Source organism: Paenalcaligenes sp. Me52 (genome assembly GCF_050487965.1).
In the GTDB taxonomy this organism is placed as follows: domain Bacteria; phylum Pseudomonadota; class Gammaproteobacteria; order Burkholderiales; family Burkholderiaceae_B; genus Paenalcaligenes.
Window position 1 is genome coordinate 288,358 of record NZ_JBKQFO010000003.1, and the last position, 177,252, is coordinate 465,609.

Below are 177,252 nucleotides of genomic sequence, written 5' to 3' on the forward strand. Positions count from 1 at the left end.
TTCAATACTTGATTTCACACACAAGGAAACACCATGCCCTCTATTACCGTACAACTTTTTGAAGGCCGTACTGTCGAGAAAAAACGTGAACTAGCTGAAGCACTAACAGCCGAATCCTGCCGTGTTTTGGGATGTTCTCCCGAAGCCGTGGACATCGTTTTCGTTGATGTAAAACGCGAAAACTGGGCAACAGGCGGTGTTCTGTGGTCCGATAAAAAATAAATTTCCGGTTTTTTTTGCCTCACCCCGTCAGTGTGCTTTGCGCCTGACGGGGTTTTTTTATGCCGGTTTACCAATGAAGTTCAGCAAATCGGAATAACCGTCATTCCAGTTCAACTATGGACAGGCCATACATCGCTGTCCATACTTTTTAAGACCAATTGTCCGATTTTCCGCGTGTTAGTGATGATTTTCAGCACTGTACACCTACACCCTTTTTGCTTTTACCGCCTACACCATGACCTAAAGACGCCCACAATTGCACAAGCACCAAACTATAAAAAATTAATGGAGACAACATGTCAAACACTGCAGCACCACAGGCGCATCCTGTTGATGCACGCCCCCCTCTTATGCAGCTCTTCACCCTAGGCTTACAACACGTACTGGTGATGTATGCTGGCGCGGTCGCCGTGCCGCTAATTATTGGTGGTGCGCTGCAATTGGACAAAGCCACTATCGCCTTCCTGATCAGCGCCGACCTTTTCTGCTGTGGTGTGGTGACCTTAATTCAATGTATAGGCTTTGGGCGTTTTGGTATTCGCCTGCCCGTCATTATGGCGGTAACTTTTGCCGCCGTTGGACCCATGGTCAGTATTGGTCTTAATCCGGACATGGGCTTACAAGGCATTTTTGGAGCGACCATTGCCGCCGGTGCAATCTCTCTGCTGTTTGTGCCGTTGATAGGCAAGGTCATGCGCTTTTTCCCTCCGCTGGTGACCGGTATTGTAATTACCTCTATTGGGCTATCCATCATAGGCGTGGGCATCAACTGGGCGGCTGGCGGCGTGGGTAGCCCCGACTACGGCGCACCACGCTATCTGCTGACGTCGCTTGCCGTACTGGTGTTCATCCTGCTGATTACCCGCTATATACGCGGTTTCATCGCCAATATCGCCGTGTTGTTAGGTATGGCGTTTGGCTTCATCATCGCCATGTTTATGGGCGAAGTTAGCTTGCAAGGCATTGAGGATATGGCCTGGTTTGCGCTGATTCTGCCTTTTCATTTTGGCCCACCCAAATTCGAGCTGTGGTCTATTGTGACGCTGACTGTGGTCATGCTTATCACCTTCATCGAATCCATGGGGATGTTCCTCGCGCTGGGTGAAATTGTAGAGCGTCCTGTAGACCGTAAAGCCCTAGAAAAGGGTCTGAACGTTGATGCCTTAGGCACCGTGATCGGTGGCTTCTTCAATACCTTTCCGCATACCTCGTTCTCACAAAACGTAGGACTAGTAGGCATTACTGGTGTACGTAGCCGCTGGGTAGGCGTGATGGCCGGTATTATTCTAGTGGTGCTAGGTTTGGTGCCTAAGATCTCGCTACTGGTCGCCTCTATCCCCACTTTTGTACTGGGTGGCGCAGGCATTGTCATGTTCGGTATGGTGCTTGCCACCGGCATACGTATTTTGTCTCAAGTAGACTATACCCATCAGCGCCATAACACTTTTATCGTGGCCATCAGTTTAGGCATGGCGCTTATCCCTACCGTGGCTCCTAAGTTCTTTAGCCAATTACCTGATTCGCTAGAGCCTATACTACACAGTGGGATTTTATTAGCCTCATTTTCAGCCGTGCTGCTTAACCTGTATTTCAACGGATTGAAGCAATCCACCACACCGCATCAAGCCTAATCGTATTCCGGCTGAACATAGTCGTTAGCACTACGTTCAGCCTGACAGGGGAACCGCCCTTGCACCGCCGGTACGCGTATCAGTCCATTGGCATTCACACCAAGCGTGCCTCTGCACAACTGGTATTCATAAGGTTTTAATGATGACTCGCATCCTGCTCAAAAACATTCATACGTTGGCTACCATGAACGATAGCCACGATGAACTGCAACAAGCAGCTATTCTGATTAACGGTAATCTCATCGAATACGTAGGCCCACAAGCCGACTGCCCCGATGTTCAGGTGGATAAAACAATAGACCTAAGCCACCACGTGGTGATGCCAGGGTTGATCAACACCCACCACCATATGTACCAAACGCTGACGCGTGCGGTCCCCAAAGCCCAAGATGCCGAGCTGTTTGGATGGCTCAAAACGCTATATCCCATTTGGGGTCGCATCACCCCCTCTATGTTGCACGCCTCTACACAAACGGCCATGGCTGAGTTACTGCGTAGCGGTTGCACGACCAGTTCAGATCACCTGTATCTGTTCCCTAATGGCAGTAAGCTAGACCACACCATTGAAGCCGCTCACGAAATGGGCATGCGCTTTCACGCCAGTCGTGGTGCTATGAGTGTAGGTGAAAGCAAAGGCGGATTACCGCCCGATGCGTTGGTAGAAGACGAAGGTCATATTCTTCACGATATGCAGCGTTTGGTTGAGCGCTACCACGATGCTAGCCACGGCGCGATGCTACGTATAGCGCTTGCCCCCTGCTCTCCGTTTTCAGTTTCCAGAGACTTGATGCGTGAAAGTGCTGACTTAGCCCGCAGCCTGAAGGTGTCGTTGCATACGCATCTGGCCGAGAATCAAAATGACTTGGCTTATTCCCGTGAAAAATTTAACTGCACCCCTGCTGAATATGTAGAGGAACTAGGCTGGGTAGGCCCTGACGTCTGGCATGCTCACTGCGTACATCTGGATGATCACGGCATCAATCTCTTTGCTCGTACCGGCACAGGCATTGCCCACTGCCCATGCTCTAACATGCGCTTAGGTTCAGGCATTGCGCCCATACGTGCCATGTTGGATCAGAAGGTGAAGGTAGGTTTAGGGGTAGATGGCAGTGCCTCTAACGACTCAGGCAACTTACTGAACGAGGCTCGCCAAGCTATGCTGCTGCAGCGTGTAGCAGCTGAAGACCCCCGTCGCTTTACCGCCCGTGAAGCATTATGGGCAGCAACTCGGGGCGGAGCGGCCGTACTCAATCGCCATGACATAGGCCAACTCAGCGTCGGGTTTGCTGCTGACATTATTGCCTTTGACCTCAATGATCTTGCTTACGCGGGTGCATTACATGACCCTATTGCTGCTACCTTGTTGTGTGGCAGTGCCGCCGTCTCACATAACATGGTGAATGGCCGCATGCTCATACAAGATGGGCAATTCCAGCATGTGGATATCTCTACAATTGTGCGCACTCACAATCAACTTAGCCATCAACTGCTCACACAGTAATCCATGCTGTAGTTGGCACTATGGTTTCAGGCTTAGGGGAACAAAAACCGAACACGCACGCCGAATGTAAGCCGCAACTTACCTTGGTGTGCGTGCTCTCACGCACCTAAGGCTCTTGCCCCTTTAACTTACTTGATAATTGGGCGCACCCGTCTGATCTATGCTTGTCAGCCCTATCCAGTACAATCTGGGATTCTTTTACGCCCCACCTGCTCACAGGCTGACCTCGCATGACCCAAACCGTCATAGTATTTTTGCTGGTTTACGTTGCCATGGGTTTTGGCAAACTGCCCGGACTCAAAGTCGATCGCACTGGTGCTGCGGTTATTGGTTCACTCGCCATGATGGCGATAGGCAGCATCAGCCCCGCCCAAGCCTGGCAATCCATTGACTACGCCACCATAGGCATGCTGTTTGGGTTGATGGTTGTGTCCTCCAGCTTTATCGTCTCTGGCTTTTATGATTGGACAGCACAGCGTGTTGCCTCATTAAAAGTCAGCGAGCCCACATTATTGGCGGTGTTAATTGGCGTGGGCGGGCTACTTTCTGCGCTACTCACCAACGACGTGGTGGTAGTCGCCATGACGCCATTACTGGTATCTATTACCTTATCGCGCGGCCTAAACCCTATCCCATTTTTGCTAGGCTTTTGCTTTGCTGCCAACAACGGTGCTGCCGGCACCTTAATTGGTAGCCCGCAAAATATGATTGCAGCACAAGGCTTAGACCTGTCATTCATGGGGTTGCTCAAAGTTTCTGGCTTACCCGCTTTACTGTCGTTGGTGGTGATCTGGGCTGTATTGTCATGGCTATACCGTGGCCGCTGGGCGCTACCCGCTACTGAACGCCCCGCCTCTCCCATTCCTACAGCAGTAGTGTCGCCCCCACTAGACCGTTGGGAAACCCTCAAAGCCGGTTTCATCACACTGCTGGTGATTGTGGCCTTTATGGTTGGCCTCTGGCCGCGCGAATTAATCGCTCTGACCGCCGCAGGTTTTTTACTCATGAACCGTAAAATTGCCTCCAGCGACATGCTCAAACATGTGGATGGCAACTTGCTGCTGTTGATCATGGGGCTATTTGTGGTGAATGCCGCCTTTGCCAATACTGGCTTGCCACAAGAATTACTGCATCACCTCAACGAGTGGGGAGTGAACCTCAATAACCCATTGCTACTCTTCTGGACTACTGGCGTACTGAGCACCATTGTAGGCAATAACCCCGCTGTCATGCTGCTCATTCCTTTCCTGCACCCCGCAGCAGGGGCACAAGATGCCTTAGGTGCAGCCTTAACATTGGGCTCTGGTTTTTCCAGCAACCTATTCGTATTTGGGAGTTTGGCTGGCATTATCGTGGTGGAACAGGCCGCCACCTGCGGAGTAAAAATCTCGTTTGCCGAGTTCACCCGCTCAGGCGGTATTGTGGCAGCAGCCTGCATGTTGATGGCCATGGGCTGGTTAATGCTGATTACCTAATCACTCCGTAAAGTGGCAGCCTCTAAACGTTGGGGCTGCATCGCTATCACCACGATACGGTGCGCGGCATTACTGCATTATGCGAAGGGAAGTGCGGCAATACTTCCTCTGCCAACTCTTGAATTACCTCTGCGGCAGGCCTTTTAGCGAACTGAATACCTAATGCGGCATGATTCACCCCAGCCGCCTGCCAATCATTCAATAAGCTCATCAAGCCGTTACGCCCAGTACGCAACACAAACCCACCCTGCAATGGCGTACGTGGGTAATTAGGATCGTCTACCAAATCAATCCACTCGTTGGTGGTGTGCGGACGAAAGCCCCCATCGGGAATCTGCGCACGCCATGCGCGTATTTTCTCTGCCAACCGTTGTGGACCTTGTGCATGATGCGTTGCATCTGGATAGGTTAACCACCCATCTGCATGCTCAGCAATCCACGATAACGATTGCCCTGATCCCCCTGTAACCAGCAAAGGAACTCGCCCTGTCACAGGCTTAGGCAAGAACTCTACCCCACTTACCTCTCCCAGCGTAGAGTGAATAGACAGCTCGCCCTCTTGCATCACACGGCGGAAATACGCCACCGATTCAGCAAAGCGTTGTGCTCGCTCGCTATGCTCTAAACCGTATGCTGGAAACTCTACAGGCCTGTCGCCTGACGCTATCCCCAACACCAATCTACCACCCGATAACTGATCAATAGTTGTGGCAGCTTTCGCTAAATCCAAAGGATGACGTAACGTAAAAATAGCACTGCCCGTTGCCAACGAAATAGTCGTCGTACGTGCTGCTAAAAATGCCAAATAGGTAAAAGGATCAAATACTTGACCAGCATCACCAAATGATGGGTCGAACAACGGCACATCACGTACCCACGTCGCCGCAAACCCGTAACGATCCAGCTTTTCTACCAAATCCGCTTGACCTTGCAGTACCGTCATATCCCCTTGGAAAAACCGTAAGGGCAAGAAGACACCTAGGGTCAACCGTTCAGGCGCAAACATACGGCTATAACCAGAGTGGGTACTAAATGCAGGGTAAGACGCCCCCGCCACGACAGAAGACGAAGCTATAGCAGTATTCATGATCATTTCCTCAATGACACACAGCCCGGCAGCACTACATCAGGCCATTTGCACCAAACGGTGACTACGCTACACCGCCACTAAAATTAGTATTTCTAACTTCTAGCAGCTACCAAGTAGACTATTTTCTATTGTCCATAACATTGAGTAAAACGATCATTTCTAGCTTATATATTTAGAAAATCTAAATATATAAATACTACTTAGTGCCCTATACCTTTATGCGCTGCACGAACGCGCGCAAAGGTTTGTTCGGCTTCGTCCGCCGTTAACACCAATCCAAATCTATCTTGCAAACACTCCGCCCACTCCCCTACCTCAGTAAAGTGTTGTCTATACACCTTGTGCTCTGCGCTACTACGTCTGGTTAATGTGGCGTTATGCAAAAGCTCACGCTCGCCTGGTAAGGTATGGCTAATGATCAATTCTTTTTTGAAGACAGAGTTAGGATTCGTGCTGGTGTACCAATTTCCCAGCTCGTAATCAGCCCGTTGCGCCGGCTCTAAATTGAACTGATATACCGTCCACCATCCTCTAGGCATTTGGAACTCTACGCTGTAGTACCCAGGGGTATTTTCCGTCACCCTAAAGTAACCATGTGGGGTCTCTTGAGGGACATCGACCTCCAACGCTAACGGCGCCGTTTGCGTAGTCGAGCCAAACGACACATCAACCAGCCATAAGCGCCCTTCTATACGCACACCTAGCAACATATGAGTAAGCCCTGTTTCCACATGCGCGGGAACTTGCCAACGCACGCGTGCAATGAGTGGCACTACCTCATAACCCAGTTGCTCTAACACTTCCCTAAAGAGCGTGTTGTGCTCAAAGCAATAGCCTCCGCGTCGCTGAATCAACAGCTTGTTTTCCAATGCATCCAGATCTAGTGGCACCGGCAAATCGTTGTACGGGGCAAGATTTTCAAAGGGAAACGTTTGGGGATGCAGCTCATGCAACGTACGCAACAACGCCAGCGTAGGAAGCCGCTCGCCCTGGTAGCCAAGGCGATCAAAATACCGAGATAGCAATGTAGTAGAAGACATAAGCAGGATGACCTTCTGTGTAAGACTGGTTTGCTACAAACCTGTTCTTGTTTGACTGTTCACTTACTCTAACACATTCAATTAAAGCATTGAATGATTAGCTATGCTGCACATATACCCTTACATCCTTTCTACAGTAGATACGGATGGTGGCTCACTGCTACATATTCTTCACTCCAGTATTTCACATTTACAGGCTATATCCGCACGTTTTGCGTAAACAGGTCTAACAGTAGCAACAAAGCTAAACACTGATTGCTACCCATCAGAATATTGCCGACACTAGCTTGTGTAAGGCATCAATTTACACACCAGCTGGCATGTATCCAGTCGTTTTTTGATCGCACATGGTCATATGCCACCTATATAACTTCATAACTTTCAGAGCTTATGATGACAATAAAAACTTGGCATACCATCGGCGGCATTACAGCCATATCCGCTGTTACTGTCTTATTGCAAATCCCCTCGTTCACATGGCCCCATTCAGCGACACTCAGCCTCATTGCTGGCGTCGCGGCTCTAGTCTGTATGGCCGTTTCCTGTATTTTGGCCAGCCGCTGGCATGTAGTAGAAGAACTGTACGGCGGCCTAGATCGTATTTACGAAACCCATAAATGGCTAGGCATCTGGGCACTACTCTTTGCCACCTACCATTTCGTATTCAAGGCAAAAATGGGGTTATGGGAGCTCGCCCCCATCATGGAGCTGTCCAATTACTGGACGCGCATGCTGCGACAATTAAGTCTGGTTGCCCTCGGTTTTATTGTCATTCTGGCACTGAACCGCAATATTCCCTATCAAGTCTGGCGATGGTGGCACAAACTCTCTGGTCCGCTGTTCTTGATTGTGATTTTGCACTGGCTTAGTTTTGAGTCACCCATCACCCTAGATAGTTCAGCCGGTATTTGGTTAGCGGTGACCTGTACGCTGGGCATGGTGGCTGCCCTATATAAGCTGCTGCTCTATCAATTTCTGGCTCCGGGCGGCTCTTATAAAATTGTGGCTGTCACCCAAATGCATGGTTCCGTGCAACTAGAGCTAGCCCCCATTGGTAAAGGCTTTCCATTCCAAGCAGGGCAATTTGGGTTTTTATCTATACAAGAAAAAGGCCTGCGCGAGCCGCACCCCTTTTCTATTGCCAGCTGCTACAGCGAAAACGGCAATATACGGTTTGTGATTCGCTCTTTGGGTGACTACACCCAAAAACTCTATGAACAAGCCAAAGTAGGTATGTTGGCCGAAGTAAAAGCCCCACACGGGCGCTTTAAACGTATTCCCCATGCCGAAAAAGAAATCTGGATAGGCGCTGGCGTCGGCATCACACCCTTTATTTCTTGGCTGAAAGACCGCGAGATAGGCCACTTTGAACGTGTGAATTTGATTTACTGCTTTGAGCCATCACGCGCCTTCCCTACATTAGAAAGAGTACAAGAATTATCAGGCCAAGCCGCTGTACAACTAATTCCTAACCCTAGTGGTAGCGATGCTCTAGAAAACACATTGGCCGCCGCAGCCCAAACCACTCGCCCAGAACACATACAACTTAGTTTCTGTGGCCCTAAAGGTTTACTTTCACACGTTAAAAAACTGATGGAGAAATACGGTATCCCTACGCAGAACATTCACTATGAGTTGTTTGAGTTTAGGTAAAGCGAAAAGACGCCTGCGATGTTTACAGCCCAAATCTAGTGCGGCGTCTTGCCGCTATCGCTGTGGACGATCGGGGTACACGCCCAAATAATGCAGCCCACGAAACACGGTGTCCTCAGGAACAACTAAGAATGGATCGCCATAGCAAATAACAACATTCACCTGCTCAACCCCTAATGCTACTGCCCGCGCTAAGGCCGCAGATTCGGCAGTGCTTGTTGAAAACGTCGCATCCGCTAATGCATCAGCCACAGGCAATGGTTCGTCAAAATACTCTGCGTAAAACAGATCGTAGTCGAACTCACCTTCCTCACCCATATCCGCCAGCATCTCAGAGTCGGCCCCGTCGTCATTACCTAGGTAATCATAAAAAGCGAACCTATCACCCGCAAACATGCCAACCCAGCAATGTATGACATCGTTGGGCTGCGGCCCTTTAGGGTGAAACTCTTCTACCCACTGCCACACCAGCTCATTCGGAATGCCACGTCGCTTAGCGAGATTTTCATAGCCATCCGTAGTACGAAAATACGCCTCATCGGCAATTTCTTTGCGGAATTCAAGGGAGTATTCTTTAGTAGGTTCAGTAGTCATAGCTACATACTGCACTATGCATTTTTTCTGGGCAACAAAAAACCCGCTATCACGAGTGAGCGGGTTTACAGGCATTAACTTAGGTAATTCTGGCGCTCCAGCAGTATTCACATCAATCCCTATAATCACCATATATGGTCATCTTGCAAATCACTAAAATCAAGATACCGTCAAAAATACCGTCACGTGAAAATAAACTTGGGCAAACACACGAAAAGCGCCATAGCTCGGGGTGCCTTAACCCTTACATCTGCATTATCTGTGACGGGGCTTGCATGGGGTGTTTTCGCCAAATGCGTTTTGATCGTTCGGGAATTGCGTTTTAGGCGGTGCATGGGGTTGTTTTGGTCCGCACGTTAGGGGTTGCGAACCTAGGCAACACAGCATCAATACGGGGCTTTGCTGAGGGGGTAGGTAAACGCTGCACCATGCTAGAACAGTGCTGGTTATGTGCCGGTACGGTAAAGGGCCGTATCACCCCACTACCTAGACAGGCCCTAGACAACTATTCGATACCCCCACAATGGGGGCTTCGGAGGCGGCGTAACCCTCTGTAGAACCGTTACGGTAACGGTCGAGTAACGCTTTGCTTTAGTAACGGCTAGCGAACCAGTGCACACATTAGCGCACTGCATACCGTTCGTTTATGCGTACCGGCTTTGCATACCAGAGAGCAGCCATGCAACTAGGGTTATGCGTTCTCCCCTCTAAGATTTCAAATCTAAGGGAGTGCAGCAATTGCGCCCCTGCAGGATATGCACCCCGCAGCAGATGCGGGGGTGGCTGCCTGCACGTCCAAAATGGGCGTCCAGCTACACACCACCAAACACCTAAAGGGAAATAGCGCACCACAGGTATGGCGGTCTGCTTGGTCGCGGGAAATATAACCCCCTCTGGTCAATCATTGACCAAAATATAACCCCCCCTGTCATTTCAGAAGGCGTTTTTTTGGGCATTTCCGCATGAACAAAGGGTTTCAGGGCAAATTATTATTACCCCCCTCCCCTTTCAAAAATTTCGTAAACAGAGACAGTCGGGGGTTAGACCCCCCCTTACTGCACACTTCAATACAGGGGCCCCCGACTACTAAGAGCATGAAACCCTAATTTTCATTTTACGCGGGTATAAAAATCCTCCTAGGCGGGCGGTCTAGGAAATCAAAAGATTTTGGGTTTTATACCCCCCATACCCTGCGCCTGCTCGACTCCCCGCGTGTTTTCTCTTTATGGCAGTCCTCGCAAATGGTTTGCAAGTTCTCATAAGCGTCCGTTCCCCCCTCAGCTTTAGGAATACGGTGATCGACCTCATTGCCATACGTCACTAAGCCCTTGGCCGCGCACGGCCGGCATTGGTGACCATCACGTCTCAGCACAAACCTACGTTTACGTTGCCATTCAGCACCATAACCACGCTGTGAGGATGTGCCACGCTCAGGGGCATTCCACCCAGACTCTTGGTCTAGATGCTCATCGCAGTAACCTCCAGCATTTCTGTGGGGGCGCCTGCACGTTTTAACCCTACAGGGCTTTTGTATTCTTCTTGTCATTACCTCAGAGCCTTCCTCATAGCTACTCCTCACACAGCAGACACAAAAAAGCCCAGCGCGAAAGGCAACTGGGCTTTTTAAGGTGCAAGACCTTTTTTACTCTTTAAAAGGCATAGCCCAACTTAATACTTCCGGACACCCCTTCACGTTTACCCACATAGCCTTGAACACCCACATCCACACTCAACGCCTGTTGTGATGCCCACGGTTTCAGCGTCGCGCCTACTTCCATCACGCCAGTATTGCCTTTGAGCGACGGCTGATCAATGCCCAAGCCTGCTGCTTCGCCTGATGCAGAACCTTTAAACTCACGCTCGAACGCCAAGCCACCATAAACCGTGAATGCATCACTATTCACGTAGCTATACCGTGTGCCTACACGTAAACGCGAGCTGTTCGAGGCGTCTAAATCTAAGGCACTTTTGCCTATGTGTACCGTATCTGAACCCAATCTACCCCAGGTGTAGCGGCCGTAGACATCCAGTGCTTGCTGTTCGTCTAGGCTAAACATATAGCCTGCACCTACCATGGCACTGAAGTAATTTGTACGGGATTTATAACGGCCACTTACCCCTTCCGCATCCACCATGTCGGCACTATCAAAGGTGTTTCTTGTACGACCGGCACGCAATGCTGCACTGATGTGAGCACCAGCTTTTACGTTAGTGTTGATGGCTGTGCTCGCTGTACTGCCTAAACCATCCACATGCAGCAACACACCACCGCCCGCATAGTTGGAATCACCCGTTCCGCGCACTTTACCTAAACTACCAAAGTTGTTGTGGCTGGTATAACTACCATCTCCATACTCCCCAAAGGCCGCTACCGTTAACGTGCTGGTCTCATCCAGCGCAAAACCTTTAGATACCCCCAGCGCAAACGTAATGTCTTTAACATCAATATGGGAACCAGTTTTGTAGCGGCTAGAACCACCTGCACTGGCAAGAAACAAGCCTGCACCATTGCCTGAATTTTGTGCTGCCGCAATACCGCTTTCACTCACCATATCGGCACCGTGATTCGTCATGGCTAACATGGCGGATCGGCCTTCTAAGAATGACTTGGCTTTAGGATTGATGCGTCCTGCGGGTTTGCTTCCTCCACTATCCGTATCACTGTTGCCGTTGCCATTGCCATTGCCATTGCCGTTGCCGTTGCCTTCTTCGGGAGTATCATCCTTTTTATCCGCTATGTGAAGCGCCAACTGCTGGTCACTCGTCACACCCAATGTGACGTCATACACAATAAAGTGCCCTTGCTCCACCGTTGGTGTGGTCAGTTGCGGTGTGCCTTGTACGGTATCAATCAGCGTCACCCTATCACCCACATTCAGCCTATTGCCATCGTCTTTCATGGCAATACTATGCTTGGTGTGATCTAAGGCTACTGGCACACTACCTTCAATACGGATTAACGTATCGGCGTTCACCACATCTTTAGGCAATATCCAATTGAAGTTCTCAAAGTGATAGATGCCCTTTACCGATCCACGGTAGCCATCTAGGTTTAAGGTATTGCCTTGGTAGTAGCTGGTGAAGTTGTTATCGCTGTTGATCGAGCCATCGCCGTTCACACTATAACCACCGTAAATAGAACCACCGCTCTCATAACTGCCTGTGGCGTCTTTTTTACCAATGGTCAGCGCATCACCTACTAAGGTCACTGTATTGTGGTTGGTGTAGCCACCCTCGCCACGCTCCGCATACGCTCCGCTAGCACCCTTAGCACCGCCTCGGCTGTAACCACCATAGATATCACCCGTCAGCGAACTCACCCCCGTCAAGGTGATATTGTTGTCGGTAACAGCACCACCCGATCCTCCATTTGCTGAGGAGAAGGGGGCATATCCCCCTGCACCACCGCTACTAAATCCTCCAAAGACCGAGCCACCGCCTAATCCGCCTGCTCCTGCTCCTCCAGTCTGAGTACCACCACCAGCACCACCCTCTGCTCCAGTAAGCGTGACATCGCTCAAACGAACTCGGTTACCGCTGACATTACCACCCGATCCTCCATTTGCTGATGCGGAGGAGGAGGAGGAGGGCCCCCCTGCACCACCACTACTCAATCCTCCAAAGACCGAGCCACCGCCTAATCCGCCTGCTCCTGCTCCTCCAGTCTGAGTACCACCACCAGCACCACCCTCTGCTCCAGTAAGCGTGACATCGCTCAAACGAATTCGGTTACCGCTGACATTACCACCCGATCCTCCATTTGCTGAGGAGGAGAAGGAGAAGGAGGAGGAGTATCCCCCTGCACCACCACTACTAAATCCTCCAAAGACCGAGCCACCGCCTAATCCGCCTGCTCCTGCACCACCTAGAATAGTAGTACCACCAGCACCACCCTCTGCACCACTGAGCGTCACATTGCTCAAACGAATTCGGTTACCGCTGACATTACCACCCGATCCTCCATTTGATGATGATGATGAGGAGGCGGAGACGGAGCGCCCCCCCGCACCACCACTACTCAATCCTCCAAAGACCGAGCCACCGCCTAATCCGCCTGCTCCTGCCCCTCCATCATTAGCAACACCCCCAGCACCACCCTCTGCTCCAGTAAGCGTGACATCGCTCAAACGAACTCGGTTACCGCTGACATTACCACCCGATCCTCCATTTGATGATGATGATGATGATGAGGAATAGGAGGTGGAGTATCCTCCCGCACCACCACTACTCAATCCTCCAAAGACCGAGCCACCGTCTAACCCGCCTGCTCCTGCTCCTCCAGAATGAGCACCCCCCCCAGCACCACCCTCTGCTCCAGTAAGCATCACATTGCTCAAACGAATACGGTTATCGCTGACATTGCCACCAGCCCCTCCATTCGCAGAGGAGGAGGAGGTGGTGGTGGAGATGGAGTATCCCCCTGCTCCACCACTACTCAATCCTCCAACGACCGAGCCACCGCCTAATCCGCCTGCTCCTGCTCCTCCTTGATAAGCACCACGAGCAGCGCCACCCTCTGCACCAGTGAGCGTCACATTGTTCAAACGAATACGGTTATCGCTAACATTACCACCAGCCCCTCCATTCGTAGAGGAGGTGGAGTACCCCCCCGCACCACCACTACTGATGCCACCAAAGACCGAACCGCCGCCTAAGCCTCCTGCGCCTGTCCCACCACCACCACCAACACCACTAACATAACCGCTAGCGCCACCCTCTGCACCAGTGAGCGTCACATTGCTCAAACGAATACGGTTACCGCTGACATTACCACCAGCCCCTCCATCCGCAGAGGAGGTGGAGGAGCCTCCGCCCGCACCACCACTGCTGATGCCACCAAAGACCGAACCGCCGCCTAAGCCCCCTGACCCTGCCCCACCACCACCAACAACACCATGACCACCACCAGCACCATCCCCCCCCTGATCTCCAGGGTTCCCTGTAATCTCTCCACCGCTAAGATCTATCAGTGGTTGGTCAATAATTGGCTGGCCATCCTTACCATCGGCATCTGCATCCTTAGTACCCGCAGCCCCGTGACTAGTCCTGTCTTTCTGTTCAGCTACTGTCCAATCAGGATGAAAACTCTCGCCATTGGCACCAGTCTTACCGTCATTTGCCCAAGCTACGCCGGACACAAATAGGCCGGCAGAAAGTGCCGCAACTAAGGGGGTTACAGGAAATTTCATTACATGCTCCGGTATTAGATCTATCGCGAAGATTGGCCAGCCTCATACCATGCCACTGTTGGGCATATGACGGAAATACAGAAAATCCCTCGCATTATGGCCTCTCTACATATAGCGAGCTAGGCTAACAGAGCGCTACTCTATTGAATATCACTGAAAACTGGTAGTTCCACGTAACCCAAGCGTATGACCTATACAGAAAACCCTTACTTGCAGCTTTTAAACCACCCATGCCCAGCACTATGCGCGAGAACCCGCTCCCCTATAAGCTCACGAGCCTCTGAAGTACTGTAGTTTCAAATGGAAGACATAAAGGTGTGATGTGTGTATCGCACCCCCACCAATGGTGGGGTTTGGCCTAACAATGCTCATTACCGTGGTAACCGCACTGGTAACCTCTGTTTTGGCAGACCTAAGCATGTCAAGTTTTATCAAGCCCTATTAAAAGACCACCCGCACCCTCTGTTTGACGTTCCAGAGTAATCGGGACGGCCTTTTTGTGGACTCAAGAAACCATAACTTTTAATAACAGGCAGGCTAACAAAAGCTAACAGGCCCTAATGTACGGTAGGCAACTGATAGCCGCTATCAACAAAACCATCAATCGCACAGTTAAACAGATCCGTCACGGTATCCCTGCCTAACTCCGATAGCCTACCGGTTGCAGACTGCCAGTCATTCATGTGTAGGTAAAACTGGCAAATACGGTCTGTCACGCTTATATCGCTATCTACAGTGGCTAGTGTTGCCTCTATCTGATGGGCTAGGGCGGCCTCTTACCAAGGGTGCGGTTAACGGCATTGTTACCCCCTTATGCAGCCATACAGCGCCCCCGTGCCGTTTTTCTGCATAGCTCAATACTTCCATAGCAATGAAGTGCCTAAGCACCGGTATGGACTCCTGCAAATTATCCTCTGTAAGTAAGCCTACATATTCCCTTAGCAGGTTTGCACCCTCTAACGCTGTGATGCTATCTAAGCGGCCCTCATCAATCAGACGTGGCAGCGCAACCAAGGGGAGGCAAGTATTAGGGTTCTGGGTATCCAGCCCCTGAATGTGTAACGCACCATCAATAGTTACTAACTGAACATTACTCATGTTTATCCTTTTGGGTTCTCAGTGCAGTAAAGGGTGCAGTTTTTTGTAAAAAACCGTTTGAACTACACACCCCTATTTACTGCTTTCTAACCCCTAATAAATCCCCCATAAATGGGGGAGTAGATGGCTATATATATGTAGTGACCGGAATACGGTCATATGAAAACGCTGTTTTGGGCCTGTACTTGACCGGATTCCGGTCACATGAAGCACTTCGTATAACCGTATTCCGGTCAAATAGGGGGCTTTATATGACCGTATTCCGGTCAGTCATTTTGTTTTCTTCTCCCATAGCAAAAACGCATCTTTCAGGAAGTCCACCGGCTTTAAGTCCATTTCTGGTGTGTAGTCCAATGGTCGCCATGTCAGGCCAAACCATGCTCCACGTCTGGGCATAAGAGGTAGACGGGTCATTTGGATAAACCCCTTGTCCTGCAACTCCTGCCGAGCGCGTGTAAATACATCGCCACTATTCCAGCCTCGACCTTTTAACGCTCCTAACGTGACATACATCTGGCCATTATTATTGCCGTTGTAAGTGCGCAGTATTTCCAACAGTAGACGAGTAGCAGCACCCGACAAGCTGACAAATGCCGCGCAATCCATAACCTTGTGAGGCAAAGCACAAAAGCGCCCCCCAATGGGGTAATCCGAGCGTTTGCGTCGTGTCATCCATGCGTACCTCCTGCCACTCTGGAGGCAACGCCATCAAGCCACTCTTGCAGTTCATCAGCTTTTACGTGTGCCATGCAGACTAGATGGCGATAGGCCGCCGGCTGCTCTGGCGTATCGTCTGGCATCGCGGCATAAATCACTTCCAGAAAAGCGGTAAGGTCTACAGCTAGGCGGTGCAGGCTGTTTAGCTCCGTCAAGGTCGGGCGCTTAGTGATGGTTTTACTCATGTGCACCCCCTTTAGCTTTGGAGGTAAGCGTTAAACCAAACTCGTCTATGTCGTTGGCCAACTTATCCGCTATATCCGCCGCCCACCCAACAAGCAGCTTAGACTCCACATCGCTACCGGCAGCATCGCAGGGCATAGCTAGGCGTAATGCGTTAAGCAGGCCAGCCAAACACACCGTCTCGTACTGGATACGGTTTAATGTTTCGGTACTCATGCCTTAGCCCCTTTGCCTGCTTGCTGCTGCTCTAACTGGCGCTTGGCATGGTTAACTACCTCGGTAATATTGTCAGCCGCCATAGCCGACACACTGCGCATCATGCTCAATAATGAACCTGTCTGGTAGTCATCCAAAAGCAAGGGGTTGTTTTGCGCTTCCTCATCAGCAGAAAGCAGCTTGTTAGCCTCTAGCATCATCGCTAAAGTGTTAAGCCCTCTCAGGACGTGGTACGCCTGATCTGCAAACTGGGTAAAGCCGTAGGTGCTTAGCTCTTTGTGTGCAGCGGCTAGGTGTATATCCCTTGGTACTGCGTTAAACAGTTCTTGAAGGTTGTTATTCATGCCGCGCCCCCAATCATCAACTGTGCAATCTCACGCGCAAACGCATCATTGAATGCACGAGAGCGCATACTCACCAGTGGTAGAGGGTCACAATGCGCTTTGCAGCGTTCATCACGCCACACAGCAAGTGATTGCGTGGGGATGCCAGCAAACCATTGACGAGCAGCTTTACGCGCAGCACGGGCAGCTAAAGGAAATGGGGATAGCATTTGCTCAGGACGAGCGAATATAGCGGAACTTGCCATGATATGGCCTCCAAGGACGGGATTCACCCGCTCCCCACTTCCAAATGAGGTGGGCGGGCATACGGCAGGGTTGGAAGACCGGCGTCCAAGGGGACCGGCGCACCCGAAGGTGCCCCCACCGCAGCCCACCCATAGAGGCACGCAACGGTACAACGCAGACGCAAAAAAACCGCCAATTAATTGGGGGCGGTGCGTCCGCCTTAGACTAAACAGGCTTCCAAACCTGACGGCTGTTGTTTCAACCGTAGGAATAGAATAATCAGAACAAGAGAAAAGCGCAAGGCTCATCATTGCATCCCCTTACGCTGACTGTGCAGCCACAAGCGCAACTTGGCCATTGCATAAGGGGTAAGGCTGTAATACCCAGCTCGTACCGGCTCACCAAAGCGGTTTACTTGCTCCTGCATATCGCACTTGATAGACAAGCCCTTTTCACGCAACCGGCGCACAATTTCGGGGCTATTGGCTGCACCGCATAGGCGGTCTAAGTCCTTACGACTTAGTGGGCCACCTTGGGCCTGTAAAAACGCATCTAGCGCCCGTAGCTCATTGATGTTACGAGTGCCCTGAAACGGTTTTATGTTATGCTGTTCTGTAATAGGTTTTGCTTCGCTCTCATGGCTTTTTGCTATGGGGGCGTTTCTTTTTGGTGAGTCCATTACACACCTCCCTGCAAAGCTACTTGTGAGCTATTCGGTAATGCGTTGGCCAACCCTATAAGCTGCCCCTTTAAATCACGGTAGGCATGCTTTAGATTCCCCTCATTCTTACCAATACTGTTCATGGCCATCATCTGGCCAACTATAACCAGGGACTTCATCGGTGCACCCACCGCGCCACGCTCTCCAGTTCTTAGGCCGGCAGCTTGGTTTATGGCACGGTTGAAATTGATGTGTTGGAAGCGGTCGCCCCCTGCAGCTTTAATCTGGTCATGTAGGCCATGGTAGGTGGGCAGGTAGTCGGTACGGTGCAGCTCTAAGGCATTACGTGCTTGCTTAAACGCTTTCACTAGCTCTACTTTTAAGCCCCGTACCCGCGCTGTATTGCGGGAGTAGGTTAGTAGTAGGTAGGACTGGTCTTCATTTAGTAGTGCATACTTCTGAGGACGTCCGCCAAGCGGCTCTAACTGGAGTTTTGCGATTTCAAATCGCACATGTCCCAACTCTTGGAAGTCGCTTTTATAACGCGTTACCAGAGCAAAGACGCTCCTGTGTTGAAGTCCTAAGTATTCAGCCAATATGCGGGTATCTACGCGTGGCTCATCCTTCCCTACTAACTGAATGGCCATATCGGGGGCGTTTGTGATTATCGTCATCGCACACCTCCCTCGACCCAACCTTGAGGGTTTTCTGCCCATTTTTCTAGGTCACTTACACGCCAAGCAATGGCGCGGCCACCTATTTTTACTGGTTTAGGGAATTGCCCTTTTTTTACCCACTCGTAAATAGTGGTTCTGGATACGCCCCCTGCACGCTCTTGCACGGCCGGCATACGTTGAAAGGCTTTGGTAGACATTTCTGTATCTCCACGGTTATTAAAAAACAATGGAGATACTGTATTTTTAATCAGTAACTACTAGAACCCCACTTGCTAGGCATCGCCTAGCGTATACATGGTAGTGCCTGTGCGATGCCTAGCATCGGCTAGGCTCTGGTGTACCGCGTAGGTACCTTCTTGCTGTCGAAAATGAAACCCCTAAGTATCCGCACTCCTGCTCGGCGCAGGCGTCCCGACTTGTATATTTACCTGACGCCCATATTGCTTGAAGTTTGTCTTTTTTTGCATGGCTACCGTCTGGTGATGAGTGCCTAGCAATAGCTGCTCCTCGTGCTTTCTCACTTTTATATTTTTCCTGCGCTTCTATGGCAGACCTTTTTTGTAGCTCTTTTACTGGCTCTAAAATATGGGCTAACGCGAAATCAACTGACAGTGGCTCCCCACTCTCCAGAGCTTCTCTAATCGCTTCAAACGCATATTCATACCGCGACATTTCCACTCTCAAATCCATCAGTTCATAATATGCATGCGCAAAAGCGTCGCTCTCCACCTTTTGGACTTCCAAAAGCTTTCGTACAGCCAAGGCATCATCTGGTGGGTAATTCCCCCTCTTTTCTTTGTAATATTCATCTATTTCTATATCGTATAAGTACTGCTGCGTGGCATGATAAATATGTCCACGCTTGTCGCGCCCCCTCCCCCTCACCACGGTAATTTTTGTAAAACCATTCTGGGAAATATACTCCCTTACTTGTAAGGGTCTTATGTTGCGACTACGCTTTAATCTAAGCGTTTTTTCCATTTCGCTCTGTCCTATGCGTCGTCCATACAAATAAGTAGCCAGCATCAGAGCGGTGGACTTCCGCCTTTTCGTCCCGTCGGACTAGATGCCAGCGTTAACCGTTACCCTATTTTCTTCACAGGGAAATCAAGTAGGTTCCCCTTGCGTAGCCCATACAAGTAATCCCCCCACCACTGCATCATCTTTTTGCGCGGTTCAAGATACAAGGCATGGTTATACGACGCACTCACCTCATCACGCTCTTGGTGGGCAAGCTGTAGCTCTATGTGCTCATGAGCAAAACCCTTTTCATGCAGCAACGTAGAAGCTACGCCTCGGAACCCGTGGCCAGTCATACGACTGCGATACCCCATACGATAAAGAGCGTACAAAATGGTGTTATTGCTCATATGGCCACCTCTACGATTATCCGAAGGAAATACATAGCTATCACTCATAGAAATAGCTTGCAGCTTCTGTATTACCTCTACGGCCTGTTTGCATAAGGGAACGATATGAGGGGTACGCATTTTCATGCGCTCGGCTGGTATCTCCCACCTCAGGGCCTGCAAATCAAACTCTGACCACTCGGCCTTGATGAGCTCAGAAGTGCGCACAAAGGTAAGAACCATCAACTGCATAGCAAGGCGTGTATGCGCTTGCCCTTGATACTCATCAATAGCCTGCAATAAGGCCGGCAGCTCTTTAGGTTCAATGCGTGCGTAATTCTGTTTTTTTCTTGGCTTTAGTATGTCGCTTGGGTTTACGTCACTGACTGGGTTGCGTTCAGCATAGTCATGGGCCACCGCAAAACGGGCTATTTGATTGCAGCGTTGTAACTGACGCTTGGCCATGTCCGCAGCACCACGGGCCTCTATACGCTTCACACAGTCTCTAACGTGCGCCGCAGTTAGTTCCTCAATCAACACATCACCGATAAACGGGAATACGTTGACCTCCAACCTACGCCACGCTTCCCTTGCTGTGCTATCTGACTTATCCGAGCGCCAATGCTCAAACCATAGTACGGCCACCTCTGCAAAGGTTTTACGGCCTTTGGCGCGCTTCTTCTGATACATGGGGTCCACACCCTCAGCCAGCACACGCTTAGCCTCTTGGTGAGCCTGCCGTGCAGCCTCTAGGGTGATAGTTGGATATACGCCATAGGACAGGGTCTTTCTTCTGTCTTGGTACCGGTAATCGTAGCGCCAATACTTGCCCATTTTGTTCACGAGCAAATACAAACCCGAGCCATCCGTTAACTTGTATGGCTGATTCTCTGGCTTAGCCTGACGCGCAGCAACGGCGCTGAGTTTGGGGCGCATTGACGGTATTTTTTTGGAGTGATTTATCAGATACCGTCTAAAGTACCGTCACATGACGGTATATGTCAACGTACCTTACCGTACATCAGCAGCCAAAAAAAAACCTGCTAACCGTTTATTGGCGCGGGTTTAAATGGCATTAGCGTACTTCAATTTACAGCATTATGGCGCGTCCAGCAGGATTCGAACCTGCGGCCGCCCGCTTAGAAGGCGGGTGCTCTATCCAGCTGAGCTATGGACGCGTTTCAGGAGATGAACTCCGGTGAATCAGGGATTATAGCGTGAAGCTAGGCGCAAAAGAAAGCTCTACGCGTATCAACGCTGAGCATTCTGCTGACGCTTCTTCTCTTCGCGTGGTGTACAGCACTTTTGCCAGAAATTGAAAAGGTGTGTGGAGCGCAAAATAGACACACGCGGTAAGGCAAACATATCATCCCCTGCGTGCGCTAAACCACGAAATGTTGCCGTGGCGTTGCTATAACCAGCCTCTTTCACCCACTCACGCACTTCCACAGACTCATCACCAAAGGGATAACAAAATGACTGCACTTCCGCTTGGGTAATGTCTTCCAGCACCGACTTAGATTCCCGCAACTGACGTACGCCTTCCTCTTTACCCACTTTGGTCATATAAACGTGGTCAATGGTATGTGAACCCACCTCAAGGCCTGCGGCATGCCACTGTCGCATTTGATCGGCGTTCATCAGCTCAGAAGGTAAAGCCCCTTTAGCCTGAGCCCAACCGTTATCTTGCAACCCAGACACCATGTAATTCGTTGCGGTAAAGCCGTGCTTTAACAACACAGGCATCGCATTTTCCAGCACGTTCACGTAACCATCATCAAAGGTTAGTGCAACGACTTTGCCCTGTTTTTCTCCGCGCAGATACGGCAAGGCATCACGCATGCTCACACCGGTATAACCCAGCATTTTCAACAACCGCATTTGGTTTGCAAAGCGGCGTGGATGCACTGTAGCACCGCGCAAATATGTGCCTCGTGGTGAGGGCTCACCGATCTGGTGATACATCAGTATGGGTATCATCGCTAGAGCATCTAAAAAGGAGTAATTCAAGACAGCATTATTGCACTGTACTTCTGACTAGAATGCAACATTCACACCTAGCGTGTACAAATAGTCACCTAGGCGCGTAAGGAAACCAACAAAATCAGGCACCTAAACGCTATATACTGGTGCAGTCATTCTACGCTGTAACCCTTATCTTCCTGTCTTTATAATGACTTCCTTCGTTTTAGTTCTACGCCGCCTCAGTATTGCGTTACTGACGTTAGTGCTAGGTTTAACCACCGCTCAGGCTGGTATCAGTTACTCACTTTTAGAAAATCAGGCTGCTCCAGGTGAAACAGTCACCGTACGCGCCATTTTGTTCAATGATGGCAGCGCACCGCTTAGCTGGACGCCGCCTAAGAACTTAGTCATGCAATGGCGAGGCAAAGATTCCGTCACACGCAGCTTGGCGTATTTGCAAACGCAAGGCAAACCCGTTGATGTGCCAGTAAATAACTTTGTTATTTTCAACTGGACGGCTATTGTTCCTACGGCTGTAAATGGCGTTCAAGCCGTTAGCGTTGAAGGTGCACCGGATTTATTTGCGCTGGATACTAGCCGTGGTGATCCTAACCCGTTACTAGCCTCGTTAGCTGAAACTCCTGTGGTGAATGCCGGAGCAGCCGCTCCTGGCGAAACCCAAGACCCAGTGCTGGATGAGACCAGTGTACGAGCAGCTGGCGCTACGCAAGGCTACGGCCCTTCGGTAACACAAACCGCGCATGCTCCAGTGGGTACATCAGCATTTGAGAACTTCCGCAATGCGATCTCTTTGTATGAACCTATTTACTTTGTGTTGGGCACTAGACCTGAAACCAATGCGCGTTTCCAACTGAGCTTTAAATACCGCCTGTTCAACCCCACCGACCCAACACAAGATAGCTTCATGGATCACTTCTATGCTGGCTATACCCAAACATCGCTGTGGGATTTAAGCTCTGACTCACTGCCGTTTGTAGACACTACCTACAACCCTAGCGTGTTCTGGTACAAAGAACGCATGTGGGACAGTGCAAACAATCGCTTCTTCGTAGGTCTGAACTCGGGTGTAGAGCACGCATCCAACGGAAAAGATGGTGATGACTCGCGTTCGTTAAATGATTTCTACATACAGCCTGAATTTGCCTACCGCTTCGATGGCGGCAGCACATTGAAGTTCAGTCCACGTGTAAAAGCCTATTTTGCAATGAGCGAAAACGGTGACTACCCCGATTATTTGGGTAGAGTGGACTGGAAAGTGAGCTGGGCACAAGATAATGGCCTGAAATTAGCAGGTACGTATAGACAAGGTCACCACGGACGAAATTCTATGCAGCTGGATGCCTCATGGCCCCTGAAACGACTGTATAGCGGGATGAACGGCTATTTGTACCTGCAGTATTATCGCGGTTATGGCGAGACTTTATTGGGCTACAGACACAAAAGCGAACCCCAATTACGCATCGGTTTAGCTTTAGTTCCATAAAAAGCTTTCTTTTTAAAAATGACCGTGTTAATATTTAATTCTTCGGGGCGTAGCGCAGCCTGGTAGCGCATCTGGTTTGGGACCAGAGGGTCGTAGGTTCGAATCCTATCGCCCCGACCAATACTAAAAAGGGATTACATCACACGATGTAATCCCTTTTTTCATGGCTGAAACATACGGCCAAAAACAAAGCCTCTGTTTTTACACAGAGGCTTTGTTATTTACGGCTCAGCAAGGTTCACAGGTACCGCATTAGAAGCGCCCGTACTCCGCAACCACCTTACCGGACTCATCCAGCAAATACACGGGCAACGTGCCTGGAATCTCTGGCCCCATGCCGGGTGAGTTTTGCGGCATACCTGGTACCGAAATACCTACCGCCTTAGGACGCTCAGCCAAGAGCTTCTGAATTGCAGCCACAGGCACGTGACCCTCTATCACGTAACCATCTAACTCTACCGTGTGGCAACTAGGCGCTTGATCTGTGCCTAGCTGCTGTTTGACGGGCATCATATCAGCATGATCCACGCGCGTTACGGTCATACCATGCTGTTCCAAATAATCAGCATAGGCATTACAACAGCCGCACCATGGATCTTTGTGCAGCACGGCTTCTAATGTTGCCGGTGCTGCTATCGCAGAACCCACAGGAACCAGTGCGGCTAAAGCCAGCACACAGGAAGCTAAACGTGTCATGATCACTCCTGAAAATTTGACCCTGACAGCCTAAAGCTTCCTACTGTGTCAGGGTCAAGTTTTTTACACCTCTGGATGATCTAGATCAGAAGGCTTACCTTTGCCATCCAACGCAAGTAGATGCTGTGGTTCTAGCAGCTGAGTTCTGTCCCAACCACATAGCTCAGCAGCAGCATCTACCGCGTGCGCCCATGTACAACGATTGGCAAACAACATACCGAAGACATCTAAAGTACCGCCTCGGTTGATGTAGCCCAATGCGCGCGTACCAGCCACACCGCTGTCTAACCTACGCAATACCCCCAACATAGGCTCAGGCCGCGTATGGGTCAGCAAGACACGCTTCATACCCACAGGGAACAACTGCTGCAAGGTAGCATCATCCAACACGCTTTGTGCTTCTAGCTTGTCACGAGGCACACGCAAACGACCCGGCTCCATAATCACAGTTACGCAGCTGTTGCGCCCCTGCTTTTCTAGCCAAGCATGCGCTTTTAAGGCTTCCTCTAGTTGGTACGCCCCCATGGCCACCAACTGCACCTCAGCGGATTCTGGCGTACCTACCAAATGCCATGCCCCTGCTTCCACCAATTTCTTTGCAGTATCAGCATCAAAACGGTTAGGCGTATCACGCTTAGAGATAATCAAGGTCGCCACTTGAGCACGGTGCTGATACACATTACTCATCGCGGCAATCGCGGTATTACCGTCTACCGGGAACAGCACACGGGATGTATCGGACATTTCGCCCAATAAGGCCTCACCAATCGTTGGATCTTGGTGCGACTGCTCGTTTTTGGAGTTTTCCCAGGTGTGGGATGTCACAATCAGTGGCACCGACAACCACGCAGGGCTTTGCCCCATTTCACGCTGACGACGGGAGAAGATAATTTCCTGACGCAAGATACCCAGCATTTTTACTGCGAAGGCTTCATAGGTCACAATTAAATTCAGACCTATTTTGTTCGCCAAGGCAGCGGCTGCAACAGCCTCTTCGTTCAGTGCTGTAATCACCGAACCCAACACGCTTTCAGGTACACCTGCCTCGGGTTCGTTCACACGGTGACGCAAACGCTGCAAGGTGCCGCCCATCTTATTACTGGCCAGTTCATCTGGATTACCAATACGTACACGTACGTCTGGGTTGGCATCCAGTACGCTCAAAAACCAATCATCCAGCGCTTGCATAGGAGATGCCACTTTACCGACGGTCTCCCCTTTCCACACTGGCAACGTAATATTTTCTGGATGACGATCTACCAGCGCATGCTGGCTTTCTTTCACGCGGTTTTGCTGCTGATGATTATCCAAACATGCCAAGGCTTCGTCCAGCTCGCCTGCAGGAATAAATAGTGCGCCGACGCTGTTATTAAACGCATCACGCGCATGTTGGTCTTTAGAAGGGTTACCACCCAACGGTAGGTTATGAGCAGCATTGGTGCCCGCACCTGCAAAACCAAAGCCTTTTTCAGTTTCTGCAATGATGTACGGCAACGGCGCAGGGTACTGATGTTGGGGCTGAGCAATAAAGTTAGCCAGTCTATGCTCGGCCTCGAGAATTCCCCATGCAATCGCAGCCGGGTCCCTACCGTCGACGATCATAGGATCAAAGCCATTGTGACGTAGGTCTTCAGCCAACCACGGTGCGCCACCCTCTTGTGCAATTTGCGTACGCTCTTCAATGCGACGGCCATTCAATACCATCACAGGGATAGCCATGCCGCTATCTTCGGCGCGCCACCAACGTGGTGCCCAATCTGCACCGCGCTGCTCTTCAAATGCACCATCACTCAAGAAAGCGACTACGCTTTCGCCTGGCACAGGCATGTGCACATATTGCAGACCCGCAAAGCCCAAGTAACCACCTTCCATAATGGCACCTGCTGTTGCTGGACCTGCATGGCTACCCAGCGGTACAGAGGCGTGACCCTCTGCATCCATTGCGTAGCTGTAGAAATCTTTCATTAGCTGGGCTAATCCAGCTTCACTGCGGTCATACCTACCTTTCTGGTACGAGGACACATCGCCTGTTAGTGCATTAATAGCCTCGATTGCTGCCACGCAATGCCCCTGCCCCATCAACCACGAACGGGTATTGCCTGTGAGCGCATTAGCAACCAGATAGGCCACAAAGGCAGGCACCATATTCAGAGCACCACCGGTATGCCCTTCAGGCACTGGTTTGAAATCTTCGGCCTGTAACGGCGCACCCGACAAATTGATGCGCTGCGCATAGGTCATGTGAGCCACGATGCTCATAGCCATGCAGCTGACTTTATCAGCCGCCATCAGCAATTTATAGCCAGCTTCTACCGTTGGCAATTTTCCCTCTGTATGCAAGCACTCTAGCAATGCTTGCACGCGCACTACAGTCTCTGGCTGGCGGCGAATAGGGCCTTTACCCTGTTGCCATTGTGACTGTAAAGCATTCATTGTTTGTGTTGTCATGGTGCTGCTATCTCCGCTGATTGGCCGCTCCGTTCCAGAGCTGCCCGTATGAAGTTGCTGTGTTTCATATCCTGCAAAAAGCCTACTAACCAATCATAGGCCAGTTGACGCTCCTTAGGGACAGCCATTGCCTGCTGAATAGCCGTGAAATGCCCTTCTAATACACGATATTCAGGATGCTCAGCCACATAGGCCAGCAAAGGCTGACGCACCCCCGCAGCCGCTTCTAATTGCTGTTCTGCGAACAGATCCATCGCAGCCGCTGAAGTGGGAGCTCGTTCTAAACTGGCATGCTGCAAATGGCGGGATAAAAACAAATCGTAAGCCGCGCCCTGCCCTACAGCTATACGCACACCTGCTTGATCCAATTGATCTACGTGGGTAAATGGCGCATCGTTTGCCACCATATAAGTGCCCTCTATTTGTACGTAAGCTTCAGTGAACTGAATACTTTGGGCACGCAATGGATCTATGGCTAAAAATGCCAAATCCCACTCATCTTTTTCACGCCCGGCCACCACTTTGCCTGCAGCGTCATAACTGACAAACTGAGGGGTCACACCCAAACGTTCTGCTACCGCTCTGGCTAAGTCTGCGGCCACGCCTCGTGGCTGGCTATCACTTTCGCCACGCTGCACCAACACGGGATTTCCGTAATTCATGGCCACACGCAGTACGCCCGACGGAGCCAGATTACGTAACACTTCCTGTGTTTCTATCATGCTTTTCTCCTCGTCAACTTGTTTACAGAGAATTACCTACTCTGCGGCAACCCCTGTGTATGAACTCTCTATAATAGCGCTAGTCCCCTAGTAAAAGCTGGCCTATAACGGTCAGCACCTCCGCAAATCAAAGGCTTATTATGTCCTCTTCTTCATCCGACGATCTGGCCAAACTACTGCTACGTTTAGGTGTGGGCGTCTTACTCTTGCTGCATGGCCTACACAAGCTCTCTTATGGAGTCAGTGGCATCGAGCAACTGTTAATTAACAAAGGATTGCCCCCCTATTTGGCATGGGGTGTTTTTGTAGGCGAGATCATCGCCCCGCTACTCATGATTACAGGCCTCTACACACGCCTAGCAGGTTGGCTGGCTACTGTAAGTATGCTTTTTGCTTTATGGTTAGCCCATAGCCATCAATTCCTAAGCCTAAACAGTAGCGGTGGCTGGCGTATTGAACTTCAAGCCCTGTTCTTAATTGGCAGCCTGTGCATAGCCCTACAAGGCGCTGGTAGACACAGCCTTGGCGGCTCTGGTGGCCGCTGGAATTAAGTTTTTATTGTGTAAGTTATGACCCTAGTAGCCAAACCCGAATACAGTACCCAAACCCTAGACGATTACCGTCACCAGTTTGCGCAGCACCTTCCTAACCTACCTATAGCGTTATGGAACGATCCCAATCTGGATGTAGAAAGCATTCAGTACGCAATGGTATGCCGCCCTGAGCCTGGCTTCTTAGCATCACTACCCAATCTAAAAGTAGTGTTTAGCACTGGTGCAGGTGTGGAACATATCACCCGCGACCCACATTACCCATGGCACGTGCCGTTGGTACGTATGCACACGCAAGAAGCTACCCAACAAATGGCAGAACACGTGTTGATGTGCAGCATGATGAGCGTACGCCGCTACCCCATCGCCGTGCGGGCACAACAACAAAGCCAATGGCAAGACTACGAAATCCCCCGCAGCATCGCTAACACAACGGTGGGGATTATGGGGTTAGGTAACTTTGGTTTGCACACTGCCCAACAACTGCATCGCAGTGGCTTTAAGGTGATTGGCTGGTCACGCTCACGCCATGAACATGACTTTATGGAATGCTATGCCGGCCAAGAAGAGCTCGCTGACTTTCTATCACGCAGCCACATCTTGGTATGTTTATTGCCCCGCACCGATGCCACACACCATATTCTGAATCAGCGCACGTTAGCACAACTTCCTGCTGGCGCTAGCCTGATTAACGTAGGTCGTGGCGCACATGTGAAAACCGATGACTTACGTGCCGTGCTAGATTCCCAGCACTTGAGCTATGCGTTCTTAGACGTGTTTGAACAAGAACCCCTACCTGCCGATTCGTGGCTATGGCAGCACCCTAGCGTCATCACCACCCCACACGTAGCCGCAAATGCCACATTAGAAGCCAGCATCCACTATGTGTCTGAACAAATTCAGCACTTTGAAGCTGGGCAAGCGCTGCGTAATGTGTATGATGTGCAGCAGAAGTATTGATACACCAGCGTAGTCTTTATAAAAAAACCTGCCAGAGCATTAACTCTGGCAGGTTTTTTATTTCTACACACCGTGTCGCAGCTTAACCGAATCTACCTGTGATGTAGTCTTCAGTTTCTTTGCGAGTAGGCTTCACAAAGATTTGATCGGTTTCGCCGAATTCCATTAGCTCGCCCAAGTACATGTAGGCGGTGTAATCGGAACAACGCGCAGCTTGCTGCATGTTGTGCGTTACGATCACCACGGTGTAATCACTTTTCAGTTCAGCGATCAACTCTTCCACTTTAGCGGTAGAGATAGGATCCAGCGCAGAACAAGGTTCGTCCAACAACAATACTTCTGGTTTGATCGCGACACCACGAGCAATACACAGACGCTGCTGCTGACCGCCAGACAAGCTGTTACCGTTCTGGTGCAGTTTGTCTTTCACTTCATTCCACAACGCTGCTTTGGTCAGCGCCCATTCCACACGCTCGTCCATTTCACCTTTGCTAAGCTTCTCAAACAAACGCACGCCAAAAGCGATGTTGTCGTAGATGCTCATTGGGAATGGCGTTGGTTTCTGGAACACCATACCTACTTTGGCGCGGATCAAGGAGATATCCAGCTTAGACGTCAGCAGGTTCTCGCCATCTAGCAAGATTTGACCTTCTGCGCGTTGGCCTGGGTACAGCTCAAACATACGGTTAAAGGTACGCAACAAGGTAGACTTACCGCAACCGGATGGGCCAATAAACGCCGTCACTTTCTTTTCACGGATGGACATGTTGACGTTTTTCAACGCATGGAAACCACCGTAGTAAAAATTCAGATCTTTGATTTCCAGCTTAGTGTTCGAATTTTGCATAGTCGTTGTCTGTTCTGACATGGTTACTCCGGTTCAATCTACTTGTTGCGGAACAGCGAGCGGGCAAGAATGTTAATGCCCAGCACAAACAAGGTAATAAGTACAGCGCCGGCCCATGCCAGACGGTTCCAGTCTTCAAAAGGACTTGCCGCGTATTGGAAAATCACCACTGGCAAGTTGGCCATAGGGCCATTCATGTTCATGGACATAAACTGGTTGTTCAAAGCAGTAAACAGCAGCGGCGCAGTTTCACCCATAATGCGGGCAATAGCCAGAAGAACACCAGTGATAATGCCTGAGCGAGCCGCTTTATAACAGATCGCTGTGACCACACGCCACTGTGGGCAACCCAATGCAGCAGCGGCTTCGCGCAAGCTGTTAGGTACCAACTGCAGCATGTTATCAGTAGAACGCACCACCACAGGAATCACCAGAATCGCTAAAGCCAGCGAGCCCGCCCAACCCGAGTAATGACCTACTTGTGCCACATAGGTAGCGTAAATAAACAAACCAATAATAATGGACGGGGCTGACAGCAGAACGTCGTTCAAGAAACGCGTTGCTGGAGCCAACCAACCACGGCGGCCATATTCAGCCAAGTATGTACCGGCCAATACACCTATGGGCGTACCGATCAACGTACCCATACCGGCCATCATAAAGCTACCCAAAATGGCATTCAGCAAGCCACCATCACTACCTGGAGGCGGTGTAGCTTCTACAAATAGGCTAAAGCTCAGTGCCGAAGCGCCTTTGACCAGCAGTGTGATAATGATCCAGAACAACCAGAACAAACCAAAGATCAACGCAATAAACGATAGCGTCAGCATCAGCTTGTTGATCACGGAACGGCGCTTGTACACCGAGTTGTTCAGATTCAGGATAGAAGTTGGTTTTGTAGTCATGATAATGTCGCCTTCCTATTAGGTTTTGCTACCTTCGCTCTTAGACAAGCGAAGCAACATTACTTTGGACAAGGCCAACACAACGGTGGTGATCAAGAACAGAATCAGGCCCAGCTCTAACAATGCCGATTTCTGCATACCGCCCGCTTCGTTAAATTCGTTCGCCAACGCAGACGCGATGGAGTTGGATGGCGCGAAGATGGAATTTGGCAAGTTAAAGGCATTACCAATCACAAAGGTTACTGCCATGGTTTCGCCCAAGGCTCTACCCAACCCCAACATCACCCCACCAATTACCCCGTTACGGGTAAAGGGCAATACCACTTTCCAGGTAACTTCCCATGTGGTGCTACCCAAACCGTAGGCAGACTCTTTCAACAAGGAAGGCACCAGTTCAAACACATCGCGCATAACGGCGGTGATGAACGGAATAATCATGATGGACAGAATCAAACCTGCTGTGAACACACCGATACCAAAGGGTGGCCCTGCAAAGATAGCGCCCAATACTGGCACACCCTCAAACAAGGAAATCAGGCTTGGCTGCACATATTCTTGGAACAGGGGCACAAATACAAACAACCCCCACATCCCGTAGATGATGGACGGAATAGCCGCCAACATCTCAATCGCTGTACCCAGTGGACGACGCAACCAAACTGGTGACAGCTCGGTCAAGAACATCGCAATCCCGAAGGATACTGGCACGGCTATCAGCAGTGCGATAAAGGATGTTGCGATCGTACCTAGGATTGGTACCAATGCACCGTACTCATTACGTACAGGATCCCACTCATTGGTCCAGAGGAAAGACAGACCATACTCTGCAATAGATTCCCTACTACCGTAGATCAGGGACACCATGATCCCAGCAAGAAGGATAAATACTAGGAAAGCAAAAGAGCGGGTCAGGTTCTTGAATATGGCATCCAAGAAAGAATTCTGGGTTTGTTTCATAACAGCGTCTCGGGATCGTGCCCCATTTTTGTGTAAATTGTACGGGACACCAACACGTATCCCAAATTAACAAAGCGTAATTGTCACATAACAAGGACGGAACCACCTAACAGGTTGGAACCGTCCTTGAAGAATTACGCTTTTACACTACAACTTGAAGCAAAAGCTGTTTATTTCCAGATAGCTGTGCCATCAGCTGCTTTGATCTCTGCAGCCCAACTTTCCTTGATCTTATCTGTCACTTCTTTAGGCAAGGCTACGTAATCCAGTTCTTCAGCTTGCTGAGCACCATTCTCGAAGGCCCAGTTGAAGAAATCCAGCACAGCTTTACCGTTTTCAGGTTTATCTTGCACTTTGTGTACCAAGATAAAGGAAGCGGACGTTACAGGCCAAGAGTCAGCACCTGTTTCGTTAGTCAGGATCACACCCATACCTGGTGCGCTGTTCCAATCAGCATTTGCAGCAGCAGCGGCAAAGGACTCTTGGGAAGGCTGTACGAATTGGCCATCTTTGTTTTGCAACTGTGTCCAAGACAGGTTGTTCTGTTTGGCGTAAGCGTACTCAACGTAACCGATGGAGTTTTTCAACTGACGTACGTAAGCGGCAACACCTTCGTTACCTTTACCACCTTGACCTGTAGGCCATTTAACAGCTTTACCTTCACCAACTTGCTCTTTCCAGTCGTTGGATACTTTGGACAGGTAGTTAGTCCAGCCAAATGTTGTACCGGAACCGTCAGAACGGTGTACCACAATGATGGATGTGGAAGGCAATGTCAGCTCTGGGTTCAGTGCTTTGATCGCTTCGTCATCCCATTTAGTGATTTTTGCCAAGAAGATGTCAGCCAATACTTCACCGGACAAACGCAGTTGACCAGGAGCCACACCTTCAACGTTTACTACAGGCACGGTACCGCCAATGATGGCAGGGAACTGCAGCAAGTTGTTTTCAGTCAAAGCATCGCTTTTCATCGGGTCATCAGACGCACCGAAATCTACAGTTTTTGCAATGATCTGCTGTTGACCACCACCAGAACCGATGGACTGGTAGTTCACTTGCTTACCAGTTTCAGTGTGGTAGGAGGCAGCCCATTTAGCGTAAATTGGGAAAGGGAAAGATGCACCAGCACCTGTGATATTAGTTGCTTGTGCCGACACAGCCAGAGCGCCGAACGTAACGGCCACAGCCACTTTAGAAAAAACTCGTTTCAACATCTAGACACCCTCGAGATGGATATTCGTTTGGTTATACAGGCACATCCCTGCACGTATAGCTATAGTAAAACCCAAATATTACATGTTCATGACATGTAGACATCTTAGGATTTATTGTTGCCTGGCCCTAACTTATCCATCAACAACTGATGAACGTTCACGGCTTTACCACGGCCTTTTACGCGTACATATCTACCATCAGGCAAGGCTTTCCATGCCAACTGGTTGTCTTTCATCGAATACGTAAAGGACTCGGTGATCACACGACGCTTCACGCGCTTGTTTAATACAGGCACGCCCAGCTCTACACGACGGAAGAAATTACGCTCCATCCAATCTGCAGATGACAAATACACGTTTTCTTCACCGCTATTGTAAAAATAGAACACGCGTGAATGCTCTAGGAAGCGCCCTACGATAGAGCGCACTTGAATATTCTCAGACAGCCCAGGCACACCTGCGCGCAAGGCACAAATACCGCGAATCACTAACGAGATACTCACCCCCGCCTGACTGGCTTCATACAACGCTTTGATGATGCGCGGCTCTAACAGCGAATTCATCTTCGCCATAATTTTGGCTTTTTTGCCCGCCAGCGCGTTATCACGCTCTGTGTGGATATGAGCAATCATGGCTTCGTGCAAAGAAAATGGTGCCTGCAACAAACACGTCAAATTGCGACGCGCTCCCAAGCCCGTTAATTGTGCGAAAACTTTATCCATGTCTTCGCAAATCGCATTGTCAGCAGTCAGCAAGCCAAAATCCTCGTACAACTTAGCTGTACGTGGGTGATAGTTACCGGTGCCCAAGTGACCATAACGACGAATCAACCCTTGTTCACGGCGCAGCACCAATGCCATTTTGGCGTGTGTTTTGTGCCCTACTACCCCGTAACTAACGTGCGCGCCCACTTCTTCCAGACGTGCTGCCCAATTAATATTGGTCTGCTCGTCAAAGCGCGCCATGAGCTCTACCACTACCGTTACTTCCTTACCGGCTCTGGCTGCCATCAGCAACACACTCATCAGCTCGGAGTCTTCACCAGTACGGTAAATAGTTTGTTTTATCGCCACCACATGCGGGTCTAAAGCAGCAGCTCGCAAGAAACTCAAGATAGGCGAAAAGGATTGATACGGGTGATGCAATAGCTGGTCAGACTTAGACAGCAGATTAAAAAAGTCGCTGGGGTCGTCATCTAACTTATCAAAAGGAGCCGGCACAGGGGCCCGATATGGCGGGAACAACAGATCAGGCCTATCGTCGTTATCACATAACCTAGACAGCCTAGACAAGTTCACAGGCCCCAACACTCTGTAGGTGTCGGCTTCTGTTAAATTAAACTCGCGCTGCAAGAACTCTGCATGATTTGCCGGAGCAGATAAGTCTATTTCCAAGCGTACAGCCGCACCGAAATTACGCTGCGACAACTCCCCTTGCAAGGTTTGACGCAAGTTAGTGACCTCTTCCTCATCCACAAACAAATCACTGTTACGCGTCACACGCCACTGATACACGCCATCCAACTGCATGCCAGGGAACAGCTCGCCTACAAACGCCTTAATCAACGACGTCAGCAACATGTAGCCATGTGGAATACCAGCAATTTCTGGTGGCACAGCAATTAATCGTGGCAATGCTCTAGGCGCTTGCACAATGGCAATAGAACCTGTGCGTCCAAACGCGTCTGAACCACTTAACTGAATAATAAAATTCAGACTCTTGTTATACACACGTGGAAACGGATGTGCCGGGTCCAAGCCAATGGGCGTGAGCAACGGCATGATTTCGCGGCTAAAGGTCTCGTAAGCCCACTCACGAATCTCATCTGTCCAGGTATTAGGCATTAGTAAACCAATGCCCTCCTCCATCAACTGCGGCAGCACATGATGCACCAACAGCTTATTTTGTTTATCAACTAGCACGTGAGCGGCCTGCTGCACTTTCTCGAAGGCTTGCTGTGGTGTAAAACCATCTTCGCCCACGTGATTGTTTTTTTGCAGGATTTGCTCTTTAAGACTGGACACTCGAATTTCGAAAAACTCGTCCAGATTCGAGCTCACAATACAGAGATAACGCAGTCGCTCCAGCAATGGCACTGTGGGGTTTTCCGCCATGGCCATCACGCGTTCATTAAATTTCAGCAGGGAAAGTTCGCGATTTAAAAAAATCGCATCAGGAGAAGGGAGCATAGTTCAAAAGGTACTCATCGTTGCCGTTGTCACACTTTTTACACTGCTATTTTGACAGTTTTATGAAAGTTCATAATAAAGAAGGTGTATGTGCTTTTTACAGCCCTATAGTTTGCTTGATATTTACCGTGCCATAGTTGGTAGCTTATACGTATAATCGCATAATAATTGTCAGCACTAAGCACAGATAATGGAACAACTACTCGCAGCGGTTGACCTGGGTTCAAATAGCTTTCGCCTGTCTATAGGCAGAGTGGAACAACATAATGGTCATGCTCAGATCTATGCGGTAGATCGCTTGAATGAATCCGTACGTCTTGCCTCTGGTATGAGCGCAGACAAACGCATACATCCTGAAGCGGTTGAACGTGCAGTCTCCGTACTGAAACGCTTTCATGAGCGTATTGCTGGGTTTCACCCCAATAGAGTACGTGCAGTCGCCACCAACACCTTCCGCGTTGCCAAAAACCGTCAGGCTTTGCTTGAAGCCGCCGAGAACGCTTTGGGTTTCCCCATTGAAGTGATCTCCGGCTACGAAGAAGCTCGCTTGATTTTCTCTGGTATCAGCAATGAGCTGCCTCCTTCCCCTAACCGACGCCTGATGATTGATATAGGCGGTGGTTCTACGGAAGTTATTATTGGTAAAGGCTTTCAGCCCATGCTGCTGTCGTCGTTATCCATGGGCTGTGTGAGCTATACCGACCGTTTTTTCCCAGACGGCACCATTACCGAAGTGCGCATGCAGAAAGCCATTCTGGCGGCGCGTAACGAACTGGAAGGCATTGCCAAGCAATACCGCAAAACCGGCTGGCAAGAAGCATATGGTTCATCAGGTACAGCCAAAGGCATTATTGCCATCTTGCAAGCCACCGAGATGTCTAAAAAAGGCATTACGTTGGAAGGCATGGAACAGCTTAAAGCTAAACTGGTGCGTGACCGCACCGTCAAAGTTAGCGAGCTACCCGATATCAAGCCGCACCGTGCTCCGGTGCTAGCGGCTGGTCTGGCAATCATGATTGCGGTGTTCCAAGAGCTGAAAATCAAGCTCATGTTACCCGGTGAAGGTGCGTTACGTGTAGGTGTGCTCTACGACCTGCTTGGACGTGATTCTGAACGTGATAAACGTGAAGAAACCGTTATACAGCTAAGCAAACGCTACCATCTGGATATCAAGCAGGCCACACGCGTTAAAACTGCTGCACTCACCTTGTTTGATCAGTTAGCGCTGGCGAATAACCAAGAGAATCAAGAACTACGTCGCTCGCTGGGTTGGGCAGCATCCTTGCATGAAGTAGGCCTAAGCATCGCGCACAGTGATTATCACCGTCACACTGCCTATGTGCTGGAAAATGCAGATATGCCTGGTTTTTCCAAAGATGACCAGATTCTGTTGGCCTTCTTAACCCGAGGCCATCAAAGCAAGCTCACTAAACTGCCCTCTTTTGACGCAGAACCTACTCACTGGCAGGCACTGCTCTGTTTACGCTTGGCCGTCATGTTGATGCGCCGACGTGAAGACCTAGAGGAACTTCCTCTGCACCTGCAAAACACCACAGAAAAACTGCTCATACACACAAATAATGACTGGCTAGCCGCCCGTCCATTATCCGAGTTCGCCCTGCGTACTGAACAGCAGCAATGGGAGCGTACAGGCTTACTGAGCGTCAAACTCAAAACCACCAAGTAAACCGTATCGTGCGGCATAAAAAAACCAGGCATTTGCCTGGTTTTTTATTTACTCTTCGTCTGCAATACCAAAGTGACGTTTGTAGCGTATATCCATTTCTTCCATATCTAACAGAATAGGAAAATCCGCTGTATTAAAGTCAGGATCCCATGCAGGCTCACCGCAGATTTGAGCACCTAAGTTCAGGTACCCTTTGATCAGTGGTGGAATACGTGCTGGCAATTGGCTGTTAAGTTTCTCTACTGGGTAGCGATGCAAAGGCTGTAAGCGTACTACGTTAGGATTACGCTCCATAAAGTCTTTGGCTTCACGCCAGACTTTTGCTGCCGTTACACCGTCGTCACGCAAGCTCACACTCGCACAACCCAGCAAATAACGAAAACCAGCTTGGTGTGTCAGTGAGACGATACCTGTCCACAGCAACATAATGACGCCGCCATTGCGATAGGCTGGGTGTATACAAGAGCGCCCAACTTCAACCACACTGTCACGAATATTATCGAGTGCTGAAATATCAAACTCAGACTCAGAGTAATACGCCCCTACTTTCTTCGCACCTTCGGGCATCAGCATGCGGTATGTACCTACCACCTGCTTTTTCTCTTCATCCACCACCATAAAGTGAATGCAGTGTTCGTCGTATTTATCTATATCCAGCCCTAACTCGGCACTAGGAAAGACTGCATTCATTTCGCTAGTGAACACATCGTAGCGTAACTTTTGCACAGCCCTCAGCTCTTCCGGTGTTTGCACCAGCCTAAGCTGTATGCCCCGGGCTTCTGGATTGCTCCAGACCGACTGAGTGATCTTCCCCTGCGAAACAGACTTTCTTGGAATTAGCATTGTGGCCTCCAAAGCGTTTGTTCTATCATGCCTTGCTGATATTGCAGGTTCTTGATATCTATATGTCTATTTTGTAACATCAACCGACTGTAGTTTATTTATGCCAGCCTCGGTGAGCTCAGCCGTTTCGGCTTCCACCATCAGGCGTAGCTTGGGTTCTGTACCGGAAGCTCGGATCAATACGCGCCCTTGATCACCCAACATTGCTTCCACTTCATTCTTGGCTTGTACCAGCCCTTCATGCTGTCGCCAATCCCTTCCCTGCTCCCACACTACATTGACCATGATCTGCGGATACATTTTAAGGTCTGCAACCAAGTCAGCCAATTGACAATTGTCATGACGAAGCGCGGTCAGTATCTGTAGAGCGGCAATAATACCATCACCCGTGGTGTGGTAATCCAAGCAGAGCAAGTGCCCTGAGCTTTCGCCGCCGTATAACCAGCCTCTTTGTAACAATTGCTCTAAGACGTAACGATCCCCTACGTTGGCGCGGGCAAACGACACCCCCAACTCACGTAATCGTTTTTCTAGACCGAAATTGGTCATTAAGGTACCAACCACCCCTTTCACGTGGCGTGATTTCATGCGATCACGCACGATGATATAGAGCAATTCATCACCGTCATAAAGCTTACCCGAACGGTCAACCATCTGCAAACGGTCGGCATCACCGTCTAGCGCTATGCCAAGGTCAGCATCTAGCTCACGTACCACCTCTAGCAAATGCTCTGGATGCGTAGCACCTACCCCTGCATTGATATTGAAACCATCGGGTTCGCAACCAATAGCGTGCACCTCTGCACCCAGCTCTCGGAAGACGTGTGGAGCAATATGGTAAGCAGCACCGTTAGCAGCATCCACCACAATTTTCAGACCCGACAAGTCCAGCTCATTGGGGAATGTGCTTTTACAAAATTCGATATAACGCCCCGCCGAGTCTTCTAAACGGCGGGCGCGGCCCAGTTTGTCAGAAGACACGCAATCCAGCGGAGAATCCAATGCTTCCTCAATAGCCAACTCTATTTCATCGGGCAACTTCATGCCTTGGCTAGAGAAAAACTTAATGCCGTTATCGTGATACGGGTTATGAGAAGCGCTGATCACAATACCTGCCGTCAAACGCAAGGTGCGTGTCAGGTAAGCTACTGCAGGTGTAGGCACAGGCCCCGCCAGCAACACGTCCACCCCAGCGGCTGACAAACCAGCCTCTAATGCTGACTCCAGCATATAACCAGAAATACGAGTATCTTTACCAATAATGACAGTTGGTCTGTTGTTCTTTGTATGCAAAGAGCGGCTAAACACCTTACCTGCTGCATAGCCCAAACGTAGGGCAAACTCTGCATTAATGGTGGAACCACCTACCAAACCACGTACGCCATCCGTACCAAAATATTTACGTGCGCTCATCAATTACTCCGGTCTCTACCGCTCTCCAGACGCGCAAAGCATCTGCCGACGCAGCAACATCATGTACTCGTAATACGCTAGCACCGTACCGCACTGCGGCCAACATGCCAGCCAAACTACCCGCTACACGTTCCATGGGAGGTCTATTCACCACATGTCCAATCATGGATTTACGTGATAGGCCTATTAACGCAGGATAGCCTTCCTGCAGGAGTTGGGGCAACGAGCGTAACAACTGGTAATTTTGCTCTACCGTTTTACCGAACCCCAACCCAGGGTCCAACATAATCTGTTCAGGACGCAAACCTGCAGTACGCAAGCGCTGCACCTGATGCATCAGAAATCGCCGCACCTCGTCCAGTACGTCGTCGTACTGTGGCGCTTGCTGCATAGTTTTGGGTTCGCCCTGCATGTGCATCACACACACACCACAACGACTACCTTGTACCGCTGCTAAGGCCTCTTCCGAGCGAAAGCCAGCCACATCATTGATGATGTCGGCGCCCGCATCTAGCACAGCACGCATCACAGTGGGCTTGAAGGTGTCTACGGATAGGGGGATGTTTGCCGCACGTAAGCCTTCAATGATTGGCAGTACGCGTCGCAGCTCTTCTTCTATAGATACCGGCTCGGCGCCTGGTCGGGTAGACTCGCCACCGATATCCAGAATATCTGCGCCGTCGGCAATGAGTTTCTTGGCATGTTCCAGTGCCAAGTCAGTACGATAGTGGGCATTGCCGTCCGAAAAGGAGTCGGGCGTAATATTCACAATACCCATCAATAACGGGCGTTCGAGACTTAACTCGAAACGCCCGCAAAGCCATGTTTGATTCATGGAAATACAGTATAGAGGTTAAACCGGTGTAGTGGCGGCTGAACTTCCATCCTCTGCTGGTTTTGCACCTGAAGCAGGAGGATTTTCATCCGACTTGCCACCGGCATTCTTGTCAGTGTAGTCCTTTGGAGGACGTGGCTCACGACCTTGCATGATGTCTTCGATTTGTTCTGCATCGATGGTTTCCCATTCCAACAGAGCATTCGCCATAGCATGCATTTTATCGCTGTTATCTTCGATGAGTTTACGAGCAATGTTGTACTGCTCATCGATGATCTTGCGAATTTCTTGGTCAACCTTCTGCATTGTAGCTTCAGACACGTTAGTAGTCTTAGTCACACTGCGACCCAAGAATACTTCGTTTTCGTTTTCTGCATACACCACAGGACCCAATGAATCAGTCATACCGTAACGAGTCACGATGTCACGTGCAATTTGTGTAGCACGCTCAAAGTCGTTAGAAGCACCCGTGGTCATCTGATTCATGAACACTTCTTCAGCAATACGGCCACCGAACAATACTGCGATCATGTTCAGCAGGTGGTTTTTATCCATGCTGTAACGATCTTGTTCTGGCAATTGCATGGTCACACCCAAGGCGCGACCGCGAGGAATAATAGTCACTTTGTGAACCGGATCAGTTTTTGGCAACAAACGTGCTACCAATGCGTGACCAGATTCGTGGTAAGCCGTGTTGCGACGCTCTTCCTCGGGCATGATCATCGTACGACGCTCAGCACCCATGATGATCTTGTCTTTGGCTTTTTCAAAGTCTTGCATGTCAACGGTACGACCATTACGACGTGCCGCGAACAATGCTGCTTCGTTCACCAAGTTAGCCAAGTCAGCGCCGGAGAAACCAGGTGTACCACGAGCCAACACTTGTGCATCTACGTTACCTGCCAAAGGCACTTTACGCATGTGCACGTGCAGAATTTGCTCACGACCACGAATATCAGGCAGACCCACTACCACTTGACGGTCAAAACGACCTGGACGCAGCAATGCTGGATCCAATACGTCAGGGCGGTTAGTTGCAGCAATTACCAGTACGCCTTGGCCAGTTTCAAAACCGTCCATTTCTACCAGCAATTGGTTCAGGGTTTGTTCACGTTCGTCGTTACCGCCGCCCAGACCTGCACCACGCTGACGACCTACCGCATCGATCTCATCAATAAAGATGATGCAAGGTGCGTGTTTCTTGGCGTTCTCAAACATGTCACGCACACGCGCAGCACCCACACCAACAAACATCTCAACGAAGTCGGAACCTGAAATGCTGAAGAACGGTACTTTGGCTTCGCCCGCAATCGCACGAGCCAACAAGGTTTTACCTGTACCAGGTGAACCCACCATCAAAATACCGCGAGGAATACGACCGCCCAAACGCTGGAAGCGTGTTGGATCGCGTAAGAAATCTACCAGTTCTTGCACATCTTCTTTGGCTTCATCGCAACCAGCCACGTCAGCAAACGTCACAGGATTGGTATTCTCGTCCAGCATGCGAGCACGGGATTTACCGAAGCTAAATGCTCCGCCCTTACCACCGCCCTGCATTTGACGCATAAAGAAGATCCACACCCCAATCAGCAATAGCATTGGGAACCAGGAAATGAAAATGCTAGCCAAGAAAGAAGGCTCTTCGCGCGCTTTCCCAGACACTTGCACACCCGCTTTGACCAGCTCAGGTACCATCCACAGGTCGCCGGGCGATGTCAGAGTGTAGCTGCGACCCGAATCAGGGGTAACAAACAGGGTATCGCCCTGAATATCAACCTTGCTTACGCGTCCGGCACGGGCATCGTTCATGAATTGTGTGTAAGTTACGCCGTCGGTGGTTGCTGGACGACTGTCAAACTGCTTAAACACAGTAAACAGTACCAATGCAATCACCATCCAGATCGCAACTTTAGAAAATGAGTTGTTCAATGCCAACCTCCTGCTGTTTCTTTAACTGCCCAACGCCATGACTGACATATTGCTGAACAGAAACCGTAAGTCTCATTCTACCCGATAAAAAAGCGTGTAACCCATCTCTAAAGCTTTAAATTACGAGCCACCAAAAAAGTTTCTGATGACTTGTCACGTGAGGCTTTAGGTTTACGCTCAGCAACATTTAAAAAGTGCTCTTTGAACAGTTTCACGATTTGTGAGAAGCCGCTTCCATGGAAGCTTTTCACAATTAACGCCCCATCAGGACGCAAGTGATTCACAGCAAAGTCTAGAGCAATCTCACAAACGTGGGCAATACGCGCTGCATCAGCGGATGCTACTCCTGATAGATTGGGGGCCATATCAGAAATTACAAGGTCTACTTTTTCACCTTTTAGTGTTTTTTCTAAAGTTTCTAATACCTCATCGTCTCTGAAGTCGCCTTGGATGAATTCCACCCCTTCAATAGGCTCCATTTCTAACAGATCTAATGCGATAATACGGCCATTAATAATGCCACCTGGCCCTACCATGCGCTCACGCGCCACTTGAGACCAACTACCCGGTGTAGACCCCAAGTCCACCACCACGTTGCCAGGTCGCAACAGCTTTTCTGCATCAATCAGCTCCAACAATTTGAAAGCCGCCCGTGCCCTATAACCCTTTTGTTGCGCCATTTTGACGTAAGGATCATTTATATGCTGTTGCACCCACGCTTTTGAAGTTTTTTTCTTGCCCATTCCCGTACAATCTTGGCTATGCCCACATTAAATATCTCTATCCAACAGCGCAACGATTTACGCGCCGCTGCCCACTCCCTTCGCCCTGTAGTACAGATTGGCGACAAGGGCGTATCGGATGCAGTTCTGAAAGAAATCGACGTGCACTTGAATGCACACCAACTGATTAAAATTCGTGTTGCTGGCGATGACCGTGAAAGCCGTCTTGCCGCCTTCGACACTATTTGCAGTTCCCTTCAGGCCGAACCTATTCACCATATTGGTAAAATCTTAACGATCTACCGACGCAATGTTGAACGTCCAGACCTGTTAGATGCGTCCGAACCTGCTACCCGTGCAGTACGTAAAGCCAATGAGCCTTACACACCTAAAAAACTTGCTGCAGTTGGCGTCACTAAAACCAAGAAGAAACCTTCTAGACAGCCGTCCAATCCTGCAAGCCGTGTAGCCACAGCTGATACACAAAGCAGAAAGCGTACACCTAGCAGCCTAAGCAAACCTAGAAAACCTGCTAAATCGTACTGATTTGCTTTTGAAATTATAAAGCCCATGCAACAGTGCATGGGCTTTTTTTATCTACGTCAGATTCTAGGCCTAGGCTTAGATGTACTGAACGCGCATGATTTCAAACTCTCGTACACCACCTGGAGCTTTAACTTCCACCACGTCACCCTCGCTTTTACCAATTAAGGCACGAGCAACGGGACTGGAAATAGAAATGCGCAGTGAGCGGATATCGGCTTCCACATCACCCACAATTTGGTAGCTCAGCTCTTCGCCTGAGTCTAGATCTTCGATTTGGATGGTAGCACCAAACACCACACGGCCATCAGCATCCAACTCTGCTGGATTGATGATCTGCGCATTGGACAACGTGCCTTCCAATTCGCGGATGCGGCCTTCGATAAAACCTTGGCGTTCGCGCGCGGCTTCGTACTCGGCATTTTCAGACAAGTCACCCTGAGCACGTGCTTCGGCTATCGCGTTGATAACCTCGGGACGCTCGGTGGTTTTCAATCTGTGCAGTTCTGCCTGCAGGCGCTCTGCGCCCTGCGCTGTCAACGGGATCGCGGACATAGTATTCCTGATAAACAATTAAAAAGCGCCCACATTCTACGGGGGCGCACTCATTACATTTTTCAGGGTTTTTCGCTACCCTGATCACTGGAATTTCCGACTGTGACGTGCTGCCTGCACCGGCTCAATAGTCGAAAAGAAAGCCCCAAGCTTCTTGGGGCGGTTGGATACATTGTCGGCAAAAGCACTAGAAATTGCAAGCACTACCGTTACAGGAAAACCCTCGGCAAGGCTTAGGCTGTTTTTTGCCGCTGACCTAGAATGGCCTGCAAGATAATGGCACCAAAGGTAGCAGTTCCAATACCATCCAGACGGATCATGCCAAAGTCTAAGGAGAAGTTACCCGCCCCCAAAACCAAGGTCACAGCTGCTACCAGCAAGTTACCGCTATGGCTGAAGTCAACCTGATTCACTACCCAAATACGGGCACCGGCTACGGCAATCAAACCAAAGACCACTACCGACATACCACCCAGCACAGGGCCAGGAATCATTTGGATCACCGCGCCGAACTTAGGTGAAAAGCCCAAGAACAACGCAATAATGGCTGCAAACACAAACACCAATGTGGAATAAATACGGGTAGCCGCCATCACGCCAATGTTTTCAGCGTAGGTCGTCACACCTGTACCACCCAACGAACCAGACAACATCGTCGCTACACCATCACCCACGAAGGCACGGCCCAAGTATTTGTCCAGATTTTGGCCTGTCATTGCAGACACAGCTTTGATGTGGCCCAAGTTCTCGGCGACCAGAATGATGGCCACAGGCACAATTACACTCATGGCCTGTACATCAAACACGGGGGATGAAAAGCTAGGAATACCAAACCACTTGGCATTGCTCACACCGCTTACATCTATAGGCACACCGTAGCCCATGCCGTTGGTGAAAATCGCGTACAACAAACACGCTACGATCATCCCCACCAAAATCAGCAAGCGCTGCACTACACCACGGGTGAATACGGCTACACCACCTACACACATCACCGTCATCAGCGCCATCATGGAATCGAAGGTGCCACCACCCATCGCACTCTTGGCGGCGATAGGCGACAAGTTCAAACCAATGACTGCAACGATGGAACCCGTCACTACAGGCGGCATCATACGGTTGATGATGGCTGCTGCGCGACCAGCTTTGTAATCCATGGCCCAGACCAATGCCCCAATCAGGGTATAAGCTAGACCACACATGATGATAGCGCCCAAAGCTACGCCTATATTGGCGTTGGGACCCACACCGGCATAACCCGTAACGGCAATCACACCACCAATGAACGCGAAGCTGGAACCCAGATAACTAGGAACTCTACCGCCCACGAACACAAAGAAAATCAATGTACCAATCCCCGACATCAGGATGGCCAAGTTGGGATCAAAACCCATTAACAGGGGAGCCAGGATAGTAGAGCCAAACATTGCTACTACGTGCTGTGCAGCCATCGCCACGCTTTGTGGGCCGGGCAAGCACTCATCAGGCTGCACTACCCCATCCGCTTGTACGTGAGATACGCGCTTCCAGCGGGGAAAATAAGAATCAGACATAGGAAAAGGAAGAAAAGAGTCGCTAACTGAGGCGAAAGTTTAAGACTGGGCTACAATCCGGGCAAGCAGTATTCATGGCACAACAAGGACTTATGAATAAAAGCATGTAACATGCAACACTATTCTCAGTTCTTGGTATAAACCATAATCAAATTTTCATTGAGAATAGGCTTACAATAGAATTTACGTTCAACACTGCCCTAGGCAGTGTTATGCGTTTACTACAACAATAAAAAGCCACCGCCTGCCCAGCGGTTATCGTTCAAAGGTTGGCGCAACAGCCTTAGAACACTATAAAACCCCGCCTTGGCGGGGTTTATTTTTATCTATACCTCTAGTTTTAACCTACATCATCCAACGCATTTTCAGAAATATGCGAGGCTTGCCCCCAGCGTTGCACTGTCCAGTCGTAACCAGATGCACTTGGGCTTAGGCTGAAATGGTTAATACTGGTGTTCAAAATAGTTTGTGTCCGAGGTGCGTACAAGTCCACCTGCAGCAATCTACGCCACACCATATCAATCACACCACCGTGCGCAAACACAGCCAGCTTCTGGCCTGGGTACTTATAGGCCAACTGTTCTACGGCAGTTAAGACTCGTTGCTGAAAGGTTTGTATAGACTCACCACCTTCTGGCGCGAGATCGGCGCTATCGCCTGGCTGATCAGGTACTCGGCCACCAAAGCTATCCCAGCTACGGCCTTCCAAGACACCAAAACCACGCTCACGCAGGCCTTTATCTAGCACCACATCCAGCCCCGTGTGCGCACACGCAATGGCTGCAGTTTGCGCAGCACGCTGCAAATCACTGCTCACCACCTGATCAAATTGCACGTCAAACCTGTCCGACGCTAAGAAACTTGCCAGATTATGGGCTTGCTGCTCACCCACCTCATTCAGAGGAATATCTTGCCACCCTTGCAAACGACGATCTGCATTCCATGCGGTTTCGCCGTGCCTTATCAACCAAATATGTGTACTAGTCATGACTACTCATGTTGTAGAGGCACCGTCCAGGTGCCAGATGCGCTGCAGCATAGAGATCAACGCCACGGTTAGCGGCGACTCTACACTTTCCAGTGGGGTAATAAACCCCAACGACGCTTCCATTTTAACGTTACCCCAGATTGTAAAGTGACCTTGCCGCACGCCTTGCAGGGCTACTTCTTCACGCAACAATGCACACCCAGAGCCTGCACGTACCAAGGCATCCATTTGCGCCTGATCGTCACTGTGCAAAATAACTCTGGGGGTGAGAGCTCGTTTCTCAAATACGTCACGCAATAACAAATGCGTATGACTACCAAGGGAACCATCTAGCCACGGCAACGCGGCAACTTCAGACCACCCACCCAAGCTGACTTCTTGTGCCATTTTGTTTGGCAACACTAACCTATAACTGATACTACGTAATGGCAACCAGTTAACGTCTCTGGGCGGATATACTGAAATGCTGAATGCAGCCGTCAGCCTACTGGTACTGACATACTCCTCCAACTGCATTGCCGGCATGATCTGCGTTTGCAGCTCAATTAAAGGAAGCTGGGTAGAGATTTTATTGACCAACTCGCCCAAGCGTAAAAAGTCTAAGTGCTCGCTGGGCAGCCCCAATGAAATCACGCCATTCAGCTCACCTTGTAGTTGCTTGGCTTCGGATTTCAGTTGTCTAGACTGCACCAGTAGCTGCTCTGCGGTGGCCAGTAAACGCTCACCCGCTTTGGACAAACTCATGCGTCCTGCTGCCCGCTCAAAAAGACTCACCCCTAAGCTCTGCTCTAGAGCTTTAACTTGCGTGGTCACCGCAGGCTGAGTCAGATTCAGAGCTTCTGCTGCACGCGTCACGTTGCCTAGACGCGCTACGGTCACAAAAGCTCTGATTTGATGAATTTCCATCGAGCGGGTTAGACAGGAAGCAAACGAATCTGTGCTGGCTCTACCCCAACTGCCACAGGTGCGCCTGGCATCAACAAGGAAGAACCAGCGTAGTGCGCTTGATCGGCCACGATAACCTGGTCACCGGCATCAATTTCGTAACGCGTGAACTCACCTAAGAATTCGCTACGCGCCACTTTGCCAGGAATCCACAGGTAACGCGCATCCATTTTGCCCATGTTGCCACTTTCCAGTTGCACAGTGTGCGGGCGGAAACTTAAGGCCATGCTATTACCTTCAGGCACATCCGGTGTCAGAGGTAGATTCACATCGCCTATACCTTCCACATGCAGCGTGATAGACGAAGCAGAACGCTCTTTCACCGCACCGTTTAGCACGTTCATGGTACCCACGAAGTTCGCCACAAAACGATTGCATGGGAAGTCAAACAAGGTTGCTGGCGCACCCACTTGCTGCACCACACCCTGATCCATCACAGCCATACGGTCAGCTGTGGTCATGGCTTCTTCTTGGTCGTGCGTCACAAAAATGGTGGTGATACCCAAGCGTCGCTGCAACGACAGCAAGTCTTGGCGCATCTGTACACGCAGTTTTTGGTCCAAGTTAGACAACGGTTCGTCTAGCAACAGGACTTGTGGCTCAATCACGGTAGTACGCGCCAACGCCACACGTTGTTGCTGACCTCCCGACAACTGGTTAGGCCTACGTTTAGCAAAGTCAGCCAACCCTACTAGCTCTAGTGCAGAAGCTACCTTATCGCGTACTTCAGCGCGTGGCAGCTTACGCTCTACCAAACCAAAGGCTACGTTATCCCACACTGTCATGTGTGGCCACAGCGCATAGCTTTGGAACACCATACCGATGTTGCGCTTGTGCGGAGGCATATTGCCAATGTCTTTGCCATCAATCAACAACTGACCGGAGTTGTGCTGATTAAAACCAGCAATCAAACGCAGCAGCGTGGATTTCCCTGAACCGGAAGGCCCCAACAAAGCGAAAAACTCGCCGGGTTCAATCGTTAAATTGATGTCCTTCAGTACTTCATTTTTACCGTAGGCAAGCCGGATGTTACGGCATTCAACACTTACTTTCTTCATGGCTATTCCTGATCCACCTTACCTGGGCGCTGACGCGCGGACGTACGTTCAACGATGACATGGGAAATATAGGTACCGACTGCCACCGCAACCACTGCCAATACCCCTAACGCTGCACCGGGCCCACGGCCTGATGCACTTTGCATATACAGATAAATACCGTAGCTCATGGGCGCATCGCTATCACGTGTCACCAGCATGATGGTGGCGGATAACTCCACCGCTGCGGTAATGAAACTTGTCACAAAACCGGCCAAAATACCGCCACCCATCAGAGGGATCACCACGCGACGAATCGTATTGAAACGGTTCGCACCAACCGAGGCGGCTGCTTCTTCCAGTGACACACTAATTTGCTGCAAGGCGGCCACACACGATCGCAGTGCGTACGGTAATCGCCGCACCGCATACGCAATCATGATGAGCAACCACGTAGAGGTCAGCCCCACTTCGGTAAAGGGCAGGTTCACATCCCTAAAGGTACGCATAAACCCAATCGCCAACACAATACCGGGCACTGCCAACGCCGCAGACGCTATCCAGTCCATAAACTGCCGCCCCGGTATTTTGGTACGCAACATAATGTAGGCAATCGCTGTACCCAAGATCACATCCACACCCGCCGCGATACCGCAATACAGCAAGGTATTTTTAATCATGCCCTGAGACTCTTGGAATACCGCCGTGTAGTGCGCCAAGGTATAGCCATCAGGCAGCGGCGCGTAGCTCCATACCGTCGCCAATGACAGCAGCAACACACCAATGTGCGGTGACAACACTAGCAGCAACACCAAGGCAATCCAGACGTACGCCAACCATGCTTGAGGCTTGGTCAGACGACGTTGCTGTATAGACGAGCCGCCTTTCTGGATGGTGGAGTAATCACGACCTTTCAATGCAGATGCAGACAACCACAATGCCAAGATAGAGAAACCAATCATCAGCACACTGATGACATAACCCAATGGATCATCAATACCTACTTGGGTAATACGCAAGTACGCCTGAGGCGCCAGCATATTGGTAATACCTAGCACTAGCGGTGTACCCAAGTCATCAAACACTTTCACAAACACCAGTGATGCACCCGCGATATATCCAGGCAACGCCAATGGGAAAATAATGCGACGGAACAAGCGCCAGCCTTTGGAACCTAAGTTCACTGCTGCCTCTTCCATCGCACCATCAATGTTGCGCAACGCAACAGTCAGGTTCATCAAGATGAAGGGGAAATAATGCAGCGCTTCAACAAAAATAATACCGTTCAAGCCATCCATAATAGGCAGCGTGACGCCAAACCAGTCGTCTAGCATCAGGTTCAACGAACCCGAACGGCCAAACAACAGTTGCATCGCAACCGCGCCCACAAAGGGTGGCATGATCAACGGCAAAATACCCAGTGTCTGAATAATCAGCGCACCACGAAACTGAAATCGAATCGTCAAATATGCCAAAGGAATGGCAATCAACGACGCGAACACCGTGGACATAAAGGCCACGTACAAACTGTTCATGAACGATTCTTTAAGCAGGGTTTGGTGGAAAAATGCACCAAAGTGACCCAGCGTAAAGCCACCGTCAGCATCCAAGAATGCTGTGTAGAACACGTTCCCTACAGGAACAACCAGAAAGAACACTAAAAAGGACAGCACTACAAGTGCGGCCATGATTAGTCCTACTGGATAGCGGGAAGAAAAAGAGTGCGCCATGAATACACCGCGACAAGACTGCTCACATCGCGTCAGTAATAAAAAACAGTAAGACCCACTCTTCCGGCTAGAAGAGTGGGTGTGTCACATCTACGCCTTATAGGGACGCAGCTTGGTTTGCCAGCTCAATGGCTTTCTCATAGTTAGCCTTGGCTTGACTGTTCCAGTCGCCTTGCAATTTGGACAATTGTTGGCTGATCTGGGTATCTTTTTTATCGCCTGCAAACAGGTCGATCAATGCTTGGTCTTTCACTTGTTCAGCACTGATCAGTGGTGCCCAAGCCAGCTTCTTGGCTTCTGCCAACAACTCAGCCGCTTGACCTTGTGGGTTAGCGCCTAGTTTGGCTTCAGCATCGATAATGGCTTTGCTAGCTGCTTGCAGTTCTTTGTGGCGGAAGGTGATTGTCTGATCAAATAATGTTTGAACAATGTAATAGCGCTGTTGGGACAGATCTACGTCAAAGTTCACTTTACTGCGCTCTACAATTTCCAGAGGATTGGGGTAATTCTCTGGAATGTTATCTAACTGCTCATATGGCAACACTGGCAAACGAGAAATTTGTGGTGCCAACAGCAATTCTTGGCCTTCTTTGCTCAGCGAAAACTCGATGAACTTTTTGCCTTCTTCGGTATTGGCTGCACCTGCAATCAAACCAATGTTGGCTGGCACAATCGCCGTTTCATCTGGGTAAACAAATTCCACAGGGAAATTCGAGTACTTGCTAGACAAACCAAAGAAGTCGATCACGGGACCGGCACCAAACTGGCCGTTATTCACGCCATCGGGTACACCAAAGGAGCGGTCAGTCAATGCAGCGCTATTACCAGACATGCGCAGCAATGTTTCCCAACCCTTTTCCCAGCCCTCGCCCTGCAGAATAGTTTCTACAGTCAGGTGCGTAGTACCGGAACGCGATGGCGAGGTCAGACCTACGTTGTTGAACCACTCAGGGCGCAACAAGTCTTCCCATGTTTTTGGCTCTGGCAGTTTTTTCGCTTTCACCAAACGGGTGTTGTACATGATGCCGTAACCCGCTAAGGCTTGGCCCAAGAACATGCCGTTAGGATCATTAATAGGGAAGCTACCTATAGTCGCTGGTACTGCAGGGTTAGCGATGTCGGACACGTTTTCTAGCAACTGGGCCTGAGACAACACTTCAAACGCATCTGGTGCACTAGCCCAGAAAATCTCAGGACGTTTTCCTTCAGGTGTTTCACGTACGTAAGCAATACCGGAAACTGTATTTTTGTTCAGGATTTCCAGTTTGATATCCGGATTCGCTTTTTCAAAAGCAGATTTGTACGCTTGAGTCAGCTCTTTGGGGAAAGAGGTAATGACTGTCACGGTTCCGGCCAAAGCCGGACCAGCGGCCGCCAACATCAGAGCAGCTAACAAAGGTTTGCAGCGTAGCTTCATTGCGGTAGTCTCCCTGTAAAAATAACTAGCCTAGAGTTAAGGTTAGACAGCAAGATAGGGAATGCTAAACACTACGTCCAATAAAAATATTTGATACTAGCTATAAAACACAAAAAAATACTTTATAGAACAACATGTTAAGCACCATACCCAGAATAACCCTGAGTAGGTCTAGTATCGTTATTTCCTGCAACCAGATTTTATTATTGATGAATGTTTTATCTGGGGAAAACTGCCGCTTTCTCGCTCCGCTGGGCATCAGGTCCAGCAGTTATTTTAGGGAATACATACGTAAAGGTAGCATGAAAAAACCAGCCAGACCCATAACGGATCTGGCTGGTTTTGTTACTACTTTATACGGCTTGGTTACCCTATTACAGGCCGTGCATTTCCTGCAAGGAGTACACGCGCAGGCCTTCGCCATGACGCATATACTGTAAACCTTCAACAGCTGCTACTGCACCAGCAATCGTGGTGTAGTAAGCCAAGTTAGCCGCCAAAGCGTGAGTACGGATAGTGCGTGAATCAGCAATCGCGTTACGGCGCTCTTCCACTGTGTTGATGACCAAAGCGATTTCGCCGTTTTTGACCATGTCCACAATGTGTGGTCTGCCTTCTGTGACTTTGTTCACTACTTTCACTTCCAGACCAGCTTCGCTGATTGCCGCTGCTGTACCACGTGTAGCCACAACGCTAAAGCCCAGAGAGATCAAACCACGCGCCACTGCTACAGCACGTTTTTTGTCTGCATCACGTACGCTCAGGAATGCCTGACCGGACTCTGGCAATTTCACGCTAGCAGCCATTTGTGATTTCACAAATGCTTCTGCAAAGCTGCGGCCCACACCCATGACTTCACCAGTAGACTTCATTTCTGGTCCCAGAATGGTGTCTACGCCAGGGAATTTCACGAATGGGAACACAGCTTCTTTTACCGCGAAGTAGCCTTCTTTGGCTGGAGCTTCCAAACACAAGTCTTTCAGCATTTCGCCAGCCATCACACGTGCCGCCAATTTTGCCAACTGCAAGCCTGTAGCTTTGGATACGAACGGCACGGTACGAGAGGCACGTGGGTTCACTTCCAGCACGTACACATCGCCATCTTGAATCGCGAACTGTACGTTCATCAAACCTTTTACGTTCAGGGCCTTAGCCATCAACGCTGTTTGACGACGGATTTCTTCAACCACTTCGTTGGACAACGAGTATGGAGGCAGACTGCATGCGGAGTCACCGGAGTGAACACCAGCTTGCTCGATGTGCTCCATTACACCGCCAACAAACACGTCTACGCCATCGCACAAGCAATCCACGTCTACTTCGGTAGCGTTGTTCAGGAAGTGATCCAGCAATACTGGGGAATCGTTGGAGACTTTAACCGCTTCACGCATGTAGCGTTCTAGGTCAGTTTGCTCGTGTACGATTTCCATAGCGCGGCCACCCAGCACGTAGCTAGGACGCACCACCAGTGGGTAACCAATCTCACCCGCCATCGCAATCGCTTCGCTTTCTGTACGAGCTGTGCGGTTTGGTGGCTGACGCAGACCCAATTTGGTCAACAGTTTTTGGAAACGCTCACGATCTTCAGCGATGTCGATGGATTCTGGGCTAGTACCAATAATAGGTACACCGTTAGCTTCCAAGGCACGAGCCAATTTCAATGGTGTTTGACCGCCGTACTGAACAATAGTACCTACCGGTTTTTCGATGTGTACGATTTCCAGCACGTCTTCCAGAGTCAGTGGCTCGAAGTACAGACGATCCGATGTATCGAAGTCTGTGGACACTGTTTCTGGGTTGCAGTTGATCATGATGGTTTCGTAGCCCTGCTCACGCAATGCCGTAGCGGCGTGCACGCAGCAGTAGTCAAACTCGATACCTTGACCAATACGGTTAGGGCCACCACCCAGAACAATGATTTTCTGGCGATCAGTAGGCTGAGACTCACACTCTTCTTCGTACGTGGAGTACATGTACGCTGTGTTAGTAGCAAACTCTGCAGCGCAGGTGTCTACACGCTTGAACACAGGACGAACATTCAGCTGGTGACGTGTTTTACGTACTTCGGACTCTGCTGTATCCAGCAAGAAGGCCAAACGACGATCGGAGAAACCACGACGTTTCAAACCGAACAAGGTGTCACGATCCAAATCGGCCAATGTTTTTTGTTCCAGCGCCAATTCGATATCCACGATATCTTTGATTTGCGCCAAGAACCATGGGTCGATCTTGGTGATATTGTGTACTTCTTCCAAGCTCCAGCCTTGGGCAAATGCATCGCCCACGTACCAGATACGCTCAGGACCAGGCTCACCCAACTCGATCTGCAATTTTTCGCGATCGGTAGTCATTTGGTTCAGACCATCCACGCCTACTTCCAAACCGCGCAGGGCTTTCTGGAAGGACTCTTGGAAGGTACGACCCATCGCCATCACTTCCCCTACAGATTTCATCTGTGTGGTCAGACGGGAGTCAGCTTGAGGGAATTTCTCAAAGGCAAAACGAGGAACCTTAGTGACTACGTAGTCAATAGTAGGCTCGAACGAAGCAGGAGTCAGACCGCCTGTGATTTCGTTTTTCAACTCGTCCAGTGTGTAACCTACGGCCAAACGTGCTGCGATTTTAGCGATAGGGAAACCGGTTGCTTTGGAAGCCAAGGCAGAAGAACGGGACACACGTGGGTTCATCTCAATAACGATCATACGGCCGTTATCTGGGTTCACCGCAAACTGTACGTTGGAACCACCTGTTTCCACGCCGATTTCACGCAATACAGCAATAGAAGCATTACGCATCAATTGGTATTCGCGATCGGTCAGTGTTTGAGCAGGAGCCACAGTGATGGAGTCACCGGTGTGCACGCCCATTGGGTCCAAGTTCTCGATAGAGCACACGATAATGCAGTTATCTGCTTTATCACGCACCACTTCCATTTCGAACTCTTTCCAACCCAACAAGGATTCTTCGATCAGCAACTCTTTAGTTGGTGACGCTTCCAAGCCGCGACGGCAAATGGTTTCGAACTCTTCGTGGTTGTAAGCGATACCGCCACCCGTTCCACCCAATGTGAAGCTAGGACGAATTACCACTGGGAAGCCGGAGGTACCAACTTCAGCAGCAATTTGACGTTGCACATCCCATGCTTCTTCCATGGAGTGGGCTACGCCAGATTTAGCAGACTCCAAACCAATGGAAGTCATCGCCTCTTTAAATTTCTGACGATCTTCTGCTTTGTCGATCGCTGCCGCGTTGGCACCGATCATTTCGACGTTGTACTTGTCCAAGATACCGCGCTCTGCCAATTGCAAAGCACAGTTCAGGGCTGTTTGACCACCCATGGTTGGCAGCAAAGCATCTGGGCGCTCGCGCTCGATGATTTTCTCTACTACTTCACATGTGATGGGCTCAATGTACGTGACGTCTGCAGTAGCAGGGTCAGTCATGATGGTGGCCGGATTACTATTGACCAGAATCGTGCGGTAACCCTCGGCTTTCAGGGCTTTACACGCCTGAGCACCGGAGTAGTCGAACTCACACGCCTGACCAATAATGATAGGACCGGCACCAATAATAAGAATACTTTTTATGTCTGTACGCTTTGGCATAATACTTTTTCGTCAGCTAGGCGGATCAGGCCTGTTTTTCCATCAGGTTGATGAAGGTATCAAACAAGGCGGCAATATCACGTGGACCTGGAGTGGCTTCAGGGTGACCCTGGAAACCAAACGCAGGGCGATCTGTCAGCTCGAACCCTTGCAGCGTGCCATCAAACAACGAAATATGAGTAACCTTGGCAGTTGCTGGCAACGTTTTGGCGTCTACTGCAAAACCATGGTTCTGGCTGGTGATGAACACACGACCCGATGCTACTTCTTGCACGGGATGGTTCGCACCGTGGTGGCCAGTTTTCATTTTCACGGTTTGGCCACCTACTGCCAAGCCCAGAATCTGATGACCCAAGCAAATACCAAACACAGGCACTTTGGCTTCTAAAACAGCTTTGGTTGCTTCGATCGCGTAGCTACATGCCTCTGGGTCACCAGGACCGTTAGACAAGAACACACCATCAGGCTGTGTGGCCAAGATGTCTGCAACAGGTGTTTGCGCGGGGTATACAGTGATATCGCAACCACGGTCTGCCATCAGACGCAAAATGTTAGCCTTCACACCAAAGTCATACACTGCCACTTTGAAGCGACCCAGTTCTGGGGATGTGAAACCACCACCCAAAGCCCAGGAGCCTTGTGTCCAACCACCAGGTTGGCGCACGGAAACTTCTTTGGCCAAATCTTGACCAACCATTCCCACAAAAGAACGGGCCAGTTGAATGGCCCGTTCGGCGTCATCGCCAACTAAGATACATGCGCCCTGAGCGCCTGTTTCTCTAAGTATGCGAGTCAGCTTACGGGTATCAACCCCAGCGATCGCCACAATGCCCTCTTGCTTGAGGTATTCTGGCAACGACTTTTCGGAACGGAAATTGGAAACCTTCAACGCGCAATCACGCACCACCAAACCGGCAGCTTGAACGCCAGCAGACTCAGAGTCTTCTGCATTAATGCCTGTATTACCGATATGTGGATAAGTGAGAGAAACGATCTGACCCCTGTAGCTGGGATCGGTGAGGATTTCCTGATAGCCAGTCATGGCTGTATTGAAGACTATTTCGGCAACTGCGTGGCCTTCTGCACCGATAGAGATACCTTTAAATACCGTACCATCGGAAAGGGCCAGGATTGCAGTTGATGTAGCATGAGACTCTTCAGGAAAGAGAGACGGCAGCACGTTTAAACCCCGGATTTTAAATTTACAAATAAACCTTCCAATTATACGCTGACTTCGGCCTTCACATAAAGGACTACGAAAATCAGACGTTTATATTCCACGCTTTTTCAGAAAATAGCTTACAGTATGTGGCTTGTATCTGACCCGTAGTTGATGTGATAAGGCAGTAGACCATGACCACCTTGCTTGAATCTTTACGGCAACACACCACCGTTGTGGCCGATACCGGCGATTTTGAAGCCATGAAGGCCTTCAGGCCCACTGATGCGACCACTAATCCGTCGCTGATTCTAAAAGCCGTACAACAGGAACAATATCGTTACCTGCTGGAAAAAACCGTGAAGGCTGCTCCGCAAGCCAGCATTACTGAGCTGTGCGACCGCCTGTTAGTGGCATTTGGCAGCGCCATTCTAGACATCGTACCTGGCCGCGTTTCCACTGAAGTAGACGCCCGCTTGTCGTTTGACAGCCAAGCCAGCATCGAGCGCGCCCGTACTATTATTGAATTATATGAGGCTGCCGGCATTTCCCGTGAGCGTGTGCTCATTAAATTAGCCGCCACGTGGGAAGGCATACAAGCGGCACGCCAGCTTGAGTCCGAAGGCATTCATTGCAACCTGACCTTGCTGTTTTCGCTGACACAGGCCGTTGCCTGCGCGCAAGCCAACGTTACCCTGATTTCACCCTTTGTTGGGCGTATTTACGATTGGTACAAGAAAAGTGCAGGCAGCAGTTGGGACGAAGCCGCTAACGCTGGCGTGAACGATCCCGGTGTGAAATCCGTGCGCAAGATTTTTAACTACTACAAAACCTATGGCATCAAGACTGAGATCATGGGGGCAAGTTTTAGAAATATTGGCCAGATCCAAGCACTAAGTGGCTGCGATCTACTGACCATTAGCCCTGCTCTGTTGGCGGAACTGCAAGAAAAAACCGGCGAGGTGCCGTTGCAGCTAGACCCTGAATACGCCAAAGATGTGGCGCCTGAATGGCGTGCCAATAATGAAATTAATTTCCGCACACGCCTGAACGACAATGCGATGGCCACAGAAAAACTGGCCGAAGGCATCAGACTGTTTACTGCGGATGCGCTGACACTGGATCAACTGATCACTCAGGTCAAAGCTCAGCAAGCCTAATGGCGACGCGGGAGCGTTAGGTTTCCCTACGCTCCTGCAATGCCCATGCCATCGTACTGGCATCTACATATTCCAGCTCACTACCAGCCGGCACACCTCTGGCCAAACGTGTCACGCGTTTACCGCGCTGGCGTAAAAGCTCAGCCAAATAATGCGCTGTGGTTTCACCTTCTGCGGTGAAGTTAGTCGCTAGAATAACTTCCTGCACCTCATCACCACTGGCTCGTTGCAGCAATCTATCGAATTGCAGCTCGTTCGGGCCTATGCCTTCTATGGGTGCAAGTCTGCCCATCAGCACGTAATACAACCCTTGATAACCATGACTGGACTCAACGGTGTTCTGATCGGCAGGAGTTTCCACAATACACAGCAACGATTTATCGCGCTGCGCATTGTCACACAGAGAACAAACCACCGTCTCACTAAAGCTATTGCACTGTTCGCAATGCTTCAATGATTGAGTGGCTCTATCCAGCGCCTGCCCCAACACCACTGCACCTGACAAATCATGCTGCAGCAGGTGATACGCCATACGACGCGCGGTACGCTCACCCACACTGGGCAAGCGTCGTAGCGCATCAATCAGCGCCCGTAGTGGTTCGGGCTCAGGTAATACGGGTGTGGACATTAGAACGGCAGAGACATGCCTGGAGGCAATGGCAAACCGGCTGTCACAGAAGACATCTTCTCTTGGGAAGTGGCTTCAGCTTTACGCAGTGCATCGTTCATTGCTGCAGCAACCAAGTCTTCCAACATGTCTTTGTCGTCTTCCAACAGGCTAGGATCGATAGTGATGCGACGCACGTCATTGCGACATGTCATCACCACTTTCACCAGACCACCGCCTGCAGCACCTTCTACTTCGATGCTAGCCAAGGCTTCTTGGGCTTTTTTCATGTTTTCTTGCATTTGCTGCGCTTGACGCATCAACCCAGCGATCTGTCCTTTCATCATAACAACGTCTTCCTGTTGAAATCAAACCTAAAACTTAAACGGCCTTCAAATGATTGGCCTGTATGGAGCCGGGCATAATTTGCGCCCCGAACTCACGAATCAAACTAACGATAAACGGATCTTTAGGCGCATCTTGCTCCGCCTGAATCTGACGCTGCTCACGCTCGGCTTGTTCTACCGCATACGCCGTTGCATCGCCCGTTGCACCGTATTCAATATTAACCCGTACTACTTGCCCAAAATACTCAGCAAGCACAGTACTTAATCTGGCTTTGGCTTGGCTGTCGTCCGCTGAACGTATTTGCGCACGCAATACGATCTGACCTTCTTTGTCAGCACCAATCCATTCACTCTGACGTGCGAGCTCCGCCGCCCAACCGCTAAGCGGTAAGCTAGCTGCGACAGCAGGCCAGCCTTCAGAATTCATTCTTTTAAGAGACGCAGACTTTGCGACCTCTCTAGGTTCTGTAATTAAACCCGATAAATCCGGTTCTGCGACATTCGCTTCAAAAGATGACACATCATCTTGGCCAGAGAACGAATCATCAAAACCCGGATCACCCGCCTGCTCATACGGAGCATCGTCGCTCGCGCTGGCCTCATCTTCCCACGGAATATCATCAAAACCCGCAGGAGGCTCATTCGCCGCCGAAACTGGCTCAGCCATTGGTGATGCTGGCTCAACCGCAACCTCTGGCGCAGGAGCACTAGGCTTATTCAGAATCGTACCGCCCACTTCTGTGGTTGGCGGCATAGCACCTGCTGGCGGTGCTGGTGGCTCATCATTACGTGCCGCAGGCGGTTGCTGCACAGCAGGAGTTTCTGCTGGTGCTGTCGCCGCAGGGCTAGGCGAGACGGCTTCAGTCGTTTGTTCTGCCGGTGCAGGCGCCACAGGCGTAGCCTGTTCTACCTGCGTCACAGGTGCCGAAACAGTTTCTGGAACAGGCTCAACGGTAGCCGCTGGTGCTGGATTGTCCACAGGAGTGTGCTGAGCCGCTTCTACCGCAGACTCTACCGCTTGCTCTAACTGAGGCGAGGCGACTGCAGGTGCCGTCACCACAGCAGCAGCCACCGCAGGTGCGGCTACTGACGGCTCTCTACGAATGTCAGGTTGCGATGGCAAGGTATCACCCGGCATCAGCGCCAACATGCGCAAGCACCCCATCACAAAGCCAGCGTACTCATCGGGCGCTAGGCTCAACTCTTTACGGCTATGTACGGCGACCGAGTAAAACAATTGCACAAAGTCTGGACCAAGTTGCTTGGCCAAATCTTGAATATCAGCTTGTAGGGGATGCTCGGCAGGCGTAGCACCCGGTAGGCGCTGCTCTACAGCAATCTGTGAGAGCAATACGGCCAAATCACCCAACGCGGCCGAATAAGACAACCCACGCAGAGCCAAATCATCCGCCACAGCCATCAGCGCTTGCGCATCGCGGTTAATCAACGCACGCAACAACTGACACAAATGTCCTTGGTCAATAGTGCCCAGCATGCCTTGCACCGCATCGTTACTCACGTTGCCAGCACTGTAGGCAATAGCTTGATCGGTTAATGACAGCGCATCACGCATAGAGCCCGCTGCCGCTTGCGCAATCAAACGCAAACCCGGCACGTCGAACTCGATTTTTTCTTCTTCTAGAATTTTCTGCAAGTGCTCCACGATCGCAGGCACTGTCATTTGCTTCAGGTTGAACTGCAAGCAACGCGACAACACCGTCACAGGAATTTTCTGTGGATCAGTGGTCGCCAAAATAAACTTCACGTGTGCTGGCGGCTCTTCCAAGGTTTTAAGCATGGCGTTAAACGCATGCCCCGTCAGCATGTGCACCTCGTCAATCATGTAGACCTTATAACGGCCCACACTAGGTGCGTACACAGCCTGCTCTAGCAACTGCGTCATCTCGTCCACACCTCGGTTGGACGCCGCATCCAGCTCTACATAATCAACAAACCTACCGCTATCAATTTCCTGACACGCCCGACATTGCCCACAGGGATTAGGTGTAATACCTGTTTCGCAGTTCAGCGCCTTTGCCAAAATACGTGACAACGTGGTCTTCCCCACCCCACGAGTACCCGTGAACAGCCACGCGTGGTGCAGCCTTTGCGTCGTCAACGCATGGCTCAACGCACGGACAACGTGGTCCTGACCAATGAGGGTATCAAAGGAACGGGGGCGCCATTTACGGGCAAGAACAAGATAGGTCATGCTTTTAGAAGGCCAGAAAATTACCAGCATCCACTAGATGCTATCGAAAGCAAAAGTGTACCGGATTCCCGTGTTCGATGGGCAGAATAACGCTAAAGGGGGAGATGTAACAGATAGGCATAGGCCAGTAGAAGGGTGGCGAGCCTGACTTCGGCACTGATTCGGGACAGCTATGGCTGCTTCGTTCCCGACCTGACCAGGTTGACTGTTGAACCATGCGAAGGGACCCGCCACGGAAGATTGTAGCATAGGTATTACAGCTGTGTGGCAGGCTGGGCGAAATTCTAGGTGGTGGTTTTATAAGGTGCTGATACGTAAAGGTAAGGGGAGGTTTTTATCGCTCTTGCTGGAGACTACAGAATAACTTTGTGCTGTGTTCATCGCACATGCAGGGGGACTGCAGGAATACTTTTTGTGATTTGAGACACCAAATCAAAAAAGTTTCCTCTCCGTCCCCCGATTGCTCTAAATGCGGTGAGGCTTACAGCCCTTTCTTTTGGTGTGTTGGCACGACTTGATCCAATTAGGAAGCAGGCTGTCGATCATCTGTAATGTCAGCTATACCATCAGAAAATACAGCTTAGTTATTTTGATGAAAGCAGCAATTGCCGGGATTATTAGCACACAGGATAAAAAAACATCTTCAGGACTTGGTAAACATGCCCCTTCCATCTGCTACAGAAGTACGTATTAGCCACAGCAGCAACCACACTAAAAACCGTTGCAAGCGATGAAGGGGAAACGGAGGAAAGTATTTTTTTATTTGATGGTCAAATTAAAAAATACTTTTCGCAGTGCTAGCTAATGCAAGCAACCGTTGATCAGCCCAATGCAGCACTCATCGCCTATGCCGGAAACTGCTGGATGACGTTTCAGTGTCAGCAGCCAGCTTTTGATTAAAACAATGCCACACTCATTAACTACGTTGGGGGCAACAATACTCACAGCAACGCCATCTGGCTCCCCACCGGCGCAATCACATATGGCACCCACAAATCCACCCTTGGGAAGTACAACGCTGCTTTAGCCTGCCGCCCATCCAGCGCCTGCACTTGTTCGCAATAGCGCTGCAACTGTGCGCTGTGACGCTCTAGCATGCGCCGCTCAAACATAGGAACAGTTTCACCTTCTGCTGGTGCGGATGTTTTGTAGTCCACGATTAACCAGTGATCCTCTTGCGATATCGCCAAGTCAATCACCGAAACCCGTCCACCGGCATCTAGCAACGACCATTCTCTATAGGCTTTGGCGACTCCCAATAACCACTGCCCTCGTTCGCTGCTGATCGTCGCTTTAAGGGTTTGCTGCAGAATATCCAGAGACTGCATAACACGCTCTGGCTCTGTACCCGCGCGCAGCAACTGTTTGCGCATGGTGTTGGCAAACGGAGTGATGCTGCTTGCATCAGCAAACTGCGCAGGTGCTGCGGCCATACGCTCTAACCACGCGTGCGCCACTATCCCTAACGCACTTTCGTTTTGTGTAGACTCTGGCCAGCGCCATGCATTATGTGCCACGGCAACCGTTTTAGGTGGTACGACAACGGACTGTACCTGTTGCAGACGTTTCAACAAGCGCTGCGCACCTGGGGTTGCTGCTGTTGTGCCAAGTTCTACCGTGGTTGTTGCAGCATCGTTTTGGGGTAAGCAATCCCAAATTCTGCCTAATAGGCTCTGCCCGCTTGGTGCTTTAAGTTGGCCTGCATCGTCTACTTTCATATCGGCCACTATGTGCAGTTGGCTGCGTGCACGGGTTACGGCTACGTACAGTAAACGGTTGGCTTCGTGAAAGGCTCGTTGCTGTTCTCGTTTTGCTAAAAACGCCGATACAGGGTCTTGGTCTTCGCTGCCACGTGGTTTGACTGGCCCTAACAGTAAACGCCCATCACTTTGCTCCAAGCGAATCAATGGCGCAGTGTCACCGCGTGCCGCGCGCTCCAAACCGTACAAAATAACCGATTCAAATTCCAAGCCTTTGGATTTGTGTATGGTCATGATTTCCACACACTCCCCTGCCCCCTGCGGCACAGCGAATAATCGCTGCACGCGTTCTTCAAAGTCGTTGACGCTCACATCGCCATAGGGCGCAAGGTTTTCGAGTAAGCGGAATACCTGTTCAGCATCGTCACGATCAGCGGGGTGAGCGTATACCTGCTCGGCCCCCAAACGTTGCCAGACCTCTTGCAGCCACGCAGCAAAGGGTTGGCTTCCACTGCGATTGCTGTGTGCAAATAAGGCAGCGCTTGCCGCCTGCAATCTCGCCAACTCATTGCCCTCTAAAGCGGCACTACGTTCTGGATTCGCCAACAGCGCAGACAACAATTCGGGAATGGGCGTGCTGGCATCGCTTCCACATAAGCTGTGTAAGCTGCTGAGTGTCAGCCCCACCATGGGAGAGCGCAAGATCGCTAGCCATGCCAACCTATCGCCGGGATGGCACAAAGCACGCACTAACTGCACCAAATCACCTACTACCGGTCTATTGGCCAGCGGCTCTAGCTCTACCGCTCTACACGGAATGCCTTGCATGGTGAGTTCTCGTACCACTTGGCGTAAATGACTACGCGCTCGCACCAACACCGCAACGGGGTGAGCACTGCCTGCATAACGCTGCAAGCCGTCTCTGCATAACGCCACCACCTGTTGCTGTGATTGCTGAGCTATCTGGTCGGCGCTTTCGTCTTCTGCTGTACTCCAGATGGGATGAAAGTTCACTGCGGTGTGTTCAGACGCAGGGTTAAAGGGGTCCGACGGGCTGTAGCTCACCGCCCCCATATCGCTATCATCATATGCAGGAAACAGCCACCTACCTGCTACATTCACCCACTCTACCAACCCTGCTTGTGAACGGAAATTCGTGGTTAAGGTCAAGGGTTCTAAATCTACTGAACCTAAGGCGCGCGCCGCTTTCACGCGCAAGAACAAGCCCACTTCCGCTTTACGGAATCGGTAGATGGACTGCATGGGGTCGCCCACCAAGAACAAGGTACGGCCATCACCCGCTTCCCATCCAGAGCTTAAGCGTTCCAGCAATGCGATTTGCGTCAAGCTGGTGTCTTGAAACTCATCCACCAGCAAATGCTGTATGGCACGGTCAGCCTTCAGCAAAAGTTCTGAAGGCTCGTCGGAACTGCCCAAGGCGTGCAAAGCCCGCTGAGAAATCTCAATGAAATCCACCTCGCTTTGCTCGGCAAATACTTGGCGCAGTTGAAAACTTGCCAACCACAGCACTTGGATGAAATTCATCAGAGCCTCAAGTTGCTCCTCACTGTAGCCATTGGGCAAATCACGTACACGCGCTAAAGCCGCTATCCACGGAGCCTCTACGGCGGCGGATGCTATCCATTCTTCTAATGCCGCTTTCTCTGCCGTTTTAGGAGCAAAGCCTTGAGCAACCGTAATACGCTTGCGTAGCTCGCCTTTGCCTGTCAGCAGAAAATCGGCCAAACAGCGCCACTGCGGTAACGCATCTATGTCTGCCGATAAGGGCTCACCATTCCATTGCTGTAACAGTTGCAAGCTGTCATTGCCGGTTGCCGCTAGTTGTTCGGCCGCATGACGCACCAATGGTGATAAGTCCTGCGCCCAACCTAAAGGCATGGCAGATGCCAACAAGGCCAACTCTGCCTGCAGGATTTCTTCAAGGTTATCTTCGATTTGAAAGATGCTTTCCGGATCACCCAAAATCGGCTGCCACTGATCACGACTCGCCAACATTTGCATCAATAGCTCTTCTGCTGCCGGTACGTGCACATCCATATGCGCCATCATTTTGGCTACTGGCTCTTGCTCTTCAATCATGGCCAACGTCGCTTGTGCGGCACGTCGGTAATGCTGACTCACGTCCTCGGCTACCGCAGGCATACCGCCTAAGCCACTCACCCACGGCATGGCTCGCACCAAGTGCGCGCACAGGGAGTCAATAGTACGAATGCTTAAGCGTGCGGGGTATTCCAATAAATTCCAGCCCAGCTCTACATCACGCAGCATAGCTTGGCGTGCAAGCTCCCAACTTTGGCGTTTATAGGCTTCAGCGGGCGGCGTATCCGATAAACCTGCACGCAGTTTTTCCAACACCCGCGCATGCATTTCTGCTGCAGCTTTTTTGGTAAAGGTGATGGCGACCACTTCTTCTGGCCGTCGTACAGTTGCCAGCAGCGCCAGAATTCTATCGGTCAGCAGTTCGGTTTTCCCAGAACCAGCAGGGGCCTGCACTAAAAATGAGCGTCTGGGATCAATGGCAGTTTGCCGGACGGCGGCGTCATTAGGCGTGATCATCGTTCACCTCATTCAAACGCAGCATCGGCAATACGTCACAAAACATAAGATCTTGCTCATTCCATAGTTGATTCGCGGCATAGCCCACGCAGAACTCTGCTGCCAAAGCCTCAATAGTCTGCTGCCACTGCTGCACTTGTGATTCCCAATCGGGCAGATCATATTTTTTACTGGCTGATTCTGGCGTGGTCACATCACCAAACGGCTGTTGTGCATAACCAGTCACACCTGGCGATCGAGTATTCAGCCACGCTAACGCAGCGCCACCAACCTCTTCACCTTGTTGCTGCAAATGCGCGGCGTACAGCGGCAATTGCAACTCTATAGGTCTAGGCCGCAACCAGTCGTCTAGCGGGTTACGTCTATTTAAGGAAGTCTTGTAATCCAGTACGACCACGCTGCCATCCGCCAACTGATCCAGTCGGTCTAGACGCATGGATAAACTCAAGTTCTGGTAGGCCCAATACAAGGTTTGCTCTAGTGAGCGCACTTCAAAATCGGGACGTGTCAGCTCAAAGCCAAACCAACTACGCAATACCACCTCGGCGCGTTCGCATTCTAATTGACGCAAGCGTGCTGAATAACCATGTAAGGTTTCTTGTGCAGCTTTTTCAATGCACTGCCCCAACCCTTCAGGCTGAGTTTCCAGCCACAGTGCCAAGCCTGCTTGCGTGCGCGGTTCACACGCTTCCCATGCGCGTTCAATTGCACTATGCAAAAACTGACCGCGCACGTTTTGCTCGCCTACTTGAGCGTAGTCTGGCAAAGCAGCTGCGGACAACCGGTATTTCACAAATGCCCATAAGGGGGACCGTGCTTGCGTATCCAACACTCCAGCGCCACCTCGTATTTGTGTATTTTGCAGTAGCGCAGGGCCATGCTCATCGCGCAAGTACTCTAGCGCTGCGCCTGCAGTATCCACCGCTGGTAACGCGTAGTCTTGCTGGTCTAACGTGCTCAATAGCGGGCTAGGACGCAATAACTGCTCGCCTTGATACTGTGGATAACTAACGCGTACTGTCTTAGCGCTGCCGCATAGTGACGCAAACAAATAACGCGCCCATTGCAGCTCACGTTCAGGCGTAGAGCGAGGCGCATTCACGCGACGTAGTGCACTGTAAGGAATGAGCGGATTAGGCCGCACTGCAGCGGGCAAAACTTCGTCACTTAACCCTAGAATCCAGATAGCATCCCATTGGCCACCCTCGGCTTCCAGCATCCCCAATACATCTAAGCGAGATGACGGATCACGCTGCGGCTGAAAGGCTGTTTCACGCAGCAAGCGTGTTAGCAATCGCAGCGCCTGCCCAAAACGCAGTGTGGACAACAAAGGGGTTTGCTGAGCAAATTGCCCCAGCTTGGCATCAAACGCTTCCATCACCTGGAACGCATGGCTATCCAAACTTTCTTGGCCCGGAAAACCCAGGTGCTGCAACAACGTGCGCATACATTGCGCCCAGCCTAATGCAGACTGGCGTGTTGGCTGTGCTTGCAAATGTGCCCATGCCACGCCCCAAGCTTGATGTAGCTCCGGGAGACGCTCAGTAAGAGCCGTTTCCCATGTGAGGGTATCGAGGCTGAGTTCGCCTTGCTGACGTAAGCGCACATCCCACATCACCCGTGCTGAGGCTTCACTCATACTGCCCGCGCATGCTCCCGCCAATAAGGCTTTACCTAAGGTACCGGCAGCCACTTTTTCCGTGCGCAACAACTCGGCCATCACCTCCAACCATGCCAACGCAGCACGCACCAATGGCCATTCTGTTAAGGGTCTAGCTACCGCCACGTTCCATGCCAAAGCGGGTATATTCTGGCCATCACCACGGCAGGCTTCGCTTAACAGCCTATGCGCCAAAGGCACATTTTTTTCCAACTGCGCCGCCACAATCGCCACACGGTGATGTGGATGAGCACGCAACTGCTCTACCGCCCATTGCACAGCCAAACGCCATTCTTGATCACTCTCGTGGGCGGCTATTTGCAACGGATCCGAAACCTCAACCTCTGGTGTAGCCAACTGATAACACGTTACCCCCTGAGCACTTAAGGCTTGCAGTAACAGGGTAAATCGTGGCGACAATTCATGAAAACCCGCCAGCACCAGCGTACTAAACGGTGGCTGTAAAGCTGAGGCTTGCAGCGCCTGCAACACTCTATTGGCAGACCTATTGGCATCGTCTAAGTCTGACTCTTGCAATCTATTCTTATAACGCTCGCGCCAGCGCAAAAAACGTTCGTAGTCTGGGGACTGCTCAGCTTCAATAACGTCTATTTGCCAATCGTCCAACAAGGTGTCGGCTTCACTGGCTAACTTGGCAGCTTGGCGCATATCCAGCAAACCCTCGCCTTCAGTCGCTTCCTCTTCACGTATGGACTCTTCCCATGCATAGTGGCACCCAAAGCTGTCTAGCACGTGCGCAGCAGGCGCAAAGCTTTCGCTAAAACACAACTCGTCAGCCAACTGGCGCAACCACGCCCCTACGGGCATGATTTCTGGTACTGCCATCGTACGCTGGCCAGCATTCAGCGAGCGCTGCAATGTTTCCAGAATACGCCGTGCAAAACGGTTGTTCACCGTCAGAATCAAGGTCTGAGTACTCTCCAACTCGCCCAGTTCGTGCATCTGCAAATAAGGAATTTCCTGCATGACGGGGATTTGCCTCCGCTTTGTCCTGTAATATAGATGCTTATTGTAGCGACCTCCCATACTAGGATGTCGTTTCCTTTCTGACGCTACTGTTTGAATTATGTCCGACTCTTCTTTGCCTGAATTTGAACTGGCTGGTTCTATTTGGTTTAGATCTGGAACCCAGAACTGGGGAAACCCGCGACGCATGGCTTTGTTGGCCGCGATACGTGAGCATGGTTCTATTTCTGCAGCAGCCCGCGACATAGGGCTAAGCTACAAAGCCGCCTGGGATGCCATAGACACCATCAACAACCTGTCTGATGAAACCCTCATCCAGCGCAACACCGGCGGACAACGCGGTGGTGGTGCTACGCTGACGCCCAAAGCCATTGAAATTCTGGAACTCTACGAGCATCTTGATGAGGTGCATCAACGCTTCATGAAGCGCCTGTCCCGTGCCCGTCCGGGCTCTGAACAAACCATGCAAGTATTGCAAAACATGATGGTACAAACTTCTGCACGAAATAACTTTATTGGCACAGTCAGCGACGTCACCTTATCTCAGATTAGTGCTGAAGTGCGCCTGAGCATCGGTGAGCAATTTGATATTGTGTCGTCAGTCACGCGTGAAAGCGTGGAAACGCTAGGCTTGACCAAAGGCGTACGCGCCTTAGCGTTTATCAAGGCATCATCCATTATCATCGGTACTGATTGCGCCAATACTCGTATGTCTGCACGCAATATCCTGCAAGGGAAAATCGTGCATTTACAAAGCGAGGCAGTAGGTGCTGAAGTGGGGTTGGAACTGCCTAGCGGTCATCGCATTGCAGCCACCATCACCACTGAAAGCTTGCAACGCTTGAAGCTCACATTGGGGCAAGATGCCTGCGCGATTTTCAAAGCCTCCAGCGTGCTGTTGGGCACCTTAGATTAAGCTACTTCTTCCTGAGCTAATTGCTGCTCAGACTCAGCTTGTAAGGCCGTTGGTGAGCAACAGCCTTCAATGCTGCCTTGCCGTATACGGTACACCTCGTCAGCTAGCACCACAGCATCGTCAGGATCGTGCGTAATGATGATAGAAGGAATGTCCAACTGCTGCTGAAGCTCTCGCAGTTCTACGCGCATTTTGCGTCGCAAATGCACATCTAGCGCTGCCAACGGCTCATCCAAAATCAACAGTTCTGGCTCTACTGCCAATGCGCGTGCCAAAGCTGTACGCTGCTTTTGTCCACCAGAAATTTCGGCTGGATAATTATGCAATACCGCTTCTAGCTCAAATGCCTGCACCCAACGTTTTGCGGATTCAGGTAAAAATTTGCGGCTAGGATTCAACCACGATCGACGCAAGCCATAACAAATATTCTGCGCCACCGTGAGGTGAGGAAACAGGCCATAATCTTGCAGCAAATACGCCAATCTGCGCTGTTGTGGCGATACCAGAATCTTTTTTTCTGAACAGAACAACACCCTGTCGCCCACGGCTATATGACCGCTATCAGGGCGTAACAAGCCTGCCACGGCTTGCACCGTTAAGGTTTTACCAGAGCCTGATGGGCCAAATAACGCAATGCGTCTGGCTTCAGTATGTATGTCTACATCAAGGCTAAAGCTTCTATCGCCCTGCCCTACGGTGCGCTGTATGCGTATGGTGATACTCATCAGCGTGCTCCTTGTCGGCGAGCGTAAGCAGGCTTGATATAGCTTGCCAACCACAGTACCAGCACACAACTAATAGAGGTGGTAATCACCAAGACCATCGCCAAATCATCATTACCGGCTTGCACAGCCTCGTAAATAGAAATGGACAAGGTTTGTGTGCGACCTGGAATACTACCCGCGATCATTAAGGTGGCACCAAACTCGCCCAAAGCACGAGCAAAGGCCAACAATACACCTGCCATAATGCCGCGCATGGCCAAGGGTAACGTGACTCTAAAAAAGGTGGCCGCATCGGAAACGCCCAAAATTTTGGAGGCATTGACCAAGCGCTGATCCACATCTTCAAATGCTGCTCTGGCCGCTTTCAACACCATGGGGAAGGCCACCACCGTTGCAGCAATTACGGCCCCCTGCCAGGTGAACACCAATTCGATGTTCCACTGTGCCAACCATTGCCCTACCACGCCTCGACGCCCCAACAATACCAACAAGTAATACCCCACCACGGTAGGGGGCAGCACCATTGGTAACGTCAAGATTGAGTCAACCACGTTACAGAATGGGGACTTCCAGCGCGACAAGGCATACGCACCAGCAATACCCAAAATGGAGGCAAAAAAAGTGGCCCACCCTGCCACCTTCAATGAAAGTAACAGGGGGACCCACAGTCCTGACAGCATATGCTTAGCCTAATTAAGGCTTAGAGAAGCCGTATTTAGCCAAAATTTCTTGGCCTTCATCTGACAAGATGAAATCCACATACTCTTGTGCTTGTGGGTGAGCACCCTCGCGTTTCACAACAGCGATTGGGTAAGTCACAGGAGTCACTGTTTCCAACACTTCTACCACTTTCACTTTGTCTTTCATGATGGCGGCATCAGTGGCAAACACAAAGCCTGCGTCCACTTCACCACGGCTAACGTAATCCAAGACTTGGCGTACGTTTTGGCCCAACACTTGACGTTCAGTTACTGCTTCCCACGCACCCTCTTTTTCCAATGCACCTTTGGTGTAACGACCAACAGGTACTGTTTCAGGGTTACCGAAAGCGATGCGAGTAACGTCAGCATTGGACAACGATGCCAAGCCTTCTACATTTTTAGGATTGTCGTTAGGAACAATCAGTACCACTTGGTTGCGCACAAAATCGGCACGCGAATCAGGCACGATGGCATCCGCTTCAACCGCTTTATCCATCGCTTTTTGGTCTGCCGATGCGAACACATCAGCCGGAGCACCATTCACGATTTGCTGCAGCAACACGTCTGACGCAGCAAAGCTGTTCAGCACTTTAGTGTCTGTATGTTTTTTCTCAAACGCCTCACCAACTTCTTTGAATGCATTGGTCAGGCTAGCAGCACCCGACACCAACAATTCACCGGCCTGAACAGCACTACCAAAAACCAGACCTGCACTCAATGCACCCGATACACACAGAGCGCGAACAATACGGCTATAGCTTTTCATGCCTTCTCCTTGGCAAGTTGTAAGAATCTATGAAAGCATTATATATAGATGTATATAGATACCGCAAACACTACCAGCCTTGGGTTTTTAGGTGATGAGCAATGCGGTGGCCTCACTGCCTTGCCTACTCTCTCGGTGTATCATGCTAAGCATGACTACGCCTCAGCTTGCTGCCTTTTTAGAATACTGTTTACTGGAAGAAGGGTTGGCCAACAATACGTTGGCTGCCTATGAGCGCGACCTCATTATTTTTGCTGAATGGTTACACGAACAACACAGCAAAACCTTGTTGGATGCCTCCACCGAACATATACAAACCTGGCGCAGTGTGGAGGCCCAAACCCATAAAGCCACCACCACTAACCGTCGTTTGGCAACGTTGAAAAAATTCTATGGCTGGGCGCTACGTCAGCAACTGATCGCGCATAACCCCTGCCAAAACCTAAACTCATCCAAACAAGCTGTGCGTGTGCCCGCCACCTTAAGCGAGACGCAAGTCGATGCGCTACTGCAAGCTCCCCCTGCCGATACGCCTTTGGGTTTGCGCGATATCGCCATGTTGGAAACGCTGTATGCCACCGGGCTACGAGTAAGTGAGCTTATCAACATACAGTTGCAGCATCTGAGTATGAACGATGGCGTGATACGCGTAGTAGGCGGCAAAGGTGGAAAAGACCGATTAGTACCATTGGGCGCACAAGCCCAAGACAGCCTACAAAACTACCTACAACACGCTCGGCAACTGATTTTAGGCCAACAGCGTAGCCCCTTTTTATTTGTGACTGGCCGTGGCCAAGCCATGACCCGACAAGCATTTTGGTTGCTAATCAAAAAGTACGCACTGCAAGCGTGCATTCAAGCACCACTATCGCCTCACGTACTGCGCCACGCCTTTGCTACGCACTTGTTAAATCACGGCGCCGATTTGCGTGTGGTGCAACTGCTGCTTGGGCACGCCGATATTTCCACCACCCAGATTTACACCCACGTTGCCCGAGAGCGTCTCAAACAACTGCATCAACAACACCATCCACGAGCATAATTTCGTTATGGCCAAAGCAAAACACGTTAGCGAAACCCCAGCCACACAGTGGCTACGCAAAGCAAAGATCGTCTTTATTGAACACAACTATGACTACATCGATCACGGTGGCGCTCAAGAGGCTGCACGACAGCTACAGTTTCCGCCCGCCCAAGTCGCGAAAACGTTGATCATGGAAGATGAAAATGCCAAGCCGCTGATTATCGTGATGCATGGCGACCGTGAGGTATCTACTAAAAATCTCGCCAGACAAATAGGTGTGAAGAAAGTCACCCCCTGCAAACCAGAGGTTGCTCAACGTCACTCTGGTTATATGGTGGGCGGCACATCGCCTTTTGGTACACGCAAAACCATGCCTATTTTCATAGAGCAAAGCCTGCTGGAGTTTCCTACTATTTTGATCAATGGCGGTAAGCGTGGTTACCTACTTGAACTGCCACCCACCACATTGGTCACGGCCTTAGGTGCTACCCCTGTAGACGCTGGGCTAGACGCACACGCTTAATTTTTACTGGAATAGCGCATGATTCATCACCTTGATCATTTGGTACTGACCACCAGCAACGAAGCAGCCTGCGTAGCCTTTTATGTGGACTGCTTAGGTATGGAGCTGGTCACCTTTGGCCAGAACCGCAAAGCGTTTAGCTTTGGCAATCAAAAAATCAATGTGCACGTTAAAGGCGCTGAGTTTGAGCCCAAAGCACACTTACCTGTACCCGGTGCGTTGGACCTATGCTTTATGGCTGATCGTCCGTTAGACGAAGTGATTGCCCATTTGCAGCAAAAAGGTGCCACCATTGTGGAAGGCCCGGTGCCTCGCACAGGCGCCACAGGCCCCATACGCTCTATTTACCTGCGTGACCCCGACCTGAACTTGATAGAAATTTCCGAGCCACTCACCACTCCCTAACACCCTGTAGTGTGAGCCCCTATAGCGCTTTTTCTTTTGTAAGAGGCCCCATGAGTTCTACTCTGCTTCCTTTTGATCAGCTTAAACACCGTTGCCACGATGCGTGGAAAGCCTACACTCAGCACGATTTTGTGCGCCAATTAGGTGCAGGGTCATTACCTGCCGAAGCCTTCAAGCACTATTTACGCCAAGACTACTTGTTCCTCGTGCACTTTGCTCGCGCCTGGGGCTTGGCTGTGTATAAAAGCCGTTCCATGCAAGAACTGCGCCAAGGTTTGGATAGCCTTAAAGCCATTGTTGATCTGGAAATGGGTCTGCATATTCAGTACTGTGAGCGCTGGGGTATTAGCGAAAAAGAACTGGGCGAACTGCCTGAGGCTCGCGCCACCATGGCCTACACCCGCTACGTGTTGGATGCGGGTAACCGTGGTGATTTATTGGATTTGCACGTCGCACTCGTGCCGTGTCTGATTGGTTACGCTGAGATTGCCAGTTGGCTGGTGGAACAAGACTTCACTGATTTATCCGACAACAACCCGTACGCCGATTGGATCAAGATGTATATCAGCCCAGAGTTTCAGCAGGCCGCCAACGCCGAGAAAGACTGGCTGAACCAACACCTTAGCCACATAGATCCAGCTCGTATGGATTATCTGGCCACTACCTTTAGAGACGCCACACGTTTAGAGGTGGACTTCTGGCAGATGGGCTTAGATCAAGCCGACTAACACGACGTACTTGCCGCTGGCCTTAACGCCAATACTGCACCACCAGCATTATGCCAGCGGCCAGCCCCAAAAACGGGCCAAAATACAGCATAGTGGGCCAACTGGCTGCACGACAACGCTGCACCACGGCGTAACACAAGGCCAATGCACTGGCCCCAAACAGCACATAGGGCACAGCTAGCACGCCTAACCATGCACCTATACCAGCCAAGAACTTAGCATCCCCACGCCCCAAGCCTTCTTTGCCGCGTAATAACGCAAAGACGGTACCTACTGTCCACGGCAAACCGTAGCCTAGTGCTGCCCCCCACACACGATCTTGCAATAACCACGGCGCATCGTAAGCACACCACAGCAATCCAGACCACAGTAAGGTGTAGCTCAACTTATCCGGTAAATAGCCGTACCAGCCGTCAAAGCACATCAACAGCCATAGCTGCACAAAAAACAAGCTCAATACCACCTGCTGCGGTGCGCTAACAGGCAAAAACAGGGCCAGCAGTACACTCGCCACTATCCCACTGTAAAACAGTCCCACCTGATGCCTGTTACTCAACCCAGCAACTGAAAACTCATGGCAGCAGGCTACCCATTGCCAGCGTAAATACCAAAGGGATAACAGCCCCACCGCTAGCATCACCATCATGGTGCGGGGTGCACTACACGTATGGCTTCTTGTAATACCGCTACAGGCTCTTGTGGGGCTTCCACGGTGTAGCGAGCGCCTTGCTGTTCTACTTGTATAGATCGCGGTCCTACCACGACTAAACGCACACCATCGGCTAACCAATCACCATTTCTATAGGCTTGTGCGGGTGCACCATCAATGCTTAGTAGCGCGGCGCCTTGGTTAGGTTGGCTAGAACTCATCACGCCCTGTATGAGTATGCGCACTGGGCCGCCTGCTGTACCAAACCACGATGCGACGGCATCGGCTTCCATGCCTTGCAACACAGTATGCGTCGCCGCTAATGGCACAAAACGTAATGTGGTTGGAGCAGCCAAATAGGCAGTGCCATAACCGGCTACGGCAGCGGCTATCACCACCATCAAACGCTGTATCCATCGCGCCATAAAACTGACATATCTCATCTATACACTGGGGACCGGATTCAACAGTGCTCTGACCGGCATGATTTTTTCCACCTCAGAGTCTGGCATGTATTAATGAAAGAAGTATGACACCACAGCATTCACTCCCCCGTTCTACAGCCGCCCAAGCCTCACAGCGCGGTTTCTCCCTGATAGAGATCATGGTGGTTATTGTCATCATGGGCATCATGGCCGCACTGGTAGTTCCTAACCTACTGAGTCGCCCCGATCAGGCCCGTGTGGTCGCCGCCAAACAAGATATTGCCGGCATCATGCAAGCGTTGAAGCTATACCGCTTAGACAATGGTTTCTACCCCAATGCACAACAAGGCCTACAAGCCTTACAGCAAAAACCTTCCGCACCGCCTGTGCCACAAAACTGGCAGCGTTATTTGGATAAAGTACCTACAGACCCCTGGGGTAATGCGTACCAATACCTCAATCCCGGCGTGAGTAACGATGTGGATGTGTTCTCTTTTGGCGCGGATGGTCAACGCGGCGGCGAAGAAATGAATGCTGACATTGGCTCTTGGCAATAAGCACAACGCTAGGCAACACGGCTTTTCCTTATTGGAAGTCATTATTGTGCTGTTCATCATTGGCATAAGCACTAGCGTAGGCATACATTACCTACCCTCTACCTACGACAACAGCGTGAGCCAAGATGCCAAGCTGTTGACGCAGCGCTTTCAGGCCGCCCAGCGCTATGCTATCCAACATCAGCAAACACTACGTTGGCAAAAGCACGAAGATGGCTTTGGATTTGAAGCACTAGGAAACAGTGCCTTCACCCTGCCTTTACCCGCCACCCTCGCCCATGTCTCATGGCGTGGTGCACAATCCACCAAAGTCACGCTGCAACCGTCTAGCACGCTACTGATAGAACCATCGTGGTTGTACCCTCCTTTGCTCATCACTCTCGATAACGGCGTAGATAGGCTGATTATTCGCCGAGATTTGCATGGCAATTTTGATGTCAGTGCGCCATGAAACGCGCCGCATCACAACAGGGCTACACCTTGGTAGAGGTGTTGGTGGCACTGGCCATCATTAGCATTGCGCTGACGGCCGTGTTGCAAGCCTTGCAACTTAGCACCCGCAGCACCCAATCGCTCAAGATGCGCAATCTGGCTCTGCACAGTGCCAGTAACACACTGGCTGAGCTACGCCTGCAACAGCAGTTTCCCTCCCCCGGAACGCAGAATTATCCCTGTACGCAAGGCATGTACGAGTTCAACTGTGAAGTCACCAGTGCTAGTACCGAACATGCCAAGTTCAGACAAATCACCGTGCGCGTTACGCTGCCTGACCATCAGCAGAATTTTGCCTATTTACACGGCATTCTGATGCAACCATGAAGCGCACAGCGACCACACAGCGCGGCTTCACCTTACTAGAAGTTTTGGTGACGCTGTTAATCATGAGCTTGCTTAGTGTACTGTCATGGCGCGCGCTGGATTACATACAACGTACGCAATCACAACTGCAAGACACGCAAACACGCCATCAATCCATACATGCTGTGCTACAGCAGTTGGAGCACGACATACTGCAACGCCACAGCTCACCGTTGCTGAACGAAGAGCTTAGCGATTTTCCATTGCATCCTGACGGTATAGGTTCGGCCTATAGCGCACTGGTCTGGGAGCAACACCCGCGCAGCAACTTTTTAGCCATACGCCAAACCGCCACTCCACCTGCTGTGGGCAATGTATGGCTGCAATGGCGTAGTGAGAACAACATGCTGTACCGAGATCAAGGCATGCCGTTTGCCACCTTGCCTGGTGCCTTACCCCCTGCCCAAAACCCGGTATTAGATGACGTTCAACAATTCACAGCACGAGCGTGGATACCGGCGCGAGGCTGGATGCCATTACCTCTGACGCAAACCACACGCGCACCTACAGGCATAGAAATCATCATCGTCAGACTAGAACGTGGCCAATCAGTACGCTATCGCAAGGTGATCCCACTATCATGAATCGCTTTACGTTACAGCAAGGTTTAGCCGTTATTAATGCGCTGGTCATCGTGTTTGCCACCAGTGCAATCGCCGCCGCATTAATCAGCAAACAAACGCAATCCAGCGAACAGTCCATCATTGAAAATGATGTGACCCAAGCTACATGGTTACTGCGTGGAGCAATGGACTGGACGCGTCAATTGCTACTGCAAGATAACCGCCATAGTGCCATTACTACCCGAAATGGTTTATGGGCACAGCGCATAGACCGCATGCCTATAGAAGATGAACGCACCACAGCATATTTCTCGGGTTTCCTTAGCGATGAACAAGCCAAATTCAACCTACTACGCTTGCAGCGTAGCGGTGAAACCCGACCTGAAGAAATCACCCGATTAGAAAAACTGCTGCACAGTGTACAGCTACCCAAAAATTTGGCTACCGCACTTGCTCAACAGCTTGCTCAGGCCTATCAAAGCACGCAGCACCCTGCCACCCAAGTGGGGGCGAGACTTCCTTCGGAGCTCATCGCTGCCCAATCGTTAAGCCCTGCTCAACGCGCACGTTTAGACGACTACACCACGTTGCTGCCCCCCGCTACGCTGTTGAACATCAACATGGCCTCACCCCAAGTACTGCATAGCTATATAGACGGCTTAAGCCTTGCCGATGCGGTAAGGCTCACCACACAACGAGACCAAGGTAGATGGTTTAACCAAGCCTCAGACCTCAGCTTGCAACTACCGTCGGGGCTATCCATCCCTGCTCGCACCTTAGGCGTAAAAAGCCATTGGTTTAGCGCACAGGGACTATTGGAAATCTCTGGCACCCAGCAATCGTTGCACGCCCTGTTAGAACGCAAAGGCTCACAAGCCTTCACCCGCTGGATACGGTATTAATCATGCGCACCCATTTACAAATTCTGCTGCCTGAATTGGAGCACCTCACCGTAGAAAGTGAGGTGACATTTGCGCTGATCTACAAGCGTGAGCACATTACACGACAAGGCAACGCGACGCTTAGGCAATTGGCACAACAGTTTGCAACGGTGCCATTCCTGTTGATGGTGCATACGTTGGATACGGTGCATACCACTATTCGTATTCCGCCTGTCAAAAAAGCCCAGCAAGCAATGGCCATACAAAGCCGTTTGCAGCAAATGCTGCTAGCACCGCTACAGCAGCATCTGTTTTGTTATGAGCCATTACCGGATCACGCCTTTAGCGTAGCGTGGACAGAACGAGCCCCTTTGCAAACCTTGCTACATAGTCTGCATACGCTAGGGGTAAATCGTGTGCTAATGCAGCCCGTTTGTCTCAGCAAAACACAGACTAACGCCCCCACCTGCTATGTCTGGAATAAAGCGCTGGAACTAGGCACACAACTGCAACATCACACCCCATTAGAAAAGCGACTACGCCGCCCGCTAAGCTGGGCATTAATCGCGTTGGCGATGCTAGTAGCTGCTCTGTATACACACACCCGTCAACAACGAGATGAACTGCAGCAGCTACAAGCTCTGGCACAGCAAGCCGTCAGTGATCGGTGGCCTCAACTGCCTGTGGTGATTGCCCCGCTCAAACAAGCTCAACAAGCGCTGCAAAGTGCTGGCCAAGCAGACCAGTCTGTTGCGCTTCGCTTACCAGCACTACTTCAGCAATCCGCACAATGGCTGCAGCCCTTAGCCCCTGCCGTGCAATCCATAGGTTGGGACAACCACACCTTACGTATCACGCTGCAACCAGATAGCAATACGCAATCCGTAGACTCATTACTGGACCAGACTCACACACAGTTGCAAGCACAAGGATTGCAGTGGCTCTATGAGCCTAAAAAAGACCCTCTTGTGCTGCAACTACAACCCTTAACACCATGAAACCGGCCTCATCCTTACTGCATCTACGCCAGCGTATAGACCAGCGTCTGCAACCTTTACTTTCTGGCCTGCAACAACAGTGGCAACGCCAAACTCCACGAGAACGTTTGCGTGTGCGTGTACTGTTGTGGTGCCTACCTTTTCTGGTACTGGGATACGTAGCATTTCAGCTCTGGCAGCTATCACAACAACACACTCAACAACTACGTGTTGCGCACTACGAATTTGCCCAACTGCAAACACTACTAGGTCAGCCTACACCTACCGCAACGCCGACGGCCCAGTATTCACCTACAGAGGTATACGAGGCACTGCAAAACAGTTTGCAGCCCTTTAAACGCGAACAGGCCACGCTGGTTGCCCTGCCCGATCAGACGAACAGCTGGCAATTACGCCTACAGCACGTACCAGCAACGGATGCTCTGGTATGGCTGCTGCACACCCCTGCTTCGCTGAATCTACACATTACGGCTACCGAACTTTCTCGATCACGTATTGAAGGAAGAGAACAGGCTGGCGTACTCAGTGGAACAGTCACTGTGCAATACCAAACTCCCGCCACAGAGGGAGTGTCACAATCATGACACGAATTCTTCTTATTCTTATGGCTGCCCTCGCGTTTGCTGCCGGTTTTTTAGTGGCTGCACCCGCATCTTGGCTACACGTTTTTATGCCAGCCTTTCTACAACTCAATGTCAGTGAAGGCACTCTATGGAAAGGAAGTTCACAACTCATCGTGAATACTCAACACCCACAAGCGCTACCTTCGCATATTCACTGGCAGTGGAACTGGACACCGTGGCCCCAACTACAGATCAACAGCGATGACCTTGCACAACCCTTACTGCTGACTCTGAACGGTACCAGACTCAGTATTGGTCAATCTCGTTTGCAACTACCGGCCAGTCTGTTAAGCAGCGCTCATCCCTTACTGGCATCGCTACAACCTCAGGGCAACCTTAGCCTAAGCTGGCCCACCTTCTATGCCAACTCACCTGCAGCCATAGACCTGCAACTGCGCTGGGAGGACGCCACAGTAGCCGTCAGTTCCTTACGCCCCTTGGGCTCGTATGTATTGGACCTACAACTGGCCAAGTCATCCTCATTGCAACTACGTACTGAACAAGGCCCGCTGCAACTGCGTGGCCAAGGCAGCTTCGGCGCCACACACCCCTGGAGTTTTACCGGGGAGGCTTACAGCAACCCAGAATATTTTGCTGCCTTACAACCGTTATTGCACCTGCTAGGCCCCGTCCAAGATGGACGTGCTGCTATTCGCCTGCAGGCTGCACATTGATCATTTGGCGTGTTTTTTTGTTATGCGTATTGAACGTTTTTTCCCGTTAGCAGCATTAAGCAGCATTTTGGTACTTCAAGGCTGTAGTACCTTGTCGGAGTCAGAGTCCCGCCCACCACCTAGCCCGCTCACCATCCAAACCTCAAGAACCGTTGCCGCCGATGCCTATGCTCAACCTGCAGCCACACGTACAGTGGGCGATAGTTCCAGACGTCCTGTGCGCCCTGCTTCCACATGGAAACAAGCGGCTGAAACTCCTAGATTATCGGCCCCTGCACCCATAGGAGCACAAAACCCTGGCGATACCCTGACCCTGAATTTTGTGGAAGCCGACTTAGCGCAAGTCGTGCGTACCTTGGCAAGATTTACGGGCAGAAACTTCATCGTAGACCCTCGTGTACAAGGGCAGCTCACCTTAGTGTCCGAAGTACCCGTGAGCCCACAACAAGCCTACAGCATGCTATTGGGTGCGTTGCGTATGCAGGGCTTTGCTGTCGTACACAGTGAAGGCAGCAGCAAAGTGGTGCCAGAAGCAGAAGCCAAAGTGCACGCCAGTGCCGTCAGTTATTCGGCGGCAGAACTGGCCAACCTTAGCGGTGAAATTGTCACGCAGGTCTTTAACCTGAACTATGAAAAAGCAGCTGATTTAGTCGCCGTGCTGCGCCCTATGGTATCGCCCAGCAACCCCATCACTGCCTACCCCAACAACAACAGCTTGGTGATTACCGATTACGCTGACAACATCGCTCGCGTAGCAGATGTGATTGCGCGCATTGATACCTCACACAGTTTAAACACTGAGCTCATCACCATCGAACACGGCGTGGCCTTAGACGTGGCGGCCTTAGCCAATCAATTGCTAAATGATGCTAACAGTGAACCGTATGCACGCACGCAAATCGTCGCTGACCCACGCACAAATTCTATTATTATCCGCGCCGGTAGTTCGTCTAGATTGGAGATGGCCAAAGACCTAATCTACAAAATTGATTCGCCTAATGCCAGACCCAACAATCTGCATGTGGTGTACCTTAAAAATGCTCAAGCCACCCATTTGGCACAGGTGCTAAAAGGTGCGCTAGAGGGCTTAAACCCACAAAGCTCCGCAACAGGCACAAGCATGGGATCAGCCATGCCTACGGCAGCCCCAGCCAATACTAATCCAGCACCTACGGCCATCAATGCTGACACCATGCAAAACAACTTGATGGCGTCTGGCGCCCTGCCACAACCCACCAATTTGCAACCCGTGAGTGTTTCCGCCGGGGGCGCTACCATTCAAGCAGACCCCTCTACTAATACCTTGATTATTTCTGCCCCACCTCCGCTGTATCGCAGCATACGTGAGGTGATTGATCTGCTGGATCAACGCCGCGCACAAGTACTGGTAGAAAGTTTAATCATTGAAGTTAACGCCGAAGATGCTGCTGAGTTTGGTATTCAGTGGATGGCAGGTGGTAGCCATTTGGGCGAAGGCGGTAGCGGTTTTGTTGGGGGTACTAACTTAGGGGGTAGCGGCGTAGGCACAACAATCACCGGTGCCACAACATTGGATGCACTCGGCCAAGGCCTAAGCCTAGGTTTGGTGAAAGGTACGGTAAATGTACTAGGCCAAGAAATCGTTAACTTGGGGGTGCTCGCCCGTGCTTTGGAAAAAAATGGTGCAGCTAACGTCCTGTCCACACCTAACCTGCTCACCATGGATAACGAAGAAGCCAGCATCATCGTGGGCCAAACCGTACCCTTTGTGACGGGGCAATACACCACCTCTGGCGACGGTGCCAGCAACCCCTTCCAAACCATTGAGCGTGAAGACGTGGGGTTAACCTTGCGTATACGCCCACAAATCTCGGAAGGCGGTACGGTCAAACTGGCCCTGTACCAAGAGGTCAGCAGTATAGACCCCAACGCCTCTATGGGGAGCTCTACCTTAGTGACTCGCAAGCGTGCGCTGGAAACCAATGTGCTGGTGGATGATGGTCAAGTGATTGTGCTAGGTGGTTTGCTGGAAGACAGCACGCACGACAGCACCTCTGCCGTGCCTATTTTGGGCAGCTTGCCCGTGGTAGGTAGCCTGTTTCGCTATGAAACACGTAAACGCACCAAGACTAACCTGATGATTTTCTTGCGCCCCCACATTGTGCGTGACCAGCATGATAGCCAACGCCTGACTTTGGACCGCTACAACTACATGCGCTCTACTCAACAAGCCATGCCTTTCAACGACCTGTGGTTCAGCGATATTGGCGGCCCTAATGCCTTACCTGATTTAGCACCATTGCAGCGATCCCAGGTGGATTTGCGAGGCCAACAGTAATGCTACTGCCCTATAGCTGGTCTAAGACCCAACGCCTAATATTGCGTGAAGACAATCACCAGTTGCAAGCTCTGCACTGCACCGACACGCCCGACTGGGCGTTGGCCGAAGTACGTAGACGCTATAGGCAAGCTGATTTCAAACTGGTGCCTGCTCAAGAAATTGAGCAATGGTTAAACAGCTCTTACGGTCAGCAAGACAACGCAGCGGCAGTGATGGATGCGGCCAGTAACGAGATTGATCTGGACTCCCTCATGCATGAAATGCCTGAGGTGGAAGACTTGTTGGAGTCTAGCGATGATGCACCCATCATCCGCATGATCAACGCCTTGTTGACCCAGGCTGCCAACCAAGGCGCCAGTGATATACACATAGAACCCTTTGAAAACCGTTCGGTGGTGCGCTTTCGCATAGACGGTACATTGCGCGACATTGTGCAGCCTAAGCGCGCCCTGCATAACGCCCTGATCTCACGTATTAAGATCATGGCTAAATTGGATATTGCCGAAAAGCGTCTGCCCCAAGATGGCCGTATCTCGTTACGTGTAGGGGGGCGAGCCATTGATGTGCGCGTGTCCACCTTACCTACCGGCCACGGCGAACGGGCTGTACTGCGTTTACTGGACAAGTCAGCAGGACGACTAGAATTGTCCGCCCTGGGCTTAGCCCCTAGCCACTACCAACAACTGACCTCATTAATACGCCGCCCCCACGGTATCGTGCTGGTGACTGGCCCTACCGGTAGCGGCAAAACCACCACCTTGTATGCCGCCATTGGTTGCTTAGATGCGCAAACCACCAACATTCTGACCGTTGAGGACCCTATTGAGTACGACTTGGCTGGCGTCTCGCAAACACAAGTGAACCCGCGCATAGATCTGCATTTTTCCACTGCTCTACGCGCCATCCTGCGCCAAGACCCTGACGTCATCATGATTGGTGAAATCCGCGATTTAGAAACCGCACAAATTGCCGTGCAAGCATCGTTGACTGGCCACTTGGTTTTAGCCACCTTACACACCAACGATGCCGTATCAGCTGTCACACGTTTGATTGATATGGGCATAGAGCCGTTTTTGCTTGCCAGCACGCTACAAGGTGCCTTAGCTCAACGATTGATACGTAAGCTGTGTGAACACTGCAAAACACCTATAGATTCTGGACGTGCTCAGCGCAATCCACAGGGCTGTGAGCATTGTGGGTTCACAGGCTACCGAGGCCGTACAGGTATACATGAATTGTTTGTGGTGGATGACAACTTACGTAGCCTGATTAGCCAAAACGCCGATACGCATACGTTGCGCCACCATGCGCAAGAACACGGCATGCACGACTTACATCACGACGGTCTACGCTGGCTAAACAGCGGACAAACCTCGGAAGAAGAGCTGCAACGCGTCACCCGAGAACACTAAGCCATGACGTACTTTCACTACCACGCCATTGACGCTGCCGGTAAAACCATACAGGACTTCATTGAGGCCGACTCGTCCGAACAGGCGCAGTCTTTATTGGCACAACAAGGCTTGTTAGTGCTAAAACTGCGTGCCAAATCACGCACAGGCGGCCACTCTAAGCGCTCCTTAAAACTAGGCGACCGAGAGTTAAGTTGGATGACCCGCCAACTGGCTAGTTTGCTGGATGCGCAACTGCCCCTAGAAGCAGCCTTAACCGCTGTGATAGAACAAAGCGACAGTGCAGCTACTCAACAAGTACTGCGCCACATACGCCAAGAAATACGATCGGGGCAACGTCTAGGCCAAGCCTTAGGACAATTTCCGCACATCTTCCCCGACATTTATCGCGCTTTGGTGGATGCTGGCGAACACTCTGGACAGTTAGATACCGTGCTGACCAAACTGGCGGACTACATAGAAAAACGTCATCAACTGCGCAACAAGCTCACCAATGCACTGATCTACCCAGTGATCGTCAGTATTGTGTCGGTATTGATTGTGATTTTTATGCTGAGCTATGTCGTGCCACAGGTAGTAAACGCCTTTGTGCAAACCCAAAATAGCTTGCCGCCCTTAACCGTCGCCATGATTTGGTTAAGTGACTTCACCCGCGAATGGGGTGTGGTGTGTCTGATTATCCTGAGCATAGTCATTGTGGGTTGGCGCCTTGCCTTACGCGCGCCAGCACTACGCTTAGCCTGGGATGCCAAACTGCTTAAAGCCCCCTTACTAGGGAAGTATTTACAAGGCGTAGATATTGCCCGCTTTGCATCTACCTTAGCGATTTTAAATAGCAGCGGCGTTCCGTTGTTAGCAGCCTTACAGGCCGCACAGCGCACCATACGTAATTCCCACTTACAACAGGCCATTGCCCAAAGCACGCTCGCTGTACAAGAAGGCTCTAGCCTTGCCGCAGCTTTACGCCAACACCAAGGCTTTCCACCATTATTAATACACCTAGTGCAAAGCGGTGAACGCACAGGGCAACTAGCCCTTATGCTAGAACGTGCTTCCAACACCCTTTCTACCGAGCTAGAACAACGTGCTACTACCAGCACAGCCATCCTAGAGCCCTTGATGATTCTATTTATGGGTGGTTTTGTGATGCTGATTGTGTTGGCTGTGATGCTGCCTATTATCGAATTGAACCAGCTGATTCAATAAACGCGCGTTGACTCCACATACACGTCGTATCTCAGACAACACCGCATCAGCACCTGCCGCCTATACGCACACTTTCTATGCCTATAGGTTGCGCTAGGGCCTTATGAATTTGTGCCGCTAATGCCCCAACCTTGGGATTGCTCGCTGCTTCTGGCAACTTATCCACATAGACCAACGCCAACATCAGCGCATCGCGTCTTTTGTGCTCATAGCTTCTAAACAAACTCGTTGCCACGGCTACATATTTTTTATCGTCCGCCAACGTATGAAATCGCTGCAACAAATCATGCTCGATGTCTGAGAGAGGTATGGGGCTTCGACGCCCTAATGCCTCTAAATACGTGATAGCAGGTTCCACAACGGCCTGTAGTAAATCATCGTAGGGATCCAGCTCTGCCAGTACCTCGAGTATAGGTAACGCCGCCTCAATCTGGCCCTGCTCAACCAAACTGGACGCATCATACATAAGGTCTTCATAAGCGTGCGCGCGTTCTATCTCATCAAGTTCGCTAATACGCACTAACTCGGCGGCAAGGTTAACGGCCACTATTTGACTCCTTTGCACAATCGCTGATGTCCTGACCTATTATCCTTTAGCCACACGCTACCGCCAATAAAAAACGCCCATGAGATTCTCATGGGCGTTTACCTGCTTAGTACCGCGTTAACTTAGAAATCCTGCAAAGCCAATGCTGGATCACTCACACCGTGCTTACCAGTTTCTACACGACCGGCAAAGCGACGTACATAACTTGGGTCGGTATCCGTACTAACAGAGAAGTCGTACCAATGACCACTCTGTTTGAGTTCCCATGCCAACTTTTGTTTCTCGCCGGGGCCTACTTTTACCGCCCATGGACCATCTTCACGATAGAAATTAGCTTGCACAGTAAAGGTACATGCTTCTTTACCACCGTTCATCAGTTCCACATACGCATCGCCATTTGTGACGTCGTAACACACACGAATTTCTGGGATGGCTGGATTGAAGGTCAGGTTGCTGGTATTACCTTTGAAATGACGGTGGAAGCCGTTAGGGCCCAACACCCACAAGTCATATCGGCCCACGTTGTCTTTTACTACATCCCATGTATCTTCCAACGTTTTACCTGGTTCTACCATGTAGCGACGTGGCAAACGATCCAGATTCAGTTTGTCGTACACATGGAATACCGCCGCACGCTTACCAGTATTGCTAAACATCAGCATCACACCAGAGCTCGCATCGCAACGTGCGCTCACGTGCAAGTGGTAGTCCAGTGCACGCGATGGACGCACACCCACTTCTTGGGCGGGCAGCTTAGTAACAGATGGACGTGGCACCTGTGCCAATGCCTGTTGAGCAGCACGAATAGAGTCCGCCTCACCTTTGGTGTAACGGCCTTTCAAGAATGGCAACGGCTCATCGTTAGGTGTTTTGAAGTTAAAGGCAGAGGTCAAATCACCACATACCGCACGACGGTAGGGACTGATATTAGGCTCCATAACACCAAAACGTGCTTCCATAAACTTGATCACCGAGGTGTGGTCAAACACCTCAGAGTTCACCCAACCGCCACGACTCCATGGAGAGATCACATACATGGGCACACGAATACCTGGGCCATACACTTTTTTATCAGGTGTAGGCTGGCTGCCAGCACTCACTGGTTTTTTGTGCGTGTAGTATTCGTAGCTCACATCCTGCTCTGGCAATGTGGTTTTACCCGCAAACGTACCATCAGGGTTGTAAGACGGAGCAGACGGTGACGGTACGTGGTCAAAGTAACCATCGTTTTCGTCAAAGTTCACCAGCAATACTGTTTTGCTCCATACCTCTGGATTCGCAGTCAGTGCATCCAACACTTCTTGGGTGTACCAGCCCCCCTGTACCGGACTAGATGGCCCTGGGTGCTCGGAATACGTAGCTGGCGCTACAATCCACGAAATCTGTGGCAGCTCATTGTTCAGCACATCGTCACGCAACTGCTGCAACATACCGCCATCAGGCATGGTGTTTGCTATGCCCTTATACAACGGCGCTTTAGCATCATCATCGGGATGATATGCTGGGAAAGAGCCACCGCCCACTGGCTTACCTGAATCCTCATTCGCTTTACGGTACTGTCTAAACCCAGCCAATGGGTTATCGGTAAAGTTATCAGGCATGTTCTGGTATACCTTCCAACTAATACCTGCTTCTTCTAAGCGTTCTGGGTAGGTTTTCCATTCAAAACCATCAGTGGATGGACCAATGCCATCCAGCGTATTGTTCACTACAGCTTCGTTAGAAGCAGTAGGCCCATTGGTCCCCGTCCACATGAACAAACGGTTGGAGTTTGTGCCAGTGTGCATAGAGCAATGATAGGCATCACACAAGGTGAACGCATTAGCCATCGCAAACTGGAAAGGTACTTCGGTTTCACGGTAGAACCCCATAGAGTGCGCTTGTTTGTGCTTAGCCCACTCGGTCATACGGCCATGATCCCATGCTAGCTGACCATCTACCCAGCTATGCGGTGTGCCATTGACGCGCTGTGCATTACCTTTGCTGCTATCTAAGTGGTAAGGCGTAATTTCTTTACCGGCACTGTCATGCTGCTCCCAAACGGAACGACCATTAGGCGCTGGAATGGTAAATCTATCGCCAAAACCGCGCACGCCTTTCATCGTGCCAAAGTAATGATCAAAAGATCGGTTTTCCTGCATCAGCACCACAATGTGCTCTACATCGTTAATCGTACCGGTACGAGAGTTAGCAGGAATGGCCAATGCACGTTTAATGCTAGGCGGGAAGGTTGCCAACACACTCGCAGCAACACTGCTACCAGCCATACCACGAATAAAATTTCTTCTGGATACACTCATGACGTTTATCTTGTCCTGCAATTAAGGAGCACAGTGCATTACTGCGGCGGGTGGTTCAGGTTTTTCAGGCGTGGTAGTCGATGAGTCATCGTCATCGCTGCCACCGCAAGCGGCCAATCCTATGCTGAGTGCCACCACACAAAATAGGCGACCTAAATAACGTCCCCATGTAGCGGAACGCAAGAAATGAGTTGAGGTGTGCATAACTGATCCTTAAGGAAGCAAGGAAGAAATGGGGTAACGAGAGGCGTAAATGTTTTTCACCTCATCCAGCGTTAATAGACGGTTCCACACGGCCAAGTCGGTGTAGCTCTTTATGCCGGTAAAGTTGTAGTTACTGGAGTACTTGCCGGTCACGTCGTCACCAAAACCCATGAGTCCAACACCGGTGCCACCAATGGCTTTTACCCGTGCATCTGCCATGGCTTTTTGGCTGTTTTGCTGACCAGCGCTAGGGTCCATCAAATAGGCGTAAAGTTGCTTGTTTTTCTTATCTACAGCTACAGCCACGTATGCCCACTCATTAGGCGTTAAGCTAAAGCCTTGCAGCTCATCCCTACCGCCGCCGCCACCTGTATTGAAGCGCAGTTCGCAGTTACCAAACATACCAATTGCCAAACCTGGGTTATTACCGCTGTCATAGTCTTTGTTCGCCAGAACAGAAGAACCGCCGCCAATACATACGCCGTTAGTTTTGAACCAGAACCCTATCGTGAAAGCGTCCACGGAAGGATCCATCGTCACATCAGCATTCGCCATGTTCAGCTTGTAACCCGCAAAACCGCCTTGTTTGAACACACCCAAATCCATCGTCAATGCGCTATTGGCGCTAGGGGTAGTGGATGACTTGTACGGTAGGTCACTAGCACTGGTCCCCCATGTGCTACCCGGATTGGTTGTGTTCCATGGTGTGAAGGTAGAAACCTGTTTAACGTCATCCGCTTTGCCATTCAGGAATGGGTAATACATCACCATGCCGTTCAGTACGCTAGGATTTAGCATAGGAGGAGGCAACACCACGGTTTGCACTGCTGCTGTACCACCTTGTGTGCGAATTTCATAACGCAATGGCAACAGCTCGCCCTCTGTGCCACTAGGGATCATGTAATCCACGTAACGACGAGTCGTAGCATCAACGCTCGCTAACAACTGACCTTCACGATAAATTTCCACCGGTGCAGCAAACTGATCATCGCTGTATAGCATCCACTCCAGCACTAAGTTGTACGTGCTGAGGTTGTAGTCGTATACCAGCTTAGATAACTGCACTGGGTTACGCAGATCGTTACCGTTAAAGGCATAGGTACCCACAGGCTGGGTCACATCCATGCCCGCTAACAAGGTGGGCAAAACATCCACGATAGCGGCATGATCCAACACGCCACGAGACTCATCGCCGGCAGCAATAACCGTGTCACTCACAGGAATATTGCTCAACATCCAACCCGTTTTATTACGCTCGAACTGTGCGCCCGACACAGTACCGAACTCATCCATACCGTAGCTGTTTACCAGCACGATTTGCCACGACTCGTCCGACGCCAAGGCCTCACGCTCAGCGATCAACGTCAACAAACCGTCAATATCGTTCAGCACTGTTTGTAGTTGTTTCTTGTACTGCTCAGAGCCCAAGCCGTACTTGCCTGACTGCGTCAACAAACCAGAGTACTGAGCCAAAATAAAATCAGTACCTTCTACCACTGCCTCACGGCTGTGCGAGGTCACGCACTTATCGTCGTTGTCACACTGAGGCACAGCATTAATATCACCATCCTCTGCGTTCGCCCTTAAAGCGGTGAAGTAATCAGCCGTGCTCACCACCAAAGTAGTTTTAGTTTCAGGGTTAGCTTGTTTCACCCAGTCAAAGACTGTAGGTGTTTTCAATGCTGAGCCAGAACTGGGCAACGTCGTGCTTAAACCATGCTCTACCGACCATGTGCCAGTGACTAAAGATGCCCAGCTTGGCAATGCTTTGGTTTGTTGTTCTGATGAAGTGCCTGCATAGCCACCGCTGCGCAACGGCAACACCTCACCCAGTTCCTGCAATTTAGGATGTGCGGATAACGCAGCCTTAAGCGGCTCCATCACCAAGCCATCCACGTGAACGACTAGCGTTTTCTTCCCACCTAGCGCCCCAAAATTTTTCTCAGGCGGTTTGACCGATGAATCGTCATCATCGCTACTGCCACCACACGCACTTAGTAACGCTGTCAACAGCACCGTTACGGTGACTGTTCCTGCGCGCCAGCTTTTTTTCTTACGAAGAGGAACCAATTTCATGATAGAGCTTCTTTAAAATCGCCACACAACACAACAAAGCCCACCTCTCTCTTTTGTCATGTCTATAGCAAGTGATACGTTGCACACACGTACAACCAGGAACATGTGCCAGTATCGCGAGGCGAAGTGATAGGTGAATGACAGCAACCCTGTTTTTCTTGATGCATGCATTACAAAATTTAAGGTGCGGTCAATTCCAAGGTGTCGACGAAAGCCTGTATCACTGCCGTCTCTTGGCGTTCTTTCAAGAAATACACGTACTCGTGCATAGACAGCGACACATCAAGCAAAGGAATAACTCTCACCTCTGGTGAGGGAGGTATCTCTCGTTGAGGTAATACACTGCAGCCCATGTTGTGCCTCAATGCCCAATGAATAGCTTCACGACTACCCACTTCAATGGGGGAGACCAATTGCACATCGTGCTGCTGCAAGCTTTCCAATACGATGCTGCGCGTCATCGAACCATGCTCACGCACGAGAAAGTCATGCCTAGCAATCTCGCTTAACGTAACGGCAGGTTTTTTAGATAATGGGTGGCGTGCGTGACATACAAAAAACAGCCGGTCCTCTGCTAGCACTTTGCAGCTCATAGCGTCATCCTGTATCAATAGCGATGACGTACCAATTTCCAGCTCGTAATTTCGTATAGCACTTAAGATATCTGCTGAGTTTTTTTGCAGATAACAGACCTCCACTGCTGGATAGCGCGCTTGAAACGCATGCACTTTATCCATGATGTAGTACGGCCCAGTCGCCCCCACTCGCAAACAGCCACCCTGCATTTTTTTATAGTCACGCAGCATAAACTCTACTTGCGTGGCTTGCTGCTGTAATAAGAGCAAATGCGGCAGTATCTGTTGCCCTTCCTTGCTGATAGTCAGTCCTTTGCCCTGCCTATAAAACAGCTCTATACCGTAGCGTTGTTCTATCTGCCGTATATAGTTAGTGATGGTGGGCTGGCTAAGCGCTAGCCGTTGGGCAGCATAGGTAATGCTGCCATGCTGGGCGACCAGCAAAAAAGCTTGGAATGGCAGGGAAATCATCGTTGGCACTACAAAACAGGAACACAAAGCTCAGCGCAGCGCACGCTACTCTGATGCCGTTACTGCATCATAAAAGGCCAACATGACAGAATTTAGATGGTAGGGAGCAAACTTTATGCTCTGCACTTTGATAGCGCGTTGCTATCGAAGGTATGTGATAACAATGGCGGCCCCAACAGGAATCGAACCTGTAATCTTCCCTTCGTACCACTACAGTTTTCACTGCCCTGCATTGCACAGGTTTGTAGTCTGGACTCTATCTTAGCCATAGCAAATTGCCGTAGGCTGCGCCTGTCGAGTCTCTACACGTTCCTCTTACGAGGCTTCGCTCGGTATTGCCGCGTTTACACAGGGGGTTCACCGAATTTAAGCGCATTCACTGCAAGGCTTTCACCTATGCGTGCCCAATTTTGTTTAGGAGGGGAAAGTTATATCCATTTAACTATGGAGCCACAGCCCAAAATTATAAAGACAATAGGCTGGTACGGGCAAATGAAAATAGCGTAATCTAGCAGATTGCACAGCCAGCCTAGACTTTCCACCATGTTCGATACGTTTCTACTGATACTGCCCGACTTTCTATTGATCGCACTTGGCGCCCTATTGCGGCACCGCCTAGGCTTTCAGGGTGAGTTTTTCAGTTACGCTGAAAAACTGGTGTACTACGTGCTGTTCCCCGCGCTGCTGTTCTACTCTATTAGCCAAACCTCACTGCAAGGTGATGAAACCCTCTTGCTGTTAGCAGCCGTGCTGTGTTTAACCGCTGTAGGGGCTGGAGCCGCTTGGTTAGCAAAACCCATTTTGAAATGCGATGGCTTACAACATGCCTCGCTACAACAGTGTGCCTTCCGCTTTAATACCTATTTAGCCTTGTCTTTAGCCTCTGCTTTGGCTGGCCCCAATGGGGTCGCAATTATGGCCGTGTTTGTGGGTTTGTCCGTACCTATAGTGAATGTCTTGGCCGTACATGCACTGGCCCGCAATAGCAATCGCAACCCATACAAAGAAATTCTAGCGAACCCTCTCATTATTGCGACCGTTTTGGGCTTGGCATGTAGCTTGCTGGATATTTCCATGCCTAAACCCATTAACACAGCGTTAAGCCGTTTAGGCGCATGTGCATTAGCAATTGGCTTGTTGTGTGTGGGGGCGACGATTTCTATTAAGGCGCTGCACGGTGCACAACGGCTGGTGGGCTGGATTATTGCCGTCAAACTGCTAATCGTGCCTATCTCTGCGGTATTCATCAGCAAGTTGTTGGCGCTATCTCCTCTAGAAACACAAATGCTGATTCTGTTTGCCGCCTTGCCTACTGCATCATCTGCTCACGTTCTGGCTGCTCGCATGGGCGGTAAAGGTGACTTAGTTGCCACCACCATGTCATTAGGCACGCTGTTAGCAGCACTAACACTTCCTCTTTGGATTCAATTTTCTTTATCATGATGGTTGCTCCCATACAGATTCATCATCACATGGAATCTGCTACTCCGTGACGCTGGCAACGACTGTTTCCACCTTTGACACTGATGCGCCAGTCGTCACCCACAGTCAAAAGCTGTTTTTATAGCAATCATCATGTGACTTTTTAAAAGCACTCTTCTGCTTACTTAACTGTTTACGATCCCCATGCGTTTTCTCAATCTATTTTCAGAGTTCATTGGCAAAACCTTTGCCATCTGGACCTTATTATTTGCCCTGTTGGGATTTTTCTCCCCCCAACTCTTCGTCCCTTTGAAAGACTTAATCGTCTATTTTCTAGGGATCATCATGTTCGGCATGGGCCTGACACTGACAGTGAAAGACTTTTCGGAGGTAGTAAAAAAGCCTCTGCAAGTTCTGCTGGGTGTATGTGCGCAATTTATTATCATGCCATTGCTGGCTCTGGCACTGGTCAAACTATTCAACATTGACCCGTTGTTAGCACTGGGTGTGGTGCTAGTAGGCTCTTGCCCTGGCGGTACTTCTAGCAACGTAATCACCTACCTATCTCGTGGTGATGTGGCATTAAGCGTGACCATTACCAGCATTACGACATTGCTAGCCCCGTTCATGACACCTCTTTTGCTGAAGTTGTTAGCCGCTGAAAGCATCGACGTGTCGTTCTACGCCATGATGATGTCCATCATCAACTTTGTGATTGTGCCTATTGCACTAGGTTTGGTTGTGCGTCTGCTGTTGGGTGCTCGTGTTGCTACGATTACCCCCGTGCTACCTATTGTTTCGGTTGCAGGCATTGTGATGATCGTGGCAATTGTCGTGGCCCTCAATCAAGCTCGTTTGCAAGAAACTGGCCTAATCATCATTGGTATTGTGATCCTACACAATACGTTTGGTTATCTGTTTGGCTACATCATTGCCCGCATCATGGGACTAGGCTTGGCACAACGTAAAGCCATCTCTATTGAGGTTGGCATGCAAAACAGTGGTTTAGGTGCTGCCTTGGCAAGTAAACACTTTGATCCTATTGTTGCGGTTCCAAGCGCACTATTTAGCGTTTGGCACAACATCAGTGGTGCGATTTTGGCAAACTTCTACGCAAAGCTAAACGATAAGAAGTAAGTCATCCACTATGCTTTACGCTATCCCTATACGTAGCGTAAAGCACAGTAACGACAGCAAGGGGAAACTGGTGACAGCACCCCGTCATTAGGTACACTCCTTGCTGCTCCCTCAGTTACTACCCTGAATACAGTTCTCTCTTTCTTTACTGTCATGACCACTAAACCAGCTCCTTTGCTTAGTCTTAGTCTCTATGCGGCTGACGAATCCGTCACCCAGCAAGTGGCCGAATGGCTGTCGCCGTTGGTGTGCTCCGCTAACGATAATGGTGGCCACATTCACCTTATTGGTGACTTAGGTGCAGGAAAAACCAGTTTCACGCGTGCGTTTTTGCGACACGAAGGTGTAACCGGGCGTATCAAAAGCCCAAGTTATGGTCTAGTGGAAAGCTATAATCTTTCTAGCTTAAAGGCGTATCATCTTGATTTTTATCGTTTTAGCGATAGCCGAGAATGGTTAGATGCGGGTTTTCGTGATATGCTTGAAGAAAATGCTGTTGTGCTCATTGAATGGCCTGATCAAGCAGGTGCGTTGTTACCCACTCCCGACCTAACGATCACGTTTGACTATTGCGAACCGGGCAGGCAGATCAATCTCTCGGCCTACAGCAAGAAGGGGCAATCATGGCTAGAACTGATCAAAACAAAAATTCAGAATTTACCACCCAGAGCATAAACCGCCGACGCTTGCTGGCGTCCGCGTCCTCATTAATTCTTTTACCCATCATTCCACGCGTAGCTCACGCCAGTGCCATTGTTGCGGTGCGTACTTGGCCTGCTGACGACTACACGCGCGTCACGCTGGAAATGGATACCGAATTAAAGGCTGAACACTTCACACTAGAAAACCCGCATCGTATGGTGATAGACATTGAAGGTCTCACCATGAATAGCACGCTGCAAGAACTGGTGTCCAAAGTTCGCCCTAATGATCCTTATATCTCTACCATCCGTATCGCCCAAAACCGCGATAACGTGGTGCGTTTAGTGATGGATCTTAAACAACCCATTGCCCCACAGCTGTTTACGCTTAAACCGGTAGGTGAGTACAAATACCGGTTAGTGGTAGACCTGTACCCACGCGTAGCTGCCGATCCTCTGTTGGCATTGCAACAGTTTGACGATAACGACCCATTGGCCGGTGTGCTAGAAAGTTTGGCACAAAATCAGCCTGTGGTTCCGCCACCGTCCGTGCAAGGCCAAGAGGTACCTCGTATTGCTCAACCCACTACGCCCCCCCCTACTACAGCGGTCCCTCGTGTCAATCAGGTTCCTGGCCGCAACCGCCCTGTGCTGATTGCCCTAGACCCAGGTCATGGCGGCGAAGATCCAGGTGCGATTGGTCCTGGCGGCACACGCGAAAAAGACGTAGTACTGCAAATTGCGCAGCGTTTGAAGCGCTTGATTGATGCGCAGCCCAATATGCGTGCTTACCTCACTCGCGACAGGGATTTTTTCGTACCGCTAGGTGTGCGTGTACAAAAAGCTCGCCGTGTAAAGGCAGACCTCTTTATCTCTATTCATGCTGATGCATGGATCAAGCCCTCTGCACGGGGTTCGTCCATCTATGCCTTGTCCCAAAACGGGGCAACCAGTACTGCCGCCCGTTGGCTGGCCGATAAAGAAAACCAAGCCGACTTAGTGGGTGGGGTAAACATCGGTGGCCAAAGCCGTCAGGTGGCTGAGGTGCTGCTTGATTTGTCCACCTCCGCACAGATTAACGACTCCGTACGTGTGGGTTCTGGCATTCTCTCCGAGATTGGCAAAATCAACCAACTGCACAAACGTCAGGTAGAGCGCGCTGGTTTCGCCGTGCTAAAAGCACCGGATATTCCATCTATTCTGATTGAAACCGCCTTCATTAGTAATCCTAACGAAGAACGTCTGCTGCGCAGTGCTGGTCACCAAGACAAATTAGCTCAAGCGATGCTGTCTGGCATCAACGACTATTTTTCATCTGGCGTAGCCCTGGCAAACCACGGCTAACCTCTTTGCATACCATCGGAGATTTACATGAGCACTGAACCTGTTCAGCCGCAGCACACACCTCCTAACCCTAATGACTTGATCAATGCGTGGAAGTCACAGTTGCGCCCCGGTTGGTTAATGGGTTTGGGTGCCGCATTCGTGGTGTTGGGTCTGATTGCGTTTATCTATGTAGTAGGCGCCACCTTGGCTAGCGTGCTGTTTATTGGCGTGCTAATGGCCATTGGCGGTGCATTACAAATCGTGCACGCATGGAGCTGCAAAAACTGGCGCTCTTTCTTGTTTTGGTCTTTAAGCGGCTTACTGTATTTGGTAGCCGGTGTGATTGCGATCCTGAACCCCTTGGTAGGCGCAGAAGTTCTGACTCTGGTTTTTGGTGCCTCACTAATCGCTTCTGGTTTCTTCCGCTTGTGGGTGTGGCTGCAAAACCGCACACAAGCTGGCGGCGGCTGGATTGCATGGTCAGGCTTACTAACCTTGGTTGTAGGTCTGATTATTGCTGCTGGTTGGCCTACTAACAGCTTGTGGGTACTGGGTTTAATTCTATCCGTAGACTTACTGTTCCAAGGCTGGAGCATGCTGCTGTTGGGTATGGCACTAAAACGCCAATAAGCACCTAGCCTCATACAATTTGCCCCCATTTCTGTACCGCAACACGGCAAGAAATGGGGGCAAAATCTTTTCAGCTCTAGCTAGACTTGAGGCTAATAGCCTGTTTTATTTCTGCTGCTTCTCTGCACCACGTCGTACCAGCTTCCAAATTAAGCCACCTGCTACGGGTACCGCTGCCGCACTAATACCAATCAGCACAATGGTATTTAAATGATCTTTAATGAAGGGTACGTTACCGAAGAAATAACCCGCCGTGATCAAGCCCACAATCCACAAGAAAGCCCCCAAACTGTTATACAACTGGAACAGTGCTTGGTTCATGCTACCCACACCCGCCACGAACGGGGCAAAGGTACGGAACACCGGCAAGAACCTAGACAACACCAGGGTTTTGCCACCGTGTTTTGCATAGAAGGCTTGTGTTTTCACCAAGGCCTTACGGTCTAAAAAACGGGACTCCGTCGTGAAGACCTTAGGCCCTATATAGCGCCCTATGTAGAAATTCACGGTATTCCCCAACCATGCTGCCACTACCAGCAAACCACCCAACATGACCGGGTCCAACATGCCTGAAGCACCAAATGCACCGGCAATAAATAGCAGCGAATCGCCAGGAAGGAAAGGGAAAACCACCAAACCAGTTTCAGCAAATATAATAAGGAACAGGATTAGATAAATCCACGCACCATATTGCTCTACCCAGAGCCCTAGCGTTTGATCTATCTGCAAAATCATCGTCAGTATTTCAGGCATTGTTATCCAACGTCGTACTATATTTGGGGAAAACCAGACTATACAACACGTTAACGCCAAAATACGCCCCCTCACACTACAAATTACAGAATATGCCCGTTCGTCACTCTATCGCCGCCCTGCCTGATCTCTTGGTAAGTCAGATTGCCGCAGGTGAAGTTATTGAGCGCCCTGCATCCGTACTCAAAGAGTTGCTGGAAAATGCCTTAGATGCAGGCTCCAGCAACATCGAAGTACGTTTAGAAGGAGGCGGCATACGCCGCATAGCAGTTACCGACGATGGGCATGGCATTCCCCCCGAAGAACTAGCCTTGGCATTCACACGCCATGCCACCAGCAAAATCCGTAGCCTATCCGAGTTGGAGGCTGTAGCCTCTATGGGCTTCAGGGGTGAAGCTCTGGCCTCTATCGCTTCAGTAGCGCGCACGGCACTGCGTTCACGTACGGCAGACGCTGCCCATGCATGGGAATTAGAAGGGCAAAACCAGCAACACCCCGAAGCTGCCAGCGGTAATTTGGGTACCACGGTAGATGTACGTCAATTGTTTGACCACATCCCTGCCCGCCGCAAATTCTTACGCACTGAAAACACCGAATACGGCCACTGCGTCACCGCCTTAGAGCGTATTGCTCTGGCACGACCTGACATCAGCTTTAGACTGTTTCATAACGACAAAGCCACACGTCACTGGCGCAGCGGCTCTATAGAACAACGCATTCTGGATGTTTTAGGCGAAGAGTTCGTCAGCCAAAGCATCAACATTGGTCAAACTCAAGGTTTGATCTCGCTGCACGGTTTAATCATTCGCCCTGCACATGCACGTAGCCGAACCGATCAGCAGTTTCTATACGTGAATGGTCGCTTTATACGCGACAGATTAGTCAGCAGCGCGATACGACAAGCCTATTCCGACGTACTGCACGGCGATAGACAGCCTTCGTACGCGTTGTATTTGAATGTAGACCCCAACACCGTGGATGTGAACGTACACCCCGCCAAACATGAAGTACGTTTCCGCGAGTCAGGGGCTGTGTATAAGTTTATTGTGCAAACCTTGGGCGCTGCCCTGGCACAAAGCCAAGCTGAACAGCAAACACATGCTACAGATGATTCTGCAGCATCAGTCATGTCATTCCCTGCCGCCACGTCACCTACCTCTTTAGCGGGTAGCCCATCAGCCAGCTCTACTCCTAGCGCACCCTTACAACCTAGTTATAGACATCAAGGCCGCTTTGATCTGCAACAGAACTCCCAGCAAGGCGAACAGTGGCAAAAGCTTTATGCTCCATTACCGGAGCACACGCCCCCTGCCCCATTGTCTGAACCCATACCCAGTGTTGGGGCTGCCTTACCTGCTTCTGAGCCTGGCTCTGCGGCGGAAGAACTGCCGCTGGGTATAGCAATCGCCCAACTGCACGGCATTTATATTTTGTCGCAAACGCAACACGGCATGATTCTGGTGGATATGCACGCCGCCCATGAGCGCGTGGTGTACGAACAGCTTAAACAAGCGATGGATGCACGTGATCTACCCTGCCAAGAATTACTGGTGCCCATTGTATTTCAAGCCTCTGAAACCGATATGGCCTTGGTAGAAAACCATCAAGAAGCCTTGCAAGAGCTAGGTCTAAAAATCAGCCCTGCAGGCCCTACCGCCTTAGCCGTGCGCGCAGTACCTGCCTTGCTGGCCCGAGGTGATATCGAAGCCTTGGCTCGTCACGTCCTGCAAGACCTTAACAACATTGGCAGCTCAGCCCAGTTGACCCAACAACGCAATGAGCTGCTCGCAACAATGGCATGCCACGGTGCTATACGCGCAAACCGCCGCCTAACACTGGACGAAATGAACGCTTTACTGCGCCGCATGGAACACACCGACAGAGCCGATCTGTGCAACCACGGCCGCCCAACTTGGTTTTACTGGTCCATCGCTGATTTGGACAAACTTTTCCTGCGTGGACAATAGAACATGAGTACAGATACCTCACACCTGCCGGTCATTTGTCTGACCGGCCCTACCGCTGCGGGCAAAAGCGCCTCTACCTTGGCCTTGGCCAAACGATGGCCCATAGAAATCATTGTGATGGATTCGGCCACTATTTACCAAGGTATGGATATAGGCACGGCCAAACCTAGCCCCGAGGAACAAGCGCTAGTTCCGCACCACTTACTGGATATTCGTGATCCAGCACAAAGCTACTCCGCCGCTGATTTTGCAACGGATGCTACACAACTCATACATGAAATTTGGCAACGTGGACGCTACCCACTGCTTTGTGGTGGCACCATGCTGTATTACAAAGCGCTGCGCGAAGGGCTGAACAACCTGCCATCTTCCAACCCTGAAGTGCGTACACGTTTGGACGAGAAAGCGGCACAATTAGGTTGGCCAGCAATGCACCAACTGCTTGCAGAGTACGACCCCACCACCGCTGCACGCTTGGCGCCTAACGATAGCCAACGCATACAACGAGCCATGGAAATCTACGAGATCAGTGGTAAACCTATGAGTGCGTGGCTGCAAGAACAAGAGCGGCAAAAACCCAGTATTCCCTTTCACACGCTCAGTCTAGAGCCCTCTGATCGTGCATGGCTGCATGCGCAGATTGCATTGCGCTATAGACAAATGATTGATGCGGGGCTACTTGCCGAAGTACAGGCTCTGTATGCGCGGTCAGACCTAAACCCTACACTGCCGTCTATTCGCTGCGTGGGTTACAGGCAGTTGTGGTCACATTTGGATGGCGAATGCTCGCAAGACGACGCCATAGAAAAAGCCATTGCCGCCACCAGACAGCTAGCCAAACGTCAGTTGACTTGGCTGCGTAGTGATCCGCAACGGCTTAGTATGGACTGCTTAAATCCGCACAAGGCGGAATTGGTGGTGGACGCTGCCGCTAAGGTCTGGCCCACCGCCTAAGGTGTTAGACCATCAGCACTTGTGGCTGATCTGCAACCCTTTCTACGATCTCGCCCAAACGGTAAACCGTTTCACCTTGTTCGCTCAAGTGTGCTGCAACTACGTCAGCTTGAGCAGCAGGCACAACAACAACCATACCAATACCGCAGTTGAAAACGCGCCACATTTCTTCGTCGGCTACGCCACCGTTCTCTTGCAACCATTTGAACAGTGCAGGCATTTCCCACGCATCGCGCTGAATACGTGCGGCGGTGTTTTTAGGCAGAACACGAGGAATGTTTTCCAACAAACCACCACCTGTGATGTGTGCCATACCTTTGATGGCTTCACGGTGTGTGGCCAACGCGGACAGCATGGATTTCACGTACAAGCGTGTAGGTTCCATTACCACGTCAGACAATGAGCGGCCATCTAGCAGGTCTGTAGGCTTCGCATTAGCGTGGCTGATGATCTTACGGATCAACGAGAAACCGTTGGAGTGTGCACCGCTAGATGCCAAACCCAACACCACATCACCAGCTTCAATGTTTTGACCAGAAATGATGTGTGACTTTTCCACAGCACCCACTGCAAAACCTGCCAAGTCGTACTCGCCTTCTGGGTACATACCAGGCATTTCTGCAGTTTCACCACCAATCAATGCACAACCGGACAGCTCACAGCCTTTGGCAATACCTGCGACAACTTGTGCAGCAGTATCCACTGACAAAGTTCCACACGCAAAGTAATCCAGAAAGTACAATGGCTCAGCACCCTGAACCAGAATATCATTAACACTCATGGCAACCAGGTCAATACCAACGGTATCGTGGCGTTGCCAGTCAAAAGCCAAGCGTAATTTGGTACCGACACCGTCAGTGCCAGAGACCAATACGGGCTCTTTGAGATGTTTAGGTACCTCGAACAGGGCACCAAAGCCGCCAATACCTGCCATGACGCCAGGGCGCATGGTTCTAGCAGCTAAAGGTTTGATGCGATCAACAAGGGCATCCCCTGCGTCAATGTCTACCCCAGCATCGCGGTAGGTTAATGATACGGATTGATTGTTTGTCATGAGAAAAGCCGTGGGATATGTAAGAATTACAGGTTGGATGAGATTGTACGACACATGAACCAACAACTGATTCTGGATATTTCTCCAACCCCTACACCAACACTGGATAACTTTGTTATCGGTTCCAATCAGGAAGTGTTAAACGCCCTGATGCAGTGTCAGTCTGGTCGCGCCATTTATCTATATGGCGCGCCTGGGGTTGGTCGTACGCATTTGCTGCAAGCCATGGCTGCGCGTCATCACGGAGTCTATTTTAGTGCTTCTGACTCTATTGCGCAGCTAAAGAAGCTAATCTCGGCTGAATCCTTCACCCAACCACTGGTCGCTATTGACAATATCGAACAATTCAGCGCGGCAGGACAAGCTGCAATATTTGCTCTGTACAATCGCTGGCGCGAGTGCGCAGCATCCAGCCAAGCCTTTATTATCCTTGTTTCTGGTGAGTTTGCACCACTAGCCACCAAAGTACGTGAAGACTTACGCACAAGGCTAGGCTGGGATTTGGTATTCCGATTACAACACTTATCGGATGCGGAACGCGAAGAAGCGCTGCGCACCCGTGCATTAGAAAAAAGTTTGCACCTGACCCCAGAGGTCATGCATTGGGTATTAACCCACTATGAACGCGACATGGGCCAGCTCATCAACCTGATTGATGCTCTGGACCGTTATTCCCTAACGCGCAAACGGCACATTACCCTGCCGTTGCTCCGAGATTTACTGGCCGAAGGCCTTCTTTCTGTTGAGTAGCTATGAATACCCCAACCAATCTGGCACTTTTTGATCTGGACCACACTCTGCTCCCTTTGGACAGTGACTATCAATGGGCCGAATTTTTGGCACGCACGGGTCGTGCCGGTGATCCAGAAGTCGCCAGACGCCAAAACGAAGAACTGATGGACCGCTACAACCAAGGCAACCTGACGGCAGAAGAGTCCGCCGAGTTCATGCTAGGGCTGTTAAGCAACACACCACGTCAAGAGCTGCTGACATGGCAAGCCGAGTTCATGGAGGAAGTGATTCTGCCTTCCATCACACCTGCTGCCTTAGACTTGTTGCGTTACCACCAACAACAAGGCCACTTGTGCGCCATCGTCACAGCGACTAACGAATTCGTCACTACCCCCATCGCTAAAGCCTTAGGTGTTGAGCACCTGATTGCCACATTAGCCGAAGAACGTGATGGTATTTACACTGGTAAACTAACCGGCGTGCCTAGCTTTAGAGAAGGCAAAATTACCCGTGTAGACCAGTGGCTGCACGAACTAGGTTTACAACGCAACAACTTCGACCGTATCTGGTTCTACAGCGACTCCAGCAATGACCTACCTTTGATGGAACTGGTCTCGGATCCTGTGGCTACCAACCCTGGCGAAGGCCTGCGTCGTATAGCTCACGAGCGCAATTGGGCCGTGCTAGACCTGTTCGCACAGTTAATGGATGAAAAATCCTAATCAACTCACATGCTGAAACGAACAATAAAAACTTTCGTCGCGCGACTTTTCGCCGCACCAGCTAAAGGCCCTAAACGGTTGGGTCAATCCCAGCACGGGATTGATCCTGACCTCGTGTCTCGCCATGCTTTCAAAGTATGCGAAGTGCTGCAACAACATGGCTACGAAGCCTATGTAGTAGGCGGCGCTGTGCGCGACCTGATCGCTGGCTTGGAGCCCAAAGACTTTGACGTGGCCACCAATGCCACGCCAGAGCAAATACGCCCGCTATTTAGGCGCGCTCGTATCATTGGCAAACGCTTTAAGCTGGTGCACGTGGTCTTTGGTAGAGAAATCATCGAGACCTCTACCTTCAGGGCAGGAGACACCCAAAAGCAACAAACAGACGCTCATGGCCGCATTCTGCGTGATAACGAGTACGGCGAACTGCTGGATGATGTAAACCGCCGTGACTTCACCTTAAATGCGCTGTACTACGACCCCATCACGGAAGAAGTGATTGACTACCACAACGGTGTAGAAGATCTGAAAAACCGTGTAGTGCGCATGATTGGTGACCCCGAAACTCGTTATCGTGAAGACCCTGTGCGCATGCTGCGCGCATTGCGCTTTGCTGCCAAGTTAAACGCCAGTATCGAGCCACAAACACATCAACCCATTCAAAAACTGGCATCACTCATCACAAATGTGCCTGAGTCCAGACTGTTTGATGAAATGCTGAAGCTACTGGAATGCGGCCATGCCCTGCGATGCTTAGAGCAGTTGCAGCAAGAAGCATTAGTACCGTACCTGTTGCCGTTTTTAGAGCACAGCTTAGCAGAGCCTGAGCAACGCTTGTTCTTGGAAATTGCGCTGGCACGCACCGATAGTCGTGTACGTAGCGGCCGTAACACCAGTCCTAGCTTTGTGTTCGCTGCCTTGTTGTGGAAAGCTGTGCAAGAGCAATGTGAAAAACGCATCAAAGCAGGCTCGCCACCGATGCAGGCATTATCTGAAGCCAGCGATATCGTGATCGAAGAACAAAGTCGCGTACTGCCTATTCAGCGTCGTTATCAAGGCGACATTCGCGAAATCTGGTTTATGCAGCCACGTTTTGAGCGGGTCAATAACCGTGCCATCTGGCGCATGATAGAACTGCCTCGCTTCCGTGCTGCGGTTGATTTCTTGCAGTTGCGTGCCGAAGCCAAAGAAGTAGATAGCATCATGGCTCAGTGGTGGATGGATTTAGCTGATAGCCAAAATACAGAAACGCGCGCCGCTATGATAGAGGCCCGCCCTACTGCACCACGCAGCACCAGTACTAGCACCCGTCGCCGTCGCGCACCACGTAGACGTCCAAAGAACACCGCCTCGCAGGACACCACATCAAATGAGTAAAACACTTGCCTACATTGCATTGGGTGCCAATTTGGGCGACCCCATTGGCATGCTGCTGGATGTGATTGATGAGCTGCGCGAGTTGCCTGGCTGCTCTAACTTGGAAAGCTCGGGTTTTTATAGCACCAAGCCATTTGAAGCATCAGGCCCTGACTTCATTAATGCGGTAGTCAGTCTGCACACTACGCTTAGCCCGTTAGAGCTGTTGCATGCATTGCAAGCTTTGGAAAAAAAGCATGGTCGTGTACGCACTGAACACAATGGCCCACGCACGCTAGATCTGGACTTATTGGTGTTTGGTGATACTCAAATGGACTCCCCTGAGCTCACTTTGCCACATCCTAGAATGCACCAGCGTGCGTTTGTGCTGTACCCCTTGGCTGATTTGGCTCCTACGCTGAAGCTGGCTCAAGGCACAGTACAGGACTTGCTGCCTAGTGTGGCGGATCAAGGGGTTGAAGCCTTAGATATGGGGTTTGATGACGCAGACGACGATTGATTCATACGTCTGCGCTGTTCCCTTTTGCTAGTCTTAGACTGCTAACGAAGCCCTGGTGTGTTGCTGGGGCTTTGTTGTTTGAGGATGAGTTCGTTGATCAAATTGAGAGACGGTATTCATCGCACGCGCTGTGGGAACTGCAGGAAAGCTTTTTGTGATTTGAGACACCAAATCAAAACAGTTTCCTCTCCGTCCCCACGACTGTATTGGACAGTGCTAGGCTTACCACCCTTTCTTAAGCGGACTCAGGCTACGGCAGACAGTCATCAGTAAGCAGGCTAGGCTGTTACCCCCTTTCACACATGTGAACCACACATAAAAAAACACCCCAGCATTACGCATAGGGTGTTTTCATAAGGACGATGTGTTTCCACATTCGCCCTTAATAGCAACTGCACATACTTACACAGGAACCACGGGGATTTCTGCGATACGTTTGCGCCATACTGCTGGACCTGTTTTGTGTACCGATGTACCTTCGGAATCCACCGCCACAGTCACTGGCATATCTTTGACTTCAAACTCGTAAATGGCTTCCATGCCTAGGTCTTCAAAGCCCACTACGCGTGCTTCACGAATAGCTTTGGACACCAAGTACGCTGCGCCACCTACAGCCATCAAGTAAGCTGAACCGTGTTTGCGGATCGCTTCAATCGCCACTGGGCCACGTTCTGCTTTACCAATCATGGACAGCAAACCGGTTTGCTCCAACATCATGTCAGTGAAGCTATCCATACGAGTCGCTGTGGTTGGGCCTGCTGGGCCAACGGCTTCGTCACGTACTGGGTCCACAGGACCAACGTAGTAAATCACGCGATTCGTGAAATCCACGGGCAATTTCTCGCCTTTGGCCAACATATCTTGGATACGTTTATGAGCCGCATCACGACCCGTCAACATTTTGCCGGACAGCAGCAACGTTTCACCCGGTTTCCAGCTAGCGACTTCTTCTTTAGTCAGCGTATCCAGGTTCACTTGCTTAGACTTGTTGTAGTCAGGCGCCCAATGCACGTCTGGCCACAAGTCTAGTGAAGGAGCTTGCAAGTGTGCTGGGCCAGAGCCATCCAGCACAAAGTGTGCGTGACGTGTGGCTGCACAGTTAGGAATCATGGCCACAGGTTTAGAGGCCGCGTGTGTTGGGTAGGTGTTGATCTTCACGTCCAACACGGTAGTCAAGCCACCCAAGCCTTGCGCACCAATACCCAAGGCATTCACTTTTTCGTACAGCTCAATACGCAGCTCTTCCAACTTATTTTGTGGACCGCGCTGCAGCAGCTCGTACATATCAATGTCTTCCATCAGGGACTGCTTAGCCATCAGCATGGCTTTTTCAGCCGTACCGCCAACCCCAATCCCCAACATACCAGGAGGACACCAACCTGCGCCCATTTCTGGCACCATGCGCAACACCCAATCCACTAAGGATTCGCTAGGGTTCAACATGGCAAATTTAGTTTTGTTCTCGGAACCACCACCTTTGGCTGCCACTTGTACATCCACTGTAGAGCCAGGCACCAGCTCTACAGAGACAATACAGGGCGTATTGTCGCGGGTGTTTTTACGAGCAAACAACGGATCGGACAGTACCGATGCACGCAGACGATTATCTGGGTTCAAGTAACCTTGACGCACACCTTCATCACAGGCTTCTTGCAAGCTGCCTTTGATGTCAAAACGCACATCCATACCCACTTTCAGGAACACGTTCACAATACCGGTGTCCTGACAGATGGGGCGATGACCTTCTGCACACATGCGTGAGTTGGTCAAAATTTGAGCGATGGCATCTTTGGCGGCAGGGCTTTCTTCACGTTCGTATGCGCGAGCCAAGTGCTGAATGTAATCGGCGGGGTGGTAGTAGCTGATGAACTGTACGGCATCAGCAATGGACTGTATTAAGTCCTGTTCTTTGATAATCGTGGTCATATGCTTGTCTTCTGTTCAAATAAAAGCCAAAACGTCTTATCCGGTTATTGTACTTGTCCTGCCTCATCTCGCGTAGAACAAACACAGTCTCTGCCCCGTCAGCGCTCAAAACCAGCTAAAATGGAAGAATTTTGGCAGTACATCGAACCATAGTCTCTATACCCTATGCTTACTTTCCAGCAACTGATCCTTACGCTTCAACAGTATTGGGATAAACAAGGCTGCGCTTTGCTACAACCCATTGACCTTGAGGTCGGCGCCGGCACTTCCCATACAGCAACCTTCTTACGTGCTATTGGCCCAGAGCCATGGAGCGCTGCGTACGTGCAGCCTTCACGCCGCCCCGGCGATGGTCGTTACGGCGAGAACCCCAATAGGCTGCAACACTACTACCAATACCAAGTAGTACTGAAACCTGCGCCAGAAAATATTGTGGATCTGTACATAGGTTCGTTGAAAGCCTTAGGTATCGATCCTAAACAGCACGACATCCGCTTTGTGGAAGACGACTGGGAAAACCCAACGTTAGGTGCATGGGGCTTGGGCTGGGAAGTATGGCTAAACGGTATGGAAGTCACCCAATTCACCTATTTCCAACAAGTAGGCGGCTTGGACTGTGTGCCCGCTACCGGCGAGATCACCTATGGTCTAGAACGTCTGGCGATGTATATCCAAGGCGTGGAAAGTGTGTACGACTTGGTGTGGACTCGTGATGCGCATGGCCGCACGGTGTACTACCGCGACATCTACCATCAAAACGAGGTAGAGCAGTCCACTTACAACTTCGAGCACTCTAATGCGGCGATTTTGTTCCAACACTTCCAAGATTACGAAAGTGAAGCCAAACGCCTGATCGAAATTGATCTGGCCTTACCTGCTTACGAACAAACGCTGAAAGCTGCACACACCTTTAACTTGCTGGATGCCCGTGGCGCCATCAGTGTGACCGAGCGTGCTGCTTACATTGGCCGTATCCGCAACCTGTCTCGCGGTGTGGCACAAGCCTACTATGATTCACGTGAACGCCTTGGTTTCCCTATGCTGCCAAGCAGCGCTGCGGAGGCCAAATAAATGACCATGACGCCAAACGAATCCCGCTCATTGCTGGTTGAACTGCAAACAGAAGAACTGCCACCAAAAGCACTGAACAACATGGGACAGGCCTTTGCTGACGGTCTGCTCAAAACACTGCGTGAACAGCATTTGGTAGATGCTGACGCAACGGTGACTGCCTACGCTACACCGCGTCGTCTGGCCGCTGTGATCAGCAGCGTCAAAGGCCAAGCCGATGACCAACCGTTTTCCGAAAAACTGATGCCAGTTAAAATTGGTTTGGATGCTGATGGCAACCTGACACCAGCACTGAGCAAACGCTTGGAAAGCAAAGGCTTGGGGCACCTAACTGCGCAAGATCTGCACGTAGAATCCGATGGCAAACAAGATTGCTTGTTCGCTAAAGGCATGGCCAAAGGCGCTGCATTGGCAGAAGGCCTGCAAGCCGCGTTGGACTACAGCATTACGCACCTGCCTATTCCTAAAGTCATGCGCTACCAATTGTCGGATGGCCAGACTAGCGTGCGTTTTGTGCGTCCAGCACACAGCTTGATCGCTCTGTGGGGCGATGACGTTGTTGCCGTTAACACATTGGGTCTGCAAGCTGGCCGCTCCACTAAAGGCCATCGCTTCATGTGCGAAAGCCTGATTACCATCCAAAGCCCAGAAAGCTATGTAGGCCAACTGGAAACCGAAGGTAAAGTGATTGCGTCTTACGCTGATCGCCGCGCTCGCATTGAAGCCCAACTGCAAGACGCTTGCACACGTCTGGATGCTAGCCTAGGTACAGATCCTGAAGTGGTAGAGCTACTGGATGAAGTGACCGCACTGGTTGAGCACCCTAGCGTCTACGTAGGCCAATTCGATCCTATTTTCTTGGAAGTCCCACCTGAGTGCTTGATTCTGACCATGCGTCTGAACCAGCGCTATTTCCCACTGTTTGACCCTAAACAAGGTACGCTGACCAACCAATTCCTGATTGTCAGCAACATGCAGTTGGATGATCCATCCAACATCATTCAAGGTAACGAAAAAGTGATTCTGCCACGCTTGGCAGATGCTCGCTTCTTCTTTGAAACCGACCGTAAACAACCGTTGGAAGAGCGTGTTTCCAGCTTGGAAAACAGCGTTTACCACAACAAACTGGGCTCACAACGCAAACGTGTAGAACGTATGCGCACCATCATTCGCGCTTTAGCCGAACGCTTGGGTGCAGATGTGACCTTAGCTGATCGTGCTGCTCTGCTAGCCAAAGCCGATTTGAACACCAACATGGTGGGTGAGTTCCCTGAGCTACAAGGCGTTATGGGTGCCTACTACGCGGCAGCTGATGGCGAAGATGCTAGCGTCATTGATGCCCTGCGCAACCAATACCAGCACCGTCTAAACAATGCTGTTACCGATGCTAGCTTGGTATCTGCGCTGTTGTTCTTAACCGAACGCGCTGAAACCTTGATGGGGATTTGGGGTATTGGCTTGGCGCCTACAGGCGAGCGCGACCCTTACGCGTTGCGTCGTGCTGCATTGGGTCTGATCAGTGCCTTTGAACAGCTAGAAGCTGGTGGGTACTTGGGTGATATCGCCCAAAGCCGTTTGGACTTAAACGAGCTGCTGCAAATCGCTGCACAAAGTTTTGAAGAAGGCGAACTGGCGGCTAGCACATTGGCTGAAGTACAAGACTTCATCTACGAGCGCTATAAAAACCAGTTGGTTGCTAACGGCCACGACCGTAACGTCGTTGAAGCCGTGTTGGCACAACAGCCACCACTGCAACAAGTGCAAGCCCGTATTCAAGCATGTTCCGAATTCGCTGCCCTGCCCGAGTCGCAAAGCTTGGCCAGCGCTAACAAGCGTATTGGCAATTTGCTGCGCAAAGCAGAAACCGAACTCCCTCAGATAAATAAAGATTTATTTTCTGAGCCTGCAGAGGGGGATTTACATCTCTTTATGCAACTTGTCGCCCCTAGTGCTGAACAAGAGTTCTTAGCGGGTAAGTTCAGTGCTAGCTTGAAGACCTTGGCTAGATTCAAAGAGCCTGTGGACAACTTCTTTGCTGACGTCATGGTCATGGCTGAAGATCCTGCGGTGCGTAACAACCGTTTGGCTCTACTGCAAAAGCTACACCAACTGATGAATCAGGTTGCTGACATTTCGAGGTTAGCGGCCTAATGCTCGCCATACTGGATCGTGATGGAGTCATTAATTATGACTCCAGCGCTTTTGTGAAAAGCCCTGACGAATGGCAAGCGTTACCTGGTAGCTTGGAAGCCATAGGACGACTCTCTCAAGCGGGCTGGAAAGTTGTAGTTGCGACTAACCAGTCTGGCTTGGCGCGAGGGCTTTTTTCCATGCAAACCTTAAATGCTATACACCTGAAGATGCGCCGCGAGCTGGCCAAATTCGGTGGTGTGATTGACGCTATTTTTGTGTGCCCGCATGGTCCAGATGATGGCTGCACCTGTAGAAAGCCATCACCCGGTATGTTTCTGGATATCGCCAGACGCTACGAACACCCGTCTTTGCAAAATGTAGTGACGGTAGGTGATTCGCTGCGCGATCTGCAAGCGGCATCTGCAGCCGGCTGCAAAACGTGGTTAGTAGAAACTGGGAACGGACTGAAAACCCAAAAAAATGGCGGTTTACCAGAAAGCTGCATTGTGCGGCCCAATCTGGCCGCCGTGGTGGATGACTGGTTAGGAACTTCTACATGCTGATTTTACGCGCCGTACTTTATCAGCTCTTTTTGCTGATTACCGTAATCCCCTACTCCATTTTGTGTTTGTTGTGGTCACCATTGCCACTACGCTGGCGCTACAAGCTCACCGCTGGCTGGCCACATCTGGCCGTATGGGGAGCCAAATACATTCTAGGTATACGCTGGCAAGTCAAAGGCTGGGAAAACCTACCTGATGGCCCTGCCGTGCTACTTTCCAAGCACCAATCAGCATGGGAAACCATGTTCTTTTGCGGCTACCTGCCCAAAGACGTTTGTTTCGTCTACAAGCGCGAACTACACCGTGTTCCGTTTTTTGGCTGGGGCTTAGCGCTGCTGCGCATGATCCCTATTAATCGCAGCAATGGCCGCGATGCCATGAAGCAAATCGTAAAAACAGGGCAAGAGCGCTTAAACGAAGGTCGTTGGCCGTTGCTGTTTCCGGAAGGTACACGCATCCCTCCAGGTGAAACGGGCCGCTACAAGCAAGGCGGCGCCATGCTAGCCTGCCGTACCAATAGCATGGTGATACCTATTGCTCACAATGCAGGTGAATGCTGGCCTCGTAACGCATTTATTAAAACACCCGGTTTAATTACCGTATCGTTTGGCCCTGCCATTAACCCAGAAGGCATGTCGCAAGCCACGCTTAACCAAGCCGTAGAAGATTGGATTGAAGGCGAAATGCGTGTACTGAACCCTGAACGCTATTCGTAGCGCTATGGCCCAGTTGCCCTTATTTAATGATGCGTCGGCTACCCCTACCAAAGCGGTAGCGCCACGCACCACAGACGCCACACCTACTCTTCCCACCCTTAGCAAACCCGACCGTTTACCTGCAGGCACCAGTTGGCATATGCATACGGTACAAGGGCAAGAGCTAGGTTATTTACTCAAGCGCTCTAAACGCCAATCCATAGGCTTACGCGTTAACGAACAAGGGCTAATCATCACCGCCCCCACTTGGGTTTCCTCCGCACAAGTACACGATGCGCTGGAACAAAAATTCCCTTGGATAGTACGTAAGCTGTTGGACTGGGAAGAGCGCCTACAGCAATTGGCCTTAGGCCAAAGCCAATGGTGTCATGGTGGTAGCATTCCTTATTTGGGCGTGGCTATCACCTTGCAAGTAAACCCCAGTGCCTTGAAAACCACGTTTAGTGGGCAAGCCCATGCCCCCTGTGCTGGCGATACCCTTACCCTACCTTTGAGTCTAGATGCACAAAGCTCACGAGTACAAGATTTCGCCCAAATTTGGCTACAAGAACAAGCACGCCAGTACTTTATAGAAAGACTGGATTACTACACCAGTAAATTAGGTATTCCCTATAGCGGTTTGCGCTTAGCTAGCCCAGCCAAGCGTTGGGGCTCATGTAGCAGTGACGGTATGATTATGCTGAATTGGCGACTCATGCACTTTCGCATCGCTGCGGTAGACTATGTAATAGCCCATGAGGTCGCTCATCTTAAAGAGATGAATCACAGCCCCGCTTTTTGGCGGGTAGTAGAACAACTCATGCCAGATTATGTAGCGGCCAGGAACCTGCTCAAAAAGCACCATCCTGACACGCTCCCTTTACTTTAACTCTATGGAGTCATTCACTATGCGCTTGTTACATACCATGCTGCGTGTTGGCAATCTTGAAAAGTCCCTCGCCTTCTATACTGACGTGCTAGGCATGAAACTGCTGCGTCAAAAAGACTACCCAGATGGCAAGTTCACATTGGCTTTTGTAGGTTATCAAGATGAAAGCGAAGCAGCCGTACTGGAACTGACTCATAACTGGGACACAGACAGCTACGATTTGGGTAATGCCTATGGGCACATCGCCATTGAAGTAGAAGATGCTTACGCCACCTGTGCGGCCATTAAAGCCAAAGGCGGTAATGTAGTGCGTGAAGCAGGTCCTATGAAACACGGCAATACCGTGATTGCCTTTGTGGAAGACCCTGATGGCTACAAAATTGAGCTGATCCAAAAATCAGGTCGTAACGACTAAGCTCATACACAGGCCTTTATTGGCCTGTTTTTTCGTTTTCTTCTCACACGCTATAGATGCTAAACATACTCTGGTTCAGTTTCTTTCTGATCGCCGCCATTGCTGCCCTTTTTCAGTGGCTGTGGATAGGTGACGCCGATGTGTTCAACCGTATGGTGAACAGCCTGTTCCAGATGGCCGAATTATCGGTCAGCATCATGCTGATATTGTTTGGCACATTAACCTTGTGGATGGGTTTTTTAAATGTGGCCGAACGCGCTGGCATCGTTGAAAAACTAGGACAATGGTTAGCCCCCGTCTTTAAACGCCTCATGCCAGAGGTCCCCGCCGGACACCCCGCTTTAGGGCTCATCACACTGAATTTTGCGGCGAATGGTTTGGGTTTAGATAACGCTGCTACACCCATAGGTTTACGGGCAATGCAGGCCTTACAAAGCCTGAACCCCACCCCAAAAACTGCCACCAACGCCCAGATACTCTTTCTGGTGCTCAATGCGTCATCGCTGACGTTGCTGCCAGTCACCATTTTCATGTACCGCGCACAGCAAGGTGCGCCTGACCCTACCCTGGTGTTTCTGCCCATTCTGCTAGCAACATCCGCCTCCTCTTTAGCCGGCTTGATCAGCGTTGCCATCATGCAGCGCTTACGCTTAACAGACCCTGTGCTGCTGTTAACGATCTTAGGATTATTAGCAGGTATGTCGGTGTTTATGGCCTTTTTGGCGACGCTTAGCACAGCAGCCATCAGCAGCTTATCTTCGCTACTCGGTAATCTCAGTCTCTTTGTGATTATCTTGCTATTTCTAGGTGTAGGTGCGTGGAAACGCATTCCTGTCTACGACAGCTTTGTGGAAGGTGCTAAGGGCGGTTTTGCGGTAGCACGTGACCTGCTCCCTTACTTGGTAGCCATGCTGTGCGCCATAGGCGTATTACGCAGCTCTGGAGCGTTAGATATGCTCCTAGATGCCATACGGTGGGGGGTCACCAGTTTAGGCATGGATAGCCGCTTTGTAGAAGCCCTACCTACTGCTCTAGTTAAACCCTTCTCGGGCAGTGCTGCCCGTGCCTTGATGCTAGAAACCATGAACCATCATGGCGTAGACAGCTTTGCTGCATTACTCTCTGCCACCATTCAAGGCAGCACAGAAACCACCTTCTACGTGCTAGCGGTGTATTTTGGTTCCGTAGGGATAATTCGTAGTCGCCACGCTGTTGGGTGCGCACTGTTTGCAGATGTGGCCGGCGTGATTGCAGCCATTAGTGTCTGCTACTGGTTTTTTGGCTAGGCTTTTTACAGCCTAGCCTGTGTCAGATTAGCTGGTAATACCGCGCTCGGTCAGCGCATCAGCCACAGCAATAAATTGCTGTACGCTTACTTCACCTGGGCGTGCCGTAGGTGCTATACCTACGTCTTCCCAAGGAATGCTGTCAGCCCATTTAGCCCAGCTACCGCGTAGCATTTTTCGGCGCTGTGCAAAGCTTGCAGCTACCAATTGCTCGAACAATGACGTATCTTTGGCTTGAGGTCTATCCTCAGGCAAAGGTCGCATACGCACAATGGATGACACCACTTTGGGGGCAGGATCAAATGCCTCTGGCGACACATCGAACAACTTAACCATGCGATAACGTGATTGCAGCATCACCGACAAGCGACTGTAATCGCTGCTGCCAGGTTTCGCCACCATACGATCCACCACTTCACGCTGCAACATAAAATGTTGATCACGCACCAAGTGCGCAAACGACATTAGATGAAACAGCAACGGGCTGGAAATGTTATAGGGCAAGTTACCCACAATGCGTATATCGTCGCCCCAGTCGGAAAAGTCCACCGTCAATACATCAGCTTCTGTAATCGTCAGTTTCTTGGGACTAAAGCTATTACGCAAGCGATGAGCCAGATCCCTATCTAGCTCAATCACATTCAAATGGTCTAAGCGCTCCGATAATGGCCGCGTTAACGCGGCCAAACCGGGACCAATCTCAATCACTTTATCGTCGTGGCGTAAATCTATCGCCCGCACAATATCATCGATTACGGAAAGATCATGCAAAAAATTCTGTCCGAATCGCTTGCGGGCTTCATGTTTAGCCATGCTGTTTACTGCTCCGACGACAACGCTTTCTCTAAGCGATTATCTATATATACACTACCGCGCAACTGGCTCAGCCAGTCATCCAATGCAGGCTCTACGCGCTGTTCGAACAAGTGCTGACGCGCCTGCATGCGACGGTACTCATTTTCCATATTTTTGGTGCGTCTATCATCTACACGAATCAAGTGCCAACCAAACTGTGAACGTACTGGCTCACTCACCTGACCTGGCTGCAATGAATCCATAGCTTGCTCAAACGCCGGCACGGTTTCACCTGGAGTTAACCAACCCAAGTCACCACCTTGCGGCGCAGTGCTATCTTCAGAGTTACTGCGAGCCAGCACCTCAAAAGACTCACCCTGATTAATACGCTGTTTCAGTTGCTCAATACGCTCTTTAGCCTGCTCGTCATCACGCACTTGCGACAACTTGATTAGGATATGGCGTGCTTTTGTTTGCGTAACCATCATAGGGCCTTGCTCTGCAGGCGCGCCAGATGCTTGGCCATGCCCTAAGGAAGGATCTACGTTATTGTCTTGCCCCCCGTGATGCGTCACTTTCAGGATGTGATAACCCTGCCCACTGCGCACCAAACCACTAACTTGGCCAGAAGACAGATCTTTGATGTTTTCAATGAACAGATCAGGCCAACCCGTCAAAGGACGAATACCCAGCACACCACCAGTCAGTGCTTCGGGACCTTCAGAGGCCGCCGCAGCCACACCCGCAAAGTCTTCACCCGCTTTCACACGTGCCAGCAATGCCTCTGCCTTCAAACGCTGATTGCGTTCGGTGTTGCTGTCCGCACCCTCAGGTACTCGCACCAGAATCTGTGCCAATTCAATGTATATGGGGCTCGCCGCAGCAGAGGGCTGAGTCACAGCAGTATTACTACGCGCTTGCACGCCTTGGCTTTTCAGATAGGCATCCACTTCTGCATCACTGATGTAGATACGCTCATCCACCATACGTTGACGCAATTGATCTAACAGCAAGTCATGGCGTAAGGTTTTGAGGTACTCATCCCACGTCATGCCTGTTTTGGTGATTTCTTGGCGCAGTTTTTCAGGGGTGAGCTTATTACGCTCAGCCACCATTTTCACGGCATTTTCCAAAAACTCAGGCGTAATCACTATACCCAAGCGTTTACCCTCTTGCTCTTGAATAGTCTGATCAATCAGTCTATTCAACACCTGCAAACGCAGCGTTTCTTGATCGGGCAGAGGAATATTCTGCGCCTGCAACTGCTTAGCAATTACGGCTGCCTCACTATCCACCTGACGTAGCGTAATCACCTGAGAATCAACAATCGCGGCAATACCATCGACGAAGCGGGCAGAACGTTCTGCGGGTTGAGCGGTCTGCTGGGCTCCCGCTGTCACAGCGAACAGCGTAGACACCAGAGCCAGACTTCCTGACAACACAAATTTAGAACAGCGTAACCGCATCTTTATTCATACCTCTCGAAGGTGGTTGTTTCTGTGCTAGTTGGCGTAATGGACTCGTATCCCATAATGCGATTACGCAACATACCCATAGGATCAGGGCCTATGCCTCCTAGCCCCGACAGTTCTAACTGAAAGAATACTGCCGAATTACTTTTATCTGCAGATACCGCATAACGTTGTACGACAAAACGCGCTGCCCAACAGCACTCACCTTTGTACTCTAAGCCAAAGATGGTTTGTGTACTACGTTTTTCCTGCAAAGAATAATCCACGCGCCCTAAGGCAAATACCTTATTAGTTAATGGCCATTGCGTGGTCACTGACACCCGTTCCCTGCCATTATCATCCACACTAGGATTTTCTCTGAAATAGTTCGGGTTATCAAAGGCTCTAGGGTCACGCTCGTAACGATATGATGCAGACAAAGTCGCCAAGCGCTGTGGCTGCCATCTAAAACCTGCACTCAATCTGTTCGTACGTCTAGACTGCGGATTGAACTGGGCATCAGCACGTAAGCTCAACGTATCCGTCAATGCGGCACCGGCACCAAACAAGTAATCTGATCGACGTCGTGTTTCTGGGTACTCATTATTAGCTGTATTGTGTAAAAACACTTTTTGATCTTCAAAGTACAGACGTTGCGCCACTTGCAACATCATGCGCTCTTCACCAGTCTCTGCATCCAACCAACGAGAAGTCAGCCCCAGCGTTAATTGGTTCGCATTGGCAATCCTATCCCAACCACCACTGTAGATGTTTTCACTAAAAGCCTGAGAGAAGTTAAAGGACGCTACACTAGTGTCAAAGACCGGCAACATGCTCTGATCTCTGTAGGGCACATACAGGTAATACACACGTGGCTCTAACGTTTGTATAGCAGCATTGCCAAATAAGCTAGCATCCCGCTCAAAATACAGGCCTGAATCCACTGAGAACAACGGTAATGCACGGCCTTTACTGCGTGGATTATTGCGTGAAGCATTACCCATTGGCAATGCACTCCACTCAGTATCATATTGACTCACATGCAAGGACGCTTTGGGCGTAATGTAGCCATATGGTCGAATCATAGGATAACTGACCGAGGTCATTGACGACATTCTCGTTCCGTTCGGTGCTACCCGAACTTTTCGGTAATTCTCAAACTCTGATAACGTACCTGAATAATAGGGCATTTCAAATTTAGTGATCGCATTCTCACTGACCACATCAAAACCGCCCCAGTTATAGCGCGCCCCATGTAAATTCAAACTTGGCAGTTGGTTATACTCAGGCGTTCTATAGCCAGCACCTGCGTCTTGCAATGTCTGATATTGTGTTACCGACAAGGAGGCATTGAAATACTTAGCACCAGACCAACTCAATACTGCCGAACTCGCTAAACTATCAATATTGGAATTACCCAAATCAATAGACGTCAAATCGCGGAAATAGTTATCGTCCGACACGCGGTTATACCGTGCGCTAAATCCAAAACCGTAGCCTAAACTCTGACGATGCTGCGTAGACAACATCCAGCGCTGCTCGCGAGTTTTACGGTCACGATTCAAATATGAACCATTAATTTGACCTTCGTAGGTACGGCCTAAGTACCTGAACTCACCATCCAATTGCAAACCGCGCTTAGAGTAATTACGCGGTGTCAGCGTGGCATCGTAATTCGGGGCTAGATTGAAGTAATACGGTAAGGCCAATTCCAAACCGCTGTTACTGGTGTAGCCATATATAGGGGTCAAGAAACCAGATTTTCGCTCTTCTCGCAGCGGGAATGAAAAGTACGGCGAGTAGAAAATAGGTACGTCTTTGAAATACAGCACGCTGTTACGTGCTACACCTCGGTTTTCGTCTATGTACAAATCGACGGTAGGGGCCTTGATGTACCACGCGGGTTCAGGACACGGACAACCGCTATACAGCACATCATCCAATTTCATGTGGTCGCTGTTGTAAATCGTACCGGCTTCCGCTGTACCCGAAGAACCACCCGCCAACCAGAAGTTCATTGCGTCTAATTCGCCCTCTTCTGATTTCATGTTGTAGTCGATGCTGGGGCTACGCACAATGCTGCCTCCGCGCATCAGCACGCCATTACCGCGCACCTTCACATCACCAGTGTTCCGGTCGTAACGGATCTGATCGCCCTTACTAACGGAATCTATACGACGCACTTGTGCATCGCCCGTTAACACCACTTCACCGTTTTCTTGATTTTCTAGCTTGTCACCAACCAAGAAGGAGGTCATGTCATCATCGGCGACATGGCGAACCTGCAACGCAGGGGAGGCTTGCAAGGAGGGCTGTTTCGCCCCCACTTTGACAGGCATTACGGCGCACGTCAGAGAGCCTAACAACAATAAATGAAAACGTCTGACCGCTCGCACCGGATCCGTATCCCCAGGAAAATAGAATTACACTAAAGTAATGGTCGGCCACACTTTTGCTGGCCGTGACCCGTTATTATAGATAAGCTCGCCCGATACGGCAGCGCTATTCGCCTTTTTTCTTGCAAATCTTTGTTCTTAGCCCATGGATGCCACTTCAAACCTCACCAATGACACCCGTTATCAGCTCTTGTTAAGCTGGCTGCAATCATTGGACTGCGTTAACGACCTGCGTCTTGATACGCTGCGCCCTGCCTCTGGCGATGCAAGTTTCAGACGTTATTTCCGTCTGGACAGCCAACATGGCACCCTGATTGTGATGGATGCACCTCCGGCTAAAGAAGATACTGCCGCTTTTGTGGATATTACTCACAGACTCGCCGCTCAAGACCTCAATGTGCCACAAATCCTAGCCAGCGACGTCGCACAAGGCTTTTTGCTCCTGAGCGATCTGGGTCAAGATAACTTTTGGCATGCTCTGCAAAAAGGCTTAGACAACCAAACCATCCAAAACCTGTACCGTGGAGCAATCCAAAGCTTGGTACAGCTACAACAAGCTGACAGCACAGGCTTACCGCACTATAACGAAGCTCGCATGCTGGAAGAGTTACAAGTGTTTGAAGAATGGTTCATTAATCAACACTGCAACACCTCCCTGACCGAACAAGAAAGCAAAGCACTACAAACCTGCTTTGCCGCGCTAGTGAATGACAACGTGAATGTGGCACAAGTGTTTGTGCACCGTGATTACCACACTCCCAACCTGATGATGCCCACAGACGATACGCTGCGTCCTGGCGTGATCGATTACCAAGATGCTGTACTTGGCCCTATCACCTATGATTTAGCATCGTTAGTCATGGATGCCAGACACACATGGGATGAAGAGCAACAATTGGATTGGGCTATTCGTTACTGGCAAGCGGCCATACACGCCAACCTGCCTGTCAGTCGTGATTTCGCTGAGTTTCACCAAGCTTACGAATGGATGAGCGTACAGCGTAACCTGCGTATTCTGGGGGTATTTTGCCGCTTATCTATTCGCGACGGTAAAGATTGGTATTTAGCTCACTTACCTAGACTACAGGCCTACATACGCCAGGTCTGCAGCCGCTACGAAGAACTATTTCCTATACGCAAAGTGTTAGACCGCATTGAAGGCCGTCAAACCGTATTGGGGGTCACCCTGTAATGAAAGCCATGATTTTGGCAGCAGGCCGCGGCGAACGTATGCGGCCTCTTACTGACCACTGCCCCAAACCACTATTACGCGCCGGCGACCACGCGCTGATTGAATGGCACATTCTGCGCCTACAACGCGCCGGCATTACTGACATAGTGATTAATCACGCATGGTTAGGTGACAAAATCGAGGCTCAATTAAAAGATGGCAGCCAATTCGGCGTGCATATTCAATACAGCCCAGAAAACCCTGCCCTAGAAACTGCTGGCGGCATCCGACAGGCCTTAACGTTACTGGGCGATGATCCTTTTCTGATTATTAACGGTGATGTATTTACCGACTGGGATGCCCAACACGCTTTTGCCGCTGCAAACCATTTGCAGCACAGTGAACTATTGGGCCATCTATGGATGGTAGAGAACCCTGAACACCACACCAAGGGCGATTTTTACCTGCAAAGTCCACGTAAACTGCTCTCGGAACATCCCCTTACAATTTCGGATAAAACGCTTACGTACAGCGGTATAGCGTGTTACAAGCCCGCCTTATTTTCCTCGCTACCTGTGGGTCAGCCCGCTCCACTAGGGCCTTTGCTACGACAAGCTATGTCTACACAACAACTGACTGGCGAGTTACTAGTGGGCTCATGGACCGATGTAGGTACCCCTGAGCGCTTGGAAAAAATTTCCCGTCAGCTTGGCTCGCTGGAATAGGCACGTTATTATCAGTATTCAGATCAAAACCTGACTTGTCAGGTGCCCACTCACCCGCAGATACCTCTCAGTCCATGCTCGGTTCCAAACGCCCCGTATTCAGACCTACCGCCTACGATTACTCCCGCAGAAAACGCCGCATTCCTCGTTGGTTGGTACTTATGCTAACCGGCGTCATTATCGGTGCGGGCGGACTATTATTCATTCAAACCAGCTACGGCCCTACTCGTCTGACAGTAGAACAATCCGAACAGCTGCACTTTGACTTAAATAGTGCCAATGCTGAAAATCAGCGTTTGCAATCACAACTTGGGCAAACCACTCGCGAACTGGAAGAAATCCAAACGCGTCTAAAATCCCAACAAGGCTCTCTGGATAATCATGACCAGATCGTAGAGGCGCTGAAAAAAGATATTGATCTGTTTGCAGATGCCATGCCTGCCGACCCACGCGGTACGTCTCCTGGTATACGCTCCGCATCGTTCAGCACCAACGATGGCAAGCTGAACTACAACATTTTGCTGATGCAAGATAAAGAGCAAGCTGACCAAACCTTTACGGGTGAGATGCATTTCAACATCCAAGGCCGCTACCCCAACGGCCGCACAGGCTACATTGATTTGGACCCCATCGAAGTTTCTGTAGGCCGTTACGCCCACCTTATTGGTGACGTTACTCTGCCTGATGGTGTAAGCCCACGCCAAATCACTATCCAGATTTTTGAGCCTGGTAACAAACGCGCCAAGGCTATGCGCATCATCAATATCCGCTGATCGCACTACTCTTCTCGCGCGTAACAAAAAAGGGCCTTTTACAGGCCCTTTTTTGTTAGCTCCTACCCTGCAGCACCACGCTGTGACAAAAATATGCACAACGCGACTGTTTCCCCTTATGCCACGTGCTGCAAGAAGTCTTGCAAACGCTTGCTGGGTGGATTACTTAATAGCTCTTCAGGGTCACCATCGTGAGCAATTTTCCCTTGATCAATAAATATCAAACGACTACCTACTTTACGAGCAAACTCCATTTCGTGTGTCACCACAATCATGGTCATGCCCTCTTCAGCCAAATCCTGCATCACCTTCAACACTTCGAAACGCAGCTCAGGATCCAACGCCGAGGTAGGCTCATCAAACAACATCAGCTTGGGACGTATAGCCAAGGCCCTAGCAATGGCCACACGCTGCTGCTGCCCACCCGATAACTCACTAGGGTAGTGGTTCATCCGCTCGGCCAGCCCCACCTTGGCCAAAAGCTCTTCCGCTTGCTTCTTGGCCTCTGCTTTAACCACCCCACGCGTATGCACAGGACCAAACATCACGTTTTCTAACGCTGTTAATTGTGGGAATAGATTGAACTGCTGAAACACCATGCCAGCTTCTCGGCGCAGTGCTCGCACTTGTGCTGGACGATCCAGCACACTCAATCCATCCACCACAATGTCGCCCTCATCAATACCCTCTAAGGCATTGATGCAACGTAGCAGTGTGGATTTACCCGATCCAGACGGGCCCACAATCACCACCACTTCGCCTGGCACGATCTCGAGATCCACACCGTTCAATACTGTGTTATCACCAAAACGTTTAATGACTTGCTTGAACTCTACGATTTTCATCTTCTGCTCCATCACACCACACGCAAGCGACGTTCAACCGTACGCAAGATCAGCGCAATAATCCCTGTCAAAATCAGGTAGATAATGGCCACCGCACCCCAAATCTCTACAGACCTGAAGTTTCCGGCAATGATTTCCTGCCCTTGACGAGTAAGCTCAGCCACACCAATCACAATAAATAGCGATGAGTCTTTAAGACTGATGATGCACTGGTTCCCCATAGCGGGAATCATACGGCGCCATGCTACAGGCGCAATAATGTAAATCAGGATTTTATGAAAAGGCAGACCCATTGCCTCACCGGCCTCTTGCAATCCTTTAGGTACAGACTGCAAGGCCCCGCGCACAATTTCCGCAATATAAGCACCCGAGTTCACCATCAAGGTGAAAATCGCCGCTGACTCACCATCAATGCGCATACCCGCTAATAATGGCAAAGCGAAATAAATAAACATCACCTGCACCACGATGGGGGTACCGCGAATCAGCAGCACATACGCCTTAGCGATCATCGCCAGTATTTGTATAGGTAACGTAGATAGCTTTATAGGCCCTTTTACATAGGTAGTAATCACCCCTGTCACAAAACCCAGCACTGAGCCACCTACCAGCCCCAGCACCGTAATATAAAGTGTCATCTTGGTGCCTTCCCATAAACTGGGCAAAGCGTTCCAAATTACAGACCATTCAAATGTCACCGTTACACCTACTTAGTGTGTCGTTACCGTCAGTACAAACCGGAACGTGATAAACAAAGAGCGGCCCTGATTTAGCTGGCCGCTCTGGAGTTGCAATACTGTCACCTAAGGCTTACTCAGGCTGTTTGCCAAACCATTTTTCGTAAATAACATCGTAAGTGCCATTTGCTTTGATCGCTGCCAAGGCCTCGTTCACAACGGGTACCAGTTCGCTACCTTTAGGGAAAGCAATACCGTAGAAGTCACCGCTTTTCACTGCACCAGTTACTTTGACGTGGCCTTTACCGCCTGTTTGCGCGTAGTACTGAACGTTAGGCGTATCGTGCACCACCGCATCTACACGGCCAGTAGCCAACTCCAAGAAAGCATTATCAATATTCGGGAACAGTTTCAGTTTGGCGCCTGGTACCTCACGATTCAGATAGTCCACCGTTGCTGTACCAATTTTCACGGCCACTTGCTTGCCATCTAAGTCAGCAGCGCTTTGAATACCATCGGTATCTTCACGCACCAAAATAGCTAAACCGCTTTCATAGTAGGGGTCAGAAAAATCAATGACCTGCTTACGGTCATCTCTAATGGTGATACCAGCAAGCGCCACATCTACGTTACGTGTTTGCAGGCCAGGAATAATGCCGTTGAAATCCATAGGCTGCAGTTTGTATTGCAAACCGGCCTGCTTAGCGACGGCATCCCATAGATCAATATCGAACCCCGTATATTTGCCATCTTGTTTGAACTCAAATGGTACAAACGCTGTGTCTGTAGCCATGATCAACTCTTTGCCTTGTGCTTGAGCACCTAATGGCAGTGCCATCAGTGCTGCAGCAGCCAGCCATGCTTTGATAGTGTGCTTCATGATTGCTTGACTCCTACTAGGGGGATATAAGTATCTGGCATGCATAACGCCAAACTTCACTACACCGTAGAGCAATTGGATAAATCGCTGCTACAAAGAGTATAACTATAGTAATAAAAGGCCCATCTTTTGTATGGAGAATAACCCGCATCTTTGATAGACATCACACTATTTAACTTTTAGGCATAAAAAAAGCGGTGCATTGCTGCACCGCTTTCTTACAAAATTGTTTCTACATATTAAAACGCAGGAACAATTGCACCTTTATATTGCTCTTGAATAAAGGCGCGAGTTTCTTCGCTATTCAATGCTTGAATCAGCTTTTTCACAGCCTCTTTCTCTTCATTGCCAGCTTTAACCGCAACCAAGTTTGCGTAAGGTGATTCAGCACCCTCAATAAACAATGCATCTTCCAATGGATTCAAATCAGCTTCCAATGCATAGTTAGTATTAATTAGAGCCATATCCACATCAGGCAATATACGCGGTAATGTAGCAGCTTCAATTTCTTTGAATTTTAATTTCTTAGGGTTTTCCGCAATATCTCTGGAAGTAGCCAAAATATTGCTAGGATCTTTTAATGTGATCAACCCTTGTTGCTGCAATAACAGTAAAGCACGAGCACCATTAGATGGGTCGTTAGGCAGTGCAATCAATGCACCTTCTTTTAACTCATCTAATGTTTTGATTTTTTTGGAGTATGCGCCAAACGGCTCTACGTGTACCAAACCTACAGAAACCAGGTTGATATTGTGCTCACCGTTAAAGGTATCCAAATAGGGTTTGTGCTGGAAGAAGTTGGCATCAATAGCACCATCCCACACCTGCTGGTTAGGCTGTACATAGTCTGTGAATACTTTGATATCCAATTCCACACCCTCTTTCGCCAATTGTGGAGCCACAAACTCCAACAATTCAGCATGAGGAACTGGCGTAGCAGCTACGCTCAGTTTTTCAGCATTTGCCAACGATGCACCCAGCCCCAACGCTGTTACCAATGCACTTGCCACCAATTTTTTCAGCAACATAAAAGCTCCTTGAAAGAAATTCAATAGGGTTAAGCGATGCGCTTATTCATGCGCGCTACCAACTTATCTCCCCACACCTGCATTAACTGTACCAACACCACCAAGATAATGACCGTCACCGCCATCACATCAGTTTGATAACGTTGATAACCAAAACGTAGCGCCAAGTCACCTAGGCCACCACCACCAATCACACCCGACATAGCGGAATACCCCACCAACATAATGGCGGTCACCACAATAGCCGCTACCACGCCAGTTTTTGCCTCGGGAAGCAATGCCATCACTACCGTCTCACGTGAGTTTGCACCCATAGCACGGCTCGCTTCCAGCACACCGGGATCAAGCTCTTTCAACACGTTCTCTACCAACCGTGCAAAAAATGGCGCAGCACTAGCAACCAGCGGTGGAATAGAACCCGCCACCCCTAATGATGTACCTGCCAACACCCGTGTGAGCGGAATCATCACAATCAGCAGAATTAAAAATGGCACGGAGCGCAGAATATTCACCACCAACGACAAACCCTGATACACCCCATTGTTTTGCATCATTTGTTTAGGACTGGTTAAAAACAGCAGCACCCCCAGCGGCAAACCAATAATAACGGTGAACACCAATGATGCCCCTGTCATTAAAAGCGTATCCAGCGTTGCCTCTGCCAGCAACGGCCAATCTAAATTAGACCAGTTCATGCTCGCAGCTCCTCGTATTGCACACCCAAACTATCCAACATGCTTCCTAATTGCAGTTGCTGTTCGGCTTTTCCTTCTACCGCCACCACCAACTGCCCGTACGGCACGCCTTTAATGCGACTCACCGCCCCCTGCAAAATACTAATATCCAAACTCAGGTCACGGCTAACTCTACTAATAAGAGGCTGCACAGTAGCATCACCCTTAAAGCTCAAGCGCATAACCCTACCGCTTACACCTTGATCCATAGAGCGCCAGCCATCTGTATCATTACCACTTTCTGCCAAGAGACTTTGCGTAGCGGCATGTTGTGGGTGCAAGAACACATCCAGCACATCGCCGCTTTCTACTACCTCTCCAGCCTCAATAACCGCCACCCTATCGCACACTTGCCGTATCACATCCATACTGTGCGTAATCAATACAATCGTTAAACCCAGCGACTGATTAATTTCTAATAGCAAACGCAAAATAGATTGCGTCGTTTCTGGGTCCAATGCTGATGTCGCCTCATCACACAACAACAACTCAGGTTGGTTAGCTAACGCTCGCGCAATCCCTACTCGCTGCTGCTGGCCGCCTGACAACTGTCTGGGGTATTTATGTGCATGCTGCTCTAAGCCTACTAGTTGCAACACTTCCTTAGCTCTAGCATGCTGTTGTGCTTTATTTAGCCCAGCCAATTTCAATGGGAAGCACACATTCTCTAAGATAGAACGCGATTGCAACAAGTTGAAATGCTGAAACACCATACCTATTTTTTGACGAATGGGTCGCAACTGCTGCTCTGTTAACGAGGAAATGCATTGCCCTTGAAAACTCACTGAGCCATTTGTTGGGCGCTCTAACATATTCAATAGACGAATTAAGGTGCTTTTACCCGCACCACTACGTCCGATAATGCCAAACACCTCGCCGCGTCGAATATGCAGATTAATGTCATGCAATGCGATCACTTCTTTATTGGCGCTGGTATAGCGTTTCTCTATTCTTTCTAACCTAATCACAACGTGCTAGCCACCAAATAAAAACACATTGAACTCAGATAGCCTTTTGGCAATTCCATTCAGTGTGTTGTATTAATCTACCATAGTGTTTGTATTCAAAATCATTTTACTTATAACTAAAAAAACTAGTAAATAAGCACCAAAATGACGTAAATAAACAGTTAAATTACTAAAACTGAAATTATTCACACCAGTTTCAAAATACAAACAAATCTCAACTTAGTATGCAAATCATTTCAATTTTGTATAACTAGGTTAAGATAGCTTAGCGTTTTGCTTGTAATACCGCCCATTAACCCGTTACGTGAGATTAATATGCAAGCTATAGTTACACGCGCACTTTGCGACCATTGTCTAGATTTGCCGGTAGCTGTTCCTGGCACTCATCCCCATGCCTTCATGAAAAATGGAGAGAGTTATGTGGAACGACACAATGCAAAGTGGGAGGGTCCTTTCCATTGTTCCGTATGTCAAACCATCTGGCTTCACCGCAAGAATCAATGGGGAGGCTGCGAAGGATTCAGACTAAACCCATAAAGCACATATAACTATAAAGATTCACCTGTTTGTTACAAGCCAAACTTAGAAGTTTTTTCTCAAAACTCAAAAAACAGGCAAAAAAAAAGCCCCTTTTCAGGGGCTTATTTTCAGCTACTTTCGTAGCGAAGTAAATCAAATTTGGTTTACTTCATGAATTCGACTGGTGGGTCGTGCGCGACTCGAACGCGCGACCAACGGATTAAAAGTCCGCTGCTCTACCAACTGAGCTAACGACCCGCCGAAGAATTAAATTATGCCCCAGCTGTACTAGTGCGTCAAGCACTTTCTACGAATATTTCTTAAAAATACGATTTTTTTTATTCAAGACTGTAAAAATCGTATTTTTACTGTTTGCATAAACAGTAAACCACAACCATCCCGCTATAGCGCAGCAAGATAATCGTCAGCAGCAAGAGTGCTAAATCCAGCAATTGGAGCTCTCCAACGCCATCTAACTCTGCAATCTAACTGTAACTGCACAGTAAGCTGTCACCGAACTTACGTTTAGCTTCTAAATGTTTAAGATCGCGCATACTCTGCGGAGCATTTTCTACGCCTTTGCCATCCTCTAAGCCTGTTTTACTATATGCCCCCATAGTTGGCTCTCAGGCCGGAACAGCAACTGAGCCGGATAACCTGTCCCTCTCTCTAGACAACGGCATAGCTCTTCCATCTGCCCCCTTCTATATAGATAAAGCATGCCACCTATATAGAGAGCCGCGTCTCTATATAGTGATAAAGATCGCCGTACTCTCATCACACACCATGAAAAATGCCCCACTGATTGGATAACCAACCAGTGGGGCATTTTTTCTATCGTGCTATAGAGTTCTATAGTAGGTAATTATCGTGCACGCGAAATACGTACTTCAGCACCACGACGTTTCACCTCTAGACCTTCTGCCGGCAGAATCTTCAACCCTTCCAGCCCTTTGATATAACTAGAACCCTGCATCTGCATGACACGAATCTTGTTACGCATCACTTCAGGGCTGTGTTCAGGCATACCAAACATCCACACCTCTTCCAACAGTCTGGCCGAGTTGAATTCACTGGTGTTTTTTACCTCAGGCCCTAAGCACAGCATATGACCTTCACGGCCAAACACCGGCAATCTATCCAAACCTGCCGTGACCGTCCACGTAGTACCACCCTCGTAACGCCAGCCAGTACTCAAATCCCACCATGCGCTACCAGCAGGTAAATACACTTCTAGCTCTTCACCAGGTTGCAAGAACGGGGCCACCAGCAACGCAGAGCCCAACATATATTGCGTATCCCATTGCTGTGCAATAGGATCGTCAGGAAATTCCAATGCCATAGAACGCTGCACTGGCAAACCACAACGCACAGACTCTTCGATAATACCTAATACATAAGGCACTAAACGGTAGCGCCAGCGTAACCAGTGCTGCACCAGCTCTTGAGTTTTTTCATCAAACGCGGAAGGCAGCAATGCAGGAATCGCTTGGAAACAGAAGTTGGCAGAAAACACCCCCATCGCCAACCAACGCACATACAACTCTGCACTCATGGTGTCAGTAGGCTGCTCCGCATTACCTAATTTATGCAACTGTGCAGTCACACCACTGTTACCCAATGCCAATGCGGAACGCAAAGAACGTTCCATACCTTCCCAATCATTGCTCACATCCGGGCCCAGCTGCATACTGTAACGCTGTACACCAGGGAACAGATTAGTGCTCCAAATTACACCCTCTTGCGGTGTTTTATGGCCAGCAAAAGCCTCAAACAATGCCTGACGTACCAAAATAGGATATACCGTACGCAGCAAAGCCCCTGATTCACCACCACGTGCGGTAATGCTATCTGGGATGTTGTAGCTCACTGTGCATACCGGCGCGCCCAACCCTTCATCGTAGTTTTGACGCTGACGTTCAACCCACATTTTGAATACATCTTTATGGGTCAGGTCCAGCAAACCAAACGGTTTACCTGCACTGTTTTCGTCACCTTCAAACTGAAACGCCGCACCGGTATCGTCATCAATCAACAGCCAGCCGCGATCCTCCCACTCTTCAAACAGCGGGGTATCTACAATCACGCCAGGGAAAGTATGGGCCGCCAATTGCACGCCAGATTTTTCTATCTTCGCGCTTAAATCACGTCCATCTTGCACGCGTGTTTCATCCCAAACAAACAGGGGACGATCTGGCATAAAACCGTATAACGCAGGCGCAGCAGCCATCACACCATCTAGACCCACACCGTTATCACCTAGCGTTGTTGCCAAGTTCAGCGTGTCTTCAATGGACTGGTCAGCCGCTTGCTGCAACCACACGCCCATAGGCCATACGCCAGGCTGACCTGCGCGGCCAGTTAGCGCCGTGTATTGATTGAGAATTTCTGTAGGAACACCGGCAAACAAGAATATATCCAGCATAGGGGCCGATGCACGCACGCTATAGCGTCCATCTTGCTCTACTGCCACATTATGCTCGACGCGCTCCAGTGTGTTCACATAGACGCCCCAGCCTTTGGTGCTCCATAGCAATGGCAATACACGATGCTCTGGCAAATCAGACAACAGTTGTTGACCGTCACGACTCAAGCTTTCTTGACTGTCGCCTAAGCCGTACAACACATCATCAGCCTGCAATGCAAAAGCGGCATTCCAACCTTGCTGCTCTTCTTTTTCGTCTTGCCACACACCCGATGCAGCCAACTGCAACAACAGCTCGTCGCCTTTGTAGAGCGCAAAAGAAAAAGGATTAGGCGTTAGCACCAGCGCGTACTCGCCCTGCTCTAAACGCCAGCCACCATCTTGTTCTACAGTTTCTTGGGAGAATTCACCTACGGCATCTTCCCGCACTAATAGCATTTCGGCCTGCTGCTGCGCGCGCAGGCTGACTTTTTCTGGCTGTATATGCTTTAGGCCACCAAAACGCAGCCTAAATACACCAGGGGAATGCGCTTCCACACGCAGGATTTGATCTGTCTGTTCAGCCTGAAAATCCGCTACAGACGGTTTATTGGCAAGGTTACTTTGAAGATTAAACAATTGCGTCACGTCAGCAAGGTGAGTGTTGGACGACACAGCACGATCCTCGGGCACTGCCCAACAAGGGAATAAAGTGTCTATTTTGACGTATTTTTGCTACAAAACCAAATCTAAAAGCAAAAACACCTAAATTTCGTTCATAAAGTTTCTATTATCGCAGACCCAGCGCTCGGGATAAATCCCTCTCTAGCAATCGCGGCTCATTATTCCACGCTGCGGCCAAATCTTCCGCCAAAATTGCGCTCCACGCAAAGCCGTTTGAGCCTAAACCAGAAATAATCCCGAGGTTCTGATCGCCGCCTGCATATAAGGGCAAATGATCTTTAAGTGCCGCCCTATAACCAGCCCAACCACCCTGTATAGAAGCAGATGCCAACCACGTTTTCCAGCGCTGCAAGGTTTCTCGTATTTCGTGGTGACCTTGTTCAGTCACCTGCGCTGGCTCGCCATTTGCACCATAGGTACTACCTGCCGTGCACAGCCCCTCTACCTCAGGCAATAAATAGCCCTCGCCCGCCACTATATAAGTAGGCTTTTTAGCCATTTCTGATGCCACAAAGTAACTAACCTGCCCCGGCAACCGCTCCATTTCTTCAATATAGGGATAGGCTTTATTGGCATGCACACTGTCTGGTAATAACGAAGACAGCTCACCAGCCACGCACAACACCACGGCATCGGCATGAAGCACTCCTGTCTCAGCGCTATCTGTATCTACTATGGCACACCAGCCCGTCTCTGAAGCCTCTAACTTCAGTACTTTGGTTGGTAGCAAACCAATGTTGGGGTGCGTTAACAGTCGCTCAATCAACTTATCTGGCTGCACCCGCATGGCGCTAGGGAAATACAGCCCTCCGTGCGCAACGTCGCCCCCCACGTGTTGAGACATAGCCTCCACATCTAAATACTGTACCCAAGCATCTGGAAAGCCCAACGTCTCTACCGCTTTACGGCCAGCTAGATCTTCATCAGCATCCACAGCTACGCGCACAGTCCCTAAAGGCAAACAATCCATTGCCTCGGCGTGCTGCCATTGTCGCGCAGCCACCAACATACCTGCACGACTTAATCGCATACGCGGCGCGTCATCCACACTCAGCAATGGCGTCATGGCAATGGCCTTATGCCCCAAGTGCGATGCACCCGCTCCACCTTTCAGTATTGGGTCCACTACAGTGACATGCGTGCCTCGGCGCACCAATGCAGCAGCAGTGGCTGCCCCGGCTATTCCGGCACCAATAACCATTACATGTTTAGGAATAGCATTAGGCTGTCGCCCTAATTTCTCGCGCAGCACGCCACGTATCATTTCACGTTTATGCGCAAACCCCGGTATTTTTTCTATTAGAAAACCAGCATCTCGCAGGTCTCGGCGTACCTGACCTGCACTACACCAACTCGCCACAGTCGCCCCTTTGGCCGACAAACGTACGAGTTGACCAAACAACCGTCGTGACCACATCTGTGGATTTAAACGCGGAGCAAAGCCGTCCAAGAAGAACGCATCAATTTGCGCATCCAGCAGTTTGGCTTTTTGCTCTATATCGCCAAACACCAATGTCAACGTCACGCGTTCGTTTTCAAAATACAGTCTATGTATGCCCGGCAACAACTCTGGCCACTGTGCCAAAAGCTGTTGCACCAGCGACTGTAGTTCGGGGCTAGCGTGTTCATGCATACGTGCCAAATCATCACGCTGGAACGGGTGCGCTTCAAACGAGACAAAGTGCAAACGCTGGCTACGATCGGAGTCACGCAACCAGCTCAACCACGTCACTAAAAAGTTATTGCCCAACCCAAAGCCCGTCTCACAAATACTAAAGTGAGATCGTCCTTGCCAACGCTCAGGCAGCCCATTGCCTGCTAAAAACACATGCTGTGTTTGCGCCAGTGCGCCTGCCGTAGAATGGTACACATCACCATATTGCAAACTCTGTGCTATCCCCTTCTGATTAAAAGAAGGTGTAGCCGGCTGTAGTTTTTGAAATCCGCCCGTCATGTTAATACGTTTTAATACACAATAAATACATGAAACAAACATAGGTTAACGTCTAGCTATGCTCTCTTCTACACGCCTTCCCCTCAGCGATGCGCTCGCAACAGCGGTTCGTGCTGCACATGCGGCAGCCAGCATTTTACAGGCCCACGCTGCACACCGTGATCGTTTGATCATTGATACCAAAGCCAAGAACGACTTGGTGTCTCAAGCCGATAGAGATGCGGAAATGGCCGCATTGGAAATTCTACGTGAACAAACGCCAGAGTTTGGCATTGTGGCAGAAGAAAGCGGTGGTGACAGCAAAGGGCTGGCCACATGGTACATAGACCCACTGGACGGCACCACTAACTTCTTGCACGGCATTCCTCACTACGCGGTGTCTATCGCGTTGATTGCACACCCCGGTTGCATCGTCGCTGGCGACACCCCAGTTACTTGCGACACGCCTGTGGTCGCTGTGGTGTACGACCCTAACCGTGAAGAGCTCTTTACGGCCATGTACGGCACTGGCGCATGGTTAAACCAACAACGCTTGCGCTGCACAGACACTGACAATCTGGATAACGCGTTGCTGGCTACTGGTTTCCCATTCCGCGACTTCAGCTTTGCCGATCACTATCTACCCACACTGGAAACTGGCATTCGCCGCACACGAGGCATTCGACGCAACGGTGCCGCCGCACTAGATTTAGCGTGGGTGGCATGCGGTCGTTTTGATGGATACTGGGAAATGGGGTTAGCACCTTGGGACGTCGCTGCAGGCACACTAATCGTGCGCGAAGCGGGTGGCATTTGCCAAGACATTTTTCAGCAGCAACCTTGGCCCTCCACCGGACACGTTGTTGCCAGCAACGCCCCACTACACAACGCTTTGCAAGAAATGATCAAACCGTGTTTAGGGTACACACCACAGCGTTAAACAGGGCGAAAAGCCATTAGGCATGCTACCCTATGGGGTTCACAGATTTACTCTTAAAAGGCTTTGTCATGAATCTGCTTGACCCCATTGTTGCCTGGCAAGACGACATCACAGCCATTAGGCGCGACTTGCATGCTCATCCTGAGCTGGCCTACGAAGAACACCGCACGGCAGACACCGTAGCGCACTGGCTAACAGAATGGGGAATAGACATACACAGAGGCCTAGCAGGCACTGGGGTTGTAGGTATCATCAAAGGAAACCTAGGCCCTGGTCCTAGCATTGGTCTGCGCGCCGATATGGATGCGCTACCTGTGCTTGAGCAGAACGACTTTGCCCACGCCAGCCGTCACGACGGCAAAATGCATGCTTGTGGCCATGATGGCCACACTGCCATGCTACTCTCCGCCGCACGCTACTTGGCTTCGCACCGCGAATTCACAGGCACCGTCTATGTGATCTTCCAACCTGCCGAGGAAGGTTTTGCAGGTGCTCGCAAAATGATAGAAGAAGGCTTATTTACTCGCTTCCCTATGGATGCCGTATTTGGCATGCATAACTGGCCTGGTTTGCCTGCTGGCGAGTTCGCCGTGCACAAAGATGCTGTTATGGCTTCTAGTAACACGTTCAGTATACAAATTGACGGTAAAGGTGCACATGGCGGTATGCCACATCTGGGGGTGGACCCCATTACCGCAGCGGCTCAATTAGTCATGAGCTTGCAAACCATCGTTAGCCGCGTCGTAGACCCGCTAGACCCTGCCGTACTCAGCGTCACTCAAATTCATGCCGGTTCTGCTGACAACGTCATCCCCACCTCAGCCGTATTGCGCGGTACGGTACGCACACTCAGCAATGAGGCGCTGGATATCATCGAAACACGCATGCGCGAAATCATTGAACAGAGTTGCGCTGCTATGGGCTGCCAAAGCACATTTGAGTTCGATAGACGCTACCCACCCACCATCAATCACGCCAAAGAAAGTGCTATTTCTGCAGACGTAATTCGTAAGATGGCTGGCGATAATGTGCTGCACCAAGATCTTCCCCCATCTATGGGTGCGGAAGATTTTGCATTCATGCTGCAAGAACGCCCCGGTAGCTATATCTGGATAGGTAATGGTCAAGGCGATCACCGCCTTTCTGGCCACGGTTTAGGCCCCTGCATGTTGCATAACGACAGCTATGATTTCAACGATGAAATCCTTAGCGTCGGTGCTAGCTACTGGGTACGTTTAGCCGAACATTACCTTAAGCCCTAACCCCCATTAACAAATGTTTCACGGCAAGAAATTGCCCAGCCGTTACAATACAGGCTCTACGTATGCCGGAGAGAATCATCGTGCCCAAAGCCTCCCAACCCTGTAGTTTGCCCCCAGACGACAAGCATGCCATCTTGCGTGTGGTGCCCATGCCATCCGACGCCAACATGTATGGCGACGTTTTTGGTGGTTGGATTATGTCGCAAGTGGATATCGCTGGTTCTATCTTGGCCGCACGACGCGCCAATGGCCGCGTAGCGACCGTTGCGGTCAACGCATTTACCTTTACACAACCGGTATTTGTGGGCGACCTGCTTAGCTTTTACGTAGACATTATCAAAACCGGCCGTACCTCCATTACCGTTTCGGTAGAGGTGTACGCAGAACGCCAACGCCTGCAACATGAAGTCGTCAAAGTAACAGAAGCTACGTTGACGTATGTTGCTACCGATACGAACCGCCGCAGCCGCGAACTTCCCCCTCTAGACTGAAGGTATAGCCTATGACTGGATCTGTTCAAGAGCGCACCAGTCCAGCCGTCCGCCGACTTGACCCGGAGGATGCGCAACTTGCTCTACAAAAACTACAATCCGTATTAAAACGCCAAGAAGTTGTAGAAACCTTGGCGCAGCGTCAGCACGAAGGTTCTGACCGTGAAGACCTACTTGCTAACCTGACACACCGCAGGCACGAGCAAGAAATACGCAGCATCATCAACAATCTGCACCCCGCCGATATTGCGTTCATTCTGGAATCCTTGCCAGAAAACGAACGTCAAATCGTGTGGCAACAAGTTAGTGATGAGTATGATGCTGACATTCTGCTAGAAATTGAAGATTGGGCTCGTGAATCTCTGATCAAAACCATGGAGCCAGCTGACCTGATTGCAGCTGCCGCTAACATGGATGCCGACGAGATCGCGGATCTGGCCCCAGACCTACCCCCAGAGGTTATTGCTGAGGTACAGAAAGGGCTGACCGAATCTGAGCGCGCGCAATTGCTAGAGGCCATGGGCTACCCCGAAGACAGCGTGGGTGCGATCATGGACTTCGACATGGTGCGCGTGCGCGAAGACGTGAGCCTAGAGGTGGTACTGCGTTATTTACGTCGCCTACAAGAATTACCTGACCATACTGACCAGATTTTCGTGGTAGACCGGGACGACCGTCTGTTAGGCACGCTATCCCTAACTCGCATGCTGGTGTCCGATCCAGAAACACTAGTGTCTGACGTTATGGCTGCTGACTACCTGAGTCTGCACCCACTTGACTCTGACGCGGATGCCGCTAACGCGTTTGAACGTTATGACTTGGTGTCCGCCCCAGTAGTGGACGACTATGGCCGTCTAATTGGTCGTGTGACCATTGACGAGGTTGTTGACGTTCTGCAAGAAGACTCCCAAGAGCAAGAACTGTCTCGTGCCGGTTTGCAAGAAGAAGATATTTTTGCCCCGGCTCTCAGTGCTCTACGTAACCGTGCCCCGTGGTTGCTGATTAACCTGTGTACGGCAGCTACAGCCTCCTTCGTGGCTTCTCGCTTTGAGGATACCGTTAGCCATATCGTTATTTTGGCGTTCCTGATGTCTATCGTCGCAGGTATTGGTGGTAACTCCGGTAACCAAACTATGACCATGATTATTCGTGCCATGGCTACAGGCCGTATCACGGGTTCCAATATCTGGCCACTGGTCAAACGCGAACTGATGGTGACCTTTATGGTGGGAGCCTGCGGTAGTTTGGTAACAGCTGTATTCGCGTGGTTTATCTCGGGTTCCGTCGCTATTGCGGCCGTGATGATGGCCGCTATGATCGGCAACATGTTGATTGGTGCCGCTCTGGGCGTATTGATCCCTACCCTACGTAGCCGATTTGGCAAAGATCCTGCGGTGGGTTCTTCTGTATTGCTGACTTTTGGTACAGACTCACTGGGCTTTTTCCTGTTCCTAGGATTGGCAACGCTGTTCCTACTGTAAACGCCTAGACCTACAACAAACGCCTTTCAATTTTTGGTGAACGTTCACCATAGATTGAAAGGCGTTTTTGTATGTTGCGAATTACCTCACTTGGTATTCCTTCACACCAAACACGGTGATTTCTTGCAAGAAACTTTGCGCATGTACCATGGTTTCCTGCCCTTGCTCACTGCCAAAAGCTTGCTCTACGCTAGCAGTATCCTCAAACCATAGTTCTACCACGCCATCAATAGGGAGCTGCTCATAAGCACAAACCTGCCCTTTCACTTTTTCTCTGCGTAGCACCACATTCTGTCTATAACCTTTAACACCTGGCATTTTCCGCACCAACTCTGCATGCATCCGCCACTCTTTTCTAAAGGCATCCTCACTCATATCATCACGACGACGTAGGATAGACATGCGTTTCATCAATTGACTACGTTGTGCTACGTCAGGCACAGGAATCACATCATGCCGTTGCAACTCCAATATATGCAGCGTAGACAAAAAACACTGCTCATCCTGCTGCAACGCCTGTGCCAACTCTCCTGAAATAAAGGCATTTTCAGTATCTACATCTAAGATGGAAAACCCATCTATTTCCCATGTGCCGCGTGCGAACTGTATACCCCGCTGTTGATGCTCTACGACGTGGTTTTGCCAGTAATGTCGTATGCCAGTAAGCTCACTGGCTAACGCTCCGTGCTCCTGCAGCCAATACTGTTGAAACTGTTGCGTTGTCCACTCTGGTTTTTTGTATAACAACCCCATGCGTATCGTCATAACACCTCCTTTGACTAGACTATTAGGCCTCTGTTTGCTCTATCCTGGCTCGCTGCAAGATGGGTGCTCTATTACGCAACCAAACACCATGCCGCACAGGCCATTGTTCAAAATTCACATCTACCCCTAATGTTTGAGCAGCATGATGAGGCCAATACGGGTCATACAACGCCTCTCTACCTATAGCAATCAAATCGGCTTGACCTTGCGCCAGAATCGCCTCTGCCTGCTTGGCATCCACAATCATGCCTACTGCTTGTGTCATCACCTCAGCACTATGTCGTAACTGTTCTGAAAATGGCACCTGAAAGCCTAAACCTCGCGGTACAGGTAATGCTCGCGTTTCCTCAGTTAAACCACCCGAAGAACAATCCATCACATCAACGCCACATGCTTTCAGGGCTTGTGCTAACACAATAGAGTCCTCTTCACTCCAGCCGCCTATACTGCCATCCACCACTGATAGTCTGGCAAATAAAGGTTTAGACGCTGGCCACACCTGCCGCACTCTACGTGCGATCTCTACCGCCAAACGCATACGCCCCTCTCTGCTACCCCCCCACTGGTCTTGGCGTTGATTAGCATAGGGAGACAAAAAACTTGCCACCAAGTAACCATGCCCAAAATGCAATTCAATCACATCCACACCAATACGATCCGCACGTACAGTTGCCGCTACAAACGCCTCTATCACGGCTTGAATACCTTGCTCATCTAACGCCATGGGTACAGACCAACCAGGCCCTGCCGGTAATGCACTAGGACCAACGCGCTGCCACACATCGATATCTTGTGCCATGTGTACAGGATCTATCGCTCGCCCACCCTCCCATAAGGGTTGGCTGCCCGCTTTACGACCCGCATGTGCTAGCTGCAAACCAAAAGCGCAGCCTTGCTCTTGCAACCACTGCACTAGCGGTTGTAGCGTCTGAGCCTGTGCATCATTCCAGAGACCCAAATCAGCACTACCAATGCGCCCTCGAGGGTCTACTGCCGTGCTTTCACTGAGTATTAACCCCGCACCACCCAAGGCAAATTTACCCCAATGCACCCAATGCCATGGTGTTGCATGGCCTTGTTCAGCTGCATGCTGGCACATAGGAGAAATCACAATACGATTACGCAACGTAAGGTCACGTATACGCAAGGGTCTAAATAAATAGGGATCTGTGTAGCCAGACATAACACCTCATCAAATACTCAAACCACCATCAGACTACTCTCTGCCCGTAGGGAAAGACGCCACCTATTACCGTATCAAGTACGCACGCGCACAGGTGCCAAGCATTTCAGCCAATACACTAGCCAACTGCCTAACAACACTACACAGATCGCACTGATCCCGAGCGCCAATTGCGCGGACTGCCATCTATCTATAGACCAGGCCACTACTGACACCCCTACGGATTGCCCCAAAAACAATGAGCAGGCAAATAAACCTATGGCTGTACCCCGCATGGCAGGAGCCATCTGACTGGCTAAAAATTGGAAACTATTGTGTAACGCGTAAAAACCAAAACCCGCAAACCAACACCCTAAAATAGCGACTATTGGCACTGGCCAAACAGCCAAGAGCGCGTACCCCACCATCACGCCACAACCACCGTAGAAAATCAGCCCATTGCGCCCCAAGCGTTGTAACAAGTATTTGACGGTATGGGTATAGCACAGTCCCCCTATACCAAAACTTGTCACAATAGCCCCAGCCACGGGTAACGATAGCTGCGTCTGTGTGTGCAAATACAAAGGGACAAAACTTAAAACGCCATACACCAGAGCCCCCTCAATACCCACTAACAGCAATACCATCCTAGCCATGGGCCGTTTCAGTACACTGCGCCAATTACGCCAAAAGCTCAGTGCTTTGGCTTTCTCTTTGTACGGAGCAGCATGTAACAACGGCAGCAACCACAATGCTGCCCCTACAAACAATACGCACAACAAGACAAACCCCCAGCGCCAACCTAGGGTGACCGCCACTATGCCGCCAAAAAACTGCCCTACTATCATGCCCAGCACAGTAGCACTCAGTAAACGTGCCAACATCACATGACGCTGCTGCTCACTACTGTTATCTCCTATCCATGCCATAGACATGGGCACAATGCCTGCTACTAGCCCACCGCAAAACAATCGAGCCCAGATCAATACATCTAAGCCACTAGCTAACGCAGCCCATAAACATGTTCCCGCACCACCTAAGGCAGCAAAAAACACCAGAGGTAATTTTCCAAACCGTTCTGCAAATGGACCATATAGGATTTGCATAATGCCGTAGCCTACGGCAAAAGCAGAAATAACCGGCGCCACCGCCACACTATCCACCCTGAACTCACTGGCTAGGGCGGGTAATAACGCATCACAAACACGCATCGAAAACATGGCGGTAAAGCTGCATAAAGCCAAACGTTTTTGTGCGTAGTCTGGGCTCATTGCCTCTGAGAGTGATGACGCCGGCATGCTGACTACTCCTAGATATCAAGAAGGCTTTAACCCTCTAGCGCCTTCCACATCTCTATGTCGCGCTCCGCAGTCCAAATACGAGGATCTGCAATGCCTCTAGCCTCATCGTAAGCACGGCTCACATTAAACGGCATGCAGTGATCAAAAATAAACCAATGGCCATACACTGGACGCAACTTCTCTACAGTTTCGCGATAAATCTCATTCAGCGCTTTGCCTTCAGATACCCCATTCAACACATTGGTATACACATCACTAACAAAAGCTCGTGTAGAGGCCAAGCCTTGACGTACTTCTGCCGCCCCTTGCAGCGCTGCACCGCGACCAGGTACCAAGGCATCAAAGTTACGCTCTGCTAATCGATCCAACGTGCTAGGCCAATCACGGAAATACGCATCACCTGAATACGCCGCACTTTGGTATTCCACTAGGTCACCCGCAAAACATACATTCTGACTTTCTAGCTCTACGATAATGTCACCTTTGGTATGGCCACGACCAATTTGACTTAGCTTCACCTCTACAGAACCCATCCAAATACGCATTTCCCCTACAAACGTTTGTGTAGGCCATGTCAAACCTTCAGGCACGGTTTCTACATTACGGAATAATCGAGGGAAACGACCGATTTCGCTGGCTTTATCTTGCTCACCACGCTCTACAATCAAGTCATAGGTATCTTGGCTAGCAATAATTTCTTGGGCTCCCTCTTCGAAATACGCCGCTGCACCTAACACACGCACTGCATGATAGTGAGACAGCACCACGTATTTAATGGGCTTATCCGTAATCTGACGTATGTGACGAATCACGTCCTGAGCCATGGCTGGTGTTGCCTGTGTATCAATGATCATCACCGCATCATCGCCCACGATTACCCCTGTATTGGGGTCACCCTCAGCGGTATATGCCCAGGCGTTTGCCGATAACTGTGTGAAGCTTACTTTTTTATCTTCAGTATCTGCGTGACTGGCAAAAGTCTTAGTCTGTGTCATAGATAGATTTCCTTAGTGCAAAAATTACTCTTAATGTGTGCCCAGATAGGCGGCTCTAACTTTGTCGTCATTTAACAATTCCAGCCCCGACCCCTCCATGGTCACACGTCCTATTTCCAATACATACGCGCGGTCTGCTACACCTAATGCTTGTTTCGCCATTTGCTCCACTAACACGATGGTGAGACCACTACTACGTAGCTGTCGGATGGCTGTAAAAATGTCGCGTATCACCAGAGGAGCCAACCCTAACGACGGCTCGTCCAATAACAAAATGCTGGGCTCGCTCATTAAGGCACGCGAAATAGCCAACATCTGTTGCTCCCCCCCCGATAACGTGCCTGCTAATTGGTGCTGACGCTCTCGCAAACGGGGAAAACGCGCAAACTCGCGCTCAATATCTGCCTCAACTCCAGACCTATCCGCTCGGCGCATATACGCCCCCAGCCAGAGGTTCTCCAATACTGTTTGATCCGCAAACACACCACGCCCTTCTGGCGACATGGCCAACCCTAGTCGCACCCGTTTATGTGCCGGCAAATTGGAGCAGTCTTGACCATCTAAAAGCACTCGCCCACCTGACAGCGGCTCTAGTCCACAAATCGCCTTAAGTAATGTGCTCTTACCCGCGCCATTCGCGCCAATAATAGTCACGACCTCCCCCTTACCTACGTGTAGATCCACCCCTTTTACGGCTTCTATAGCACCGTAGGAAACACGTACTGATTCCAATTTAAGCATCGTATTTCCTCGCTTTAGATGGCTGTAGCAGGTGTGAACGACACGGCAATATCATCGTCATCGTCCACGCCTAAATAAGCAGCTATTACCTTAGGATCTGCCTGCACCTCAGCAGGCCTGCCCTCGGCGATCTTTACGCCATAATCCAGAACAATGACGTGATCCGAGACTGACATCACCAAATCCATGTGGTGCTCCACCATAAAAATCGTGACGCCACAGCGACATATACGCCTCAACAACTCACCCAACTCTGCTGTTTCTTGAGGATTTAGCCCTGCTGCAGGCTCATCCAAGAGAAGTAGTTGTGGCTCTGTTGCCAACGCTCGTGCTAGCTCTACACGTCGCTGCAGACCGTAGGGCAAACTACCGGCTGGCTGATCCGCCAACGCCGACAAACCCACCAATTGCAGTAACTGCTGTGCTTTTCTACGAGTAATATCTTCTTGAGTCCGGACACTAGGCAAATTCAGTAGAGAGCGAAAAATGCCATTACTCATTCGACTGTGTTGACCCAACATCACGTTGTCCACCACTGATAACTCTGCAAACAACCGTAAGTTCTGAAACGTACGCCCCATCCCTAATTGGCAAATTTTTTGCATAGGGAAGCCTGCGATCTCACGCCCTAGGAAACGGATAGCTCCTTTATCGGGAACTACTGCCCCCGTTAGCATGTTGATCAACGTACTCTTGCCTGCTCCGTTAGGCCCTATCAAGGCATGAATATGGCCACGCTTTAGCTCAAACGAAATATTGCATGCTGGTCTAACTCCACCGTAGGCTTTATCTAGGTTGGACACCTTCAGTAATTCACCCTGCGTTTGTTTTCCTAACGTTTCTAGTGGTAGAGGCTCTACCTCCGTAGAAGGTGGGTTACGTTTACCAAACAATGGTGCAAATAACCCCACCACACCACCAGGCATGAAATACAGGGAAAACAACAACAAACAGCCATACAGGAAATTCTGTACATAGGGCCAACGCGCTAACATAGCCTCAATAATGGTCAGAATAATGGCGCCCACTAATGGGCCAGACATCTTGCCAGGGCCACCAAACAGCACCAACAACAAGATAAAAATAGAAAGATGGAAGGTAATGAAATCAGAGTTAATGTATTGATTCTGCTGAGCCACCATTGCTCCTGCCATACCGCACGTAATGGCAGCAATCACAAAAGCAATCACTTTGGCGCGATGCACTCTGACCCCAACCGAAGAAGAAGCAATTTCATCAGCTTGGATAGAAAGCATGGCACGTCCAAAACGACCACGCAGCAAATTACTCAAGACAATATGTGTCACAGCACACAGAGCAATACCAAACCACACCCATTGCGTGGTGCTTAGAGGCTCACCATCCCACGTTAACGGCGCAATACCATAAATACCTTGAGCACCGCCAAATACCGTCGTCCACTCGCTTACCAAGCGCTCTACCACAATACCGAACGCCAACGTCACCATGGCAAGATAGGGGCCTCGCACACGCAGCGATGGCACGGCGATCAAGACCCCACATATACCCGAAATTACTGCTGCCGCGACAAACGCTAACCACGGGTTCATTTCCCAATTGGCCGTCAGCAAAGCAGCTGAATATGCACCGGCAGCAAACAAACCCGCCTGACCCAGTGACTTTTGCCCCGCGAACCCCACGAGTACGTTCATGCCTATACCGCACATGTAATACACGCAAATCATGAACAAAATACGCAGGTAATAATCATTGCCCACCAAACTGGTTAAGGCGATTAATACAGCCGCGATCACTACCACATGCAGAGAAGAAAAGGATTTCATCAGATTTTCTCCGCCAGATTACGACCAAACAACCCTGTTGGACGGAAAGACAGCACCAGAATGACAAGCACGAATACAGCCACCTCACGCCACTGCGCTTCCCATAAATTCACACCGGACTCAAACACACCCAGTACAAATCCACCCACTACACACCCACGCGGGTTATTCAGCCCTCCGATCATGGCACTAGAGAAGCCTTTTAGACCTATAGCCAACCCCATAAACAATGAAGCTTGCGTAATAGGGGCTAGCAAAAAACCAGACAAACCAGCCAACATAGAACTAATCACAAAAGCCGCCACCATCATGGCCTGCGTATTAATGCCCATTAAACTAGCGACGGCGCCATTGGCTGCCACTGCTCGTAACGCTTTGCCGATCAGGGTGTGATTCATGATGCGCTCAAACACCACCATGACCACCACCGATACCCCTAGCATCAATAACTCTTGAGGGCGTATACCTATGCCCCAAAAACGGATAACAGAGTCGCCTACTGGAGAAGGCACAACCACTGGTCTAGGCCCCCAAATTGCCATCCCCATACTTTGCAAAATGACGCCAAACCCCAGGGTACTCATTACCCATGCCAAACCTGGACGCCCCGCAAAAGGCCGTACCCCCAAGACATACAACAACCAGCCCAATGCCCCCATCACCAGCAGCACGATAAACAGACCTAAGAACTGTGTTTCCCCCGCCGGCACTACCGTGCCAAATGAGGTAGAGCTAATAGGCATGCCCAAGATCAAAAATAGTGCACTCATGCCTATAAAGGCACCCGCAGATACAAAATCCCCATGGGCAAAGTTCAAGGTTTTTGTCGTGGTAAACGTAATACTGAATCCCAGTGCAACTAGCGCGTACGCACTACCCACTGCCAAGCCGCTAATCAGCGCCTGTAAAAGAGCATCAATCATGAATCTGTCTCCTACTGTGTTCGGCCCTCCACGGACCGAACACCGATGCTATTTTTCTAGTAATAATGACTACTGCTTACTGAATAAAACTGTGGCTATCTAAAGACTCAGTGATGGGATCGGTATGCGGTAAAAGACTGCCATCTTTCCAGCGAATCCATACCAGATCCTCAGCCTTTAAGGCTTCATGATCTGTTGTGCTAAAAGGAGTTTCATAGACTTTCAGCAAACCCTGCACAGGCTTTTGCAAGGACTCTAAGGCTTGGCGTACTGCTGGGCCATCTGTAGACCCCGCCTGTTCCATCGCTGCTGCCATTAACAGTACCGAGTCGTAGCCATGCAATGCGAAAGAAAAAGAACTAGGAGCACGCAACTTGCTACCTATACGTGTAAAAAGCTGCTCCTGCTCAGGTGTACGCTCCTCGCTGACTGTACGCATGAATAATGGTTTTTCAGATAAAGCTCGGCCTGCTGCATCGTAAAAAGTAATGTTGTCGGACGACCATGACGTCAACGTGAGTGGAAAATAATCAATCTTTTCCATGCTGCGAATAATCTGCGCGATAGGGGTGCCTTGCGCCCACACCACAATGGTGTCCACACCGGCAGCACGCATCTTATTCAACTGTGATGTCATGTCGGTATCATTCACACCAAAGTGCTCTATCTGCGCAATATTTATGCCTTGCAACTTGGCAATTTCTTCCATGTCTTTCAGCCCCCCCTGACCATAGCCAGTGGTTTCTGCCATCAGACCTATCACTTTGGAATCGGCAGCATTGGCTTTGACATAGGCCATCAACGCAGCCACTTGCTCGCGGTCTACCATCGAAACCCTAAACATGTAGTTATCTGCATTCGCTCGCATAGGCTTAGTAATGTCTGTACCCGAAGCCACGTTGCCCATTACTGGCACTTTTTTCTGATTGGCTATGTGTTTCCAGGCCATTGCATTACCTGAGTTAGTCGGCCCAAAAATTGCCTGCACTTTCTCATTGTCGATAAGATCAGTCATGTTCTGTATGGAGCGTGGTGGCGCAGAGCCATCATCACGAGTTACCAACGTCACGGTCTGCCCCAGCACACCACCCGCCGCATTCAAATCTTCTATAGCAGCCTGCATGCCTAACACTGCCGCCTGTCCACTTTGAGCTGATGGCGACGCAGATAAATCGCCGTTGTAACCAAACCGAATTTCCTGTGCATTGACACTACCTGCTGCCAATACCGCCCCTGCTAGCAGGGACATGCCTAATTTTCTAATATTCATTCATGTCTCCTTTGTACTGCCTATAAAATTATTAATGTCACTACATCAGACTGCTAGAAAGCCTCCATCCACCGCCAACGTGACGCCAGTCACATACGCGGCCATGTCAGAAACCAGAAACACGGTAGGGCCGACCAATTCATCTGGCTCCCCTAACCGTCCCATAGGAATACGTGTCATAAAGCTCGCCAATCGTTCTGGATGCGCTTGAGTTGCAGCCGTCATCGGTGTATTAATCACCCCTGGCGCCAATGCATTAACGCGCACCCCCTCTGGAGCAAGCTCGGCTGCCAACGATTGGGTAAACATTTTTATAGCCCCCTTAGAGGGGGAATAGCCCACACTACCGCCTTGCCCGGCATACGCAGCAATAGAGGCAATATTCAATACACTTCCTTTGGTGGCTCGTATCGCCGGTAAAAATGCATGCGTTACATTGAACGTACCTTGCACATTCACATCCATAGTGGCTCGCCAGTTCTCTGCCGCGTGTGGCGCTGTCATACCTGAGCGGATAATGATGCCTGCGTTATTAACCAGTACACTGATCTGCCCTACCTCAGCAGCTACTCGCTCTGCTACAGCATCACAAGCTTGCGCATCACAAACATCTAAGCTGTAGGCCCATGCCTGACCTCCTTGCGCAGTAATCAATGCGGCAGTTTGCTCTGCTGCAGCCAGTTGCACATCCGTCGCAATCACACGGGCCCCCGCCTGCGCTAAACCTATAGCTAGAGCTCGACCATTACCTTGCCCCGCTCCAGTAATAAAGGCTAAGCGACCTTCCAATAACAACGGTATGGTGGTTGAGTTTGTTGTAGTCATTAGCTTCCCCTTCGCCTAGACATCTACTAGTTGTTGTTCTGCAGCTAGCTCCATCCCCGCCACATAACCAAACGTCAAAGCAGGGCCTAACGTAATACCAGCACCTGGATAATTGCCCCCCATAATGCTGGCCGCATCATTCCCCACTGCGAACAACCCCTTAATCCGTTGGCCATTACTATCCAATACATGAGTTTGTGCATCAGTCACCAGCCCAGCGAAAGTACCTATATCACCCACCACTAACTTGATAGCGTAATAAGGACCATTTTCCAATGGAGCCAAACACGGGTTTGGGCTCACGTTGGCATCGCCTTGATAGCGGTTATAGGCCTGCCCACCCTTATCAAAGAGTGGATCCTGACCTTGACGGGCATGCTGGTTGAACTCCTGAACGGTCTGCTCCAACGTTGCGGCATCCACGCTAATTTGCGTCGCCAACTCGGCAATACTGTTCCCTTTTTTCAAATACCCACTACGTAGGTGTCTGCCTATAGGCATAGGGAAAGGAGCAACACAGCCCAAACCATAATTACGCAACGCTTTGTGATCACACAGTAACCAGACACTTACCTCAGAATCATCTGCACACGTTGCCACCATACTTTGCACAAAGTCGTGGTAAGAGTTGCCCTCATTAGCAAAGCGCTTGCCTTTTTTATTCACGGCAATCACGCCGGGCTTCGCTCTATCAATAAAGTGAGGCATCACCCCTTTGGAACCATCGGTGCGAGTCGTGACCGATGTAGGCACCCATGCTGCTGCATGTGGAATCGTAGGATCTACATATCCCCCCACCTCTTCAGCCAAACGCAAGCCATCCCCAGTATTGCTAGAAGGCGATGGAGAGAAATGCTCTTGCCCAGTAGGTGCATGTTGAAATAATGCCTTACGACGCTGGATGTCATACGGAAAACCGCCACACGCTAACACCACACCTAAACGCGCAGTAATCTCTTGTTCTTTACCCTCATGCTGTACACGTACCCCGGCCACACGCCCTTGCTCATGCAGCAATGCAGTCACTTTCGCCTCTAACCAGACGGGTATTTTTAAGTCTTGTGCTGCTTTCGCTAGGCGCCCTGCTAGCGCATTACCATTAGTGAGCGTCATGCCACGGCCATAACGCACCACATCCAAAAAGTGCCGACTCAAGCGTTTCGCCACATAGCAAAATGAAGAAGGGGATTTGAATGCACGCATAAAGTGCTTAATCTCAGCCCCCGAACCCAACATCATGCCAAATACTGTAAGTTCCGGCAGCGCAGGTGCCAGTTTTTTGACACGAAGCCCTAGCTCTCTACCATCAAACGGACGGGTCACCATTGAACGACCACCAGGTTGGCCACCCTCTGCCTCGGCGTGATAATCCGGGAAAACAGGAGGCATATCAAATTGCACACACGTGTTTCGTGTAAAAAACTCTACCGCCTTAGGGCCATTCTCTAAAAATGCATCCACACGCGCTTCATCAAAGTGTGTAGTGGTTTCGTGCTTTAAATACGTTTTGGCTGCACCTGCTGGCTCATGAATCCCTTGTTCGGTAGCTAGGCGTGTACCCGGTATCCATAACCAACCACCTGAACGCGCCGTAGTACCCCCAAACAGTTTTTCTTTTTCTAGTACGACAACGCTCAAGCCCTGCGCTGCAGCGGTAATCGCCGTAGACATACCTGAAGCTCCCGTTCCTACAACAACAACGTCTACTGACATCTTATTTTGTGGCATTATCTGTCTCCAACAGCTAACGAATGCGTTCATCTAATATTTAATATCTGATACTAACGAATACATTCAATATTTTAAACACAAAATATTTTTCTATACCTATAATTCAGTCATCGTTTTCCCTACTCTGAACCTATGCAAAAACCTATTCCTTCCGTTACAGAAAAAAATCGACGCGGTATTCAATCCATAGAGATTGGTAGTGAGCTACTGAATCAATTAGCGCAACAAGGCACACCTCTAGCGTTAAAAGATTTGGCATCGGCCGCAGGGATGAGTACTAGCAAAGCCCATCCATACATGGTGAGCTTTTTGAAAGTTGGTTTTGTCACCCAAAATGATGCAGGCCACTACGAGCTGGGACCTTTAGCATTACAACTAGGACTCGCCCGTTTACGTAGGCTAGATCCGCTACGTGAAGCCACTCCCTTAGCTGAAGCCCTAGCAAGAGAAACCGGCTATAGCGTGGCATTAGCGGTATGGGGAAATCTGGGAGCAACCATCGTCCGCCTCGAAGAACCTGCTGAAACACTGCATGTAAATCTACGGGCCGGTACAGTGATGTCTCTTGCCAATACAGCAACAGGCCGACTATTTGCCGCCTACTTACCACAAAAAGTAGTGGAACAGCACCTACGCCTAGAACAACGCCAAAAGAATGGACGTACCGGCTCTCAACCTACTAGCGATAACTCAGCGCTAGAACAGCACCTAGCAGAAACTCGTAAATATGGCTTATCACGCACCTTAGGTATGCCTATCCCTGGCATAGATGCATTCTGTGCACCTGTATTTGATGCCAATGGGCACATAGTGCTTGGCATTCTCATCATGGGGCCTAGCAATAGTTTTGATGGAAACTGGGATGGTTCTACCGCAACTCGCTTACGCGAAATTGCCATGACCATATCCAGAAGTATTGGATATCCCGAGGAAGAAAACTAACCACCTGCGCTTTACACTAGCGCAACAGCCATAAAAAAAAGCCTGCCACATAAATGGCAGGCTTTTTCTTGAACACTTGACGGTTTAGTCCAACTTACCGTGGCAGTGCTTGTATTTCTTACCGCTACCGCATGGGCAAGGATCATTACGGCCTACGCGTTGTTCATCGCCTTCGGCTGGTGCTTCCTCATCCAGATCTAGAGCTTCGCCACGCAATGCCGCATCGTAATCAGCATGGTGGTAACGTACTTGCTCTGCAGCAGGTTGAGCTACTGCTTCAGCGGGAGCTTGCTGTTCTGCAGGTTGAATACGCACTGTCAGCAATACGCGTACTACGTCATCACGGATACGATCCAACATAGCTGCAAACATCGCAAATGCTTCACGTTTGTACTCTTGCTTAGGATCTTTCTGTGCGTAACCACGCAAGTGAATACCTTGACGCAAGTGATCCAACGCCTGCAAATGACCACGCCATTGTGTATCGATGGACTGCAAGGTCACCGCACGCTCAAAGCTAGCCCAGTTCTGAGCGCCCACTTGAGTCACTTTATCTTGCAGTTGTTTAGCAGAAGCTTCCAACACCACATCCAACAAGTCCTCTTCGGACAGACTGGTGTCTTTTTCAACCATGCCAACCAAATCAATTTTCAGTTGCCATTCGCTTTCTAGAATCGCTTGCAAGCCTGCCAGATCCCATTGCTCTTCCATGGAGTGCTCAGGCACGTATTGCTGGAACAAGTCTGTTACCGCAGCGATACGCAAGTTAGCGATAGCGTCGCTGACGTCTTCAGACTCCAATACGTCTGTACGCTGTGCGTAAATGACTTTGCGCTGATCGTTAGACACGTCATCGTATTGCAGCAGTTGCTTACGGATATCGAAGTTACGTGCCTCAACTTTACGCTGAGCAGATTCGATAGAGCGCGATACCATGCGCGCCTCAATAGGCTCGCCTTCTGGCAAACGCAGTCTGTCCATAATGGCACGTACACGGTCACCCGCGAAAATGCGCATCAAGGAGTCGTCTAACGACAAGTAGAAGCGAGAAGAACCTGGGTCACCCTGACGACCAGCACGACCACGTAACTGGTTATCAATACGACGGGATTCGTGACGCTCTGTACCGATAATACGTAAACCGCCAGCGGCTTTAACTTGCTCGTTCAGCGGCTGCCACTCGGCTTTCAGCGTTGCGATACGTTGTGCTTTTTCGTCTTCGCTCAGGGAGTCATCGGCTTGGATAATCATGGACTGGCGCTCAACGCTACCACCCAACACAATATCCGTACCACGACCCGCCATGTTAGTCGCAATCGTAATGCGACCTGGCTTACCTGCTTCTGCCACGATTTCAGCCTCACGCGCGTGCTGCTTCGCGTTCAACACTTCGTGTGGCATCTTCGCTGCATTCAACATATTGGAAAGCAGCTCGGAGTTTTCGATACTGGTAGTACCTACCAATACAGGCTGGCCACGCTCATAACAATCTTTGATGTCATTCAGGATGGCCGCGTATTTTTCTTGGTCGGTTTTGTATACCTGATCATTCTGATCCACACGCACCATTGGGCGGTTGGTAGGAATAATCACGGTTTCCAGACCATAAATCTCTTGGAACTCGTAGGCTTCTGTATCGGCTGTACCCGTCATACCGGCCAGCTTGTCGTACATACGGAAGTAGTTCTGGAAGGTAATAGAAGCCAGCGTCTGGTTTTCGTTCTGAATACGCACGCCTTCTTTGGCTTCTACAGACTGATGCAAACCGTCTGACCAACGACGACCTACCATCAAACGGCCGGTGAACTCGTCCACAATGACCACTTCGTCGTTCTGCACAACATACTGCTGATCGCGGAAGAACAAGTTATGCGCGCGCAACGCACCCAACAAAGTGTGCATCAGCGAAATATGACGTGGGTCATACAGAGATTCGCCTACTGGCAGCAGACCAATTTCTACTAAAATCTGTTCGGCACGCTCGTGGCCTGCTTCAGAAATGTGTACTTGCTGGGCTTTCTCATCTACCCAGAAATCGCCTTCAGGCTCTGGCTCGTGTGGCTTAGGCTCTTCTTTCATGCGTGTCAGCATGGAAGGCACCACATTCATAGCCTTGTACAGCTCGGTATTGTCGTCAGCCTGACCAGAAATGATCAGTGGTGTACGCGCTTCATCAATCAAGATGGAGTCCACCTCGTCGACAATGGCGTAGGACAAACTACGTTGACGGCGATCTTCTGCGCGATATTCCATGTTGTCGCGCAAGTAATCAAAGCCGTATTCGTTGTTTGTACCGTAAGTAATATCTGCCTGGTACGCGGCTTTTTTCTCTTCGTTATCTTGCTGAGGAACAACCACCCCAACGGACAAACCCAAGAAGTTGTACAGACGGCTCATTTGGTCCGCATCACGTCGTGCCAAGTAATCGTTGACCGTCACTACGTGTACGCCTTTAGCAGGCAACGCGTTCAGGTAAACAGCCAAGGTGGCCATCAATGTTTTACCTTCACCCGTACGCATCTCAGCGATCTTGCCGTAGTGCAATGCAATCGCACCCAGCAACTGCACGTCAAAGTGACGCATGCCGAACACACGCTTACTGGCCTCACGGACTACGGCAAAAGCTTCAGGCAATAACCCATCCAGAGATTTGCCATCGGCCAACCGCTGTCTAAATTCAGCAGTCTTGCCTTGCAGCGCGTCATCGCTGAGGGCGGCGTACTCAGGCTCTAACGCATTAATCTGCGAAACCTGTTTACGGTATTGTCGTAGCAACCTGTCGTTGCGGCTGCCAATAAGCTTTTTGAGCAATGAAACCATTCTTGTATCGTGTCACACGGGCAGCACCTACTGATGCTCCCGCATCCCTTTAATCTGAGCGTTAAAAGAAAAGCAGCAGGAAATTGATAGAGTTTAACGCACCTGAGGCCTAATCGCTTGCCTCTTGTTCGCTATTCTTTGCAAACAATGTGTTGCTCTCATCCACTTTAGGCAAAAAAGAGGCGGGATCTATAGGTGTTCCTTGCCGCAATACCTCGAAGTGCAAATGCGCTCCGGTCACTTGTCCTGTATTGCCAACACGGGCAATAAGTTGGCCTTTTTCCACCACATCACCTAACTTTGCAATCAGTGAAGAAGCATGAGCGTAGCGCGTTACCAAACCATTTCCATGATCTATCTCTACGGTTTTGCCATAACCAGGTTTATATCTGGACTCGATCACAATGCCACCTGAAGCTGCCACAATCGGTGTACCAATAGGGGCTGCGAAATCCATTCCTTCGTGTAATTTCTGACGACCTGAAATTGGGTGTAGGCGCCAACCAAATGGTGAGCTCATGTAACTGACGTCCACAGGATGCACTGTCGGCACCAACGCCTCAGTACCTGCTTGACTCACCATCACCATATCCAGCATTTGCAGCCAGTCTTGCTGATTGTTCATTTGCGCCATCAAGCCATCTAACTCACGCCCCAAGCCTTCAGCGCTCCAATCGTCAGGCAATGCTACGGTTAGCTCGGTGGGCTCTTCACCGTTAATGGCGTCCGTCACCTCGGATACATCGGCATTAACGCCGGCTTTTTCAGCCAATCTACGGGTGAGCGTATCCATTTGAGAAAGACGCGCTTGCAACGTACCCACACGCTCAGCCATCTGTCGCATACTTTCACGCACATAAGCGGAATCCCGAGATAACTGGGCACTCAACGCTTGTTCTTGTTCTGGGCTCAACGCAGGCTTGGCACTGATCTTATATTGTATCCAGGCCCCTATACCGGCGGAGAGCGCTATCCCAAGCACTACAATCAACGTTATCATCAAACTACGATGTCGGCTGTGTACTGCTTTGGGGCTAGTCGGCTGTTTCACTGCTTTTCCTTTCTTACTTCTGTTATGGCATCTACTTTTACGCCACGCCGCTCTACTCGTTCCCATAAGGCTTCTGAACTAGCCTTGGAATGGTTACGTCATGATCGAAACAGCTCAACGGTGCTGGCTACCGCCAATCAATTCTTAGCAATTGAAGAACTGCTACACCAGAAAGTACGTTTTGCTGCAGATACGCATTGCAAAGTTGCCCATATAGAAGGACAACGAATTACCTTAGCAGTTCCCTCACCAGCCTATGCGGCTAGATTACGGCAGTGCTCTACATCTATATTGCAGTGTCTACACGAAGTGGGCTGGAAACTGACCGACGTGCAGGTGATGGTGCAAGCCAGCTTGGGTACCAACAGTCACCTTCCCAAACCTGCACGTAATGTGCAGCCACTGGATGCTCAAGCACTAGACGCTTTCCAAGACTTACACCAGTCGTTGGAGCCTGGGCCACTGGCCACCGCTATTGCTAAGCTTATTAAAAATCATGGCCCGACTTAAACAGTCCGGGCCATGATTGATCCTCTTGTACTTCTACTATGGTGACCCCGTCACACTAGCTTCCACTCATGACTAAATGCCGCTGCCACAGGCTCAGCTTTGTCATAAGTAACCAGTTCCCAGCTTTCTTCATCAGCCAGTAGAGTACGTGCGAGCAGGTTATTCAAACCGTGCCCAGACTTGTTGGCCACATACCTAGCCACCAAAGGATGACCTATCAGATACAAGTCACCGATAGCATCCAGAATTTTGTGTTTTACAAACTCATCTTCGTAACGCAAACCATCAGAGTTCAGTACACGGAACTCGTCCAGCACAATCGCGTTATCCAGACTACCACCACGCGCTAAACCAGCGGCTCGCATTGCCTCTACTTCACTTGCAAAACCAAACGTACGCGCTCTGGCGATGGTTTTCACATAGGAGTCTTTGGCAAAATCCACTTCAGCAAAGTTAGCTGTTGCGTTAATTGCGGGGTGATGGAAATCAATGGAAAAACGTAGCGCAAAACCATCATACGGTTCTAAACGCGCCCATTTCTTATCTTTACCTTCGCCTTCAGACACTTCCACAGGCTTCAACACACGCAAAAACTGCTTAGGTGCGCTTTGCTCTTCTAGCCCTGCAGAACGCAGCAAGTACACAAACGTACCCGCGCTACCATCCATGATGGGAACCTCTTCTGCCGTCAGGTCTATGTGCAAGTTATCAATGCCCAAGCCCGCCAAAGCGGACATCAAGTGTTCAACAGTAGACACTTGTACAGAGCCTTGTTGCAACACGGACGCCATACGCGTACCACCTACCTGATCAGCACGAGCAGGCAAATCTACCACTTCGGGTAAATCAATGCGGTGAAACACAATTCCGGTATTAGGAGCAGCCGGACGCATTGTAATTTCCACCCGTCGGCCGGAGTGCAATCCCACCCCTTTAGTGCGAACGGTTTTGGCTATGGTGCGTTGACGTAACATGGTCAATGTTCTTGCTTAGTAAATTTTTTATAACTAGCCATTGTACCGTTAATGGCTTTGCCACACTGATTTATTAGTGTGAAGAAATGACAGTTAGTTCCGTTTCATACATACGCTTGTAGCGCATCACCCCTAGGTGATGCGCTACCGTGCGAGAGTCTACACATGAATCGGGGGATATGTGTTTACTCTATCACTTAGTCTGCTTGTTTACGCAGGAAAGCTGGAATATCAAAGTGATCCATTCCGGCTGTTTCCAACGCACGTACTTGAGCAGACGCTTGGCTACGTGGATTACGAATGACTGCAGGCACTTCTGCTTGAGCGTAGTCAAAACCGCTAACTGGCTCGTTATCAGTACCTGTACGCAGTACTTGTTCGTTGTTCTGTACCAACTGTGGTTTAGCTTGGACACGGCCCAAACCTGTTGCTACCACGGTTACGCGCAGAGCATCGCCCATGGAGTCATCGTAGGCTGTACCGAAGATTACTGTTGCATCTTCAGCTGCATAGCCACGGATGGTATCCATGATTTCGCGTGTTTCACGCAATTTCAGGTTGCGGCCCGAAGTAATGTTCACCAGCATGCCACGCGCACCGTGCAAATCCACGCCTTCTAGCAGTGGGCAAGCAATAGCACGTTCAGCGGCTTCGCGCGCACGGTTTTCACCGGTTGCGACGGCTGTACCCATCATGGCTTGGCCTTGCTCGCCCATAATGGTTTTCACGTCTTCGAAGTCGACGTTCACGTTACCTTCTACATTGATGATCTCGGCAATACCGGCACACGCGTTATGCAACACGTCGTCAGCAGCCTTGAAGCAATCTTCCTGAGTGGCATCTTCGTCCATCAAGTCGTAGAGTTTTTCGTTCAATACTACGATCAAGGAATGCACATGCTTGGACAGCTCATTGATACCTTCTTCTGCCATGCGCATGCGACGTGCACCTTCGAACTCGAAAGGCTTAGTCACTACACCCACAGTCAGAATACCCAGCTCTTTGGCTACTTCAGCCACTACTGGACCAGCACCTGTACCCGTACCACCACCCATACCAGCAGTAATGAACACCATGTGAGCGCCATTCAACGCACCACGGATTTGCTCACGAGCCATTTCAGCTGCAGTACGACCTTGCTCAGGTTTTGCGCCAGCCCCTAGACCGGTGTTACCCAAACTGATTTGTATAGAAGCTTCGCTGCTACCCAATGACTGAGCATCTGTATTGGCGCATACAAATTCCACACCTTGCACGCCAGAACGGACCATGTGGTTGACGGCATTACCACCAGCGCCACCCACCCCAATTACTTTAATGACAGTCGCATTGCTGTCAGTTTCCAACATTTCAAAGTTCATCATTTCCGACTCCCTCACTTTAAGTATCTGGCAAGTTAACTTGCCCCCCGATGCTGCATATTTAAGAATTGCTTCAATATCGTTGCCAGCGCTGAGCTCGCAAGGCTATTGAAACGCCTCCTTCCACCTAACACATTCACCTAGGTGAATGCGGTACTGCTTAATTCATGAACCACTCTTTCATACGAGCCAGCAGAGACTTCACACTACCTTTCTGCTGAGCCACTTTGCGACCACGCGCATTTTGCATACGCGCTTCCGTCAACAAACCCATTACTGTAGAAAACCGTGGGTTGCGCATCACATCAGCCAAACTGCCTTCGTAGGCTGGAACGGCCACTCGCACAGGTTTCAGGAATACGTCTTCTGCCAGTTCTACGATGCCAGGCAACATAGCCGAGCCACCAGTCAGCACGATGCCAGAAGACACTAAATCTTCGTAACCAGACTCACGCAGGCTTTGCTGTACCAAGGTGAACAGCTCTTCCACACGTGGTTCGATAATGGCGCCCAACGCTTGGCGCTTCACCTGACGGTTAGGTCTATCACCCAACCCAGGCACTTCAATCATTTCATCATCATGCGCCAACACTTGTTTAGCCAAACCGAAGCGCAGTTTGATCTCTTCCGCATCCGGTGTAGGTGTACGCAACATGGCGGCGATATCGCTAGTGATCTGGTCGCCAGCAATAGGAATCACGTCAGTATGGCGGATCGCACCACCGGTATAGATCGCGATATCTGTAGTACCACCACCAATATCTACCAGCACCACACCCAACTCTTTCTCGTCAGAAGTTAGGCAGGACAAGCTGGAGGCCAATGGTTGCAAGATCAGGTCTTGTACTTCCAGACCACAACGACGCACACATTTAACAATGTTCTGCGCTGCGCTTACAGCTCCCGTCACAATGTGCACACGCACTTCCAAACGCAAGCCGCTCATACCTATAGGTTCTTTAATGTCTTCTTGCGAATCCACAATGAACTCTTGAGTCAGCACATGCAGCACTTGCTGGTCAGTAGGAATATTGACTGCTTTAGCTGTCTCGATCACGCGAGCCACATCCATTGCGGTCACTTCTTTGTCTTTCACCGCCACCATGCCGCTGGAGTTAAAGCTGGTGATGTGGCTGCCTGCAATTCCGGTATACACCTCACGGATTTTGCAGTCGGCCATCAACTCGGCTTCTTCCAGTGCGCGCTGGATGGAGTTCACGGTAGTTTCAATGTTGACCACTACCCCTTTACGCATGCCTTGCGATTCATGCTGCCCCAACCCCAGTACTTCGAAGCGCCCTTCTGGCAGGATCTCCGCCACCACGGCGACCACTTTACTGGTACCGATATCAAGTGCAACGATTAAGTCTTTAATGTCACGGGTCATATTAATTATGGTTTCACTGGAGTTGATGTTTGGGGAGCCAAGGTAATGGCAAACCCATTGGTGTAACGTAAATCAGCACTGGCAATCTGGCGGTTATCCAGACGCTCCATCAGTGCTGGCCAAGCTTGTACAAAGCGTTCCATCTTGGCAGCAAAAGGCAACGCACCGGCTCTACCGTGTAAGTCAGCACTATCTGCTGCAGGGTCACGCCCTAAGTTCAATCGCATGCCATCTGCTAGCACAACTTCCCACGCATAACGCGGGCTCAAGGTAATCTCACGAATGTTCGCCCCCAAAGGCGCCATCCACCGTGCCACCTCGGCATAACGCTGCACGACCAAACGCTCGGATGCTGGTGGCCCAAACAACTGGGGCAGTACCAACTCGTCATCCAACACGCCTTCGTTCGCGGCAAACGCCTCGCCCCAGGTGTTGATCATTTCGTTTTCGTTCCAGTACGCCAGCGGTTGTTGTTCCTCTATGCGTACCAACAAGGTATCTGGCCACACACGTTTAATTTGTGCGCGTCGTACCCAGGGAGCGGTTTCAATCAGTTTTCTAGTGCTATCCAAATCAATAGTGAAAAAATCACCATTCAATCGTCCAGCAATGGTTGCCCCTACTGTTGCGGGTGTGACGTAGTTCAGGTTTTCATCCTGCACAGCCTCTATCTGTACTGTCTTGATGACAAAGTACGGCCTACGCACACTCCAGATGACGACCGCCACCACTATTGCGGCCACGGCTAGCAAAGCCAGCACATTGGCAACAAAATTAGTGAGGCGAGCGTCAGCAAACATCTAGCGGCTCCTATTTCTCAAGACGCGCAACTGCACGTACTTTCAAGCTAGCCATAGACAGAATCTGTACACACAGATCCGCATAACTAATACCTTCAGCCTTAGCGGCCATTGGTACTAAAGAGTGGCTGGTCATGCCTGGGGATGTGTTGATCTCCAACAGCCAAGGACGATTCTGCTCGTCCAGCATAAAGTCAGCACGTGCCCAACCTTCACAATTCAGCGCCAAGAAAGCCTGACGGGTGATTTCTCGGATTTCCTGACTCAGGGCCTCAGGCAAATCTGCAGGACAGAAGTACTGTGTTTCATTACTGATGTATTTGTGTTCGAAGTCGTAGTTACCACCTGGCGCTACGATCTCAATCACAGGCAATGCACGAGCACTTTCACCCACGCCCAAAACGGGCACAGTCAACTCACGACCTTTAATGAAACGCTCAGCCAACACATGGTCAAAGCGAGCTGCTAAGGCGTAGCCCGCAGGAATCTGCTCTACGCTATCAATTTTGGAGAAACCTACGGTAGAACCTTCGTGCTGCGGCTTCATGATGAACGGCAACCCTAAGCGCTGATCCAAACCCGCCAGCTCAGCATCGCTATCCAGCAATTCGAATGCTGGTGTTGGCAAGCCTTTCTGCATCCAAATACGCTTGGTCATGACTTTATCCATGGCCACGCTAGATGCCATCACACCACTACCGGTGTAAGGAATACCCAGCATTTCCAGCGCACCTTGCAAGGTACCGTCTTCACCATAACGGCCATGAAGCGCGATGAATACGCGATCAAATTTCTGCTCAGCCAACTCGGCCAACGAGCGCTCACCGGTATCAAATAAATGCGCGTCTACACCTTTGCTACGCAAGGCATCATGCACACCCTGACCGGACATCAGAGAAACTTCACGTTCAGCGGAATGGCCACCGTACAGTACGCCAACCTTACCAAAACTCTGCGTCATTCTATTTCCCCTAAACGTGCGGGTACACGACTGATGCTGCCTGCACCCATCGTGATCACCACATCACCATCACGTACAAAATCCAATATGGCTCGTGGCAGCTCTTCGATTTCTGCCACAAACACAGGCTCCACTCGACCTGCTACACGAATAGCTCTGGCCAAGGAACGACCATCAGCCGCTACCAGCGGTTTCTCACCTGCGGCATACACTTCGGTTAGCAAGACAGCATCCGCATTCCCCAGCACGCTCACGAAGTCCTCAAAGCAATCGCGAGTACGGGTGTAACGGTGCGGCTGGAAGGCCAAAACAATGCGTCTTTCGGGCCATGCGCCACGCGCAGCCGCTAATGTAGCAGCCATCTCGTTGGGGTGATGGCCGTAATCATCAATTACGGTAAAGCTGCCACCACCGTTGCGCTCAGGCACATCAAACTCACCCACTTGTGAGAATCTACGACCCACACCAGTAAACTCGCTGAGTGCTTTAGCGATAACAGCATCAGGTACGCCCAGCTCTGTCGCTACAGCGATCGCTGCCAAGGCATTCAGTACGTTATGGTTACCCGGCAAGTTCAGTACGATGGACAGCGTAGGCAACATGCCCGTGCTACCTTGACGCTCTACATCAAAGTGCATACATGTACCCACACAGCGCAAATTCACTGCTCGAACTTGTGCAGGCTGCTCAATACCGTAGGTGGTTACTGGACGCGACACAAAAGGAATAATCTCGCGTACGTTGGCATCATCCATACACAACACGGCGCTGCCATAAAATGGCAGTCGGTGTGTGAAGTCAATAAATGCACTTTTCAAACGTGCAACATCGTGACCATAGGTATCCATATGGTCTACGTCGATGTTGGTGATGATCGCCATCACAGGCAACAGGCTCAGGAAGGAAGCATCTGACTCATCTGCTTCTACCACAATGTAGTCACCCTGGCCCAAACGTGCGTTGGCACCAGCCGAGTTCAAGCGGCCACCAATCACAAAGGTAGGGTCTAAGTCACCGGCTGCCAATACACTGGCCACCAAGCTGGTAGTCGTGGTTTTGCCATGCGTACCCGCGACGGCAATACCGCGCTTCAATCGCATGAGTTCAGCCAACATCAACGCGCGAGGCACCACCGGAATACGTGCTGCACGTGCTGCTAATACTTCTGGGTTATCACCGGCAATAGCGGTAGAGGTCACAATCGCCCCCATACCTTGCACGTTCTCGGCATTATGACCAATCACAATGCGCGCACCCAACTCTGACAGGCGACGCGTAATCGCGCTTTCCTGTATGTCCGACCCACTCACCGCATAACCAAGGTTCAACATCACCTCGGCAATACCGCTCATGCCTGAGCCGCCTATCCCTACAAAATGTATGTGCTTAATGCGGTGCTTCATACCGCCCTCCTTACCAACTGTTCGCACGCATTCGCGATTTGTTCTGTTGCGTGCAACTGGGCGTGTTCTTGCGCATGGACACCCGTGCGCAGTAATTCATCATGGGTTCTTTCTGTTAGCCACTGCGCCAACCACTCGACAGTGAACTCACGTTGTGGCTGCAACCATGCAGCACCACAACCCGCCAAATACTGAGCATTTGCCGTTTGGTGATCATCAATTGCGTGTGGCAATGGAATGAACAGCGCAGGCACCCCAGCCGCTGCCACTTCTGCAACGGTCATGGCACCAGCGCGACAGATTAGCAAATCTGCCTGCGCCATGGCTTGCGCCATATCACCGATAAAGGCCGTGCACTCTGCTTTGACGCCAGCATCTGCATAACGCTTGCGCACATCATCAATATGTTGCTTGCCTGCTTGATGCAATACTTCTGGTCGCTGCGCTGGATCTATAGTCGCCAACGCAGCAGGAATAGTTTGGTTCAGCACAGCAGCGCCTAAGCTACCACCCACTACCAACAGCTTCAGCTTGCCTTGACGGCCAGCCAGACGCTGCTCAGGGGGAGCAACATTACGGAACGCTGCGCGTACAGGGTTGCCCACCATCACGGCACCGGGCAATGCCCCCGGAAAGCCTACTAGTGTTTTACTCGCCAGCTTACCTAACCAACGGTTAGCCGTACCCGCTACTGCATTTTGTTCGTGTATGACCAATGGAATACGTTTCATGGCAGCCATCAAGCCACCAGGAAACGCCACGTAACCCCCCATGCCTAGTACGACATCAGGCTGTACACGTTTCAACACACCAGCAGCAGCGCTACATGCTTTGAATAACGTCAATGGCAATTTAACGAGTGTGCTTACCCCTTTGCCGCGTACACCAGCAAAGCGCAATGGTTCTAAAGCAAAACCATGCTCAGGCACCAACTCACCTTCCATACGCTCAGGATGCCCCATCCATACCACCCGCCAGCCACGTGCACGCATTTCATGCGCCACAGCCAAGCCCGGCATGATGTGCCCACCTGTACCACCCGCCATGATTAACAGGGTTTTGCTCATGTGCGTTTCCCCCTCATCAAATTGCGGTTTTCATAATCCACACGCAACATGATGGCAAAGGCCACCAAGTTGGCAATAATTCCGGAACCACCATAGCTCACCATCGGCAGAGTCAAACCCTTAGTAGGCAACAAGCCCAAACACACACCAATATTGATAAAGGCCTGCACACCAAACCAAATGGCCACACCTTGTGCCGCCATGGCATTGAACTGTCTGTCCATCGCCAAGGCTTGGCGGCCAATTTCAAAACCGCGCCATACGATGAAGCCAAAGAGCAAAATCAGAACAGCCACACCTACAAACCCTAGCTCTTCGCCAATTACAGCCACAATAAAGTCAGTATGGGCCTCAGGCAGGTAGTGCAGCTTTTCTACGCTAGACCCCAAACCTACGCCAAACCACTCACCGCGCCCTAAAGCAATCAATGAGTGCGACAACTGGTATGCACTGCCGTACGCATTGTCTGGATTCCAAGGATCCAAATACACAAAAATACGTTCTCTACGCCAGGGTGATAGCCAGATCAGCAGCAAGAAACTCACCACCATGCTGCCCAAGAGGCTAGCGAACAATTTCACGTTCAAACCGCCGATGAAGATAATGCCCACAGCAATCGCTACGATCACCATGAACGCCCCCAAGTCAGGCTCCATCAACAGCAGCAAACCTACGCCAGCTAGCGTCATTGCCATAGGCAAGAAACCGCGCAAGAAAGTTTGCATATGTTCTTTTTTACGAACGGTGTAATCAGCAGCAAACAGTAAAATCGCCACTTTCATCAATTCTGAAGGCTGGAAGTTCACAGGCCCTAATGGCAACCAACGTCGCGCACCATTCACTTCACGCCCAATACCTGGCACCAAGACCACCATCAACATCACCACGGCTAATAAGAACAGTGGAATAGCTAGCTTGTGCCACACGCGCATTGGAAGATTCACTGCCAGTAACGCGAACACCAAACCGATGGTCAAAAAGATCACATGGCGTATAACAAAGTAGTAACGTCCATAGCTTTCATAACGTGGGCCATCTGCCAATGCGATAGAAGCCGAGTACACCATCAACAAGCCAAATGCCGCCAACACCACACCAGCTGCCAGCAATGCAACATCAAATGCCGGCAACGCTGTGCGGCCAGGCCGAACAGCGTTTACGCTAGAGGTCAGGTCGGCAAATAGACTCATGCTACCTCTCCCTCATCCAGTGCTAGCTCTTGCACCACTTCCACAAAACAGTGGCCACGGTGCTCGTAGCTTTTGAACATATCGAAGCTTGCGCAGGCGGGTGACAACAGCACCATGCCATGCTCAGGCGCACGTTCGTAGGCCATGCGTACCGCCTCATCCAACGACGAGGCATGCACTATAGGTGTGGTGGATTCTTGCTGTAAGGCTTTTTCCAAAATAGGTGCATCGCGACCAATCAACACCACGGCTACCACAGCCGATTTAGCCACGGCTTGTGCCAACGGAGTGAAATCCTGACCTTTACCTTCACCACCAGCAATCAGCACCATTGGCTGATCAAAGCCCTGTAAAGCGGCTACCGTAGAACCTACGTTAGTACCTTTGCTGTCATTGATGAATTGCACGCCTTGAATATGACGAATCAGCTCTACACGGTGTGGCTCACCGGCGTATTTACGCAGCGCATCCAATGCAGGTTCCCAATCCAAACCAGCGGCACGGACCAATGCTAATGCAGCTTGGGCATTCATTACGTTATGTTGACCACGGATACGCAGTGCTGTGCCAGGAATCAATGCCTGCACCGTCGCAGCGGGTTGCCGTTCGCCTTGGTTAGGCTCTGGCTCGCCTACAGCTAGCCAACTCAAGCTAGACTCGTCTTGCAAACCCATATCGCCTTGCAATACAGGAGCACTCGCACCAAAAGAGCGCACATGCAAAGCACGCATATCGCTCACCATGGCTACCGTAGCCGCATCGTCTCTATTCACAATATGGCACTTAGCGAAGCTAAACACGCGAGCTTTTTCAGCTACGTAAGCTTCCATCGAACCATGCCAATCTAAGTGATCCTGACTAATATTCAGTACACATGCTGCATCAGCACGCAATGAATGCAGACTATGCAGTTGGAAGCTAGACAGCTCTAACACCCATGCTTCTGGCAAGGTGTCATCATTCAAGTGCTGGCGCAGTGCAGCAATCGTTGCTGGGCTGATATTGCCCGCAGCAACCGCAGACATCCCTGCACACTCAAACATAAAGCGTGTCAGTGCTGTCACGGTGGTTTTGCCATTGGTACCTGTAATAGCAACCACTTTAGGCTGATAGCCCTGCTCAGCCATGTCATTTAATGCACGAGCAAACAATTCAGTCTCATTCAGGGTATCAATACCCTGCTGCGCTGCATAAGCCAACAGCTCTTTGACACCTGCTTGCTCAGGGGACAAGCCGGGGCTAATCACCAAGCTATGCACGCCATCCAACACGGAGTTTTCCAATGCTTGTGTCCCTAGGCACAAACTCACATGTTGTGGATACTCTTCCTGCAACGCTTGCGCCGCTGCATTCGTTGCGCGCGTATCCGCCAAGCGCACAGAAACGCCTCGCTCTACACACCAGCGCGCCGCAGCCATACCAGACTCCCCCAACCCTAGAACTAGGGTCAGGCCGTCGGTACGCAACGAGGGGAAGTGATAGTTGTTCATCGTAATTTCAGTGTCGATAAGCCAATCATGACCAGCATGATGGTGATAATCCAAAAACGTACTACTACTTGGGTTTCTTTCCAGCCACTTACTTCAAAGTGGTGATGCAATGGGGCCATCCTAAAGAACCGCCTCCCTTCGCCATACCGCCTTTTGGTGTACTTGAACCACATCACCTGCATCATGACGGACAAGGTTTCTACTACGAACACCCCGCCCATGATGAAAAACACAATTTCCTGACGTACGATCACAGCGATAGTACCTAAGGCACCACCCAAGGCCAGCGCGCCCACGTCACCCATAAATACTTGTGCTGGGTACGCGTTAAACCACAAAAACGCTAACCCTGCTCCACCTATTGCCGCGCAGATCACCATCAACTCAGAGGCACCTGGAATGTAGGGGAACAGCAAGTATTTGGAGTAATCCACACGGCCCACTACATAGGCAAAAATACCCAATGCAGCACCCACCATCACGGTAGGCATAATGGCCAAACCATCTAAACCATCAGTCAGGTTCACGGCATTACTGGAACCCACAATCACAAACCAGGTCAGTGCTACAAAGCCAAATACACCCAGTGGGTAACTCACGCTCTTAAAGAACGGAACAATCAAGTCAGCACGAGTAGGCAGTGGCATAGTGAAACCACTCAACACCCAATCTTTAAACAATGGCCACAGGTCTACGGTTGCTGGAGCAGCCACAGCAAAACTCAAGTACACCGCTGCCACAATACCGATCAGTGCTTGCCAAAAGAATTTCTGGCGTGAGGACATACCCTCTGGATCGTGGTTCACGACTTTTTTATAGTCATCTGCCCAACCAATCCAACCAAAGCCGAAAGTCACCAACAACACTACCCACACAAAGCGGTTAGTCCAGTCGGCCCACAGCAAGGTACTAATACCTACGGAGATCAGGATCAACACACCACCCATTGTTGGTGTGCCATTTTTCTGCAGGTGGGACTCAGGCCCATAGCTGCGTACAGCTTGGCCTATCTTCATTTCTGTCAATTTACGGATCACCCAAGGCCCACACCACAACCCAATGATCAAGGATGTGGCAGCAGCAAGCAGCGCTCGCAGGGTAATGTATTCAAATACCCCGAAAGCGCGTATGTGTGACTCCGCGAGCCAACGTGACAGCTCAAGAAGCATTCTGAGCTCCCTCTGTTATTGCAAAATGTTGTTCCAATGCCTGTACAGCACGCTCCATACGTGCTGTACGCGACCCTTTAACCAATACATGGGCTGGCATCAAAGCGATCAACTGCTTTTGCAAATCCTCCATGCTTTCAAAATGTTCTGCATCATCACCATAAGCTTCGGCTGCAAACATCGCATCAGAGCCTATGACCAATAGGTGTTGAATACCGCGTTCTTTCGCGTACTGGCCTACCTCAGCATGAGCAGCTTGGCGAGTCTCGCCAATTTCACCCATATTGCCCAATACCAATACCGTGCGGCCTTCTAACTCGGCCAGCACATCAATAGCGGCACGTACCGAATCAGGATTAGCGTTATAGCTGTCATCAATCAGCTGGTAGCCCTCTACCACTGATTTAGGCTGCATACGACCACTCACAGGCTTAAAGGCCTGTAACCCAGCAACGACAGCAGATAATTCAGCGCCTGCAGCCACTGCACACGCCGTAGCCGCTAAAGCGTTACGCAAATTATGCACGCCAGGAACTGGCAGTTTGATGGCTGCATCTTCAGCTTGAACGTGCAGTTGGAAACGTGTGTGCGCCGGATTCACTTGAATGCTTTCTGCATACACAGCCAACCCGTCACCGAAACCAAAAGTCAGCACTTTTTTGCCTGCAGCCAAGTCTTGCCACAATGCAGTGTATGCATCGTCACCGGGGAACACAGCAATACCGTCTTCGGACAGGTAGCTGAAAACACTGCCGTTTTCTTCTGCCACTGCCTGTACAGTGTGCATAAACTCTTGGTGTTCACGCTGGGCGTTATTCACCAATGCAATGGTTGGTCTGGCCACATCAGCCAATACCGCAATTTCTCCTGGGTGATTCATACCCAACTCAAACACAGCGGCTTGATGGGTATCACGCAAACGCAATACGGACAGCGGCACACCCAAGTCATTGTTCAGGTTGCCAAGCGTAGCCACGAAATTATCCGCCCCCAAGCTTTCACGCAGAATCGCGGCGATCATTTCTTTAGTGGTGGTTTTTCCATTGCTACCACACACAGCAATCACAGGAATAGAGAAACGCTGACGCCACACCTTAGCAATGCGCAACAGTGCTTGACGCGTATCACCCACCACAAACTGAGGCAGGTTGATCTCTGACTGTCGGTATTCAACCAATGCCGCACACGCACCTTTTTCTGCGACCTGCTGTAAATAGGTATGACCATCAAACTGCTCACCACGCACGGCCACAAACAAGTTTTGTGGCTGCAGTTGACGGCTGTCTGTGCATAGATCTACGCCTTTTAACCATGTCAGCGCAAAAGCAGCCCACTGACGATCGTCAAACACATGACGCTCGCCTGCTACTTCTTGGTAATCTTCATGGCCTTTACCGGCAATCAACACGACGTCGGCAGCTTCAGCACTCCACAACGCTTGCAGAATGGCTTGTGCGCGGTCTTCAATAACTTCGTGCTCGCCCTCAATACCTTGCACGATTTGCGCAATGATGTGTTCAGGTTTTTCTGAGCGAGGGTTGTCGGTGGTCACGATCACGGTATCCGCCAATCGTGCAGCAATACCACCCATCAACGGACGTTTAGCGGTGTCTCTATCACCACCGCAACCAAACACACACACCAACTTACCGCCGCGTACCTGTGCTACGGCACGCAATGCCACCAAGGCTCGCTCTAACGCATCAGGAGTATGAGCGTAATCCACAACCGCCAGCGGTAATGGCATGGCACGGTTAGCAATACTTAAAGACTTAGCAATTTCCAAGCGACCAGGAACAGGGCCTAGCGTTGCCATCAAACGAGCAATTTTCGCTACAGGCCAACCCAGCTCTTGCAGCACACCAGAAACCAACAGCAAGTTGGCCACGTTATGCTCACCCAACAAATGGGTCAGAATTTGAGCAGTACCATGCGACGTAATCAAGTTAAAGACTTGACCATCACCACCAATATGCACGTCATCCCCAAACACGTCCGCTTCACGACTTTGTAGGGAGTACGAGATTTTTCTGGCTTTAGCTGCTGTTGCCAACACAGTTTGACCAAAAGCGTCATCTGCATTGATCACCATGCTTTCCAAACCTGGCCATTGGAACAATTTTGCTTTGGCAGCTTGGTAGTTCTCAAAGGTCAGGTGGTAATCCAAATGATCATGGGACAAATTAGTCAATGCAGCGATGGCAATATGTACGCCGTTCAAGCGGCCCTGAACAATGCCAATAGACGACGCTTCCAAGGCCACCAAGTTTGCGCCAGCTTCGCGCAGCTTGGCCAAACTACGATGCATAGTCAGCACATCAGGAGTGGTCAGTTTGCCACCCAAATTAGTGCCATCAGGCAACGTCACACCTAGCGTACCAATGGTTCCGCAAGGCACTTCTGAGTTATTTAGCGCCGCAGCGATCCACTGCACGCTAGATGTTTTACCGTTTGTACCTGTTACCGCAATAACCTTCATCTGCTCAGAAGGACGCCCCCACCATTGGTGAGCCACATCGCCCAGCACATCGCTAAGGTTCGCGATATCCAATACAGGTACATCTACAGTAGCAGGCTTATCGCTTTGTTCACGCACCACCGCTGCAGCACCATTTGCTACAGCACTAGCAATGAAGTCGCGGCCATCACCACTGATGCCAGGACATGCAAAGAACACATCCCCTTTTTCAATCTGACGAGAGTCCAAGCACAGCTGGGCCGACGACGACACCTGCTGATGCAACCACTCTAAAATTTGGTTAGTTGTTTTATTTATCATTATTCACCTCTATTGGCACTTACAGCCACCAACGACTCAATCGGTGCATCTGGCTGCACACCCATTCTGCGCAAACTGTTGGCAACAATTTCAGAAAATACGGGAGCCGCGATCAAACCACCGAAGTAACCACCTGCTCTAGGCTCATCAATACTGATCGCAACAACAATGCGTGGATCGGTAGCGGGAGCAAAGCCTACGAATGAACTTCTATAGCTTGATCTACTGTACTTACCATCCACAATTTTTCGTGCTGTACCACTCTTACCGGCAACGGTGTAACCCTTCACCTGCGCTAACCTAGCCCCCTCAGGGCCTGCTGCTGCTTGCAGCATACGGCGCACTTCTTGCGCTACTTCTGGGGTGTATACCTGTACGCTAGATGGTTGGGTATCACGCTTCAGCAACGACAACGACACCACATCACCGTTACGCGCAAAGGCCGTATAGGCCTGTGCGACTTGAATCAACGACGCTGATAACCCATAGCCGTACGCCATGGTGGCCCGCTCAATGGGACGCCAGCGCTCCCATGGACGCAGCCTACCTGCCGCTGCACCAGGGAAAGGCGTGTGCGGTACACGACCAAAACCCAGCTCATTAAATTTGTTCCACATTTCTTCAGAGGTCAGACGCTCTGAAATCATAGCCATCCCGATATTGCTGGATCGGCGCAAAATACCTGCGGCATCCAGCGTACCGTTATGACGACTCACATCAGTAATAGTCGCCCCTTGATAACGATACGTACCATTACCTGTATTGAATTTGGTTTCTGTCGTGATCTTTTTATTATCTAGCGCCAGCGCAACGGTGAATGGCTTCATGATAGAGCCCGGCTCAAACGTATCCGTTAATACACGGTTACGCAGTGCACCACCTTTACGATCAGCACGATCGTTAGGGTCATACGTAGGCAAGTTCACCAATGCCAGCACTTCGCCTGTTTGCACATCCAACACAATCGCTGCTGCAGCTGCCGCTTTATTTGTCTCTACAGCATTCTTCAGTACTGAGTAAGTGTCGTACTGCATACCAGCGTCTACTGACAAACGCAGGTCAGTGCCGTGTACAGGAGGAATGGCATCGCGCACATCTTCCACAATACGACCCAGACGATCACGAATCACACGACGTGAACCCGACTGACCGGACAATTCAGCATTAAAGGCCAGTTCAATCCCTTCAATACCTTGGTCTTCAATATTGGTAAAGCCAATAATGTGTGCCACGCTCTCACCCTCTGGGTAAGACCGACGCATTTCATCTTGTTGGTGAATACCTGGAATGCGCAACGCAGCCACTTCTGCTGCCACATCTATATCAAGCTGACGACGAATATAGACAAAGTTTTTGTCTTCAATATTCAGACGTTTCTGTACATCAGCCACTGGCATTTCCAGCAACGCTGCCAGCGCAGCCACCTGCTCTGGTGTTGCGCGACGTGCATCTTCAGGAATAGCCCACACAGCTTTCACTGGAATACTGCTTGCCAGCACCACGTTGCCTGTGCGATCAAACACCTTGCCACGCATAGGCGGCAATTCAATCGTACGTTGGTAGCGACGCTCACCTTGCTGTTGTAAAAACTCAGTGGAAAGCCCCTGCAAATACAGTGCCTTACCCAACAAAGCCACGAAGCCAATCATGACCATCAGCAAAACCAACTTCGCCCGCCACATGGGCAGGCGACCTTCTAGGACCGGATTATCGTGATAACCAAAGCGTTTCATGCTAATCCTCCTCATCACTAGAAGATAAGGAACTTAGCTGCTGCCCCCGTAAATACACAGTACGATCGGGGGTTCCGGTCACCATCTGCAAGTCTTTGCGGGCGACTTGATCAATACGAGCATTGCGGGTCAATTCTGCCCGCTCTAACTGTAGACGACGCCACTCTATATCTAGAGCTTGCGCTTGGTTGCGCAAACGTTCTACCGCCACATAGCCCTCACGCGCCTGATAACGAGCCGTTACCAAGGAAATGGCTGACAACATCAATGCCAACGCGAGGAGCAGACGGATAGTCATCTACGCTTCCCCTTGTTCCCAGCACCACCTGTTGCATAGGCTTTAACAGCCTCTAGTTTGGTTTGCCAGTCGGCTTCCAAAGGCGTGGTGGTACGTTCGGCCACACGCAGTACTGCTGAGCGCGCGCGCACGTTATGTTGAACCTCGGTGTCATCTGGCAATACACGACCCAATGACTGCAACCAAGGTTGCGGCATGTCTTTTTCAGCAATTGGAAGACGCGAGTGCACCATGGCCGGCTTTGATGCCGCGGCCATGAATTGCTTCGCTAAGCGATCTTCCAATGAGTGAAAACTGATCACCGCTAAACGTCCTCCTGGGTTAAGCAACTCCAGAATTAACGGGAGCGCATGCGCAAGCTCCTCGAGCTCGCGGTTGAGGTAAATCCGTACAGCCTGGAAGGTCCTGGTGGCTGGGTGATGACCTTTTTCGCGCGAGCGGACGACACTGGCGACCAGCTCGGCGAGATCATGCGTTGTACGTAGCGGTGAGGATTCGCGGCGACTTGTAATCGCCTTTGCAATCTGGAAAGCAAACCGTTCTTCGCCATAATCTGCGATGACCTCCTTAATCTCATCGACATCGGCATGAGCCAACCACTCAGCGGCGGTCGGCCCCCTACTGTTATCCATGCGCATATCCAATGGGCCATTACGCATGAACGAGAAACCTCGTTCGGCATCATCTAACTGGGGGGAAGACACACCCAAGTCCATCATGACACCATCAACGGAGTGCACGCCATGCTCACGCAGTGCATCTACCATTGACTCAAAACCTGCATGTATTACACGTACACGCTTATCCTCTGCTGCCAGCGCGTTCGCAATAGCAATAGCTTCAGGATCTTTATCTATGACAAACAAGCGAGAATCGGCATCAACGTGGCGTAGCAATTCTCGACTATGACCACCACGTCCAAACGTGGCATCAACAAATACACCGGACCTATACGTGGGTTCCGGACGGTACTCTGGCCTCCGCGCCATAAATACGGGATTCACCAGAGCCGCTACCGTAGGCTCCAAGAGAACGGAACGATGCTGTAGCTCCATTAGCCGACTCAGAAAGAAAACTGTTCAAATACATCAGACATCATGCCTTCAGCCAGTTCGGCTGCTTGGCGACGCTCCAGTTCGGCACTATTCCACAGTTCGAAATGACCACCCAATCCCAATAACATGGCATCACGATCCAGCCCTACGGCGGTACGTAATTCAGGGGCAATCAAAATCCGTCCAGCAGAATCCATGTCCACATCCTGTGCGCTACCCAGCATCAAACGCTGCAATGCACGAGCTGACATGGGGAACGCTGCAATCTGTTGGCGCTTTTCTTCCCACACAGAACGTGGGTACATCAAAAGACAGCCATCAGGGTGCCGCGTCAAAGTGAGTTGTCCCTGTTCCGCCGATAACAAGGCGTCACGGTGCCTGGTCGGAATCGCGATTCGACCTTTAGCATCCAACGTGAGTGCATTGCTTCCTTGGAACATGCTCTTTTTCCCACTTTTTTACACAAAAACCTACTTTTCCCCACTCTAAGCCATGCCGTGATCAAGGTCAAGACGCAAACGCATTTTTTTCCAATGACAACAAACACTTAGCTGACTTTCTTAGAAAAGTTCGATTTTAAAATACCTCTATAAATCAACAGATTGCATTCCAATCTAAAAGTTGTTTATTAGGAGAAAGTGGAAAACGTCTCTCAAAAACTTGCATTTCCTCACAATTGACAGGCTTTGACACAGGAAAAGTGCACACACGTGCAGAAACCACTGTGCGAACGCAGTATGGAAGAAAAAGGGGATTTGAAAAGAGAAGAAGAAGAAGAAGAAGAAGAAGAAGAAGTGTGAGACAGGCCTATAGGCCGGATTCTGTAAACCAGCACGCTGGTCGGCAATCATTCATCTTGGCATGCCATTACTGACACACTCTAGCCATCTACCCGCATACTCGAGCGGGCCGCCCTTCGAACACAAGGTTCACGTATGCCTATTTGATGTTGCTCCGGATAGAGGTTACCGCGTTTCACCCTGCAACGACTGCCTTACTAGAAAGCAAAGTAACGGAGATAGCCGTTACTGTGCACAACATGTTGTGCCCTCGTCGCAGTCTCGTCTCTGTGGCCCTATTCCTCGACTCGCAGACCGAAGCCCACTTATCGGACGGCTGTTAGCCGCTATCCTGCCCTACGGAGTCCGGACCTTCCTCGATATTGCTACCGCGATTGCCCAGCCTGCCTCACAAATGCATTGTAACCTGCGACAATAGCAATATCAGACTTTCTTCAGATTTTTTACGGAGCAGCATGTCAAGCAATCTGGTCACCCTTTCTGGGATACATCTGGCGTTTGGCCATCATGCCTTGCTGGATAACGCAAGCCTCACCATTCATTCTGGTGAGCGTTACGGTTTAATTGGTCGCAATGGCGCGGGGAAATCGTCGCTATTGAAGCTTATTGACGGCAGATTGCTGCCTGATGACGGCCAAATCATGCGCAGCAGTGGATTGCGCGTTGCCACCGTCGAGCAAGAACCAGACCTGCCTCCGGACCAACAAATCTACGATTTCCTGTGCGGCGACTACACCGAAACAGAGGATTGGCAACGCCCAGCCAAAATCAGTGCGTTGATGGATCAGTTGGGTTTACCTAACGAAGCACTGATAGGTTCACTGTCAGGCGGTATGCGTAAGCGTGTAGCGTTGGCTCAAGCCTTAAGCAATGAGCCCGATCTGCTGCTATTAGACGAACCCACTAACCACTTAGACTTCGACGGTATTTTGTGGCTGGAGCAGTTACTCAAAAGCTTCCGTGGCAGCGTCATTGTGATCACCCACGACAGGGACTTCCTTGATAGCGTCAGCTCGCACATTATTGAGCTAGACCGAGGCCAACTCTTTAGCTTCCCCGGTAACTTCAGTCGCTGGCAAGAACGCAAAGCCGAGTGGCTACAAGCCGAATCCCAACAACAAGCCAAGTTTGATAAATTCCTGGCGCAGGAAGAGGTGTGGATACGTACTGGTGTACAAGCACGCCGCACGCGTGATGAAGGCCGTGTACGCCGCCTAGAATCATTACGCAGAGAACGCGCTGCACGCCGTGAGCGCATGGGCAACGTTCGCTTAGCTATTTCGGAAGGTCAACGCTCTGGAAAACTGGTTGCCGAAGCAGAAAACATTACTCATGGTTATGACGAGCGCTTACTGATTAACGACTTCTCTACTGTGCTAATGCGCGGTGACAAGATAGGTCTAATCGGAGCAAACGGCGCAGGTAAAACCACACTACTACAAATACTGTTGGGCAAATTAGTTCCAAACGCTGGCCAAATCCGTCATGGCACTAACTTAACAGTAGGTTATTTCGACCAAATGCGCAGTTCTTTGGACGAAAACGCCACGTTAGCTGAAACCATTAGCCCCGGAACTGAATGGGTAGAGATTGGCGACCAACGTAAACACGTAATGAGCTATTTGGAAGACTTTCTCTTCCCACCTGCGCGTGCGAACTCCCCTGTACGCTCTCTATCCGGTGGCGAACGCGCCCGCTTAGCATTAGCACGCATGTTTGCTCAACCCACCAACATCTTGGTACTAGACGAACCTACTAACGACTTGGATATTGAAACCCTTGAGTTACTAGAAGACCTGCTACAAGAATATCAAGGCACCGTTTTGCTGGTGAGCCACGATAGACGTTTCCTAAACAACATCGTGACTCAAGTGATAGCTGCAGAAGGCAATGGTAAATGGGGTGAGTATGTGGGTGGCTATGATGAGTGGCTACTACAGCGCCCCACATCTGCAGCAGAGCCTGCTGCTGCCACAACAGCCGCTGCAACGGCATCCGATAAAGAGAAAGCCGCTCCCAAGGCTAATCGCAATCAGAAGCTGGCGCCATGGGAGAGAAAAGAACTGGATGCTCTACCAGAGAAAATTGCTCAACTGGAAAGCCGACAGGCAGAGCTAGCCGCCAAGCTCAGTGACCCAGACTTGTACAAAGATGGCAACGATGCTGCACAAACTGTACAAAACTCCCTGGAAACACTGGAAGCCGAACTGCTGCAACTTTTCGAACGCTGGGAAGCGTTGGAAGAAAAGGCACAAACTGGACAATAAAAAAGGGGCTTTACGCCCCTTTTTCTATTACGCGCTAGTCACTGACCAGGCTAACTTTCTGCCATTCGCTAATGGCACAAGTATCTCATTACCCAACTGCAACTGATCAGGAATCTCAAACTCTTGTCGTTGCAATGTAATGGTGTCTGTATTCACGGGCAAACCATAAAACGCAGGACCATTCTCACAGGCAAAGGCTTGCAGCTTATCTAGCTTACCTACGGCATCGAACGCCTCTGCATAGAGTTCCATAGCATGCAGTGCTGTATAACAACCTGCACAACCACAATCTTGTTCTTTACGACCACGCACGTGCGGAGCACTGTCTGTACCTAAGAAGAAACGCGTAGAGCCCCCAGTCGCAGCCTCTACCAAGGCCAATCTATGTTTCTCGCGCTTCAATACTGGTAGGCAATACCAATGCGGGCGCAGGCCACCGCTGAAAATCGCATTACGGTTATACAACAAGTGCTGTGGAGTAATGGTCGCGCCAATAGTACCTTCCGCTTGACTCACATATGCCACCCCTTCTGCCGTAGTCAAATGCTCAAACACCACTTTGAGATCAGGGAACTGTTTACGCAGCGGAATCATAATGCGATCAATAAACACCGCCTCTCTATCAAACAAATCCACGGCAGGGTCTGTCACTTCACCGTGCACCAACAATGGCAGGCCACACTCTTGCATCGCTTCCAATGCTGCACCACAGTAACGCAATACATCCGTTACACCAGCATCTGAGTTTGTCGTCGCACCAGCCGGGTACAGTTTTACCCCATACACCACACCCGATTCACTCGCACGACGAATTTCCTCTGCTGTTGTGTTGTTCGTCAAATACAAGGTCATCAATGGTTGAAAGCGGCTGGTCGGAGCCGTTTTATGCAGAGCATCTACAATACGCTGATGATAAGCCACAGCTTGAACGGCTGTAGTCACTGGCGGGGTCAGGTTAGGCATAACAATGGCCCGGCCAAACTGTGCTGCTGTGTGGCCTACAACGGCCTCTAACATGGCACCATCACGCAAGTGCACATGCCAATCATCCGGACGGGGAATCGTTAAGGTATTAGTAAGTGTCATAAAATCGGTTCTATCCAAAAAAGCCTATGCTTTGTTCTGGGCCATCGCCAGTGAGCGCATCATTGACATTATGCAACAGTCGCTGAAGTTCTGCAGCGCGTAAGCCCGCAAAACATCAGGGCTTCTGACCCGATTCAAACAGTAACAAATCTCCCCCCTCCTGATGATTGGCCTACAGGGAAGCACGAGTTATGCTGCTACTGTACGATTTAGCAGCACTGTGGCATTTCTTTCAATTTTCTCGGAGCTCTATTCATGGCCAATAGTAAAAAACCTGCCAGTAAACCTAACACTGGATTCATGAAGCCACTTACCCCCAGCCCTGCACTGGCAGCTGTAATTGGTCCCGAAGCTGTACCGCGCACAGAAGTTACCAAGAAAATCTGGGAATACATCAAGAAACACAATCTCCAGGACGCTTCTAACCGCCGCAACATCAATGCTGACGCTAAACTCAAAAAAGTACTGGGCAAAGATCAAGTCAACATGTTTGAACTAAGCAAACTGCTGAGCGCTCATTTGAAATAAGCCTCTCCCAGTGGAACCCCAGACTACCCGCCTCCATGGCGGGTATTTTTTGGCGCGTATCTAATAACTCAAGAGCACGCCAAGGGATTAGTGATCGCCCGCGATCGGCGATTTCCCAGGTCAGCACTAGGCTTTACATAGCACTAAAAAAATCAGGCCCTGAAATGTCAGGGCCTGATGAAATTTTTCTGTGTGATGCGGATTATTCGAATTCCGGGCTTTGACCACTCCAATGAGCCAACCAACCTTTAACAATGCGGAAGATAATCCATACCAAGGTCACTACCCCAGTAATCCAACCTATGAAAATAAAAGTGAGCAGGACGCTTACACACATCCATAACAAACCCCACCAGAAGGTTTTAATTGCCCAATCTAAATGTGCAGCATAAATGGTTCCTGCCGCATCACTACGTTTGTAATACGCCAGAACAATGGAAGCAATAATACTTGCACCAAAAACACCCATGCTCACGATACCAATTGCGAACAAAGCATATACAACATGCACAATGGTACGGAACGGCAAGCCCTGTTCGGTTTCAGGCTGGTTCAACTGAGTCATGCATACCTCCAAAAACATAAAATAGCAGTAGGCACCATCGAGGTGCGGCACTGTTAAGCATTGTAAACGCTTAATGATCATTCGCAGAGTATCAGGCAACGAAGAATGATGTATCTACACACCAGCAAACAGCTCAACATACTCAAAAGCTGTTCTACATCAGCCTCTAAGCGGCTTACTCTTCCCTGTGCAGCCTAGGATATACAGTGTAGCTTTCCTGATACTAGCGCCTACCTGCTGCTTTTTTACACTCAGGAAGAGCTACGTGCTTTAGCCTGTATCACACCGGTAAAAATATTCTACAGCGCACAAAACCATAAGAATAGCATTTAACTTATTACATTTATTCTAGCTGCAATTAGGTTAAATCATTGCATGCGAAAACCAATGCCAATTATTCATTTGAATAGAAAATGTATTTCACTAGATAAAACAGAAGTATTTAATTCTTTCTACTGTAACCGGCATCAATAATAAACATCGCCGTTATACAGCATGAAAATTCTATATATACCGTAACCACACGATGACATCCCCTGGTCTAAATTTATTTAGCGTTATTTATGTTGTTTAATAATTTTTTTTAAATATGCGACATACCCCTATTCTCTGATTTGAACAGCTCATGGTAAAAGTGGTTAATCTAACTAAAACACACTTGAGGGATAACATGGAAAAGCTACAGGCTGTTTTTGAGACAGTAGGCGGTTGGGTATGGGGACCAGCAATGTTGATCTTGTTGGTAGGTACAGGTGTCTTACTTACTGTACGCCTCAGGGGTCTGCAATTTACTAAATTACCCATGGCATTACGCCAAGCCTTCACTCGTACTCCCGGGCAGGAGAAAGAGCCAGGTGATGTTTCTCACTTTGGTGCTCTGATGACAGCTCTGTCGGCAACCATCGGTACCGGTAACATTGCGGGTGTGGCTACCGCTGTAGTACTGGGTGGCCCTGGTGCCGTATTCTGGATGTGGATCACTGCTATTTTTGGCATGGCCACCAAATACGCAGAAGGTATCTTGGCAGTACATTACCGTATTACGGATGCTCGCGGCGAAATGGCCGGTGGTCCTATGTACTACATTGAGCGCGGCCTGAACATGAAATGGCTGGCTATATTATTTGCTCTGTTTGCTGTAGTTGCCTCCTTCGGTATTGGTAGCTCGGTGCAATCCAACTCGGTTGCTGAATCCATCTACACAAGCTTCGGTATTGAACATGCACTAACAGGTGTAGTGCTGACTGTACTGACCGCCATCGTAATTCTTGGTGGTATCAAAAGTATTGCTCGTGCGGCATCCGTCATCGTTCCTGTGATGGCTGTGGTGTATGTATTAGGTGGTTTGATCATCATTCTGCTGAATCTGGAAAAACTGTTGCCTGCATTGAGCCTGATTTTCACTGATGCTTTCACAGGTAGCGCTGTTGCTGGTGGTGCTCTGGGTACAGTAATTCGTTACGGTGTTGCCCGTGGTGTGTTTTCCAACGAAGCTGGTATGGGTTCTGCCCCTATCGCTGCCGCTGCGGCTAAAACCGACCACGCAGGTCGCCAAGCGCTAGTATCCATGACAGGTACATTCTTAGACACCATCGTAGTGTGTTCTATCACTGGTATCGTGCTTGTTATGGCTGGTCAGTACACTGCTGGCAGCACTGGTGCTGCACTGACCACACATAGCTTTAATGCTATGTTACCTGGCTGGGGCGGTTACATCGTGACTTTTGGCCTTGTGTTCTTTGCCTACAGTACGATTCTAGGCTGGTGCTACTACGGTGAAAAATGTGCAGCATACTTGTTAGGTACACGTGCTGTACTGCCATACCGTGTTGTATACGTTGCATCCGTGATGATGGGTACTATCGCCAGTCTGGATCTGGTTTGGGCTGCATCGGATACCTTCAACGGCTTGATGGCTATTCCTAACTTGATTGCCTTGCTGCTGTTGTCAGGCGTAGTTGTTAAAGAAACCAAAGACTTCTTTAACAAAATCGACAAAGGCGAGCTGCCTAAGTAAGGCTCTCTCATTTAGCCCCGCGCTAAAACAAAGCGGCCCTGTTATTACAGGGCCGTTTTTGTATCTACTCATACAACACTAGATGGGTAAGACACACCTACACCCTTCACTACAGTTACTGGCTTAATGCGCCTAGCGGTAACAAAGGAAGCATAAAAGGAGCCCAAATGATCGACTCCACTAAATTAGGTGTCATACGCAACTCCCCTTCCATATAGCGCAGTTCAGCTTCTACAGGCTCAGCAAACGCAGTCATTACTGCAGACGACGGCAGCACATCCGCTGCAACCATACCCTGCTCTATCTTCCATTGCTTTATGTACAACGTATCAGTGTCAATTAGCGCCTTTGCTAATGCAGGGATGCTGCGCACAAAACTATATGCGTCTGGTTTGAAAATCTCAAACTGGTAAGTATTCAACAGTTCGCTTTTGTCTGTCTCTGACAAGTGAGTCGCTGGAATATATAGAAAAAACCTAGCTTTTGCAGCCTGATTAGAGAACACCTCAACTATCGCTGAACGATGAGCTATCTTCTGCCCAAGAGGTGTTTCCAAAAAAAGTAGTAATGGGGGAAGCTCTGTTTTGCTAAACCTATATGCAGGAGGTGAATCAGCCACGAGATATAGTGCGCTGTCATCCTCACCCCAAGCAGTCAGTTGTATCTGCTCTTTCTTACTAGGCATATACGTACTAGAGCAACCCATTAAGCCTGCTAATACGATGATCAAACCATATCTAATCACTCAGCCATTACTCGCTTGTTATAGAGGCTCATTATGAGCGCAACTCGATCTGTAACTATACAACTCTCGAGCAGAGTATGCATGTGTGCTAACACACGCCCCTAAACTAGATGACTTAGCTTTAGGAGGCCTTACATACTAACGTCTTCTATGTAGGAGCTATAGGTTCACGGCGCAATAATCAAGATCGTCGCGAGAGGCTCATGCAGCATTTTGGCCTAACCGC

General features: G+C 50.3%; 158 protein-coding genes, 3 tRNA genes, 2 other RNA genes and 1 pseudogene (1 of these 164 only partly in view). 60 read left to right on the forward strand and 104 right to left on the reverse strand.

The annotated features are described in order from the left end of the window. The 5 genes from ACLO87_RS15595 to ACLO87_RS15615 all read left to right on the forward strand — a co-directional run. Positions 1–12: the final stretch of a class II aldolase/adducin family protein gene (locus ACLO87_RS15595; RefSeq protein ID WP_430224199.1), read on the forward strand. The gene continues 783 nt to the left of window position 1, outside the view; the window shows 12 of its 795 coding nt (coding positions 784–795); its start codon lies off the left edge, out of view; it ends in the stop codon at positions 10–12. Positions 13–33: 21 nt separating this feature from the next. Continuing rightward, positions 34–222, forward strand: a complete 189-nt coding sequence (locus tag ACLO87_RS15600; protein WP_135863921.1) for a 4-oxalocrotonate tautomerase — start codon at positions 34–36, stop codon at positions 220–222. A 296-nt stretch (positions 223–518) separates the two neighbouring features. Then, on the forward strand, positions 519–1,853 hold the full coding sequence (locus tag ACLO87_RS15605) for a nucleobase:cation symporter-2 family protein (protein ID WP_135863919.1): 1,335 nt from the start codon (positions 519–521) through the stop codon (positions 1,851–1,853). A 139-nt stretch (positions 1,854–1,992) separates the two neighbouring features. Continuing rightward, a complete protein-coding gene (locus ACLO87_RS15610; protein ID WP_430224200.1) occupies positions 1,993–3,354 on the forward strand; it encodes an 8-oxoguanine deaminase in 1,362 nt (453 codons plus the stop codon). A 230-nt stretch (positions 3,355–3,584) separates the two neighbouring features. Next, the gene (locus ACLO87_RS15615) at positions 3,585–4,829 is read left to right on the forward strand and encodes an ArsB/NhaD family transporter (RefSeq protein WP_430224201.1); all 1,245 of its coding nucleotides are present in this window, start codon (positions 3,585–3,587) and stop codon (positions 4,827–4,829) included. Between the two features lie 46 nt (positions 4,830–4,875). Here the strand turns inward: ACLO87_RS15615 and ACLO87_RS15620 are convergent, their stop codons facing one another. Next, positions 4,876–5,916 carry an LLM class oxidoreductase gene (locus tag ACLO87_RS15620; RefSeq protein ID WP_430224202.1) on the reverse strand — a complete coding sequence of 347 codons (1,041 nt, stop codon included), beginning with the start codon at positions 5,914–5,916 and terminating at the stop codon, positions 4,876–4,878. Between the two features lie 203 nt (positions 5,917–6,119). After that, a complete protein-coding gene (locus ACLO87_RS15625; RefSeq protein WP_430224203.1) occupies positions 6,120–6,959 on the reverse strand; it encodes an arylamine N-acetyltransferase family protein in 840 nt (279 codons plus the stop codon). A gap of 393 nt (positions 6,960–7,352) precedes the next feature. Between ACLO87_RS15625 and ACLO87_RS15630 the strand changes: the two genes are divergently transcribed. Continuing rightward, entirely contained in the window at positions 7,353–8,612 is a 1,260-nt protein-coding gene (locus tag ACLO87_RS15630) for a ferredoxin reductase family protein (protein WP_430224204.1), read from the forward strand. 54 nt (positions 8,613–8,666) lie between these two features. Here ACLO87_RS15630 and ACLO87_RS15635 read toward each other — a convergent pair whose 3' ends face one another. The 17 genes from ACLO87_RS15635 to ACLO87_RS15715 all read right to left on the reverse strand — a co-directional run bounded on the left by ACLO87_RS15635 (position 8,667) and on the right by ACLO87_RS15715 (position 21,830). Beyond that, on the reverse strand, positions 8,667–9,206 hold the full coding sequence (locus ACLO87_RS15635; RefSeq protein WP_430224205.1) for a hypothetical protein: 540 nt from the start codon (positions 9,204–9,206) through the stop codon (positions 8,667–8,669). Between the two features lie 1,174 nt (positions 9,207–10,380). Then, positions 10,381–10,752, reverse strand: coding sequence for an HNH endonuclease (locus tag ACLO87_RS15640; protein WP_430224206.1), 372 nt, complete (start codon positions 10,750–10,752; stop codon positions 10,381–10,383). 103 nt (positions 10,753–10,855) lie between these two features. After that, complete coding sequence (locus tag ACLO87_RS15645) at positions 10,856–14,395, reverse strand: hypothetical protein (RefSeq protein WP_430224207.1); 3,540 nt, start codon at positions 14,393–14,395, stop codon at positions 10,856–10,858. A 557-nt stretch (positions 14,396–14,952) separates the two neighbouring features. After that, positions 14,953–15,111 (reverse strand): hypothetical protein, encoded by a 159-nt coding sequence (locus tag ACLO87_RS15650; protein ID WP_430224208.1) that lies wholly within the window; start codon positions 15,109–15,111, stop codon positions 14,953–14,955. A 10-nt stretch (positions 15,112–15,121) separates the two neighbouring features. Next, the gene (locus tag ACLO87_RS15655; RefSeq protein WP_430224209.1) at positions 15,122–15,493 is read right to left on the reverse strand and encodes a hypothetical protein; all 372 of its coding nucleotides are present in this window, start codon (positions 15,491–15,493) and stop codon (positions 15,122–15,124) included. Between the two features lie 270 nt (positions 15,494–15,763). Further along, positions 15,764–16,165: a hypothetical protein gene (locus ACLO87_RS15660; protein WP_430224210.1), complete on the reverse strand. Its 402-nt coding sequence runs from the start codon at positions 16,163–16,165 to the stop codon at positions 15,764–15,766. Then, complete coding sequence (locus ACLO87_RS15665; protein WP_430224211.1) at positions 16,162–16,395, reverse strand: hypothetical protein; 234 nt, start codon at positions 16,393–16,395, stop codon at positions 16,162–16,164. The genes ACLO87_RS15660 and ACLO87_RS15665 overlap by 4 nt, the downstream gene beginning before the upstream one ends. After that, positions 16,388–16,609: a hypothetical protein gene (locus ACLO87_RS15670; protein ID WP_430224212.1), complete on the reverse strand. Its 222-nt coding sequence runs from the start codon at positions 16,607–16,609 to the stop codon at positions 16,388–16,390. Before ACLO87_RS15670 ends, ACLO87_RS15665 begins: the two co-directional genes overlap by 8 nt. Continuing rightward, positions 16,606–16,953, reverse strand: coding sequence for a hypothetical protein (locus ACLO87_RS15675; RefSeq protein ID WP_430224213.1), 348 nt, complete (start codon positions 16,951–16,953; stop codon positions 16,606–16,608). Before ACLO87_RS15675 ends, ACLO87_RS15670 begins: the two co-directional genes overlap by 4 nt. Further along, positions 16,950–17,198 carry a hypothetical protein gene (locus ACLO87_RS15680; RefSeq protein ID WP_430224214.1) on the reverse strand — a complete coding sequence of 83 codons (249 nt, stop codon included), beginning with the start codon at positions 17,196–17,198 and terminating at the stop codon, positions 16,950–16,952. Before ACLO87_RS15680 ends, ACLO87_RS15675 begins: the two co-directional genes overlap by 4 nt. 287 nt (positions 17,199–17,485) lie before the next feature. Then, positions 17,486–17,857 carry a hypothetical protein gene (locus ACLO87_RS15685; RefSeq protein WP_430224215.1) on the reverse strand — a complete coding sequence of 124 codons (372 nt, stop codon included), beginning with the start codon at positions 17,855–17,857 and terminating at the stop codon, positions 17,486–17,488. Beyond that, a complete protein-coding gene (locus ACLO87_RS15690) occupies positions 17,857–18,513 on the reverse strand; it encodes a Rha family transcriptional regulator (protein WP_430224216.1) in 657 nt (218 codons plus the stop codon). Before ACLO87_RS15690 ends, ACLO87_RS15685 begins: the two co-directional genes overlap by 1 nt. After that, positions 18,510–18,713 (reverse strand): helix-turn-helix transcriptional regulator, encoded by a 204-nt coding sequence (locus ACLO87_RS15695; protein WP_430224217.1) that lies wholly within the window; start codon positions 18,711–18,713, stop codon positions 18,510–18,512. The genes ACLO87_RS15690 and ACLO87_RS15695 overlap by 4 nt, the downstream gene beginning before the upstream one ends. Positions 18,714–18,831: 118 nt before the next feature. After that, the gene (locus ACLO87_RS15700; RefSeq protein ID WP_430224218.1) at positions 18,832–19,497 is read right to left on the reverse strand and encodes a hypothetical protein; all 666 of its coding nucleotides are present in this window, start codon (positions 19,495–19,497) and stop codon (positions 18,832–18,834) included. A 101-nt stretch (positions 19,498–19,598) separates the two neighbouring features. Further along, the gene (locus ACLO87_RS15705; protein WP_430224219.1) at positions 19,599–20,801 is read right to left on the reverse strand and encodes a tyrosine-type recombinase/integrase; all 1,203 of its coding nucleotides are present in this window, start codon (positions 20,799–20,801) and stop codon (positions 19,599–19,601) included. Between the two features lie 165 nt (positions 20,802–20,966). After that, positions 20,967–21,043, reverse strand: a tRNA-Arg gene (locus ACLO87_RS15710). A gap of 73 nt (positions 21,044–21,116) precedes the next feature. Beyond that, complete coding sequence (locus ACLO87_RS15715) at positions 21,117–21,830, reverse strand: polysaccharide deacetylase family protein (RefSeq protein WP_430224220.1); 714 nt, start codon at positions 21,828–21,830, stop codon at positions 21,117–21,119. A gap of 208 nt (positions 21,831–22,038) precedes the next feature. Here ACLO87_RS15715 and ACLO87_RS15720 point away from each other — a divergent pair, with 208 nt between their 5' ends. Together ACLO87_RS15720 and ACLO87_RS15725 are read left to right on the forward strand one after the other, a co-directional pair. Continuing rightward, on the forward strand, positions 22,039–23,334 hold the full coding sequence (locus ACLO87_RS15720) for a phospholipase A (RefSeq protein WP_135864364.1): 1,296 nt from the start codon (positions 22,039–22,041) through the stop codon (positions 23,332–23,334). A 43-nt stretch (positions 23,335–23,377) separates the two neighbouring features. Beyond that, a tRNA-Pro gene (locus ACLO87_RS15725) sits at positions 23,378–23,454 on the forward strand. Between the two features lie 132 nt (positions 23,455–23,586). On the opposite strand, the gene ACLO87_RS15730 is transcribed toward ACLO87_RS15725, so the two are convergent. The 3 genes from ACLO87_RS15730 to ACLO87_RS15740 all read right to left on the reverse strand — a co-directional run bounded on the left by ACLO87_RS15730 (position 23,587) and on the right by ACLO87_RS15740 (position 27,200). After that, complete coding sequence (locus tag ACLO87_RS15730) at positions 23,587–24,030, reverse strand: DUF411 domain-containing protein (RefSeq protein WP_135864365.1); 444 nt, start codon at positions 24,028–24,030, stop codon at positions 23,587–23,589. Positions 24,031–24,093: 63 nt separating this feature from the next. Further along, a complete protein-coding gene (locus ACLO87_RS15735) occupies positions 24,094–26,478 on the reverse strand; it encodes a phosphoketolase family protein (RefSeq protein WP_430224221.1) in 2,385 nt (794 codons plus the stop codon). Further along, positions 26,475–27,200: an ABC transporter substrate-binding protein gene (locus tag ACLO87_RS15740; RefSeq protein ID WP_430224222.1), complete on the reverse strand. Its 726-nt coding sequence runs from the start codon at positions 27,198–27,200 to the stop codon at positions 26,475–26,477. The genes ACLO87_RS15735 and ACLO87_RS15740 overlap by 4 nt, the downstream gene beginning before the upstream one ends. A gap of 140 nt (positions 27,201–27,340) precedes the next feature. On the opposite strand from ACLO87_RS15740, the gene ACLO87_RS15745 reads away from it, so the two are divergent. Further along, on the forward strand, positions 27,341–27,751 hold the full coding sequence (locus ACLO87_RS15745) for a DoxX family protein (RefSeq protein ID WP_430224223.1): 411 nt from the start codon (positions 27,341–27,343) through the stop codon (positions 27,749–27,751). Positions 27,752–27,769: 18 nt separating this feature from the next. Continuing rightward, a complete protein-coding gene (locus tag ACLO87_RS15750) occupies positions 27,770–28,711 on the forward strand; it encodes a 2-hydroxyacid dehydrogenase (RefSeq protein WP_430224224.1) in 942 nt (313 codons plus the stop codon). Positions 28,712–28,793: 82 nt separating this feature from the next. Here the strand turns inward: ACLO87_RS15750 and pstB are convergent, their stop codons facing one another. The 5 genes from pstB to ppk1 form a co-directional block, all read right to left on the reverse strand. Then, a complete protein-coding gene (gene pstB, locus ACLO87_RS15755; protein ID WP_135866731.1) occupies positions 28,794–29,579 on the reverse strand; it encodes a phosphate ABC transporter ATP-binding protein PstB in 786 nt (261 codons plus the stop codon). A 17-nt stretch (positions 29,580–29,596) separates the two neighbouring features. After that, a complete protein-coding gene (gene pstA / locus ACLO87_RS15760; protein ID WP_135866729.1) occupies positions 29,597–30,463 on the reverse strand; it encodes a phosphate ABC transporter permease PstA in 867 nt (288 codons plus the stop codon). A gap of 18 nt (positions 30,464–30,481) precedes the next feature. Continuing rightward, a complete protein-coding gene (pstC, locus tag ACLO87_RS15765) occupies positions 30,482–31,420 on the reverse strand; it encodes a phosphate ABC transporter permease subunit PstC (protein ID WP_135866727.1) in 939 nt (312 codons plus the stop codon). Positions 31,421–31,590: 170 nt separating this feature from the next. Further along, positions 31,591–32,634: a phosphate ABC transporter substrate-binding protein PstS gene (pstS, locus tag ACLO87_RS15770; RefSeq protein WP_430224225.1), complete on the reverse strand. Its 1,044-nt coding sequence runs from the start codon at positions 32,632–32,634 to the stop codon at positions 31,591–31,593. Positions 32,635–32,738: 104 nt separating this feature from the next. Then, the gene (ppk1, locus tag ACLO87_RS15775; protein WP_430224226.1) at positions 32,739–34,823 is read right to left on the reverse strand and encodes a polyphosphate kinase 1; all 2,085 of its coding nucleotides are present in this window, start codon (positions 34,821–34,823) and stop codon (positions 32,739–32,741) included. A 190-nt stretch (positions 34,824–35,013) separates the two neighbouring features. On the opposite strand from ppk1, the gene ppx reads away from it, so the two are divergent. Beyond that, positions 35,014–36,510 carry an exopolyphosphatase gene (gene ppx / locus ACLO87_RS15780; RefSeq protein WP_430224227.1) on the forward strand — a complete coding sequence of 499 codons (1,497 nt, stop codon included), beginning with the start codon at positions 35,014–35,016 and terminating at the stop codon, positions 36,508–36,510. A gap of 48 nt (positions 36,511–36,558) precedes the next feature. Here ppx and ACLO87_RS15785 read toward each other — a convergent pair whose 3' ends face one another. The 5 genes from ACLO87_RS15785 to ACLO87_RS15805 all read right to left on the reverse strand — a co-directional run bounded on the left by ACLO87_RS15785 (position 36,559) and on the right by ACLO87_RS15805 (position 42,273). Continuing rightward, complete coding sequence (locus tag ACLO87_RS15785; RefSeq protein ID WP_135863959.1) at positions 36,559–37,353, reverse strand: GNAT family N-acetyltransferase; 795 nt, start codon at positions 37,351–37,353, stop codon at positions 36,559–36,561. 66 nt (positions 37,354–37,419) lie between these two features. After that, positions 37,420–38,766, reverse strand: coding sequence for a phosphoglucosamine mutase (gene glmM, locus ACLO87_RS15790; protein WP_430224228.1), 1,347 nt, complete (start codon positions 38,764–38,766; stop codon positions 37,420–37,422). After that, positions 38,753–39,601: a dihydropteroate synthase gene (gene folP, locus ACLO87_RS15795; protein ID WP_135863955.1), complete on the reverse strand. Its 849-nt coding sequence runs from the start codon at positions 39,599–39,601 to the stop codon at positions 38,753–38,755. The genes glmM and folP overlap by 14 nt, the downstream gene beginning before the upstream one ends. Before the next feature lie 18 nt (positions 39,602–39,619). After that, entirely contained in the window at positions 39,620–41,530 is a 1,911-nt protein-coding gene (gene ftsH / locus ACLO87_RS15800; RefSeq protein WP_135863953.1) for an ATP-dependent zinc metalloprotease FtsH, read from the reverse strand. 107 nt (positions 41,531–41,637) lie between these two features. Further along, positions 41,638–42,273 (reverse strand): RlmE family RNA methyltransferase, encoded by a 636-nt coding sequence (locus tag ACLO87_RS15805; RefSeq protein WP_135863952.1) that lies wholly within the window; start codon positions 42,271–42,273, stop codon positions 41,638–41,640. Positions 42,274–42,291: 18 nt separating this feature from the next. Here ACLO87_RS15805 and ACLO87_RS15810 point away from each other — a divergent pair, with 18 nt between their 5' ends. Beyond that, complete coding sequence (locus tag ACLO87_RS15810) at positions 42,292–42,798, forward strand: YhbY family RNA-binding protein (RefSeq protein WP_135863950.1); 507 nt, start codon at positions 42,292–42,294, stop codon at positions 42,796–42,798. Positions 42,799–42,873: 75 nt separating this feature from the next. On the opposite strand, the gene greA is transcribed toward ACLO87_RS15810, so the two are convergent. From greA to carA, 9 genes are all read right to left on the reverse strand, one after another. Beyond that, a complete protein-coding gene (greA, locus tag ACLO87_RS15815) occupies positions 42,874–43,350 on the reverse strand; it encodes a transcription elongation factor GreA (RefSeq protein WP_135863948.1) in 477 nt (158 codons plus the stop codon). Between the two features lie 233 nt (positions 43,351–43,583). Next, the gene (locus ACLO87_RS15820) at positions 43,584–44,903 is read right to left on the reverse strand and encodes a solute carrier family 23 protein (RefSeq protein ID WP_430224229.1); all 1,320 of its coding nucleotides are present in this window, start codon (positions 44,901–44,903) and stop codon (positions 43,584–43,586) included. A 340-nt stretch (positions 44,904–45,243) separates the two neighbouring features. Next, complete coding sequence (locus ACLO87_RS15825) at positions 45,244–45,891, reverse strand: histidine phosphatase family protein (protein WP_135863944.1); 648 nt, start codon at positions 45,889–45,891, stop codon at positions 45,244–45,246. A 6-nt stretch (positions 45,892–45,897) separates the two neighbouring features. Beyond that, complete coding sequence (locus tag ACLO87_RS15830) at positions 45,898–46,797, reverse strand: LysR family transcriptional regulator (protein WP_135863943.1); 900 nt, start codon at positions 46,795–46,797, stop codon at positions 45,898–45,900. Between the two features lie 8 nt (positions 46,798–46,805). Continuing rightward, positions 46,806–47,894: an ABC transporter ATP-binding protein gene (locus ACLO87_RS15835; RefSeq protein WP_135863942.1), complete on the reverse strand. Its 1,089-nt coding sequence runs from the start codon at positions 47,892–47,894 to the stop codon at positions 46,806–46,808. A 2-nt stretch (positions 47,895–47,896) separates the two neighbouring features. Further along, entirely contained in the window at positions 47,897–49,603 is a 1,707-nt protein-coding gene (locus tag ACLO87_RS15840; RefSeq protein WP_135863940.1) for an ABC transporter permease, read from the reverse strand. Between the two features lie 97 nt (positions 49,604–49,700). Then, a complete protein-coding gene (locus tag ACLO87_RS15845; protein ID WP_135863938.1) occupies positions 49,701–51,020 on the reverse strand; it encodes an ABC transporter substrate-binding protein in 1,320 nt (439 codons plus the stop codon). A gap of 374 nt (positions 51,021–51,394) precedes the next feature. Beyond that, entirely contained in the window at positions 51,395–54,625 is a 3,231-nt protein-coding gene (gene carB / locus ACLO87_RS15850) for a carbamoyl-phosphate synthase large subunit (protein ID WP_135866626.1), read from the reverse strand. Between the two features lie 25 nt (positions 54,626–54,650). Then, on the reverse strand, positions 54,651–55,805 hold the full coding sequence (gene carA / locus ACLO87_RS15855; RefSeq protein ID WP_430224230.1) for a glutamine-hydrolyzing carbamoyl-phosphate synthase small subunit: 1,155 nt from the start codon (positions 55,803–55,805) through the stop codon (positions 54,651–54,653). Positions 55,806–55,978: 173 nt separating this feature from the next. Here carA and tal point away from each other — a divergent pair, with 173 nt between their 5' ends. Next, complete coding sequence (tal, locus tag ACLO87_RS15860; RefSeq protein ID WP_135866174.1) at positions 55,979–56,944, forward strand: transaldolase; 966 nt, start codon at positions 55,979–55,981, stop codon at positions 56,942–56,944. A gap of 16 nt (positions 56,945–56,960) precedes the next feature. Here the strand turns inward: tal and recR are convergent, their stop codons facing one another. The 7 genes from recR to ACLO87_RS15895 all read right to left on the reverse strand — a co-directional run bounded on the left by recR (position 56,961) and on the right by ACLO87_RS15895 (position 67,034). Beyond that, positions 56,961–57,572: a recombination mediator RecR gene (gene recR, locus ACLO87_RS15865; protein ID WP_135866173.1), complete on the reverse strand. Its 612-nt coding sequence runs from the start codon at positions 57,570–57,572 to the stop codon at positions 56,961–56,963. Beyond that, a complete protein-coding gene (locus ACLO87_RS15870; protein ID WP_135866171.1) occupies positions 57,572–57,898 on the reverse strand; it encodes a YbaB/EbfC family nucleoid-associated protein in 327 nt (108 codons plus the stop codon). Before ACLO87_RS15870 ends, recR begins: the two co-directional genes overlap by 1 nt. 34 nt (positions 57,899–57,932) lie before the next feature. Then, positions 57,933–60,110 (reverse strand): DNA polymerase III subunit gamma/tau, encoded by a 2,178-nt coding sequence (locus ACLO87_RS15875; protein ID WP_430224231.1) that lies wholly within the window; start codon positions 60,108–60,110, stop codon positions 57,933–57,935. 134 nt (positions 60,111–60,244) lie between these two features. Beyond that, positions 60,245–60,342, reverse strand: an RNA gene (gene ffs / locus ACLO87_RS15880) — signal recognition particle sRNA small type. Positions 60,343–60,911: 569 nt separating this feature from the next. Beyond that, on the reverse strand, positions 60,912–61,055 hold the full coding sequence (locus ACLO87_RS15885) for a hypothetical protein (RefSeq protein ID WP_430224232.1): 144 nt from the start codon (positions 61,053–61,055) through the stop codon (positions 60,912–60,914). Continuing rightward, positions 61,052–64,387 carry a UvrD-helicase domain-containing protein gene (locus tag ACLO87_RS15890; RefSeq protein WP_430224233.1) on the reverse strand — a complete coding sequence of 1,112 codons (3,336 nt, stop codon included), beginning with the start codon at positions 64,385–64,387 and terminating at the stop codon, positions 61,052–61,054. The genes ACLO87_RS15885 and ACLO87_RS15890 overlap by 4 nt, the downstream gene beginning before the upstream one ends. Next, positions 64,374–67,034, reverse strand: a complete 2,661-nt coding sequence (locus tag ACLO87_RS15895; RefSeq protein WP_430224234.1) for a PD-(D/E)XK nuclease family protein — start codon at positions 67,032–67,034, stop codon at positions 64,374–64,376. The genes ACLO87_RS15890 and ACLO87_RS15895 overlap by 14 nt, the downstream gene beginning before the upstream one ends. A 100-nt stretch (positions 67,035–67,134) precedes the next feature. Here ACLO87_RS15895 and ACLO87_RS15900 point away from each other — a divergent pair, with 100 nt between their 5' ends. Then, complete coding sequence (locus ACLO87_RS15900) at positions 67,135–67,950, forward strand: TOBE domain-containing protein (RefSeq protein ID WP_135865556.1); 816 nt, start codon at positions 67,135–67,137, stop codon at positions 67,948–67,950. Here ACLO87_RS15900 and ACLO87_RS15905 read toward each other — a convergent pair. Genes ACLO87_RS15905 through modA form a run of 3 tightly spaced genes read right to left on the reverse strand, consistent with a single transcriptional unit; the run spans position 67,947 to position 70,142 of the window. Further along, complete coding sequence (locus ACLO87_RS15905; RefSeq protein ID WP_135865554.1) at positions 67,947–68,675, reverse strand: sulfate/molybdate ABC transporter ATP-binding protein; 729 nt, start codon at positions 68,673–68,675, stop codon at positions 67,947–67,949. The two genes, ACLO87_RS15900 and ACLO87_RS15905, sit on opposite strands and share 4 nt — an antisense overlap. After that, the gene (modB, locus tag ACLO87_RS15910; RefSeq protein WP_135865562.1) at positions 68,675–69,352 is read right to left on the reverse strand and encodes a molybdate ABC transporter permease subunit; all 678 of its coding nucleotides are present in this window, start codon (positions 69,350–69,352) and stop codon (positions 68,675–68,677) included. Before modB ends, ACLO87_RS15905 begins: the two co-directional genes overlap by 1 nt. Before the next feature lie 16 nt (positions 69,353–69,368). After that, positions 69,369–70,142 carry a molybdate ABC transporter substrate-binding protein gene (modA, locus tag ACLO87_RS15915; RefSeq protein ID WP_430224235.1) on the reverse strand — a complete coding sequence of 258 codons (774 nt, stop codon included), beginning with the start codon at positions 70,140–70,142 and terminating at the stop codon, positions 69,369–69,371. A gap of 151 nt (positions 70,143–70,293) precedes the next feature. Between modA and xerD the strand changes: the two genes are divergently transcribed. Genes xerD through tenA form a run of 4 tightly spaced genes read left to right on the forward strand, consistent with a single transcriptional unit; the run spans position 70,294 to position 72,822 of the window. Continuing rightward, a complete protein-coding gene (gene xerD / locus ACLO87_RS15920; protein ID WP_430224236.1) occupies positions 70,294–71,184 on the forward strand; it encodes a site-specific tyrosine recombinase XerD in 891 nt (296 codons plus the stop codon). A 7-nt stretch (positions 71,185–71,191) separates the two neighbouring features. After that, entirely contained in the window at positions 71,192–71,689 is a 498-nt protein-coding gene (locus ACLO87_RS15925; protein WP_135865976.1) for an aminoacyl-tRNA deacylase, read from the forward strand. An 18-nt stretch (positions 71,690–71,707) separates the two neighbouring features. Continuing rightward, positions 71,708–72,094: a VOC family protein gene (locus ACLO87_RS15930; protein WP_430224237.1), complete on the forward strand. Its 387-nt coding sequence runs from the start codon at positions 71,708–71,710 to the stop codon at positions 72,092–72,094. Between the two features lie 50 nt (positions 72,095–72,144). After that, complete coding sequence (gene tenA, locus ACLO87_RS15935; RefSeq protein ID WP_430224238.1) at positions 72,145–72,822, forward strand: thiaminase II; 678 nt, start codon at positions 72,145–72,147, stop codon at positions 72,820–72,822. 22 nt (positions 72,823–72,844) lie between these two features. Here tenA and ACLO87_RS15940 read toward each other — a convergent pair whose 3' ends face one another. Both ACLO87_RS15940 and ACLO87_RS15945 read right to left on the reverse strand, forming a co-directional pair. Then, positions 72,845–73,468 carry a prepilin peptidase gene (locus ACLO87_RS15940; RefSeq protein ID WP_430224239.1) on the reverse strand — a complete coding sequence of 208 codons (624 nt, stop codon included), beginning with the start codon at positions 73,466–73,468 and terminating at the stop codon, positions 72,845–72,847. Further along, a complete protein-coding gene (locus tag ACLO87_RS15945) occupies positions 73,465–73,896 on the reverse strand; it encodes a type II secretion system protein N (protein WP_430224240.1) in 432 nt (143 codons plus the stop codon). Before ACLO87_RS15945 ends, ACLO87_RS15940 begins: the two co-directional genes overlap by 4 nt. 104 nt (positions 73,897–74,000) lie before the next feature. On the opposite strand from ACLO87_RS15945, the gene gspG reads away from it, so the two are divergent. From gspG to gspF, 11 genes are read left to right on the forward strand one after another with little or no spacing between them, the layout of a single operon-like run. Then, positions 74,001–74,453, forward strand: coding sequence for a type II secretion system major pseudopilin GspG (gspG, locus tag ACLO87_RS15950; RefSeq protein WP_430224241.1), 453 nt, complete (start codon positions 74,001–74,003; stop codon positions 74,451–74,453). Next, positions 74,428–74,904, forward strand: a complete 477-nt coding sequence (locus tag ACLO87_RS15955) for a prepilin-type N-terminal cleavage/methylation domain-containing protein (protein WP_135865964.1) — start codon at positions 74,428–74,430, stop codon at positions 74,902–74,904. The genes gspG and ACLO87_RS15955 overlap by 26 nt, the downstream gene beginning before the upstream one ends. Then, positions 74,901–75,272: a type II secretion system minor pseudopilin GspI gene (gene gspI, locus ACLO87_RS15960; protein WP_430224242.1), complete on the forward strand. Its 372-nt coding sequence runs from the start codon at positions 74,901–74,903 to the stop codon at positions 75,270–75,272. Before ACLO87_RS15955 ends, gspI begins: the two co-directional genes overlap by 4 nt. Further along, positions 75,269–75,895: a PulJ/GspJ family protein gene (locus tag ACLO87_RS15965; protein WP_430224243.1), complete on the forward strand. Its 627-nt coding sequence runs from the start codon at positions 75,269–75,271 to the stop codon at positions 75,893–75,895. The genes gspI and ACLO87_RS15965 overlap by 4 nt, the downstream gene beginning before the upstream one ends. Beyond that, positions 75,892–76,776, forward strand: a complete 885-nt coding sequence (gene gspK, locus ACLO87_RS15970; protein WP_430224244.1) for a type II secretion system minor pseudopilin GspK — start codon at positions 75,892–75,894, stop codon at positions 76,774–76,776. Before ACLO87_RS15965 ends, gspK begins: the two co-directional genes overlap by 4 nt. Before the next feature lie 2 nt (positions 76,777–76,778). Next, positions 76,779–77,753, forward strand: a complete 975-nt coding sequence (locus tag ACLO87_RS15975; protein ID WP_430224245.1) for a hypothetical protein — start codon at positions 76,779–76,781, stop codon at positions 77,751–77,753. Continuing rightward, positions 77,750–78,337 carry a hypothetical protein gene (locus ACLO87_RS15980; protein WP_430224246.1) on the forward strand — a complete coding sequence of 196 codons (588 nt, stop codon included), beginning with the start codon at positions 77,750–77,752 and terminating at the stop codon, positions 78,335–78,337. Before ACLO87_RS15975 ends, ACLO87_RS15980 begins: the two co-directional genes overlap by 4 nt. Next, positions 78,334–79,050 carry a type II secretion system protein N gene (gene gspN, locus ACLO87_RS15985; RefSeq protein ID WP_430224247.1) on the forward strand — a complete coding sequence of 239 codons (717 nt, stop codon included), beginning with the start codon at positions 78,334–78,336 and terminating at the stop codon, positions 79,048–79,050. The genes ACLO87_RS15980 and gspN overlap by 4 nt, the downstream gene beginning before the upstream one ends. 22 nt (positions 79,051–79,072) lie before the next feature. Next, positions 79,073–81,367, forward strand: a complete 2,295-nt coding sequence (gene gspD, locus ACLO87_RS15990; protein ID WP_430224248.1) for a type II secretion system secretin GspD — start codon at positions 79,073–79,075, stop codon at positions 81,365–81,367. Then, positions 81,367–82,782, forward strand: a complete 1,416-nt coding sequence (gspE, locus tag ACLO87_RS15995; protein WP_430224249.1) for a type II secretion system ATPase GspE — start codon at positions 81,367–81,369, stop codon at positions 82,780–82,782. Before gspD ends, gspE begins: the two co-directional genes overlap by 1 nt. A 3-nt stretch (positions 82,783–82,785) precedes the next feature. Continuing rightward, positions 82,786–83,988: a type II secretion system inner membrane protein GspF gene (gene gspF / locus ACLO87_RS16000; RefSeq protein ID WP_430224250.1), complete on the forward strand. Its 1,203-nt coding sequence runs from the start codon at positions 82,786–82,788 to the stop codon at positions 83,986–83,988. 46 nt (positions 83,989–84,034) lie between these two features. Here gspF and ACLO87_RS16005 read toward each other — a convergent pair whose 3' ends face one another. From ACLO87_RS16005 to ACLO87_RS16025, 5 genes are all read right to left on the reverse strand, one after another. Continuing rightward, positions 84,035–84,535, reverse strand: coding sequence for a hypothetical protein (locus ACLO87_RS16005; RefSeq protein ID WP_430224251.1), 501 nt, complete (start codon positions 84,533–84,535; stop codon positions 84,035–84,037). Between the two features lie 122 nt (positions 84,536–84,657). After that, the gene (locus ACLO87_RS16010; protein WP_135861632.1) at positions 84,658–86,835 is read right to left on the reverse strand and encodes a phosphocholine-specific phospholipase C; all 2,178 of its coding nucleotides are present in this window, start codon (positions 86,833–86,835) and stop codon (positions 84,658–84,660) included. A gap of 21 nt (positions 86,836–86,856) precedes the next feature. Next, positions 86,857–87,039 (reverse strand): hypothetical protein, encoded by a 183-nt coding sequence (locus tag ACLO87_RS16015; protein WP_135861633.1) that lies wholly within the window; start codon positions 87,037–87,039, stop codon positions 86,857–86,859. 9 nt (positions 87,040–87,048) lie between these two features. Further along, complete coding sequence (locus ACLO87_RS16020) at positions 87,049–89,115, reverse strand: LamG-like jellyroll fold domain-containing protein (protein WP_430224252.1); 2,067 nt, start codon at positions 89,113–89,115, stop codon at positions 87,049–87,051. Between the two features lie 179 nt (positions 89,116–89,294). Beyond that, positions 89,295–90,161 (reverse strand): LysR substrate-binding domain-containing protein, encoded by an 867-nt coding sequence (locus ACLO87_RS16025; RefSeq protein WP_135861635.1) that lies wholly within the window; start codon positions 90,159–90,161, stop codon positions 89,295–89,297. Between the two features lie 543 nt (positions 90,162–90,704). On the opposite strand from ACLO87_RS16025, the gene ACLO87_RS16030 reads away from it, so the two are divergent. The 5 genes from ACLO87_RS16030 to ACLO87_RS16050 all read left to right on the forward strand — a co-directional run bounded on the left by ACLO87_RS16030 (position 90,705) and on the right by ACLO87_RS16050 (position 95,317). After that, on the forward strand, positions 90,705–91,604 hold the full coding sequence (locus tag ACLO87_RS16030; protein WP_135861636.1) for an AEC family transporter: 900 nt from the start codon (positions 90,705–90,707) through the stop codon (positions 91,602–91,604). Positions 91,605–91,787: 183 nt separating this feature from the next. Next, positions 91,788–92,720, forward strand: coding sequence for a bile acid:sodium symporter family protein (locus tag ACLO87_RS16035; protein WP_135861637.1), 933 nt, complete (start codon positions 91,788–91,790; stop codon positions 92,718–92,720). Positions 92,721–92,873: 153 nt separating this feature from the next. Further along, a complete protein-coding gene (gene tsaE, locus ACLO87_RS16040) occupies positions 92,874–93,395 on the forward strand; it encodes a tRNA (adenosine(37)-N6)-threonylcarbamoyltransferase complex ATPase subunit type 1 TsaE (protein WP_135861638.1) in 522 nt (173 codons plus the stop codon). Beyond that, entirely contained in the window at positions 93,344–94,705 is a 1,362-nt protein-coding gene (locus tag ACLO87_RS16045) for an N-acetylmuramoyl-L-alanine amidase (protein ID WP_135861639.1), read from the forward strand. Before tsaE ends, ACLO87_RS16045 begins: the two co-directional genes overlap by 52 nt. 27 nt (positions 94,706–94,732) lie before the next feature. Next, positions 94,733–95,317 (forward strand): HdeD family acid-resistance protein, encoded by a 585-nt coding sequence (locus ACLO87_RS16050; protein WP_135861640.1) that lies wholly within the window; start codon positions 94,733–94,735, stop codon positions 95,315–95,317. A gap of 105 nt (positions 95,318–95,422) precedes the next feature. On the opposite strand, the gene ACLO87_RS16055 is transcribed toward ACLO87_RS16050, so the two are convergent. Next, complete coding sequence (locus tag ACLO87_RS16055; protein WP_135861641.1) at positions 95,423–96,070, reverse strand: VTT domain-containing protein; 648 nt, start codon at positions 96,068–96,070, stop codon at positions 95,423–95,425. Positions 96,071–96,162: 92 nt separating this feature from the next. Here ACLO87_RS16055 and mutL point away from each other — a divergent pair, with 92 nt between their 5' ends. Together mutL and miaA are read left to right on the forward strand one after the other, a co-directional pair. Continuing rightward, positions 96,163–98,037 (forward strand): DNA mismatch repair endonuclease MutL, encoded by a 1,875-nt coding sequence (gene mutL / locus ACLO87_RS16060; RefSeq protein WP_430224253.1) that lies wholly within the window; start codon positions 96,163–96,165, stop codon positions 98,035–98,037. A gap of 3 nt (positions 98,038–98,040) precedes the next feature. Then, on the forward strand, positions 98,041–98,991 hold the full coding sequence (gene miaA, locus ACLO87_RS16065) for a tRNA (adenosine(37)-N6)-dimethylallyltransferase MiaA (RefSeq protein WP_135861643.1): 951 nt from the start codon (positions 98,041–98,043) through the stop codon (positions 98,989–98,991). 4 nt (positions 98,992–98,995) lie between these two features. On the opposite strand, the gene purM is transcribed toward miaA, so the two are convergent. Continuing rightward, positions 98,996–100,045, reverse strand: a complete 1,050-nt coding sequence (purM, locus tag ACLO87_RS16070) for a phosphoribosylformylglycinamidine cyclo-ligase (RefSeq protein WP_430224254.1) — start codon at positions 100,043–100,045, stop codon at positions 98,996–98,998. A gap of 54 nt (positions 100,046–100,099) precedes the next feature. Between purM and hda the strand changes: the two genes are divergently transcribed. From hda to folK, 4 genes are read left to right on the forward strand one after another with little or no spacing between them, the layout of a single operon-like run. After that, a complete protein-coding gene (gene hda / locus ACLO87_RS16075; protein WP_135861645.1) occupies positions 100,100–100,795 on the forward strand; it encodes a DnaA regulatory inactivator Hda in 696 nt (231 codons plus the stop codon). Between the two features lie 2 nt (positions 100,796–100,797). After that, positions 100,798–101,499: an HAD family hydrolase gene (locus ACLO87_RS16080; protein ID WP_135861646.1), complete on the forward strand. Its 702-nt coding sequence runs from the start codon at positions 100,798–100,800 to the stop codon at positions 101,497–101,499. A 9-nt stretch (positions 101,500–101,508) separates the two neighbouring features. After that, on the forward strand, positions 101,509–102,876 hold the full coding sequence (pcnB, locus tag ACLO87_RS16085) for a polynucleotide adenylyltransferase PcnB (protein WP_135861647.1): 1,368 nt from the start codon (positions 101,509–101,511) through the stop codon (positions 102,874–102,876). Continuing rightward, on the forward strand, positions 102,869–103,375 hold the full coding sequence (gene folK, locus ACLO87_RS16090) for a 2-amino-4-hydroxy-6-hydroxymethyldihydropteridine diphosphokinase (protein ID WP_430224255.1): 507 nt from the start codon (positions 102,869–102,871) through the stop codon (positions 103,373–103,375). Before pcnB ends, folK begins: the two co-directional genes overlap by 8 nt. A gap of 402 nt (positions 103,376–103,777) precedes the next feature. Here the strand turns inward: folK and ACLO87_RS16095 are convergent, their stop codons facing one another. Then, positions 103,778–105,301 carry a fumarate hydratase gene (locus ACLO87_RS16095; protein ID WP_135861649.1) on the reverse strand — a complete coding sequence of 508 codons (1,524 nt, stop codon included), beginning with the start codon at positions 105,299–105,301 and terminating at the stop codon, positions 103,778–103,780. A gap of 165 nt (positions 105,302–105,466) precedes the next feature. Between ACLO87_RS16095 and glyQ the strand changes: the two genes are divergently transcribed. From glyQ to ACLO87_RS16130, 7 genes are read left to right on the forward strand one after another with little or no spacing between them, the layout of a single operon-like run. Then, on the forward strand, positions 105,467–106,372 hold the full coding sequence (gene glyQ / locus ACLO87_RS16100; protein WP_135861650.1) for a glycine--tRNA ligase subunit alpha: 906 nt from the start codon (positions 105,467–105,469) through the stop codon (positions 106,370–106,372). Positions 106,373–106,378: 6 nt separating this feature from the next. Continuing rightward, a complete protein-coding gene (glyS, locus tag ACLO87_RS16105) occupies positions 106,379–108,523 on the forward strand; it encodes a glycine--tRNA ligase subunit beta (protein ID WP_430224294.1) in 2,145 nt (714 codons plus the stop codon). Then, positions 108,523–109,068, forward strand: coding sequence for a D-glycero-beta-D-manno-heptose 1,7-bisphosphate 7-phosphatase (gmhB, locus tag ACLO87_RS16110; protein WP_430224256.1), 546 nt, complete (start codon positions 108,523–108,525; stop codon positions 109,066–109,068). Before glyS ends, gmhB begins: the two co-directional genes overlap by 1 nt. Next, entirely contained in the window at positions 109,062–109,784 is a 723-nt protein-coding gene (locus ACLO87_RS16115; protein ID WP_430224257.1) for a lysophospholipid acyltransferase family protein, read from the forward strand. Before gmhB ends, ACLO87_RS16115 begins: the two co-directional genes overlap by 7 nt. A 4-nt stretch (positions 109,785–109,788) precedes the next feature. Continuing rightward, positions 109,789–110,652 (forward strand): M48 family metallopeptidase, encoded by an 864-nt coding sequence (locus ACLO87_RS16120; RefSeq protein ID WP_430224258.1) that lies wholly within the window; start codon positions 109,789–109,791, stop codon positions 110,650–110,652. A 19-nt stretch (positions 110,653–110,671) separates the two neighbouring features. Continuing rightward, positions 110,672–111,067, forward strand: coding sequence for a lactoylglutathione lyase (gloA, locus tag ACLO87_RS16125; protein ID WP_135861654.1), 396 nt, complete (start codon positions 110,672–110,674; stop codon positions 111,065–111,067). A gap of 56 nt (positions 111,068–111,123) precedes the next feature. Continuing rightward, on the forward strand, positions 111,124–112,353 hold the full coding sequence (locus ACLO87_RS16130) for a nucleoside recognition domain-containing protein (protein WP_135861655.1): 1,230 nt from the start codon (positions 111,124–111,126) through the stop codon (positions 112,351–112,353). 27 nt (positions 112,354–112,380) lie between these two features. Here ACLO87_RS16130 and rsmA read toward each other — a convergent pair whose 3' ends face one another. From rsmA to ACLO87_RS16145, 3 genes are read right to left on the reverse strand one after another with little or no spacing between them, the layout of a single operon-like run. Next, complete coding sequence (gene rsmA / locus ACLO87_RS16135; protein ID WP_135861656.1) at positions 112,381–113,166, reverse strand: 16S rRNA (adenine(1518)-N(6)/adenine(1519)-N(6))-dimethyltransferase RsmA; 786 nt, start codon at positions 113,164–113,166, stop codon at positions 112,381–112,383. 5 nt (positions 113,167–113,171) lie between these two features. Beyond that, positions 113,172–114,614: a peptidylprolyl isomerase gene (locus ACLO87_RS16140; RefSeq protein WP_430224259.1), complete on the reverse strand. Its 1,443-nt coding sequence runs from the start codon at positions 114,612–114,614 to the stop codon at positions 113,172–113,174. Between the two features lie 2 nt (positions 114,615–114,616). Continuing rightward, complete coding sequence (locus tag ACLO87_RS16145) at positions 114,617–116,938, reverse strand: LPS-assembly protein LptD (RefSeq protein WP_430224260.1); 2,322 nt, start codon at positions 116,936–116,938, stop codon at positions 114,617–114,619. 202 nt (positions 116,939–117,140) lie between these two features. Between ACLO87_RS16145 and ACLO87_RS16150 the strand changes: the two genes are divergently transcribed. The 3 genes from ACLO87_RS16150 (at position 117,141) to ACLO87_RS16160 (ending at position 119,664) form a co-directional block, all read left to right on the forward strand. Beyond that, complete coding sequence (locus ACLO87_RS16150; protein WP_135865150.1) at positions 117,141–118,187, forward strand: aminoglycoside phosphotransferase family protein; 1,047 nt, start codon at positions 117,141–117,143, stop codon at positions 118,185–118,187. Next, a complete protein-coding gene (gene murU / locus ACLO87_RS16155) occupies positions 118,187–118,891 on the forward strand; it encodes an N-acetylmuramate alpha-1-phosphate uridylyltransferase MurU (RefSeq protein ID WP_430224261.1) in 705 nt (234 codons plus the stop codon). Before ACLO87_RS16150 ends, murU begins: the two co-directional genes overlap by 1 nt. A gap of 74 nt (positions 118,892–118,965) precedes the next feature. Next, on the forward strand, positions 118,966–119,664 hold the full coding sequence (locus tag ACLO87_RS16160) for a hypothetical protein (RefSeq protein ID WP_430224263.1): 699 nt from the start codon (positions 118,966–118,968) through the stop codon (positions 119,662–119,664). A gap of 116 nt (positions 119,665–119,780) precedes the next feature. Here the strand turns inward: ACLO87_RS16160 and glnQ are convergent, their stop codons facing one another. The 9 genes from glnQ to mnmD all read right to left on the reverse strand — a co-directional run bounded on the left by glnQ (position 119,781) and on the right by mnmD (position 130,357). Further along, positions 119,781–120,509 carry a glutamine ABC transporter ATP-binding protein GlnQ gene (gene glnQ, locus ACLO87_RS16165; protein ID WP_135865156.1) on the reverse strand — a complete coding sequence of 243 codons (729 nt, stop codon included), beginning with the start codon at positions 120,507–120,509 and terminating at the stop codon, positions 119,781–119,783. An 11-nt stretch (positions 120,510–120,520) separates the two neighbouring features. Then, entirely contained in the window at positions 120,521–121,207 is a 687-nt protein-coding gene (glnP, locus tag ACLO87_RS16170) for a glutamine ABC transporter permease GlnP (RefSeq protein ID WP_135865158.1), read from the reverse strand. Positions 121,208–121,319: 112 nt separating this feature from the next. Continuing rightward, positions 121,320–122,066, reverse strand: coding sequence for a glutamine ABC transporter substrate-binding protein GlnH (gene glnH / locus ACLO87_RS16175; RefSeq protein WP_168246870.1), 747 nt, complete (start codon positions 122,064–122,066; stop codon positions 121,320–121,322). A 239-nt stretch (positions 122,067–122,305) separates the two neighbouring features. Further along, a complete protein-coding gene (locus tag ACLO87_RS16180) occupies positions 122,306–123,094 on the reverse strand; it encodes a MetQ/NlpA family ABC transporter substrate-binding protein (RefSeq protein WP_135865160.1) in 789 nt (262 codons plus the stop codon). Between the two features lie 29 nt (positions 123,095–123,123). Continuing rightward, the gene (locus ACLO87_RS16185) at positions 123,124–123,789 is read right to left on the reverse strand and encodes a methionine ABC transporter permease (RefSeq protein ID WP_135865161.1); all 666 of its coding nucleotides are present in this window, start codon (positions 123,787–123,789) and stop codon (positions 123,124–123,126) included. After that, positions 123,786–124,796: a methionine ABC transporter ATP-binding protein gene (locus tag ACLO87_RS16190; protein ID WP_430224264.1), complete on the reverse strand. Its 1,011-nt coding sequence runs from the start codon at positions 124,794–124,796 to the stop codon at positions 123,786–123,788. Before ACLO87_RS16190 ends, ACLO87_RS16185 begins: the two co-directional genes overlap by 4 nt. 701 nt (positions 124,797–125,497) lie before the next feature. After that, positions 125,498–125,573, reverse strand: a tRNA-Lys gene (locus tag ACLO87_RS16195). A gap of 607 nt (positions 125,574–126,180) precedes the next feature. Continuing rightward, positions 126,181–128,394: a glycoside hydrolase family 31 protein gene (locus ACLO87_RS16200; protein ID WP_430224265.1), complete on the reverse strand. Its 2,214-nt coding sequence runs from the start codon at positions 128,392–128,394 to the stop codon at positions 126,181–126,183. Positions 128,395–128,509: 115 nt separating this feature from the next. Continuing rightward, positions 128,510–130,357 carry a tRNA (5-methylaminomethyl-2-thiouridine)(34)-methyltransferase MnmD gene (gene mnmD, locus ACLO87_RS16205; RefSeq protein ID WP_430224266.1) on the reverse strand — a complete coding sequence of 616 codons (1,848 nt, stop codon included), beginning with the start codon at positions 130,355–130,357 and terminating at the stop codon, positions 128,510–128,512. Between the two features lie 58 nt (positions 130,358–130,415). Between mnmD and ACLO87_RS16210 the strand changes: the two genes are divergently transcribed. The 4 genes from ACLO87_RS16210 (at position 130,416) to mgtE (ending at position 134,510) form a co-directional block, all read left to right on the forward strand. Then, on the forward strand, positions 130,416–131,276 hold the full coding sequence (locus tag ACLO87_RS16210; RefSeq protein WP_430224267.1) for an inositol monophosphatase family protein: 861 nt from the start codon (positions 130,416–130,418) through the stop codon (positions 131,274–131,276). 68 nt (positions 131,277–131,344) lie between these two features. Next, positions 131,345–132,538 carry a M20 aminoacylase family protein gene (locus ACLO87_RS16215; protein ID WP_430224268.1) on the forward strand — a complete coding sequence of 398 codons (1,194 nt, stop codon included), beginning with the start codon at positions 131,345–131,347 and terminating at the stop codon, positions 132,536–132,538. Between the two features lie 149 nt (positions 132,539–132,687). Further along, entirely contained in the window at positions 132,688–133,029 is a 342-nt protein-coding gene (locus ACLO87_RS16220; RefSeq protein WP_242683718.1) for an acyl-CoA thioesterase, read from the forward strand. A gap of 11 nt (positions 133,030–133,040) precedes the next feature. Next, the gene (gene mgtE / locus ACLO87_RS16225; RefSeq protein ID WP_430224269.1) at positions 133,041–134,510 is read left to right on the forward strand and encodes a magnesium transporter; all 1,470 of its coding nucleotides are present in this window, start codon (positions 133,041–133,043) and stop codon (positions 134,508–134,510) included. An 81-nt stretch (positions 134,511–134,591) separates the two neighbouring features. Here the strand turns inward: mgtE and ACLO87_RS16230 are convergent, their stop codons facing one another. The 10 genes from ACLO87_RS16230 to ACLO87_RS16275 form a co-directional block, all read right to left on the reverse strand. Beyond that, positions 134,592–135,275 (reverse strand): EthD family reductase, encoded by a 684-nt coding sequence (locus tag ACLO87_RS16230; RefSeq protein WP_430224270.1) that lies wholly within the window; start codon positions 135,273–135,275, stop codon positions 134,592–134,594. A 22-nt stretch (positions 135,276–135,297) separates the two neighbouring features. Then, positions 135,298–136,458, reverse strand: a complete 1,161-nt coding sequence (locus ACLO87_RS16235; RefSeq protein WP_430224271.1) for an NADH:flavin oxidoreductase/NADH oxidase — start codon at positions 136,456–136,458, stop codon at positions 135,298–135,300. A gap of 74 nt (positions 136,459–136,532) precedes the next feature. Next, complete coding sequence (locus tag ACLO87_RS16240) at positions 136,533–137,735, reverse strand: MFS transporter (RefSeq protein ID WP_430224272.1); 1,203 nt, start codon at positions 137,733–137,735, stop codon at positions 136,533–136,535. Positions 137,736–137,764: 29 nt separating this feature from the next. Further along, positions 137,765–138,733, reverse strand: coding sequence for an MBL fold metallo-hydrolase (locus ACLO87_RS16245; RefSeq protein WP_430224273.1), 969 nt, complete (start codon positions 138,731–138,733; stop codon positions 137,765–137,767). A 30-nt stretch (positions 138,734–138,763) separates the two neighbouring features. Continuing rightward, a complete protein-coding gene (locus ACLO87_RS16250; RefSeq protein ID WP_430224274.1) occupies positions 138,764–139,474 on the reverse strand; it encodes an ABC transporter ATP-binding protein in 711 nt (236 codons plus the stop codon). A gap of 14 nt (positions 139,475–139,488) precedes the next feature. Then, positions 139,489–141,279 carry a branched-chain amino acid ABC transporter ATP-binding protein/permease gene (locus ACLO87_RS16255; RefSeq protein ID WP_430224275.1) on the reverse strand — a complete coding sequence of 597 codons (1,791 nt, stop codon included), beginning with the start codon at positions 141,277–141,279 and terminating at the stop codon, positions 139,489–139,491. Then, on the reverse strand, positions 141,279–142,202 hold the full coding sequence (locus ACLO87_RS16260; RefSeq protein WP_430224276.1) for a branched-chain amino acid ABC transporter permease: 924 nt from the start codon (positions 142,200–142,202) through the stop codon (positions 141,279–141,281). Before ACLO87_RS16260 ends, ACLO87_RS16255 begins: the two co-directional genes overlap by 1 nt. A gap of 76 nt (positions 142,203–142,278) precedes the next feature. Continuing rightward, complete coding sequence (locus tag ACLO87_RS16265; RefSeq protein WP_430224277.1) at positions 142,279–143,472, reverse strand: ABC transporter substrate-binding protein; 1,194 nt, start codon at positions 143,470–143,472, stop codon at positions 142,279–142,281. 45 nt (positions 143,473–143,517) lie between these two features. Further along, positions 143,518–144,297, reverse strand: coding sequence for an SDR family NAD(P)-dependent oxidoreductase (locus tag ACLO87_RS16270; protein ID WP_430224278.1), 780 nt, complete (start codon positions 144,295–144,297; stop codon positions 143,518–143,520). A gap of 15 nt (positions 144,298–144,312) precedes the next feature. Beyond that, positions 144,313–146,025 carry an FAD-dependent oxidoreductase gene (locus tag ACLO87_RS16275; RefSeq protein ID WP_430224279.1) on the reverse strand — a complete coding sequence of 571 codons (1,713 nt, stop codon included), beginning with the start codon at positions 146,023–146,025 and terminating at the stop codon, positions 144,313–144,315. Between the two features lie 135 nt (positions 146,026–146,160). On the opposite strand from ACLO87_RS16275, the gene ACLO87_RS16280 reads away from it, so the two are divergent. Further along, the gene (locus tag ACLO87_RS16280) at positions 146,161–146,970 is read left to right on the forward strand and encodes an IclR family transcriptional regulator (RefSeq protein ID WP_430224280.1); all 810 of its coding nucleotides are present in this window, start codon (positions 146,161–146,163) and stop codon (positions 146,968–146,970) included. 84 nt (positions 146,971–147,054) lie between these two features. Here the strand turns inward: ACLO87_RS16280 and secA are convergent, their stop codons facing one another. Both secA and ACLO87_RS16290 read right to left on the reverse strand, forming a co-directional pair. Beyond that, a complete protein-coding gene (gene secA / locus ACLO87_RS16285; RefSeq protein ID WP_135862436.1) occupies positions 147,055–149,790 on the reverse strand; it encodes a preprotein translocase subunit SecA in 2,736 nt (911 codons plus the stop codon). 109 nt (positions 149,791–149,899) lie between these two features. Then, on the reverse strand, positions 149,900–150,841 hold the full coding sequence (locus tag ACLO87_RS16290) for a peptidoglycan DD-metalloendopeptidase family protein (RefSeq protein ID WP_430224281.1): 942 nt from the start codon (positions 150,839–150,841) through the stop codon (positions 149,900–149,902). A 24-nt stretch (positions 150,842–150,865) separates the two neighbouring features. Here ACLO87_RS16290 and ACLO87_RS16295 point away from each other — a divergent pair, with 24 nt between their 5' ends. Then, entirely contained in the window at positions 150,866–151,351 is a 486-nt protein-coding gene (locus ACLO87_RS16295) for a DUF721 domain-containing protein (protein ID WP_168246810.1), read from the forward strand. A gap of 50 nt (positions 151,352–151,401) precedes the next feature. Here the strand turns inward: ACLO87_RS16295 and lpxC are convergent, their stop codons facing one another. The 16 genes from lpxC to rnpB all read right to left on the reverse strand — a co-directional run bounded on the left by lpxC (position 151,402) and on the right by rnpB (position 170,208). Continuing rightward, positions 151,402–152,325, reverse strand: a complete 924-nt coding sequence (gene lpxC, locus ACLO87_RS16300) for a UDP-3-O-acyl-N-acetylglucosamine deacetylase (RefSeq protein WP_135862441.1) — start codon at positions 152,323–152,325, stop codon at positions 151,402–151,404. A gap of 197 nt (positions 152,326–152,522) precedes the next feature. Continuing rightward, positions 152,523–153,689, reverse strand: a complete 1,167-nt coding sequence (ftsZ, locus tag ACLO87_RS16305) for a cell division protein FtsZ (RefSeq protein WP_135862443.1) — start codon at positions 153,687–153,689, stop codon at positions 152,523–152,525. 157 nt (positions 153,690–153,846) lie between these two features. Continuing rightward, positions 153,847–155,073 (reverse strand): cell division protein FtsA, encoded by a 1,227-nt coding sequence (gene ftsA, locus ACLO87_RS16310; RefSeq protein WP_135862444.1) that lies wholly within the window; start codon positions 155,071–155,073, stop codon positions 153,847–153,849. A gap of 5 nt (positions 155,074–155,078) precedes the next feature. Continuing rightward, a complete protein-coding gene (locus ACLO87_RS16315; protein WP_135862445.1) occupies positions 155,079–155,873 on the reverse strand; it encodes a cell division protein FtsQ/DivIB in 795 nt (264 codons plus the stop codon). Positions 155,874–155,883: 10 nt separating this feature from the next. Next, on the reverse strand, positions 155,884–156,834 hold the full coding sequence (locus ACLO87_RS16320) for a D-alanine--D-alanine ligase (protein ID WP_430224282.1): 951 nt from the start codon (positions 156,832–156,834) through the stop codon (positions 155,884–155,886). Further along, complete coding sequence (murC, locus tag ACLO87_RS16325; protein WP_135862452.1) at positions 156,831–158,237, reverse strand: UDP-N-acetylmuramate--L-alanine ligase; 1,407 nt, start codon at positions 158,235–158,237, stop codon at positions 156,831–156,833. The genes ACLO87_RS16320 and murC overlap by 4 nt, the downstream gene beginning before the upstream one ends. Next, a complete protein-coding gene (gene murG, locus ACLO87_RS16330; protein ID WP_430224283.1) occupies positions 158,234–159,304 on the reverse strand; it encodes an undecaprenyldiphospho-muramoylpentapeptide beta-N-acetylglucosaminyltransferase in 1,071 nt (356 codons plus the stop codon). The genes murC and murG overlap by 4 nt, the downstream gene beginning before the upstream one ends. Further along, on the reverse strand, positions 159,301–160,494 hold the full coding sequence (gene ftsW / locus ACLO87_RS16335; RefSeq protein WP_135862456.1) for a putative lipid II flippase FtsW: 1,194 nt from the start codon (positions 160,492–160,494) through the stop codon (positions 159,301–159,303). Before ftsW ends, murG begins: the two co-directional genes overlap by 4 nt. Next, positions 160,491–161,984 (reverse strand): UDP-N-acetylmuramoyl-L-alanine--D-glutamate ligase, encoded by a 1,494-nt coding sequence (gene murD, locus ACLO87_RS16340; RefSeq protein ID WP_430224295.1) that lies wholly within the window; start codon positions 161,982–161,984, stop codon positions 160,491–160,493. The genes ftsW and murD overlap by 4 nt, the downstream gene beginning before the upstream one ends. Then, a complete protein-coding gene (gene mraY / locus ACLO87_RS16345; protein ID WP_135862459.1) occupies positions 161,981–163,153 on the reverse strand; it encodes a phospho-N-acetylmuramoyl-pentapeptide-transferase in 1,173 nt (390 codons plus the stop codon). Before mraY ends, murD begins: the two co-directional genes overlap by 4 nt. Continuing rightward, entirely contained in the window at positions 163,143–165,932 is a 2,790-nt protein-coding gene (gene murF, locus ACLO87_RS16350) for a bifunctional UDP-N-acetylmuramoyl-L-alanyl-D-glutamate--2,6-diaminopimelate ligase MurE/UDP-N-acetylmuramoyl-tripeptide--D-alanyl-D-alanine ligase MurF (RefSeq protein ID WP_430224284.1), read from the reverse strand. The genes mraY and murF overlap by 11 nt, the downstream gene beginning before the upstream one ends. Beyond that, entirely contained in the window at positions 165,932–167,665 is a 1,734-nt protein-coding gene (locus ACLO87_RS16355) for a peptidoglycan D,D-transpeptidase FtsI family protein (RefSeq protein WP_135862462.1), read from the reverse strand. Before ACLO87_RS16355 ends, murF begins: the two co-directional genes overlap by 1 nt. A 1-nt stretch (position 167,666) precedes the next feature. Beyond that, entirely contained in the window at positions 167,667–167,963 is a 297-nt protein-coding gene (ftsL, locus tag ACLO87_RS16360; protein ID WP_135862464.1) for a cell division protein FtsL, read from the reverse strand. After that, complete coding sequence (gene rsmH / locus ACLO87_RS16365) at positions 167,960–169,018, reverse strand: 16S rRNA (cytosine(1402)-N(4))-methyltransferase RsmH (RefSeq protein WP_430224285.1); 1,059 nt, start codon at positions 169,016–169,018, stop codon at positions 167,960–167,962. Before rsmH ends, ftsL begins: the two co-directional genes overlap by 4 nt. Positions 169,019–169,026: 8 nt before the next feature. Then, a complete protein-coding gene (mraZ, locus tag ACLO87_RS16370) occupies positions 169,027–169,458 on the reverse strand; it encodes a division/cell wall cluster transcriptional repressor MraZ (RefSeq protein ID WP_135862468.1) in 432 nt (143 codons plus the stop codon). 354 nt (positions 169,459–169,812) lie between these two features. After that, an RNA gene (rnpB, locus tag ACLO87_RS16375) (RNase P RNA component class A) lies at positions 169,813–170,208 on the reverse strand. Positions 170,209–170,273: 65 nt separating this feature from the next. Here rnpB and ACLO87_RS16380 point away from each other — a divergent pair. Beyond that, positions 170,274–172,085 carry an ATP-binding cassette domain-containing protein gene (locus ACLO87_RS16380; RefSeq protein WP_430224286.1) on the forward strand — a complete coding sequence of 604 codons (1,812 nt, stop codon included), beginning with the start codon at positions 170,274–170,276 and terminating at the stop codon, positions 172,083–172,085. Between the two features lie 27 nt (positions 172,086–172,112). On the opposite strand, the gene pyrC is transcribed toward ACLO87_RS16380, so the two are convergent. Beyond that, positions 172,113–173,171: a dihydroorotase gene (gene pyrC, locus ACLO87_RS16385; protein WP_430224287.1), complete on the reverse strand. Its 1,059-nt coding sequence runs from the start codon at positions 173,169–173,171 to the stop codon at positions 172,113–172,115. A 255-nt stretch (positions 173,172–173,426) separates the two neighbouring features. Here pyrC and ACLO87_RS16390 point away from each other — a divergent pair, with 255 nt between their 5' ends. Beyond that, positions 173,427–173,699, forward strand: coding sequence for an SWIB/MDM2 domain-containing protein (locus tag ACLO87_RS16390; protein WP_135866657.1), 273 nt, complete (start codon positions 173,427–173,429; stop codon positions 173,697–173,699). Between the two features lie 202 nt (positions 173,700–173,901). On the opposite strand, the gene ACLO87_RS16395 is transcribed toward ACLO87_RS16390, so the two are convergent. After that, positions 173,902–174,264: a DUF4870 family protein gene (locus ACLO87_RS16395; RefSeq protein ID WP_135866655.1), complete on the reverse strand. Its 363-nt coding sequence runs from the start codon at positions 174,262–174,264 to the stop codon at positions 173,902–173,904. Between the two features lie 670 nt (positions 174,265–174,934). Here ACLO87_RS16395 and ACLO87_RS16400 point away from each other — a divergent pair. Next, positions 174,935–176,281, forward strand: coding sequence for an alanine/glycine:cation symporter family protein (locus ACLO87_RS16400; protein ID WP_430224288.1), 1,347 nt, complete (start codon positions 174,935–174,937; stop codon positions 176,279–176,281). Positions 176,282–176,396: 115 nt separating this feature from the next. Here the strand turns inward: ACLO87_RS16400 and ACLO87_RS16405 are convergent, their stop codons facing one another. Continuing rightward, positions 176,397–176,966: a hypothetical protein gene (locus ACLO87_RS16405; protein WP_430224289.1), complete on the reverse strand. Its 570-nt coding sequence runs from the start codon at positions 176,964–176,966 to the stop codon at positions 176,397–176,399. Between the two features lie 148 nt (positions 176,967–177,114). Here ACLO87_RS16405 and ACLO87_RS16410 point away from each other — a divergent pair. After that, positions 177,115–177,252, forward strand: a pseudogene (locus ACLO87_RS16410) (XdhC family protein); the annotation flags it as partial.

Coding starts and splice junctions, on each gene's coding strand:
- ACLO87_RS16145 (WP_430224260.1), bottom strand. CDS start 116,938: ATGCCTGTCAAAGTGGGGGCGAAACAGCCCTCCTTGCAAGCCTCCCCT.
- ACLO87_RS15810 (WP_135863950.1), top strand. CDS start 42,292: ATGCCCACATTAAATATCTCTATCCAACAGCGCAACGATTTACGCGCC.
- glnQ (WP_135865156.1), bottom strand. CDS start 120,509: ATGAAAATCGTAGAGTTCAAGCAAGTCATTAAACGTTTTGGTGATAAC.
- ACLO87_RS15955 (WP_135865964.1), top strand. CDS start 74,428: ATGCTGACATTGGCTCTTGGCAATAAGCACAACGCTAGGCAACACGGC.
- ACLO87_RS16210 (WP_430224267.1), top strand. CDS start 130,416: ATGCTCTCTTCTACACGCCTTCCCCTCAGCGATGCGCTCGCAACAGCG.
- mgtE (WP_430224269.1), top strand. CDS start 133,041: ATGACTGGATCTGTTCAAGAGCGCACCAGTCCAGCCGTCCGCCGACTT.
- ACLO87_RS15930 (WP_430224237.1), top strand. CDS start 71,708: ATGATTCATCACCTTGATCATTTGGTACTGACCACCAGCAACGAAGCA.
- pyrC (WP_430224287.1), bottom strand. CDS start 173,171: ATGACACTTACTAATACCTTAACGATTCCCCGTCCGGATGATTGGCAT.
- ACLO87_RS16140 (WP_430224259.1), bottom strand. CDS start 114,614: ATGCGGTTACGCTGTTCTAAATTTGTGTTGTCAGGAAGTCTGGCTCTG.
- gspG (WP_430224241.1), top strand. CDS start 74,001: ATGACACCACAGCATTCACTCCCCCGTTCTACAGCCGCCCAAGCCTCA.
- ACLO87_RS16250 (WP_430224274.1), bottom strand. CDS start 139,474: ATGCTTAAATTGGAATCAGTACGTGTTTCCTACGGTGCTATAGAAGCC.
- ACLO87_RS15940 (WP_430224239.1), bottom strand. CDS start 73,468: ATGATGGTGATGCTAGCGGTGGGGCTGTTATCCCTTTGGTATTTACGC.
- purM (WP_430224254.1), bottom strand. CDS start 100,045: ATGACAAACAATCAATCCGTATCATTAACCTACCGCGATGCTGGGGTA.
- ACLO87_RS15820 (WP_430224229.1), bottom strand. CDS start 44,903: ATGTCTGATTCTTATTTTCCCCGCTGGAAGCGCGTATCTCACGTACAA.
- glnH (WP_168246870.1), bottom strand. CDS start 122,066: ATGAAGCACACTATCAAAGCATGGCTGGCTGCTGCAGCACTGATGGCA.
- ACLO87_RS16395 (WP_135866655.1), bottom strand. CDS start 174,264: ATGACTCAGTTGAACCAGCCTGAAACCGAACAGGGCTTGCCGTTCCGT.
- pstC (WP_135866727.1), bottom strand. CDS start 31,420: ATGAAACAAACCCAGAATTCTTTCTTGGATGCCATATTCAAGAACCTG.
- ACLO87_RS15670 (WP_430224212.1), bottom strand. CDS start 16,609: ATGAGTACCGAAACATTAAACCGTATCCAGTACGAGACGGTGTGTTTG.
- ACLO87_RS16280 (WP_430224280.1), top strand. CDS start 146,161: ATGCAAAAACCTATTCCTTCCGTTACAGAAAAAAATCGACGCGGTATT.
- ACLO87_RS15975 (WP_430224245.1), top strand. CDS start 76,779: ATGCGCACCCATTTACAAATTCTGCTGCCTGAATTGGAGCACCTCACC.
- ACLO87_RS15870 (WP_135866171.1), bottom strand. CDS start 57,898: ATGATGAAAGGACAGATCGCTGGGTTGATGCGTCAAGCGCAGCAAATG.
- ppx (WP_430224227.1), top strand. CDS start 35,014: ATGGAACAACTACTCGCAGCGGTTGACCTGGGTTCAAATAGCTTTCGC.
- mnmD (WP_430224266.1), bottom strand. CDS start 130,357: ATGACGGGCGGATTTCAAAAACTACAGCCGGCTACACCTTCTTTTAAT.
- ACLO87_RS15630 (WP_430224204.1), top strand. CDS start 7,353: ATGACAATAAAAACTTGGCATACCATCGGCGGCATTACAGCCATATCC.
- murC (WP_135862452.1), bottom strand. CDS start 158,237: ATGAAGCACCGCATTAAGCACATACATTTTGTAGGGATAGGCGGCTCA.
- ACLO87_RS16160 (WP_430224263.1), top strand. CDS start 118,966: ATGCTCGGTTCCAAACGCCCCGTATTCAGACCTACCGCCTACGATTAC.
- ACLO87_RS15720 (WP_135864364.1), top strand. CDS start 22,039: ATGACTTCCTTCGTTTTAGTTCTACGCCGCCTCAGTATTGCGTTACTG.
- ACLO87_RS16045 (WP_135861639.1), top strand. CDS start 93,344: ATGGCTAGAACTGATCAAAACAAAAATTCAGAATTTACCACCCAGAGC.
- ACLO87_RS15785 (WP_135863959.1), bottom strand. CDS start 37,353: ATGCTAATTCCAAGAAAGTCTGTTTCGCAGGGGAAGATCACTCAGTCG.
- ACLO87_RS15625 (WP_430224203.1), bottom strand. CDS start 6,959: ATGTCTTCTACTACATTGCTATCTCGGTATTTTGATCGCCTTGGCTAC.
- folP (WP_135863955.1), bottom strand. CDS start 39,601: ATGAATCAAACATGGCTTTGCGGGCGTTTCGAGTTAAGTCTCGAACGC.
- tsaE (WP_135861638.1), top strand. CDS start 92,874: ATGACCACTAAACCAGCTCCTTTGCTTAGTCTTAGTCTCTATGCGGCT.
- ACLO87_RS15640 (WP_430224206.1), bottom strand. CDS start 10,752: ATGACAAGAAGAATACAAAAGCCCTGTAGGGTTAAAACGTGCAGGCGC.
- ACLO87_RS15635 (WP_430224205.1), bottom strand. CDS start 9,206: ATGACTACTGAACCTACTAAAGAATACTCCCTTGAATTCCGCAAAGAA.
- ppk1 (WP_430224226.1), bottom strand. CDS start 34,823: ATGCTCCCTTCTCCTGATGCGATTTTTTTAAATCGCGAACTTTCCCTG.
- ACLO87_RS15845 (WP_135863938.1), bottom strand. CDS start 51,020: ATGAAGCTACGCTGCAAACCTTTGTTAGCTGCTCTGATGTTGGCGGCC.
- ACLO87_RS16380 (WP_430224286.1), top strand. CDS start 170,274: ATGTCAAGCAATCTGGTCACCCTTTCTGGGATACATCTGGCGTTTGGC.
- ACLO87_RS15605 (WP_135863919.1), top strand. CDS start 519: ATGTCAAACACTGCAGCACCACAGGCGCATCCTGTTGATGCACGCCCC.
- ACLO87_RS15675 (WP_430224213.1), bottom strand. CDS start 16,953: ATGAATAACAACCTTCAAGAACTGTTTAACGCAGTACCAAGGGATATA.
- murG (WP_430224283.1), bottom strand. CDS start 159,304: ATGAGCAAAACCCTGTTAATCATGGCGGGTGGTACAGGTGGGCACATC.
- gspF (WP_430224250.1), top strand. CDS start 82,786: ATGACGTACTTTCACTACCACGCCATTGACGCTGCCGGTAAAACCATA.
- ACLO87_RS16390 (WP_135866657.1), top strand. CDS start 173,427: ATGGCCAATAGTAAAAAACCTGCCAGTAAACCTAACACTGGATTCATG.
- ACLO87_RS15945 (WP_430224240.1), bottom strand. CDS start 73,896: ATGGCGCGATGGATACAGCGTTTGATGGTGGTGATAGCCGCTGCCGTA.
- ACLO87_RS16270 (WP_430224278.1), bottom strand. CDS start 144,297: ATGACTACAACAAACTCAACCACCATACCGTTGTTATTGGAAGGTCGC.
- ACLO87_RS16405 (WP_430224289.1), bottom strand. CDS start 176,966: ATGCCTAGTAAGAAAGAGCAGATACAACTGACTGCTTGGGGTGAGGAT.
- glmM (WP_430224228.1), bottom strand. CDS start 38,766: ATGAGCGCACGTAAATATTTTGGTACGGATGGCGTACGTGGTTTGGTA.
- ACLO87_RS15980 (WP_430224246.1), top strand. CDS start 77,750: ATGAAACCGGCCTCATCCTTACTGCATCTACGCCAGCGTATAGACCAG.
- ACLO87_RS15705 (WP_430224219.1), bottom strand. CDS start 20,801: ATGCGCCCCAAACTCAGCGCCGTTGCTGCGCGTCAGGCTAAGCCAGAG.
- ACLO87_RS15695 (WP_430224217.1), bottom strand. CDS start 18,713: ATGTCTACCAAAGCCTTTCAACGTATGCCGGCCGTGCAAGAGCGTGCA.
- mraY (WP_135862459.1), bottom strand. CDS start 163,153: ATGCTTCTTGAGCTGTCACGTTGGCTCGCGGAGTCACACATACGCGCT.
- ACLO87_RS16260 (WP_430224276.1), bottom strand. CDS start 142,202: ATGATTGATGCTCTTTTACAGGCGCTGATTAGCGGCTTGGCAGTGGGT.
- ACLO87_RS15895 (WP_430224234.1), bottom strand. CDS start 67,034: ATGCAGGAAATTCCTTATTTGCAGATGCACGAACTGGGCGAGTTGGAG.
- murF (WP_430224284.1), bottom strand. CDS start 165,932: ATGATAAATAAAACAACTAACCAAATTTTAGAGTGGTTGCATCAGCAG.
- hda (WP_135861645.1), top strand. CDS start 100,100: ATGAACCAACAACTGATTCTGGATATTTCTCCAACCCCTACACCAACA.
- ACLO87_RS16320 (WP_430224282.1), bottom strand. CDS start 156,834: ATGACGCAGAGTTTTGGTAAGGTTGGCGTACTGTACGGTGGCCATTCC.
- ACLO87_RS16150 (WP_135865150.1), top strand. CDS start 117,141: ATGGATGCCACTTCAAACCTCACCAATGACACCCGTTATCAGCTCTTG.
- ACLO87_RS15680 (WP_430224214.1), bottom strand. CDS start 17,198: ATGGCAAGTTCCGCTATATTCGCTCGTCCTGAGCAAATGCTATCCCCA.
- greA (WP_135863948.1), bottom strand. CDS start 43,350: ATGTCCGCGATCCCGTTGACAGCGCAGGGCGCAGAGCGCCTGCAGGCA.
- ACLO87_RS15740 (WP_430224222.1), bottom strand. CDS start 27,200: ATGATAGAAACACAGGAAGTGTTACGTAATCTGGCTCCGTCGGGCGTA.
- ACLO87_RS16355 (WP_135862462.1), bottom strand. CDS start 167,665: ATGAAACGCTTTGGTTATCACGATAATCCGGTCCTAGAAGGTCGCCTG.
- ACLO87_RS15700 (WP_430224218.1), bottom strand. CDS start 19,497: ATGGAAAAAACGCTTAGATTAAAGCGTAGTCGCAACATAAGACCCTTA.
- gspD (WP_430224248.1), top strand. CDS start 79,073: ATGCGTATTGAACGTTTTTTCCCGTTAGCAGCATTAAGCAGCATTTTG.
- miaA (WP_135861643.1), top strand. CDS start 98,041: ATGAGTACAGATACCTCACACCTGCCGGTCATTTGTCTGACCGGCCCT.
- gspN (WP_430224247.1), top strand. CDS start 78,334: ATGACACGAATTCTTCTTATTCTTATGGCTGCCCTCGCGTTTGCTGCC.
- pstA (WP_135866729.1), bottom strand. CDS start 30,463: ATGACTACAAAACCAACTTCTATCCTGAATCTGAACAACTCGGTGTAC.
- ACLO87_RS16055 (WP_135861641.1), bottom strand. CDS start 96,070: ATGCCTGAAATACTGACGATGATTTTGCAGATAGATCAAACGCTAGGG.
- ACLO87_RS16080 (WP_135861646.1), top strand. CDS start 100,798: ATGAATACCCCAACCAATCTGGCACTTTTTGATCTGGACCACACTCTG.
- ACLO87_RS15890 (WP_430224233.1), bottom strand. CDS start 64,387: ATGATCACGCCTAATGACGCCGCCGTCCGGCAAACTGCCATTGATCCC.
- ACLO87_RS15805 (WP_135863952.1), bottom strand. CDS start 42,273: ATGGGCAAGAAAAAAACTTCAAAAGCGTGGGTGCAACAGCATATAAAT.
- ACLO87_RS16130 (WP_135861655.1), top strand. CDS start 111,124: ATGCTAAACATACTCTGGTTCAGTTTCTTTCTGATCGCCGCCATTGCT.
- ACLO87_RS15735 (WP_430224221.1), bottom strand. CDS start 26,478: ATGACAACACAAACAATGAATGCTTTACAGTCACAATGGCAACAGGGT.
- lpxC (WP_135862441.1), bottom strand. CDS start 152,325: ATGTTACGTCAACGCACCATAGCCAAAACCGTTCGCACTAAAGGGGTG.
- ACLO87_RS15715 (WP_430224220.1), bottom strand. CDS start 21,830: ATGTATCACCAGATCGGTGAGCCCTCACCACGAGGCACATATTTGCGC.
- ACLO87_RS15655 (WP_430224209.1), bottom strand. CDS start 15,493: ATGAGTAATGTTCAGTTAGTAACTATTGATGGTGCGTTACACATTCAG.
- ACLO87_RS15830 (WP_135863943.1), bottom strand. CDS start 46,797: ATGGAAATTCATCAAATCAGAGCTTTTGTGACCGTAGCGCGTCTAGGC.
- ACLO87_RS15905 (WP_135865554.1), bottom strand. CDS start 68,675: ATGAGTATCACCATACGCATACAGCGCACCGTAGGGCAGGGCGATAGA.
- ACLO87_RS16035 (WP_135861637.1), top strand. CDS start 91,788: ATGCGTTTTCTCAATCTATTTTCAGAGTTCATTGGCAAAACCTTTGCC.
- ACLO87_RS16020 (WP_430224252.1), bottom strand. CDS start 89,115: ATGAAATTGGTTCCTCTTCGTAAGAAAAAAAGCTGGCGCGCAGGAACA.
- ACLO87_RS15745 (WP_430224223.1), top strand. CDS start 27,341: ATGTCCTCTTCTTCATCCGACGATCTGGCCAAACTACTGCTACGTTTA.
- ACLO87_RS15730 (WP_135864365.1), bottom strand. CDS start 24,030: ATGACACGTTTAGCTTCCTGTGTGCTGGCTTTAGCCGCACTGGTTCCT.
- ACLO87_RS15660 (WP_430224210.1), bottom strand. CDS start 16,165: ATGACACGACGCAAACGCTCGGATTACCCCATTGGGGGGCGCTTTTGT.
- rsmA (WP_135861656.1), bottom strand. CDS start 113,166: ATGGCTAAACATGAAGCCCGCAAGCGATTCGGACAGAATTTTTTGCAT.
- ACLO87_RS16400 (WP_430224288.1), top strand. CDS start 174,935: ATGGAAAAGCTACAGGCTGTTTTTGAGACAGTAGGCGGTTGGGTATGG.
- ACLO87_RS15965 (WP_430224243.1), top strand. CDS start 75,269: ATGAAGCGCACAGCGACCACACAGCGCGGCTTCACCTTACTAGAAGTT.
- ACLO87_RS16025 (WP_135861635.1), bottom strand. CDS start 90,161: ATGATTTCCCTGCCATTCCAAGCTTTTTTGCTGGTCGCCCAGCATGGC.
- gspE (WP_430224249.1), top strand. CDS start 81,367: ATGCTACTGCCCTATAGCTGGTCTAAGACCCAACGCCTAATATTGCGT.
- ACLO87_RS15900 (WP_135865556.1), top strand. CDS start 67,135: ATGTCCGACTCTTCTTTGCCTGAATTTGAACTGGCTGGTTCTATTTGG.
- pstB (WP_135866731.1), bottom strand. CDS start 29,579: ATGTCAGAACAGACAACGACTATGCAAAATTCGAACACTAAGCTGGAA.
- ACLO87_RS16275 (WP_430224279.1), bottom strand. CDS start 146,025: ATGCCACAAAATAAGATGTCAGTAGACGTTGTTGTTGTAGGAACGGGA.
- ACLO87_RS15750 (WP_430224224.1), top strand. CDS start 27,770: ATGACCCTAGTAGCCAAACCCGAATACAGTACCCAAACCCTAGACGAT.
- ACLO87_RS16215 (WP_430224268.1), top strand. CDS start 131,345: ATGAATCTGCTTGACCCCATTGTTGCCTGGCAAGACGACATCACAGCC.
- ACLO87_RS16010 (WP_135861632.1), bottom strand. CDS start 86,835: ATGAGTGTATCCAGAAGAAATTTTATTCGTGGTATGGCTGGTAGCAGT.
- ACLO87_RS16120 (WP_430224258.1), top strand. CDS start 109,789: ATGGCCCAGTTGCCCTTATTTAATGATGCGTCGGCTACCCCTACCAAA.
- carB (WP_135866626.1), bottom strand. CDS start 54,625: ATGCCAAAGCGTACAGACATAAAAAGTATTCTTATTATTGGTGCCGGT.
- ACLO87_RS15925 (WP_135865976.1), top strand. CDS start 71,192: ATGGCCAAAGCAAAACACGTTAGCGAAACCCCAGCCACACAGTGGCTA.
- pcnB (WP_135861647.1), top strand. CDS start 101,509: ATGCTGAAACGAACAATAAAAACTTTCGTCGCGCGACTTTTCGCCGCA.
- glyS (WP_430224294.1), top strand. CDS start 106,379: ATGACGCCAAACGAATCCCGCTCATTGCTGGTTGAACTGCAAACAGAA.
- ACLO87_RS16115 (WP_430224257.1), top strand. CDS start 109,062: ATGCTGATTTTACGCGCCGTACTTTATCAGCTCTTTTTGCTGATTACC.
- tal (WP_135866174.1), top strand. CDS start 55,979: ATGACCACCTTGCTTGAATCTTTACGGCAACACACCACCGTTGTGGCC.
- ACLO87_RS16030 (WP_135861636.1), top strand. CDS start 90,705: ATGTTCGATACGTTTCTACTGATACTGCCCGACTTTCTATTGATCGCA.
- modA (WP_430224235.1), bottom strand. CDS start 70,142: ATGAAAAGCTATAGCCGTATTGTTCGCGCTCTGTGTGTATCGGGTGCA.
- ACLO87_RS16230 (WP_430224270.1), bottom strand. CDS start 135,275: ATGACGATACGCATGGGGTTGTTATACAAAAAACCAGAGTGGACAACG.
- gloA (WP_135861654.1), top strand. CDS start 110,672: ATGCGCTTGTTACATACCATGCTGCGTGTTGGCAATCTTGAAAAGTCC.
- ftsL (WP_135862464.1), bottom strand. CDS start 167,963: ATGACTATCCGTCTGCTCCTCGCGTTGGCATTGATGTTGTCAGCCATT.
- secA (WP_135862436.1), bottom strand. CDS start 149,790: ATGGTTTCATTGCTCAAAAAGCTTATTGGCAGCCGCAACGACAGGTTG.
- ACLO87_RS16245 (WP_430224273.1), bottom strand. CDS start 138,733: ATGACACAGACTAAGACTTTTGCCAGTCACGCAGATACTGAAGATAAA.
- ftsA (WP_135862444.1), bottom strand. CDS start 155,073: ATGACCCGTGACATTAAAGACTTAATCGTTGCACTTGATATCGGTACC.
- ACLO87_RS15610 (WP_430224200.1), top strand. CDS start 1,993: ATGATGACTCGCATCCTGCTCAAAAACATTCATACGTTGGCTACCATG.
- glyQ (WP_135861650.1), top strand. CDS start 105,467: ATGCTTACTTTCCAGCAACTGATCCTTACGCTTCAACAGTATTGGGAT.
- ACLO87_RS16180 (WP_135865160.1), bottom strand. CDS start 123,094: ATGTTGCTGAAAAAATTGGTGGCAAGTGCATTGGTAACAGCGTTGGGG.
- ACLO87_RS15840 (WP_135863940.1), bottom strand. CDS start 49,603: ATGGCGCACTCTTTTTCTTCCCGCTATCCAGTAGGACTAATCATGGCC.
- ACLO87_RS16185 (WP_135865161.1), bottom strand. CDS start 123,789: ATGAACTGGTCTAATTTAGATTGGCCGTTGCTGGCAGAGGCAACGCTG.
- ACLO87_RS15615 (WP_430224201.1), top strand. CDS start 3,585: ATGACCCAAACCGTCATAGTATTTTTGCTGGTTTACGTTGCCATGGGT.
- ACLO87_RS15645 (WP_430224207.1), bottom strand. CDS start 14,395: ATGAAATTTCCTGTAACCCCCTTAGTTGCGGCACTTTCTGCCGGCCTA.
- folK (WP_430224255.1), top strand. CDS start 102,869: ATGAGTAAAACACTTGCCTACATTGCATTGGGTGCCAATTTGGGCGAC.
- xerD (WP_430224236.1), top strand. CDS start 70,294: ATGACTACGCCTCAGCTTGCTGCCTTTTTAGAATACTGTTTACTGGAA.
- pstS (WP_430224225.1), bottom strand. CDS start 32,634: ATGTTGAAACGAGTTTTTTCTAAAGTGGCTGTGGCCGTTACGTTCGGC.
- ACLO87_RS15665 (WP_430224211.1), bottom strand. CDS start 16,395: ATGAGTAAAACCATCACTAAGCGCCCGACCTTGACGGAGCTAAACAGC.
- ACLO87_RS16015 (WP_135861633.1), bottom strand. CDS start 87,039: ATGCACACCTCAACTCATTTCTTGCGTTCCGCTACATGGGGACGTTAT.
- ACLO87_RS16050 (WP_135861640.1), top strand. CDS start 94,733: ATGAGCACTGAACCTGTTCAGCCGCAGCACACACCTCCTAACCCTAAT.
- gspI (WP_430224242.1), top strand. CDS start 74,901: ATGAAACGCGCCGCATCACAACAGGGCTACACCTTGGTAGAGGTGTTG.
- murU (WP_430224261.1), top strand. CDS start 118,187: ATGAAAGCCATGATTTTGGCAGCAGGCCGCGGCGAACGTATGCGGCCT.
- murD (WP_430224295.1), bottom strand. CDS start 161,984: ATGAACAACTATCACTTCCCCTCGTTGCGTACCGACGGCCTGACCCTA.
- ACLO87_RS16240 (WP_430224272.1), bottom strand. CDS start 137,735: ATGCCGGCGTCATCACTCTCAGAGGCAATGAGCCCAGACTACGCACAA.
- rsmH (WP_430224285.1), bottom strand. CDS start 169,018: ATGGAGCTACAGCATCGTTCCGTTCTCTTGGAGCCTACGGTAGCGGCT.
- ACLO87_RS16295 (WP_168246810.1), top strand. CDS start 150,866: ATGGCATCTACTTTTACGCCACGCCGCTCTACTCGTTCCCATAAGGCT.
- ACLO87_RS16255 (WP_430224275.1), bottom strand. CDS start 141,279: ATGAAATCCTTTTCTTCTCTGCATGTGGTAGTGATCGCGGCTGTATTA.
- ACLO87_RS15875 (WP_430224231.1), bottom strand. CDS start 60,110: ATGACCTATCTTGTTCTTGCCCGTAAATGGCGCCCCCGTTCCTTTGAT.
- mutL (WP_430224253.1), top strand. CDS start 96,163: ATGCCCGTTCGTCACTCTATCGCCGCCCTGCCTGATCTCTTGGTAAGT.
- recR (WP_135866173.1), bottom strand. CDS start 57,572: ATGTCCACACCCGTATTACCTGAGCCCGAACCACTACGGGCGCTGATT.
- ACLO87_RS15690 (WP_430224216.1), bottom strand. CDS start 18,513: ATGACGATAATCACAAACGCCCCCGATATGGCCATTCAGTTAGTAGGG.
- ACLO87_RS16235 (WP_430224271.1), bottom strand. CDS start 136,458: ATGTCTGGCTACACAGATCCCTATTTATTTAGACCCTTGCGTATACGT.
- ACLO87_RS15600 (WP_135863921.1), top strand. CDS start 34: ATGCCCTCTATTACCGTACAACTTTTTGAAGGCCGTACTGTCGAGAAA.
- ACLO87_RS16095 (WP_135861649.1), bottom strand. CDS start 105,301: ATGACCACGATTATCAAAGAACAGGACTTAATACAGTCCATTGCTGAT.
- gmhB (WP_430224256.1), top strand. CDS start 108,523: ATGCTCGCCATACTGGATCGTGATGGAGTCATTAATTATGACTCCAGC.
- ACLO87_RS15685 (WP_430224215.1), bottom strand. CDS start 17,857: ATGGACTCACCAAAAAGAAACGCCCCCATAGCAAAAAGCCATGAGAGC.
- ACLO87_RS15835 (WP_135863942.1), bottom strand. CDS start 47,894: ATGAAGAAAGTAAGTGTTGAATGCCGTAACATCCGGCTTGCCTACGGT.
- ftsW (WP_135862456.1), bottom strand. CDS start 160,494: ATGAGTCTATTTGCCGACCTGACCTCTAGCGTAAACGCTGTTCGGCCT.
- ACLO87_RS16220 (WP_242683718.1), top strand. CDS start 132,688: ATGCCATCCGACGCCAACATGTATGGCGACGTTTTTGGTGGTTGGATT.
- ACLO87_RS15825 (WP_135863944.1), bottom strand. CDS start 45,891: ATGACTAGTACACATATTTGGTTGATAAGGCACGGCGAAACCGCATGG.
- ACLO87_RS16315 (WP_135862445.1), bottom strand. CDS start 155,873: ATGTTTGCTGACGCTCGCCTCACTAATTTTGTTGCCAATGTGCTGGCT.
- gspK (WP_430224244.1), top strand. CDS start 75,892: ATGAATCGCTTTACGTTACAGCAAGGTTTAGCCGTTATTAATGCGCTG.
- ACLO87_RS15620 (WP_430224202.1), bottom strand. CDS start 5,916: ATGAATACTGCTATAGCTTCGTCTTCTGTCGTGGCGGGGGCGTCTTAC.
- ftsZ (WP_135862443.1), bottom strand. CDS start 153,689: ATGATGAACTTTGAAATGTTGGAAACTGACAGCAATGCGACTGTCATT.
- mraZ (WP_135862468.1), bottom strand. CDS start 169,458: ATGTTCCAAGGAAGCAATGCACTCACGTTGGATGCTAAAGGTCGAATC.
- ACLO87_RS16265 (WP_430224277.1), bottom strand. CDS start 143,472: ATGAATATTAGAAAATTAGGCATGTCCCTGCTAGCAGGGGCGGTATTG.
- tenA (WP_430224238.1), top strand. CDS start 72,145: ATGAGTTCTACTCTGCTTCCTTTTGATCAGCTTAAACACCGTTGCCAC.